The sequence below is a fragment of the Brevibacillus formosus genome (assembly GCF_003013405.1).
GTDB classification, from domain to species: Bacteria; Bacillota; Bacilli; order Brevibacillales; family Brevibacillaceae; genus Brevibacillus; species Brevibacillus formosus.
On record NZ_PXZL01000030.1, the window covers coordinates 57,425 to 288,110 of the forward strand.

General features: G+C 47.2%; 185 protein-coding genes, 3 tRNA genes, 1 pseudogene and 2 riboswitches (2 of these 191 cut by a window edge). Of the genes and pseudogenes, 46 read left to right on the forward strand and 143 right to left on the reverse strand.

The window, feature by feature from the left end; translation table 11 throughout:
* Nucleotides 1-964: the 3' portion of a DUF6080 domain-containing protein gene (locus C7R91_RS23005; RefSeq protein WP_047067320.1), read on the forward strand. 335 nt of this gene lie to the left of the window's left edge; only the last 964 of its 1,299 coding nucleotides appear in the window; the start codon falls outside the window, past its left edge; it ends in the stop codon at nucleotides 962-964.
* A gap of 105 nt (nucleotides 965-1,069) precedes the next feature.
* A complete protein-coding gene (locus tag C7R91_RS23010) occupies nucleotides 1,070-1,699 on the forward strand; it encodes a LysE family translocator (protein WP_047067321.1) in 630 nt (209 codons plus the stop codon).
* Between the two features lie 90 nt (nucleotides 1,700-1,789).
* On the opposite strand, the gene C7R91_RS23015 is transcribed toward C7R91_RS23010, so the two are convergent.
* On the reverse strand, nucleotides 1,790-2,680 hold the full coding sequence (locus tag C7R91_RS23015) for an NAD(P)-dependent oxidoreductase (RefSeq protein WP_047067323.1): 891 nt from the start codon (nucleotides 2,678-2,680) through the stop codon (nucleotides 1,790-1,792).
* 26 nt (nucleotides 2,681-2,706) lie between these two features.
* Entirely contained in the window at nucleotides 2,707-4,119 is a 1,413-nt protein-coding gene (locus C7R91_RS23020; RefSeq protein WP_236697811.1) for an aldehyde dehydrogenase family protein, read from the reverse strand.
* Nucleotides 4,120-4,281: 162 nt separating this feature from the next.
* Between C7R91_RS23020 and C7R91_RS23025 the strand changes: the two genes are divergently transcribed.
* Both C7R91_RS23025 and C7R91_RS23030 read left to right on the forward strand, forming a co-directional pair.
* Nucleotides 4,282-6,417, forward strand: coding sequence for a helix-turn-helix domain-containing protein (locus C7R91_RS23025; RefSeq protein WP_047067324.1), 2,136 nt, complete (start codon nucleotides 4,282-4,284; stop codon nucleotides 6,415-6,417).
* 361 nt (nucleotides 6,418-6,778) lie between these two features.
* A complete protein-coding gene (locus tag C7R91_RS23030) occupies nucleotides 6,779-7,936 on the forward strand; it encodes a GNAT family N-acetyltransferase (protein WP_047067325.1) in 1,158 nt (385 codons plus the stop codon).
* Between the two features lie 96 nt (nucleotides 7,937-8,032).
* On the opposite strand, the gene C7R91_RS29805 is transcribed toward C7R91_RS23030, so the two are convergent.
* Nucleotides 8,033-8,446 carry a phosphotransferase gene (locus C7R91_RS29805; protein WP_236697787.1) on the reverse strand — a complete coding sequence of 138 codons (414 nt, stop codon included), beginning with the start codon at nucleotides 8,444-8,446 and terminating at the stop codon, nucleotides 8,033-8,035.
* Between C7R91_RS29805 and C7R91_RS23040 the strand changes: the two genes are divergently transcribed.
* Complete coding sequence (locus C7R91_RS23040) at nucleotides 8,445-9,182, forward strand: MerR family transcriptional regulator (protein WP_047067327.1); 738 nt, start codon at nucleotides 8,445-8,447, stop codon at nucleotides 9,180-9,182. The genes C7R91_RS29805 and C7R91_RS23040 overlap by 2 nt on opposite strands.
* A gap of 82 nt (nucleotides 9,183-9,264) precedes the next feature.
* Here C7R91_RS23040 and C7R91_RS23045 read toward each other — a convergent pair whose 3' ends face one another.
* Nucleotides 9,265-10,284, reverse strand: a complete 1,020-nt coding sequence (locus tag C7R91_RS23045) for a serine hydrolase domain-containing protein (protein ID WP_047067328.1) — start codon at nucleotides 10,282-10,284, stop codon at nucleotides 9,265-9,267.
* A gap of 27 nt (nucleotides 10,285-10,311) precedes the next feature.
* Nucleotides 10,312-11,136: a MerR family transcriptional regulator gene (locus C7R91_RS23050; protein WP_047067329.1), complete on the reverse strand. Its 825-nt coding sequence runs from the start codon at nucleotides 11,134-11,136 to the stop codon at nucleotides 10,312-10,314.
* A 199-nt stretch (nucleotides 11,137-11,335) separates the two neighbouring features.
* On the opposite strand from C7R91_RS23050, the gene C7R91_RS23055 reads away from it, so the two are divergent.
* Both C7R91_RS23055 and C7R91_RS23060 read left to right on the forward strand, forming a co-directional pair.
* A complete protein-coding gene (locus C7R91_RS23055; RefSeq protein ID WP_047067330.1) occupies nucleotides 11,336-12,847 on the forward strand; it encodes an MFS transporter in 1,512 nt (503 codons plus the stop codon).
* Between the two features lie 106 nt (nucleotides 12,848-12,953).
* A complete protein-coding gene (locus tag C7R91_RS23060; RefSeq protein ID WP_047067331.1) occupies nucleotides 12,954-13,319 on the forward strand; it encodes a winged helix-turn-helix transcriptional regulator in 366 nt (121 codons plus the stop codon).
* 68 nt (nucleotides 13,320-13,387) lie between these two features.
* Here the strand turns inward: C7R91_RS23060 and C7R91_RS23065 are convergent, their stop codons facing one another.
* From C7R91_RS23065 to C7R91_RS23095, 8 genes are all read right to left on the reverse strand, one after another.
* The gene (locus tag C7R91_RS23065; RefSeq protein ID WP_047067332.1) at nucleotides 13,388-13,951 is read right to left on the reverse strand and encodes an NAD(P)H-dependent oxidoreductase; all 564 of its coding nucleotides are present in this window, start codon (nucleotides 13,949-13,951) and stop codon (nucleotides 13,388-13,390) included.
* Nucleotides 13,952-14,130: 179 nt separating this feature from the next.
* Nucleotides 14,131-14,607: a GNAT family N-acetyltransferase gene (locus C7R91_RS23070; RefSeq protein ID WP_236697788.1), complete on the reverse strand. Its 477-nt coding sequence runs from the start codon at nucleotides 14,605-14,607 to the stop codon at nucleotides 14,131-14,133.
* Between the two features lie 24 nt (nucleotides 14,608-14,631).
* Nucleotides 14,632-16,140, reverse strand: coding sequence for a fatty acid--CoA ligase family protein (locus C7R91_RS23075; RefSeq protein ID WP_047067334.1), 1,509 nt, complete (start codon nucleotides 16,138-16,140; stop codon nucleotides 14,632-14,634).
* Nucleotides 16,141-16,204: 64 nt separating this feature from the next.
* Complete coding sequence (locus C7R91_RS23080; protein WP_047067335.1) at nucleotides 16,205-17,464, reverse strand: MFS transporter; 1,260 nt, start codon at nucleotides 17,462-17,464, stop codon at nucleotides 16,205-16,207.
* A 13-nt stretch (nucleotides 17,465-17,477) separates the two neighbouring features.
* Nucleotides 17,478-18,779 carry a CapA family protein gene (locus C7R91_RS23085; RefSeq protein WP_047067336.1) on the reverse strand — a complete coding sequence of 434 codons (1,302 nt, stop codon included), beginning with the start codon at nucleotides 18,777-18,779 and terminating at the stop codon, nucleotides 17,478-17,480.
* Nucleotides 18,780-18,819: 40 nt separating this feature from the next.
* Nucleotides 18,820-19,707, reverse strand: coding sequence for a MurR/RpiR family transcriptional regulator (locus C7R91_RS23090; RefSeq protein WP_047067337.1), 888 nt, complete (start codon nucleotides 19,705-19,707; stop codon nucleotides 18,820-18,822).
* A 169-nt stretch (nucleotides 19,708-19,876) separates the two neighbouring features.
* The gene (locus C7R91_RS29470) at nucleotides 19,877-20,026 is read right to left on the reverse strand and encodes an SH3 domain-containing protein (protein WP_160309975.1); all 150 of its coding nucleotides are present in this window, start codon (nucleotides 20,024-20,026) and stop codon (nucleotides 19,877-19,879) included.
* A 441-nt stretch (nucleotides 20,027-20,467) separates the two neighbouring features.
* Nucleotides 20,468-20,905 (reverse strand): SgcJ/EcaC family oxidoreductase, encoded by a 438-nt coding sequence (locus tag C7R91_RS23095; RefSeq protein WP_106786232.1) that lies wholly within the window; start codon nucleotides 20,903-20,905, stop codon nucleotides 20,468-20,470.
* 122 nt (nucleotides 20,906-21,027) lie between these two features.
* Between C7R91_RS23095 and C7R91_RS23100 the strand changes: the two genes are divergently transcribed.
* Nucleotides 21,028-21,903, forward strand: a complete 876-nt coding sequence (locus C7R91_RS23100; protein ID WP_047067341.1) for a LysR family transcriptional regulator — start codon at nucleotides 21,028-21,030, stop codon at nucleotides 21,901-21,903.
* A gap of 220 nt (nucleotides 21,904-22,123) precedes the next feature.
* On the opposite strand, the gene C7R91_RS23105 is transcribed toward C7R91_RS23100, so the two are convergent.
* The 11 genes from C7R91_RS23105 to nrdI all read right to left on the reverse strand — a co-directional run bounded on the left by C7R91_RS23105 (nucleotide 22,124) and on the right by nrdI (nucleotide 37,972).
* Nucleotides 22,124-23,818 carry a YcdB/YcdC domain-containing protein gene (locus tag C7R91_RS23105; RefSeq protein ID WP_047067344.1) on the reverse strand — a complete coding sequence of 565 codons (1,695 nt, stop codon included), beginning with the start codon at nucleotides 23,816-23,818 and terminating at the stop codon, nucleotides 22,124-22,126.
* A 346-nt stretch (nucleotides 23,819-24,164) separates the two neighbouring features.
* Nucleotides 24,165-26,057 (reverse strand): sigma-54-dependent Fis family transcriptional regulator, encoded by a 1,893-nt coding sequence (locus C7R91_RS23110; protein WP_047068601.1) that lies wholly within the window; start codon nucleotides 26,055-26,057, stop codon nucleotides 24,165-24,167.
* Nucleotides 26,058-26,247: 190 nt separating this feature from the next.
* The gene (gene lpdA, locus C7R91_RS23115; RefSeq protein ID WP_047067345.1) at nucleotides 26,248-27,627 is read right to left on the reverse strand and encodes a dihydrolipoyl dehydrogenase; all 1,380 of its coding nucleotides are present in this window, start codon (nucleotides 27,625-27,627) and stop codon (nucleotides 26,248-26,250) included.
* Nucleotides 27,628-27,640: 13 nt separating this feature from the next.
* Nucleotides 27,641-28,885: a dihydrolipoamide acetyltransferase family protein gene (locus C7R91_RS23120; protein WP_047067347.1), complete on the reverse strand. Its 1,245-nt coding sequence runs from the start codon at nucleotides 28,883-28,885 to the stop codon at nucleotides 27,641-27,643.
* Between the two features lie 34 nt (nucleotides 28,886-28,919).
* Nucleotides 28,920-29,954 carry an alpha-ketoacid dehydrogenase subunit beta gene (locus C7R91_RS23125; RefSeq protein WP_047067349.1) on the reverse strand — a complete coding sequence of 345 codons (1,035 nt, stop codon included), beginning with the start codon at nucleotides 29,952-29,954 and terminating at the stop codon, nucleotides 28,920-28,922.
* A 28-nt stretch (nucleotides 29,955-29,982) separates the two neighbouring features.
* The gene (locus C7R91_RS23130; protein ID WP_047067350.1) at nucleotides 29,983-30,981 is read right to left on the reverse strand and encodes a thiamine pyrophosphate-dependent dehydrogenase E1 component subunit alpha; all 999 of its coding nucleotides are present in this window, start codon (nucleotides 30,979-30,981) and stop codon (nucleotides 29,983-29,985) included.
* A 331-nt stretch (nucleotides 30,982-31,312) separates the two neighbouring features.
* A complete protein-coding gene (locus C7R91_RS23135) occupies nucleotides 31,313-31,807 on the reverse strand; it encodes an acyl-CoA thioesterase (protein WP_047067352.1) in 495 nt (164 codons plus the stop codon).
* A 14-nt stretch (nucleotides 31,808-31,821) separates the two neighbouring features.
* Complete coding sequence (gene metE / locus C7R91_RS23140; protein ID WP_047067354.1) at nucleotides 31,822-34,104, reverse strand: 5-methyltetrahydropteroyltriglutamate--homocysteine S-methyltransferase; 2,283 nt, start codon at nucleotides 34,102-34,104, stop codon at nucleotides 31,822-31,824.
* A 146-nt stretch (nucleotides 34,105-34,250) separates the two neighbouring features.
* A riboswitch (cobalamin riboswitch) is annotated at nucleotides 34,251-34,449 on the reverse strand.
* An 86-nt stretch (nucleotides 34,450-34,535) separates the two neighbouring features.
* Nucleotides 34,536-35,486, reverse strand: a complete 951-nt coding sequence (nrdF, locus tag C7R91_RS23145; protein ID WP_047067356.1) for a class 1b ribonucleoside-diphosphate reductase subunit beta — start codon at nucleotides 35,484-35,486, stop codon at nucleotides 34,536-34,538.
* A gap of 55 nt (nucleotides 35,487-35,541) precedes the next feature.
* Complete coding sequence (gene nrdE / locus C7R91_RS23150) at nucleotides 35,542-37,626, reverse strand: class 1b ribonucleoside-diphosphate reductase subunit alpha (protein WP_047067357.1); 2,085 nt, start codon at nucleotides 37,624-37,626, stop codon at nucleotides 35,542-35,544.
* On the reverse strand, nucleotides 37,613-37,972 hold the full coding sequence (gene nrdI / locus C7R91_RS23155; protein ID WP_047067359.1) for a class Ib ribonucleoside-diphosphate reductase assembly flavoprotein NrdI: 360 nt from the start codon (nucleotides 37,970-37,972) through the stop codon (nucleotides 37,613-37,615). Before nrdI ends, nrdE begins: the two co-directional genes overlap by 14 nt.
* A gap of 161 nt (nucleotides 37,973-38,133) precedes the next feature.
* Nucleotides 38,134-38,333: riboswitch (cobalamin riboswitch) on the reverse strand.
* Nucleotides 38,334-38,503: 170 nt separating this feature from the next.
* Between nrdI and C7R91_RS23160 the strand changes: the two genes are divergently transcribed.
* Nucleotides 38,504-39,325, forward strand: coding sequence for an alpha/beta hydrolase (locus C7R91_RS23160; RefSeq protein ID WP_047067362.1), 822 nt, complete (start codon nucleotides 38,504-38,506; stop codon nucleotides 39,323-39,325).
* Nucleotides 39,326-39,356: 31 nt separating this feature from the next.
* Here the strand turns inward: C7R91_RS23160 and C7R91_RS23165 are convergent, their stop codons facing one another.
* The 4 genes from C7R91_RS23165 to tlp form a co-directional block, all read right to left on the reverse strand.
* Nucleotides 39,357-39,869 (reverse strand): ACT domain-containing protein, encoded by a 513-nt coding sequence (locus C7R91_RS23165; protein WP_047067363.1) that lies wholly within the window; start codon nucleotides 39,867-39,869, stop codon nucleotides 39,357-39,359.
* A 39-nt stretch (nucleotides 39,870-39,908) separates the two neighbouring features.
* Nucleotides 39,909-40,238 carry a hypothetical protein gene (locus tag C7R91_RS23170; RefSeq protein ID WP_047067364.1) on the reverse strand — a complete coding sequence of 110 codons (330 nt, stop codon included), beginning with the start codon at nucleotides 40,236-40,238 and terminating at the stop codon, nucleotides 39,909-39,911.
* Between the two features lie 21 nt (nucleotides 40,239-40,259).
* Nucleotides 40,260-41,372 carry a tRNA 2-thiouridine(34) synthase MnmA gene (gene mnmA, locus C7R91_RS23175; RefSeq protein ID WP_047067366.1) on the reverse strand — a complete coding sequence of 371 codons (1,113 nt, stop codon included), beginning with the start codon at nucleotides 41,370-41,372 and terminating at the stop codon, nucleotides 40,260-40,262.
* 139 nt (nucleotides 41,373-41,511) lie between these two features.
* On the reverse strand, nucleotides 41,512-41,730 hold the full coding sequence (gene tlp / locus C7R91_RS23180; RefSeq protein ID WP_047067368.1) for a small acid-soluble spore protein Tlp: 219 nt from the start codon (nucleotides 41,728-41,730) through the stop codon (nucleotides 41,512-41,514).
* Between the two features lie 124 nt (nucleotides 41,731-41,854).
* On the opposite strand from tlp, the gene C7R91_RS23185 reads away from it, so the two are divergent.
* Nucleotides 41,855-42,070, forward strand: coding sequence for a hypothetical protein (locus tag C7R91_RS23185; protein ID WP_047067370.1), 216 nt, complete (start codon nucleotides 41,855-41,857; stop codon nucleotides 42,068-42,070).
* A gap of 3 nt (nucleotides 42,071-42,073) precedes the next feature.
* Here C7R91_RS23185 and C7R91_RS23190 read toward each other — a convergent pair whose 3' ends face one another.
* Both C7R91_RS23190 and C7R91_RS23195 read right to left on the reverse strand, forming a co-directional pair.
* Nucleotides 42,074-42,424 (reverse strand): DUF952 domain-containing protein, encoded by a 351-nt coding sequence (locus C7R91_RS23190; RefSeq protein ID WP_047067371.1) that lies wholly within the window; start codon nucleotides 42,422-42,424, stop codon nucleotides 42,074-42,076.
* Nucleotides 42,425-42,442: 18 nt separating this feature from the next.
* Entirely contained in the window at nucleotides 42,443-42,688 is a 246-nt protein-coding gene (locus C7R91_RS23195; RefSeq protein WP_047067373.1) for a hypothetical protein, read from the reverse strand.
* Between the two features lie 165 nt (nucleotides 42,689-42,853).
* On the opposite strand from C7R91_RS23195, the gene C7R91_RS23200 reads away from it, so the two are divergent.
* On the forward strand, nucleotides 42,854-43,861 hold the full coding sequence (locus C7R91_RS23200; protein ID WP_047067375.1) for a glycerophosphodiester phosphodiesterase family protein: 1,008 nt from the start codon (nucleotides 42,854-42,856) through the stop codon (nucleotides 43,859-43,861).
* A gap of 72 nt (nucleotides 43,862-43,933) precedes the next feature.
* Nucleotides 43,934-44,119 (forward strand): hypothetical protein, encoded by a 186-nt coding sequence (locus C7R91_RS23205; RefSeq protein ID WP_083994995.1) that lies wholly within the window; start codon nucleotides 43,934-43,936, stop codon nucleotides 44,117-44,119.
* Between the two features lie 90 nt (nucleotides 44,120-44,209).
* On the opposite strand, the gene C7R91_RS23210 is transcribed toward C7R91_RS23205, so the two are convergent.
* Complete coding sequence (locus C7R91_RS23210) at nucleotides 44,210-44,758, reverse strand: GNAT family N-acetyltransferase (protein WP_047067377.1); 549 nt, start codon at nucleotides 44,756-44,758, stop codon at nucleotides 44,210-44,212.
* Nucleotides 44,759-44,940: 182 nt separating this feature from the next.
* On the opposite strand from C7R91_RS23210, the gene C7R91_RS23215 reads away from it, so the two are divergent.
* Nucleotides 44,941-45,174: a hypothetical protein gene (locus C7R91_RS23215; RefSeq protein WP_047067379.1), complete on the forward strand. Its 234-nt coding sequence runs from the start codon at nucleotides 44,941-44,943 to the stop codon at nucleotides 45,172-45,174.
* 217 nt (nucleotides 45,175-45,391) lie between these two features.
* Here C7R91_RS23215 and C7R91_RS23220 read toward each other — a convergent pair whose 3' ends face one another.
* Both C7R91_RS23220 and C7R91_RS23225 read right to left on the reverse strand, forming a co-directional pair.
* On the reverse strand, nucleotides 45,392-45,643 hold the full coding sequence (locus tag C7R91_RS23220; RefSeq protein ID WP_047067380.1) for a YolD-like family protein: 252 nt from the start codon (nucleotides 45,641-45,643) through the stop codon (nucleotides 45,392-45,394).
* Between the two features lie 228 nt (nucleotides 45,644-45,871).
* Entirely contained in the window at nucleotides 45,872-46,846 is a 975-nt protein-coding gene (locus C7R91_RS23225; protein ID WP_047067382.1) for a bile acid:sodium symporter family protein, read from the reverse strand.
* A 179-nt stretch (nucleotides 46,847-47,025) separates the two neighbouring features.
* On the opposite strand from C7R91_RS23225, the gene C7R91_RS23230 reads away from it, so the two are divergent.
* Nucleotides 47,026-47,262, forward strand: a complete 237-nt coding sequence (locus tag C7R91_RS23230; RefSeq protein ID WP_047067384.1) for a hypothetical protein — start codon at nucleotides 47,026-47,028, stop codon at nucleotides 47,260-47,262.
* A gap of 134 nt (nucleotides 47,263-47,396) precedes the next feature.
* Here C7R91_RS23230 and C7R91_RS23235 read toward each other — a convergent pair whose 3' ends face one another.
* Nucleotides 47,397-47,849, reverse strand: coding sequence for a YhcN/YlaJ family sporulation lipoprotein (locus C7R91_RS23235; RefSeq protein WP_047067386.1), 453 nt, complete (start codon nucleotides 47,847-47,849; stop codon nucleotides 47,397-47,399).
* Between the two features lie 614 nt (nucleotides 47,850-48,463).
* Here C7R91_RS23235 and C7R91_RS23240 point away from each other — a divergent pair.
* The 3 genes from C7R91_RS23240 to C7R91_RS23255 all read left to right on the forward strand — a co-directional run bounded on the left by C7R91_RS23240 (nucleotide 48,464) and on the right by C7R91_RS23255 (nucleotide 50,442).
* Nucleotides 48,464-49,138, forward strand: coding sequence for an O-methyltransferase (locus C7R91_RS23240; protein WP_047067388.1), 675 nt, complete (start codon nucleotides 48,464-48,466; stop codon nucleotides 49,136-49,138).
* 173 nt (nucleotides 49,139-49,311) lie between these two features.
* On the forward strand, nucleotides 49,312-49,803 hold the full coding sequence (locus C7R91_RS23245; protein WP_047067390.1) for a GNAT family N-acetyltransferase: 492 nt from the start codon (nucleotides 49,312-49,314) through the stop codon (nucleotides 49,801-49,803).
* A gap of 294 nt (nucleotides 49,804-50,097) precedes the next feature.
* Nucleotides 50,098-50,442: a YkgJ family cysteine cluster protein gene (locus C7R91_RS23255; RefSeq protein ID WP_047067392.1), complete on the forward strand. Its 345-nt coding sequence runs from the start codon at nucleotides 50,098-50,100 to the stop codon at nucleotides 50,440-50,442.
* 178 nt (nucleotides 50,443-50,620) lie between these two features.
* Here the strand turns inward: C7R91_RS23255 and C7R91_RS23260 are convergent, their stop codons facing one another.
* Nucleotides 50,621-51,601 (reverse strand): quinone oxidoreductase family protein, encoded by a 981-nt coding sequence (locus tag C7R91_RS23260; RefSeq protein WP_047067394.1) that lies wholly within the window; start codon nucleotides 51,599-51,601, stop codon nucleotides 50,621-50,623.
* A 102-nt stretch (nucleotides 51,602-51,703) separates the two neighbouring features.
* On the opposite strand from C7R91_RS23260, the gene C7R91_RS23265 reads away from it, so the two are divergent.
* Together C7R91_RS23265 and C7R91_RS23270 are read left to right on the forward strand one after the other, a co-directional pair.
* Complete coding sequence (locus C7R91_RS23265) at nucleotides 51,704-52,669, forward strand: helix-turn-helix transcriptional regulator (RefSeq protein ID WP_047067396.1); 966 nt, start codon at nucleotides 51,704-51,706, stop codon at nucleotides 52,667-52,669.
* Between the two features lie 289 nt (nucleotides 52,670-52,958).
* Nucleotides 52,959-53,657, forward strand: coding sequence for a DUF4386 domain-containing protein (locus C7R91_RS23270; protein ID WP_047067398.1), 699 nt, complete (start codon nucleotides 52,959-52,961; stop codon nucleotides 53,655-53,657).
* Nucleotides 53,658-53,749: 92 nt separating this feature from the next.
* Here C7R91_RS23270 and C7R91_RS23275 read toward each other — a convergent pair whose 3' ends face one another.
* From C7R91_RS23275 to C7R91_RS23335, 13 genes are all read right to left on the reverse strand, one after another.
* On the reverse strand, nucleotides 53,750-54,007 hold the full coding sequence (locus C7R91_RS23275; RefSeq protein ID WP_047067400.1) for an HPr family phosphocarrier protein: 258 nt from the start codon (nucleotides 54,005-54,007) through the stop codon (nucleotides 53,750-53,752).
* Nucleotides 54,008-54,040: 33 nt separating this feature from the next.
* Nucleotides 54,041-54,763 (reverse strand): KDGP aldolase, encoded by a 723-nt coding sequence (locus C7R91_RS23280; protein WP_047067402.1) that lies wholly within the window; start codon nucleotides 54,761-54,763, stop codon nucleotides 54,041-54,043.
* 5 nt (nucleotides 54,764-54,768) lie between these two features.
* Entirely contained in the window at nucleotides 54,769-55,884 is a 1,116-nt protein-coding gene (locus C7R91_RS23285) for a DgaE family pyridoxal phosphate-dependent ammonia lyase (protein ID WP_047067404.1), read from the reverse strand.
* A gap of 40 nt (nucleotides 55,885-55,924) precedes the next feature.
* Nucleotides 55,925-56,575 carry a DUF4310 family protein gene (locus C7R91_RS23290; protein WP_047067406.1) on the reverse strand — a complete coding sequence of 217 codons (651 nt, stop codon included), beginning with the start codon at nucleotides 56,573-56,575 and terminating at the stop codon, nucleotides 55,925-55,927.
* Nucleotides 56,575-57,363, reverse strand: a complete 789-nt coding sequence (locus tag C7R91_RS23295; RefSeq protein WP_047067408.1) for a DUF4311 domain-containing protein — start codon at nucleotides 57,361-57,363, stop codon at nucleotides 56,575-56,577. The genes C7R91_RS23290 and C7R91_RS23295 overlap by 1 nt, the downstream gene beginning before the upstream one ends.
* Nucleotides 57,364-57,384: 21 nt before the next feature.
* Nucleotides 57,385-57,723 carry a DUF4312 family protein gene (locus C7R91_RS23300; RefSeq protein ID WP_047067410.1) on the reverse strand — a complete coding sequence of 113 codons (339 nt, stop codon included), beginning with the start codon at nucleotides 57,721-57,723 and terminating at the stop codon, nucleotides 57,385-57,387.
* A 3-nt stretch (nucleotides 57,724-57,726) separates the two neighbouring features.
* A complete protein-coding gene (locus C7R91_RS23305) occupies nucleotides 57,727-58,089 on the reverse strand; it encodes a glycine-rich SFCGS family protein (protein WP_047067412.1) in 363 nt (120 codons plus the stop codon).
* Between the two features lie 32 nt (nucleotides 58,090-58,121).
* Complete coding sequence (locus C7R91_RS23310; protein WP_236697789.1) at nucleotides 58,122-58,379, reverse strand: hypothetical protein; 258 nt, start codon at nucleotides 58,377-58,379, stop codon at nucleotides 58,122-58,124.
* 104 nt (nucleotides 58,380-58,483) lie between these two features.
* Nucleotides 58,484-59,629, reverse strand: a complete 1,146-nt coding sequence (locus C7R91_RS23315; protein WP_047067416.1) for an amidohydrolase/deacetylase family metallohydrolase — start codon at nucleotides 59,627-59,629, stop codon at nucleotides 58,484-58,486.
* Complete coding sequence (locus C7R91_RS23320; protein WP_047067418.1) at nucleotides 59,589-61,559, reverse strand: BglG family transcription antiterminator; 1,971 nt, start codon at nucleotides 61,557-61,559, stop codon at nucleotides 59,589-59,591. The genes C7R91_RS23315 and C7R91_RS23320 overlap by 41 nt, the downstream gene beginning before the upstream one ends.
* A gap of 184 nt (nucleotides 61,560-61,743) precedes the next feature.
* Nucleotides 61,744-62,832 carry a hypothetical protein gene (locus tag C7R91_RS23325; RefSeq protein ID WP_047067421.1) on the reverse strand — a complete coding sequence of 363 codons (1,089 nt, stop codon included), beginning with the start codon at nucleotides 62,830-62,832 and terminating at the stop codon, nucleotides 61,744-61,746.
* A gap of 107 nt (nucleotides 62,833-62,939) precedes the next feature.
* A complete protein-coding gene (locus C7R91_RS23330; protein ID WP_047067423.1) occupies nucleotides 62,940-64,769 on the reverse strand; it encodes a UbiD family decarboxylase in 1,830 nt (609 codons plus the stop codon).
* A gap of 73 nt (nucleotides 64,770-64,842) precedes the next feature.
* Nucleotides 64,843-65,544, reverse strand: coding sequence for a YjjG family noncanonical pyrimidine nucleotidase (locus tag C7R91_RS23335; protein WP_047067426.1), 702 nt, complete (start codon nucleotides 65,542-65,544; stop codon nucleotides 64,843-64,845).
* Nucleotides 65,545-65,805: 261 nt separating this feature from the next.
* On the opposite strand from C7R91_RS23335, the gene C7R91_RS23340 reads away from it, so the two are divergent.
* The gene (locus C7R91_RS23340; RefSeq protein ID WP_047067429.1) at nucleotides 65,806-66,333 is read left to right on the forward strand and encodes an isochorismatase family protein; all 528 of its coding nucleotides are present in this window, start codon (nucleotides 65,806-65,808) and stop codon (nucleotides 66,331-66,333) included.
* Between the two features lie 147 nt (nucleotides 66,334-66,480).
* Here the strand turns inward: C7R91_RS23340 and C7R91_RS23345 are convergent, their stop codons facing one another.
* From C7R91_RS23345 to C7R91_RS23360, 4 genes are all read right to left on the reverse strand, one after another.
* Complete coding sequence (locus C7R91_RS23345) at nucleotides 66,481-69,078, reverse strand: ABC transporter permease (protein ID WP_047067432.1); 2,598 nt, start codon at nucleotides 69,076-69,078, stop codon at nucleotides 66,481-66,483.
* Nucleotides 69,075-69,758 carry an ABC transporter ATP-binding protein gene (locus C7R91_RS23350; protein ID WP_047067434.1) on the reverse strand — a complete coding sequence of 228 codons (684 nt, stop codon included), beginning with the start codon at nucleotides 69,756-69,758 and terminating at the stop codon, nucleotides 69,075-69,077. The genes C7R91_RS23345 and C7R91_RS23350 overlap by 4 nt, the downstream gene beginning before the upstream one ends.
* An 85-nt stretch (nucleotides 69,759-69,843) precedes the next feature.
* Nucleotides 69,844-70,845, reverse strand: coding sequence for a sensor histidine kinase (locus C7R91_RS23355; RefSeq protein WP_047067436.1), 1,002 nt, complete (start codon nucleotides 70,843-70,845; stop codon nucleotides 69,844-69,846).
* On the reverse strand, nucleotides 70,838-71,524 hold the full coding sequence (locus C7R91_RS23360; protein ID WP_047067438.1) for a response regulator transcription factor: 687 nt from the start codon (nucleotides 71,522-71,524) through the stop codon (nucleotides 70,838-70,840). The genes C7R91_RS23355 and C7R91_RS23360 overlap by 8 nt, the downstream gene beginning before the upstream one ends.
* 196 nt (nucleotides 71,525-71,720) lie before the next feature.
* Between C7R91_RS23360 and C7R91_RS23365 the strand changes: the two genes are divergently transcribed.
* The 5 genes from C7R91_RS23365 to C7R91_RS23385 all read left to right on the forward strand — a co-directional run bounded on the left by C7R91_RS23365 (nucleotide 71,721) and on the right by C7R91_RS23385 (nucleotide 75,114).
* Nucleotides 71,721-72,089, forward strand: a complete 369-nt coding sequence (locus C7R91_RS23365) for a DoxX family protein (protein ID WP_047067440.1) — start codon at nucleotides 71,721-71,723, stop codon at nucleotides 72,087-72,089.
* A gap of 240 nt (nucleotides 72,090-72,329) precedes the next feature.
* Nucleotides 72,330-72,539, forward strand: coding sequence for a CDGSH iron-sulfur domain-containing protein (locus tag C7R91_RS23370; protein WP_047067441.1), 210 nt, complete (start codon nucleotides 72,330-72,332; stop codon nucleotides 72,537-72,539).
* Nucleotides 72,540-72,815: 276 nt separating this feature from the next.
* The gene (locus tag C7R91_RS23375; protein WP_047067443.1) at nucleotides 72,816-73,799 is read left to right on the forward strand and encodes a zinc-dependent alcohol dehydrogenase family protein; all 984 of its coding nucleotides are present in this window, start codon (nucleotides 72,816-72,818) and stop codon (nucleotides 73,797-73,799) included.
* A 208-nt stretch (nucleotides 73,800-74,007) separates the two neighbouring features.
* Nucleotides 74,008-74,400 (forward strand): YkvA family protein, encoded by a 393-nt coding sequence (locus tag C7R91_RS23380; protein ID WP_047067445.1) that lies wholly within the window; start codon nucleotides 74,008-74,010, stop codon nucleotides 74,398-74,400.
* A 33-nt stretch (nucleotides 74,401-74,433) separates the two neighbouring features.
* Nucleotides 74,434-75,114: a DUF3885 domain-containing protein gene (locus C7R91_RS23385; RefSeq protein ID WP_047067447.1), complete on the forward strand. Its 681-nt coding sequence runs from the start codon at nucleotides 74,434-74,436 to the stop codon at nucleotides 75,112-75,114.
* Here the strand turns inward: C7R91_RS23385 and C7R91_RS23390 are convergent.
* The 19 genes from C7R91_RS23390 to edeP form a co-directional block, all read right to left on the reverse strand.
* Nucleotides 75,084-76,001 (reverse strand): aldo/keto reductase, encoded by a 918-nt coding sequence (locus C7R91_RS23390; RefSeq protein ID WP_047067449.1) that lies wholly within the window; start codon nucleotides 75,999-76,001, stop codon nucleotides 75,084-75,086. The two genes, C7R91_RS23385 and C7R91_RS23390, sit on opposite strands and share 31 nt — an antisense overlap.
* A gap of 187 nt (nucleotides 76,002-76,188) precedes the next feature.
* A complete protein-coding gene (locus C7R91_RS23395; RefSeq protein ID WP_047067451.1) occupies nucleotides 76,189-76,476 on the reverse strand; it encodes a hypothetical protein in 288 nt (95 codons plus the stop codon).
* Between the two features lie 190 nt (nucleotides 76,477-76,666).
* Nucleotides 76,667-76,740, reverse strand: a tRNA-Gly gene (locus tag C7R91_RS23400).
* A 153-nt stretch (nucleotides 76,741-76,893) separates the two neighbouring features.
* On the reverse strand, nucleotides 76,894-79,953 hold the full coding sequence (edeA, locus tag C7R91_RS23405) for a cyclic peptide edeine export ABC transporter EdeA (RefSeq protein WP_174769368.1): 3,060 nt from the start codon (nucleotides 79,951-79,953) through the stop codon (nucleotides 76,894-76,896).
* A gap of 154 nt (nucleotides 79,954-80,107) precedes the next feature.
* The gene (locus C7R91_RS23410; RefSeq protein ID WP_236697812.1) at nucleotides 80,108-80,869 is read right to left on the reverse strand and encodes a ParB N-terminal domain-containing protein; all 762 of its coding nucleotides are present in this window, start codon (nucleotides 80,867-80,869) and stop codon (nucleotides 80,108-80,110) included.
* A 24-nt stretch (nucleotides 80,870-80,893) separates the two neighbouring features.
* Entirely contained in the window at nucleotides 80,894-81,862 is a 969-nt protein-coding gene (gene sbnB / locus C7R91_RS23415; protein ID WP_047067457.1) for a 2,3-diaminopropionate biosynthesis protein SbnB, read from the reverse strand.
* A 45-nt stretch (nucleotides 81,863-81,907) separates the two neighbouring features.
* Nucleotides 81,908-82,876, reverse strand: a complete 969-nt coding sequence (gene sbnA / locus C7R91_RS23420) for a 2,3-diaminopropionate biosynthesis protein SbnA (protein ID WP_047067459.1) — start codon at nucleotides 82,874-82,876, stop codon at nucleotides 81,908-81,910.
* A 66-nt stretch (nucleotides 82,877-82,942) separates the two neighbouring features.
* Complete coding sequence (locus C7R91_RS23425) at nucleotides 82,943-83,179, reverse strand: phosphopantetheine-binding protein (protein WP_047067460.1); 237 nt, start codon at nucleotides 83,177-83,179, stop codon at nucleotides 82,943-82,945.
* A 25-nt stretch (nucleotides 83,180-83,204) separates the two neighbouring features.
* A complete protein-coding gene (locus tag C7R91_RS23430; protein WP_047067462.1) occupies nucleotides 83,205-84,248 on the reverse strand; it encodes a hypothetical protein in 1,044 nt (347 codons plus the stop codon).
* 43 nt (nucleotides 84,249-84,291) lie between these two features.
* Nucleotides 84,292-87,657 carry a beta-ketoacyl synthase N-terminal-like domain-containing protein gene (locus tag C7R91_RS23435; RefSeq protein WP_047067464.1) on the reverse strand — a complete coding sequence of 1,122 codons (3,366 nt, stop codon included), beginning with the start codon at nucleotides 87,655-87,657 and terminating at the stop codon, nucleotides 84,292-84,294.
* A gap of 41 nt (nucleotides 87,658-87,698) precedes the next feature.
* A complete protein-coding gene (gene fabD, locus C7R91_RS23440) occupies nucleotides 87,699-88,967 on the reverse strand; it encodes an ACP S-malonyltransferase (RefSeq protein ID WP_047067466.1) in 1,269 nt (422 codons plus the stop codon).
* A 16-nt stretch (nucleotides 88,968-88,983) separates the two neighbouring features.
* The gene (gene edeI / locus C7R91_RS23445) at nucleotides 88,984-97,641 is read right to left on the reverse strand and encodes an edeine biosynthesis hybrid PKS-NRPS EdeI (protein ID WP_047067468.1); all 8,658 of its coding nucleotides are present in this window, start codon (nucleotides 97,639-97,641) and stop codon (nucleotides 88,984-88,986) included.
* Nucleotide 97,642: 1 nt separating this feature from the next.
* Nucleotides 97,643-100,333, reverse strand: coding sequence for an edeine non-ribosomal peptide synthetase EdeJ (gene edeJ, locus C7R91_RS23450; protein ID WP_047067470.1), 2,691 nt, complete (start codon nucleotides 100,331-100,333; stop codon nucleotides 97,643-97,645).
* Nucleotides 100,334-100,363: 30 nt separating this feature from the next.
* A complete protein-coding gene (gene edeK / locus C7R91_RS23455; RefSeq protein ID WP_047067473.1) occupies nucleotides 100,364-104,347 on the reverse strand; it encodes an edeine non-ribosomal peptide synthetase EdeK in 3,984 nt (1,327 codons plus the stop codon).
* 33 nt (nucleotides 104,348-104,380) lie between these two features.
* The gene (gene edeL, locus C7R91_RS23460) at nucleotides 104,381-107,671 is read right to left on the reverse strand and encodes an edeine non-ribosomal peptide synthetase EdeL (protein ID WP_047067475.1); all 3,291 of its coding nucleotides are present in this window, start codon (nucleotides 107,669-107,671) and stop codon (nucleotides 104,381-104,383) included.
* Nucleotides 107,672-107,688: 17 nt separating this feature from the next.
* Nucleotides 107,689-108,852 (reverse strand): pyridoxal phosphate-dependent aminotransferase, encoded by a 1,164-nt coding sequence (locus tag C7R91_RS23465; protein WP_047067476.1) that lies wholly within the window; start codon nucleotides 108,850-108,852, stop codon nucleotides 107,689-107,691.
* Nucleotides 108,853-108,867: 15 nt separating this feature from the next.
* The gene (gene edeN / locus C7R91_RS23470) at nucleotides 108,868-115,383 is read right to left on the reverse strand and encodes an edeine non-ribosomal peptide synthetase EdeN (protein ID WP_047067478.1); all 6,516 of its coding nucleotides are present in this window, start codon (nucleotides 115,381-115,383) and stop codon (nucleotides 108,868-108,870) included.
* Between the two features lie 23 nt (nucleotides 115,384-115,406).
* Entirely contained in the window at nucleotides 115,407-116,654 is a 1,248-nt protein-coding gene (locus C7R91_RS23475; protein WP_047067480.1) for a lysine 2,3-aminomutase, read from the reverse strand.
* An 80-nt stretch (nucleotides 116,655-116,734) separates the two neighbouring features.
* Nucleotides 116,735-121,240, reverse strand: a complete 4,506-nt coding sequence (gene edeP / locus C7R91_RS23480) for an edeine non-ribosomal peptide synthetase EdeP (protein WP_047067482.1) — start codon at nucleotides 121,238-121,240, stop codon at nucleotides 116,735-116,737.
* A gap of 299 nt (nucleotides 121,241-121,539) precedes the next feature.
* Between edeP and edeQ the strand changes: the two genes are divergently transcribed.
* On the forward strand, nucleotides 121,540-121,977 hold the full coding sequence (edeQ, locus tag C7R91_RS23485) for an edeine self-resistance N-acetyltransferase EdeQ (protein WP_047067484.1): 438 nt from the start codon (nucleotides 121,540-121,542) through the stop codon (nucleotides 121,975-121,977).
* A 157-nt stretch (nucleotides 121,978-122,134) separates the two neighbouring features.
* Here the strand turns inward: edeQ and C7R91_RS23490 are convergent.
* The 11 genes from C7R91_RS23490 to C7R91_RS23540 all read right to left on the reverse strand — a co-directional run bounded on the left by C7R91_RS23490 (nucleotide 122,135) and on the right by C7R91_RS23540 (nucleotide 130,564).
* Nucleotides 122,135-122,216, reverse strand: a tRNA-Leu gene (locus tag C7R91_RS23490).
* Nucleotides 122,217-122,261: 45 nt separating this feature from the next.
* Nucleotides 122,262-122,346 (reverse strand) — tRNA-Tyr (locus tag C7R91_RS23495).
* Between the two features lie 92 nt (nucleotides 122,347-122,438).
* Nucleotides 122,439-122,756: a hypothetical protein gene (locus C7R91_RS23500; RefSeq protein WP_047067485.1), complete on the reverse strand. Its 318-nt coding sequence runs from the start codon at nucleotides 122,754-122,756 to the stop codon at nucleotides 122,439-122,441.
* A 66-nt stretch (nucleotides 122,757-122,822) separates the two neighbouring features.
* Nucleotides 122,823-123,389 (reverse strand): thioredoxin family protein, encoded by a 567-nt coding sequence (locus C7R91_RS23505; RefSeq protein ID WP_047067487.1) that lies wholly within the window; start codon nucleotides 123,387-123,389, stop codon nucleotides 122,823-122,825.
* 27 nt (nucleotides 123,390-123,416) lie between these two features.
* Nucleotides 123,417-123,587, reverse strand: coding sequence for a YycC family protein (locus C7R91_RS23510; RefSeq protein ID WP_083994996.1), 171 nt, complete (start codon nucleotides 123,585-123,587; stop codon nucleotides 123,417-123,419).
* Between the two features lie 288 nt (nucleotides 123,588-123,875).
* Entirely contained in the window at nucleotides 123,876-124,073 is a 198-nt protein-coding gene (locus tag C7R91_RS23515; RefSeq protein ID WP_047067488.1) for a hypothetical protein, read from the reverse strand.
* Nucleotides 124,074-124,245: 172 nt separating this feature from the next.
* Nucleotides 124,246-124,779 carry a TlpA family protein disulfide reductase gene (locus C7R91_RS23520; RefSeq protein WP_047067490.1) on the reverse strand — a complete coding sequence of 178 codons (534 nt, stop codon included), beginning with the start codon at nucleotides 124,777-124,779 and terminating at the stop codon, nucleotides 124,246-124,248.
* Between the two features lie 23 nt (nucleotides 124,780-124,802).
* Entirely contained in the window at nucleotides 124,803-125,513 is a 711-nt protein-coding gene (locus C7R91_RS23525) for a cytochrome c biogenesis CcdA family protein (protein ID WP_047067492.1), read from the reverse strand.
* A gap of 202 nt (nucleotides 125,514-125,715) precedes the next feature.
* A complete protein-coding gene (locus C7R91_RS23530; RefSeq protein ID WP_047067494.1) occupies nucleotides 125,716-126,942 on the reverse strand; it encodes an efflux RND transporter periplasmic adaptor subunit in 1,227 nt (408 codons plus the stop codon).
* Between the two features lie 28 nt (nucleotides 126,943-126,970).
* A complete protein-coding gene (locus C7R91_RS23535; protein ID WP_047067495.1) occupies nucleotides 126,971-130,108 on the reverse strand; it encodes an efflux RND transporter permease subunit in 3,138 nt (1,045 codons plus the stop codon).
* Between the two features lie 123 nt (nucleotides 130,109-130,231).
* Entirely contained in the window at nucleotides 130,232-130,564 is a 333-nt protein-coding gene (locus C7R91_RS23540; RefSeq protein ID WP_047067497.1) for a MarR family winged helix-turn-helix transcriptional regulator, read from the reverse strand.
* 172 nt (nucleotides 130,565-130,736) lie between these two features.
* Here C7R91_RS23540 and C7R91_RS23545 point away from each other — a divergent pair, with 172 nt between their 5' ends.
* Together C7R91_RS23545 and C7R91_RS23550 are read left to right on the forward strand one after the other, a co-directional pair.
* Entirely contained in the window at nucleotides 130,737-131,972 is a 1,236-nt protein-coding gene (locus C7R91_RS23545; protein WP_047067499.1) for a sensor histidine kinase, read from the forward strand.
* Nucleotides 131,969-132,655, forward strand: a complete 687-nt coding sequence (locus tag C7R91_RS23550; RefSeq protein WP_047067501.1) for a response regulator — start codon at nucleotides 131,969-131,971, stop codon at nucleotides 132,653-132,655. The genes C7R91_RS23545 and C7R91_RS23550 overlap by 4 nt, the downstream gene beginning before the upstream one ends.
* Before the next feature lie 11 nt (nucleotides 132,656-132,666).
* Here C7R91_RS23550 and C7R91_RS23555 read toward each other — a convergent pair whose 3' ends face one another.
* The 15 genes from C7R91_RS23555 to C7R91_RS23620 all read right to left on the reverse strand — a co-directional run bounded on the left by C7R91_RS23555 (nucleotide 132,667) and on the right by C7R91_RS23620 (nucleotide 145,305).
* A complete protein-coding gene (locus tag C7R91_RS23555) occupies nucleotides 132,667-133,176 on the reverse strand; it encodes a hypothetical protein (RefSeq protein WP_047067503.1) in 510 nt (169 codons plus the stop codon).
* A gap of 193 nt (nucleotides 133,177-133,369) precedes the next feature.
* Entirely contained in the window at nucleotides 133,370-134,896 is a 1,527-nt protein-coding gene (locus C7R91_RS23560; protein ID WP_047067505.1) for a two-component system sensor histidine kinase NtrB, read from the reverse strand.
* Between the two features lie 360 nt (nucleotides 134,897-135,256).
* Nucleotides 135,257-135,547 carry an antibiotic biosynthesis monooxygenase family protein gene (locus tag C7R91_RS23565; protein ID WP_047067507.1) on the reverse strand — a complete coding sequence of 97 codons (291 nt, stop codon included), beginning with the start codon at nucleotides 135,545-135,547 and terminating at the stop codon, nucleotides 135,257-135,259.
* 85 nt (nucleotides 135,548-135,632) lie between these two features.
* The gene (locus tag C7R91_RS23570) at nucleotides 135,633-136,541 is read right to left on the reverse strand and encodes a hypothetical protein (protein WP_047067509.1); all 909 of its coding nucleotides are present in this window, start codon (nucleotides 136,539-136,541) and stop codon (nucleotides 135,633-135,635) included.
* 85 nt (nucleotides 136,542-136,626) lie between these two features.
* The gene (gene thiE / locus C7R91_RS23575; protein WP_047067511.1) at nucleotides 136,627-137,289 is read right to left on the reverse strand and encodes a thiamine phosphate synthase; all 663 of its coding nucleotides are present in this window, start codon (nucleotides 137,287-137,289) and stop codon (nucleotides 136,627-136,629) included.
* 3 nt (nucleotides 137,290-137,292) lie between these two features.
* Nucleotides 137,293-137,916, reverse strand: a complete 624-nt coding sequence (locus C7R91_RS23580; protein WP_047067514.1) for a thiamine phosphate synthase — start codon at nucleotides 137,914-137,916, stop codon at nucleotides 137,293-137,295.
* Nucleotides 137,900-138,262 carry a hypothetical protein gene (locus C7R91_RS23585; protein WP_047067516.1) on the reverse strand — a complete coding sequence of 121 codons (363 nt, stop codon included), beginning with the start codon at nucleotides 138,260-138,262 and terminating at the stop codon, nucleotides 137,900-137,902. The genes C7R91_RS23580 and C7R91_RS23585 overlap by 17 nt, the downstream gene beginning before the upstream one ends.
* Before the next feature lie 81 nt (nucleotides 138,263-138,343).
* On the reverse strand, nucleotides 138,344-138,475 hold the full coding sequence (locus C7R91_RS29810; protein WP_255413062.1) for a hypothetical protein: 132 nt from the start codon (nucleotides 138,473-138,475) through the stop codon (nucleotides 138,344-138,346).
* Between the two features lie 55 nt (nucleotides 138,476-138,530).
* Entirely contained in the window at nucleotides 138,531-138,947 is a 417-nt protein-coding gene (locus C7R91_RS23590; RefSeq protein ID WP_047067518.1) for a DUF3054 domain-containing protein, read from the reverse strand.
* A 94-nt stretch (nucleotides 138,948-139,041) separates the two neighbouring features.
* On the reverse strand, nucleotides 139,042-139,632 hold the full coding sequence (locus C7R91_RS23595; RefSeq protein ID WP_047067520.1) for a GNAT family N-acetyltransferase: 591 nt from the start codon (nucleotides 139,630-139,632) through the stop codon (nucleotides 139,042-139,044).
* Between the two features lie 109 nt (nucleotides 139,633-139,741).
* A complete protein-coding gene (locus C7R91_RS23600) occupies nucleotides 139,742-141,268 on the reverse strand; it encodes a tripartite tricarboxylate transporter permease (RefSeq protein ID WP_047067522.1) in 1,527 nt (508 codons plus the stop codon).
* 18 nt (nucleotides 141,269-141,286) lie between these two features.
* The gene (locus C7R91_RS23605) at nucleotides 141,287-141,754 is read right to left on the reverse strand and encodes a tripartite tricarboxylate transporter TctB family protein (protein WP_047067524.1); all 468 of its coding nucleotides are present in this window, start codon (nucleotides 141,752-141,754) and stop codon (nucleotides 141,287-141,289) included.
* Between the two features lie 47 nt (nucleotides 141,755-141,801).
* Entirely contained in the window at nucleotides 141,802-142,860 is a 1,059-nt protein-coding gene (locus C7R91_RS23610; RefSeq protein ID WP_047067526.1) for a tripartite tricarboxylate transporter substrate binding protein, read from the reverse strand.
* A gap of 148 nt (nucleotides 142,861-143,008) precedes the next feature.
* The gene (locus tag C7R91_RS23615) at nucleotides 143,009-143,662 is read right to left on the reverse strand and encodes a response regulator (protein ID WP_047068602.1); all 654 of its coding nucleotides are present in this window, start codon (nucleotides 143,660-143,662) and stop codon (nucleotides 143,009-143,011) included.
* A 32-nt stretch (nucleotides 143,663-143,694) separates the two neighbouring features.
* Nucleotides 143,695-145,305 (reverse strand): ATP-binding protein, encoded by a 1,611-nt coding sequence (locus tag C7R91_RS23620; RefSeq protein WP_047067528.1) that lies wholly within the window; start codon nucleotides 145,303-145,305, stop codon nucleotides 143,695-143,697.
* Nucleotides 145,306-145,528: 223 nt separating this feature from the next.
* Here C7R91_RS23620 and C7R91_RS23625 point away from each other — a divergent pair, with 223 nt between their 5' ends.
* Nucleotides 145,529-147,019, forward strand: a complete 1,491-nt coding sequence (locus C7R91_RS23625) for an NCS1 family nucleobase:cation symporter-1 (RefSeq protein WP_047067530.1) — start codon at nucleotides 145,529-145,531, stop codon at nucleotides 147,017-147,019.
* 123 nt (nucleotides 147,020-147,142) lie between these two features.
* Here the strand turns inward: C7R91_RS23625 and C7R91_RS23630 are convergent, their stop codons facing one another.
* The 5 genes from C7R91_RS23630 to C7R91_RS23650 form a co-directional block, all read right to left on the reverse strand.
* Nucleotides 147,143-147,655, reverse strand: a complete 513-nt coding sequence (locus C7R91_RS23630; protein WP_047067532.1) for a hypothetical protein — start codon at nucleotides 147,653-147,655, stop codon at nucleotides 147,143-147,145.
* An 89-nt stretch (nucleotides 147,656-147,744) separates the two neighbouring features.
* The gene (locus C7R91_RS23635) at nucleotides 147,745-148,635 is read right to left on the reverse strand and encodes a nitrilase-related carbon-nitrogen hydrolase (protein WP_047067534.1); all 891 of its coding nucleotides are present in this window, start codon (nucleotides 148,633-148,635) and stop codon (nucleotides 147,745-147,747) included.
* Nucleotides 148,636-148,669: 34 nt separating this feature from the next.
* Nucleotides 148,670-150,055 carry a dihydropyrimidinase gene (gene hydA / locus C7R91_RS23640; protein WP_047067536.1) on the reverse strand — a complete coding sequence of 462 codons (1,386 nt, stop codon included), beginning with the start codon at nucleotides 150,053-150,055 and terminating at the stop codon, nucleotides 148,670-148,672.
* An 89-nt stretch (nucleotides 150,056-150,144) separates the two neighbouring features.
* Nucleotides 150,145-151,422, reverse strand: a complete 1,278-nt coding sequence (gene preA / locus C7R91_RS23645) for an NAD-dependent dihydropyrimidine dehydrogenase subunit PreA (protein WP_047067538.1) — start codon at nucleotides 151,420-151,422, stop codon at nucleotides 150,145-150,147.
* A 15-nt stretch (nucleotides 151,423-151,437) separates the two neighbouring features.
* Nucleotides 151,438-152,784, reverse strand: coding sequence for an NAD(P)-dependent oxidoreductase (locus tag C7R91_RS23650; protein ID WP_047067540.1), 1,347 nt, complete (start codon nucleotides 152,782-152,784; stop codon nucleotides 151,438-151,440).
* Nucleotides 152,785-152,970: 186 nt separating this feature from the next.
* On the opposite strand from C7R91_RS23650, the gene C7R91_RS23655 reads away from it, so the two are divergent.
* The gene (locus C7R91_RS23655) at nucleotides 152,971-153,483 is read left to right on the forward strand and encodes a hypothetical protein (protein ID WP_047067542.1); all 513 of its coding nucleotides are present in this window, start codon (nucleotides 152,971-152,973) and stop codon (nucleotides 153,481-153,483) included.
* Nucleotides 153,484-153,492: 9 nt separating this feature from the next.
* Nucleotides 153,493-153,921, forward strand: a complete 429-nt coding sequence (locus tag C7R91_RS23660; protein WP_047067544.1) for a hypothetical protein — start codon at nucleotides 153,493-153,495, stop codon at nucleotides 153,919-153,921.
* A 10-nt stretch (nucleotides 153,922-153,931) separates the two neighbouring features.
* Here C7R91_RS23660 and C7R91_RS23665 read toward each other — a convergent pair whose 3' ends face one another.
* The 3 genes from C7R91_RS23665 to C7R91_RS23675 all read right to left on the reverse strand — a co-directional run bounded on the left by C7R91_RS23665 (nucleotide 153,932) and on the right by C7R91_RS23675 (nucleotide 157,427).
* The gene (locus C7R91_RS23665; RefSeq protein WP_083994999.1) at nucleotides 153,932-155,191 is read right to left on the reverse strand and encodes a hypothetical protein; all 1,260 of its coding nucleotides are present in this window, start codon (nucleotides 155,189-155,191) and stop codon (nucleotides 153,932-153,934) included.
* A gap of 186 nt (nucleotides 155,192-155,377) precedes the next feature.
* Complete coding sequence (locus C7R91_RS23670) at nucleotides 155,378-156,679, reverse strand: hypothetical protein (protein ID WP_047067546.1); 1,302 nt, start codon at nucleotides 156,677-156,679, stop codon at nucleotides 155,378-155,380.
* A gap of 166 nt (nucleotides 156,680-156,845) precedes the next feature.
* Nucleotides 156,846-157,427, reverse strand: a complete 582-nt coding sequence (locus C7R91_RS23675) for an LOG family protein (protein ID WP_047067547.1) — start codon at nucleotides 157,425-157,427, stop codon at nucleotides 156,846-156,848.
* A gap of 95 nt (nucleotides 157,428-157,522) precedes the next feature.
* On the opposite strand from C7R91_RS23675, the gene C7R91_RS23680 reads away from it, so the two are divergent.
* The gene (locus tag C7R91_RS23680) at nucleotides 157,523-157,846 is read left to right on the forward strand and encodes a MazG nucleotide pyrophosphohydrolase domain-containing protein (RefSeq protein ID WP_047067550.1); all 324 of its coding nucleotides are present in this window, start codon (nucleotides 157,523-157,525) and stop codon (nucleotides 157,844-157,846) included.
* Nucleotides 157,847-157,930: 84 nt separating this feature from the next.
* Here C7R91_RS23680 and C7R91_RS23685 read toward each other — a convergent pair whose 3' ends face one another.
* Together C7R91_RS23685 and C7R91_RS23690 are read right to left on the reverse strand one after the other, a co-directional pair.
* Nucleotides 157,931-159,295 (reverse strand): aspartate aminotransferase family protein, encoded by a 1,365-nt coding sequence (locus C7R91_RS23685; protein WP_047067552.1) that lies wholly within the window; start codon nucleotides 159,293-159,295, stop codon nucleotides 157,931-157,933.
* A 31-nt stretch (nucleotides 159,296-159,326) separates the two neighbouring features.
* Entirely contained in the window at nucleotides 159,327-160,835 is a 1,509-nt protein-coding gene (locus tag C7R91_RS23690; protein ID WP_047067554.1) for a CoA-acylating methylmalonate-semialdehyde dehydrogenase, read from the reverse strand.
* Nucleotides 160,836-160,967: 132 nt separating this feature from the next.
* Here C7R91_RS23690 and C7R91_RS23695 point away from each other — a divergent pair, with 132 nt between their 5' ends.
* On the forward strand, nucleotides 160,968-162,602 hold the full coding sequence (locus C7R91_RS23695; protein WP_047067556.1) for a PucR family transcriptional regulator: 1,635 nt from the start codon (nucleotides 160,968-160,970) through the stop codon (nucleotides 162,600-162,602).
* A gap of 51 nt (nucleotides 162,603-162,653) precedes the next feature.
* Here the strand turns inward: C7R91_RS23695 and C7R91_RS23700 are convergent, their stop codons facing one another.
* The 16 genes from C7R91_RS23700 to C7R91_RS23775 all read right to left on the reverse strand — a co-directional run bounded on the left by C7R91_RS23700 (nucleotide 162,654) and on the right by C7R91_RS23775 (nucleotide 204,087).
* Nucleotides 162,654-164,924: a S8 family serine peptidase gene (locus tag C7R91_RS23700; RefSeq protein ID WP_047067558.1), complete on the reverse strand. Its 2,271-nt coding sequence runs from the start codon at nucleotides 164,922-164,924 to the stop codon at nucleotides 162,654-162,656.
* A gap of 95 nt (nucleotides 164,925-165,019) precedes the next feature.
* Complete coding sequence (locus C7R91_RS23705) at nucleotides 165,020-167,422, reverse strand: AAA family ATPase (protein WP_047067560.1); 2,403 nt, start codon at nucleotides 167,420-167,422, stop codon at nucleotides 165,020-165,022.
* Between the two features lie 79 nt (nucleotides 167,423-167,501).
* Nucleotides 167,502-168,686, reverse strand: coding sequence for an MFS transporter (locus tag C7R91_RS23710; RefSeq protein ID WP_047067562.1), 1,185 nt, complete (start codon nucleotides 168,684-168,686; stop codon nucleotides 167,502-167,504).
* A gap of 86 nt (nucleotides 168,687-168,772) precedes the next feature.
* Nucleotides 168,773-169,240, reverse strand: coding sequence for a MarR family transcriptional regulator (locus C7R91_RS23715; RefSeq protein ID WP_047067564.1), 468 nt, complete (start codon nucleotides 169,238-169,240; stop codon nucleotides 168,773-168,775).
* 130 nt (nucleotides 169,241-169,370) lie between these two features.
* Entirely contained in the window at nucleotides 169,371-169,574 is a 204-nt protein-coding gene (locus C7R91_RS23720; RefSeq protein WP_026043127.1) for a hypothetical protein, read from the reverse strand.
* Nucleotides 169,575-169,615: 41 nt separating this feature from the next.
* Nucleotides 169,616-170,665 carry a Gfo/Idh/MocA family protein gene (locus C7R91_RS23725; RefSeq protein ID WP_047067566.1) on the reverse strand — a complete coding sequence of 350 codons (1,050 nt, stop codon included), beginning with the start codon at nucleotides 170,663-170,665 and terminating at the stop codon, nucleotides 169,616-169,618.
* A 118-nt stretch (nucleotides 170,666-170,783) separates the two neighbouring features.
* Nucleotides 170,784-173,825: an efflux RND transporter permease subunit gene (locus C7R91_RS23730; RefSeq protein WP_047067567.1), complete on the reverse strand. Its 3,042-nt coding sequence runs from the start codon at nucleotides 173,823-173,825 to the stop codon at nucleotides 170,784-170,786.
* 3 nt (nucleotides 173,826-173,828) lie between these two features.
* On the reverse strand, nucleotides 173,829-175,034 hold the full coding sequence (locus C7R91_RS23735; protein ID WP_236697815.1) for an efflux RND transporter periplasmic adaptor subunit: 1,206 nt from the start codon (nucleotides 175,032-175,034) through the stop codon (nucleotides 173,829-173,831).
* An 88-nt stretch (nucleotides 175,035-175,122) separates the two neighbouring features.
* Nucleotides 175,123-176,397 (reverse strand): MFS transporter, encoded by a 1,275-nt coding sequence (locus tag C7R91_RS23740; protein WP_047067569.1) that lies wholly within the window; start codon nucleotides 176,395-176,397, stop codon nucleotides 175,123-175,125.
* 136 nt (nucleotides 176,398-176,533) lie between these two features.
* The gene (locus C7R91_RS23745) at nucleotides 176,534-181,270 is read right to left on the reverse strand and encodes a non-ribosomal peptide synthetase (protein ID WP_308812367.1); all 4,737 of its coding nucleotides are present in this window, start codon (nucleotides 181,268-181,270) and stop codon (nucleotides 176,534-176,536) included.
* A gap of 3 nt (nucleotides 181,271-181,273) precedes the next feature.
* Nucleotides 181,274-196,840, reverse strand: coding sequence for a non-ribosomal peptide synthetase/type I polyketide synthase (locus tag C7R91_RS23750; RefSeq protein WP_047067574.1), 15,567 nt, complete (start codon nucleotides 196,838-196,840; stop codon nucleotides 181,274-181,276).
* Between the two features lie 706 nt (nucleotides 196,841-197,546).
* Nucleotides 197,547-198,227, reverse strand: a complete 681-nt coding sequence (locus tag C7R91_RS23755) for a metallophosphoesterase family protein (RefSeq protein ID WP_047067576.1) — start codon at nucleotides 198,225-198,227, stop codon at nucleotides 197,547-197,549.
* 173 nt (nucleotides 198,228-198,400) lie between these two features.
* Nucleotides 198,401-199,048, reverse strand: coding sequence for a nitroreductase family protein (locus tag C7R91_RS23760; protein WP_047067578.1), 648 nt, complete (start codon nucleotides 199,046-199,048; stop codon nucleotides 198,401-198,403).
* 185 nt (nucleotides 199,049-199,233) lie between these two features.
* Nucleotides 199,234-199,554, reverse strand: coding sequence for a hypothetical protein (locus C7R91_RS23765; RefSeq protein WP_047067582.1), 321 nt, complete (start codon nucleotides 199,552-199,554; stop codon nucleotides 199,234-199,236).
* A gap of 16 nt (nucleotides 199,555-199,570) precedes the next feature.
* Nucleotides 199,571-202,114: a DNA topoisomerase IV subunit A gene (gene parC / locus C7R91_RS23770; RefSeq protein WP_047067584.1), complete on the reverse strand. Its 2,544-nt coding sequence runs from the start codon at nucleotides 202,112-202,114 to the stop codon at nucleotides 199,571-199,573.
* Between the two features lie 2 nt (nucleotides 202,115-202,116).
* A complete protein-coding gene (locus tag C7R91_RS23775) occupies nucleotides 202,117-204,087 on the reverse strand; it encodes a DNA gyrase/topoisomerase IV subunit B (protein ID WP_047068605.1) in 1,971 nt (656 codons plus the stop codon).
* Nucleotides 204,088-204,616: 529 nt separating this feature from the next.
* On the opposite strand from C7R91_RS23775, the gene C7R91_RS23780 reads away from it, so the two are divergent.
* Entirely contained in the window at nucleotides 204,617-204,994 is a 378-nt protein-coding gene (locus C7R91_RS23780) for a YflT domain-containing protein (RefSeq protein ID WP_047067585.1), read from the forward strand.
* 70 nt (nucleotides 204,995-205,064) lie between these two features.
* Here C7R91_RS23780 and C7R91_RS23785 read toward each other — a convergent pair whose 3' ends face one another.
* From C7R91_RS23785 to C7R91_RS23820, 8 genes and pseudogenes are all read right to left on the reverse strand, one after another.
* Nucleotides 205,065-205,364 carry a DUF1292 domain-containing protein gene (locus C7R91_RS23785; RefSeq protein ID WP_007718819.1) on the reverse strand — a complete coding sequence of 100 codons (300 nt, stop codon included), beginning with the start codon at nucleotides 205,362-205,364 and terminating at the stop codon, nucleotides 205,065-205,067.
* Between the two features lie 139 nt (nucleotides 205,365-205,503).
* Nucleotides 205,504-205,716, reverse strand: coding sequence for a hypothetical protein (locus C7R91_RS23790; RefSeq protein ID WP_047067590.1), 213 nt, complete (start codon nucleotides 205,714-205,716; stop codon nucleotides 205,504-205,506).
* Complete coding sequence (locus tag C7R91_RS23795; RefSeq protein ID WP_047067591.1) at nucleotides 205,706-206,572, reverse strand: ABC transporter permease; 867 nt, start codon at nucleotides 206,570-206,572, stop codon at nucleotides 205,706-205,708. The genes C7R91_RS23790 and C7R91_RS23795 overlap by 11 nt, the downstream gene beginning before the upstream one ends.
* Nucleotides 206,569-207,501 (reverse strand): ABC transporter ATP-binding protein, encoded by a 933-nt coding sequence (locus C7R91_RS23800; protein WP_047067593.1) that lies wholly within the window; start codon nucleotides 207,499-207,501, stop codon nucleotides 206,569-206,571. Before C7R91_RS23800 ends, C7R91_RS23795 begins: the two co-directional genes overlap by 4 nt.
* Nucleotides 207,495-209,723 carry a DUF8725 domain-containing protein gene (locus tag C7R91_RS23805; protein ID WP_047067595.1) on the reverse strand — a complete coding sequence of 743 codons (2,229 nt, stop codon included), beginning with the start codon at nucleotides 209,721-209,723 and terminating at the stop codon, nucleotides 207,495-207,497. The genes C7R91_RS23800 and C7R91_RS23805 overlap by 7 nt, the downstream gene beginning before the upstream one ends.
* A 14-nt stretch (nucleotides 209,724-209,737) precedes the next feature.
* Nucleotides 209,738-210,814, reverse strand: coding sequence for a TolB family protein (locus tag C7R91_RS23810; RefSeq protein ID WP_047067597.1), 1,077 nt, complete (start codon nucleotides 210,812-210,814; stop codon nucleotides 209,738-209,740).
* A complete protein-coding gene (locus tag C7R91_RS23815) occupies nucleotides 210,811-211,365 on the reverse strand; it encodes an RNA polymerase sigma factor (RefSeq protein ID WP_047067599.1) in 555 nt (184 codons plus the stop codon). The genes C7R91_RS23810 and C7R91_RS23815 overlap by 4 nt, the downstream gene beginning before the upstream one ends.
* 137 nt (nucleotides 211,366-211,502) lie before the next feature.
* A pseudogene (locus tag C7R91_RS23820) lies at nucleotides 211,503-212,659 on the reverse strand (trans-sulfuration enzyme family protein).
* Between the two features lie 126 nt (nucleotides 212,660-212,785).
* On the opposite strand from C7R91_RS23820, the gene C7R91_RS23825 reads away from it, so the two are divergent.
* Together C7R91_RS23825 and C7R91_RS23830 are read left to right on the forward strand one after the other, a co-directional pair.
* Nucleotides 212,786-213,481, forward strand: coding sequence for a peptidylprolyl isomerase (locus C7R91_RS23825; protein WP_047067601.1), 696 nt, complete (start codon nucleotides 212,786-212,788; stop codon nucleotides 213,479-213,481).
* 228 nt (nucleotides 213,482-213,709) lie between these two features.
* A complete protein-coding gene (locus tag C7R91_RS23830) occupies nucleotides 213,710-214,333 on the forward strand; it encodes a cell wall hydrolase (RefSeq protein WP_047067603.1) in 624 nt (207 codons plus the stop codon).
* A gap of 311 nt (nucleotides 214,334-214,644) precedes the next feature.
* Here C7R91_RS23830 and C7R91_RS23835 read toward each other — a convergent pair whose 3' ends face one another.
* Nucleotides 214,645-215,409: an SDR family NAD(P)-dependent oxidoreductase gene (locus tag C7R91_RS23835; RefSeq protein ID WP_047067606.1), complete on the reverse strand. Its 765-nt coding sequence runs from the start codon at nucleotides 215,407-215,409 to the stop codon at nucleotides 214,645-214,647.
* Between the two features lie 102 nt (nucleotides 215,410-215,511).
* On the opposite strand from C7R91_RS23835, the gene C7R91_RS23840 reads away from it, so the two are divergent.
* Both C7R91_RS23840 and C7R91_RS23845 read left to right on the forward strand, forming a co-directional pair.
* On the forward strand, nucleotides 215,512-215,823 hold the full coding sequence (locus C7R91_RS23840; RefSeq protein ID WP_047067608.1) for a YfhH family protein: 312 nt from the start codon (nucleotides 215,512-215,514) through the stop codon (nucleotides 215,821-215,823).
* A 113-nt stretch (nucleotides 215,824-215,936) separates the two neighbouring features.
* Complete coding sequence (locus tag C7R91_RS23845) at nucleotides 215,937-216,386, forward strand: DUF441 domain-containing protein (RefSeq protein WP_047067610.1); 450 nt, start codon at nucleotides 215,937-215,939, stop codon at nucleotides 216,384-216,386.
* On the opposite strand, the gene C7R91_RS23850 is transcribed toward C7R91_RS23845, so the two are convergent.
* Nucleotides 216,387-216,695, reverse strand: a complete 309-nt coding sequence (locus tag C7R91_RS23850; protein ID WP_047067612.1) for an iron-sulfur cluster biosynthesis family protein — start codon at nucleotides 216,693-216,695, stop codon at nucleotides 216,387-216,389.
* A gap of 101 nt (nucleotides 216,696-216,796) precedes the next feature.
* Here C7R91_RS23850 and C7R91_RS29475 point away from each other — a divergent pair, with 101 nt between their 5' ends.
* The 3 genes from C7R91_RS29475 (at nucleotide 216,797) to C7R91_RS23860 (ending at nucleotide 219,060) form a co-directional block, all read left to right on the forward strand.
* Nucleotides 216,797-216,937, forward strand: a complete 141-nt coding sequence (locus C7R91_RS29475; protein ID WP_007718846.1) for a hypothetical protein — start codon at nucleotides 216,797-216,799, stop codon at nucleotides 216,935-216,937.
* Nucleotides 216,938-217,005: 68 nt separating this feature from the next.
* Nucleotides 217,006-218,061, forward strand: coding sequence for a DUF2515 family protein (locus C7R91_RS23855; RefSeq protein WP_047067614.1), 1,056 nt, complete (start codon nucleotides 217,006-217,008; stop codon nucleotides 218,059-218,061).
* 21 nt (nucleotides 218,062-218,082) lie between these two features.
* Nucleotides 218,083-219,060, forward strand: a complete 978-nt coding sequence (locus tag C7R91_RS23860; RefSeq protein ID WP_047067616.1) for a hypothetical protein — start codon at nucleotides 218,083-218,085, stop codon at nucleotides 219,058-219,060.
* On the opposite strand, the gene C7R91_RS23865 is transcribed toward C7R91_RS23860, so the two are convergent.
* The 3 genes from C7R91_RS23865 to C7R91_RS23875 form a co-directional block, all read right to left on the reverse strand.
* Nucleotides 218,994-219,923, reverse strand: coding sequence for an apurinic/apyrimidinic endonuclease family protein (locus C7R91_RS23865; RefSeq protein WP_047067619.1), 930 nt, complete (start codon nucleotides 219,921-219,923; stop codon nucleotides 218,994-218,996). The genes C7R91_RS23860 and C7R91_RS23865 overlap by 67 nt on opposite strands.
* A 64-nt stretch (nucleotides 219,924-219,987) precedes the next feature.
* Nucleotides 219,988-220,581 (reverse strand): DUF1444 family protein, encoded by a 594-nt coding sequence (locus C7R91_RS23870; protein ID WP_047067620.1) that lies wholly within the window; start codon nucleotides 220,579-220,581, stop codon nucleotides 219,988-219,990.
* A gap of 18 nt (nucleotides 220,582-220,599) precedes the next feature.
* Nucleotides 220,600-221,715: a DUF3900 domain-containing protein gene (locus tag C7R91_RS23875; protein WP_047067622.1), complete on the reverse strand. Its 1,116-nt coding sequence runs from the start codon at nucleotides 221,713-221,715 to the stop codon at nucleotides 220,600-220,602.
* 110 nt (nucleotides 221,716-221,825) lie between these two features.
* On the opposite strand from C7R91_RS23875, the gene C7R91_RS23880 reads away from it, so the two are divergent.
* Entirely contained in the window at nucleotides 221,826-222,668 is an 843-nt protein-coding gene (locus C7R91_RS23880) for a serine/threonine protein kinase (protein ID WP_047067624.1), read from the forward strand.
* A gap of 33 nt (nucleotides 222,669-222,701) precedes the next feature.
* On the opposite strand, the gene C7R91_RS29480 is transcribed toward C7R91_RS23880, so the two are convergent.
* The 3 genes from C7R91_RS29480 to C7R91_RS29485 form a co-directional block, all read right to left on the reverse strand.
* Nucleotides 222,702-222,857 carry a hypothetical protein gene (locus tag C7R91_RS29480; RefSeq protein ID WP_007718860.1) on the reverse strand — a complete coding sequence of 52 codons (156 nt, stop codon included), beginning with the start codon at nucleotides 222,855-222,857 and terminating at the stop codon, nucleotides 222,702-222,704.
* Between the two features lie 36 nt (nucleotides 222,858-222,893).
* On the reverse strand, nucleotides 222,894-224,138 hold the full coding sequence (locus tag C7R91_RS23885; RefSeq protein ID WP_047067626.1) for a DEAD/DEAH box helicase: 1,245 nt from the start codon (nucleotides 224,136-224,138) through the stop codon (nucleotides 222,894-222,896).
* A gap of 152 nt (nucleotides 224,139-224,290) precedes the next feature.
* Nucleotides 224,291-224,434 (reverse strand): hypothetical protein, encoded by a 144-nt coding sequence (locus C7R91_RS29485; RefSeq protein ID WP_162837736.1) that lies wholly within the window; start codon nucleotides 224,432-224,434, stop codon nucleotides 224,291-224,293.
* 134 nt (nucleotides 224,435-224,568) lie between these two features.
* Between C7R91_RS29485 and C7R91_RS23890 the strand changes: the two genes are divergently transcribed.
* Both C7R91_RS23890 and C7R91_RS23895 read left to right on the forward strand, forming a co-directional pair.
* Complete coding sequence (locus C7R91_RS23890) at nucleotides 224,569-225,639, forward strand: phosphodiester glycosidase family protein (protein WP_047067628.1); 1,071 nt, start codon at nucleotides 224,569-224,571, stop codon at nucleotides 225,637-225,639.
* Nucleotides 225,640-225,677: 38 nt separating this feature from the next.
* Complete coding sequence (locus tag C7R91_RS23895; RefSeq protein WP_047067630.1) at nucleotides 225,678-226,193, forward strand: DUF6886 family protein; 516 nt, start codon at nucleotides 225,678-225,680, stop codon at nucleotides 226,191-226,193.
* 44 nt (nucleotides 226,194-226,237) lie between these two features.
* Here C7R91_RS23895 and C7R91_RS23900 read toward each other — a convergent pair whose 3' ends face one another.
* Complete coding sequence (locus C7R91_RS23900) at nucleotides 226,238-227,809, reverse strand: ABC-F family ATP-binding cassette domain-containing protein (protein ID WP_047067632.1); 1,572 nt, start codon at nucleotides 227,807-227,809, stop codon at nucleotides 226,238-226,240.
* 38 nt (nucleotides 227,810-227,847) lie between these two features.
* On the reverse strand, nucleotides 227,848-228,705 hold the full coding sequence (locus C7R91_RS23905) for a HEPN domain-containing protein (protein ID WP_047067633.1): 858 nt from the start codon (nucleotides 228,703-228,705) through the stop codon (nucleotides 227,848-227,850).
* Between the two features lie 393 nt (nucleotides 228,706-229,098).
* Between C7R91_RS23905 and C7R91_RS23910 the strand changes: the two genes are divergently transcribed.
* Both C7R91_RS23910 and C7R91_RS23915 read left to right on the forward strand, forming a co-directional pair.
* Nucleotides 229,099-229,248, forward strand: coding sequence for a small acid-soluble spore protein P (locus C7R91_RS23910; RefSeq protein ID WP_047067635.1), 150 nt, complete (start codon nucleotides 229,099-229,101; stop codon nucleotides 229,246-229,248).
* A gap of 129 nt (nucleotides 229,249-229,377) precedes the next feature.
* Entirely contained in the window at nucleotides 229,378-230,133 is a 756-nt protein-coding gene (locus C7R91_RS23915; RefSeq protein WP_047067637.1) for a hypothetical protein, read from the forward strand.
* On the opposite strand, the gene C7R91_RS23920 is transcribed toward C7R91_RS23915, so the two are convergent.
* Nucleotides 230,128-230,289: an aspartyl-phosphate phosphatase Spo0E family protein gene (locus C7R91_RS23920; protein WP_047067639.1), complete on the reverse strand. Its 162-nt coding sequence runs from the start codon at nucleotides 230,287-230,289 to the stop codon at nucleotides 230,128-230,130. The two genes, C7R91_RS23915 and C7R91_RS23920, sit on opposite strands and share 6 nt — an antisense overlap.
* Nucleotides 230,290-230,411: 122 nt before the next feature.
* Nucleotides 230,412-230,686 carry the 3' end of a dihydrolipoyl dehydrogenase gene (lpdA, locus tag C7R91_RS23925; protein ID WP_016743458.1) on the reverse strand. Its footprint extends 1,135 nt past the window's final position, so the window shows 275 of its 1,410 coding nt (coding positions 1,136-1,410); its start codon lies beyond the right edge, outside the window; its stop codon occupies nucleotides 230,412-230,414.

Sequence of the window (230,686 nt, forward strand, 5' to 3'; positions counted from 1 at the left end):
CGGCGTTGTTATGGTTTACTACTACCTGTGCAAGGGATGCAAAAGCTTCTATACCCCCTTGCTTTTTGCGGTATTTTTCGGGACGGCCTCTTATCAAATTTTCACGGCAATGATTCCCGATTCGTATCCGTACGCGCAATTCGTCATTCTATTGTCGGTACTTTATACCCAGTACAGCCGGGCGGAAAAGAAATTGGCTGTGTGGCCGAACGCTTCATTCGCCCTCGTCAACTTTGGTGTCACCTCAACGAACATCATTCCATTTATGAGCGTTTTGGCCGTCAATCTGTTTCACAAAGAAAGTAAGAGCATTTTTATGAAGCTGGTGCGAATCGCGTTCGTATTTCTCTTATTTGTTCTTAGCTTCACGATTTTGCAGCATGTGATGTTCGGGCAATCCTGGTTTTCTACCTGGTACAAATCAATTCATGCCGGAGGGTTCATCTACACGGCTCCGTTCTCGTTCAGTGAGCATTGGAAGGCTCTTTATATGCTCGTTATCAGTCCTGTATTGACCCCAGACATTGCGCTCATTGATCCAAAACCGGGGATGGTCGCATTCGCTACGAACCTCACGTTACCTTATCCATGGTATGTGCATGTCATCGGTTTGACGCTGATCACTTTGGCTGTACTCGGTTTCATCAAAGGGATTCGCACGCAAGAAGCCTGGTCGCTCGCCGCCTACATCGGGTTTGCTTTCGTGCTGCACATTGTAATAGGATTCGGTCTGGCCACATTTACGTACGATTTGTACTTGTATGCTGGACATTACTTCTTCGCCTTCTTCCTGCTCACCGCACGGTTCATCATGCACCTGCGCCATGTGAAAGTAAAGAAGGCATTGCTTGGTATCATCCTATTGTTCGTCTTTGTGACGTTGGGCAACAATGTCGTGAAGCACTATGAAGCTATGTATGTGATTGAACGGTCTTATGCACAAATGAATAAAGCGAGTGAGTAAATGTCTGGTGCCGAGAAGCTGTTCATGAAAAAATGCTATCAAAACTGGACGTGATATATATAATCGTTTCTAACTTTGATGAACTACGGAAAGAGGTTATGTAAATTGGTGAGCTTTGGTACTTTTATTGCCTTTCTATTTGTTTCGCTTGGCATGGTTTGTTCTCCTGGCCCTAACATGATTTACCTCATTTCCCGAACGATTTCACAAGGCCGCAGAGCTGGAGTCATCTCACTTCTTGGTGTCATACTGGGATTCGTGATTTACATGATCGCAACCATGCTTGGTCTCTCAGCTCTTTTCGTAACGGTTCCGTTTGTTTACGAATTCGTCAAGTGGGTCGGAGCTGTCTACCTGCTCTGGCTCGCTTGGAATGCGGTCAAACCGGGTGCTGCTTCCATTCTCAAGCCTGATACTCTTTCTATTGAACCATCGAAAAAGTTATTTCTGATGGGATTGATGACAAATCTATTGAATCCCAAAATTGCTATTTTGTATGTTTCACTTTTGCCTCAGTTTGTAGATCCTGCGCGGGGATCGGTGCTCGTGCAAAGTGCTACTTTGGGTCTTACACAAATTGCCGTCAGCTTTACCGTTAACCTGCTTATTGTTCTTGTAGCAAGCAGAGTTGCTGTGTGGTTTGGTACACGCCCAACCTGGCTGCGGGTGCAGCGTTGGCTAATGGCAAGTGTCTTGACAGGTCTCGCTGCGAGCCTTGCTTTTGATCGCAGATAGTAAAACATGCTTTCATTGAACAGCAGCCTACAAAAAAAGTAGACTACAAGCAAAATTGCTGTAGTCTACTTTCTCTTTTACATGGATCGCTTAACGCGCAATCGTTGTATGAGCCAGCTCCTCCGTTACGGTACAAACCGCACTCGAATCCCAGCTACCTTTGCCTTGTGCTTTCGCTGCCTCATACATTTGCGCAACCGTGCCTCCAACGAGAACAGGCACTTGCTGTTCACGTGCGGTTTGCGCATAGAGCTGCAAATCTTTGTGCATATGATCTAAAGAAAAGACCGTATTTTCATACGTACCATACAAGATGTTAGGCCCAAATACAGAGAGCACACGATTGTGGGCCGAGCCCTTGTCCATGACGGCTGCCAGCTTGTGTGGATCGACACCTGCTTTTGCCCCGACACTGAACGCCTCGCCCAACGCTGCTGTAATGACTGCAACAACAGAATTGTGACAAAGCTTCGCCACTTGTGCAGAGCCGGATTCCCCCAGATAAAAAACTTCCTTCCCAATTGCCCTGAGATAGTCCATGATTTCCGGAAGCTTGGCCTCATCACCGCCGACCATAATGGTCAACGTTCCGGCCGCAGAACCCGCAGGTCCCCCACTCACCGGACAATCATAGTAGTAGATCCCTTTTTCTACGCCGCATTGATTCAGTCGTTTTGCTGTAGCAGGATCGATCGTACTCGTATCAAATACGAAGCTGCCAGCCCCTAATGATAAGAAAAGTCCGTCCGCCCCCAGCATGACTTCCTCAACAATCGCAGGTCCTGGAAGCGAAGTGAAAACGACACGTGCTACGCTACCCACTGCCTGTGGAGACTCGACGACTATCGCTCCTCTTTCCTTCGCCCAGGCTTTTGCTGCTGGACTAGGATCGTAGGCATACACGTGGTAGCCTTTTTGCAACAGATTGCAGACCATCCCTTTACCCATTGCACCAATGCCGATTACACCAATCGCTTCCATCTTCGCTCCTCCTGCTTTCCCTATACTTATGGTCGAATATAAACCGTTTTTGTCTCGACGTAAAAATCGAGCGCTGACTCCCCTTGCTCTCTCGGACCCAATCCAGATATCTTTTTGCCACCAAACGGAAACTGTGATTCAAAATGAGTCGACGGCATATTGACATGTGTGACACCTGACTGAATGCCTTTGACAAATTGGAAAGCTTTTTGCAAATCGTTTGTAAAAATCGTGGAAGACAAGCCGAATTCCACTTGGTTCGCCACTTGCATAGCATGTTCGAAAGAATCCACATCAATTACGGCGATTACAGGGCCAAAAATTTCTTCGTTGGCAATCGTCATCTCCTGCGTTATGCCGGTAAACACTGTCGGAGCAACGAAGTAGCCCTTTGCGAGATCGCCTTCTACAAGGCGCTTCCCCCCGCATTCCAGTACGCCGCCTTCTTCAATCCCCTTTTGCACATAGTGAAGATACAAATTGAGCTGATGCTCGTCCACTACTGGACCGTTATGATTGTCTGGATCGAAACCATTCCCGACTTTCAAGCCCTTCGCCCGCTCGATCAGTTTTGCTTTTACTTGTTCGGCTACTTCGGGAACAACCAATACGCGACTGGTCCCCGTACAACGTTGGCCATTATCGAAGAATCCACTCAGTACAATGGAATCGATAGCAAGATCGATATCAGCGTCCGCGAGTATGATCGCCGGATTTTTCCCGCCCATCTCCGCCTGAATCTTACCTCCTCTGGCTCCAACTGCTCTCCCCAAAGCAAGTCCCACTTTAGAAGAACCCGTAAATGAAATCCCTTTGACCATTGGATGATTCGCTAATTCTTCCCCGATTACCGCACCCGGTCCTGTTACCAAATTCACTACGCCACTCGGAACGCCGCTTTCAATCAGCAGCTCTACCAGCTTTACGCTAATCAAGGAGGTGTTGCTCGCTGGCTTAAACACAACCGTATTGCCTGCGAGGATAGCCGGGACGATCTTCCACAAGCCAATCCCCAGCGGAAAATTCCATGGGGCAATGATCGCGAAAACTCCGATTGGCTCTCGCACCGTGTAACCGATTACCCGTTCATCAAAGGAAGGCACCGTCTGACCTGTCAAGCGAGTGGCTTCCCCAGTCAACTGCTTCATAGAAGTGATTGTCTTGGCAACCTCGCCTCTTGCTTCCCGCAATGTTTTCCCGACTTCACGGGTGATCGTTTCTGCGAGCTCTTCTTTGTGTTTTTCCAATAAATGAATGAGGGAAAACAAGAACTCTCCACGTGTGGGAGCCGATTTTTGTGACCATTCACCAAAAGCATTGGCAGCGGCTTCAATGGCAGAACGTGCATCCAGCCCGTCCGATTTTTGAAAATAACCGAGAACCTCATTCGTATTGGCAGGGTTCGTGCTTGGAAAAACTTGTCCGGTATGGCTCGCCATCCAAGCTCCAGCGATGTAGTTATTGTAGGTTGCTGTCAAATCGTCTCCCACCTTCCGTATCTTATAGGAGTATTGTATATAGCAAAAATTATGAATACAATGTATATACAGACACTTATTTCCAACTATTATTGTGTATTTCTCTACATGGAGGACACGTGGATGAATTCTTTTTCGCTCCTGCTTGAAAAGCTGCATGAATGGTTTAGCGATCAGCCCTTTTCGATTTGGTTCCAATTTTCGCGTGATCGACATTTTCGGCTTGTTTTCTCCTCTTTTCATGAAAACGCTGCCACGAATATTCCCCCTATGACATTACCTGGCTGTGAAAATGATGCTAGCCACATGCGCTATGCATTTGAGTCTCTTCCCTCCCAACAGATGTACCGTTTTTTCTACGAAAACGAAGGACAAGCCGTTATTTGCCTTGCACATAAAGCTAACCAACCGATTATTCTTACCGCTGACCAATGGGAACTGCTGTGGTTCGGGATTCGTCTGTTGTTGGCAGAAGAAAAAATGACAGCCAAAGCGGAGGAAAGCAAGAAGCTTTTTGAAGGGATTCGTTCGATATCTGCTACCCTCGACGTTCACCAAATCATCCGTGGCATCATTGGTAATGCACTGGCTGTTATCCCGGCAGCTGACGCAGGCCTCCTGCACCTGTATGATCCTACTATTAACCGATTGATTCCGAAAGCGACCGTCGGTTTTCAAGATACGGTGTTCAAGGATCTCAAAATGCGAGTTGGAGAATCCATCGCGGGTAAAGTGTTCGAAGACGGAGTCCCACGCATGTACAAAACTAGCCAAGATACAACCCATGCGATGAAGGATATCTCTGCTGACAACTTTCACTCTCTGAACCACGCAAAAGCATTACGAGACTTGAATGGGTTGTTATGCGTTCCGATATCACGTGATGAAAAGCGTATCGGCGTGCTGGTCCTGCATCAGTTTCATCAAGAAAATGTATTTACGGAGTACGACCTCGACCTCCTTCAAGGCTTCGCAGACCAAACCTCCATCGCCCTGCAAAATGCCGAGCTCTATGCTGAAGTCAAGCAAGCGTATGAGCATTTGGCTGCCATTAGCGCTCAACTGCAAGCCAAACACGATGATTTGATACAACGCAATCATATCCATGAATCCATCAAGCAGTTGTCCTTGCAAAACAAAGGGGCGGAATCAATCGTAAAAACCCTCAACAAAATGACAGGCCATTCCATTTATTTTGCCGACTGGCTTGAGCAGAAAATGTATCCTGAAAAGAGTGCTGTATTTTTTAGCTGGGATGAACTGTATACATTGCTGAACAAAAGAAGACAGCCTGTTTCCGTCAATCTGTTCTCTCCCGCTTCTGGTGTCGATCAACTGTTCTGTTTGTATCCACTAATCAATGGGAGCATTTTTCTCGGATGTCTCATGATTCCCTTAGACGAACGCGGACTATCTGATCTCGCACGTATGACGGTCGAACAAGGGAGTGCTGTGCTCATACTCGATTTGGTGAAAAAGCAATCGATCAGCTCAGTGCTGTACAAGCGAGCACACGATCTTTTTCAAGAGCTGCTCGCAAGCAAAGGAAATGAATTATTTGACCGCGCCCGTTCGATGGGGTTACAGCCGCAAGCAAAGTACTACGTGATTTATGCCAATCTGACACAGTGCCACGACCTGGCATTGCTAGAAGCAAATATTCACCGGCTCATTACCCGTTGGAAATGGGAGTTCAGTAAGACACAGATGCTTGTATATGGATTCCATAACCATGTCACGCTTCTCATCCGGTCTCTCGGCTCTCGAGATGGAAAGGACATCAGGGAGAGGCTGCAACAGGCGTCTGATGAGTGGGAACTTGGCAAGGAAGCATCGTTATCCATTGGCGTGGGAAGTATGGCTAGCGGGATTGAGCAAATCAGCAAAAGCTACGAAGAAGCCAAGAAAGCCGCACACTATTTGACCAACCGCGGCCGTTCTGGTGTGGTTTACTATAAAGACCTGGGTGTCAATCGCCTCATACTGAATCAGAGCCAGGCCGATATTGATGCATTCATTCAAGATGTCTTTGCCCCTTTCTGGCAAGACCCCGAAAAATATCAGGAATGGGAACAGACAATCATAACTTATATGAAATGCAGTCAATCCCCTCAACTGACCGCCAAAGAACTACACATTCACGTCAATACGCTGTATCAACGTTTACGCAAAGTTGAGGAGCTTCTTCATATCGATTTACGAAATCCGGAAGACTTGCTGAAATTACAGCTCGCTTGTCATTTGCGCCAGGAAAATTAAATCGAAAAAGGCAGGAGTAGCTTTGGACGGGAAAAAGTCCTAGACTACCGCTGCCTTTTTTGTTAGCAAAGACTGCTTACGTGTCTCGAATATTTGTTTACCATAATTATCTTATGTAAATCATTTTTCCATGTAAATCTTGTAAAGAACTGATACGTAATTTTTCTCTTGTAATATTTGGATAATCATCCATAATGAACAAGGGGGCATCAGGCACCAAACACCCCAGAGACTCGCGCCCTACTACTAGTAAAGGAGTGATGATGTTTTGGATTCGCAAAAACAAATGGAAAAGCATATGAGAGGTTCCAAACAATAACTTTATCCCTTCTCTCATATGCTATGGGAGGAAATGAACGAAATGTTTGCTCAAAAAATGGTTCAAGGAACGGAACTCACAACCGATTGCTTCTATAGCGCGACCAATCTGTTTGAAGCGTTGAAGCATCATGTATCTATCAAAGGGGTCATTGCAGGTATTATTCCTGGTAGAGTATTCCTGTCAAATGACGCGAGATCAGCCCTGCTGACAAGTCCTCAAGGTATTTTTCTAGGAGGCAGTGTTGATAATCCCCTCTTTTTTGAAGAAGTCAATACATTGATAAAAGAGGAGCTATTACCGCAGCTTGCTGCTGATGAACAGCTTGACTACGTCCTGTTTTATCCTACGGATGAGAAGTGGGATGACATTCTCGATATCGTAATGAAAGATGTATTTCCCATGAGAAGCGGTCGAATGATCTTTACGCACCATTTACAGGATCTGTCCCCTCCTCTTGACGATCATATTGTCCCAATAGACAGCACCTTGTTGAAGCGGAAAGAATTGGTAGGTCTTGAGGATGTTATCGATGAAATAGAAGAGAACTGGCCATCCATAGAAGCCTATGAAAACAAAGGCTTCGGTTGCGCCGCGATTCAAGATACCGATGAGGGGCCGACCATTATTAGTTGGTGCATGACAGATTGGGTAGTAGAAGACGAATGTGAATTGGGTATAGAAACCGATGAAGACTATCAGGGTAACGGATGGGCTCGAAAGACAGCATTGGGGACTCTCTCACTCGCCAAACAACGTGGAATGAAAAGGGTGGGATGGCAGTGCTGGTCAAATAATATAGGTTCGCAGCGAACAGCCTTGTCTGTCGGTTTCGAGCTGCTCGCGGATTTTCCGGTTCTTTTCGGATGGAACCTTCCGTTAAACAATTTCCTTGTCAACGGCAACCACTATATGCGTGGCGATCTGAAATATGGCGTGGAAAAAGACTACGCCCGCGCCGCATGGAGTTATGCACAAGCACTTGATAAAGGCTGGGATTGGAATGGCGACCCTGCCTTGTATTGGAATGCTGCTTGCCTATTCTATCTGAGTGGTGAAGAGGACCGGGCAAAGCATTACTATAAAAAGGCTATCGAGCACGGCTGGGTAAGCATTCACCACCCGCATGATCATGATTTTGTATACAGGGAACAGGACAGCGAGCAGATTGCTCGAATTCTTGCTGAATCGCTCAAATAAATGAAGCGGCCGCCGTTTTTTCGGCGGCTTTTTGCTGAGCTCAACCAATTTCCCCCTCCTTCTCTGCCGTTGAAGGAAAAAGAAATGGCTTGCCATTCAAGTAGTTTTGAGCCAGTCTCCTTCTAGTTTCCGCAAGCTCTCATAGCCTTTTATGACTAGCTCTCTTTGTGAAGGGTATAACCCCAAAATAGTATGGGCGATATCATAAAGATAGTAACCAAAGCCACATCTTCCAAAATCAATCGACCGAGGATCTCCGTTGTGAAAAATGATGTTACCTTGATACAGATCGCCGTGAATGATTCCATAATGGTTTCTATTCTTGTTTGCGTGAATGCGGAGTAAGCAATTCCCATCCCTCCCCGATTCAATGACAAACGTGCATGTGTCAGACAGTTGGTTGAGTCGAACATGCTCCCCCCACTCAATAAAAGGATCATACGCTATTTTTTCGCTTGACTCCAACCTAAGGTCAGACCGCAAACTCAGCCTCAGGAGGTGAATCGCCATGTTGTATACCGTTAACGATGTAGCCAAACTGTCTGGTACCACAATTAAGACACTGTACCATTATCAAAAGATTGGTTTACTGATGCCAGAAATCATTACAGAAAATGGGTACCGCTATTACGGTGAGAATGAACTCAAGCGGTTACAACAAATCTTGTTTTATCGTGAGCTTGATTTTTCATTGGACAGTATTAAAGCTGCACTTGATCACGAACCAGACAGACTGCGTTGCTTATGTGAACAGCAAACGATGTTAAAGGCACGCCAGCTACGATTGGAGCGCATCTTGAATACTCTCGAAGAAACGATTCAACATGAAAGGAAGCGAGGAAATATGTCCACAGAAAACATGTTTGATGGATTGAACGAAGAAGAATGGAAGCAGGCATTCACTCAACAAAATGAGCATTTGAAGAGAGCGTACGATTTTCAATTGGATACAGAAAATCTCGACGTGGCTTCCCTGAATGAAAAAGCTGCCGAAGCGAAGGCTTTCATGACGGTTATGGCAGACGCGCTGAAAGACAACAGAAGTGTCGACGATGAAACAGTGGTTTCTGCGATCGAAAGCCATCTTGCTTTTTTACAAAAAGACCATCAAATGGATGCGAGAGCTTTTGCCGAGCAGTCAAGATTTTTCCTATCAGATGAGTTCCACCGCGCTATGTTGGAAGAACAGCAAACGGGATTAAGCTACTACATTTGCATTGCTGCCGAAAATTACGCTTCCAAGTAAAGTGTAGTTAAACGATCGTTTAACAGTGAAACCGGGCGAGCTGCAACTCCCCGGTTCATTGTTTCAATCTCTACTCGATGCCTTAGATTACCGCCCCGATAATATGCTCCTTGATCAGCGTCCATCGATCACGAGGATTCGGCATGAATCCCGATGTAATGGCTACGACGAGTTTTTTCTCTGGGAGGCAACAGATAACATTACCACCATCGCCCAGTGCAGCGTATGCAAAAACACCGTCCTCTTCACGTAACCACCATAGATACCCGTACTGATTGGGATTCATCTCGGTTGATTCATCTATCCAAGCCTCTGGAATGATCTGATGATTGTCCCAACAGCCACGATTCAGATAGAGCCAACCAAAACGTGCCATGTCACGGGGAGTTAACGTAAGACCCCACCCTCCTGTGGAGTTATTGTTTGGATCTTTTACCCATCCTCTCACATCTTTCCCAAATAAATCTTCAAACGCAAACCCCTTCATTTCATAATCAGGGATTTCTTCCATGCCGATGGGTGTAAACAAGCTTTCGTTGGCGAATTCTCGGGCACTTTTTCCTGTGCTGCGTGTAACGATGGCGGAAAGCAAATGCGCCCCAGCGGTCGAATACTTAAACGTTCCAATCTTTCCCCTTTGCCCGAGCATATCCAGCGTATATTTGACCCAATCGGACTGCATGCACATCTTATCGAGGGGTTCTTGCCAGTCCTCAAAAGGATAGGGAGCTGTCATCGTGAGGATATGACGTATGGTGATTTCTTGTTTTTGCGTATCAGTATGATCGGATGCATAGTTTGGGAAAAAATCCAGCACCTTTTGATCGACATTTTTGATAAACCGTTCCTCTATGGCAATACCAATGAGAGCAGATAAAATACTTTTCGTCACAGACGCCACATGGTGCCTATCTTTCGGTCCATAGCCATGATAGTAGCTTTCATGAGCGAGATAACCATTTCTCACAATCACGATCCCTTTTATGTTGCTGTACGCAGATTTAATGATTGGGTCTAGTTCTGCTAGTTTTTCAGCATCTATCCTCAAGAGGGCCGGGTCTCCTGTTGGCCATTCTGTAGTAGGCAAATCGCTTCTTTTCATGATAATTCCCTCCTCTACAAGAGAATGTCATTTTTTTCTGACTGGAAAAAACACCTCCGTAACAAGCTCCTCAGGAAGGTTGGCATGATCGAGTGCAGTTACATAGACTTCGTAAGGTGAACTCACCAATTCATAGCCTTCATTTTCTACCCATTCCCGCAATCTGGCATAGACAGCAGTCAATTCTGAATAAGGACCCTTACATACAGACTTTGCACAAAGTCCGCCAGGCAAATTTCTCGTTCCCTTTACAGCCTCCGCGACCGCGAGACCAAACTCGGTATCGTTTCCGGCAGGATTGAATTCAGGGCTGTGATAAATCGTCATGGGTGTACCGAGCAAGGTGAGCTTTTCAGTCGCAATCCTTTCATACAGCTTACTAAAATACTTGAAATATCCTGTTGCATAATCATCACTCGTCATAATCTTGCGTAACGAAAGAATATGGATTGGCTGAGTCTCCACAAGCTTTACTTCTATGCTGTCAAGGTATGCCATCATGGGGATCCCCTGCTCCATTTTCGAAAGATCATCGTTCAGCTGTTTTATGGTATAGTCTAAAGCGTTTCGTTTTTCATACATTTCCCTTTGCTTACGAAGAAGCGCCGAAACAAGCTTCTCTTCCGATTGATCTTCCTCCCATTCCAGGATGTCTTTTATTTCATCCAGCGATAAAAGATACGATTTCAAGCGGTTGATGAAGAGCATCTTTTTCAGTTGCTTGATAGAATAATACCGATAGCCATTCTCAGGATTAATCTCGTCTGGGTTCATTAGTCCGATTTCGGCATAATAACGAAGCGTTTTGGTTGACACTCCGCATATCTTTGAGAATTCTCCGATTGATAGCACAGGCTCACCTCCATTCTTCATTCTGTATCGATAATCTACTTATACCCCTTCCCCTAAGGGCAAAGTCAACGCAAAAAAATCGCTGTAAAGTTTGATTTGCAATTGTACTTTCCCTATTTCTTGACAACGAAAGCACAAATAATAGTCTTATAGCGTAGTTTGCTAGATGAATAGAAAAAGAGATAGGAGTTCGCTTTTTATGTCACAATCTGAAAAACGTAATCACTTCATTATTCTTGCAATGGCACTGGGCTTACTGATGTCTTCCCTCGACAATACCATCACCTCGGCAGCCATTAGTCACATTATCAAAGATATCGGTGGCTTTGAAAGCATGAGCTGGGTTTTCACTTCGTACGTATTAGCCGCGACCAGTACAATGCTCATCTTCGGGAAAATGTCCGATCTTTTTGGACGCAAGTTGTTTTACTTACTTGGCATTACTATTTTTCTCATTGGCTCGGCACTTTGCGGCGTTGCCCAAAGTATCGAACAGCTAATTGCTTTCCGTGCCCTTCAAGGAATTGGTTCAGGAGCTCTCTTTCCGATTACTTTCACAATCCTGTTTACACTATCCTCTGATCCGAAATTCACGGCACGAATCTCTGGTGTGTTTGCTGGTATCTTTGGGCTCTCATCTATCGCCGGACCTCAAGTCGGGACCTTGCTCTCTGATTATTTAGGGTGGCGTTGGTGCTTTTATGTCAATGTTCCGATCGGTTTGTTGTCTCTCTTAACTCTTCTGTTTTCCCTGAAAGAATCCCGTTCTCATACAAAGCCAAAGATTGATTATTTGGGTACCATTACGCTAATCGTCACTTGTGTAGCTGTCATGCTGGCGCTTGAATGGGGAGGAAAAGCATATGAGTGGTCTTCGTGGCAAATCATCTCGCTTTTTGCACTGGCTGGAATAGTGGGGATCGCTTTTATTATGGTAGAACGTCATGCACAGGAACCGATCCTTCCGTTCCAGATTTTTCAAAACCGTATGGTGGTCGCGACTTGTATCGCCTGTCTTTCTCAAGGCGCCATCATGTTTGCTGCCATCACTTATTTGCCTATTTTCGCTGTGGCGGTACTTGGGTATCCGAACTCCAATAGTGTTTTGACCCCGTTGATGCTCTCTTTGACGGGAGGTGCCGTGGTATTCGGAATGTTGCAAACAAAATTTTCCTTTCGATCTCTCATGGCGTTCTCTATGCTTGCTTGTGTAGTAAGTTCAATTTTGCTTATGTACGTTTCATCTGGCATTTCCTTCTTGTTCTTAACGCTCTTGATGATTCTGTTCGGGTTTGCTGCTATCGGGCCGTTAATGAGCATTGCACAAAACGCGATTGTGCATTCGGTCGACAAAAAATATATGGGTATTTCTTCCTCGATCGTTGGGTTTTGTCGGAACATGGGAGGCGTACTCGGTGCCTCGATCACGGCTGCTGTTGTGAACCAAAATTATGCAAGTATCGTATCCACGGGGGCGTCATTACATGGCATTTCCTTAGAGAAAGCAGCTGATCTGCTAAACCCTGAAGTTCTCATCCGTGAGCCTGTAACAATCGAGCCAGGTATTCATTCTTTTCTGAGTGATTCTCTAGGAAATGCCATCAATCATGGTTATATCGTGGGGTTGATTTTCGCCGTTATTGGTTTCTTTTCCGTACTATACGCAGGCCCTGGCAAGCTTGAGCGCCATAAGCAGAGTGTCGAATCATAAAGGTCCACGGGTTTCTTGCTCGGCATCACTTTCTAAAAATAGCAGTATGATGTATGGTAAAGTATATGCATTTACAAACCATACTTCCCAAAGGAGAGTGTGCTTCATGCGTGAAACCTGTGTTCCGACTGGTGTGGAGCTGAAAGACACTGGTTTTGGATATACATTGTCTTTAATAGGCGGTAAATATAAAATGATCATTTTGTATTGGCTAGCTGAAAATAAGGTGATGAGGCATAATGAGCTAAAGCGAAGTATCGGTACCATTTCTTTTAAAACGCTGAGCTTAATGTTAAAAGAGCTGGAGGCAGATGACTTGATCATCCGCAAGGAATTTCCCCAAGTCCCTCCCAAAGTGGAATATTCCTTAACAGAGCGTGGTCTTTCTCTCATCCCCTTGTTAAATATGATGTGCGACTGGGGAGAGAAAAATAGCTTGCCGCCTCAGGAGGATGTAAAGCAGCAGGCATAACGATTGTGTCTAACAGGAAAAGAAGTATCTCCCACACGCGGAAATACTTCTTTTTTCTTTGAGGCTTCTTACAGGTTATCAACGAATTTCAAATAATCTTGCGCGCTCTTATCCAATACGCTGCCGGTCGGCTCAAGTTCTTGACCAGGTACATTTTCCCCTGACTCGGTCTCCGTACCATAATACGCAAAGAACGAACGATAATCCGCGTGGCAGTAGCGAAAGGTTGTTTCAAAAGGGGTCAATATTTGCTCAAGAGTATACCGATACCTTCCCTCCTCTTGATAATCCTCTTTCCTAATTCCCGCAGATACCGCTAATGCAGCTTTGCGATTCTTTAATTTGTCGCCTCCCTTTGAACCGTACGCCCACCCATATGCAAAAACATCGTCCAGCCATTTTTTCAAAAGAGGGGGACAATTAAACCAGTAAACCGGGAACTGTAAAACCAGATTCCCATGCGATTCAATCAATTGCTGTTCTTTTTCCACATCAATGTTTCCATCTGGGTAAACCTTATGCAATTCGTGTACGGTATACTTTTCTGGATATTTTTTGAGTTCTTCTACCCATCGCTTATTGATAACGGATGTTTCGATGCTTGGATGTGTGACGATTACAAGAGTTTTCAAAGCAGGGTCCTCCTTGAAGGTTTGTTGTGTTATGAGTATAAAATGATGGCTGCAAATTTGTAAGTATGCACATTTTGTTCAGTTACTTACATAAAGGTGAGTGTAAAGAACAGAAAAAAGCCTCCCCACGCCCTAAAGATCCTAGGTTTGTATCGTTGGGAGGCCCCTTTGAAAATGTTTTATTTGAGCTTTTTTTCCATATACAGCGTGCCTTCAATCGGATTGAAACGATACGGCTCAATTGGATAGAATCCCAACGAGCGGTAAAGCTGAATCGCTGGTTCCATCGTAGGAAGCGTATCTAATCGGATGAATGAATAGCCTCGTATTTTCGCTTCGTCCATGATCGCCAAGGCTAATTTTTTCCCTACTCCCCTTCCCTTCCATTCAGGCTTCACGTACAATCTCTTCATTTCGCAAACTTGTTCATCTATTTTTCGTAAGGCAACACATCCTGCTGGCTGTTCGTTATCTAACGCCAACAAAATACAACCGTCTGGGGGTGCGTATTCGCCCGGTATATTTTGCAATTCGACCGCAATATTTTGAAAGCTCATATCAACTCCTAATGAATCTACATACTCCCAAAAAAGTTCACGTGCTTGTTCGTATTCATTATCCTCCGTTGCATGAATCAAACGCAGCAATCCAAACACCTCCACATCCCGTCATACGATCGTTTAAGAGGTGCGTAAAGAGCGACGCAAAATTTTCCCCGTACTGTTTTTGGGAAGCTCCGCCACGAACTCGACCTGACGAGGAACTTTGTATTTCGCCAGCTTGTCACGACAAAATGCCATGATATCCTCTTGGGAAACCGCTATTTCCTTCAATGCCACAAATGCCTTGACTGCTTCACCATGCACCTCGTCAGGAATCCCGATCACAGCCGCCTCGATAATCGCAGGATGCTGGTAAAGCACTTCTTCTACCTCACGCGGGTACACGTTATAGCCGTCAACGAGAATCATGTCTTTTTTGCGATCAACGATGTACACATATCCTTCTTCATCCATACGCGCCATGTCTCCCGTATACAGCCAACCATCTCGAAGCGCTGCGGCCGTATCATCTGGCAACCCGAGATACCCCAGCATAACGTTGGGCCCTTGTACCACCAACTCGCCCACTTCGCCACGTGCGACTTCGTTTCCTTCGGGATCGACGACCTTGTTCTTCACAAGCGGGATATCGACTCCAACCGATCCTGGCTTTCTTGTCCCATGCAATGGATTAAATGTTGTAGCCGGGGCTGCCTCAGACAAACCGTAGCCCTCCAGTACCTTGGCATCGTATTTCGCTTCGAACTTGTGCAGCAGCTCGACAGGCATGGATGCGCCTCCCGAGCAGTATATCCGGATGGAGGAGAAATCTTCTTTTGTCGCAGTCGGCAGCTGAAGCAGATAGTTGTACATGGTCGGAACGCCTGCAAAACATGTGGCTTTTTGCTCACGAATCGTTTGGAGGACATCTGCCGGATGAAATTTTGGCACGATGATAATAGCCGCTCCCGTACGAATCGGGCCATTCATGCACACCGTCATGCAAAAGACGTGAAACATCGGAAGTACTGCGACCATACGATCTTCAGGCACCAGCTCAAACAACATCCCCATCGCTTCCGCATTTGAAGCCATATTGCGGTGGGAGAGCATCGCTCCTTTTGGCTGGCCAGTCGTACCTGATGTGTACAGGATTACAGCGAGGTCATCTTCGTTTCGTTCCGGCTCCGCATACCCTGCCTCTGACTCTTGCCCTTCCTGTACAAGCTGATCGATCGTTATTTCATTTTCAATGGATTCCGTGTAGATGAGAAGCTGCAAATCTTTTATTTGATCCTTCATAGGGGTTAGTACCGGCTTCAGTGCGGATAAGGCAATAGCTGCCTTTGCTTTACTGTTCGATAGAATGAAGCTAATTTCGCGCGCCGTATAGATGGGATTCATAGGAACAACAACAGCTCCTACACGAAGTATCGCATAGTAAGCGCTAACAAAATGCGGCCGATTATCCATGAGCAGGGCGACAGCATCCCCTTTTCCAATCCCGTGCCGGGCAAGTCCTGCTGCGAGATGTTCGACCTGCTGATTGAATTGTGCATATGTCGTCGTTTCTCCCATATAGATGAAGGCTGGACGCTCTGCAAACTGTTTCGCGCTCTGCATGAGGCTTTCATTCAAATGATACATCACACATCTACCCCCCTTTTCAGAAAATTTTAACATCTGAAACCAAGCCTATAAAGTAATACTTTTAGGAAACACGGGAGATTGGCGGTGCTGATTGACTGACTTGTTCATTGCGTTTCACAAAGAGCAGGAAAAGCACCCCGCAAATGATAAAGAGCAACCCATTAACAATCATGGCGTTGCCAAAACCTGTGCCAATATCTTTGGCTGACTGAACGATAGAGCCCGTTACCAACGGTGAGATGATCCCTGCCAATGTAACCAGGCTGGACAGCACCCCTACCATAAGTCCCGTGCGTTCCGGCATCAAGCTGCTGACAATGACAGAGGCAGCTGTACCAACAGAAAAAGCAAACCCTTTTCCTAGGCACAGAAAGATTAAAACAAGTACCGTAGATTGGACAAGAGTAACACTGTAAAAGCACAGACCCCCTAAAATAATCGAAACACCGCCAACCAGAACGTATGATTTGCGATAGCTGCGATGCTTTTTAAAGAAATGATCACCAATCGAAGAAATCAGTATAGTCATTAGTCCGGCTAATAGTCCCGTGCCAGCAATCGCATAGGCCATTTCCTGATTCGTAAACTGGAAGACCTTGACGAGATAAACAGGCTCCCATACGGTTGCAAAGGTCGTGCCCCATATTTGGGCGAAATAGATTAAAAAACAGAATAGAAACGTGGATGAGAGCAAGACGCCGGATATATCCGACCATTTCGCTTTTGGCAAGGTAGGAGTTGCTACTGTTGGAGGAGCTACGCTGACAAGTGTTTTTTCTTTTCCAATCCACAGCCAGACCAAGAGCCATATCAGACTGAGTGCGCCCATAAACGCCCAGGAAAATCGCCATCCATAGCTATCGATCAGCGCGACAATCATCGGTGCGGAAGCAACCGCACCGACGAAAGCACCGAAGTTTACGGTAGAATAAACCAGTCCGCGCTTTTCTTCAGGAAACCATTTGTTCAAATGGCTAACAACCGTGGCCCAAAATGGACCTTCCCCTATTCCAAGCAATACCCGTGCTACGACAAGCATCGGCAAACCCGCGATCGCATAAGCGCCGAATTGGATGATTGTCCAGGACAGTGCCATAATCGCCAGCATTTTTTTCGTCCCGATGCGATCCGACAATGCCGCGCCTACAATCCCGGCAATGGAGAAAAACCAGAAAAAGCTGCTCCCAACAAGTCCCCATTCTTTCTCGTTCAATGAAAATTCAGACATAATCGGTACAGCAGAATATCCCGCAATTGTTTTATCCGCATAATTGATCATGTAGAGCACAAACAACATAATCATGGTGATTCTGGCCATCATGTGAATCACTCCATTATTTTGAAAGTCTCACGCGCCCAATTCCATCCGTGATCTCAATCACTGTGCCATATGATTCACTCAACGTTTTGAGCCCCTCTAAGATTGAGGTATCCCCGCTTAATTTCGGCCATCCCATACGATGTACAGGCAGATCAAAACCTAATTCAATCGGATGCAGCTCCAGTTCGAGCAGTTCACCGTCTTGCATTTTCCACAAGGGAATAACCGACTCCCACACCTCTTTGTGCACACAGAGTCCACGTGTGTAGTTGGCACTCATCGCTTCCAACGCATCTGCCACATTATGGGTGTGGTCTAAACCATAGTGCTCGTAGAAATCAGCGGGCTGACTCGTAATGGCTTCTGTCTGAAAAATAAAATCTCCCAAGCTGTAAAAGATCGGCCGATTGTTATAAATTTCAATTCCCCGCAATAAATGGGGGCCATGTCCCACCACTGCGTGTGCGCCCGCATCGATGCACGCTTTTGCAAATACAGGCAAGAAATCAGCCGCAACCTCTTTCGCATCCCCCTTCATCTCATGAGCGTGAATACTCACGATGACGTAATCAGCCCGCCTGTTTGCCTGCTCAATCGTTTTGACGATTCGGTTCAGATCGCGCGGATGCGGGTGGGTAGTCGTCCCTTCTTCGTCGCTTACCATGAAGCGTGCATTTCCGAAGAGAAAGATCTCCTTGCCCGGATCGTTCATGAAGCCTTCCTCAATGAGAAGCTTGTTGAAGGCGTTAATTTCCGTCGACTCCGCAATGGCTTGCAAATCAGCGAGCTTTTTTTGCGTAATGTGGTGGGTCATCACATAGCGCATCGGATTGATCCCTGGTCTGCCGATACAATCCGAACGCTGATCTCCGGCCGCCCACCATGGATGAAAAGTCGACGTCGCTGCGATCAAGGCTACCCTGGCTCCTTCGCATTCGAGATAACGCGGCGCTCCCGCTTCAGCGAGATTTTTGCCTGCGCCAGCATGGACGAAGCCATACTCATTGAGATATCGTTCGGTTGCTTCTAGTCCCCCATACAAATAATCAAGCGTATGGTTATTCGCCCTGCCAATCATGTTAAAGCCGTAATCTTTCATGACTTGCAAAACGGAGGGTGGTGACATCGCCCACGTGCCTCCGCTTTGCGCGCTGGGATAGCCCTCATTATCGTGTATGGTCGTCTCCAGATTCGCAATGCGTACGTCCGCACGGTGCAGCAAGCTGGATATCTCTTCAAAAGCTTGGTCCCTGTATGGAAGATTGCGTGTAATGAAGCTGTCGCCAGTCGCTGTAAACCAAATCGGCTTGGTCATTGGCAGGATTCCCCTTTCCCTTTTCTCCTTTTTTCTGCTTTCAAAAGATCGAGAAGTCTTCCTCTTCCTCTCCGACAAACGAATATAGCTTCGAACTAATTTCATCATAGTGCTGCAATCGTTTCTGGACATTCTCCGCGTCGTGGAGCATGACGCCTTTGATCAAGACATTTAGCATGGAGAATAATGTGGGCATACCGCTAGTGGCTACGGGTTGGGGTGTGGTAATTTTCAGAAGATGATCTGCGACTTGGCTGATAGGGGAGAACTCGCCTTCCGTAATCGCCAAGACCTTCGCTCCCAGCTCTTTTGCTGAATGGACCATTGCAACCGTCTCGCTAGGATGACGAGGAAATGAAATCGCTATGACCAGCCACTCTTGATCCCGTTCGGTGAGAAAATAATCAGCGTTATCAACGGCTCCCGTATACAGATGTGTGTTTCCTTTGATCGCATTCAACACCGAGAACAGCCATTTTGCAGGAATATGGCACCAACGAAACCCTACCACTACGATTCGGTTTGCCTGCACGATGCTTTTGACCACCTCTTGGAGCAAGCTGTAGTCAATTTGCTCCAAGCCTTGCTGGAGATACGCAATATCACTCTCCATCACTTGATGGGCGTAATTGCTCAGATCGAGCGTAACCTCCGTGTCTCGATATTTCTGGATCGGCCCCTTCCTTTGGTCTCCTATCAAAAGAGACTTCTTGATTTCTTCCTGAAGCTCTGTGTATCCGGAGTAACCCAATGCGTAACAAAAACGAATGACGGTCGCTTCACTGGTATTCGTAAACTCCGCAATTTTTTTGGCGGTATGGATCGCAAGTAAGCTTGGCTTTTCTATCGCGATCTTACAGATGATTTTTTGGCTTGCTGTCAGCTTTCCATACTGCTTCCGAATCCGTTCTTTTACGAGTTGTGCCATGCCTGAAGCTCCTTTATCATGCGGATTTGTTTTAATTTTGAGAATAGTATATCTCTTGCGATAAATCACTTCAATACTTCTTGATAAATGTAGTTTTTACTTCATTTTGGTGTATGGCAATCTGTAAAAAGGGACCTCCACAGTTGGAAGGCCCCTTTTCTTCTCTTTTTTATTCTGTACGAAGACATTCATTTGGAATCCAGCCGCATTCACCAGTGCTCTCTAATTCGCACCAGCTCCATCCATTCAACTCATGCATAAAGACTACGCGATCACCAGCGTCCACATTTAGCTCTTTTGCCGTATAAGCAGTGGTCAAAATCCCGATCTCCCCATCTTTTTCAATGATTTGCTCAGGTACCAGATTAATCTGCTATATCAACGATCGAGCCTAGCAACCTCTCCACATGATCCGTATGTCGGGAACAAATTGTGTTCACATAACTGTTGTTATGCGTAAATTTCATTGCGACGCTTATATACATCTACACATCTGTGGGTATAGTTCAACCCGTTATCATATAATGCGTCCATGAAGGCCATATATGAAAAAGCCGCTTAACTAAACAAGTGGCTTTGTGTTCTAAGTAAAAAAAGTTTTAGACTGGAGTTATTGATCCAACGCAGTTCTTAGATAAAAAATCTCTACCTTAAGATATTTAAGTTTACTTCCCCCAATAAATGAATCAGCGGTGACCTAAGACCAGAAAATAAAGTCTTAGACTCACCGCTGCTTTCTTATGCTATCGAACGCGTTAGCTCAACTCACAATATCTAGTTGGACGGATTTTAGAAGCGTGTTTTGTCCTGCTGCTAGCCTCCAAACTTTCATTTCCTTGACCATTACGTAGATAGCAATGCTTTCTTGCCCTCCGCCAATTCGTTTACCATCGGAAGTTGTTGAATATTGACGGACATGAACAACAGCTACATTGGAATTAATGAACGAGATGCTGTCAACAGTATATTTGCTATAAGAATTAAGTAAAGGACCTGTCAAGACGATTTTGTGCACTTTATTTATTTCATCCCAACCCGACAACTTTTCACCCATTACATTCACCCAAGTGGCGTTTTGTGTGAAATGGCTGTCTAACGCATCTGCATCATGCCGATTAAACGCTGCCTCCATTTCATTAACTACATGTTTGATAAGCTCGCGATCATGCTCCAATGGTTCCTCTTCTTTGTATACCATAGAAATTCCTCCCTTTATTGCTTACTTCATTGTTAAATCTGATACTATAACATAATATCAATAATATCTAATACATAAATTTCATGAGTATCATGCTAAATCGTATATAAATGGAGGTAATCATGGATACTTCACATTTACATTACTTTCGTACTATCGCTAGAATTCAACATATGACCAAAGCAGCCGAAGAACTGCAAATTGCTCAACCCGCATTAAGCAAAATAATCGCTCGACTTGAGGATGATCTTGGTGTTCCCCTCTTTGACCGACAGGGGAGAAATATTAGATTAAACACGTTTGGTAAAACGTTCCTTCGAAAGGTAGAAATTGCTTTAAACGCATTGGAAGATGGAAGGAAAGAAATTGAAGAACTTTCTGGGTTGTATTCGGGCAGTGTTCACTTAGCGGTTACGAGCGTCGAGCTCCTGTCTAGGCCACTTGCTGACTTTCTATCCCAATACCCGAATACCGATTTCCGAATAACCCAAGTTTCTATGATGGAACTGGAGCCTCTTCTTCTGAGTGGAGAAGTGGACATATGTCTCACAGCGTTACCTACGCAAAATGCTGGAGTGTGCTCCTCCCATGTCTTGGAGGAAGAAGTATACCTTGCTGTTTCTCCTAACCATCGATTCTCAGACCGACAGAGCATTTCTTTGGCAGAAGCTGCTACTGAAGCTTTCATTGGTTACAATGAGGGGCAATTTTATCAACCACTGAACGATATCTTTTTTGGAGAGGCTGGAATTCATCCTAAATATATATGCAGGGTAAATGAGCCTTCTGCTATTGCGAGTCTTGTCCGGGCCGGCGTTGGTGTCGCTCTTGTAGGTGAGTGCGGACGAAGCTCTGACTCTCCACTCACTTTATTAAAGATTCATGACCACAGTATGAAACGTAATTATAAGTTCATTTGGCTTGAATCACGATATTTATCTGTAGCAGCTAGAAAATTCTTGGAGTTCGTAACGGAATTTTTCTGTAGGACAAATTAGTCATTCTCTATCTGTGAATCGACGAGATAATCTGATCCCGGCAATGACCAATGTCCGTCTAATTTGGCAGGCTCATCCGACTATCCTAGCATCAAATTGGTTATATGTACCTTGCCTTTCATTAGATTCCACCTCACGCTGTTCACCCTTGAGACGACGCCCATGCTAGGCGCACCCAAAAAAGCCGATATTGCTGCGAGAGCAAATCGGCTGTCGTCATTTATTGGCGGGACACCTTGACGAGCTCCCCAGTCGAAGCATCGATAAAGCTATAGCCATTCTTCCATTTGCGCTGATAGACCAACTGCGGTTCGGGAGCTCTTTGACCATCATACTGCTCCCACACGTAGACCAGTTCCATGTCAATTTCTTGTTGGATCGTTTCTTTTGCTTCTGCTGCACTTACAATCTTCTTGGAATCTGGAAGGGTAATGCCCGGGTTGAGAGGGTGGAGGTTTAACTTTGTAATTGTCCCCGTTGCCTTGTCTACCCTCACCATATAAGACTCGTCAGATACTTCGATCCCGTTGCGTTTTCCGAGGAAAGTGAATGAATACTCTTCATCCTCTTCCTTATCCAGCTTGTTCTTGTCTACCCACTCCGGAATATCTGCTTCAGGAGTCTCTATGATAAGCGATAGCTCCGTTAACGCCGGGTCAAGATAAGGTACGAGTGCTGCGATCGCTTTTTTCTTCGCTTCCTCTACACTGATTTTCTGCTCTGTTTTTCGTTCGTCTGGCAAATTCAGATTGAAGTCGATGAGCCGATCACTCTGTTCATCTGTCGTGAGGCTCACCAGCTCAAATGCAGGCGTACCTTTATTTGAATCGTTCATCCAACGATAGGATTCGATTGTCTGAAGTCCTTCTAAAAGATTGTCCTTGTGATCATCATATTCAAAGGTCACACCAGACACATCAATACCAAATTGTGTTTTCAGCCATTTCTCTCCTTGTTCGCGGGAAGCTATTTTGATGCTTTTCCCTTCTCCTTTTACACGAACACCCTCCCCTGCCAGTTCGGCTTCTTCCCCTATGACTTTGCCGGTTAGAGCATCGATCCAACCAATGGTATTCAGTTGATAAATAAGCATCGGTTTCTTATCCGCCGGTTTTCCATTTTGAGCATAGGAAATCGGCTGATCCGATACGTATACCAGCTCCATTTTAAGCTTGTCCTTATAGATTTTGCTAGCTTCCTCAAGTGTTATCGCTTTTTTCGGATCAGGCCAGTTCACTTTGCTAGGATCGATGAAATCATACGCTTCATAGCGAATAATATGGCCAGCATGATCAACGGATACTGAGATAGAGTTGTTGGACAGAGGAAGGTCATTGATGAGAGAGTGGTATTTCACGGTAGAGCGAGCCCATTCCAGCTTGTTGCCTTTCCCGTCACCTGATCCTGCTTTTCCTCTGCCGAGTTTTTGTGCGGCTTTCAGCTGTTTTGCTTCCGTACCGAATAAGTCCTCGATAAAAGTTGCAGCCTTGTCTCTGGCAAGCTTTTCTTCCGGATAATCGGCTGAAGCCCATGCTGGATTTTGGATATCCATGAAAAGCAGTCGGCCTGTATGCGCATCCAGCTCAAGGCTGACGGAAGAGTATGCGTCATACTCTTCTTTTTTATCTGTTTTTGGCATGTTGCTGAAGTGCAATCTCCAGATCGGTGACGGATAACGGCGAAAGCTGTCTTCCTCATAATGTTTATCAATTAGCCGATACCCTTTCAACTCCGGAATCGCCTCAAATAGCTTGTCCAGAGAATTCTGAACATCTTGGGAATAATCATTCTTTTGAGACTCTGCCTTTTTCACATCGGTTGCTGCTTGTACCGTTGGTTGATGAGTAGTCCATGCAGGTGCAGAGGCAAGTAAGCACGCCGCTATAACCGTCATCATGGATGGATTTAGTTTCATTGGGCACCTCCAAATAGTGTTCAGATTTGCGGATAAGTTCGGTTTGACCTTACCAATGGTAAGACGGAGGGGCAATTATTTGTGTCACATATTATTCCAATATTTTAAAATAATCCCATACCTCTAGAGTTATGCGTAATTTTCGTTCTTGAGAAATTATCCCCCCTCAAGACTATGCCCGTTCTGCCTGACCCAGATTGCTATCAATTGTTTAGGTCTAAAAAAAATCAGCCCGATTTAAAGAAACCGAGCTGATTTACTCTTTAGGATATCCTGAAGAGCTCGCGTACCTTCCCTTCCGTTTTCTCAGTTGGCAGAGAGGAAGGCTTATCCTGTAGTGCTCCCCTCAGACACCGTCAACTGGAGGGGGTTTTGCCGTTTCTTCAAACCGATGCATTCGTTTGTAGAACGTACTTCTGGGGATTCCCAGAAGTTTTGCCGCTTTCGACACATTCCCGTTCGTCTTTTGCAGCGCCTCGACCATTTGCTGCTGCAATATCTTATCGCGAAACGAAAGCGAAGCCCGGTGTTCCTCCATCCTCTGTTCAGAAAAGCTAAGACTGGAAGAGACGCTTTTGCTCAGCTCTGCGTTTTGATAAAGCAAGGAATGCAGAAGATGCAAGAGGTCGTCGCATCTGTTCATAGAAAGAATCCGCAATTTATCCAGCACATTCATAAGCTCGCGAATGTTTCCTGGCCAGGTGTAATCCATCAGCGCAGCAAAGAATTCTGGAGGGAAAACAGCATCCCAGTCATGCTTTTCGCAGTAATGCTGAACGAGGTGCGGGATGTCTTCTGCCCTCTGCTTGAGTACCGGAACATGCACGGGATATACGTACAGACGATAAAAAAGGTCTTCTCGGAACTTACCTTCTTTGACCAGTCGATGGATATTGCGGTGCGTGGCTGCAATCACGCGAAAATCGACGGGTATCTCTTGGCTGCCGCCCAGCGGAGTAATTTTACGTTCCTGCAAGACACGGAGCAGTGCCACCTGCATGGAGTGCGGGATTTCCCCAATTTCGTCCAAGAAAATAGTTCCTTGGTGAGCAAGTTGGAATTTCCCCTTCGCTCCGGTTCGCTTCGCCCCGCTGAACGCCCCTTCCACATAACCGAATAGTTCGCTCTCTAGCAGCTCTCTCGGGATCGCGCCGCAGTTCACCGCAACGTACGGCCCGCTTGCCCGCTTGCTGTTCTCATGAATCGAACGGGCGATCACTTCTTTTCCGGTGCCAGTCTCGCCCAGGATAAAGACATTGATGTCCGCGGAAGCTACCCGCTCAAGCTCTTCCAGCGTCTTTCGAAATACACTGCTTGTGCCAGCCTCGCCGAGGAACCGAAACGGCTTGGCGGAACCCTTGTCCTGATAGACGGTCTGCCTTACCCGTTGCTCCTCTGCATTCAGAAGATAGATACATTTGCCGATGAAACCACCGTGCTCGGCAGAGTAAATCGGCACTTCCATCCGATTTCGGTACCCGCGTATGTATATTTCTTCTGCACGCATTTCGCGCCAGTTCGGAATGTTCTGACGAATAGACCTGCTCGCCGCAACAACGTTTTGACGTGGAGTGCAAATGATGAGCGGCTGTTCCTTTTCCAGTACTTCCATCGAACCCTGAATCAATTCCATCTCGTCGCGATGAGAGCGGATCTTCACTTCTTTCTCCAGCGTGTAGGCGGCCTGGGTGACAATCCCCAGCATGTATGGATGCGCCCGATCGACCGGGCACGAAACGTCGAGGATACCCAGGACCTCCCCGTCATCGCTGCGTATTGGAGCGGCAGCACAGCTCCAACCATGGGAAGCTATGGAATAGTGCTCCGAGCCGGTTACCATAATCGGCTGCCCCAGCGACAACGCCGTCCCAATCGCATTTGTTCCCATCTCGGCTTCCGTCCAGCGCACGCCCTCTACGAATCGTATTTTTTCAGCTACCTTCCGGACATTTTTGCTTCCCTTCATCCAGAGCACGTAGCCTTCCGGATCGATTAAAAGCGCGATCATTCCCATCTCGCTTGCGATTCGATCCATTTTTTCGAGAAAAGGGGCAGCGACGTCCATAAGCAAAGCATTCTTTTGCTGTTGGTTCCGGAGAGATTCCCCGCTCAGAATGTGCCTTCCCCGATCCAAGTACGGGCTGACTTGGGCGTTCCGGGAGCGATACCAGGATTCGATGATGGATTGGTGAATCCGTGAAGAATCCAGTACGCCTTCCTGAACGAACCGCTTCCACATCTGCGAACTTAATGCGAATTCAAACAAGATACATTCCCTCCCTCAGTAACTCGCCTGAAGTAACTCCTGCCAGAATGTATGCGAGGTCGTCTCTCTTTGTCTAAATTCTAATCAATAATGGCAGCGTTTACAATGGCCGCAAAGCAAAATTCCCCCTGGGTTCCAGGGGGCTTTTGATTGGGCCGATGCTTCATGCGTGCACGGCGTGACCGATGGCAGATAGCAGAGCTTCGTGAACGGCTTCTGACAACGTCGGGTGGGCAGAAATGAACGTTTCCATCATATCCGCCGTCATTTCCCCGTGGATCATGACCGTTCCTTGCCCGATCAGCTCCGTCGCACGCGGACCTACGATGGACACACCCAGTATTTCGTTGTATTCCGGTTCCGTGATGACCTTCACCTTTCCGATCGCTTCACCGAGAATCATTGCCTTGCCATTAACGGAAAACGAGAATTCTCCGATTCGCACGTCTCCGTACCGCGATCTGGCTTGCTTCTCGGTGAGGCCGACACCAGCGATTTCCGGCGACGTGTAGATGCACCTCGGTACAGCCCGATAATTGGCTTTGGCGTCCAGACCGCACGCGTGCAAGGCTGCTACCGTTCCCTCATGAAAAGCGACATGGGCGAGCTGGATGCCCCCGACAACATCCCCGCATGCGTAAATATGTGGCACGTTCGTTTGCATATGCCCGTTTACGGAAATACCTTGCTTGCCGAATGCTACACCCGCCCGATCAAGTTGCAGTTCAGCCGTCCGCGGCATCCTTCCGACGGCAACCAGCACGATCTCTGCTGCGACTTCCCCGCTACCATCCGGGCTCTTGAAACGAACGGTTTTCGTCTGCTGGTCGACCGATGTCAACGACGTGGAGGTCAAGATCTTCACCCCGGTTCGTTCCAGCTGATCTTGCAGAACACCCGCAATATCCGCATCTTCGCCGGGGAGAAGCTGATCCGCCATTTCAATCACTGTCACGTCGCACCCCATGCGACTGTAAATGCTAGCAAACTCGCATCCGATGACGCCTCCGCCGATGATCAGCAATGTCTCGGGAATCGCCGAAAGCGACATCGCGTGTCCGCTGTGGATGATCCAGCGGCCGTCAAACGGCGCAAACGGTAGCTCAATCGGCTCCGATCCCGCAGCGATGATGATTTTATCGGCTTCAACAATTTCTTCTCCCTGATCCTTCTCTACCGCTATTTGGCGTTGGCTGACAAAACGAGCCTTGCCCGCCAGCACCTTGATTTTGTTTTTTCTCATGAGAAATCCGATTCCCATGACGAGCTGCTGCACGATGTTGTTTTTGTAGCTCAGCACTCCCGGCCAGTCAATCGATACTTCCTGTTCGGGCACGCGAATGCCGAAACGGCTGGCATGCTTTATTTTCTCCGCCATCTCGGCGGACTCCAGGAGTGATTTGGTTGGCATACATCCTTCGTTCAAACAGGTCCCACCCAACACCCGCTGCTCGATTAGGATGACCTGTTTGCCCTTTTGGGCGGCGGCAATCGCCGCAACGTAGCCGGCAGGTCCCCCTCCGATCACTGCAATCGTACTCATCCCATCACGTCCTTCACAAGAGCATCCGGTACGGCTCTTCCAGGTATTTTCTCAGCGTGTACAAATATTCGGCTGCCGGTGCTCCGTCCAGTACACGATGATCGAACGTCAGGCTGAGCGGGAGAATGCTCCGCCGCTGTACTTCCTCACCGATGAAGACAGGCGTTTCCTGCACGGCCCCTACGCCGAGAATGCCTGCCTCCGGCGGATTCAGCACCGGCGTAAAGAAATCAATTCCGTATGCCCCAAGGTTCGTGATGGAGAAGGTAGACCCTTGCACCTCTTCCATGCCGAGCGTCCCTTCCCGCGCCTGTGCAGCCAGTGTTTTGATCCGCCGGGAGAGTTCCAGCACCGATGTTGATTCCGCGTACCGAACGACCGGAACAACCAGCCCTTGTTCGAGCGCGACGGCTATTCCCAGGTGGACGTGCCCGTACCGATGAATCCGGTCATCGATATAGGCGCTGTTTACTTGCTTGTGCCTTTGGAGAGCGAGAACCGTCGCCCTCGCAATGAGATCGGTTAGGGTCAGCTTCATGTCGTGCTCTTTTTGAGTGACTTCGTTCATTTTCTTTTGCAAAGCGATCAAGTCCGTGACATCGGCCCGTGTGGTGATCGTAAGCTGGGCGCTTTCCTGCAAACTGGCCATCATCCGGGAAGCGATCACTTTCCGCATGCCCGTGACAGGCAATTGCTCCATCGTTTCCTCCACGGCAACGGCAGGTGGCCGGTCATCCTCTGCTGCTACAGCCTGCTTCGCCTCCCGGTCAGCGATCGCCTTTTCTACGTCTTCCTTTGTGATCCTGCCCACCGGTCCCGTGCCGATGAGAGATTCCATGGGGAGGCCGGCCGCCTCGGCCAACTTGCGTGCGACCGGGGAAATTTTCACTTCTTTCGCACTCGCCGGACTTGCCGCTATCGTGGCCGACTTCGTCGAAGCCACGGGCTCCTCCGGCTTTTTCTCGGGAGCAGCCGTCTCGAACGTCGCCGTTGCAGCCGTTTCCTCCGCGATTTGCTCGTTTGGATGACCAATATATCCAATGACCGTTCCAGGCGGCACACCCTCCCATTCCGAAACAACGATTTTTAACAAAACGCCGTTCGCCGGTGCTTCCAGATCCGCCTCGATTTTTTCCGAGCTGATGCTAGCGATCACTTCTCCTTTGGATACCAGATCTCCGACTTGTTTGTTCCAATGGGAAACCGTTCCTTCTTTCATCGCCATTCCCATCTTCGGCATGAGCACCTCGACTGCCATCGGTTTTCCCTCCGTTTTCTTCTATCTTTCTGAATCAGACGCTCAACAGCGATTTATCGCCAAGCAGTTCGGATACCACTTGAATCACCATTTGCGGCGTCGGTAAATACAGGTCCTCCAGTACAGGCGAGAACGGAACCGGGGTATGCGGTGCCGTAATCCGCTTGATTGGCGCATCCAGACTGTCGAAGCCTTTATCCGCGACCAAGGCCGCGATGTCGGTCGCAATGCTGCAGCGTGGATTCGCCTCGTCGATGACAATCAGCCGATTCGTCTTTTGAACGGACCCCAAGATCGCATCCTCATCGAGCGGCGACAGGCTGCGCGGATCGACGACCTCCGTTTCAATTCCTTTCCTGGCGAGCTGCTCCGCTGCCTCCAAGGCTGTATGCACTTGTTTACCGACCGCGACGATCGTCAAATCCGAACCTGCACGCTTGATGTCCGCCTTGCCGATCGGAATAGTGTAATAACCGTCTGGCACCTCCCCTGTCATGTTGTATAGCGTCTTGTCCTCAAAAAAGATTACGGGGTCATTGTCCTCGATGGATGCCAGCAGCAGCCCTTTCGCGTCAGCAGGTGTGGACGGAACCACCACTTTGATGCCCGGAATGGCCGTGAATAGCGCATAAAGGCTTTGCGAATGCTGCGCCGCCGCCCGGAATCCGGCGCCGTGTGTCGTGCGGATTGTAACCGGCACCTGTGCTTTGCCCCCAAACATGTACCGGAACTTGGCCCCCTGGTTTAACACCTGATCCAGGCAGCTCCCGATGAAATCGTTGAACATCAATTCCGCAATCGGGCGAAGACCAGTGGCCGCAGCAGCCATCGCCGCCCCGATATAGCCCGCTTCGGTAATCGGGGTATCCAGCACCCGCCCTCGGCCGAACTCCTGAACGAGGCCTTTCGTTACCCCGAGAACGCCTCCCCATGCCTCTTCATCCTGCAAATGGTCGACCTGTGCCCCGCCAGCTACGTCCTCGCCCATCAAAATCACGTTTTCATCTCTGCGCATCGCGAGTTTCATCGCCTCGTTGATTGCCTGCGACATGGTCATTTTTTTTGTCATGTTCCCTTCCCCCTTTGCTATCGTTTTTTCAGTACGATACGTATACGTCTGTCAGCAGCTCGGACGGCTCCGGGTACGGACTATTTTCCGAAAACGCGACTGCTTCCTCGACCGCCTTGTCAACCGCAGCTTCGATTTCATCCAGCTCATTTTCAGTAAACAGCTTTCCAGAGAGCAGATCGTTCCGGAATTTCCTAATGGCGTCTATTTCCGACAGATGCGCCTTCTTCTCTTCTTCTTTTTTGTATTTCTGAGCGTCGCCCTCAAAGTGGCCGTAGTTGCGGTACGTCACGCACTCGATCAGAGTCGGCCCCTCTCCCCGACGGGCACGCTCGATCGCTTCCTGTGCAGCCTGATAAACGGCAAGCACATCCTTGCCATCCACTCGGATGCCAGGAATGTTGTAGGCGATCGCACGGTCCGCAATGGTTTTGCAGCTGGAGGCGTACGAGAACGGCGTGGCTTCCCCATATCCGTTGTTCTCAGCTACAAACACGGCTGGCAGCTTCCAAATGGCTGCCAGGTTGATCCCCTCATGGAACGTACCCTGGTTGTTCGCTCCGTCTCCAAAGAAACATACACTTACAGCGCCTGTCTGCTTGTACTTGGCTGTCAAAGCGGCTCCGCAAGCAAGCGGATAGCCTCCCCCGACAATGCCGTTTGCCCCGAGCATTCCTTTGTCCAAATCCGCAATGTGCATGGAGCCTCCCTTCCCTTTGCAAAGTCCCGTGGCTCTGCCGTAAATTTCCGCCATCATTCCATTCAGATCGCACCCCTTTGCGATGCAGTGTCCGTGCCCGCGATGCGTGCTGGTAATGGTGTCGCTGTCGTCCAGGTGCGCGCAAAGCCCGACCGCGATGGCCTCCTCCCCCGCGTATAAATGAACGAAACCGGGGATTTTCCCTTGGCCGAACAGGTCGTGCACCTTGTCCTCGAACTTCCGGATCTCCAGCATTTTTTGGTACATCCAAGCGGCCTTTTCGCGGGACAACGGAATCCCTTTGACTTGCTGATCCACTTTCGTCATTTACGTGTCTCCTCCTCGAACATGTTTTATTGAGGTCTAGCCTTTGACACAATGGATATCGCAAAAAGTATGCCAACCTCCGAAGCAGGTCACATTGCCGTTTTTTGTAACCGCTTTACTTTTTGCGGGGAACAAAAGTGGACACCTGTCTCGTTTTGTCTCCTTTTGTCTCCTTTTGTACACTGGCTCACCGCGTACCTTTGGACGGATAAAGGCTACGGCGAGGGATGAATTTTTGAAAATGGGTATGTATGCGAATAAAATAAGGAAGCCTCCGGTAACCTGTCGCAAGCAAGTTTACCGGAGGCTTCTCTGTAGCAGGGTGTTCTCCTTACATCTCTACCTTCCGCTTCCTTCTCAATACATGACGTTCCTTCGCTTTTTCATACTGTATGCGCTCTTCTTCTGTATCAGGAATGACACCAGGTACGCTCGTCGGCTTTCCTTGATCGTCGAGGGCGATCATCGTGAGATACGCGCGTGCTGTCATGCGTTTTTCCCCCGTCAACAAGTTCTCCGACTCCACTCTCACGAATACTTCCATCGATGTCTTATGAGTCCAGGTGACATATGCCTCTAGGTTAATCGCTTCCCCTGTCTTGATTGGCGCAAGAAAATCGAAGGAGTCGCTGGACGCAGTGACAACAGGCTTACGGCAATGTCGCATAGCTGCGATGCAGGCGATCTTGTCTACATACGCCATGACTTTCCCGCCGAAAATGGTATGGTGATGATTGGTATCCGGTGGCAAGACGAGATCAGTCAAAAAGGTTCTCGATTGTTGGATCGGTCGCGCTTCTGTCATCATTTGTGTGGCTCCTCTCATCGTGTGCACCTTCCTTACTGGGCTGTCAAACGACTCCGAATCGCCTTCGTTGCCGCAACCATGTTTCGTAATGACTGAACGGTTTCTTCTCTTCCTCTCGTCTTCAGCCCGCAATCCGGGTTGATCCAAAATTGATCCGGTGGAAGTACTTGTACACCTCGTGCTACCATATCTTCCATTTCTGAGACAGCAGGAACGCGAGGGCTATGGATATCGTATACGCCGAGCCCGATGCCTTTGTCATACGTACCTGTTTCGAACACAGACACGAGCTCTCCGTGACTGCGTGAAGTTTCAATCGAAATCACATCGGCATCGAGTTCGCTGATGACATCCATGAAATCATGGAATTCGCAATAGCACATATGCGTATGAATCTGGGTGCTCGGCGCAACGGTGGAGGTCGCTAGACGAAACGCTCTGACTGCCCATTCGAGATAAGCGGCCTGCTCTTCTTTTTTGAGCGGAAGCCCTTCGCGCAGTGCTGGTTCATCGACTTGAATCATGAGAATCCCCGCTTCTTCCAAGGCTTCTACTTCTTTTCGCAATGCCAAGGCGATTTGTTCGCACACTTCTTGCCTCGAGATATCGACTCGGGAAAACGACCAATTCAGAATGGTTGCTGGACCCGTTAACATGCCCTTCATTGGTTGGGCGGTCAATGATTTTGCATACACACTTTCCTTGACCGTCATCGGTGCCACAAACTCCACATCTCCGTAAATAATAGGTGGCTTCACGCAGCGCGAGCCATACGACTGCACCCAGCCGTTTTTCGTGAACAAAAAGCCATCGAGCTTTTCGCCAAAATATTCAACCATATCTGTTCGCTCAAACTCGCCATGGACGAGGACATCCAGACCGAGCTCTTCTTGTATCTCGATCCATTCCTTGATTTGCGCCTGAATGAAAGCATCGTATTGCTCCACTGTCCAGTTCCCTTTTTTAAACTGTTGTCGGGCTTGGCGAACCTCTGCCGTCTGCGGGAAGCTTCCGATTGTGGTAGTTGGCAACAGTGGCAACTTCCACGTATTTTGTTGAATCTCTCGACGTTCGAGATAAGGAACACTTCTTTCAGATTTTGCAGCAGCGATTTGACGTAAAGCATTCTTCACTTCTTGACGATTCCTCGCTGGAGATAGTGCCAGCTTGAGTAAATCCGCTTCATTTTGGGCGATCTCTTTCGAAATGACATACTTACCATATCGGAATCCTTGGACTAAGAGCTGTACTTCCTCCAACTTTTCGTCGGAAAACGCCAATGCAGGCATGACTTCCTCTGGCAAGTCGATCTCTGCTTCAACCGTTACAGGTACGTGCAACAAACTGCTGGACGGCTGCAGCCACAGCTTTTCGAGTGGAACGATCTCGGAAATTTCTTTGACCAGCTCCCATTTCTCCTCAATGGACGCACGCCATATGTTTCGACCGTCGATGATTCCCGCTGCGAGAATCTTATCTGCTGAAAACCCGTGTCTTTTCAGATTGGCCAGATTGCGCTTCTCTCCGTGTACAAAATCAAGACCGATTCCCTTTACCGGTAAGGAAACCAGCTCCTCGTACCAATCCACCGCTTCAAAATAGGTTTGCAGCATGCACTGTAGATGCGGTAGCGCTTGACCGATTTGCGCATAGATACGTTTGATGATGGCGCGATCATGTTCCGAGACATCCAGTACAAATGCAGGCTCATCGATTTGCACCCATTCCACGCCGTGCAGCTCCAACTCCCGGAGAACTTCTATGTAGAGCGGAACAAGTTGATCCACGATGTTCTCAAATTCGTTTTTCTCATATCCTTTGGACAATTTGACAAACGTATATGGGCCTACCATAACAGGCTTACCAATGATGCCGAACTTTTCTTTGGCCTCCAAGTATGCCTGGAGAGGCTTGTTCTCGGTTATGGCTGGTTGTCGTTCACCGAATTCCGGGACGATATAATGGTAGTTCGTGTTAAACCATTTCGTCATTTCGCCGGCGACAGCTTCCTTCGAACCCCGAGCCATGGCGAAGTATGTGGCTAATGATACCGGGCCCCCTTCGTACTCATAACGCTTGGGGACCATTCCAAACATCACAGCCATATCCAGCATGTGATCATAGTACGTAAAGTCACCCACTGGGATCAGCTCGACCCCTTTTTCCTGCTGACGCAACAGGTTTTGGTGACGGATTTGCTCCATTTGCTGGACCAGGCTTGCCTCATCGATGGTGCCAGCCCAAAATGCTTCCAATGCCTTTTTCCACTCGCGGTTCTTCCCGATCCGTGGATATCCCAAATTGCTGCTTTTCATGAGCTTCCTCTCCATTCTTCATCCGATCTTGACTTGAATCCGCCCAATAAAAAAAGGCATCTCCAACGATCAAAAAGAACGTTAGAAATGCCAAATAAGCACTGAGATCACAGCATCCTAACACCTCCCTATCTCCCGTAGGTTAAGCAGTGTCGTCGAAACAGGCAGGTCTCCTGACTTTGGGATCATCATCTGCACATGCCTTCCCAATCCGTTTGGATCAGTGGCTAATAAATGTGCCGACTCCCCTCATACAGTGGCGGGACCGTGTCGGATTCTCACCGACTTCCCTTTTCATCCTTGGTCGATCTTGATGACCAAAGAACCTGTTCCCACTCCTATGAAATTGTCATGGTTCTGTGAAGTGCCCCAATAAACGAGCAGGGCAGCATACTGTTCATACAGTAACACAGAATCCATTTTTTGTCATATTAAAATCTAAAATCATCGTCGGTCAACGGCTCTACGTTCAGTGTGCGGACATAGCCATTTCCTTTTTTCGAGAAGAAGTCATGCTGCTTCGTCTGCGTACGAATACCGTTCAGTACGATCGGGTTCACTTCTTCCTCTGGGAATAGCGGGTCCAGCCCCAGATTCATCAATGCCTTGTTCGCATTGTAGCGCACGTAGGCATGAACCTCGTCAGCCAATCCGATTTCCGTATACAACGTAGTCGTATAGGCCTCTTCATTTTCTTGCAGCTCATGCAAAAGGGCATATAGCTCCTCTTTTGCTGCGGTCTGCTCGACAACACTTAGACCCTGATAGACTTCTTGTGCGAGAACGCCGACATAGAGTCCATGGATACTCTCGTCGCGAACAATCAGGTCGATAATTTCCCCGCTGCTTGTCATCTTTCCTTGACCCGCCAAATAGAGCGGATAAAAGAAGCCGCTGTAAAACAGATAGCTTTCCAGGAAGACGGACGCTACCATCGCCATGTACAAGTCTTTCGGTTTCTCAATTTCTTGATAGCGCTTCGAGATGAGGGCCGCTTTCTTTTGCAGATGTGGATTGTTTTCTACCCACGAAAAAATACCGTCAATCTCTTCTGTCGATGCCAGCGTTGTAAAAATACTGCTGTACGATTTGGCATGGATTTGCTCCATCATACCCATGAAGGCGAGAACTGCTTTTCTTTGCAATCCATCGACATGCTCCATGATCTTCGGCATCCCTACTCCACCCTGAACCGTATCCAGCAAGGTAAGACCGCCCAATACTTTTTTATACGTATCCCGTTCGGTCTCACTAAGCTCCATCCAGGCCATCTTGTCATCTGACAGCGGAATCTCATCATCCGTCCAGAACTGCATGATGTTTTGATTCCAAAACGTCATCGTAAAATCGTCGTCCGGCCTGTTCCAATTGACTGCTTTCATATGGCGTTCCTCTTCTCTTTTTGCTTGATGCTTTTCCTTATATGAATCGAGTTCACTAAACTGCGCAGCTAATGCACTCTTCTACAGTTAAATGCTTCGTACGCGTATAGTAGAGTGACTTCAGACCTTTTTTCGCTGCGTAAATGTAATAGCGAGCCAGTTCTCTGGTTGAAATATTGCTGTTCACGTGCAGCACGGTCGAAATTCCTTGGTCAATGTGCTCTTGAATTTCGGCAATCAGATCAATCACTTTGAATTGATCGATTACATACGCCGATTTGTAGTAAAAATAGTTTTCCTGCGACAAGTATGGCATCGGGTAATACGTCGTAGAGTTGGCATACGTTCTCGTTTCGATATGCTCAACGATTGGCATCACGCTAGAAGTCGCATTCTGAATATAGGAAATGCTCTGTGTCGGTGCAATTGCCAAACGGTACGCATGGTAAACGCCATGCTTTTGCACCTTTTCCTGTAGTTTTGCCCAATCCTCTGGCGTCGGAATGTGCATCCCTTCGAAGAGACGCTTTGCTTTTTCTGTCCGCGGGCTGTAATCGTTCGTCACGTACTTGTTAAAATAAGTGCCCTTTGCATATTCCGATTGTTCAAAGCCCAAGAAGGTCTTTCCTGTTTCTTTGGCAATTTCCATGCTTTTTTCCAAGGAGTAGAAGTTCATCATCATGAAAAACGTACGAGCGAAATCCTTCGCTTCTTCACTCTCGTAAGCGATCTTGTTCTTTGCCAGATAACCGTTCAGGTTCATCGCACCGAGCCCTACTGAGTGCAGCTCGCGGTTTGCCTTTTGAACGCCTGGAGCGTTTTCTACACGCGTCATGTCACTCACGGCTGTAATGGCTTCGATTCCTTCATGGACGGATTCACGGATCATTTTGCGTTCCATCACGTTGACAATATTGAGTGATGCCAAATTGCAGCTAATATCGCGACGAATGATGTCCATCTCGCCGTAATTGGTAATCGTGGAAGTCTCCTGTAGCTGGAAGATTTCCGTACACAGGTTGGACATTTTCACCGAACCGAGATCTTTCAGTGCATGGTTGTTGTTCGCATTCGTTTTGTTCATGATGTACGGATAGCCCGATTCCATTTGGATCATCGCGATTTTGGTCAGCATCTCGCGTGCGCTCATCACGGTCTTTTTCTTGATGCGATCGTTTGCCAATAGCTCCTCGTACATCTCATCAAGGTCCATATCATCCAGATGCACGCCGTATTCTTTGTACACGGAGTATGGAGCAAACACAGTCAATGGCTTGTTTTCCTCAGCCAGCTTGTAGAAAACGTTTGGTACAATCAGGCCGATGGACAACGTTTTGATGCGTGCTTTTTCATCTGCATTGATCTTTTTGCAATCGAGAAACTCGTTGATATCCCAGCCGAAGATGTTGTAATACGCTGCACCTGAGCCCTTGCGTTGCCCCATTTGATCTGCGTAAGAAAACGCATCTTCCAGCAGCTTGAGAACTGGCATGACACCTTTTGCTGCGCCCTCGACGCCCTTGATCGGCTCTCCTCTTCCGCGAAGCTTGGACAGGTTCACAGCTACACCGCCACCAATTTTGGATAGCTGCATACACGTTCCCAAAATAAAGTTGATGGAGTTCAGTGAATCATCCATTTCGAGCAAGAAACAGGAGACCATTTCTCCACGGCGGCTTTTGCCTGCGTTCAGGAAGGTAGGTGTCGCCGGCTGCAAGCGTTGATCCATCATGGAAACCGTTAAACGCTTGGCGAGCTCAAAGTCACCTTGTCCAAGAGACAGTGCCACCACGGCCACCCGGTCTGGATACTGCTCTAGGTACATCGATTTATCGTTCGTTTTCAAAGCGTAATCCTTATAAAATTTGGAGATAGCCATGTACGAAGCAAATTGAAAATCAGCGTCATAGGCCAAGCGGAAAACTTCATCGACCTGTTCAACAGTGTATGTTTCATAGACGTTTTCATAGAAGTCATTCTCGATCAAATAGTCCATGCGTTCTTTGACACTGCCAAAAGTCATCGTATTGGACTGGACTTCTTCCATGAAGACCGCAACCGCTTCCCGATCCTTTTCCAGTTGATAAAATCCGTCGTTGCCACGCTGCATCAGTTCGTTGTTCAATTCAATATGCCGCAATTGCTGCCACCCCACTCGTAAATTGTTCCACATCCCGGCCGGTACCGGACAGTTCAAATTTTGAAATTACCGGAACGCCATATTGGCTAGCGATCGTATCCGCGCTTTTGGCAAAGCTGGCTCCCCAGTTGCGGTTGCCGCTAGCGGATACTCCGCGCAGATGGACATGATTTCGCTTCAGGAACGTCGCCACCTTCTCCGGCACTTGTCCGAATCCTGTCGTGTATGTGATCAAAATGAATGGCTCGTCCAACACCATATCTTGATCAATTTCCACATGTGGCAAATTAATTTTATTGACGAATCTTCGGACGTTTCCTGTTTTTGAATCGTAAGCGATTAGCATGTCCCTCATCCTATCCTACTATTTTTACTCTGTATGTATGTTGTTTAGCCAAAGTAAAAGCGCATCCGACGTTTACATGCCGAATGCGCGTGATGACCTCCATCTAGCAATTCGCCAATGCGAATTGAGCGCTCGAACACTTCCCTATCTCCCGTAGGTTAAACAGTGCAAGCGGTTAGGCAGGTCTCCTGGCTTTTGGATCATCGCTCCATTTACACCTTCCCGATCCTTCATGATCAGTGGCATTCTTTCGTAAATGGAACTCTCTCATTACAGTGGCGGGACCGCGTCGGATTCTCACCGACTTCCCTATTAAGTCTACCAAATCTGGCTGGTAAACACCTTACCGCATCAATATGTAGTTGGTAAAACTTACTTTACTTCAATATATCGTAGGAGTCAAGCTCAGTATGGGCTCTTTTCGAAAACTAACTATTCTCCTTTTTCGGCTATTGCCAATCTCTGGTTCCCGTTCATATAATAGATTTTGTGCGTGTTGGTTAGCCTTGGAGAGATTGGAGAATAGCCGTCATGAAAAGCACCGACGATCAACCTGTCGTCATTCCTCGTTCTTACAGTAAAATCATAACTTATCAAGAACGAGACTATCACATTTTCGTAAGTATACCTGCCGATCCCCCACCGGAATCAGGCTTTCCGGTCATATATTTGCTAGATGGCAACTCTGTTTTTGCAACCATGACCGAAGCGATACGGATACAATCACGTGGCCCTGAACGAACTGGCGTGTATCCTGCTATCGTCGTCGGGATTGGGTATCCAACGGACGGACCGTACCATCCTGCCCGTTTCTTTGATTACACGTATGAAGTTCCCGTCTCAGAGCTTCCTGGCAATCCAAAAGGTGCAGAGTGGCCTCAGATGGGAGGAGCGGAGCAGTTCCTCACCTTTTTGGAAGAGGAGCTCAAGCCCAGCATCGAAAACTACTTCCCCGTCGATCGGACGCAGCAAGCGATTTTTGGACATTCGCTAGGCGGGTTGTTTGTTTTGCATGTACTTTTGACCAAACCACATGCTTTTCAACGTTATATAGCTGGCAGTCCCTCGATACATTGGAATGAGAGTGTCCTGCTTGCGAAAGAGAGTCAATTGCCGAAGCTGCTGACAGATGACCTCGACGTCCATGCGCTCCTCACCATTGGGGAGCTGGAAAGCGATGGGCGATTCTTGGTCAAAGAAAAATCTCTGGCGCTGGTCGAACGATTGTCCTCCATGGGCAACGGTCAAATCAAAGCTTCCTTTAAAGAATTTGCTGACGAAAATCATTCGTCCGTTTTGCCAGTCTTAATTAGCCAAGGACTCAAATTCGCTACGAAAAAAACTGCCCGCTAAAAACGGGCAGTTTTTGTTTATCATGATTCGTTTACTGGAGAGATAACACTTTGGTGATTTGGGGCAGCTCTTCGATGGCGGATACAATCGTCGGTGTAATCTCTTCATCAGTCACAGAGATAAGCAGGGCATTCTTCCCTTTTTGCTCGCGCGATACATTCAACTTGGAAACATTGATTTGATACTCGGCCAGTTTTCGTGAGACATCATAAATCACGCCTGGATAATCGATATGATGAACCAACAATCCATGGGCCCCTGGAGGTATGCGACACGCGCAGTAATTTACTTCACTGATGTACACTTCTCTCCAGTCTTGCGCAAAGGTGTACTTGTTCGCTCCTACACGCAAAATCGCCAAATGATTCGCATATTCGCCGGAGCTGTGTTGGACAGGAACCTTCGTCCCGAGTCCTTCCACTAGCATTGTTGCGATTTCCTCTTTATTTTCATGAGCAAGAATACTTAATTGTGCACCCGCTAACTCTGGCTCGAGTCTTCGAATCAGTTCAGCCAGCTCACGCAGTCCAGCATATTGGGTCATGTGATGCCTTCACTCTCCCAGTCAGGTTTATCCTTGTTTTTAGGGCAGAATCCATGCTTCCGGCTCTTTCTTGATGGAGGATTCGTTATCAGCACGATACCAAGCCGTCAACGTTTGCCCATCTTTTGTATAGTAGATTCGGTAGATGGTATTGCCTTTTCCGCCGTTGGGAAAAGGACTTTCCTCCAGCGGAACCGCTGTCACTCCATCCGCGTTTACCACCCCACGGTTCTCCTCGATGACGTTTTGGATCGTCGCCATATGCTCTTTACCCATGGAGGCCATCCCGAAATAAGAGATGATCGCCAAGAGAACCGCCCCCGCCAAAAACGAAACGATAATCACTTTTGATTTTTTCGTAGCATCCACCGAGTGCTTCCCCCGTCTATCTTAGTTCTCTTTATCGACTAAGCGTACCTTGTCAATCGTACCTCCACCCAAGCATACTTCTCCATCGTAGAAAACAACAGCCTGACCAGGTGTCACTGCTTTTTGCGGCTGATCAAATACAACTTCTACGTTGCCATCCTCCAGCAGGTGAACAGTTACTCCCTGATCTGGCTGGCGATAACGGAATTTGGCTGTACAAGTAAACGTTTCGGATGGTTTCTTATCACTCACCCAGCTAACGTTGGTCGCCAGGAGACTCTTCGAATACAGACGGATATGATCAGAGCCTTCGCCAACGATCAGGACATTCCGTTCCAGATCCTTGTCTACAACAAACCAAGGCTGTCCGCTTGTGCCATGACCTCCACCTATCCCTAAGCCTTGTCGTTGACCCAGTGTATAGTACATCAGTCCGTCGTGCGTACCGATGACTGCTCCATCTACGGTCTCGATATTTCCTGGTTTGGCAGGCAAATAGTTTTGCAGGAACTCACGGAAATTGCGCTCTCCAATAAAGCAGATCCCTGTACTGTCCTTCTTTTTCGCTGTATAGAGTCCCGCTTTTTCTGCGATCTCCCTTACTTGAGGTTTTGGAAGATGACCGATGGGGAACATCGTCTTGGATAGCTGTTCTTGGCCCAATACATTCAAGAAGTAAGTCTGGTCCTTGTTGTTGTCAGCACCACGAATCAGCTTGTACTCGCCATCGATGTACTTGACCTGCGCGTAATGGCCGGTAGCAATATAATCCGCCCCCAGATCCATCACCTTGGCGAGAAGCTCACCGAACTTGATTTCACGGTTGCACATGACATCCGGATTCGGTGTACGTCCCCGTTTATATTCATCCAAAAAATACTGGAATACCTTGTCCATGTATTCTTTTTCAAAGTTTACCGTGTAATATGGAATGCCGATCTGTTCACAGACGCGCCGGACATCCTGGAAGTCTTCTTCCGCCGTGCAGTGGCCGAATTCATCGGTATCATCCCAGTTTTTCATGAAGATGCCGATGACGTCATATCCCTGTTGCTTAAGCAGGTAAGCCGTCACGGAGGAGTCGACTCCGCCGGACATGCCGACAACGACGCGTGTATCTTCTGGTCGCTTCATAAGTCTTTCTCCTCTTATTCAATTTGTACCCTTACAGATTACCATGTTTCGCAAAACAAATCATGTTTTGTTGCACTTTTGCCCGAGGGAATGAAAAAACGCCTGACGCAAAGTTGGCGCCAGACGTTTGGTAGCAAGGTTATGCCTGCGAAGATTCATCCTTGATTTCAGCACGATATCCCTCGATGCTTTCTTCACGACGCTCATTTTTCGCTTCGAGGGTTGCTTTTTCCTCTGCAGAAATCTCTCCAGCATGAGCCGTCAGATAATCTTCGGACTCACGAATGTTCTCTTCCGTATTGGAAATCATCTGTTGGAGCTTTTCTGCGTTGTCAGAACGGTCATCCGGCTTCGCCATAATCGATACGCCTCCTACAAAGGGTTATATTCTACGCCTTTACCATTGTGCGCCAATCATGGTTTCTTTATGTACCCGTGTTATAATAGAAGAAACGGATAAAACGAAAAAGAGGGTTTCACCTATGGCTTCCTTAGATTTGTTGGAAAGAAAGCTGCTTCGGATCATCTCTGATATCGATCCTGTCCGCCTGAAACGACAATGGGTAAAGGGGCATAAGGCACCTGAATCCGAAGTGGAACAGCGCATGCGAATCGATCTTCTCTTGCGCAGACTTGACAAGCTACCTGAGGCCAAGCGTCAAGAAGTGCTTGCGCTACTCAAATGGTTTAACTGGTAGAGATTAGCGGATGGACGTTCCCAGACGCCACTGGCCGTCTATCCGATTCATTTGCTTCATATCCACGATTGCATCTTGATTCAGCGGTCCATAGATGTGCGGATACAGCAATCCATCCTTCGCAGCCTCGTATTTGACTTCCGAAGTCGTTTTCGCTTCATCGACAACGAGTACATACAACTCCTCGTCAAACTGTGCGTAGACGCGGTTTGCTACCTTTTCAAGCAGCTCGTCCCCTTTAGTCGCGTGAATAAAGCCTTCCTGCTCGTAATCGCGCGGTAAGTAGTGATCCTTGTCCATCCACTTTTCCCAGTATGTTTTCGGGACCATGCAGTAAATGATAGAGTCTTTCATGTTTCTCCTCCGCATTATTTATTTTTTTGGCATTGCTTTGTTCAGGTGACGCATAGCTTTATCATAGAACATTTGGTCCATCCGCCCCTGATCATGTCGCCATTGAATGAAGTTACGCAGAGAGTGCAAATCCACCCAGGCATCCTTTGCTTGCGGATTGCGGTCAGGTACCTCTCCCGTAATTTCACCATCGTAGACAAGCTTCGCCATCTCGGTTGGGTGCATGCCGATCTGATAAGCGATTTGGTGTAAAGCTATTTTCATGGAACCTCCCCTTGCTCTTCATGGGATACATCTTATCTTTCGTCTATTGTGCCAGTCTTTTCGAATGATGCCAAGCCCCTAGCCCTACTCCCAAAGGATGTACCCTCCTCCCTTGCGTTTTGCTACAATGAACAGAGCATTTTAATGAAGGGGCGGTATTCCATCATGTCAAAACAACGAAATCAACCACGAAAGAAATGGTTCCGGCGAAAACGCGTCTGGCTTCCCCTTCTTTTCATTGCTTTTCTGTTTCTGGGCAACAGCTCGTATCTTGCAAAGGAGCCTGAAGGCGAGCCCTTCTTACTCGCTCACCGCGGGATGGCTCAAACCTTCCATATGGAAAACATCACCAATGAAACTTGTACGGCGGAACGGATTTATCCACCGGAGCATCCGTACCTGGAAAATACGCTTCCGTCCATGCAGGCTGCTTTTGATGCAGGCGCGGACGTTGTCGAGTTGGATGTACAATGGACCAAAGACAATCGATTTGCTGTGTTTCATGACTGGACGCTTGACTGTCGGACAAATGGCACCGGTGTCACGAGAGATTATACCTTGGCCGAATTACAACAGCTCGACATTGGCTACCATTATACAGCGGATGAAGGGAAAACCTTCCCCTTCCGTGGAAAAGGGATTGGCATGATGCCCTCTCTCGATGACGTGCTACAAACATTCCCTGATCGCTCACTGCTTATCCATATCAAAAGCAATGACCCACTAGAAGGGAAAGCGTTAGCGGATGTTTTGGCAAGATTGCCTGCAAAACGACTGGCACAGCTCTCTGTTTATGGCGGTGACGAGCCAATCCAGACATTGAAGCAACAACTGCCCCAGCTGCGTGTGATGTCTATGGCGACAATGAAAAGTTGCCTGATTCCGTACATCGCAGCAGGTTGGTCCGGATATGTACCGGAAGCCTGTGCACAAACCCAATTGCACATTCCCGATCAAATTGCCCCATGGCTCTGGGGTTGGCCGAATCGTTTCATGGCAAGAATGGAAGCAAAAGACACCCGCGTGATCCTGGTCGCAGGCAGTGGAGATGTGTCGCAAGGCTTTGATGTTCCGACTGATTTAAAACGAGTGCCAGAAAGCTTTACAGGAGGAATATGGACGAACCGGATCGATCTGATTGGTCCGGCTTTTCACGAAAACGCAGAAAAATAATGAAACGGTTCTCCAACATATTCGTATATACTTATACGGAATAGACTTCCAACCTAACTAGGAGTGATTGATATGCTCAAGAAGCTTTTGAAAAATTTACTCGGTAATCACTCATCTTCGCACAAGTACCGAAAATACAGCAGCAGCGATTACAAACATCGCAGAAAGTACAGCTCTAGCAATCGGTACGGACATTCGCATTACGGCAGCTCTCATTATAAAAGAAAGCACTCCAGCCGTAGCTTCTTCAGCAGCTAAACAACTGTTTAACCAATGATCAGACAGCAAAACTCCGCTAACGATTGCGGAGTTTTTTCATTTAATGAGACATGATTTCTACGAAACGATCTAGTGATTTTTGAATCTTCCCATAATAATGGTGTTATAGTAATTGCCATCGGAAAGAACTTTGTCGTTTTTGAGTACCCCTTCGATTTCAAAGCCAAACCGTTTGTACAGCTCAATTGCCTTCTCATTCGTTTCCATCACATTCAACGTCATTTTGGTAATGTGGTTGGCGTCTGCCCAGGCAACCGATTCTTGTAAGAGATTCTTACCAATGCCATAACCCCAGAACTCTTGTGATACACATACACCAAACTCTACTTTGTGTGCAAATCTGTTTAAGTACACGCCTGCACATCTGGAAAACCCGACAATCTGCTCCTGCACAACAGCTACTAAAAACAAGTTTCTTGGACTTTCTGCATCCGTATTGATGATGTGTTCGAATCCTTGCACATCGATGAAAGCCTCTCCTCTTTCTCTGTCCAAATTTTCAGTCTCCCCATCGATTTGCAGTCGCAGGTCCGACAACTGCTGTGCATCTGTTTGTATTGCAGAGCGAATCGTGTAGGATAACCCATTCACAGAAAGTAGTTGTTGGCTGATTATCATCATTTTTCTCCTATTGGTAAAATTTCGGTCCTTTATTTTATCATAGGTAGAAGTCTTTGTGAATCTACACTTCTCTCTTCCTGAGGAGAAAGGAGATCACATTTTGTTTACATAACATTTATTATGTTCATTTATACGGCAAACAATGGATATGCTACAATAAGGAAAAGGAGCGTGCTCTCATGAATTTTTCCAAATCATTTTATTATACGGTCGACCATTCCAAGGTAGAGGAATATAAGAAGATGCTCGATCTAATGAAAATCCCCTACACCGTGGAAGCACCGATCGTCTTGCTGAATCAAGGAGCGAATGAATACTCCTTCGTTTTTCCTAACATGTCAGGTCGTCTTTATGGAATGGTGAGCAAGTTATTTCAAGCAGATGGGAAGCCATATCCGAAGAATGGTACATAGGCAAAAAAAAGGACCCAATGATTGGGTCAAAATAGGAAGTGGAGAGAATGCATGCTATGTAATATATTCTAACACAATAAAAGCGAACGTCAATCAAACTTTCGAATTTTCTGTGTTTTTATGTCAGGTTTTATGACAATTACACTTCCTTCTTTGTGCAAAAAAGAAAAGAAGCCTTACGATGAATGGCTTTCATGTAAGGTTTCTATACACACACCTATGCTTGTACATTAATAATCTTCTCCATCTCGATCCATTGGCTACCCGTTTGGTTTGCTAATTGAACACGTCTCGCCTTCGGGTCTACCCATTTGACCACACCCCACATGCTGCACGTATTCCCCCGCTCCCCCTCAAAAGACACACACCAGCTCACATTCAAGGGATAATTCTCTCTTGCCGAATCTCGCAGCATATACATAAATGCCTCTCTTTCTTCGTTCGTTACTTCAAGATTGCTGTTAGCCACGCTTTTCCACCCGCCTACTTACGAACATTTGTTATCCAGATACTCATCCTGTGTGGGAAATTGTAATTACATTATAGTGAATACGAACATAAGTTCGCAACTCTTTTTTCCGATTTCTTTAGTTGAACCGCATGACAGCCTATGAAAGATTCGTTCTGCCAAGTCGCGCATAAGAATCTGTAAGAAAAAAGCCGTTTTCCCATTGGTTTTGGAAAACGGCTTTTGCTTTTAGCTTGATAGTTCCTGCGCTTGATGCTGCGGTCTTTTCTCGACCAGCTCCAAAAATTTCCCGAAGGTAGACGCCAGTATTTGTTGAAAAAGCATACCGAGAACAACGGGAAGAGCAACAGGCGCTGGGAAGTACGTGATCGCCATAACTGCCCCTGCACTAATGTTTCGCATGCCACTGTTGAAGGTTAACGTGACGATCACATCACGCTCCCATCCGAACAGCCTTGCGATCCCCCACCCCATCAAATAACCTAAAATAGCTACTACAAGTACGAGGACCGCCATCCCCACCAGTTTCGCGTCCATCATATGAAAGTAAGACGAGACCATCGAGCTGTTGATTGCTACGACAACACCCATTCCCAGCTTAGAAAATGGCGCTAATTTTGGTGCCAGCGTTTTTTTGACGTTCCCTTTTGACAAATGATTGAGCAGCATACCGACAAGCGACGGCAGCACGATCATATAAAATAAACCTTTCATCAGTTCAGCCAAATCCATCTCGACTGTTGCCCCTAAAAACAAGGACATCCCCAATGGAACAATCAACGGAGAGAGCATCGTATCCAACAAAATAATAGATAGCGTCAGTGCGATGTTCCCAAAATAAATCGATGACCACAAAAAGCTCGTGATCCCTGTAGGAATTAAGGCCGCCAACAAAAAGCCCGTGATGACATGGATATCATCTGGATAAAACAACCGAGCCATTGACCAAGCGACAAGCGGCATAAGTGCATGAAGAATCATCAAATTGACGATTAATGGCAGCGGTCTGGTCAGTACCTTAGCAAATTCTTTAAATCCTGAACCCAAACTGCCGGTAAATGTCATGAAGGCAAACACCCAAGGAGACAAAAAAGCAAACGGCTGCAAATGTGTCCCGGCTATTACGCCAATAGCAACACTGGTCGGCGTTAGTATGGGCATGATTTTCTCAAGCGATCGATTCAGTTTGGCTAACCCGTTCATTTAAATACACCTCAAGTCTCGTCCTTTGATGCTATTGATGTGAGGTATGTTATCATGAACAGATTATTGTTACAAGACCAAAGTTCATTATTAGATTGCATACGTATCATTTATTCTTAATTTCACCTTGCATACTTTCGCGCATGGGAGCAAAGCCTATGACGGAAAGGAGGTATTTTATGAACGGAATGGATTGGGTAGAATTTATCCGAAAAACCGAAGATAAGATGTATCACCTCCATCGAGCGATAGATGGAATCTGTAATGATCCCGACTATAAGGAATCTGTTACGACCTTGACGGAAGTAGTAAGAGATTATCAAGTCCTCGTGGAAAAAGCCAAGGGTGAATTACGCGGCATTGACCTCCATCGAGATCGAGAGCGCGCGCATCATTACGATCATGATCATCACTAGCCTATATAGACTCCCGGTCAGGGAGTTCTTCTTCGTTGTAATTACGGAATTTTCTTTTCATTTTCGCTATTCGGTTAAAAAGGACAACAAGAACCTCACTCTACCTATGTAGTGTGTGAGGTTTGGGAGATCGGCTAGCCCTTCATTTTCTTTTCAATTTCTTTTAAGGATTTCTTCTTCTGGCATGCCTCTTTTACATCGGTTGGCCACTGTTCTTCACTCAGCCTTTGCAAATCTTTTAACAATCGCTTGTCAGCTGTCACGTGAATATTGGCGTCTGGGAAGGCCTCTTTTAATTTCTTTCCGACTTCTTTTTGAATCGATTCCAGCTTGAACCGATTAAAATTCGTTACTTGAATAGCTACATCAAGCTCTTTATCGATTTGCACAGCCACGATTTTATCTATGCCCTTCACGCTAGCTGTAATCGACCTCGCTCGCTCTTCCCATTGATAATGTCTGACGGGTACAGGCATGCACAACGGCTCCGCTTCCGCTTTTTGCTTCGTTTCGGTACCAGATTGCTTCGTACATCCCGTTACGGTCAAAGCAAAAGCCAGTGTTAGCACCACAAAAGTTGCCCGCACGTTAAAACACCTCCTGACCAAAATCATCTGTTACTAGCTTGACCTTGAACGGAGGAAGTATGTAAAAAAAAAGCGGTGACTCCTCTGCATAATTTGAGTCACCGCGGACCCCAAGAACATTGCGAGTCCTATTTACAAGGATATTAAAAATCACATCGAAACGCGATAGGAGATAACTGGATATGAAGCGGAACAAAAAAAATCCCAACCAACAAAAAGTGGTTGGGGCGTACGGGGTAGTACGCGTATGTCATACGTGAATGATATAATCATATAGGACTTGTTTTCTGTTGACAACGAGTAATAATAGGTACATTTACCTATAGATGGAATAAAAAAATGGCGCCGACTTAGACTGCATCATTTAGTCGGACGCGTGGAATAGAATCCCCAAGGTTGGATTATACTAGCTAGCTTGGATTACTTTTCTATTATCATGAAAATTCAACGTTCACGCTATGCGAAAATAATGGTAACAAGTGAAAATCTTACCTATAAAGGTTGATCGACCATAGAAACCCTCCGCTGAAAAGTGTTAATTGTTATAAAAAAGCCAGCCAGAAGTTGCTAGTCGTGTTATGATATCCCTGTAAAATCTTGAGGGAGTTGAGATCATGAATAGAGAGCAATGGACAGCGGTCGATCACTATTTTACGGATAAATTACTGGAAGCCGATTCCGTTCTAGACACAGTTCTTCAAGAGAACGCAGCTGCGGGTCTTCCAGCTATTGATGTAGCACCCAATCAAGGTAAATTCCTTCATCTGTTAGCACGGATCCAAGGAGCTCGTTCGATCTTGGAAATTGGCACTCTCGGTGGATACAGTACCATCTGGCTAGCCCGCGCACTTCCTGCAGACGGTCGTCTCATTACTCTCGAATATGATCCGAAGCATGCAGAAGTTGCACAATCGAACATTACCCGCGCAGGACTGGATCAGATCGTAGAAGTGAAGGTCGGACTCGCCCTTGATTCTCTCATCCAACTGCACAAAGAAAATCAGGGTCCTTTTGATTTTATTTTTATCGATGCAGATAAAAAAGGGAACCCCGACTATTTTCAATGGGCATTAAAGCTCTCTCGCAAAGGTACTGTGATTATTACGGATAATGTTGTACGAAGTGGTCAAGTCGTGGACGAAACAAGCACAGATCCCAATATTGTCGGTGTACGTCAATTCACCGAGATGGTAGCTAAAGAGCAACGTGTCAGTGGAACTGTTGTACAGACAGTTGGCAGCAAGGGCTATGATGGTTTTGCGATCATGCTTGTCACCGGGGAGAATTAGTCCTTTTCATTTTCAAAGGTTGTAACGAGTAGGAGTGTGTACATCTTGTTTAGGCTTTGTTTACCTAGCTTTATGCTCATCGCTAATGTCATTTTGGTTCTCACGGTACTATCGATGATTATCAAAGTGTTGGTGAAGAGAGAATAGCTGATGTTTTTCGGAGGTGCTTTTCCTTGGAGCCATTGCGTGATCGGTCCCTTGATTTACGTAAAGTTATAGAGGCAGATCTTCCTATATTTTTCACTCAGCAATTGGACAAATCTGCTCATGAGATGGCAGCCTTTACTGTTAAGGACCCTGAAGATATAGACGGTTTCACCGCTCGTTGGACAATGATTTTGAACAATGATTCGATTGTGAAAAGAGCCATTGTCAGGAATGGGCAGATTGTCGGTAATGTTTTGTGCTTTGAGCTGTTTGGCTTGCCTACGATTGGATACTGGATTGACAAAAGCTTTTGGGGCAAAGGAATCGCGACAAATGCACTTTCTCTCTTTTTAGAGGAACTCCGAATACGTCCTGTCTATGCGCGTGTCGCTCATGACAACATCGCATCCATTCGTGTTTTAGAAAAAAACGGTTTTCAGCCGTTCGGTGTCGATCGGGCATTTTCGGAAGTACGAGGCGAAGAAGTGGAAGAGCTCATTCTGATCAAACACACATGAGGTCAGGAGCGCTTACGTTTGAACGTGTCTTAGGTGGCCTATTTGGGGACGACGAGGACTGCAACGGTGAGTGGTTGTATGTTTTGACGAAATAAACAAGCCATTCTTTCGTAAGCATTCGTCAAAATCTTCCTACATGTGTTATAATATAAGGACAGTATTCACTTCTTACCGAATTTTTGAATAACCCACACAATTGAATGCAGCAGTTCTAAAGATGATCTCCGGAATCAACGAGGATCATCTTTTTTGTTCTTTCTAGCAAACATCACATGACGAAAGGTTGTAGATGATATGAAAACATTGCCTTGCCAAGGCTGTAAAGGATTGTGCTGTGGACCTGTTCCCATAACAGAGAAGGAATTTAAAATGATATCCAAAAAGTTGAAAGCGCTTCCAACAAAACTCCGTGATAATCTCAAAAATCAACCGAGACTGTTTGGAACTTGTATCTTCTATGACATGCAAAAAGATCAGTGTGGCATTCATAGCGTTCGACCGGAAGTGTGTCGCGGTTTTGGATATCACAAAGACCTTGTCTGTTTTCGCAAACCGGAATTGGCGACGAAGGAACCGCTGACCTTCAAGGAGAAACCGATTGGGTATTTGAGTATTGATTTTACTTGGAAGCATTTTTAAATAGAACCATACAAGGGGTGCCTGTGTTGCCCTCATTATAGAAATTATGAGACGGGCGAGATCGACCAGCAAATTATTGATTGTTTGGGCAACAAAATGCGCGTTTTAGGGCCGTCCAATCTAAGTAATGCGATTGGACGGCTTTTGTATGATGGATGGACAGCTTCCTTCGTTATCTTTATTCAGCTACCGTTAGTTTCAGGCAGATTTTCCCCAAGTAATGGCTGTTGATTGTAGCATGAGCTTTAGAGGCATCTTCTAGAGCAAATAAATGGCTGACATGAACGGATAGTCGATCGCGGGTAATGTACCTATGAAGTCTGCCAATGATTTCAGGATCCGGTTCGCCGTTATATCCTTCTAATTTGATTCCTGAGGATATCCGTAATTCAGGGCGTATCCCATAAGGATATGCGACGCGTCCTCCTGCACGGATACAGCCTAATGCATGATTTGCGGCCTCTCCTGCTGCAGTGAACAGAGCCGCGTCGAATCCATCTGGGGCAAATTTCATTGCCATCGAAATGATATCCCCCCCTTTTCCATTTACGACCGCATCGCAACCAAGCTTCTTTACCATCGCTACACCGTCTTCACCTGAAGCAATCGCAAATACACGGGCTCCCAGGCTTTTCGCGAGCTGGACCGCCATATGACCTACTCCTCCGCTTGCTCCGAAAATCATGACAGACTCTGCTTGTTGAAGTTGCAATATATCTTCAAGTCCGCGTAAAGCGGTAATCCCGACCCCGGATATGACCGCTGCTTCCTGCCTGGTTAATCCCTCCGGAATACGCGACACATATTGGGATTCAACAGCTGCGTACTCTGCATAGAAGCCGCCTTTGGGATTCAGAAACCCAGGTGCATAGACCATATCTCCCAAGTCAACATTTGAAACTTTCTCCCCTCGTGCAACAACCGTGCCTGATCCTTCGGAACCGAGAATATAAGGAAATTGCGGATTCATACCCAGCATTTCCGCGTATCCGCCTTGTCGTTCGAATGCGTCCCATTCTCCCACACCGGCATATGCTAATCGAATCAACACGTCCTCCGAACCAATTTTAGGCATATCGACCTCCTGCAGCCGCAATTCTTCGGGCCCCCCAAATCTGTTCAGCACTACAGCCTTCATCTTATCTGGAACCTTTTTCATGATTACCTCCTCAAATCAACCCATGTTATCTTGCATAAAATGAATCTATCATAATAACATGTCAATAGTTGTCATGGTTAATAAAGAAGGAGCGTATCAGTGATGTCCAAAGCCAAGTTGCTGTTCGACCTTATTATGTATGTGAATGCCAGTCGCCGTTTCACGGCCCAAGATGTGGCTCATGAATTTAATGTTTCTGTACGGACGGCTCATCGGTATCTGACTGAATTAAGTGAGATGGGCGTTCCGCTCTATACAGAACCTGGCCGCAGCGGTGGTTATCGCGTATTGGATAATCGGATATTACCCCCCATTCTCTTTAACGAGAACGAAGCATTTTCCATCTTCTTTGCATTTCAATCACTGAAATATTACTCATCGCTGCCCTTTGAGATTGACATCAACTCGGTATCGAAGAAGCTTTATACAAGCCTGCCCATAGATACGAGAAAGAAGATCGATCGCCTCGAAGAGGTTTTTTCATTTTGGAACCAGAAGAGAAGCATCCCGTCTAAATATCTGAAAGAGATCGTGGAAGCGGCCACCGAGCAACAAGTCGTTCAAATCAAATATATCTCAAAAGACGGTACTTCTTTGAGAGAAGTGGCTCCGATTGGCGTCTACGCCTATGATGGCTTTTGGTATATGCCTGCCTTCAATATGGATACCAACGAGGTGAAACTGTTTCGTACGGACCGAATTGTAACACTCAACAAGTTAGAGCGGATTTTTGTTCCGACGATCTCACTTCAGGAGTGGCTGCTTAGCCATACCGAACTAGAGCCAGCTACATCTGTACGGCTTTATGTTGAGCTATCCAGAGAAGGACTTCGTCAGTGCCGAAGCCAGCCTTGGCTGGAACCATATATCGTCATGCAGAATGAGGATTTAGGTTATATAGACACGGTTATTGATCACAAGGAAATCGAATTCGTCTCCCAGTACTTTTTCCGGTTAGGTACTGAAGCTAAAGTAATAGAGCCAGAGATGATCGTGGAACGTATAATCAAACTATCCCAAAAACTTTTACAGCATTACACAGTAACGAATCAGACTGACAAGCTATAAATAGTGATGTTCTAATTAGACGGAAATAAAAGAAAAGCATTTGGACTTGTTTATGGTAAATAAGCAAAAGAACCATTAGATATTCAATAATGGAATTTAATCGATAATCAGTTTCAGACTCACCGTACGAATGTAGCAAATCATGGATCTAAACTGAATAATAATGTTATAGAATGCTTCGTTAAACTATACTTAGCTTCACCCTCTACACTTGATACGCGATAAAAAATGCCGAAGGAGGCAGCATTCCTTCATCCGCCAACGGCAGTGTATAAGAAGGAGGCAAATTATGTTGAGGAAGAGTACAAATGCAGGTAGAAGGTCTGCGATAATGACTGGGGTGTTATTAATTGCCGGATTGATTACAGGTATATGTAGTGTTGTACCTGTAGTAGATGGAGCAGACTATCTTGTCATGGCTTCTCCAAATGAGAACCAGGTACTAATCGGAGCATTTTTCCAATTGTTGATGATTGTTGCATACGTTGGTATTCCAATCTTGCTGTATCCGATTTTAAGTAAGCATAACAAAGGCTTCGCTCTTGGTTCTGTTGCTTTTGGCATCATTGCAGGTGTGTTCATTATTCTTGGTGTAATCATTCTTCTCTTGCTTTTGACAGTAAGCCACGAATTTGTAAAAGTTGGCACTTTGCATGTATCGTATTTTCAGACCCTGGGTGGATTGTTGCGGGAAGGACGTGATTTGGTAAACCATGTCGCAACGACACTGGCATTCGTTTTGGCTATGTTCTTGTTCAACTACATATTTTACCAAACAAAATTAGTTCCACGCTGGTTGTCAGTCTGGGGTCTTATCGGGTCTACATTGTCCATATTGGCAAGCTTGTTATTTATGATTCGCTTCATCGGTCTGGATACAACCTATATGGTTTTGAACATTCCAATAGCCTTCCAACAATTGGTTTTGGCTGTATATATAATCATTAGAGGTTTCAATCCAACGATACAAGATTCTGTAACCAATTAAAATGCATGTTTTAGCTATAGAGCGAAACAATGGAGAAAGGGATATCTCAAAGCTTTCACTTGAGACATCCCTTTTCTTTTACACGCATCCCTTTATTCCACGCTTGCCAAAACGCGCTCCAACGCATCCAGTGCCTGCTCCGCATCGGCACCATCCGCAGTCAAGACGACCGATTGTCCTTTCGATACAGCAAGGGACATGACGCCGATAATACTCTTGGCATTCACCTTCTTCTCATCCTTGTTCAATTCGATTTCACTGGAAAAGGAAGCGGCCACTTTCACAAACAAAGAAGCCGGACGCGCGTGTAATCCCTGTGCCAGCTGGACGATGACCTGTCTCTCTCTCATCTGATTCACTCCTATCCCTTTCTTGTAATATAGCTACAGGCCTTCTATAGCCGTCAGCAGTTCTTCTACCTGATCCAAACGAGTCAATCCCGTTTCCCTGTCGACGATGGATGTATAAATGTGCGGAATGACCTGTCTTGCACCTGCTTCGAGACATACCTCCACAATCGGACGAATCGAAGCTGCATCAATCCCGCCAGTCGGTTCAAAAACGGGAATCCCGTAACGTACGGCTGCTTCTGCCATCGCCTTGATTTCATTCAGCCTTTCCAGCCCGTCTACTGGATAAAACTTGACCGAATGTACGCCAATCTCCGCCAGCATCGCGGCGGCTGCATCGCAAGAGAGCAATTCAGACACTTTGTTGCTCATGGGTCCCGTGGTGACTTGAACCTTTCCTGATTGTCCACCGGGGGCGACCAATGCATTCACGATGGTATGTGTGTTGCCAACTGCTTGAAGCCCGCCGAGCGTGTAGCCTGCTGCCGGAAATACCTGATTGACGTGATCCGGTTGTGTCTGCACCGCAACTTCAGCGACCTTTTTCCATTGTGTAGGATCACCTGCGCCCAGCCCTACGGACACTGGTACACCTGCTTGCTGGTATTGTTCAACAGCAGCTATTGCTGCTTCTACGGACGCAAATCCTTTGACCAAGATCCCGATCAGAGCGCGGCCATCAGCCACGGAGCATATTTGTTTTGCGTTTTCTACATCCCTTGCCAAAACGTTTAAACGAATTTTCGGTGTGCCCACTTTTGTTATTCTCCTTCTCCCTGTTTTTGCAGCAGTTCCTTCATTCGCGCTGCAATAATGTGTTCTTGCCCTTCGTGAAACGGTCGTGGATCAAAAGCAATCACGCCCGTATTCACGTAATGGTTACGGGTAAAAATAGCCGGATTTCCTTGCTCCAGTTGGCATGTAAGCTCCCGAGCTGTCATTCCCGTCACTCGTTCGTCAAGCTGGACTTGCACACGATAGATCGCCCGGCCTGCCTCATCCTGTGCGATCACTGCTTTCACACCGGGCAAGCTGTTCAGTTCCCCTGCCAGCCACTCTACTCGCCTACGCTGCTCGGGAGCATCTTGCTTTTCAGAGTCGTACTGCCTAAGCGCTGCAAGCAAACCCGCAATGGCTTCCTTTCCCACCTTCATCGCACGACCTATGCCTTTATATTGCGCGCGACATGCGGCAACCAGATCGGCACGACCTGCGATAAACCCAGAAGTTGGTCCGCCAATTGCTTTCCCGCCACTGTAGATGACCAAATCGGCCCCCATCTCTACATAGCGCCGCAGATCCTCCTCCGCCGCTGCGTCTACAATGATAGGAAGTCCAAACTCCCGACCGAGTTGAATCATTGTGTCTAACGACTGCATTCCTTTTTGAATCGCATGGTGAGATTGAACATAGAGCAGTGCTGCGGTCTCATCATCAATGGCTTCTCGCAAATGATCCGTTTCTACGTGATTGGCATGCCCGACCTCTACGACTTTCCCACCGCCCAGCGCAATCATCTGTTGAACGGAAGCACCGAAATGCACCGCGTGTCCTTTTTGGATGATGATCTTGTTATTCAACCCTTCGGAGTAAGGAAGCCGCTCGATCAAACTCAGATGGCAACCAGCTATAACTGCCGCTACACTGATGGCAATGCCTGCAGCTGCTCCTGAGGTAGGACAACCGTCTTCTGCTCCGGTTGCCTCTGCGATATGACGACCTGCGACAATCATCAGCTCGCTGATTTCTACATAATCCATGGCGGCTTCTCCCATGGCCTGTGCGATAGAAGGATGGACGGCACTTGCACCCAGTGCCGTCATCTTACCGCTTGCGTTAATGACTTGCTTCAAGCCTAACTGCTGATAGATACCCATGGTTTGCCCATCCTTCCTGTGAAAACGCTTCTTTCTATCCTCATTGTGTCGGGATCGGGAAAATGGCACCGAAGATCATGGCTCCGATAATCGCACCACCCGCAATTGGTTTGTTGTAATAGTAGAAAATTGCTGCTCCTGCTGTTGCGCCGAGTCCAACTGGAATCGAAGCCATGATCGCAGAGATGATGATTAGTGGACCTAAGTAACGACCTGCTGCGTTTCCAGCTCCCATCATAACATCTGCGCCAAAGGTGGAGTTTGATGCGTTGATCGTATACTTCCGAATCAAAATAATCACGGTACCAATGATGAAGCCCAAGAATGCACCTGTCGCCAGCGCCAAAGGAAAAGAAGTCAACGGAGCTGTAAAGCCTGCCCCCAGCATCAACGCTGGAACGCCAATCCCAATCCCTGTTTGCAACGAGCCGCCAATATCGAGAATCCCTACCAGCGGTCCCTCCAAAATACGAGCAAACAAAAAGCTCGCACCAAACGCGGCAGCCGCACCGTATCCGCCACCCTTGATTCCCGCCTCCAGCATCGCAACGATGGCGATATCGTTAAAGGCACCGACATGATATACATAGTAAAGATGAGTACCCGCAAAGATTCCTGAAGACAAGCATGCCACAAAGAGGGGAAATGCCCATTCTGAATACCAAAATCCTTTTGCCTGCAATTCACCCATTACTTTTTCACCACCGATCCGAATGTTTCGTGAAGCTCTATCAACCACTGTGGAATTTCAACGTACATACTCTTCAAGAGCGCGACATCAAAACCGCGGAAGAAGCCACTGAATACAAACAAGAGAATGACTGCAATAAACATGGATTTCGTAATTTTGTTCCAACCACTGTCATCCAGACCTTTACCGATCAAAATACCCAAGACGATTCCAGGCACCGCATTTCCCATGACCAAGTGCGACAAACCGCCCAAGACCGTTCCCCAAATCCCTGTCCGTTTTCCTGCATCCATCGCCGCCATCCAGAACACAATCGGCATGATCGGGTTGATCAACCAGTTCGCAGCCGGGACCAGTACCTTCGTCGCTACGAGCTGCATTGATTCGGGAATCGCCGTTGCAGTGGAATTCAACACGGTAACCACAACGACACCAACTGCTGCTCCGGCAATCGCCATTTGCTTCGGATTGTGCAGCGTCTCTGCGACATTCTTGTTGCGCCAGAGCAACACGGCTGCCGCCCAGTTCGGGATGACGCGATGATCCACATCTTGCGTTAACGCACCAGCACCAACAACAGACGCCCACGAGTTAAACAAAAAGCCAAGACCAAATGAAAAGTGAGAAATGGGATCGCCCGCACACGCGTTCAGCTCTCCAAAAGTCCGGAATGCTCCCATCCCTTGGACATTGGGTGCATGGAACATCCTCGCTGCCCCCGCACCAACACCGAAGCCGACCAATGCCCCGATGACGATTGACTTCAACACAATCATCAAAGTAACCATGAACTTACCCCCTGTCTGCTTCTATCGCTGACGAATCAACTGCCCTATACCCGCAGTTTGCTCGGTCTGTTGCCGAAACGTTATGTTTTCTACCTGGACCAGACCTAGCCTCACTTGAATATCTACGGTGATGTCATAACGCGTCCGTTTGCGTGGGAAGAACAAACCCAAAAATCGCTCATGCTTCACTGTTTCTGTCGCAGACACTATGGAAACTCCTACAGGTTCGATTCTCACGACCAAATCATTCGTCTGTCTCGCCACTACATGCTTGATTTGGGAAAAAATCTTGTTGAAGGCTCCCTCTTTCGTATCGCCACTGCCGGATAATCGGAAGGTCTGCGTCATCTCCGTGTACATGGATTACTTCCCTCCCAGCTTGATGTATTCTTCCACCATGCGTCTGCCCAGCTCTTCTGTATCCATAAAGCCAAAGCCAATCACTTTTTTGCCACTACGCAAGGCAGTAACCCCAGCATCTACTGAGCGCAAGCCGTACTCGACCGGAAAACCATACTTGGTCTTGGCAGTCAGTGCACCAGCCCCGCCACTTCCGCAAAAGGACAATCCGAGATCTGCACTCTCACTGACCATGACATCTCCTACCTTCATATCCGCGCCAACACCTGGAATGACGATCGCGGTTCCGCCAGCAGCTTCAATTCCTTTTGCGATGTTCTGTCCTTTTCCGAGACGATCACCAATCACGATTTTTACTTTAGACATATACAAAACCTCCCTATATTCACAGCAATGTTTTAAGATGGCCCCATCTGCATCGCACGGATCGCTTCAAAATGAACAGCCAATAGAAATGCTTCTGTATCATCTGCCTGCCACGCACTCTTTTCTTCCGCGAGGATTTTTTGCGAGAGCGTAACCATATCGGGATGAATTTCGGCGAATAACTCCGCTTCAATCACGGGCAGCCTTTCACCGTTTGTCATCCGGCGTACAAATGCCAGCACATGAGCACCGATGGCCAGCCAGCGATCTCGCGGTATATGAGTCTCCATGAGGTGGAACTCCTCCTCAATCTTCCGGAGAATCTGCCTAGTTTCAGAAATTTCAGATAAATAATCTGGTTTTGTCTCAGCCAGTTCCTTTAGAATGTCATCAATCATTTGCATGTCAGTACCTTTCCCGAAGTAATCGCTTGATAAGCCACTACTCTTTCCTTTGTCTCCAACGTTTCTTGTTCACTGTCCGTCAACATTGTCGGCTCTTTTTTGATCTGCAATATGGATACGTCCGCGCATGCCCCTACCTTCAACGTCCCGATTTCGTTTTCCAGCCCAAGAATTCGTGCAGGCGCAAGCGTACTCGCCGCAATCACCTCGTCGAGCGAGTAGCCCATGGCGAGAAACTTCGTGAGTGTGTGCGTCAAGCTGTGCACAGGACCGTCGATATTGCGCTGGTGAACATCCGTGCTAATGACATGTGGCATGATGCCTTGGGCCTGCGCATGACGCAGTGTTTGGAAGCTGAAGCTCGCTTCGCCGTGCCCGATGTCGAGTAAGACTCCCCGCTCCAACGCGTCTTGCGCCTCTGGAATCAACTCGCCTCTTTCGTCGAATATCCCTCCTTTTTTCCCGTGAAACGCATGTGTCACCACGTCTCCTCGGTCTAACATAGGCAATATTTCCGTGAGTTTTGGCGGAGCGTTTCCGATGTGCACCATCATCGGTACGCCCGCTTCCCTCGCCGCTTCCTTGGCTACACGTAAGGGTTGTATCCCATTTTGCTTGACGACAGAACCGCTCATGCGGGCTTTTATTCCTCGTACTATCGGTTGTTTTCTTATGAGGGCTGCCGCTTCTCTCGGGGTTAACCGCGACATGTCTGCGAGCTCCCCGCCGCCTGTGCACAAGCCATCCCCTGAAATGTTCAGAAATGCCAGAACACGAGTAACAGAAGGATACACTGCTTCTTCAAGAAAAGCATCAAACGACCATAGCCCGACACTGCCAGCATCTACTACGGTTGTCACACCTTGCTCGACCCCGACCCGATCCGCGGCTACGCCCAAACTCGTCTTTGTCGGAAAAACGTGAGCGTGCAGATCGATCAGACCGGGGGTCACCACATATCCCTCTGCATCAATCGTTTCCTTGCCCTCCAGATTCATCCCTTGATCATCGGCTGTCTTCTCTTTCTCATACAACCCAACGATCCGCCCTTCCCGAATGGCAAGATCATAGTGCCCGTTCAGGTTCTGGGAAGGATCAATGACCCGTCCGTTGCGTATGAGTAGATCCACTTTCACTCTCTATCGTCCCCTTTCCTGAAAAATAGCGCATGATGGCGGTCACTTCACTAGGCGGAACTTGGAGGTTTGCCTCAGCCATCAATTGGTTCAGCTTTTCACGCCATGCCTTCCATTCTTTTGATTCCGCCTCAGCCGACGATTCCCACTCCTCCTGATAGGGTGAACCAAAAGCTAATCGATTCACCATCAGCAGCAGGTGCAGTGTCAGTCCGCTTGCCGTGTGTTCTGTTACGTACTCCCGGAATGCAGTCACGATTTTTTGACTGATCTCATACCCCTTGCAGATAACATCCTGAGACAATCTCTCCACCACGGGCAAATCTGACGGATTGAGTTCAGCAGTCAGCGTGGGAAACCAGGCTTCCTTGCGAGCATTCACATCCTGCTGTCGATTGCCTCCCTCCACTTGCAATGCTTCCAGACAGTTCTGAATCTGGTTGATATCTTGGCGGGTTGGAAGAGGACTGACGATGACAACTGGCACCTCGGCTTTGATTGGCAGCACACTGATGATGACATCCACGCGACGACTCGCCAAATACTTCTCTACCTCTGTGCTAGAACACAGGCCTACGACCCGAAGTGAACGCAATTCGCTTTCCAGATACGTTTTCAAAAACCGTGAAGTCCCTCTGCCAGTTCCGCAAACGACGAGCGCATCTGCCTTTTTCTGCTCCAGCCAGCGATCATAACCTGCTTGGAAATGCAGGACGAAGTAAGCAATGTCGGCATCAAGCCAATAGACCCCGCGATGCCAAAACACTTCTTCGCAAGAGCGTTTGACTGCATCAAACATGCGTGCATATGAACGGCGAATCTCCTCCGTCAGTGGATTCGCAAAAAGAACTCCCTGACGATAACGGTTCAAACTGTCATCCAGGTGAGCAAAAAGCAATCTGACCAGCTCCTGATCCTCGTTCAACGGTGCCAGCATCCTGCTACTAACCGCTTCTGTCAGCTCCTTAGTTGCCTGGAAAACGTCCAAAACAATCCTCCCTGCTCTCGCCTCTCTTGGCACCTGGTCGGTCCCTAACAGCGGAAGACACGCATACGCAATCTCGTGTTCGGGAATATCGACGTTCAATCGCTGACATAATGCTCGAACCTCGTGTGAAAACAGCTCATACCCGCTCCAATGTCTCGCTTCCCCCATCTCGGCATCATCCGCAGTGACCAATTGGCCCCGCTGTACACGATGGACGACAATGCATAAGCGAATCAGTAAACTAATCAGCGCTCTGTCTGCCAGCGTCTCCGCAGCAGCATCCATCCATGCTTTGATGCTGTGAATGATCTCCCCTAATTGTGTCCGGCTGATCAGCCATTTCTCTAATAGCGGACCAGTTCTCGCTTCTTGTCCATTTTCTAAAAACATCCCCTGTACCATCCGATACATGTCGATTCCATCCAACAAATCGTGAATCAAGTTTTCGAGAGCATACCGCTTATGCCGCTCACTCCCGTCCACACGTACACCGTACCTTTGCTTCGTGACAAGCTCAAGACGCCAGCCGTCGAGCAGTTTTTCCGCGTCCTTGACATCGGCAACGACGGTATTTCGACTGACTCCCATATGGTCAGCCAAATCGTTCATCCGCTGATACCCTTCCGACAGCAGAAGAATGAACAAAAAGTGCTTAACCCGATCCTTTTGCGGCAGAATGAGCGTCTTGCTGTCATCACTTTGCAAATTTTCCTTCAAAGCATTTCGATGCTCTTGTTCTTCCGTGATCCACAGCCCTTTATTCGGTTGAGAATGGAGGATGACATTTCGTTCCTTTAGCCATTGCCTGACGTTCTCAAGATCGTACTTGACGGTCCGCTCGCTTACCTGGAAATCGCGCGCGACGTCCTTAATTTTCAGCGGATAGTAGCTGTCGAGTATCACCTTCAGTAATGCATGGGAACGTGTGGTTAAAAAGACCATTCCTTTCTCCTTTCCATAAAAAGCTGTGTCCTTGCTTGAGATTCATTATAGAAAACGCTTTCTCGGTGGTAAAGAACGATTCCTTTCCCCATCAATCGTGCAATTTTTGCAATTATCAGTTCGATTCGACACCACTAAAAAAGATGACCCCGGTTAAAAATGGGAGCCATCCTCTCTTTATCACCTATTTGACATAGATCGTCGTTTTTGCGGTTGCTTTTGTATCCGTTTCGATGTTTTTCACAGTTGCCTCAAACTTATGTGTCTTTTTTTGCTCTGGCTTGAACTTTAGCAGTACTTTGTATGTTTTATTTTCTTCGTCATATTCTTCATTGATTTCGGTCACGTCATAATTGTACTCTCTGCTAAATTTTGCCGAATCCATTCCGGTTGCTTGATAGGTTAACAGCAAGTAGATTTCATCCCCAAGTTTGATTGTTATGGTTTGTGGGCTAAGGGAAGTTTCGATTTTGGGGTTGGCGATCACGTCAAACTTTATCACTCCACTTCCACTTATATCCTCATCTTTTTCTTTATCATACATTTCCAAGAAAAAGAAAGGAGTATAAGTTCCCTCTTTACGTGGGGTAAAGTAACCTGTCGTTACATACATCCCCTTCTTACGATCATGTATGGTTCTTACTTTTTCCACCTTTTGGGTCGTATCTACTGAATTAAACGAAAAAAATAAAAACTTCGCGTCTTCTCGAATGATTCCCTTATAAGGAGTATGTACAGTAAATTTTATTTTTTCACCAACTTTAAGTTTTTGTTCAGGCAAAATAAAAAATTCCGAATCTACAGAAGGAACCGTTTCCGGCATGTTGTCTACAAATATCCTCTTATTCGTTTTTCCTACCCACATTTTATTAGTATCGCTCAAAATGATCTCAAACTCGATACCCAAGCTTCCAGCATTGTTTCCGATGATATCCTCCGGTGTAAATGTCGCCTTTGACACATAACTCTTTCCTTTTATTTTCGTCTCGGGCTCAATGGTTATGGTATGCTCTTTATCCATTTTTGCCTTAACCACGATTTTCGCTTCGAATGATTTCCCCTCTTTTTTCGTAACTGCCTCTATCTGAATCTTCGTACCGGGAGAATACCTGTCTTTGTCTGGACTTATTTTTAGTTCAACAGGTATCGACTCGTCTATTTCTTCGGATGCCAAGGTGACTGCTGGTGACCATGTGACAAGCAAGGCGAACGTTAAAAGCCAACTCATAAGGAAATAAATCCACGAAGACTGCTTTCGCTTCATGAAAAACATTCCATATCCCTCCAACCATTTTTTGGTGATAACCTCCATCCAAATAGTACCATTACATAAAAAAGGCCCGCAACGAAAGGTTACGGACCTCTATTTTTAGGGGCTGCTTACAGGATTCCACCCAAGCTCGCACCTTTAACAAACAGTCGTTCGATATTTTTCTCGACAGTTGGATCTGGCACCAATGGCGGTGCTTGATGTGGCTTGGTTCGGGCATCAATAATCAGATTATCGCAACCCCAATGCTTGTTCTCGTAGTAGCTGTTCACGCCGTAAATGTCGTGGGATGGATTACTGCGTGTGAAGGTTGCCCACAGGAAGTTTGGTAGTGACGCACTCATGAAGGTACTGTCATCACAAAGGACGATCATCGGGCAAGACGGGATCGGCCCTCTCGCTTGAATCGCGTCACACAGATTCTGTAATTGCTGTTGGGCGTTTGCATAATCGGTAAAGGCCGGACCTTGGATCGAAACCACACCTGGCATAATCAAGCGGGCATTCTCAAACTCTCGCAAATCCTTCAGTTCATCCGGCACCTCTTTGCACAGCTCTCGTTTTTGATCGCCGTAAGCAGCGAGGACAACCTTACTGCCGCTGTTTAAGCCCGTTCCCGAATAATCCAGCGTATCAATGGTCGTGTTCGTATAAAAATGAACATCGCGATGCAGGTCGATTCTCTCCAAAATATAGGTCATAAAATCAACTTCATCATGTGTGGTCAACGGTCGATTTTCTTCGGCGGTAATGAATAAATACTTGGCCAAGCTCAATTGGCCAGTTCCTAAAATGCGATTGGCAATCGTGAGCATCTCTGTCGGCTGTTTGACCTGCTGATAAGGCGTATAGCGCTCGCTTCCGATGGCAAACAGCAGCGGATGCACACCGGCAGCATCTACGGCGTGGACTTCTTTTACACCTGGGATTTCCTGCTTGATCGCATCGCCCGTTAACTCGTGAATCAACTGACCAAACGATGTATCTTCTTGTGGCGGACGACCCACAACCGTGAATGGCCAGATGGCATTCGGCTTGGCATACACTTTCTTTACCTTCATTACAGGGAATGGATGGATCAGACTGTAATAGCCCAGATGGTCACCGAATGGTCCTTCTGGTTTCGTATCTCCGGGATAAATATCTCCAGTGATTACAAAATCGGCATCATTGCTTATACAATAACCATCGATATAGCTGTAGTGAAAACGGCGTCCAGAAAGCAAGCCGGCAAAAGTAATTTCGCTCAAGCCTTCTGGTAGCGGCATTACTGCCGATAAGGTGTGCGCAGGTGGCCCGCCCACAAAACAACTAACTTTCAGCGGCATCCCCATTTTGGTCGCTTTGGCTTGGTGGACACCGATTCCACGATGGATTTGATAGTGCAAGCCAATTTCTTTGTTTACTTCATACTCATTACCAGTCAACTGCACCCGGTACATACCCAAATTGGAATTCATGATTCCAGGCTTGTCCGGATCTTCCGAATAGATTTGGGGGAGCGTGACAAAAGCTCCGCCATCCATCGGCCAGCTTTGGATCAGTGGCAGGTCTGTTATGCTGATTTCCTGTGCAGTTACCGGCATGCTAGTCGATTTTTTGGCAGGCAAAGCCTTCAGAGCAGCAAAGCCGTTCTCCATATTTTTAAATGGCTGCTTTAGTGCTTTCATCGGATCATTGCGCATGGCGATGATATTTTCAGCGGCTTGCCAGGTGCTTCTGAAAATAAACTTGCTGCGCTCAATTGTGCCAAATAGATTGGATACTGCACGAAATTTTGAGCCTTTTACATTTTCAAACAGCAATGCTGGTCCCCCGGCTTCGTACACCTTCAAGTGAATCGCGGCCATTTCCAGATAGGGATCTACTTCTTCGCGAATACGGACCAAATGTCCGTGCCTTTCCAAGTCAAGGATGCACTCTTCTAAATTCTGATACATATCTATAGGGCTCCAATCACTAGATTCTAGATTTACCTGTAGATCAATACCTTCTCATCATACAGGAAAGATCCTACAAATTCACGTTACCCTTCCGCACAATTTCTTGAAGCTCGCTCAATTCTCTGATTTCGTACGTTGGCTGAATGCTCGTCTGATTTTCCTTTCCCAAAGGGTTGAACCAGCACGTATCGATCCCGTAATGCGCTCCCCCTTGTATATCAGAGGTCAACGAATCTCCCACCATCAATACGCTCGCCTTCTCCGTCCATTGCAGTTTGGAAAACGCGTATTCAAAAATTTCCCGATCCGGCTTCTTATACCCGACCTCTTCGGAAATAATCAGGTGCTCAAAAGCGTTGCAAAGCGGTGAAGCGGCAATTCTTGCCGTTTGCACAGAGGCAAACCCATTCGTAATGATCACCAAACGGCAATCCTTCAAACTGTTGCACAATTCAACCGCTCCCGGGACTAAATGCACTTCTTTGCCCAAATATTCGAGATAAGCGCTGCCGAACGCCTCTGCATCGATGTCTAGCTGAATAGCTTTGAAAAGTCTTCGAAATCTCTCTACGCCCAGCTCCGCCAGAGTGATCCGCCCCTTTTCTAAATCCTCCCACAATCCTTTACTGATCTCTTTGTAAGTCGCTCGATAATCAGACGATCCCGTAGCGAATCCAAACTGGGAAAACGTCTTTTGCAAAGCATTTTCTTCTGTCGTTTTGAAGTCAAGAAGTGTATCATCTACATCGAATAGTATGACTTGATAGCGCATAGCAGCCTCCAAAAATCTTTACTGATCAAGTATTCGTACAAAACTAACACCTTTCTATCATATCAAAAACAGAAGGCCAAACTGCATAAAAAAAGCCTCGAACTGTATCATTCGAGGCCGTTAGAGATATTTTAGAGGAGCGGCTTCTAGATCAACGTCGCGAATTTGAACCGATGAACATATCTCATGGTTTTTACCTAGCAGGAAGTACACTCCTTCTTTCCGAATTATTTCTCAACATGGCAAAAGGAAGGTGAAGCAATGAACGCACTCTTAGTCATTGATGTGCAAAACGGAATTGTGAATTGTGGGGATTACAAAGAGGAACTTTTTTTGATAGAACAGGTAATCAAAGATTTTAAAGAGAGCAATCGGCCTGTCATTTTCATCAGACATATCGATGATACAGAAGAAAGCCCACTGAATAGAAGCTCTATCGGTTCGGAAATACACCCTTCAATAAAAGGCTATTCTGACTACATAATCGAGAAGCATACCCCTAGCGCCTTCTTTCAAACAGAACTCACAAAGACTTTAGGAAAGTTAGGGGTCGATCATCTTTTTATAATCGGTTTTGAGACGGAATTTTGTTGTATGTTTACGGCGATCGCAGCCTATGATCGCGGATATAAAGTGACGTTCATAAAGGACGCAACTGGAACAACCAATAACGCCGAATCATATGGCATGCAAGGTTTAGACATTAAACAGTTTGTAGGAACCGTTCTCCGTTGGTCGAGTGTCATTGAAGTAGTAGACTACGCCGAGTACGCTGAAAAATACAAGTGATGAAAGCAGGTTGTACCTTTTTTCCGAGGGCTCGCCGTCGATCTCCCAATAATGAATTTTTACTACGCTAAGAGGCTTTCGTCATAAAAATAGCCGGTTACACCATTTGATGTAACCGGTTGATTATGTGCTCACAGACCCTTTATATTAAATATTTTCGTTCTTCAGCGATTCAACGATATTTTGTTCTTTATGTTTTCTAGTCGCATAGAGGATGGATGTACCCACAATAAAAAACACACCTATCCCTGCAATGAAAAGATCCGCCCAAGGCAACGAAAAAGCAAATTCAAAATTACGGCTAAGGCTCTTATAGATGAAAAACATCACACATAAACTAATCGGTAAACCGTAAATAAGCGACTTCATTCCATAAAAAAATCCTTCAAAGCGTAGCATTTTCTTCATGCCCTTTGGCGTCATGCCAATGGAAGCCAGCATCGCAAACTCACGTTTTCTCAAGGCCATCCCTGTCGAAATCGTGTTGATGATATTTGCCATACAAATGAGTCCGATGAGAACCACAAACCCATAAAGGAATACGGATATGACTGTGGCGCGATTCATTGCATCCTGACGCTCCTCAATCAGATTGGTCGTATAGACATGTAGATCTGGATATCTGTTCATAATCGGGTTTATTTCATTTTCCAATGCCGCAGACTGCTCTGTTGTAAATTGAACCTCACTGAAAATTTGCTCAGACAACTCCTCGTTACCGCGTTCTCGTAGCTTGTCAAAGTCTCGTTCAGAAACAACAAGTGTCACCGTAAAAGCATCTTCCTGATAGCGTAGCATAAAAGGTGGACGTTTATCTGTGATAGAAGCAATTCGGATTTTAGCCCCTTCAACCTTCGTGAAAGGTATTTCTGATCCCTCTTGGACTGTTAGTTGAGAAATATCTGTAAAATGATGTTGTTCTTTCAAGGTGAACCGATTGACAAGTATTGCAGAAATCTCGTCACCTTCCAATTTCTTTGCATCAATCCCCGCGGATTTCAGGTACGCTGCAAAAGAGGCCTCATCAAGAGAAACAATGTTTGCAGACATGTAGTATTTCCCATCTGGATCAAGAGTATGGCGACTGGAGATGTCTGTGGTAACCTCGTTTTCGTTGAGGAATAGATCATTAAAAAGAAGTTGGGTCTTCACTTTTGTTGTTGCGTTTTGGACAGACATCAATTCATTGGTTAATGACCGTACCCTTTCCCAATCGGCTCCCCTCGCGTTTACGGACAGATCATAGGGTAGCGGTGCTTGTGCCATATTATAGGACTTATCCATATATAATGAAAAGGAAGAAGCTGCTAGGTACAAGATTACACTGATCGCAAGAGAAAAGACCGTTGAGCGATAGTGGTGTTTATTCCTTTTCAAATTTTTTAATCCTAGTTCTGCTTCAAATCCAAACAACTTCCGCGTCATTTTGGATGTACGAACATCTTTTCCTTTTAATTCGATATCCTTTGTCTGACGAATCGCAGTTATCGGTGTAATTCCCGATGCCCTCACTGCTGGAAACCATGCAGAAATGAGCAATGTCAAAATGGAAAACAAAATGACAGCAATCATACTGTACGGCTCTATCACCAATCGCATCGGTTGACTAACGACAAATATTTTTTCAATGAATGGGCTGAGCAAATGGAGAGTAACACCAATGCCAATGGACCCAAAAAACAACCCAGCTGGAATAGCTATGACCCCGATCACAGCAGCTTCAAAAAATACAGAAGCCCTTTTTTGCTGTTTGGTTGCCCCTACGCTAGATAACATTCCTAAAGTGCGACTACGCTCTGAAAGTGAGATCGCAAACGCGTTGTAGATTAGTGAGACAGATCCAATCAGAATGATAATTCCAACGGATAAGACTGCCAGATACATGGTGTTAAGAAAGTGGGAATCATTCGAAATCCCGGAATAGAGCAAAAGATCCCGGTTGTACTTGACTTTTACTCCGTTCGATTTAACTTGATCCTTTACTCCGCTTACCTTACTAGCAATCGTGTTACTCGTTTCATAAATGTTATTTCCTAAACCTTTAAAATCCTTATATTCTACACTTACCGTGTAGGGAAAGCCCTCCTCTAAATCCCCCTCAGAAAGACCACTAAATGCACGGTATGCAGCCATTGCTTCCTGTTCTCTAGCTGGTGCTTGAACAATCCCGGTAATGGTGTATGTTTTTGTCTTTGTAGGCGTAAAGACTTCCTTTGATTGATAGACATAATCGGTGCCCAACGTCTCGCTCTCACCATCTATATTCAAGCTGCGGTTACCAAAATCTAATGTGACTACATCTCCAACCTTCCAGCTTACCCCGGCGGTTTGTAGAAACTGCGATGAGAGTGCCAGTTCATTTTCATTCTGAGGCAAACTCCCATCAATCAAGCTCACCCCTATTACTTGATGATTACTGTGTCCAGTAATATACAAATACGGCTTCACGCTGTTTGGAGAGTTAGAAAGTCGTGCGTATCCGAGTTTCTGGTCAATGTCGTATCTTTCAATTGCTTCTGTATTTGTAATAGCCGCAACATCTTCTCCTGCAACATCGAGAAAAGCTGCTTGCCATTTACCAGCGTAGGCAATCGCGTTTCTCTGCATCATATCCATGAAAGAGCTACTAATCGAAAATACTGCTGTTAACATTGCGACAGAGATGACAACCCCAATGATTGTAACAAGGGTACGGCTTTTATTCTTTTTCATATAACGTAAAGTGAGCTGATTTACGATATTCATCGCCGGATCACCTCATCTCTAGAAATCCGGCCATCCTGAATGCCAATAATACGGTCCGCTTGCAAGGCAATGTTTTCGTCATGTGTAATAACAATCAGGGTTTGATGCCGTTCTTTGTGTAGTTTTTTCAAGAGCTTCACAATCTCAGCACTATTTTTGCTGTCTAGATTCCCGGTAGGCTCGTCAGCCAATACAATGGCGGGACTGCTAATCAAGGCACGGCCAATGGACGCACGCTGCTGCTGTCCTCCAGAAAGCTGGTTTGGCAGATGCTTTAATCGCTGTTGAAGGCCTAGAGTCTCTACGATACCGGAAAAGATTTCTTGATTTACTTCTCTACCGTCCAACAGCAATGGCAAGGTAATATTTTCCTCCACAGTGAGGACAGGGATCAGATTATAAAATTGATAGATAAGCCCAATCTGTCTGCGTCTGAAGATGGCCAATGCCGTTTCATCCATCGCGTACATATCAGTCTGGTCAACGATCACTTTACCGGATGTGGGCGTATCAACGCCCCCCAGAATATGCAAAAGGGTAGACTTACCTGAACCAGAAGGTCCAATAATCGCCACAAACTCCCCTTTTTGTACGGAAAATGAGATATCGTTCAATGCAGTAACAGCTGTTTCGCCGTCACCGTACGTCTTTGACAGGTTCTCTACTCGCAAAATCTCCATCATGAGCCTCCCAGATCAGTTAGTACGTTTAGAATAGCTGCCAAACATGTCTCGTCGGTGACATTCATTCTTACAATTTTGTCATCTACATCACTTGCTTGTAAAATTTGATTTTGAATGTTGTGCCTACACCAAGCTGGCTTTCCATAAACACATCGGCGTTTTGACTTTGCAAGATTGTTTTAGACATGGCTAGCCCTATTCCAATACTATCCACTCCTGCATTCTTCCCTTTGTAAAATCGTTCAAAAATGTGCGGAGCATCTTCCGGACTAATCCCCTCGCCACTGTCGGCAATGACAATTTGTGTATACAATGGTGTTTCCTCACACGAAATAGCAATACGTCCCCCAACCGGCGTATGCTCTATCCCGTTTTTAATCACATTCAAAATGGCTTCTACCGTCCAGTTTGCATCCCCATACACGAAAAGATCTTCTTTACAAGAGAAAGAAAGCTCCTGATTTTTTAATTCCATGGGGACAAGGAGTGGTTCTAATGCCTTGTTTATCATTTTTTTGACAGATACCAATTCCTTCTTGAAGATAACGCTCTGCACATCGATTTTGGACAGCTTGAGCAATGAAGTCACGAGCCATTCAATACGCTTCAACTGATTGATAATCTTGCCCAAGAACTCCTCCCTCTTTTCTTTTGGAAGACTAGGGTTGTTTAACAAATCAGCCATGACAAACATGGAGGCAAGTGGCGTTTTTAGTTGATGGGAGATGTTCGAAAGAGTCTCTGCCAAGTATTGTTTGTCCTTTTTCAGAAGAGTAGACTGCTCAGACAACGTTAATGTCACTTTGTAAATATCATTTTTCAGAATGCTCAATTCACCCTCAACGTTATCCCGAATATCCATCGTGGGTTGGCCTGAATATACAGAAGCCAAATAATAAGCGAGCTTACTGATGTCCTGATAACGTTTGCGGGTAAACAAGAAAAAACATAAAAGGAGCAGAAATACCATGGCAATCGCCACAATCCCTGCTTTCCAATTGATTATCCAAAGAATAGTGATCCCAATGGTGGAAATAACCACGCTACACATACATAACTTCCGGATTTCTTTGTTTTTAAGCATGGCTTCCACTCATTCGATAGCCAAGTCCGCGTACGGTTTCTATCACTTTGGGATTCTGGCTATCATCTTCCAACTTTTCTCGAAGCCGCTTAATGTAGACCGAAAGGGTATTGTCATTGATAAAGTTACCATCTAAATCCCAAATGCCCTCTAACAACTGATTTCTGGACAGAACTTGCCCTCTACTGTTTATGAATGCCAACAGCAAACGGTATTCTAAAGCAGTCAGCATCACTTCCTCAGTTCCTTTGTACACTTTAGCCAGTTTTGTATGTACGACAACATTTCCAATCTTCACTTTGTCAGTCAGGTTGGGTTCTTTTTGGTAGTGCCTAAGGGATGACTTCATTCGGCTAATCAGCTCCCGGATACGAAACGGCTTTGTGATATAGTCGTCTGCTCCCATATCTAACCCCCGAACCACATTGATTTCATCATCACACGCCGTCAAGAAGATGACAGGTGCATCCTGATTTTCTTTTATATATTCGCAAATCTCATAGCCATTACCATCTGGCAAAGTCAGATCCAGTAAAAAAATGTCAAAACGTTGTTGCTTGATTGTTTCAATGGCAGTATGCTTCCCTTCACAAAGAACGACTTCATAACCTTCACTGGAAAGCGAATAGTGCAAACCATCTGCAATGGTCTTGTCATCTTCTACTACTAAAACCTTCAATGTTAATCCTCCCGACTATCTCTTGTTCTCACATCAGTTTTTGGTTTCAAACCATCGTTTAGATAGTTAAAATATAGCTTGCGTCACACAAATACACGATCCTTTACAGATCGTTCAGTCATTGCTATATGACAAAAGATGTCATAATGGGCGGCTTATACTGAATCCATCAACGAAACGATTGGAGGATTTCAGTATGATAGGTCTGCGTATTTTTGCAAAATGGGTATTGATCGTAGGGTTGTGCTTGATGTTTCTTTCATCTGGTATTGATAAGCTGATTGGACATCCAGAGACCACAATCGCTTTCCAAGCATTCGGGTTTCCCCATTGGTTCCAAGTTGTGATCGGTGTAGGCGAAGTGCTCGGCGGATTGGGCTTACTGATGAAAAAGTATACGCGTTACGCCGCCTATACGCTCGCAGTGATCATGCTTGGTGCTACAATCACTCTTCTTATACACGGAGATACGACTACTGTAGCGATTCCATTTGTCTTACTCCTCGTTTTCTTGCTGATCGGTCGTCAGAGTGGTAGCAACAAAAAACAGCCGAATCATGCTTAATCTTATGGCTCGCTCAAAAAGCCGCCAGTTCCCACCCGTAACCAGGTGAGGATCTGACGGCCTCCCGCTTTTTCTTAAAATCACCTTACCTTGTCCTGATTTTAACACGATTTCACCATGCTCTGCCAGCCAGTCCACTATTGCTTCGACAGGCTCTTCCTTTGTAGAAGCAATTATTTATCGCATACCCTTCTGCTTGAAATCATAGTAGGTAAAGATAGTAAAAAGGAGGAATGATATGTGGATCAAGAAAAAGTAACCATCAAGATTAACGACAATGGCTCAATTCGTGTTACCGGTGCAGTTGAATTGCTGGATGGAGCAGGTGACAAGTATGATGTCGGTTCATCTTTTTCACTCTGTCGATGCGGTCAATCCGAGAAAAAACCGTTCTGTGATGGCACGCATAAAAAAGTAGGTTTTGAAAGTGCACCACGAGCAAAAGTATGATTCGAAAGAGCGCAGATGCGCTCTTTTTTTCTTTTTATCAATCGCTTTTTATGTCAAATTGTTTCCTTATAGAAAGATTGGTATAATTTTGAAAAGTATTCCGCAAGCGAAAGTGAGGTTTGAGAGGAGGAAATAACATAAGCTGCCTGCCAAATTCTCGTTTTGATTGACGGGGTTTATTTTTTTTACCTAAGATAAAGACATTCCGATTCCATATACAATGACGGAGAACTTTCCTTCGCCAGTTATGGTTGACATAGTTAGGAGTGCACAACCATGTATGCACAAACAGTACGTTACGATCAATTTGGTGAACCCCGTGAAGTATTGAAGGTTGAACAACGGCTGATTGAACCTCTGAAGCAGGATGAAATTTTGGTAAAAATGAGCGAACGCCCTATTAATCCTTCTGATGTCATCCCGATTCGTGGTGCTTACAAGCATCGTATCAACCTTCCCGCCATTCCTGGGTATGAAGGGGTTGGTACCGTAATTGACACAGGTCCTTTTGCTCCCCGTTCTCTTATCGGGAAACGTGTTCTGCCTTTGCGCGGTGAGGGTACGTGGCAAGAATTCGTAAAAACGACAGCTGAGCTAGCCATTGCGGTTCCTGATTCGATTCCAGATGATATTGCATGTCAGTTGTACATCAACCCAATCACTGCCTGGGTCATCTGCAATGAGACTCTTCAACTGTCTTCTCAACAGGTTTTGTTAGTCAATGCAGCCAACTCAGCCATTGGCCGCTTGTTCATTCAGCTATCCGCTCTTTTCGGTTTTCGGGTGATTGCCATCGTCCGAAACGCAAGATATACCGGGGAGCTGATGCAACTCGGGGCTTGGCATGTCATCGACAGCTCGCATGTGTCTATTTATGAGTCCATCATGAGTGTCACGAACGGACAAGGTGCTCATGCGTCTATTGATTCCATTGGCGGGCCAGATGGTTTAGAGCTGGCGAAGTCTACACGTGCCGGCGGGATTTTCTTGTCGTTAGGCCTTTTATCGGGAGTTCAAGTGGATTGGTCGACTATCTCGAAAGAGCTTGGCGTTCTCCCTCAACTGTTTTTATTGCGCCACTGGAATCAACGAGTTTCCGTGTCTACCTGGCACGAAACGTTTGAGAAAGTTATCGATCTCGTTCAGAGTGGGAAGCTCCTTTTAGCAGAACCTGGAGCGAAATTTGCCCTGCATGAGGTAAAAGAGGCGGTGCAATTTGCGGAGAGCCGTCATCGTACGGGAAAAATCATCTTGGTGTAATTACTTGGATGGAATCGTACCTCTTAATCGCTACTTTTCGACGAGCAAAATAAATGATAAGCTCTCGCTGTAGCGAAAATGTAGATGGTACTGTGCCTATACGGCTCCTTGTTCTCTAGGGATGTACAAGTAGTTTACTTAATAACACCGAAGCCAAAAATGAGCGTTTCCTTACCCTTTTTGGCTTCGGCGAAACATAGGAGGTACTATGGCTATTCATGAAAAGAGATTTCTTAAAAATTATGAATCAAAAGCCTCTGAATATCTGAACGATAAAGAAAAAGCATCTAATCTCCTAAAAAAAGCAATGAAAAAAGCAGATAAAAAAGCGATCGGAGATGTTTGGGAGAATTTACAGCTACTCTTTCAAATTTTCGGTGATTGGACGAGTGGAAAATATCGAACAATCCCCGTCAAATCCATTTTAATGATAATTGGCGGGATTTTGTACTTTGTTTCACCCATAGACGCCATCACAGATTTTATTCCTGTTGCTGGTTTATTAGATGACGCGACAATCATTGGATTGGTGTTTCGACAAGTGAGCAGTGACCTTACTTTATACAAAGAGTGGAAACAAAAAGAATTTTTACAGGAATAGGATAAATCCATTCGAGTAGAGCGAGGTGCTTTGATGACGCTACAAAACTATTTACATCATACATTTCCAACGTTAATGCTTAGACCACCTTTGTTTTATAGCTGGGATATCGGAATTCGTTTTGAGCTGGGTGTGGACTACAATTACCATAACGTTTATGAAAATGGCCCCTATTTACAGGGAGTTTATACGCGAGCGATTACTTTATGTAAGACTTTACATGCACCTAACGATGACATCTATATCGTTGTGGATGTAAACGATTTTGGAGACGGTGGAGCTTTCAAGCGCAAATTGAACGTCTTTTCCAAGTATGTGAAGACCAAATCCCTTTTGTATAAGCTGCAACAACATACTATCCCTTATGTTTTTCCAGAAGACGATGAGAATGAAGCCTATCGAACGCATCGATTCGCCTTGAAGTGTAAGACATCGGACTTGGCATATGTTCCGATGATAAAAGCAATCTGCCGTCAGGATATGGGATTACAACCACGTATTTTTCATCGGGTATACTTTATCAATACGAGCCAACAAACCATCTTTCACATCTATGACGATCGAGGCTGTGATTTATTAGCCACTTCTCCTGAAACAATCAGAGGGATTTATGAAAGCTACTCGCATTGGATTTTAGATTATGACAGAGCTAAGATCGATAGTATTTTCGTAAATGGAAGCAGCTATGGCAACACATTTCCGGCAGATCGATAGATGTCATACCACTCTTCTCGCGTCAAGCGAATATGTGCTGCTTTCACGCAATCTTTCATTCGGTCGACATTCGTCGTGCCAATGACAGGTTGCATGTTCGCCGGGTGCCGTAGTAGCCAAGCGATGGCGATTGTCGTGTTGGATACTTCATATCTAGCTGCAATTTCATCGATTTTTTTGTTCAAATCAGGAAATTTCTCGTTCCCAAGGAAAGACCCCTCGAAAAATCCATGCTGGAATGGCGACCAAGGCTGAATCGTAATATCATGTAGCCTGCAGAAGTCGAGTACACTGCCATCGCGGTTCACAGCCGAGTTGTTCTCCATATTGACGTTGAACCCTTGCGAAATCATCGTCGCGTTCATAATGCTGAGCTGCAACTGGTTAGCGACGATTGGTTGCTTCACATATTTGTGTAACAACTGGATCTGCATCGGATTTTGATTGGAAACGCCAAAGTGGCGAACTTTACCCGTGCTCTCTAGAAGAGCGAACGCTTCCGCTACTTCTTCCGGCTCGACAAGCGTGTCTGGTCGATGCAGCAGCAATACATCTAAATATTCAGTTTTTAGGCGCTTTAGAATGCCATCCACTGCATTCAAAATATGCTCTTTGGAAAAATCGAACATACCAGGACGGATGCCACATTTCGATTGCAACAGGATACGCTCGCGAATGCTAGGGCTCATCTGAATCGCTTCCGCAAATACTTCCTCACATCTGCCTTTTCCATAAATATCTGCATGGTCGAAGAAGTTCGCCCCTTCTTCAAGCGCCGTTTGTACGAAGCGCTCCGCTTGCAGCTTGTCTAGTGACCCTATCCTCATGCAACCGATTGCAATTACAGGTACTTCTAACTTGCTCGTGCCGAGTGGTATGGCTCTCATGTCAATCCTCCGATTCTATTTTTTCATTGCGTCCATAGAGCTCATTGGTTTATTCAACTCACAAGACTGAGAATCCTGCGGAAATGGAAATCGGGATGGATAAGAAATCCATAGTTAAAAGTCCTTCCCACTAAACCATGGAAGGACTCTTTACTTGGTGTAACTTCCCTGTACACCCGTGATTCTTCTATTTTCGGTAGTAATATTTCGCCCAATCGTTGATGATTTGTTTTTTCGTCTTCGCCTTCACCTTAGGGGAATCGCTTGTCTCCCAATCTCGAATGGCATCTCGAAATGACTTGTAAAACCAGAAATCATTAATAATCCATGAGCAAAAAATTTTCCGATACATGCGTCCCGCATGAATGCCAGAGCTGTATCTTCTTACAGCCTTACTTGCTAACCGTTTTGCAAACTTTTTAGCTGGACCACTTTTGTCTTTTACAACCGGGAACTTTTTATAACTTCTACTCATCATTAACCTCCTTTTTGGGAAGTTAATGACCGTAATTCATCTCCTTCATCGTACACCCTCCTTTGGGTTTATCTATATGAAAATACTCACGAGCTACTTAAAAGTTTCGATTCCAATCGTGTTTTTCTGCAAACATTGCTGCACAAACAAGAAAAGCCTTTGTAAGCAAAGGCTTTTCTACCATTTCGTATGGAGCGGGTGATGGGAATCGAACCCACGCCGCAGGCTTGGGAAGCCGGAGTTCTACCATTGAACTACACCCGCATGATGTTCGTGCATTGCATTCCAACTGCTTCCAATTATACATCTGTCTGAATTATTTGTCTAGTTCTCCAATCGAATGTAGCCATGTCAATCATGCAAGAAAAGACCGCCCGGGCATCATCCCCCGTTCGGTCTTCTCTGCTTGCTTTGACTTCAGGCATGCGCAAGTGTTTGCTGCGAAATAATTCGCCCACTCTCCATTTTCACTACTTGATCAGCAAGGTGGAAGTAACGATCGTCGTGTGTGATCGCGATGACACATTTGCCCTGTCTTTTCATTTCTGGCAGCAAGGATTCGTAAAAGAATTGACGATACTCTGGATCTTGGTCCGCTGCCCACTCGTCAAAGAGGAAAATGGGCCGATCTCTTACCAGACTGAGCATTAAGGCAAGGCGCTTGCGTTGACCCGTAGACAGCTTCGTCGTGCTAAACGTTCCCGTTTCATCCACCTCTACTTTGTCAGCGATGCGCAGCACCTCTAAATATTTGCTCACTTCTTCTTGCTTCGCTTGGTAATCGATTCCGTACATCTTCTCAAACAAGTAGAAATCACTGAAGATCGCGGAGAAGAATTCGCAGCGTTGATCAGCATTCACTTTTTGGCCGTTCATGAAAAACTCGCCTTCATCCTGCTCGTACAATCCGGTAATCAGCTTGGCAAACGTTGACTTCCCGCTGCCGTTCCCACCAACAATGAAGACGATTTCCCCTTTTCGGCAGGAGAAGTCCAGCGGCCCCACGGAAAACTCTTCGCCCTCCTTGTTTTTGTATCGGAAACGCACCTGTTCAGTTGAAAACGTCTCAAAGTCTTGCTCGTTCCGCTCAGCTACGCTTTCCTCTTCTCTTCTCGTTTCCACTGATAAGGAATCAAGCAACGCATTCAGTCGCTGCCAGCTGATCTTAATCCGAATCAGCTCCGGTACTGCATTCAAAATACCGTGAACAGGTCCTGTCATATACAGAAAGACAAACACATAACTAATCAGCATCTCTTTTTGAAGCGAAGGGAAAAGAACCGGGAATAAAAAGGCAACTGTGCCGATTACCACAACGAAAAGCAATTCCCCAATTAAATACACGTTCACAAATTTAAATTGGCCCGCTGATTTTTTATGTCGATAGTCAGAGCAGCTTTTTTCCATGTCTTCTTCGAATTCTTTTCGTTGCGCCTGCGTCAAATACAGCTCCTTGAAGCCGCCGATCATATCGGTAATATAGGAGAAAAACACATTTTGGATGTCTCTGGTTTCCTCCCATACTTTATTTGCAAAGCGACCTGCCAGCGTATACAAGCCTACAGCCACAAAAATGACTGCCAAACAAAATAAAAATCCGTATAGATCCAGCGAGCCCAGATAAATGAAGCAAAACAGTAGTGTAACCGCACTCGTCAGCGCCACAACGACACTATTGGCGAACGTACTGATCGTTTCCGTATCGTTATTTAACCCCGCATATATTTCACCGTTATCGAGTGTCTCGTACTTTTGATAAGGGGTCCGAAAAATTTTGCGGATCAGTTCCATTCTTTTTTCGTATACGATTTCATTTGTGATCACAATCAGTCGGCTACGCATCATTTTCTCCCCGACGATATACAACAAGATACCCAGGAGAAAATACAGGAAAATCGATGCATGAAACTTGTTCGTAGAAGTGAGCGCCAAATTAATCATAAAAATAATCAGCGCATTTCCAAATCCGCTGATGAGCCCCTGTATGACAATGGACGTCATGGATGTTTCTTGTGATTTCGGGAACAAGCGGATGAGTGTGATGTAGACATTAAACAGAGCGAGTCCTGCCACCAATGCGTACATGGCGTAAAAAATGGTGATCGGAAGCCAAACCTCGATGAACGGCCATGGTAAGCCCATAAAAAAAACATCCGGCAGATAGTATAAGGCGGCAGTCAAAACACTTCCCATGACAACAAATGCAACAAAGGATGCAAAACAAATTCGCCCCGCATTTGCGGCGAGTTTTCGTTCGCCTCGATAGACTTGCACGAAAGTCTGGACGATTACCCCACCAAGCAGCAACAAAAGGATACCAAGGATCACGAGAGAAATGCTTGCCAGTCGATCCGCTTGCAGATTGGTGTCAGACACGACTGCGGGAGCTTCTTTGCCAAGTACGAGATTGACGGCCCCTTCTGCGATAACAGATGCGTTCAACGAGTTGATATTGGTCAAAACGACGGCGCCCAGCTTTTCTTCCGGACGAAATACCATGTACGAAGAAAATGCAGGGTTATTGCCACCGTGCGAAATTTGCCCTCCACCATCCTGATAAATCATCCAGCCTGACGCATACGAGAAACCATCTGAAGCAGGAGCTACCGAACGATCAGGAAGATGGGAAGCACGCACCAGCTCGGGACGAAACGCAGATGCCTCCACCCCCAACTGAATCTGCAACCATCGTTCCATATCGTTTAAATCGGAAACGACATAACCCGCAGGCGTATTTCCCCGATATTCCGGCGCATCATACACGCGTGGGGAAAAGAACTCGATTTTGTGCCCTCTTGCCATCTCCTCCACGGGTGCCTGTGCCTTCAAAAAGGTATGGGTTAGTCCCAATTTGGCAATGACTTGTTGCTGCACATACTGCTCATAGGACTCTCCGGTAATTTTCTCGACCACATAGCCCAGGATATCGTAGTTAATGGTGGCGTATTCATACTCGGTCCCCGGCTTGCGGACCAGTTCCGTATGATTGATGGCTCGCACGGTTTCTTCGATCGCATTTTCGCTGGAGGAAATAGGGATGGAGCCAATGCTTTCAAACGGAATCCCGCTGGTATGGTACAGCAAATGCTTAATCAGGATTGTTTCCTGTTGTCCTTTATAGGTAACGCCAAACCACGGAATATAGTTCTGAACCGGGTCTTCCAGCGAAAGTCGTTTCTGCTCGACAAGCTGGTGAACTGCTAGCGCTGTAAATGCTTTGGAGTTCGACCCGATTTCAAACAAGGTGTCAGAATTAACCGGCTCTTGCTTCTCGGTGTCAGAGAACCCAAACGATTGCTTGTAAATGGTTTTCCCCTCTTTGACGACCACAACGGCTGCACCCGGGATTTTTTCCGACTCCATGGTTTTATTGACCAGCTGCTCGATTTCCGTTGCGATTTCCGTATCCTGTCGATCGTTCGTTTCGGCGTACACGGCCATACTGCTGGAAAGTACGAGAACCAGACACATCAGCAAGAATGCTAGTTTTCGTCTCGACTCATCTATGATCTTTTGCAGAATGATCCACTCCTTTTTAGGCCCTGCGTCTGTGGGAAAGACCGCAACCAGTACGTGATGTAATTGGGATTGGATAGAAACCGTGGCGAATCAAACTCGCCACGGTTTCTTATTACGCATCGCACATATACACGGGTTTCGAGTAGAGGCGCAAGGTTTCTCTCCATTTTTTAACCAATCGCTCCCACTGTTCTTGCTCGATTTGCTCTTGTTTCAATAGGCTAATTGGAATACACAAGTTTAATAAACGCCCGTCTATTTCAAAACGGGTAACACCCGCAGGCAAAACATGCCCTTCCGATACGATACGCTCCAATTCCGCCAGACTGATAGGCGGGAACCGTATCAGGGCTGCTCCTGTCTCTGGCCATTCGAGCATCCCTGTGGGCAGACGATGCACAGGATGGCTATAGTTGTAACTGTCCACTAATTGACGCCATAGCGTCATTCGCCACTTATCATCCTGCCGATTCTCATTTGGATACAGATAGAAGCGTTCCTTGTTCCCTATCTTCATTTCTGCCACAGGCGTTTCTCCTAAACGCTCTGTTTCCCACCGAAACACAGAATCCTGCTCCACTGACTGCAACCATGCAGCGACTGGCACAATATGATCCCACATATCCAAGTGAAAATCCTCATGTTCCACTACCTGTACGGGGATATGTTTGCACCCAAGCGCTTGAAGAGCAAAGGTCCGATGTGCACCATCAATGATCAAATACTGGCCGTTTTGCATAAGAATCGCCAGCGGAGGATGGCGCAAAATCCCTTCCTCCTCAATGATCTGTCTGGTCTTGTGTAGTCGCTTGTTCTCATGTGACTCGTGCAAACAAATACGAGATGACTCTACGAGTTTTAGATTTGCCAGCACATCGTACAAAATGGTAACCTCCAGTTAGTCTTGCAAGTGAGTTCCGATCCCCTGCGAGAGTGCTTGTTTGTAATAGTAGGCAGCAATGGCGATATCAAAAATCGCCATCCCCATCGGATTAAACATGATTGGCTCATCTTGCGGAAATTCTTTCATCTGGTCAAGGCAGACAATATCTGTGATGGATTTGGTATCTTCTTTTTGCAATCCTCTCTCCAGATGCATAATCTCGATGTCCGTGTTCTCACGGCAGACTTCAGTCCAGTCATCTACGATTATGGAGCGGGTATAGTCGAGAATTTTTGGTGTAAAATCGCGTAGCGATACATTTAACAACAAAGAATGACGTTTTGGTTGCTTGTCAATAAAACCATGCGGTGATACCGTGCACGTAATGAACACATCTGCCTCGCAATATGCTTCTTCCCACGTTTGCGCGATAACCGTTTTCTCTTTTATCTCAGCCGGAATGTGCTCCTGCTGGATACCCGCAATGTCATAGAGAACCACCTTGTCGATTTTCTCTCCTAACGTGGCCGTTACCATTTGCAGATGAAGTCTGCCAATCGGACCAAATCCGATAATTCCGACCGTTACATTTTGCAGGGGACGTACTTGTTCGTAATGCTTGAGGAGAAGACCGGAAACAGAAGCAGTTCGAATTCCGCTGACCAGGGCTGTATTAATCGTTGCTACAGGCTTACCCGTTCTGGCTTCGTTCAGGATGGTAATCGAATGCGCGCGTTGGATACCCTCTTGGAGGTTTTTCGGGAAACTGGCAATCCACTTGATTCCCGCCATGTAAGTATCTCCGCCTACAAATGCTGGCATGGCTATAATGCGGTTTGACATGTCATGATATCGCAAATAAGGTTTAATCGGCTGTGCATAATCCTCCTTGTGTAAGGAATGCACAGCATGTTCAATGACATCAATGGTTTCCTTCCAATTCTTGCCGACCTTTTCAATATCACTCGTATTTAGATATAACATCGTGCAGCCCACCCTGCTTATCGTAGTAGATTTATTGGACACTGCTTAATTGCCAACGAAAGAATGCTTTTGCTGATGCAACCACTGAACCCATTCCTGGTTGTATACGGTATTGACATATGGCATACCACCGTCTGGACATAAAAAGACGACATTAGGCTTGACTACATGTTTTTGATCTTTGAAATAGTTTTTAATCGCCCAGTAGGAAGTCCCAGAAGATCCTCCAGCAAAAATGCCATGCTCAGCGTACAGCTGATAGCAAGCATTGACTGTGTCCTCCTCCGAAACATGAACGACCTCATCGATGAGCGCGCCCTTGAGTATGTCAGGCCGCATGCTCGATCCAATTCCCGGGATGTATCGTTTTTGTGGCTCTTGCCCGAAAATCACTGATCCTACCGTATCGACAGCAATGATCTTTATGTTTGGATATCGTTCTTTCAATCGCTGCGAAATTCCAGTAATCGTGCCACCAGAGCTAACGCCGATGAACGCATAGTCCAATGTCTCGAAGCTATCTGCGATCTCGGCCCCCAGTCCGAAGTAATGGGCTCGAGCACTATCCGGATTTCCATACTGGTTCGTCCAAAACGAGCTCTTCGTCTCATTGAGCAGACGATTGACCGTTTGGATGCGCGTTAGGAGAAATCCTCCTGTCTCATCACGGTCCGTTACTTTTACGACCTCATGGGAAAACGCCCTGAGCAAATTCTCATATACAGGATTAATATTGGGGTCAATGACTGGAATAAATTTAATTCCGATTCGCTTGCATAAAGTCGCCAAAGCGATAGCAAAATTTCCTGAAGAAGACTCGATCACGGTAGTTTCCTGTGTAATCTCTCCTCTTTTGATCGCCTCCTGTAGTATGTAAAAGGCAGGCCTCACTTTTACACTTCCCATGAGGTTGTTGTACTCCAGCTTGCAAAACAGATTGATGTGCTCATGCTCAAGTTTGATTAAAGGCGTATTGCCAATCATGTGACTTATGGCCATCATTTTCGTTAGCATGTTGAGCCCTCTCTCCCGTTTTTTCCCGTCTTCGTCCGATCGACCGTATACTTCTTGGCTCTTCGATCAGGCAGATTTTGCATCCATTTTTTGCTGGATGTAACCTGCCAGCATTTTCATATCTTGAAAGTTTTCCAAATGAAGCATGTCATCATCGAACTCAATGCCAAACTCTTTTTCAACCTTTACGACCGACTTGATAAAGGTCAATGAATCAATGTACTCCGTAAGTTCTCCGCTTTCGTTCACGTATTCAGAAAACAGCTGTAGGAGCGTCTCGTATACTTCGTTTTCCTTTTCCATATGAGTCCCTCCATGTGGTAGATGCTTACACAACAACGCCAACCCGTTCCAGCAGATCTCTTGTTTTTGTCGCCGCCTCAAATTCCAGCGTTTTTATGCTGTTGATTTTTTGCAGAACGCGATGAACCATATCACTGCGATTACTGTCAAAAGCCTTCAAAATCATATTGGTCGTAATTTTCCATTGGTGGCCAATACTGCGATACAGCTCGGCAAGATCGGCAAAGTTTTCGTACTTCTCACTGATCACCTGCAGCACGTTGGCATACATCGCCCGTGTTTGTGCCATGCTGATCAAGCTGTGGTTAAGGATATCGAGATGATCGTCTGTAATCTCCACCCCGCTAGCCTGAAAAGCCTCTACGTCTTTGAGAAAAGGATCAAGGGATTTCAGCCCTACCTCGACGTTGACATCGTCAGGTACATCCAACTCCCGCTTGATTTGACTTATGTCGTAACGACCCTCTAATACGCTAAGATTGCTCCTGACTGCTTCCAGCAACTGATCAGGCGTCGGATGCAGAGAATCTGAGAGTACCAATTCAAATGATCGATTATGAAGAGGATACCATTCGCCTGTGCCTGCATCCCGGTAGGAGGAGTTACTCGCCTGTAAAAATTGCTCGATGGGCAACAGACCTTTGTAGCGGTAGTAATCATCGACGATTAGAAGCTGGTTACCTTCTCTTCCTGCGACAATGATGCTATGCATTTCTGGCAGGTCCTGATAATAAGGGTTGTAGGGGAGCTCTGCCATATTGCAGAGGACAATTGTCGGTACCTCCCGTTCCAAACGTTCTTGTATATTTGCCAAAAACAGGTCGTTTTCCGGCTCAGCCCGGCCTTCTACGCAGATATTGTGAATCCACGTAAGCTCACTGACTGTTCTCATGTATTGACCGTTTACATCACCATAAGGAGAATCCTGCGTTTTTAGATAGATGGCACCGCACTGCTTCCAGGCTGTTTCCAAAGCGGAAAAGTTCAGGTATTTCAGAACCGTGAAGATAGAAGCGCCAATGCAATCCAGGTTCGGATGCTTGCTCGGTTGGATCTCGGCGAGTGACATAAGCACTCTCCTTCCTGTCTATCGTAATGGTAAGCACATGCGACTATCGGATATCCGAATCACGTTCTCGCAAGGCGAATACTTGTTGTAGAAATTGACTAGTGAGAGACCTCAACTTATCGACAGCGGTTTCCAAATCGGAACGCTTCAACATTTTTTCTTTGTATAAGCTAAGGGCATAGCGATTCACCACGTTATTGGAAGTCTGCAAAATCTCCTCCGCCAGTTCGCGTACAGACTGATCCGCCTGAGGAATGTACCAGTCCAATAATGTTTCGATCCACAGTTCTTTCCCGCCTAATTGAACGTAGAGCTCGTTTAAATTCGCTTCATGAAAATAATTGTCTGGCTGCTCCGAAAGTGACAGCAATAGTGAAAGCTCACGGCCAACTTGCTGTTTACTCTCGACCGCTTTTAGCAAACGCAGCAACTCCTGCTCCGCGCTCTCACGTAAGCTTGCTTCGTCATCTGAAACGCGATCGAGCACCATGATCAACCGGGAATGAGGCTCTAGATTTGCATAAATCTCCTCTAGCGTTTGATACGTTGTGAAAAATTTATCGTACTGGATTCGTTGAGCTTGCCCGCGCGTCAAATGATTGTGATTAATGATCGTATAAACCTGCTTGTCATGATCGTAGCCAGTGATGACGGTGAGATGATCCGTATGTTCCTTCTGGTATTGCGGCGTGTAAAAGGTGTAGTACTCGTCAAACGCAACCATTACTGGCTTGCCTTGATCCAAGTGGTGAATGATCGACTCATGCAATTCATCCAGACGAGCGACAGGCACGAGCTTGACCCGATAGCCAAATTTGTAAAGCATCTCCTCATCCGACAAATATCCCATAACCTCAGCATGTTCCCGATACGAATAGGGGTACCCCTCAGCGTCAAGCTGATAGCCGCGTTTTAACCCGAGAAAAAGCTTAAAATACGGAATCAGATGGGCATCCTGCTCCTCCATTAATAAAGCGAGACCGCGATCATAACAATTCCATTGACGCCAGGATAAATGACTGACATCGGCATACGAGCTGCGTTTGATTTGCGTACCATGCAATGATTTTGTGCTTTGCTGCTGAACAGTTTGGATTGCAGTAGCAGCCGCCTCTGCTTTCGCAACCTGTTCAACTTCATGCCCAGCCGCATCAAGATAGGCAGCAAAATCGGAAATCGTCAAATGGGTAAGCAGGTCTTGTACTCCTACTTCTCGATTCATCCGCTTCGAGATTTCGGTGATCATTTTAATCGCGATGATCGAGTCCCCGCCCAGATCGTAAAAATTGTCATGGACATCTACTTCTTCAAGCCCTAGAACATATCCCCAAATGTGAGCCAGCTCTTGTTCTAAAACCGTGTAGGTATCATGTTTTCTCCCACGTACCACCACGTTTGGCAACTTCGCTTCTCCAGATTTTTGCGGTCTACCATTGTCTTTTTCTCTCGCGGCATGCTCACCAAGAGAAGGAAGAGAAGAGATGTCCAGCCAACAACGTTTACGCTCAAACGGATAAACAGGGAGGTGTACGCGGCGCGGCTTTTTAAACGTATACATGGTACTCCAACGTACATCTGCCCCGCTCACATACAATTCACCCAGCTCTTTCAGATCAGACAACTCTTTGCTTTGCGCCAACAAAAGCTTTTGCAAAAGCGCATTGGCAGCCTTATTCATCTCTTGTTGTTCAGCCTCAGTCAGTATCCCAGGCTCTCTATCAGCTGTTTCCTGTGAGGTAACCTTGTGCCAGCCAAAGAAAATATCAGGTTCAGAAAGTGTTGTCCAATCGCTCGCGCACAACTTGGAGATTTTTGCGGCAAAATCGTCCATGTCTCTGCAAATCAGCAGCAATCGGTAGCCGTAGTGACTGCGGCCCGTATTTGCGGTAAAACTGAGACTTTCCAATGTCGGGAGTTCTTCCACAGGCTTGCTGGTCCACTTCTGAAAGCGGAGCAGCAGATTGAGCAAGCTCGCCTTGCTTTTAGCGGATAGAGCGATAGCCTGAATCCCTTCGTCTTGCTTGGGAGGCTGAATGAGTGGAGCTTCCTCTACTACGAGGTGCACATTCGTTCCACTCATCCCAAACGAACTGATTCCAGCCCGCCGAACGCTTTGCTCTGGTTCCCACTCTGTCAATGTGTCATGGATGTAAATAGGAGATTGTTCAAAAGGAATCATCCGATTTGCGCGCTGAAAGTGCAAATGCGGTGGTATCTGCTTTTGTTTAAGAGACAGGATCACCTTGAAAAGACCAGCCATCCCCGCTACGTGATCAGTGTGACCGATGTTCGTCTTTACGGAGCCAATCCCGCAAAATTGGCGCCGGTTTGTGAATGGGCGAAACGCTCTCTCCAGCCCGTCCATCTCCATCGGATCGCCCAGCTTGGTACCTATGCTGTGCACCTCGATATAGGAAAGGGTTTCGGGATCAATCTGCGCGTCTTTCCATGCCTGCTGAATCACTTCGGCTTGTGCCAATGAATTTGGCGCTGTCAGACCGAAAGAATGGCCGTCTTGATTGGCGGCGCTCCCCTTGATTACGGCATAAATCGAATCCCCGTCTGCAAGAGCCTTTGTCAACGGTTTCAGCAAAACGGCGCCAACGCCTTCACCGACACCCGTACCGTCTGAATCATTGTCAAAAGGACGAGTACGCCCAGATTGTGATAAAATTCCCAAATCATTGCTTCCATCTTGTAAGGACAGCAAGATGAGCTTGACACCGCCGGCCAGCGCCATCTCACATTCTCCTCGACGAATCGCTTGGCATGCCAGATGAACAGCCATCAGCGACGAGGAGCACGAAGTATCCACAAGCATGCTCGGACCTTTGAGATCCAACAGGTAGGAGATGCGAGAAGCGATCACCGATTTCATATTGCCAATAATTGAGGTGGACAGCGCATCTGGTTCTATCTCCCGAATCATTCGTCTATACTCTTCACCAAAATCACTACTAAACCCCAGATAGACACCCGTACGGCTTCCCGCCAGCATTGTTCCACCATACCCGGCGTCTTCAATCGCCTCCCAGCATGTCAGCAAAAATAAGCGCTGATTTGGGTCCATCTGGCTGGCTTCCTTAGGAGAAAGTCCGAAGAATTGCGGATCGAATTTATCAATTTCATTCAGGTAGGCAGCTTCTCGAAATTGAATTTGTTCCATTGTCAACCCTTTGGCGAGTAACAATGGAATCAAATCGTTCTGGCGTTCTTTAGGAAGCTCTCGTACGCAATCTTGACCAGCTTGCAACAGACGCCAAAAGTCTGCTGGGTTTTCTGCACTTCCGAATCTGCAAGCAGCACCAATCACCGCAATCTCGTGTTGATTGGGTTTGCTAGCTGTTGAATGAGCATCCGTCTGCTGTTTATTCAGTTTGACTCGGTTAAGTCCTAATGGCTTGCTCACTGCATTCTTCCTCCTTGGATCCTCTGCTCACCTGATTCTGCTTAGCTTGCTTGCCATTCGTTGCTGATCTCAGGAAATCGCTGTTGCAGATCTGGTTTGCTGGTCAGCTGTTCAAAGCGCATGGCTTGTTCCGCGTCTGGAGCTTTTTTTGTTTGCAAGATCAAACGAAGCAGAGAAACAGCTTCGCGCACATCCCCATAGCCCCCCTCTTTTTCTCCTTGTTCCAGCTGTTGCCTCAGTTGTTGTAGTGCTTGATAGGGAGCAATCACCCCTTGCTGGTACGCTTCTTCATCGAGACTGCGGTTTTTCGTGCAAACGGCAATCGCAATGCAAGAATCGACCAGTTGGGCAATGGCTGCTTGATTACGGGCTTTGGCATCCTGAAGCTCTTGCTGATAACGATTGATCTCCCCCTGCTTGTCAAAGGCAAAGGCGCGAAGGGGATATCCTTTGGCCAAATTTGTCAGCACATTTTTGGGACCGAGCTCAATTACGGTATTCGCTCCCTGCTTTACCAAGTAATCCATCGTGGATTGCCAGCGAACAGGGCTGGTAGTCTGGTCTGTGAGCAAATCAACAATTTGATCAGCATGGACATATGGTTGTGCTGTCACATTGGAAATCACAGGCCATTTGGGATCGCAGTACGTGTATCGCTTCAGTTCCTCATTTAATTGTTCGGCTGCTTGCACCATGAGTGGCGAATGGAAAGGCGCACTCACCTTGAGGCTGACAACGGAAGTCGAGCCATGCTGCTTGCACGCTTCTTCAACTTGCCGAACCGCATGTGCATGTCCGGAGATAACGATCTGATCAGCGGAGTTATGGTTGGCGACCACGACGATCGCACCATCACGAGAATGTTCCCGACAAATCTCTTCAACAAGTTGAGCATTCAACCCGAAGATTGCAGACATGGCTCCGACACCCTGCGGCGTAGCTGCCTGCATGAACTGACCTCGCCGATAGACTAGGCGGACGGCATCTGCAAACTGGATGGCACCGGCGCAAGTCAGGGCCGTAAACTCGCCCAAACTGTGACCAGCCACCCATTGTGGTTCGATGTCCAATTCGTTTGAATAAACGCGGAAGGCAGCGACACTTGCCGTCAGGATTGCTGGCTGTGCGTGCTCTGTTTTGGTCAGTTCTTGTACATCCCCTGCAAAACAAAGTGTTTGCAGGTTAAATCCAAGCGCATCACTTGCTTCTTCAAAGGTGCGAGCCGCAATGGGATGGGCCTCACATAATGCTTGGCCCATTCCAACATATTGCGAACCTTGTCCCGGGAATAAGAGTGCGATTTTGTCCATTTTTGATCACCCTTCTTTACGTCATATATTCATTCACTAGCATCCTGAGCAATTGCTGGTAATCCTGCGTCATCTCCGTGACTTTTTCTACGCGGAGGCAATCAGGGTCGAATACACACACGATATCAATCACGTCTTTTCCTTCCTTGATCCAGAAGGTAAGCTCATGTTCGTGGTGTGTGAATGATGCATCGGTAAACTCATTGACACTGCCGAAGAATGGAATGATGGTTCCGTCGTTGCGATCCATCCGCAATTTTTTCAGCCACAACGAGGCTTCCCCCGTCATGTTCTCGAGGAACTGTCGTTTCTGCTGCACCTGCTTGAATAGATCAAAGAAGGTGTTGACCGCTGACATGCTCACCCTGAATGGATAGGCATTCATCTGCAGCTCCTTGCCGACAGCCACTTCCATATAAAGATCCTGCTGCCCTGTCAGTTCCGCCATGAGGTATAGATACATCGAAAACAAAACGTCTCTCACCTCAACAGCCTCCATTTGACTTACCTGCTGGACATTTTCAAACAGATCATCAGTAAGCGAGAATTGCACCCAGTTTATACCTGCATTCGCTTCTTCACTAGCCCAATACTGAGGCGGCAACTCTATCAGCGAGACACCATCCAACTCCTTCAACCAATAAGTGGTTGTATCGGTTTCCTCTTGTTCATCTGCCAAGTCTAAAGCGGTATTCTTCAAAAAGTTGGTTAGACCAAACAGCGTAGGATGGGCGAACAAATCGGCAATCCGAACCCGTCCAGGGTAAAGCTCTTCAAGCTTGGCATGAACTTGCACCAGTAAAAGCGAATTACCGCCTATTTGGAAGAAGTTATCCTGCATACCGACCGTTTCACGTTTAAGCACTTCCCGCCATATGCCTGCCACCTGTTCTTCCAATCTGGTAGCCGGGGCTTGATATTCGGTGTGCTTGTCTTGGAGAGCATCAGGCTCTGGCAATGATTTGCGATCCAGTTTTCCGTTTGGTGTCAGCGGCCACATACTCATATGCGTATAGAAATGTGGAATCATGTAATCGGGTAAACTTTTGCTCAGCATCGCTCGCAATTCATCACTGTCGAACGTTTGCGGTCCCATATAGTAGGCAGCCAGGTAAGGATTGCTGGCGGTATCTCGCACACTGACCACCGCTTCCGTAATATCCGGATGCTGACAAAGGGCACTTTCAATCTCACCCAATTCAATTCGATAACCGCGTACTTTACACTGAAAGTCAGATCGTCCCACGTATTCAATACGCCCGTCCGGCAGCCATCTCGCGAGATCACCTGTTTTGTACATACGTTGACCAGGTTGAAACGGATTAGGAATATAGCGCTCAGCCGTCAGTGTTGGCTGACCGAAGTAGCCTCTCGTGACCCCATCTCCTGCAATGTAAAGATCGCCAGTGATCTTCATCGGCTGTACTTGCAGATGCTCATCAAGGATGTAGACTTGTGTATTGGGCAACGGCGCACCAATCGATACTTCCTCTGCGTCAGTCAAGTCCTGCACCGTAGACCAAATCGTTGTTTCAGTCGGACCGTACAGATTGTAAAGTCTCGCCTTGGTCTGTGTGCGAAGCCGGTGGAACAAAGACGCTGAAAGGGCTTCTCCTCCAATCAGGATCGCTTTCAGGCAGTCAAGTGCATGCAAGTTGCTCTTCTCTTCCAGCATGAGCTGTAGACGGGATGGAGTCAGTTGAAGAAACGTGATTTCTTCCTGCAAAATCAACTCCTTGAGCACCTGCGGGTCTGCTTGCTGCTGTTCGGTTGCAATGACCACGGTCATCCCTTTCGTCAACGGTACAATCGTTTCAAGCAGAAAAATATCAAACGAAATCGTCGTCACAGCAAGCATTTTGTCTGCGCTGGCAAAATCGATGTGTTCCCCGATTCCTGAGCAGAAGTTCATCAAATTGCCGTGCTCAACCATAACGCCTTTAGGCTTGCCTGTAGAACCCGATGTGTAAATGACATAGGCGAGATCGCCAGGTGCAGCCTGTGGCGGAAGATTTGAGTCATCTTCCGTCTCCACCCGAGAATCGTTTACGTCCAGTCGGACAACACTTCCCCACTGCTTCTCTGCCAGAGAATCGTGGGTTAAGACGAGGCGAGTCATGCTGTTTTCCAAAACATAGGAGATGCGTTCTTCTGGATAGTGCGGATCAATCGGAACAAAGGCAGCCCCCGCTTTCAAGATCGCCAAGAGTCCAACCATCATTTCCACAGAGCGATTCATTAAAAGACCGACGCAAGTATCAGCAGTGACACCGTGTTGCTTGATCAAACGGGCTACTTGGTTTGCTCGCTTATTTAAATTTGCATAAGTGACTTTCTCATCTCCGCACGATACAGCTACCGCGTTCGGGTGAGCTTCCGCTACTTCCTCAAAGAGCTGGACGATTGTTTTTTCACGAGAGTATTTCACACTCGTGTCATTCCACTGCTCAACCAGCAGCAAGCGTTCATCTGCTGCTAGCATGGACACCTTGCCGATTAACTGTTCAGGATCTTCCACCATCTGCTCCAGAATCTTTTGGAAGTGTGTGGACATCGACGCGATCGTCTCTTTGCTGAACAGCTTGCTGCTGTATTCGATATCGACAATCAGGCGCTGTTCTCGTTCAATGATGTCAAAGGTCAGATCAAACTGGGCAGAGCGCTGTTCAAAAGGATAAGGAGAGAGCGTCAACCCATTCGCACTCATGCTTCCCTTTGCGTCGCCGGTATTTTGCAAAATGAACATCACATCAAACAGCGGGTTTCGCGCCGTATCTTTCGGCAGCGTCAGACGATCCACCAGCATTTCGAACGGATAGTCCGCATGAGAGAGCGCAGCCAATGCCCGTTCCTTTACTTCCTGAAGGAAATCCGCCACGGTTCGATCGCTTCGCGGGAAGTTTCTCATCGCCAGTGTGTTCAGAAAGACACCTACGATGTTTTCCAGGTCTGCATGGTGACGGCCAGCCACTGGCGATCCAATGATAATGTCTTCTTCGCCAGCGTATTTCGACAACATAATGGTGAGCGCTCCGAGTAACGTCATGTACAGGGTCGACCCATTGTTTTTTGCCAATGCCAGTATCTTCTCTGTCATCTCTTGAGGAATCTCAAAGGTCAGAACATCTCCCTCGAAGCTCTGAACCGACGGTCGAGGGTAGTCTGTAGGCAGATTAAGCACAGGAAGTTCTCCACCCAGCTCTCCCTGCCAGAATTTCTCCTGAGCAGCAAATACCCCATTGCCAAGTTGTTCTGTTTGCCATACGCTGTAGTCTTTATATTGAATCCGCAGCTCGGGCAACTCGAGTCCCTGATACAATTGGAAAAACTCGCGGATCAAAATGTTAATGGATACACCATCGGAAACAATGTGATGCATGTCGAACAGCAACAAATGTTTGTTCACATCAATGCGAATGAGCATACCGCGAACAAGCGGCGCTTTTGACAAGTCAAATGGTTGGATGAATTGTTCGACCGTTCTCCTGGCCTCGTTCTCGTCGACTTCACTATACGCCAACGTAAAATCTACGCTCGGGTGAACGGTTTGCATTAAAGCTCCATCCACGATGGAAAATGAAGTGCGCAACGACTCATGACGCTGAACCAATGAGACAAATGCACGTTCGAAAGCCTCTCTGTCCAGCTCTCCTTCAAGCATCATGACTGTAGGGATGTTGTAGGCAACTGCCCCTTCCTGCATTTGTTCCAGCACATAAATTCTTTGCTGAGACGAGGTGGCAGGGTAAGCATCCCGACGCTCTGCTACAGGAATCGTTGACACAGCTGTTTCTTCGTTCGGAGCCATCAACAACGCCAATTGACGAATCGTCGGTGTCTGAAACAGGTCGGTGATCGTCATCTCCTTTTGCAACTGCTTGGTGACACGGGAAACGATGCCGATTGCCAAAAGAGAATCCCCACCCAGTCTGAAAAAGTCGTCGTCGATGCTCAGTTCGGTGTAACCCAGAACATCAGACCAAATCTGACCTAAAGCAAGCTCCAGAGAAGTATAGTGATCGCCTTCCTCCCTGCCAGACAAAACAACACGGTTTTGCATGGTCACTGCGGGTGGTGCTTCGCGTTCTTCATAAGACATTCCGCTTGAAAATATCGAATCTCCTAGCTTTACTTTCAGAGACGGTGCCCATTCCTTCAGCACTTTCAAATCAAATTGCCCAATGATCAGGTGCTCAGTTTGGCAAGACAACGATGCATCAAATGCTTGAATGGCTCCATCCATCGGCATGTATCCGATAAAACCAGGACCTGTTATCCCTTCAAACGCATACCAGTTCAAAGCTATCGTTGGTTTTCCCGTTCGACTGCGAGCTGCACTATAGCCATCCAGGAAGCAGTTGGATGAGACATAGTCGCTTCCAGTCGCTCCACCCCAAATCGAAGCAAGTGATGAGAAGATCACAAAGAAATCCAAATGCTCCGGTTCAGCTATCTGATCGAGTATGACTGTGCCCGCCATCTTCGCTTTCAAACCATTTTGAAAATCGGAAAACTTCTTCGTCTGAATCGTCTCGAAGGTGATATGCGCCGCGGATTGGATAATGCCGTTAATCGGTCCGTAACGGGCTCGAACCTGCTCGGAAATATCCTCCATCTGCTGACGGTTGGACACGTCGGCTGCATAGCAGACTACCTGCGCTCCCATTTCCTCTAGCTCAAGCAGCGCTTTCAGCTTTCGTGCCTCAGCAGCACTGCAGTCTGGATGCTGTAATCGCTCTTGCCACTCGTGGTTAGGTGGAAGTGGCGAACGATTAATCAACACCAGCGTCACATTTTTTTGAGCGGCCAGATGCTTACTAAATGCCAGTCCCAGTTTTCCTGTACCTCCAGCGATCAAGTAAACGCCATTTTCGCGTATCTCTACGGGCCGCTTCGGAATTTTATCGATATCGCAGCGATTCATCTCTGGTACGATGCGATTTCCTCTATAGGCAACTAATGTGTCATCCCGATTGCAGCGAATTTCCGCTAGAAGCTGACCAGCCAACTGCGAGACGGACAGCCCCTCTGTTGCTAGATCCAGGCTAAAGCATTGCAGTTTTGGATTTTCCTGCGAGATAACCTTTGCTAGACCGAACAAGGGTGCTTTTTCAGGATAGACAGGTCCGTTGTCATCTACTGCTTGCGCGTAGTTCGAGACGATCCGTAAATCTAGCACCTGCTTCAGATCCAGCTCAAGCAACACTTGTGTCAAATGAAACAGACTGTAAACTCCCAGGTGTTGCGCTGCTTCAAGAGCTTCAAGCTGTCCGAGATCATTCGGCTGCTGGGCACCCGAGGTCAAGCTCCATAAATGGATAATTCCAGTCAGCTTTTCCTTTTTGTCTCCAAGTCTCTCGAACACACGCCGCAGATCTTCTGGCTGGCTGGGATCTAGGATAAACTCGTGGGAAGAAACGGAGGCAAAAGCCTCACCACTGCGAAGTCTGAACACTTCATGTCCTTCCGCTGCCATCGCGTCAGCCAGTGTTTCTCCTACACCGCCTTCATCTTGAAGCACCAGCCAGATCCCTAGACGCTGGGTCTGAGAATTGGTTGTCAGCTCTTTCGTTTGCCAATGGATCTGGTAGAGCCACTCCCGATACTCTTGTGGCGTATACGCTGAATGTCCGATCAATAAAGCTGAATCAGACAGATCACCCACCGCTGCTGACGACGGATAAATGGCAACAGATTGATAGTTCGTATCTCGTAGCGCCTTTTCCCAACGTAAGGCATCCATTAGTCTGGCTTGCGGTCTCAGATCGGTGTCTGCGTGCTGCCACCAGTCTGCGGATAACCCCCCGATGACATTTGCCGTTGAACGATTTTTCACGAGCTCGAACGCAAACAGCACACCTTGCTCTGCAAGCAACTGATGCAAAATCGATAAGGATGCCCGCACATCCCTAGCCCTGTGTATAGCGTTATTAGCGATGATCACATCGTATGCATGCAGATCGAAGCCTTGTTCGGCTGGGGCCTGCTCCATGTTGAACAAGCGGAACTGCACAAACGGGTATACTTCTTGGAACTCTTTTTCTGCATCTGCGAGAGACGATTGCGCACCATCCGTAAACACATAGGTGACATCTTTTTTCTCAATCCTCGGCAGCAATAAGCGCGTAAGACTGCTGGAACCACCTCCGAGCTCCAGAATGCGAACGGGACGGCTAAACGAATGGATGTATTGGGCAATTGTTTCCACTGCCATAAGTCCAGAAGGGTTTCCAAGAGTAATGCGATCCGCATATGACTTATATAAGTCACGAGTACCGTCGTTCGACATGAGTACATTCTGCCCTGTCATGATTGTTGAGTAATGGGCAAAACACGCTTTCAACTGGGTGAACGTATCACGCTCATTCGGATAGCGCTCCAGACAATCCTGATAAAACGCTTCGGTATCAAGACCCTCTGCATGTGCATATAGACGGTATTTTCCTTCAACGTGTTCAACCAGAGATGCCTTAACGGCAAGTTTAAGCATGAGCTGGAAGATATGTTCATTTCTTCCATCAAACCTTACAGCTTCACGCAATTCTTCCAGCGAATACGTTTGATCCTGCTTGTGGAACACGCCTAATTGAGTAAAGCATTCAAGCGATAACAAGCCGGAATAAAAAGTCTCATCCTCTTCCAGACCCGTTTGCTTTTTGACATTCACCTGATTCAGTAAGGTTTCCCCGAAAGTAAAGAAGGTGGAAGCAATTTTATGCACATCAGCTGTTTCGCCTGCATGAGCGGTCTCAGATGCAACAGCAATGGACCGTTCAACCGTGTCGTTTGCAGGTTGATCCGATTGCACCCAGTGTCGGGTTTTGGCAAAGGAATAGGTTGGCAAAGGTACCTTTTTCCATTTGACAGGACGATAGTATTCAAGCCAATTGATAGCCGCCCCTGTCACGTACTGTTTTGCCAATTCTACTGGATCAGAGCTGTCCATTTGCATGCTGATCGGCAATGTGCTTTCGCCACGGGATTTCAACTCCCCGTAGAACACCCGGTCGTCATCAACGAGCGGGGCACCATCCTGCGTTCGTTCTCCCGCGCACAAGCGATGGATCTTCTGCAAAAAGTCCTCTTTGCTGTTGATAATGAACGCAAGACGATACCGATAGTGTCCGCGCCCAATATTGGCAGTAGCACATATATCAAGAAGGGAATGCTCAGAAGGCGCTGATAAAAATCCTTGGTATTTCTCAAGTAAATCCCATAGTGACTCACTTGTTTTGGCAGATAACGCAATGAGGTAATCGCCAGATTCTGAGACGGCTGTCGCCTCGCGCCCAGGAGGCTCTTCCAATATGACGTGGGCGTTTGTCCCGCTCAAACCGAATGCGCTTACGCCGGCTCTCCTCACTGGTTGGTCCGCCTCTACATCCCAAGCCTTTAGCACATCATTGATATAAACAGGCGAATCAATAAAAGGAATCAAGGTATTCGGCCGTTTCACATGCAGCGTCGGCGGAATCTGGCGATGCTTCATCATCAGAACCGTTTTAATGATCCCGGCCACACCTGATGCCGCTATCGTGTGCCCGATATTGCTTTTGACCGAGCCTATTGCGCAAAATTGCTTACGTTTTGAAACTTTCCGAAAGGCATGCATGATCCCCTCAATCTCAACAGGGTCGCCTAATCTTGTCCCTGTCCCATGTGCCTCAATATAGGAGATGCTCTCTGGATTGATTCGCGCCCGCTCCCACGTAGTTCGCAACAAAGCAGACTGAGAAATCGCATTGGGCGCGGTAATACTGGTAGAACGACCATCACAATTGACCGCGGTGCTTTTGATCACCGCATGAATATAATCATTGTCCTTGACTGCTTGCTCGTAGGATTTCAAAAGAACAGCGCCAAGACCTTCTCCCCATACTGTTCCATCAGCAAAGTCATCAAATGCTTTGGTTTTGCGGTCTACGGAAACGATGCCAAAGTCTGTATCTTGTTGAATCGGAAACAGGGAAAGGTTAACTCCGCCTACGAGAGCCATTCTACAATCGTTATTTCCAATGGCCTGACACGCTTGATGCAGAGCGACCAAGGAGGAAGAGCAAGATGTATTAATCAATTGGCTCGGACCTGACAGATTCAGCAAATAGGAAATTCGTGAAGCGATAATTGCTGCAACGTTGCCAGCCAGCGAAGACGAATCAACGTTTTTCAACACACGCTGGTATTGGGATTCATTGTCACAATACCCCAAGAATACGCCCGTAGGTGAACCGCTGATCATCTTCTCGCTATACCCGGCATGTTCAAATGTTTCCCATGCCAACTCGAGAAACATCCGCTGATAAGGATCCATGGTTCGAGCCTCTGCAGGTGAGATCTCGAAAAACGCATGATCAAATAAATCCACGTGATCGAGATATCCCATTCGCTCATACTTAAAATCTTTGCCGTTTAAAAATTCTCTCGCTACCCTCTCGACGTCTGGACGCCTTGCAGCAGGGATTTCACCGATTGAATCGTGTCCCTGTTTCAAATTGTTCCAGTATTCTTCGAGGCTGCTGGCTCCGGGAAAACGACAAGCCATACCGATGATCGCGATATCTTGGCGTGTATTTACGTTGGCAGAGGACAGTTCCTTCAGTAAAGGAAGTGCTTCCTTCTCTTGCAGTCGATGAGCAGCCACTTGCTCCAAGATGTATTTTTTTAGCAAACTCATCCTAGATCCCCTTCCTTTTATCGATCAGTTCGGCACCCTTGTCTACGGAGAGAACTCCCTCCTTGACCTCCCTCAGCAATTCCAGAAGGGATTCATCATCATCGCTTTGATCTTCCATAGATGCAAACTGGTCCTGTTTTCTTTGTTCGAGAAAATCCACAAACATGGCAATCGTATAGTAGGAAAACAAATGCGCTACGCTAATCTCGCTATCCACTTGTTTTACAATTTGCGCATGCATTTTAAGTAACAGCAGGGAATTCCCTCCCAGTTGGAAAAAGCTGTCGTGTACCCCCACTTTTTCAATTCCCAAAATTTCTTTCCAGATGGTAACCAGCTGTTCTTCCATCTCGTTTCGTGGGGCTACATATTCAGCATCAGACGCCTGTTGCTCATCCACTTCTGGCAGTAGCTTGCGATTGATCTTGCCCCCTGCGGTCAAAGGCATTTTTTCAATGCTGACAAAAAAGGATGGGATCATGTGATCGGGAAGCCGTTCACTGAGATAACCACGCAAGTCACTTGCGGTCAATTCCTGAGCATTCGATACGTAGTACGCGCACAATCGAGCCTTCTCTTCTTGAAATAGCACGGCACACTCTTTAACAAGCGGGTGGGACAACAGAACCTCATCAATCTCGCCCAGCTCAATTCGATGCCCGCGTACTTTTACCTGATGATCGATGCGACCGCAGAACTTGATATTGCCATTAGGAAGATAACGCCCAAGGTCGCCTGTCCGATAAAGCTTTTGATAACCAATTTCCGGATAAGGGTTGTCAACAAAGCTGGCTGCTGTTTTCTCAGGATCGTGCAAGTAACCGTGCCCTAAGCACAAGCCAGTTATATAAATCTCCCCTTGATGTCCCGCCGGAACAAGTTTGCGATTTGAATCCAGCAGCAAAATTTTCGTATTGGCTATCGGCTTTCCAATCGGTATCGGTCCCTCATGGGTATGGTCGATCTCAAAGTAGACGACTCCAATAGACGTCTCCGTCGGACCGTACAGATTCGTGATACGAACGTGGGGAAATCGCTGAAGAAACAGATGCACGGTGTGAGCCGTGATTTCCTCTCCGCCCAAAATCAGGTGGCGAATCGAAGAAAGTGAATCATGTATGTCCATCCGTGTTTCCATTTGATCCACCAGCAGGTTAAATACCGACGGAACAAAGTCCGTAATTGTAATCAGATAGGTTGAAATGGCGTGCAACACTTGATCGAGCGTCATCTCGAATTCAGGTATCGGCAGTACCGTACGGCCACCATGCAGGAGCGGCCAGAATAGTTGCCAGACCGAACTGTCGTAGTGATGGGGAGTCGTCTGGAAAATGGCGTCCTGTTCCGTGCAACCGTAATGTTCATCCATCCAGCGAAACCGATTGAAAATACCGATATGAGGTACGACTGCTCCTTTTGGTTTGCCAGTGGAACCAGATGTATAGATCACATAGATCGGATCGTCCGCATTTACCTGGACATTTAAGTCCCCTTCTTCCCGGATATCGTCCGCATCGACGATTACAGCACGTGTCCATTGCACGAATGACGGTTCCTGGCGTATTTCTGGCCCAATCAGCGTCACCGGACAATCCAATTCATCCAAAAGCTGCTTTTTCCGTTCACTCGGACTTTGCACGTCTAGCGGGACAAATGCCGCACCTGTTTTCATCACAGCTAGCAGGGAAATAACCAAATTCAAGCTACGATTCATCAAGACCGGAACATAGCTCCCTCTTCCAATGCCACTCTCCTTCAGCATGCGTGCAAGGCAATTGGCTTTTCCATTAAGTTGAGCGTAGGTAATGGTTTTGTTGCCAAACACTGCTGCTGTTAGATGAGGCGTCCGCGCTGCTTGTTCCTCGATCAGTTGATGGATCGGCTTGGGAGCAGAATGAGGAACGTCCGTTTGATTGCGGGTGTACAACAGATCTGTCCGCTCTGCTTCTGACAACATATCGATTGTGCGCACCAACCGTTTGGGATCGACGACCACTTCACGAAGAATTTGTTGATAATGGCTGATCATCCGTTCGATGACAGCCTGTTGGAACTGCTCGCCCGCATACCGTACGCGTCCGGTAATTCCATCTTCTGTTTGCTTGAATGCAAATACCACTTGCAGAGACAAACCTTCTAAAGCAGCAATATCTTGCATGTTTTCTAGTACGAAGGCTGTATCCAGCAGTGTCTTCAGGTCCGTGTCGGATAGATCAAGCCATTGCATCATTTGCGAAAACGGATAGTTCTGATGCTCCATTGCCTCTTTGACCAGCTGCTTACCCTCTTTCGCCACTTCTGCAAAAGTAGCTTCTTGATGCATCCGTACACGCAGCGGCAGCACCCGATTCCAAGCATTAGGGGGAAGCGGATTCTGAAAGACGGGCGTGAGAATGATCATGTCGTCTGTCTGCTTATACCGATTCAGCATGATTTGATACGTCGAGAGAAGGAACAGGTAGAGCTTCATCGGATGATGATCGCAATGGGCCGCAACGGCAGCGTTCAAATCATCTGGGAGGACAAAAGTTATTTCTTTTGTCTCCTTCTCCCCATCGCCTTCCTTCTCCGTCCCTACGGTTGGAAGGAGGGAGAGCGTCCACTCCCCCTGTAACTTCTCTTGCCAGTACTGCTCCTCCCGGCTAAATTTCCGACTGGTTAGCAGAATGTTTTGCGAAATAGTAGTCTCCATATGCCCTCCCCCTCTTACTCACCGCTTGCTCTAAAATTCAAAATCCCAATCGACGCCCTGTGCCTGAATAAGGGCTACCTCACGGGTCAATTCAAAATCTTGCAGGAGGCGCTCAGGATCTTCCATCACCTGCTGCAACAAGCTTTTGAAGTCACTCACAAACTGCTCCATCGTCTCTCTTCGGAACAGGTCACTGCGGTAATCCAGCTTACATGTAAGTCTGTCGAAAACAGGATAAGCCGACAGATGAAGGTCAAGTTTAGCCGTGTTGTTTTGCAGTGGATAGTTTTTGACGAGCATGTCTTCCAGCTCCAATTCCCCTTCCGGATTGTCCATGTTTTGCAGGACGAAGATCGTGTCAAAAAGGGGCTGACGACCTGTATTCGGTTCAAGCCCAAGAGTCTGAACGAACAGATCAATCGGGTAATCCGCTTGTTCAAAAGAGGCTAGCGTATGCTCGCGAACCTCCGCAAGAAACTCGCGATAGGTTTTCTCGCCTTTTGGATAATTGCGCAAGGGAATTGTATTGATAAACATCCCAATCACTTCATCAAACTCTGCAAATTTACGGCCAGCTACTGGGGTTCCGACAACGACATCCTCTTGACCGCTGTATTTTGCAAGCAACATGTTGTAAACCGACAACAGCACCATGTAAAGTGTCGCTTGCTCCTGCGTTGCCAGGTCCTGCAACCGCTGCCGTTCCTCTGCCGATATATCGAACTCAATCGTCGCACCAGGATACGTAAGAGATTCTGGCCTTTCGTAATCAGTCGGAATCGATAGAAGTGGAGCCGGACTGGTAAACAACTCTGCCCAATAGTCAGCTTGAAGCTCCCCTGACTCAAGTGCAGATTCCTGCCATACAGCAAACTCTTTTTGCTGAACTTCCAATGCTGGAAGTGTCACGCCTGCATAGAGACGAACAAAGTCCTCTACGAGAATATCCATGGATACACCGTCTGAAACGATATGGTGCATATCGAATAACAAGAGATGCTTTTCCGGTGCAATCCTGATTAGCCCTGCACGCAACAAGGGAGCTTGACGCAAGTCGAATGGCCGTACAAACGTTGCCAGACTGGCCTCCAGCTGCTCTGCACTTGATTCGCTCACTTCCAAATGGAAGACCAGCGAATCATGTACAATTTGAACCACTTGCCCATCTATATAATCGAACGAGGTACGAAGAGATTCATGGCGGTCAATCAATCCTTGAAAAGCATGCTCTACCTTCTCACGGCTCAAAGCTCCCTCGATGAAACGGGCAGCCGTAATGTGAAGACTGGTGTCAGTCGGATTCACCTGTTGAAGAATAAAAAATTTGCTCTGAGCAGGCGTAACAGGATAGTACGATCTGGCTTCGACTGGGAAACGTTTTTTCAGAATCGTCTTGTCTGCTCCATCAATCACCTTGCCAAGCTCCTGAATCGTTGGGTGATTAAACATGGTTCGCAGTGGAAGCTGTACGCCAAACTGTTGTGCAATCTGCGCAGCTACTGCATTGATTTTTAACGAGTGCCCCCCCAGAGCGAAAAAATTGTCCCGAGTGCTGATTGTGTTTGGATCAAGCTGTAACACATGCGCCCAGATGTGGGTGAGAGCTTTTTCCGTCTCGGTTGTAGCTGACACAAAAATAGATGTGTCGACCCGATCCTGTATGCCAGGCTTCGGTAAAGCCCCTCTGTCCACTTTTCCGTTAGGGGTAAGCGGCAAAACGTTTTGTTTTACATAGTGCATCGGCACCATGTATTCCGGAAGCACAGTAAACAGATAATCACGCACATCTCGTGCGGAAAATTCCTCTAAGGGAACGACATAGGCACATAAGTACTTCGCACCCGTTTCCTCTGAAAGCGCCAAGACCACTGCGTCCTTAACCGCTGGATGTCTGCGCATCACCTGTTCAATCTCACTCAATTCGATTCGGTAGCCCCGAATCTTGACTTGATTGTCCATTCTCCCGAAGTACTCAATATATCCGTCCTCCGTGATACGGCCAACATCACCCGTTCGGTAGAGGACTTGGTAGTCAGTATCTTCTACCCAGCTGGCATACGGATTTGCTACAAACACTTTTTGCGTCCGTTCCTCATCTTTGTAGTAGCCGTATCCAACCCCCGGACCGGCCACACATATTTCTCCTTTTACGCCTCGCGGGCAGATACACTGATTTTGATCGAGTATGTAAATATGGGTATTCTGGATTGGTATGCCGATGGGCACCACAATCTGCTGATCGCTGGGCATTTCCCGAATAATGTGGTGGGTAATATCATCGGATGCTTCCGTTGGTCCGTACATATTCACCAATGGTATTTCCGTATAGCAGGCAAACCAGCGTCGAACCAGAGGAGCTGGCAACTCTTCTCCTGTTACTGCCATCCACCGCAGATCAGGGAAGCTGCGATCGGATTCGGGCCATTCTTGAACGAGATCGAGCAGCACGGAGAGCAGGGACGGTACCACTTCCGCTACGGTGACGCGGTTGGATCGCAGAACGTTATGAAGGGCCTGTGTATCCATTACCGTCTCTGTTTCGACCACCAGCACGGAGCCACCCACCAGCAAGACAGCCAGATATTGCCAAACAGAAATGTCGAAGCAAAGAGAAGCCGTTTGTGCAACAAGATCATCATCGCAAAGGGATAGGTCGTTGATTTTAGCGAAAATGTGGTTAATCATTCCGCGATGGTGCACCATTACGCCTTTCGGCTGTCCAGTCGTGCCCGATGTGAAAATGATGTAAGCCAAGTCTGTCCCAGCACTCTCCCGATCGATGTCTTCTCCCGACAGCAACTCTACTGATTGGTCGGATTGACCAAAGACATAGAGATACTTCAGTTCAGGTGAGGATGCCTGAATCGACTCCAATCCATCTAGCAAGTCAGGCTGAGTGATTAACCCTGCAATCTCGCTCTTCTGCACAATGTACAGGATCCGATGCTGCGGATAGTCTGGATCAATGGGTACGTAGGCACCTCCCGCCTTGAACACTGCAAGAATCGCAACAAGCGTATCCGCGTTACGCTTCATATAGATACCGATTTTGGTGCCAGGTCGTAATCCTTGCTGGATAAAATGGCGCGCAAGTCGGTTGGATCGCTCGTTTAATTCCTGATAGGAGAAAGTTGAGTTTCCGTCTGTCACCGCTTTGCGATGAGGCGTCTTTATTACCTGCTCCTCAAAGAGGCGAGCAAAGCTCTGATCGCGTGGAAAAGCAACCCGGTTGTCGTTGAATGAAAGAACTAACTCCCGAACCTCCTCCGTAGATAAGCACGCTATCTCACCAATCTTCTGATTTGGTTGGGTTACGATAACCTGATAGATACGGACCAAATGCTCCATCATCCGTTCCATCATGGGGAGTTGGTATCTTTGCCCCACGTAACGAACAAGTAATTCGAGCGAGTCCCCCTTTTTAGAAAAGAGGAGCTGCAACTCGCTCGAAACCTGTTCCAGGCTGCCCTGATCATGAAGGACGTCCAACAAGCAAGTCGCCTCAAAGAACGGTGTGCTATTCCCCTGCTGCGGTACTTGCAGATCCTCGATCAACCGCAAGATTGGGTAGTTCTGATGTTCCACAGCAGTCTTTAAGGTCTGCCGAACCTCTTGCAGCAGCTCCTTGATGCTCCATTCCGGGGGTACCTGATGACGCAAGGGCAGTACTTTGTTCAAAAACTCCCCCGGCTCTGTTTGACGAAAGATAGCCGTTCCAACGCATATGTCCTGATGTCCCGTGTATTTGGACAGCAAGATGCCAAATCCACTCAGCAAAGCCATGAACAAACGTTGATCCGAGCCATTGCTCAAATGAATCAGCGCCTTGCTGAGTTCGTCCGGGAACCTGATGGTCAGCTCACGAAGCTCAGACTGACGCTGAAACGAGGCCCGAGAGTCTGTTGGAAGGTCGAGTGAATGAAACTCTCGAGAGAGGTTCTCCATCCAATAGCCTTTTTCGCGATCAAACTGCCCACTGGCCAGCAAGATGTTTTGTGCCGTTATCGTTGTCAAGCCAATCCCTCTTTTCTGTCCGTCATGTATTTCTTAAAAAGCAAAGTCATCGTCGTCCACTTGTCCCTGTGCTACTTGTACTATTCCATGACCGATCTGAAGTTGTCCGATGGTTCGGTTCGGGTGGGCTACCATTTGCTCCAGAAGAATGACGAAGTCTTGAGCCATCTTCTCGATTGTTCTCCTGTGATACAGGTTCGTATTATATTGCCAGTGCATGCCTATGTGATCCTCAGCATTAACCACTTCCAAAGCCAGATCGAGCATGGCAGCTTTGCGTCTGAACTCGTACGGAGCAAACTCGATTTGATCGAGACGGACCTTTTGCTGCTCCACTGCATGATGCAGGGTCAGCATGGCGTCAAACAACGGGTTCCTTGCTGGATCACGAGGGAATTGAATCTGGCTTACGAGTTGATCGAATGGGTAGTCTCCATGCTCAAAACCGCTAAGCACGTTTTGGCGTACCTGCCCGATATACTCCTGGACGGTCAATTCTTTCTTCGGCCAGTTTCGCAAGGCCAAGGTGTTAACAAACATCCCCACAACAGGGGCAAACTCCGCTCGTTGTCTACCATCCATGTCGCAGCCGACGACGATGTCCTCCTGATTGCTGTATTTGGATAACAAAACAGAATAGGCGGCCAAAAGAAGCATGTACAACGTCGTGGAACTCTGACGGGTGAACGAGTCGAGTTTTTCGAGCCATTCTCCAGACAGCTCGGTCAGCAACTCGTCTCCATCAAATGTCATGGTTTTTGGGCGAGGATAATCGGTCGGGATTGCCAACGGTTGCGGCTGCCGTGAAAATGCTTCCAACCAGTAGGCTTCATGCTCTGCCCAGCCGAGCTCGGCAGCTTGTTCTCTTTGCCACCAAGCGAACTCCTTGGCCTGTACCGACAATTCCGGCAAAACCTGTCCTTGGTAAAGGTTACAAAACTCCTCAAGCAAGATGGACTTGGAAATGCCATCGGAAATAATATGGTGCATGTCGAAAATCAACAGATGGTCTTCTGATGAGAGCTCAATTAAGCCAATACGAAGCAAAGGAGCTTGCTTTAAGTCGAATGGCCGGAAAAAGCGTTCGATTGTCTTTTCCACAGCTTCCTCGTCTGTTTTCCATGTCTCGATCGGTACAGACAGGTCACTGTGTACTTTTTGTTTTACCTGACCTTCCATCAGATGAAACGAGGTGCGCAGCGCCTCATGTCGTGCGACGAGTTGATCCGCAACTTCTTGAAGACGCTCTGAATCAAGGGAACCGGTGATCCGCATAACTCCCGGTGTATGATAGCTGGTAGCAGCTTCTTCCAACTGCCACAACAGGTAAAGCCGCTCTTGCGCACCCGTGACCGGGTAATATTCCTGATCAGAGAGCAAAGCGATCGGTTTTTGCTCCATCTCTTGGAGGCTGCCCGTGATCCGATCCGCCAAACCGCGAATCGTAGGGGCATCAAACAGGTCGCGCATGGAAAGCTTCACTTGAAAGTCACTTTCAATCCTAGATAAAAGCTGAATGGCCTTCAGCGAGTGTCCTCCCTGTCCAACAAAGTGATCGAGTACACCAGGCGTTGGAATCTGTAAAACATCCGCCCACAGCTCAGCCAGCTTTTCTTCGATTGGATTTGCCGGTGGCACGTATTCACTATTAACGCTTGGCTTTACAGCTGGCAAAGCTTTGCGATCGATCTTTCCATGCGGGGTAAGCGGCATCTCGGACAGCTCCATAAAGTAACTCGGGATCATATATCCGGGGAGCCACTCCAGCAGATGCGCACGAAGCCCATCTGGCTCAACGCCATCCTTTTGCACGACATAGTAGCAAGCCAGTTCGGTCAACCCCATTTGATCAGTGATAGCCAATACAGCTACCTGATTCACAGCAGGATGCTGAAGGACGGCACGCTCAACTTCTTTCAGTTCCACACGATAGCCGCGCACTTGAACCTGATCGTCCATTCGCCCCAGATATTCAAATACTCCGGTTTCGCTGAGTAATCCGACATCTCCAGTACGGTAAAGGCGCTCGCCGGTAATGGGATGATACGTAAAAGCTTTCTCGGTCAACTCAGGCTTGCCCAAATATCCGTCGGTGATGCCAATACCTCCGATACAAATCTCGCCCTTGACTTCAGGGGGACAAATTTCCCCCGTCTGGCCAAGGATGAACATATGCGTATTGGCAATGGGCACACCAATAGGGATTCTGAGTGTTTCTTCAGCAGGCTGTTCTGTGCAAAGATAGACGGAAGCGTATATAGCTGATTCAGTCATCCCGTAAATATTGGCGATTCGGGCGACACGGAACAGACGATTCCATTCGCGAACCAGATTAGCTGTCAGTGCTTCTCCTCCATTAAATACCCACTTCAAATTGGGCAACGGATCTGCTTCATTACGAGAACTCACATGAGCCAGAAACACATTCATCATCGCTGGAACGAACTGGGTGACTGTAATGCGTTGCTCTCGCAGCCAGTCATACAACGCTCCCGGATCTTTGCCGTCTTCCTCTTTCAAAATAGACAGCTTTGATCCAACCATCAGCGGCCAAAACAATTCCCACACCGAGTCCGTAAAAGAAATCGAGGTTTTTTGGGCAACCACGTCTGTCTCGCTTAGTGGAAAAGTTTCCTCTAGCCAAAACAACGTATTCAATACCTGTTTGTGCGTAATCATGACGCCCTTCGGTGCACCGGTCGAACCAGATGTGTAGATGACATACGCAACATCATCCTCTGAACCTGCCGGGGCTATCGCTTCATCCTTTTGGCGGCGAATGTCGGACGCTGTATAGACCTTGTATCCTTCGTGATGGAAGGAAGTATCGTCCAAACAAATGATCGTTTCGATGCTGTCAGGGAGATCCGGTATGATCTCATCCAGATAGATGGATTCTGTTACAAGCACCTTGCAGCGACTATCCTGCAAAAGATACCGAATTCTAGCGCGGGGATAATGCGGATCAACCGGGACGTATCCCCCACCTGCTTGGAAGATTGCAAGAACTGCCGCTACCATACGGGAGCTCCTGTCTGCGAGAATTCCTACGAGTTGCGAAGGAACTACACCCGCATCTTTCAGGATACGGGCTAGCTGGTTTGCTTCCGTGTGCAGTTCTGCGTATGTTCTTTCTCGATCCGCCTCTACCACAGCGACTCTATCAGGCGTTTTTTCCGCTTGCTGGGCGAACAGTTCAGCGATTGTCACTTTGTTGCGATACGGTTTGTCTGTCTGATTGACTCGGCTTAACAAGTTCGCTTCATCATCAGTGAGCAGGTTAAACTCATTCAGATCCAGATCGAGCTCCATACGTCCATTCATTGCGACTCTTCCCCTTTTTAGGTGGTGGTGAAAAATTCCCGCAAACGGTTAATTCCCTCGTTATACTTCGCGGCAGAGTATGAGAGGCGCAGTGTGTTCGGGATGCCAAAGTCCGAACCCGGTACGGTCGCCACATGTGTCGCCTCGAAAATTTGCGTAGCCAACTCAAGCGAGGTGCTGATGCCTTTTCTCTTCATAAATGCTTCGCAATCAATCGTGAAGTAGAAGCTGCCTCTCGCTGGCAGAGCAAGTACATCCGGTACATTTTGGAAAGCATCTATCGTGTAATCCCGACGACCTTTGTACAGTTGGACCAAATGATCAACCTCATGCTGGTAATCAAGCGCAGTCATTGCTCCGAACTGTACGACTGGGTCAGCTGTGAGCAGTGTGTGGTGCTGAATGACCGTCAGTGGCTGCACCAGCTCATCTGGTACGATTGCATATCCGACACGTCTGCTATACATCCGATACGCTTTGGAAAACGCATCCGTTGTGATGAAGGTAGACTTGGTATTTTTCAGCTGCATGACGGATTCGCACTCGTCATCGAAGTAGGTATTCGCATAAATTTCGTCATTGATAATAGCTGCACGGCCGTCTACGATGCTGTCGATCGTATACAATTCCTCTTTTGTAAGAATATTTCCCAACGGGTTGCCAGGCGTGTTGATCACGACCACTTTCGTCTTGTCTGTGAAATTCTCTTTAAACGACTCCACATCAAGTCTCAACGTATCCAGATCAATTTTGTAATAACGAACTTTCGCACCGACTAAGAGCGCGCAGAAATGGTAAAGCGAGTAATACGGAAGTGGCAGCAACACTTCATCGCCTTCTTTAAGCAGGAGGTAGAACAGGTTGCGGAAGAGTGTGCTGGTACCGACACTAATCACGAAATTTTCCGGTTTGATTGACACATCGTATTTTGTTTTATAGTGGGTCGCGAGCTTATCTTTCAGCTCCGGCAGACCACCTGGATACACGAGCGAATATTTTTCAAAGCTGTTCAATGCCTGTTGCATGGAATTGATAATTTCGGGATGCAGCGGCATTTCTGACTTCCCAAGAGTCATGCGGATCGCTTCTCCACCGTTTCTCTCAAGCTCATTTGCCATCTGGTCAAGTACAAACATCAAAAAGCGCTCGTCGTGAAAATTAATTGAGGATCTGATTTCCATATTCTCCTACCCCTTTTATTTTATTTTGGATTTTTCTGCTAACATTTTTAGGATTTTCACATAGCGATCCGAAAGCGATTCAACATATGCCGCCTGAAGCATGGATGGATCATAGGTAAAAACGACATGGATACCTTCTGAAGTTTCCGCTACCTGAAGAACTAGCGGACTTCCGGCCATTTCTGGCTCGACTGATCGTTTCACTTCACGTTTCCAAACAGCTGACTGAGCTTTGAACGGTATCGTCTGGTTGACAAAAAGTGTCGGCCATTCCATGTGCGTCGTCGCTTGCCAGTGCTCTGACGGATACAACGCGAGTGTTTGTATTTGGGCACGTACTTGCTTCGTTTGCTCCAGTAATTGTGAAAACGAACTGATCGTCTGCATATCGATGGTGAGCGGAACGATATTGTCAAAGTTGCCTAGCATTTGTTCCAGCACATCTTGCGTACGATTCGTCGCTAATACCCCAAGCGTCAAGCTAGGCAATTGAGTGACCTGTCGAAGCAACAGCAGATAAGAGGCAAGCAAGATGTCTCCCAGCTCCTGATTGGAATGAGCAGCTACATGCAGTAAATCGGCGTGACCTGTCGGGTCGATGTACTGCTCGACTTGTCGTTTCGCTACCCCACCCGTACCAAATGGTTGAGCATAATGTGGATTCGCTGCTGTCAACCACTCGTGACGTTGGGCCTCGAGATGTCCGTAATAAAGCATTTTTTTCTGCCAAACAGCGAATGCTTCGTAGCGAGGCTGTTCTTCCACAGCTGGTGCATGCCCTTCTGCAATCGCCTGATATAGAGCCTCCCATTCCTCCAGGAGTAGTCCGAGACCTCGCCAATCACTCAAGGAGCTGTGTAGACTTCCAATCAACCGATAGCGTTCTGCAGCCAGCTTTACCAGTTCAAATCGAACCAAACGTCCTGCTTTGTCCTCAAACGGCCTCTTCTGCTCGGCAGTCAATCGTTCTCGCAACCATACCGCTGTCTCTGCCTCACTTTTCTCCTGTAAATCACAAAACGCAAGCGGAATCGGTTCAGATAAGCCTTTTGGTGACAGCAGAGGAAATCGTTGTACGAGAGCTTGCCATGCTTGCTGCATATGCGACAGTTCGATTCTGCTCCGAAGCTCGATGTCAAAACATCTGACAGCCACAATTCCATCTTCTTGTTCCTGCTTCAGCAAACGTTCCTGTACGAATGAATAGATGGGCGTTGTTTCCGAATGAAACTCGCCTAGAATCGGCTTAGGTCTTTGTGCTGCTGATTTCCCGTCGGTTAAAAGTAGGTAGGGGGCATCTGTCAGTTGCAGATTACGTCCTGTTCGGTCTGCAAAAGAAACAGGGATGCCGCACGCTATCAAAGTGTCGATCCGTTCGGTCAGATTCGCGACCCGATCCTCGACTTGGTAAACACCACAACCACTTTTCATGAGCTCCCGCTGTTCTTGCGAGTGCTCCATTCGAGGCTCAACTAACTGGATGCTGCTCTCTTCCGCTTTGCCTAGTGTGATGATACTGGCTTGCGTTTGCCGATCCAGATATTTCTCGTAAACACGGTAGCCTAGAAAGGTAAAGAACGACAGTGCCTGATCAACATCTGGTGTAAGCAACCGGATAGCAGATCGCTGATCACTGCTTTGCCATTCGTCATGCTTCATATCCTCGCTCTCAACAAGTTCAATCAAGCCTACCGATTCCACAAAGAGAAAGGCAACGAGTCTATGATTGAAAAGTACTGCTGGCTTAGGAGCGCTGACCAAATCATATTTGAACCCGGAACCAACTAACCTTTTCAAAAATTGAGTAATATTGGAAATTGAATAACATAAATGGTACGGACCCGTCCCCTTCTCTTCCAACAAACGAACGCAAGGTGACGTTTCATCCACAGGTGCAATCAGCTCGATTGGCACACAGCCCGGTTTCATGCACATCGAAAGATAGACATTTTGTTCTGGATCATGAAGGGAATCGCTCGCATCAAATCCGAGAGTGCCATACATGATTTGAGCCGGGCCTAATTCTGGAACTGCAACTCCGACATGGTGAAGGCGGTTCATCACGCCCTCTTTTTCTGTTTGGTGATGTACGATGTCAACATCATCCAATCGCTGTTTTGGGTGCTTCAGAAGCGCTGCGAGCACACGCAAATAGTTGTCAGCAAAGCCTTCCATTGTCTCCGCTTTAAACAACTGGGTATCGTATTCAAGCACGCACCTGAATTGATCAGCGAGTGGTGTAATATCCAGCTTAAAGTCGAGCTTCGACGTCTTTGATTCATGCGGAACCTCTTCAAATTGCACGTCGCCAAGGGTAAACCTGACTTCTTGCTCGCGCTGGTTATGGAAGATCAGCATCGTATCAAACAATGGATTTTGCGTTTGCTGGATACCTGCGGCACTACGAGCAACGATTTCTTCAAACGGATAATCCTGATGTTCGTAGGCCAGTAACAGACTGCGCTGAACCTCTTGTACAAAATCGGAATACACAAGGTCGGCACGAGGACGATTTCGAATCGGAAGGAAGTTGATAAAGACGCCGACGATTCGCTCCAAATCGGGATGGTTTCGGCCTGCTACAAGAGAACCGACAACGAAATCTTCCTGAGACGTGTATTTCATCAGCAACACATAATAAACCGACATCAAAACAGCATGGACAGTCACTTCGTTCTGCTTGGCAAATGCATGCAAATCACCGTACGTTGAATCAGTAATAAAGAACGTATGGTGATCCCCCTGAAATGTCTTAACAGAAGGACGCGGGTAATCCAGTGGAAAAGACATGAGCGGGACTCGGTCACTAAAAGTGTCCACCCAGTATTTTTCCTGCTGATTCCACTGCTCGCTCCCCCGCTTCTGCCACTGCCAATCGGCGTAGTCCTTGTATTGAATAGGCAGTGCAGGCAGCTCTTCACCCATATATAACCTGGCAAAGTCCTCCATTAACACATTCAGTGAAATGCCATCCAAAATAATATGATGAGAGTTGAAAAGCAGATAATGCTGGGTAGCTGTGACCTCGACTAAGTAAACCTGAAGAAGAGGTGCTTTCGTCAAATCAAAAGATTGCCGGAAGTCTTCCATCAGTTCGTCCAATGTCCTGCCGTCGCTATGAATGGTTTGGATCTCAAATGGCACTTTGTCGCTGATGTACTGGTACACTTCTCCATCCCGTACTGCAAACGAAGTACGGAATGCTTCATGCCTTTGGATGATTTCCTTAAATACACGTTTCACTCGACTTACATCCAGATGACCGTTCACCGCGATTACACCCGACATGTTGTAGCTGGTGCTTTCGCCTTCGATCCCATGCATCACGAAAATTCGTTTCTGTGAGGAAGAAGCCCTGTATCTCTCGGCTTGACCGACCCGATCAATCGGCGCGTAGGATATCGGCTGTCTCCCCCTGATGCGGTCCGCTAATTGTCGAATGGTCGGATTCTGGAATACATCCCTGATCGTGATGTCTGTTTTTCTTTCTTTTTGCAATCTGGTCACGAGTTGAGCAGCCTTCAGCGAGTGGCCTCCTAGCGAGAAAAAATGATCGTGTACGCTTACTTTTTCGACTGCCAAAAGCTCTCGCCATATTTGTGCCAATTGCTGCTCAAGTTCATCTGCTGGGGCCTCTTCCTTTCCCTTGCGATACTGCGTGTAATCCAGACGTTGCAAGGCTGTTTTGTCTACTTTTCCACTCTGCGTCCGAGGCAAGGCATCAAGATGGACGAAAAAGGCTGGTAGCATATAGTCAGGCAGATAAGTCAGCACTGCTTCACGCAGAACGAGTTCCTCAATGGGATGCATCGCAACCAAGCATGCAACCAGATAAGGATCGCGCTTTGACTCCTGAATGGCCACTACCGCTGCTTCCCGAACACCAGGCTGACGGCGCAGGACAGCTTCAATTTCCTCCAATTCAACACGGTTGCCGCGAATCTTGATCTGGAAATCCTTGCGGCCAAAATATTGCAGATGTCCTTCATCCGTCCAGCAAGCCAAGTCTCCCGTACGATAAAGTCTGCCATACGGGGTCAGCATATAGGACGCTCTGGTCTTTTCCTCGTCAGCGATATAACCTTCCGTTACACCCATCCCGCCCACGTACATTTCCCCTATTACCCCTTTGGGCAACAGATGAAAATCCTGGTCGAGAAGAAAGACACGAACGTTGTAACTCGGATGTCCAATCGGAAGCGGGTTTTCAAAAGGCCCTTGTTGCGGTACACAATACCCAGATGCCGAAATACTATTTTCCGTCGGGCCATATAAATTGTACATTTGAGCTTGAGGGAGCAAGGCAGCATGTCGTTCCACCAATGAAGAAGACAGCATCTCTCCTGTACACAACACTTTTTGAATTGAATCCAGCGAGCCATCAGCCGCGTGGTCAAGCAAAGCGTGATACATCGTAGGGACGACGAGTATCACGTTTGCTTGTTGGCTCTCGATGGCAGCCGCGAGCTTTTGCGGGGACTTGTTTTCATGTCGTTGCAACAAGCAAAGGGTACCACCGCTGATCAGTGTGCAGAAAATCTCGACAACGGATGCGTCAAAAGTTAACGTGGCGATCTGCAACGTTCTCGTCTGCTCTTTGAACCCGACAAATTCAATGTGCCACCAAAGAGCGTTGATTAATTGATCATGCTTTACACGCACACCTTTTGGCGTACCTGTCGAACCAGAAGTAAAGATGGCATACGCCGTACTCGAAGGTGCCGCTTTTCGCTGTGGTGTTTGAGTTAATTCCTGTGCCCAGCATGCTGGTTCATCCAGACGAAACACCCTTGTTTGCAAGTCAGCGACGAGCTCCAGATAGCTGCCCTCTGTCACAATCAGAATAGGCTGAATCTGGCTTACAATCTGTTCGATTCGCGCTTTCGGCAAGTCTGGATCAAGCGGGACATAGTAACACCCAGCTTTGAGGATAGCCAGCAGTGCAATAATCATTTCAGGGGAACGATCACACATGATAACTATCGGTTTACCTGCATCTGTCACCTCCTTTTGCAGAGCCCAAGACAAGCGATTGGCTTGTTCTTGTAACTCCTTGTAGGTCACAGTCTGCTTTCCTTGTACAAGCGCAACTGCATCCGGTGTTTTTTCTGCCGCCTGATCAATCAACTCGTGCACGCAGTAGTTACTCGGAACTGGCACGACCTTCATCTGTTCCTCAATCATCTCGTGCCGCTCATGATCACTGAGCAGGGTAAGATCACGAATCTCTTGATCCGGATCAGCCGCAATCTGCTCGAGAAGGCTCTGATAGTGAAGCGCCAGGCGTTCGATATCCTTCGCATGAAACTTCCATGCCTGGTAGTTGACATGGACTGTCCATTCATCACCTGGTGTTACTTCTAGCACCATTAGATAATCCGTTGTTTCATGTGATGTGATACTCTCCAGCTCGAAGTCAAGTTGCAATCCGGCCAGTGTCTTGTCGATTGGGTAGTTTTGGAAAACAAACAAACTGTGCGCCAAAGGGGTTTGTGCGTCCATCTCAGAGCAGTTTTTCAACTCAACCGATGGCACGTACAAATGCGGAGCCATCTGGTGCTGTTCTTCCATCATGACACTCAGCAGATCTTTGACTGTTGTCGTTTCAGTCCGTTTGACCCGCAGCGGGTACGTTTTGATGAAGAGGCCGACGATTTCCTCTACTCCAGTGAGATGGGCAGGCCGTCCGGCGTATGCCACTTCAAATAGAGCATCCCGCGTATCGCCATATTTTTGCAGTAAAATACCCCAAGCGGCTTGCAACAGTGTACTGATTGTCACGCGGTTACGCTTGGATGTTTCCTCCAATGTCTCCGTAAGCGTTCGACTGAGCCGAAGATGATAGGAAGAATACCGCCTCTCTTCGTTACGATCCCGCATATATGGAAGCGGCGTAGGAGAGCTAATTCCTTGTAAGGAATCTTTCCAATACGATAACGATTGTTCGATCGGTGCTTCTTTGAGAAAACGCAGATACTCCTTGTATTTCGCCTTCTGTTTGATCGCAGGGCTCAGCCCCGAACATAATTGTCCATATGCTGTAAATATCTCTCTTAGGAGAATGCCGGAGCTCCATCCGTCCATGAGAATGTGATGAAATGACCATATGACTTCATAGCGATACAACTCCATCCTTACTACTTGAATGCGAATGGTATTGCCCAACTCAAGCGTGAAAGGTGTTTGCTTGTCCTGAGACAACAAGGCAGACAGTTTTCTTTCACGCGCTCCAGATGGTAACTCGCTCCAATCGAAGTAAGGAATCTCCAATGTCTTTTGCTTGAGAATGAGCTGGACAGGGGCTTGAAGCCCCTCCCAGCGAAAAACCGTACGAAGCATTTCATTTGCCTCAAATGCCATCGAAACAGCCTGCGTAAACAACTCCAGCTGAAACTTGCCACGAAGGGTTAGCCGATGCTGTTCGAAATACAGATTGGAATCCTTTTGGAGTCGGTAGTAAAACAGCATGCCCTCCTGCGTTGGACTTAACGGCAAAATGTCAGCTACATTGTTTTTGTCGATCTTGTTCATCACAATTTTCTCTCCTGACTCCCTTACCGAACCACTTCACTCGGCAGGTTTTCCACGATCTCCCCATCTGCATTCACATACGGCAAGCCATTGTGTTCGAATACATGGTCGAGGCAGTACATCTCTCCCTGTTTGTAGTCCAAAATCATCAGGTCTTCTGAACGAGTTGGGATCAATTCCTTCAACCGCTCTGGAAGATAGTCTGGTCCGACTGCTTGATGCCATTTCAAAACAATTTTTTCAGGACGCTCGGCTGTCGGATAAAAGCCACAAATCTCTAATTTTCCAAAGTCGTGCGAAGTAAGAAGTACCCCTTTTTTCTCCAAGCCACCCAGATTGCGCTTGGACTCGGCCACATTCCGGAACGCCTCGTCCAATGGAATGGCATACTGCTCGACTCCCCTGACTGGCATAAACACCGTCAAATAATACGAAATGATTCGATTATCCAGGAACTTGCGCTGCAAGTCGATCAACGTCTCGACAGAATCGTTAACACCACGAATGATGGCAGGCTGTCCGCGAATCTGTACACCAACGGATAGCAGCGCTTGCGTTGCTTGGATCGAAACGTCACTTATTTCTCCTGGATGGTTGAACTGGGAAATCACACTTACCTGCTTGCCGGGCGTCTGTCTTACTTGGTCAAAAAACGCGAGCAGCTCTCCATCAAGAAAACGAGCAGGATCATAGGCCAAAGCCTTGGTTGCAAAGCGAACGAGCCGAATACTCTTCACACTCAATAGCGTGCTAATCAGCTTGATTAAGTCAGAGGTTTTACGGAAGGAAGCAGGATCTCCACCGGTAAAGAGGACATTATCGATGTACGGATGTGCCTCCAAATACTGCACAGCCCTTTCTGCTTTTTCCATAATATTGGTGTATCCAATATCCTCGTGGCGAATTTCATTCACTTTATAGCAGAACTGGCAGTTGGCAATACAAAAGTCGTCGATGTGAAGTAACAATGTCTTTTTGTACTTGTGTTGCAGGAAAGCTGTTTCATCCTGACGGTACGACTTGTTTCCATATGGATCAAAGCGGCCTTTATAGGGTTTCTCTCCTGGTGGCGGAAGCACGATATTGATCATCTGGGTACGATAAGGCTCCGATTGACCCGCAATCAACTCGGCATAATAGCGAGTCACCTTGAATGGCATATAAGACTGCTCCAGTAATGCACTGCGTTCTTCCCGCTCAGCTTCTGTAAAGCCGACAATTGTTGCGAACTCCTCAAATCCTTTTTTTCCCATTAATACCTTGACACTCAATGTAATCCCTCCTGTCATTTATTAAACACTGGTCATCTTTGCTTTCTCGGAAAACTCGGTCAACCATGAGACTCGCTTTGTTATCCAAACAGCAAATCCAGCTCTTTTTGCGTCAATTCCACATCTTCAAAATCCGATGGAGTAAATTCTGGGACCTCCTGACTGCAACAATGATCAATGAGCTGCTCCAATTCATTGAAAAACAACGCAAGCAACTTCTCCATGGTCTCCTCGCGATACTTGCGCAAGCTGAACGTAACAGAAACCTGAAGTTTTCCTTGACGAATGAGAGCAGCCACGTCAAGCAGTGCGGTCAAATGATTACCCACCCCGGCATCTACCGCCAAGTTTCCTCCCATTAGTACCAGATCATTACTCAGTTGATTATCAACGGATCCCAGATAATTGAATCGAACATGTGACTTTTCCTCTGCCGCGAGTAGCTGAGGCTTTAGCCAGCCAAACCCAAGTCCCCCCATCGGAATCTGACGTAATTTCTCCTTTACTGCTTTTAGGTGATCAGTTCGATTGGATGGATTCGTTTCGAACAGAACAGGATACATACTTGTAAACCATCCTACTGTTCTAGTTACGTTCATCGTATGAATAGAAGACTCACGCCCATGCGACTCCATTACCAGCAAGAGACGCTCCCTATCAAACACATCAGACAAAGTCCGGGTAAGTGCTGCAACCAATAGGTCTTGGGGACCCGTGTTGAACATTTGGTTGGCCGTTGTCAAAAGTCGCGACGTCATCTCGGCTGAAAGAGTGCGTGTAGATGTAGCGCTGTATTCTACCAAGTCTTCGCCAAAATCGTAGTCAGTCGGCAGTTTGTCTTCCGGGATGGCAAACGTGTCCCAATATTCTTTTTCTTTGCTCGCCTGATCCGACTGGTAAAAGGCGGAGACTTCCTTGATCCACGCTTGCATTGAATGTGTTTTATCCGGCAAGACAATTGGCTCATTACGTTTCAGACTAGCCAAGGCGCTCATCAAATCTTCCAGGAGAATCCTCCATGAGACACCGTCGACAACAAGATGATGGGCCGTCAGAAACAATCGCTGAGGTCGATCGGGACCTAACTCAAAGAGACAACCGGTAAACAGCAAAGATTCTTCCAACTTGAAGCTAACAGCGCAAGCTCTCATCGCCTCAAGCATTCTACTCTCTTGTTCCTCTTTCGGTACAGCAGAGAGGTCGACGTAAGATACTAACGCTCGATTCGTCAGGTGGCGCTCATTGTAAAAGAGCTTCCCCTCTTTTGCCGAGTAATTGAGTCGCAGACAATCGTGATGGTTAACCAGTGCAGACAGACTCGTTTCAAACTCCTCCAGCGTTACTTTTTCCTTGCTTTCAAGGAGCAACGACTGGTTCCAATGATCAGCATTGCGGAACTGTTGTGACAAAAACCAAGAAACGATGGGAGATGACGGCAACTCGCCAGTACACGGCTCTTGTGAGATCTGTTCCACTCCCCAGCTCCAGTCACTTCTCGCTTTTAATTCTGCAATCGTGTCATAAATCAAGATGTCTCTTACCGGAATCTTGATTCCTCGCTGATGCAATCGATAGGAAACCTGAATCGCCTTGATCGAATCCCCCCCTAGTTGGGAAAACGGGTCATGTAGACCAAATGGTGAACGACCAAGCACACTCTCATACACTTCAACCAATAGCTTGTCGAACTCGTCACGAGGACTGATTTCATCCTCCGTACCTTTTCGCTCCATGACAGGTTCGGGAAGCTGTTTTCGATCTACCTTGCCATTTGAGGTCAGCGGAAACTGATCAAGCTGCACGATTTGCGAAGGGATCATGTATGCAGGCAATCGATCTGCCAGTTCTTCGCGGAGATCTTTTTCCCGGAAAGATGTTTCCGTGATCACATAAGCACAAAGGTATTTACGCCCCCACGTATCCAAGCGATCAATCACCACTGCCTCACGCACTGAAGAATGACCAAGGAGCTGCTGTTCAATTTCACCCAATTCAATGCGGTAACCATGAATTTTCACCTGATAGTCAGCCCGCCCCAGATACTCCATGACTCCATTGGGCCGATAGCGAACCAGATCGCCCGTCTTGTACATCACTTTACCTGGCTGAAATGGATCGGGTAGAAAACGCTCTTGCGTCAATTCCTCGCGGTTAAGATACCCCCGTGCCACACTATCTCCCGAGATGAATAGCTCTCCTGTCGATCCGATTGGGATTGGTTTCCCATATGAATCCAAAATGTAGAGCTGCACGTTACTGATCGGATGTCCAATCGGCACAGAACCTTCGACATCGATCTCTGGATCGTATTGATAGATCATGCACCCGACTACTGTCTCGGTAGGGCCATACTCATTGAGGATTTCGATTTGTCCGTTCCATTTGGCATGAATCGCCTCAGCCAGACTCACCTTCAAGTCCTCGCCGCCCACTATCACTCTCTTCACCGTGGTAGTAGGAAGCGCGATTTCTTGCAGCAAAAACAGATGGGCAGGTGTCAGCTTTACAACATGGGAGCGTCCGTCGCTAAAGATGCGCGATAAGACAAACTCTGAGTCTGAGTGCGGATAGATAACCATCCGATTTCCTTTTACCAACGGGCAGAAAATGGACGTAACCGTCAAATCAAATGCCAGTGAGGAATAGAAAGCAAACGCTTCTTCAGGACAAGAGAGATAGCGGTCTTTCGCCCACGAAATATAGTTGACGAGCCCCCGATGAGTAACCATGACTCCCTTCGGATTTCCTGTAGAGCCTGAAGTATAAATGACATAGGCTAAATCATCTGGCTGATTGACCGATTCCAGCATTACGCCATCATTTAGATACAGGGACGAATCACCAAGCTCCAGGATTTCTTTGGACCATGAGATATCCTCTGCTCGCGAAGTGTGACGAAGCAACAGGTCCGCTTTAGAATCAGACAGCAGATATTCAATGCGCTGAGAAGGGAGTTGAGGATCAATCGGAAGGTAAGCCCCGCCAGCTTTTAGCACGGCCAACAGCCCGATGATCATCTCTGGAGAATGATCTGCCAGCAACGCCACAATTACGTCAGGGCCAACTCCTCGGTTTCGCAACGATTGAGCGAGTCGATTCACTTGATCATGCAGTTCCTGAAATGTCAGCGTGCGCCTATCTGACTCCAATGCCACTCCCTGTGGCGACCGTATTACTTGCTCTTCAAACAACTGGACAACTGTCTTCTCCCTAGGATAGGAAGCCGCCGTATCGTTCCACGCATGGAGTTGTAGTGCCAGCTCTTCGTCAGCTAGGAAGTTAAGATTGGAGAGCGGAACTTCTGGATTCGAAATCATCTGATTGAGCAGCCTTACGAGATGATCCGCTATTCGGTCAATATCCTCTCCCGTGTACTCGGCTATCTTATAGTCCAATTCCAGCGTCAATCGTTCATCTGTTGCCCATTCTCTGATAATCACTTGGAGCGAATACAACTGGTGACCGTTGTAAAACTCCTCATTGGTCACGGAGTACCCGCCGAGGGTGAAGGGAAGCTGCGTGCTGTAATAATTCACACAAATCTGAAACAGGCTGTCATAGCCATGTTTCTTCAGCTCCAACTCTTGAGCCAACAAATCGTACGGATATTTCTGATGAAAAAAACAGGAAGTGAGTTCCCTGTTGACATATTTAACATAATCGAAGGCATCCATTTCCATCGGCACTGCCAGACGAAATGGCATAGTGCTGGTGAACATCCCGAATATTTTGCGCTCCACTTTTCCTGAACGGTTTAAAAGCGGTGTACCGATCACAATTTCTTCTTGCCTCGTACAACGCTGAAGGTAAAGGCTGACGAGAGCCACAAACAAGGAATTTAGCGAGCATTTCATCTGGTCTGCAAACTGGCGTATTCTTATCGAATCTTCCCGGTTAAATGCATAGACTTTGCGCTTGCCTTCGGTAGTATCTGTTGCCTTTTGTAATGTCGTGATCACAGGCAAGCTCTGAAACTTGTCCCGCCAGTACCGCTTGTCCTTTTCAAATCTCTCAGACAGAGAATAGGCATGCTCCCTTTCGACAAAAGCTTGATAAGGGTGTTCATCTCCAACATGAACGGCACCGCCAGCCAGCAACGTGTCATAATAGTGAGAAATTTGCTCTGTCATGATTGAGATGGACCAACCATCAGCAATCAAATGGTGCAGCTTTACAAAATACCCCGCTTCTTCCTCACTCAGTTGAATCAGACAAAAGTAGAACAGAGGCTCTTGTCCGATCGAAAATGGCTTTGCAAACAAAGCTTGCAGGAATTGTCTGCACTGATCAGGGGCATTCGGTTCCTGGCTGAAATCAAACACCTGCAATGGCTGCGGTTCGTACTCTCCAACAAACTGAAGGACTGTCTCTTCCTCTCGATAGTTGAGTCGCAAAGCATCGTTCTTTTGAATGAACAGGTGAATGGCCGCTTCCAATACATCCAATTTTACCTTTCCTTGAACCCGCACCATCCCACCTAACGTATGGATAGGAAGCTGTGGATGCAATTTTTCCGTATACCAGATACGCTTTTGTGGATGACTTAAAGGGTATCCCACCTTCGATTGCTTCTTATCCTGACGCAATGCATATCCCCCCTTTCGGAATTGTACAGATGTAATCACAACTCAGACATGGTAAAAAATATTATTGATTACAAATACTTCCATCCCCAACTATATAGATGCATCTTCTATAGTGTCAAATGAATTTTCCATAAAATGTTATTTATGAAAATTTAATGAATTATATCTCTTCCCCTTTCTCTAGCTTTGCTTATAAAAGAAAAAAATTTGTGCACTCTATTGATTTTGGCTGTCTTTTCACGTAGGATAAATGTAATATATTGGTAAAAACAAGTTCCCGGAAGGATGAATGTGATTAGATGTCTGTGACACTTCGTGAAGTAACTTTGGAAAACTGGGAAGAGTGTATTGAACTGGAACCTACTCCCGAACAGAGCGAGTTTGTTGCCCCGAACCTCTACTCCATCGCTGAATCAAAGTTTCAAACTACATTTGTTCCTTTGGCCATATACCATGATGACACAATGGTTGGCTTTGTCATGTATGGGCTTGACCCTGACGATGGCAACTACTGGATTTACAGACTCTTAATTGATGCGAAGTACCAGCGACTAGGCTACGGACGTGCTGCGATTGCGCAAGTTATTGATATCCTGAAAGCGAAGGAAGATTGTAAAAAGATTGTCATTGGTTATGCCCCGGCAAATGTCGCAGCTGAAAATCTTTACGCTTCACTCGGATTCCAAAAAAATGGTATGGTTCTGTTTGGCGAGACGATTGCTGAATTGAACTTTTAGGCGAATTTTCGTTACCCAAAAATCAAACAGCGGCGACCTAAGACCTGAAAATCAAGTCTTAGACTCGCCGCTGTTTGATTTGTTTTCACGTAAATTAAAAAAGCACACCTTCCATGTGTCTGTAAACATCATGGTTAGTGTGCATTCGTTTTTGATATGGTGCCGGTGAAGGGACTTGAACCCCCACGGTTTCCCTCACGATTTTGAGTCGCGCGCGTCTGCCATTCCGCCACACCGGCAAGTAAAACTATGAATAAATTAGCACATCATCGATAGAAAATCAATGGTGGGGAGAGACGGATTCGAACCGCCGAACCCGGAGGGAGCAGATTTACAGTCTGCCGTGTTTAGCCACTTCACTATCTCCCCACAATATGTGCTGTCTATCTTCTGCGTCTACTCTATTCAACCAGAAGCGACATTTATTAATTTATCATGAACTTTGTTTGACGTCAATATATTTATTTAGATTGACTCTCTTTTTTCGCCAAGATCTCCTGTGCCCACTCGTGAAAAACGCGCAGTGCTTCGTCTACTTCTTGGAATGTTGCTTCTCCCTCACAGGAGTATTCCGGGAAGTCTAGTATGCGATTTTTGCGAACCTTCACTTGCCCTTCTTCGCATTTTATTTCCAAGAAGTAGGGAACAGCTTCATCTATCCCATAACTGTTTTCTAAAAACTCGTAGGTACGTACCCACTCCAAGATTCGAACTTCCGATGCTTTTAAGCGAAGCACCTGCTCCAAAGACATAATCGTTTCATTCCCGTAATAATACATGTTATTCAGCCCTTCTGCATGAAAATGGACGGAGCCGTGACTCCGCCCTGTTATTGATGTGATAGATTAGATCGAGGAAAGCAGCTCTCTCAGTTCTTTGACAATCACTTGCTGGTAGCCAGTGCCTTCTCCATACTGCTCGAGCATTTCGGCACGCGCCACTTTGATCTTGTCTTCATAATCCGTGGCGTTTCGGTCCGGGTTTTGTTGTTTGAATGCCGTCATGACAGCTTGGACATGCTTTGGTCTCGGTCCCCATTTGGCGAGAACATGTCCACCCGTATCCGCGAAAATAACAACAGGGATCGCCCGACCGCCCATAGTAAGAAACTCATCCATGAGATCGAGGTGCTCTTCCATTACCATAATTTCCACTGGCATGTCTGTTTCTTTCAGAGCATGCAAGACGACTGGCAAGTTGCGAACGACGTCGCCACACCAGTCCGCAGCCAAAATCAAGCATCTAAGGTCATCACGATGCTGGAGAGAGGCAAAAAACGCACGGTCTTGTTCATCCTCCCATGAAAATGCATCCGACCAGTTTTGGTATGTATCCTGATTTTTAGTCATACTTTCCACAAACGCTTGTGGCTTGAGCCCCGTACGGAATTTATGTGCTACATTTGCCCCCATCTTTTCTCCTCCTTTTGTATCACTCGCCTATTCTTGGTTTTTATGCGCTTCTTCGTTTGCTTCCTTTTCTTGATTAGCCAGCTCCATCATTTTTTGCAACAAGATGTGCTGCGGCATGTGCATGAGACGCTCCAAGGGTACCTGAAGCGCTTCGGCCAGCTTGACAGCCGTCTCCGGTGATATTTGTAATGGACGCATGTCATTTTTGCTCCTTTCCCTTGCTTTCATCAGTCTCTTCAGTATAATACACAGCCATTAAACCTGCCAGCATACAAGCCTGGCAATGGGTAGCCTTTGACCTTTGTAGCATGTTGGCTTTAGTGATCTCCTTCTTTCACATGTACTCCGGCCACATTCTTAATGAAAATTTAAAAAAGAGCCACCGGTAGGCAGCTCCAAAATAGAGTCAGGCTGTGGCTCCCTTCTCACCGCACGCGAAGCGACTATCTCTCGTGAACAGAATATTCCGCACATGGAAAGGACGGGCTATGGCTTCTGTCTTGTGAGAATGCACGGTACACCAAAGCCGATCGCACCGGGCCGAGACATCTGTTCCAGATATGCCAATCCTCGCGCGCATTGCTGCTTGCAAATTTGACATGTATGGGACGATACGATTTTCAGCTGCATTTGATTCGGGTGCTGCCGCGTGTCCTTCTTCTTGATCTTTTTACCCTTGGCCATCCGTTTGCCTCCCTTTGCCCTAGATCACTCCAGTCTATGAAGGAGAACAGCCCCGCTCTTTAGGCAAGCATACAAAATCAAGATATTTACCTGTAAAATGGGCCTTGTCATACGTGTCAATACATAGAAAAAGCCGCCGGAGAATTCTACCCCAGCGACATAAATGTTTTCATTATGGTTTTGGACTTAACAACTGGCGCAGTTCCAGCTCCAGTGTAGGAGCATCTACCATGCCAATTATCTTCTTTCGTACGATCCCATCCGCGTCAATCAAGTAAGTAGTTGGGAATGCCAACACCTTATAACGGTTCGACACAGTTCCAGCTACGTCCATCGGTATCGGAAATGTCAGCTTGTAGTTGGTGACGAAGGCCATGGCTGCTTCCGGGCTGTCATTGCTCGTGACGTTCACGCCATACAAATCAACCTGCCCGCCATATTTCTCATAGACTTTTTGTAAATCAGGTGCCTCCATCTTGCATGGTCCACACCACGAAGCCCAAAAATTCAAGACCAATGGTTTGGCCCTTTTTCCTTCTACCTTGTACGTCTGCTGGTCCAATCCGGTCAGTGTAAAATGAGGAGCCGCAAAGCCAACTTCCGGTTTTTGAACCTCTGCTACGATTGCGGCTGTTTCTTGAGGCTTTTCCCAAACAGCAAGTCCGACCCCCAACAATACGATCACCGCGAGCAACAACTTTTTCATTTTGTCACCTCTGCCCTACTGAGTTAGAATCCCGTAAAGCCTCCGTACATTTGAATGAGAACGCGTGTAATATCCGTCAGCTTATCTGTATACAGAAGAACACCGAACAAAATCATAATGGCTCCTCCGATTTTCATAAACAGGTCGGAATACTTCACAATCGCTTTCACCTTACTGATGAAGAACGTCATGACAAAAAATGGAATGGCGAAACCAAGTGTATACGCCAATGTGTAAGCCAAGGCGCTTGAAGGATTGGATACGCCCATGACGATAATGCCTGAAAGAATAGGTCCCACACAAGGTGTCCATCCAGCCGCATACGTCATTCCCACCAGTATGGACCCAGTATACCCCAATGGCCTCGATTTTAAATCGATTTTAAAAGAACGCATCATCCAATCCATTTTAAACACGCCAAGCATAACCAAACCAATAACAGCAAGCAAAATACCGCCTAGTTGACGAATCAAGTCCTGCTGGTCAGTGAACAAGCTTCCGATCCAAGATGTAGACAACCCCAGCGCAATGAAAATGATCGAAAACCCGACAATGAAGAAAAAGGTATGCAAGAAGGCTTCCTTGCGAAAAACCGCTCTCCCTTTCTTTACTTCATCAATTGTAACCCCAGTTATGTAAGACAAAAAGGACGGATAAAGCGGCAGGCAGCAAGGGGAAATAAACGAGAGAAAACCTGCTGCAAAAGCCAAAAAAACAGTAATATCGCCAGTCATATGTACCTCCGGTGGGTATTTTTTCCACTATCTTCTCATTGTATCGAATCTTTTCCCCCTTCAAAAGTAGCAATGACACTTTGTCTTAAATCCGTGACATTTTACTTTAGATAATAGCTCATTCAGATCACTTTCACGAATACTTCCATTGTACACAAAAAAAGAGGCGGATGTACTCCGCCCCTTCCTAGCTATTCTCTTCTTATTGAATAGTAACTTTGTCGCCATCTTGAAGCAGTGTTTGCCCTTTTACCACGATCTTATCGCCGGCAGACAAGCCTGTCAAAATTTCGATCTGATCACTGGAGGATTTGCCTGTAGTGACCTCGACTTGTTTTGCAATGTCACCTTCCAGCTTGAATACGTACTGCTTACCATCGCGATCAAAAACGGCACCGCGCGTTACAACGATTGATTTTGCTCCACTTTCCCCAACCGATGGGAAGGTTACATTCACAACCATATCGGACTTCAGCTCATTGGATGGGTTTGGAATCGTAATCTCCACCGGGTATGCCTTCAGCTGTGTATCCATGACTGGACTCATCGCTGTTACCTTGGCATCAATCGTTTTTCCAGTCGATTGTACGTTTACTTTTACGATAGTTCCTACTTTTACTTTTGTAATATCAGCTTCTGACAGATTTGCTTTTACCAGAAGTGGGTTCGTGTTAACGACAACCACAACCGGTTGCTGACCTGTCATTTGACCAACTGCGCCGTTTACGCTGGAAATATATCCATTGATCGGAGACGTCACAGTCGCGTTCGCCAATTGCTCACGAGCATTTTGCAGACTTACTTGTGCTTGCTGCACAGATGCTTCGGACACTTGCACACTTGTTTTTTGCCCAGCAGATTGCAATGCCTGCTGCGCGTTATCATAAGAAGTCTGTGCCGTTGTCAGTTGGGAGTTTGCCTGTTCCATCTGCTGTGCAGAAATCGCTCCTTGTGAAAAGAGCTGTTGCATCCGCTGCTGGTTTACTTTTGCATCCTGAAGGGCAGTTTCTGCCTGCTTCAGGCTATTTTTTGCTTGAACCAAGCCTTGATCAGAGCTGCTGCCTGCTTGGTTTAAGCTGGCTTTTGATACGTTGTAGGCTGCTTCTGCTTGCTTGACACTGTTCACCAGATCTTTTTCATCGAGCTTGAACAATACTTGACCTTTTGTCACGTATTGGCCCAGTTTCACTGGCAGGGAAGAAATTTTCCCACCCATTTTCGGGGAGACTTGCACTTCCTCACTCGGCGCCAGCTTAGCCGTGAGACCAGAATCTGATACTACTGTGCCCGTAGCAACTGTTTCAACCTGTACAGGGGTTGCCGCTTCCACCGTTTCCGTAGGCGGCGTTTCCGCTTGCGGGCTGGAGCACCCTGCCACTAGCGTGATGGCCAGCAATGCCAAAATGACGGGTTTTTTACTTAGTTTCATGTATGTCCCTCCTCTTCCCACAAACGTCTTACGATTCCAAAGCGGGATTGATTTTCTTTTGTTTCTTTTCAAGTTTCTTTTCCAGTTTCAACTTGCGCTTCAAGCGTCTCTTTTTCCCTGCATCATCAAACCAGGATGCAACGACAGGAACCAGAACCAGGGTAATCAATGTTGAGAATCCAAGACCGAAAATAACCGTCACGGCCATTGGTGCGTTCGTCTCAGAACCGGCACCGCCAGAGAATGCGAGTGGTCCAATCGCTAGAATCGTGGTGAGTGTCGTCATCAAAATCGGACGAAGACGAATCGGCCCAGCGTGCAGGATCGCATCATACAGCTCCATACCTTTTGCACGCAGTTGGTTCACGTAGTCGATCAATACAATCGCGTTGTTCACGACCAGACCGATCAACAAGATGTACCCGATCAAAACCCCAACGCTGATCGTTGTGCCTGTCGCCAATAGTCCTAGCAGAACGCCTGTAACAGTTGGCGGCACGGAAAACATGATGATAAATGGAGTGTATAACGATTCAAACTGCGCTGCCATTACCATATAAAGCAACACGACTGACAGTACAATCGCGAGAGCAAGGCTACCGAATGATTCCATCATTTCTTCACTTTGCCCGCCAAAATCGACTGTGTAACCATCCGGGAGATTCAGCTTCGAAATTTTCTCTTGCACTTCCCGTGTAACAGAGCTCAGGTCACGCCCTGCCAAATCACTCGTTACTTGAACTTCACGGCTTGAGTCGGCACGGTTAATCGATACTGGCACATCTACCTTACTGATAGTCGCAACCGAGGTGAGTGCGATCTGTGCCCCACCAGGAGCAGAAATTCGCATATTGTTCAAGAAGTTGATATCTTCCTGATACGTTTTCGGCAGCTTCAGGTTGACGTCAATCTCATCATCACCCGTGCGATAGTACGTTACCGTTTGACCTTGGAAGGAAGTGCGAACACTGGAGAGAATTTGTCCTGTTGTCAATCCGTACAGGCTCGCTTTCTCAGCATTGATCTTCACTTCCAGCTCTTGTCTTGATTCTTCCAAGCTGGTTGTTACGTTACTCGTACCAGGTACCTTCTCAATTTCACCTTTAATGATACCACTGATGTCTTTCAGTACGGCCAAGTCATCCCCTCTAACCTTCAGTTGAATGGGGGAACCAGTAGACATACCGGATGGTGCGCTTACCTTAATTTCCGGTCCAGCAATATGCTTCAGCTTTTCCTGGAGATCCATCACAATTTCATTGGAGGAACGAGTTCGCTCCTTGAGGTCTACCAGCATCAGGGTGATCGTCCCTTGATTGGAAGACAAGGTACTGGCGATTGGTGAAACATTGCTACCAACCGAAGTCGCAACAATATCTTTCTCCGGAATAGTGTTGACAATTTCTTCCACTTGTTTTGTTACTTTTTCCGTTTCAGCCAGAACAGTACCATTCGGCATTTTGATGGAGATATTTACCTGACCCTGGTCCATGGCCGGGATAAACTCTGCCCCGATCATCGGAGTTAATGCGAGAGAGCCCACCATCAGGACAACCGAAGAAATCATGACTGTTTTACGATGGCCCAATGACCATTTTAACAATCTTTGGTAGCCTTTTTCTACTTTGCTAAATCCAATGTTGAACCAAGTAACTGGATTAATTCCACGATAGTTCTCATGATGCGTATGCGACGGAATTTTGTTTAAAATTCTCGAACTAAGCATCGGCACGAGCAAAATAGAGAATACAAGCGCTGCAATATGTGAGTAAACAACCGTCAATGCAAGTGGTCCAAACAACTCAGAAGCAATACCTTCCGTGAGGGCAATCGGCAAGAATACGCAAATTTGCGCCAAAGCCGAAGCCATTACTGCCGTACCTACTTCTTTGGAACCATCCAATGCGGCTTCCATCATACCTTTTCCCTGTTCTCGATGACGGAAAACATTCTCGAGCATAACAACCGCAAAGTCAATCAATGATCCCAATCCCAATGTCAAACCGGAAAGGGAAATCAGGTTGATCGTCTGTCCAGACATGTACATCAGCAAGAACGTAGCAACGATCGATACAGGGAGAACGATGACCGCAATTACCATGGATCGCAAGCTGCCCAAGAAGAAGAACAGCAAGATCATACCGATACCGCCACCCAACAGGGCATGTTCAGCGGTCGTGTAAACGGAATCCTTGATGTAAGTGGATGTATCCAGAGTCGTAATGATTTTTACGCCTTCTGGCAGCTCGCTTTTGATTTTCTCCAGCTCAGCTTTTACATCATCTGCTACCTCAATGGTGTTTCCGCCAGAAGCTTTTGTCACTTTAATGCCCAAGCTAGGCGTTCCATTGACGTAACTCAATTGTGTTACATCTTGATGCGTGTCTTTTACTTCGGCAATATCGCTGAGCCTGATGGAGTTTCCTCCGACAGAGATTGGTGTCAGCGCGATTTGTTCGACATCGGCAAACTCACCTTGTACACGGATGTTGAGCTTGGCGTCTCCCTCGCGTACTGCTCCACCAGAACCTGACAAGTTGCTGCCCTGTAGAGCTTGCTGAACTTGGTCAAGTGACAATCCATATGCCGCCAGTTTGGCTGGGTCGACTGTAACATCGATGATCCGGCTTTGTCCGCCGCTGATGGAAGCAGATGCGACCCCATCAATTCGCTCCAGGCGTGATTGGATCATATCCTCTGCCATCTTTTTCAATTTGTTGATATCTTGCTCACCCGTCACCGCAAACTCAATAATCGGTGTACTGTTCGGGTCAATGCGCAGTACGCGTGGCGCTCTAGCTGAGTCAGGCAAAGAGCCACGAACCTGATCTACCTTCTCCCGCATGTCGAGAGTCGCCTGATCAAGGTCTGTCCCCCAGTTAAACATGAGGATAACCTGCGAAGCGCCTTCCATCGATACCGATTGTATATTATCTAAATCGGATACCGTTGCAAGTGCGTCTTCGATCGGCTTCGTTACCAGTTTTTCTACCTCACTCGGAGATCCGCCATCAACGGATGTAACCACGACAGCAACCGGGAAGTTAAGATCCGGCATGAGATCAATCGCCAAGCGAGGCAGTGAGACGAAACCAAAAATCAGCATGGCCAGAGTCAACATGATCATGGTGACCGGGCGTTTAATCGATAGTTCAGAAAGATTCAATCCACTCACCTCTTCTTTATATATCTGCTAATTTTTGTGAGAAATAGTTCGCATAACGAAATGAATAAGGTGAAACTCACAGTAACATTTCGTTTAACGAAATATAAAGGGGTGAAACCATTTTTAAACGGTTTGTGAATTTCCCCATTTCACATCTTGCTGTTGGTATACACGCTCTGTCAGTGACACCCACACAACTCGTCGATCTGTTTGGTCTCGGAACCTGCGTACCAGGTTTTCCTGCTCCAACCGGTTAATAAGACCGGAAGTTGTGCTGTATGAAAGACCGACAGTCTTACTTATGTCCCCCATGGTTTTTGGCCCGTTTCCAAGCTGCTCTAGAATCAAGACCTGTTGCCAGGTTACATCACTTGTATCCAGCTCTTGCTCAGAAATCGTGGTAAACAAAACACTGGCTTCTTGCAGGAGTTTTGCCAACTGAATCAGTTCTTTCATAAGAACCTCCCTTGCCATCCTTACTTAACCACTTCACACCCATACTAATCGTTTATTTCCCAAAAATAATTCTACTGAAATGTATATGTAGTGAAGTCTACCCAGGGGTAGATTTCTGACAAGGATTTATCTATCTGGAGATAGACGACAACGCATGCTAGAATGAAGTTAAGTGATTATCCGGCAGAGAAAGAAGGACTTCTCATTGTTGAAGATAATGATGAAAGCCATACAAAAACGTTTACTGATCATGTGGTTTTCCATCTTAATTGTATTAGCTTTGCTTCCTGATTCATTTAAACGGGAAACTCCGTTGCAATTTTCTCTTACCATTGTACTATTTATTTGTTACCTTGTGGTATTTTGGACTTCCAAGAAAAAATGGAAGCCTTTCCAATTCGAATTAGTTACAGTTGTGCTTGGAATCGTTTCTATACTAAAGTCCCTCATCTTGGGTGGAGAGGGTTTCGGATTGATGCTCCCACTCGCTGTTTTTATCGGATTTCACGTTCATGGACGCCGTGCGTTGGCTTATGCTACTTTTTTTGGTACGTGTAGTACGCTTTTTTTATATTTTGAAGAAAATCTGAAATTCACGCACATCATCTCTTATATTCTTACGTATGTGGGTTGCTATATCGGCGCACGTGGCTATCGGATTCAAACAGAAGCATACGAAACCAACCAACAGCACCTGGAGCAGCTGCAAAAAGCACATACAGAGTTGCAAGAGGCACACTTACAACTTCAAGAAGCGGCGCTCCATTCCCTTCAAGTAGCGGTTCTGGAGGAACGAACGAGAATTGCCCGTGATATCCACGATGCATTGGGTCATAGTTTGACTTCACTCATTGTCCAGCTGCATGCCCTGAAGTATATGTTGCAGGATGGTCCTGACAACGCCCAAGAAGCCGTGCGCAACATGCTCGGTGTTGCCAAGCAAAGTCTGGAGGATATTCGCACGTCTGTCCATACTCTGGCTTTGGATAAAACCTCCTTGGGGCTTACGCCTCTGCGAGCTCTATTATCTCAGGCTCAAAAGCATACAGGAATAAAGATGGATCTGATATGCTCCGATCTGGACATCCCGCTCTCTCAGGAAATGACGATAACGTTTTATCGAATTTTGCAAGAAGCGATCACCAATTCCCTACGTCATTCTGATGCAAAAGAAATTCTCGTCATCATTGAACAAAAGAAGGACATCCTTTTGTTGTCCATCCGAGACGATGGAAGCATCACGAGTGACCAAAAAATCAAACCTGGCTTCGGCCTAACTGGCATATCTGAACGGATTCGGCTATTGAACGGAACTCTCGCGTATCGCATTCGAGAGCCCCACGGATTCCAACTCGATTTCAGCTTTCCGATTCGCCAGACTGAACCTGAAAGGAGCATGCGAACATGACCGGTAAACAAAAAGAAGGAGCCATTCGCGTGGTCCTAGTAGATGACCAAACCATGATTCGCCAAGGTTTAGGTTATGTCATTCAAATGCAATCCGACATGGAGGTAATTGGGGAAGCTTCCGATGGCGTAGAAGCTGTCGAGCTGATTGGCGCCCTTGCACCCGATGTCGTTTTGATGGATGTTCAGATGCCCAACAAATCGGGTATTGAGGCCACAAGAGAAATCATGCAGCAGCATCCTCGCACGAAGGTATTGATTCTTACCACTTTTGACAATCACAATTATGTGGTGGAAGGAATTCGTGCTGGAGCTGTTGGCTATATGCTAAAGGATGCCGACTCTCAGGAAATGCTTGATCTAATACGCAGAGCACACCAGGGAGAAGCCCTCTTCCACACCGTGACAGCTGCAAAAGCCCTTGCCGAAGCTCTGCAAGGTCAACGTGAGACACCTGATTCGACTACCACCTCCCCATCAGTCTTGCTAGATGAACTCACGGATCGAGAGCTGGATGTACTTCAACAGATCGCAGATGGCTATCGAAATGATCAGATTGCGCAAAACTTGTTCATATCTGAAGGCACTGTAAAAACACACGTGCATCGGATCTTGCAAAAAATGGGCGTCGAGGATCGTACCCAGGCAGTGGCAAAAGCTCTGCGGCACAAAATCGTGAAATAAATCAGATAGTTTTAGGCAGGAGGATTAAGTGGAATCAAGTTTCCATCCTCCTGCTTTATGCTGATGGAAACCTCTTCGCCCAGCTGTGCGCTGAACATCGCTTCAAATACGGCAGCAGCCGCTTTCTTCGCATCAATCACCCGGCAAATCACTGCCAACGTCCTCTCACTTTCTTCCCCACCGTCGCTGTGGCCGTTTCCTGTCTTTCCCAAGCATTCGTCCAACAGCTGTTCGATCAAATAACGCATTTCAATCTCTGACTCACACAAATGGGGAAAGCGAATGATCATTGGATGGAAATCGTTCTCTTTCATGACCTGATATCCTTGTTCTTTCATCTCTTCTGCCCAGCTCTGCAAAACCTCATCAGGCCTTCCCTCGATCTGCTCCGCCATGATAGCAAAATAGTCGCCAATTTCCCCTACATTGCCGTAATGAACGGTATAAAGGTGCTCTGATTCCTCATACCAAACCTCCCAGTAGCTCCACCTCGTTTCGCTTTTTTTCAGCATCCGAATCACCGTTGTTCAGCTCCGTTCAAATTGTAACCGTTTTGTAAATTATTCCACTGATCGACAGACCTTGACAACAACTTACAAAAAGATTGATTCAAAAGACTTGCAACTTTTTCGTAGATAGGACTATTCGCTCATTTGAACATAAAAAAAGACGGATATTCGATCCGTCTACAGTCACATTCCCTTTTGTATTTTTTTAGGAAATGGAAAGAGGTAAACGAATCTCAAAGCGGGCTCCTTTCAGTTTCGGAGAGTTTTCCGCATAGAGTTCGCCACCGTGATCCGCGATGATGCGTTGTGTCGTAGACAAACCCAACCCCGTTCCTTCTTGTTTGGTCGTATAAAAAGGAACGAACAAATTTTGCAGGCAAGAATCTGACAGACCGGGTCCGTTGTCTTCCACAACTATGATTACTTGATTGAGAGATGAGTATACTTTCACATGAACGAGGTTGCCTTGGGTCATCAATGCTTCAAGCGCATTTTTTAAGATGTTCAAGATGGCTTGCTTGATTCGTGAACGATGACCAAACACATGCCACTCGCCTTGTGCAATGTCCAGCTCTAGCTTGATTCCTCTTCGATTTGCTTCTGGCTCCAGTAAACGAATGACGCCATATAACTCGTCCATCACTAAGAAACGTTCCGATACGATTTTATCATCCCTGTACCGGGCCAAAACAAGGACATCGTTCAATAGCCCATCAATGCGTTCAATTTCCGTTAAGATAACAGAAAAATAAGATTCACTGCGATTTGCTTCTCCTTGCTCCCTCAACAACTGAATGAAGCCCTTGATGGCTGTCAATGGATTGCGAATCTCATGTGCCATCCCAGCAGCAAGTTGTCCAACTGCTGCCAGCGCTTCACGCTTGCTCAATTCTTCTTCGTACTTTTTGCTTTCCGTAACATTCCGAAGAACGGCGATCGCTCCCCACATCTCTGTGCCGTAATAAATGGGACTCGTACTCACTGTCGTCCATTTTCCTCTGTATTCCGCAACATAATGGCCAGACTGCCCGCGTTCAATCACCCACTGGACAAAACGCTCGCTTACATGAGGACGAAGGGCATGATCAATGTTTTGACCAATGAGTTGATTCCGATCTACGCCAAATAAATGACAGACAGCGTAATTCGCTTCAATGACCCTGAACTGGCGGTCGATCATCAGGACGGCAATGTCACTGGACTGCAAAACCAATTGGACAAGCTCCTGTTCAGCGAGCATTGTAACATCTTCTCCTTTAGCCGAACTTGTAGGAGAAGATGCTGTTTTCTCAACCGGAAATTGATGCGAATTTTTGTTGAAGACATCGTCCATTTCATGCAAAATATAGTCCATCGATTGATAGAGACGAATCTGTGCCTGTAAAAGCTCTACTCGCTCCGTATCCGTCGAGGCAAGAGAAAATGCGTTGTTATTCATTTCTTCAATAATAACGTCTCGACACTTGCGCAGAAATTGCTGCAAATACGTAAGATTCATTCCGAGCAACGAAAATTTATACGCAATTTCGCTCCATTCTCGCTCGAATGCATACGTGTCGACTACTTTTACTACTTCAATCCATTTCGTGATTTGCTGAATAAACAAAGCCTCTGTATTTTCGCGGTCTTCTAGAAGCAAAGCAGAGTAATGATGATCTGAAAGAAAGGAAAACGTCTTGGCCACCGCCGCAGGGACCAAATGAGTAAGATACTTACTTATTCGATTTTTCAAAACACTCTGGCTCCTTTTCTCCGTGCTTCATTGAGGCTATTTTTCCAAGTATGTATAGGCTCTATTATGGACGTAAATGAGACAAGATGTAAAGCGGCTTGATGATATCCTGGTGCAGGGAATGACACCATCCAATCAGGTTCTCTTCTTATCCTTACAGACAAACAATCTCGGCTAGCATCCTATTATCGCGCGCTTTTTATCTCCTTTTTCGGACACCCTCACCTCCTGAACATGTTTGACTGAAACCGCTTTCCCAACATTTTCTATCATATCACGATCGAGCATAAAAAGGTCAAGGATGTTTATTATTCAACCATCCAAAAAGCATTTGCCCCCGTAGAGACAAATGCTTTCACTTTATGAATGGGCTTTGACAGCGTAGTTGCGCAAATCCGATTTTACCGGACTATTAGGGTTGGTTCCTGTATGCGCGCGCTTGAAAGCCTCGCTTTCTGTCCAATTTTTAAACGATTCTTCATCTGTCCATTTCGTAAAGACGATGTATTCGTCACCTTCCGTAGGTGCCAGGAAAAGGAACTCCAAAAAACCAGGAACCTCCTTCATCCGTTCTCCTCCATTACCAAATGCACGTTCCAAATGGGATTGGTAGTCTGCTGGTACAGTCAGTCTGTTCATGGATACATACATGATGGTCACACGTCCTTTTCATTGGGTTTATCTACCATCTCCCATTATACTACTACTTTGGCGAAAAACCTAAAAACCGCAAACGCTATTCGCGCCTGCGGTTAATTTGTTGCTCGAGCATGATATCCATCAAAAGTGTATCCTGCAACGGATCTTTCGGGTCTACCGTCAGCAGGGCAGCGACAGCGGCCATCGCACATCTAACGGATTGGTAGGAATAAAAGGCATCTCGCTCCGATTCGCTGAACAAAGATATATCCGATCGCTCTTGCGGCGGGTATGGGAAGTCAGTCTCGACACCAGCACGATCCAGAACAATGAGTGCCTGTTTAATCGCAATCAATGCCGCGCTGACACTAATGCCGTATTCTTGGCGTAGATCTTCCCAAACCTGAAAAGCTGATTTTTCTACCCTTTCCTGATTAGGACGCGTAATGATTCCTGTTTTGCGCCCTTCTTTCAATAACCAATCCACAAATATATCGTTGCGTGGAGGAAAAGCGTATACTTGCAGCTTCATTTCCAATTCTGTCGGGTTATCCTTGGCAAAACGCGCGTGAGCCAACGACATTTCGTAACGCCGAGATGGATGCCCAGGAACCGTGACAAAGACCGTATCTTGTCGCACGGCTGCGATTTGCAGCTTGGTTCGCGCTGGTATCCTCCCTTGAGGCGCCTTTTCCCTGCGAATATTACCAGGAATCAATTCTACTCCGAATTGATGGTACTCCAGCGGTGAATCTATCCAGGGAATGGGCTCTCTCGTCTGTATTTCGTATAGCCCGTTAAACGTCACCCATTCGCCCGGGCGACGCTGGCTGCGAACCAAAACAGCATGAATTTCCTTCTCTGGCGGCAATTCCGTATCTTGATCCTCCTGTGGAGGATGCATTCGCTTGTGTTCGATAAGAATGCAGTCGGTCATGAACAATCGCTCGAGCAATTCCCGCTTGCTCACCCATTCATATCCGATGCGGTAAATCCGATTTTTCATCGGCTTCACCTCCTTTTGATCGCCATAATTGCATCACTGGTTTGTTTCTATTACCCTACCATATGTAATCGTCGCCTTGTCCGTGCTAACGGGATCGTACAATCCGCTGAAGCGCTTGCGATGCTTCTTCAGGTGATTCGGCCTGGCTGATCGCACTGATAATCGCGACCCCATCCGCCCCGGCAGCAAGCACTTCAGCAGCATTTTCCAGTGTAATGCCACCAATTCCGACGATAGGCAAATCATTCCCGACTGCCTTGCGGATCTCCGCTAGCCCCACTGGTCCGATAGGCTCTCCAGCATCTGCCTTGGAACGTGTAGCGAACATCGCTCCTACACCGATACAATCGACGCCACCGTTTTGGGCAGCGAGCGCCTCTTCGACCGTACCTGCCGAAACACCGATGTACATCTCGGAGCCAACTTTGGCTCGTACTTCTGCCAACGCCATGTCATCTTGCCCGACATGGACGCCATCTGCCTGCAAACGAATCGCCAGATCCACATCGTCATTCACAAAAAATACAGTGTCATGGTAACGACATAGCTGTTGCAGCTGTCTGCCCAGCTCATATTGTTCCCGAGCAGTCAGCTTGCTTCCTTTATCACGTAGCTGAAGCGTGCCCACTCCTCCGCGCAATGCTGCTTCCACAATTTGCACGGTCTTTTCGCTGGAATACCCGCAATCCTGCGTACCAACGACAAAGTAGACACCCATCTTTTCCCGAAGTCTTTGTATATTTCGCATGCTTTATTTTCCCTCCCAACGATCCAATGCCTCTCGATAAGCGCTGGCTGCTGACTTGGCATCAGTTGCATCGGTGATCCCCGATAAGACAGCAATGCCCGCACACCCTGCTTCCAAAACTTGCGCAGTCCGATCCGGCGTAACTCCGCCGAGTCCGATGATCGGCACATGCCATCTTGCGGTCATCTGCGCGAGTTCGATTGTTCCTCTTGGCGCAAGACCAGGCTTCGAACCACTCGCAAAAATATGCCCGTAGAGCAAATAATCGACTTGTGCGGCAATGGCTTGCTGTGCTTCCTCCACGGAATGGACGGAACGCCCTATTTTTTGACCAGTCTTCAGCACCATTCTCGCTTCCACAGGAGACAGACTATGGTATGCCAGGTGAGCACCAGCACAACCCGACGCAGCTGCCACGTCCACCCGATCATTTACGATCAAGGACGAAAGGGGGATGACATTCGCCAATGCCTTTACCCAGTCCATGCATTCCTTTGCGGTACGCTGTTTTTCCCGTATGTGTAAAAAGTTCATACCACCTGCAAAAGCAGCTTCTGCCATTCGCAATACATCCTCAAGCGAATGCCGACCGCTCGTAATCACATGCAGCTCACGAGTGCTTGACATCAGGTTGGACACCGCCTCCAGCGAGTGCTGTCACACATTCCTGCAGCCATTGCGTCGTCCGGTCTTCTTTGTCCGTCGGCGACTGAGCCAACAGCTCAATCACGAGCCGACGCAAGAAAAAAGCTTGTTGTACGGTAAGTGGAAAAGTAATATTTTTTGGCTTGGTTTCCTGTTTCTCCAATGTCTCTACGCCCGCCAACAAAATATCACCGATGGACTCCACGAGTTCGCGAACCTGCTCATTTTGCTTCAATTCGTCATAACAGCCATCATATAGTCTGCACAAAAGTAAAAACGCCTGTGACGACAAGGTCACCGGCTGTACATTCTGCATCGGTTCCGTCATACGTTTCCCTCCACTCGCTAGAAAAACAAAATCTATTATATCACATCATGACCTGTATCCATTAAGAAAACCGCTGATTGCTCAGCGGTCTTTTGCAGTTCCTTCATTTCGATCATTATGGTTCGATTGTCGCAAATTTGTGTTGCGATCGTTTTCATCCAGCGTTTTACCACGATTTTTCCCGAGGTCTTTGCTGTTGTTGTTCTTTCCCAATTGATTCACCTCCTAGGTCATTCATAGGATAGCGTAACCAATTCGGGTCACTTTATTAGCTGGTTGGAAGTAGTCTCTTTCGTTTGTAGATCGCGTAGCCGATGGCGAACGGTACACGCCACCCGAGCAAAAACGCCAGGGTAATGAAATAAGTCACACCTGCAAAAATAAGCGTAGTCGGTACACCAGTCCACCAAGAGCGGATCAGCAAGCCAATCGGTGCTGCTAGCGTCCACGTAATCAGTGCCGATAATAATTGTCGACCCGCAGATTCATACGTTCGCTGTCTGTAGCTCTTGAACAACAGAATCGAGATGATCCATCCCACCAGGAAGGGGGCTAATGTTTCGATAATCCCCATGACCGTGACAGGGTAGTTATGAATGATTTTTCCGTAATAAACAAAAAACACGAAGGCGATCAGATCCCCGAGCAACAATAAATAGCCCGGTGCCGACAAACGCAGTCTCATGTATACCCTCTTTTCCGGGTCTTGTCAGAGTAAACCCTCTTGGTTCACCCCTATTGTACACATGCGCTGAACGCCCTTCAATCAATCCAAGCCTTTATTCACCAAACAGCAACAATTGCAGCTTTTGCTTGGCTTCCGGCCATTCACGATCGAGTATGCTGAAGTATACCGAGTCGCGAATGTATCCATCTGGCATCACCATATGATTGCGCAGGACTCCTTCTCGAATGCCGCCGATTCGGGCGATGGCACGTTGCGAATTCAAATTGCGCGAATCTGTCTTGAGCTGTACGCGAATACAACCTAGCTGTTCGAAGCAGTGGCGCAGGAGAAGCCATTTACATTCCGTATTGACACCCGTTTTCCAGACGGATGGGGTCAGCCATGTAAACCCGATTTCCAATCCGCGATCCTTTTTCGCTATTCCTAAAAATCTCGTGCTCCCGATAACCTGCTCATCTGTTTGGCGAATAATAACGAATGGCAATTCCGTGTGGGCTTGTTCATTTTTTAAAGCCTGCAGGATAAAGGCCTGAGCATCTTCTCTTGTTCGAATGGTAACGGACATATACGGCCAAATCTCTTCATAGGCGCCTGCTTTCCAGATACCGTCCACATGGGCCATTCTAAGCGGCTCCAATCGGACCAGCTTGCCTTCCAAGATTACAGGTTCAATATTTAACATGTCTGCCTCTCCTCTACTGTTCTGCTTCATCTATCAAGCAGAACAGCTTCCCGAAATTTTTCCAATGATACGGGCTCGCGAGGACACTGTCAAGACAAATAACAGGATGTTACGCTTCTTCATTAATAATGACTTGCTTCCCTCTGCGCTTTAAGAAGATAGGGATTAGCAACCACAAAAGCGCACAAACCAGAAAAGCAGCGGAAAGCGGCTTTGTCAAAAAGATGGAAAAGTCACCATTCGAGGTGGTCAACGCTCTTCTCATGTTATTTTCAATCATCGGTCCCAACACAAGGCCGAGGACGAGCGGTGCCAGCGGAAAATCGTTTTTCGTCAGATAATAGCCAGCTACTCCACAAATCAGAAGCAAAATTAAGTCAAACGTACTGATTTGCACAGCGTACACACCGAAAACGGATATCGCGATAATGAGCGGAAGTAGGAAATGGGATGGTGTTTCAATAATTTTGGCAAACACTTTTACCAATGGCATGTTCAAAATCAACAGCATGACATTGCCGATAAACATACTTGCAATCAAGCCCCAGGCAATCTGCGGATGATCACTAAACAATAGTGGCCCCGGCTGTACGTTATACATCAATAATGCACCCATTAAAATCGCAGTGGTACCGGAGCCAGGAATGCCCAACGTCAACAGTGGAATCATTGCACCGCCAGAAGCAGCATTGTTTGCAGACTCCGGAGCTGCTACACCTGCGATCGCTCCTTTTCCAAAACGGCTAGGATCTTTGCTCAGTTTTTTCTCAAAAATATACGAGAAGAAGGATGCGAGGGTAGCGCCAGCACCAGGCAAAACACCAATGAAAAATCCGAGCAACGAGCCGCGTGTAATCGGTCCGGCACTTTCTTTCAGGTCTTTCCTGGTAGGGAGTACTCGCCCCACTTTAATCATTTCCTTGGTCGATTGATCGTCTTCCAGAATGGTCTTGAACACTTCTCCTAGAGCGAACAAACCAACAGCTATTGTAAGGAACTCTAGACCTTGATACAAATCAGGAATATCGTAGGTGAATCGCGCCACGCCCGATACGGTATCCATCCCGATTGTCGCAAGCAAGAGCCCCATGACTGTCATAATGAGGGCTTTGGTCATGGATTTTCCGCCAAGTCCGCTTACGGCACACAAGCCCAGCAGCATGAGAGAGAAATACTCAGCAGGGCCGAACTTCAAAGCCAGATCTGATAATGGATCAGCCAAAAACACGAGGGCAATCAATGCTACGAGCCCCGCAACAAAAGAACCGATAGCCGCAATCGACAGCGCTGCACCAGCACGTCCTTGTTTGGCCATTTGATAACCGTCCAATGTCGTAACGACAGACGAGGATTCACCTGGCGTATTTAACAAGATGGACGTTGTGGAACCACCGTACATCGCACCATAGTAAACGCCTGCCAACAAAATCAGTGCGCTAGCCGCCGCACTTTCAGGAGGTAAGCCAGAGGTCAAGGAAGCAGTAACGGGCATCAATAATGCGACTCCGCTCATTGGACCGATGCCGGGAAGAACCCCTACCGCAGTACCAATCAGGACGCCAATAAAGGCAAAGACAAGATTATGCCACTGTAAGGCAACGAGAAAACCATCCGCTAAAAATTGCAAGGCACTCATGCTAATCTATCCCCCTCCCTAGACGCCTAGCCAGGCAGGTAGTCCTGGAAGCGTACCTTTTAGTAAATGCACATAGATGACATAAACGCCTACTGAAAACAACAGGGCAACGATTCCCGATTTCAGGACGCTTTTACTTCCCATCACGGTGAAGGCGTACAGAAGGAAAGCGAAGCTCGAGATGACATAACCGAGTTTCTCTAACAACAAAACATACAAGAGTGTCGCAGCCAAAATGAATATAAATCGCTTGTATCGCAGTGGACTCTGTGACTCGGATGAGGAAGCACCCACGCCTTTCTTGTAGGTCTCCCATAACAGTCGCAAGCTCAATAAGATCAGGATGACACCAAGCCCGAGTGGAAACATATTCGGCCCAACCTGGCTTCCGTATGCACTAGACGAAATATTTTGACTTTCAGCGATAAAGAGTGCGCCTACTAACGCAAAAATCAGGCTGCCGATACGATCAAACATCAGGTTCATGTATACCTCCTAAGGTGTGGAAAAAGGAGGGGATGCCCCTCCTCTCCCTACTTCGACATCCCAAGTGATGTCAACAGTTCTTTGACCTGCTTATCTTGTTCGTCCAGGAATGCTGAGAAAGCAGCAGCGTCCTTGTACTCACTTTCCCAACCGTTTGCAGCCAATTCTTTTGTCCATGCCTCATGCGTGGAAAGTTCTTTCAGCTTTGCATCCCAATAAGCCTTTGCGTCTGCTGGCATATCAGCTGGTCCGAAAACACCGCGCCAAATCGTGAACGTCGCATCAATACCTTGCTCTTTTAACGTCGGAATATCTTTCAGATCGCCGCCGAGACGCTCATTAGAAGTAACGCCCAGTACGCGGATTTTCCCTGCTTTCAAATATTCACCCACGCTGGAAGCATCTGTTGCAATGATATCCGCATTGCCGCCCAACAAGGCAGCCATTGCTTCTCCGCCGCCATCATACGAAACGTATTTGACACTTTTCGGATCAATTCCGTATTTAGCTGCTGGCAATACGCCGATCAGATGGTCCATTGATCCTGGAGCAGAGCCACCTGCCAGCGTAATCTTGCTTGGGTCAGCCTTGATCGCGTCCAGCAAGCTCTTGATATCCTTATGTGGTGAATCCGCTTTCACAACGAGCGTGCCGAAATCTTTCGTCATTTGCGCCAATGGTGTAACATCTTTGTAGCCAAATGGGCTGTTCCCTTCTTTTTTGTTATTGTTAATCAAGATAGGAGGAGAGCTAACAAATAATTTATAAGGATTGCCTTTGTCTTTGCTTACATACTCAGCCAAGAACACGGTTCCCCCGCCACCCGGCTTATTTTCTACTGTGATGGTTTCTGTCACCAGCTTGCTTTCCGCCAACACCTTTGCTACCGAGCGAGCTGTCTTATCCCAGCCCCCACCTGCACCGGATGGAGCTACATACACAATCGGCTTTTCTGGGTATTTGGATGCCTCTGCGGCAGGCTGCGTCGATGGAGCTGGTTGCGCTCCTGGACTTGCTGTTCCCGTATTTCCAGTACCTCCACCACAAGCAGCCAATGCTAGTGTGAGAAAAGTAGACACTGTAATTAGCACTTTTTTTCTTTTCATCAAACAAATATCCCCCTTAACCCGCTTGTTTGTAAGCGCTATCACGCTTGCACATAATGTACCATCGCGGAAGGTAGGGGGAATAGTTTTCGTGCATAAGGTCTATTTTGAAAATTAATCACGTTTTGTTCATATTGTTCATGGAACATTACGGAAGATAGCGATATTTTCTTTCCGGTCTGCCAACGGTGCCATATATCAAGTCAGCACGCGCCTTTTTTTCCAGGACCAAGTATTCTAAATACCTTCGTGCTGTTGTTCGACTGGTTCCAATCTCGCGGCCAATCTCCTCCGCTGAGACCCCCTTGTCTCCCGTCTGTCTGATCGCTTCGATTACTTTTTCCAGCGTTAAAAGATCAATTCCTTTTGGTGCAAGCACATCTCGATTTCTCGGCGCGACTAATCTTCTGGTCAGCATTTGGTCAATGACTTCCTGGTCTACCTCGACAGCTTCTCTCGTCCGGATGACATGCTCGCGATAGCTTTCCAACCGTTCACGAAAGCGCTCGAAAACCAGCGGCTTGACGATATAATCGAATACTCCGCCGCGCAGCGCTTCCTGGACCATTTCCATTTCCTTGGCTGCGGTGATCATGATCACGTCTACTTCGCGGTAATGTTGACGAATATACCAGACCAGCTCCGTTCCCAGCATGTCTGGCAAGTACACATCCAGCAAAACGAGATGAGGGCGGGTACAAGACAGTAATTCTTTGGCATCCATCCCATTCGTTGCTGTAGCAATGACTTCAAAACCTTCAATCTTGCTGACAAATCGCTTGTTGATATCGATAATCCGCATATCGTCCTCTACGATGAGAACCTCCAGCTTCCTCAAGACGCCACCTCCATTCTTTTGCGTAGGGATACTGTGAAAAGTGCGCCTCCTAGCTCGCTTTTGCCAACGAGAATATAGCCGTCCAATTCGTTAATAATTCCATGCGCCTTGGCCAGACCAATTCCACGATCTTCGCCTTTTTTCGTTGAGAAACCGTGCTCGAATATTTTTTCTCGCAGTTCTTCCCCAACTCCCGGTCCCGAGTCCTCGATTTCGAACATGATCTCATCTCCCGTGTCAGACAAATAACACTCCACTCTTTTGTGCTCGACACTTGGTTCATTAACAGCTTCCAATGAATTTTGGATCAGGGTCCCCAATAAAACCACGATCTGCTGTCGGTTGATCGTCGGCGGGAGCTCCTTCAAGTGACTGTCGTAATGGATGACGAATTGAATTTTCAGCTCCTTGGCTCGATTGTGCATGCCTAACAGCAAAGCCCCTATTAACGGATCGGGAATTTGCTTCGCCAAAAACAAAATCATCTCTTGCTGTGCGGACGTTTCACTCGTTATCAGCTCGACTGCTTCCTGAATCGAGCCAAGCTGCAGCAAACCGGAAATGGTATACAACAAATTGTGAAATTCATGTGTTTGGGCGCGAAGTACATCTGCATAACGCCTCGCTTGGGACAATTCAGAAGCTAGCTGGTCAATTTCCGATTTGGGACGAAAGCTGCTGACTACTCCTACGACCTTCCCTCCGAGCTTGATCGGAAGTCGATTCACAATAATTTCTTTTCCGCTCATGATGGACTCGCGATCTAATTGATGCTCACCTGATTCCAGCACTTCGGGCATGCGGCTGTCTGGAAGCACTTCAACGATTTCTTTGCGATGAAACTCTTCTTCCGGTAAGTTCAAAATACGAATAGCAGCCTTGTTCATCATCGTGATCCGTTTATTGCGGTCAATCGCCACGATGCCTTCGCGGACTGACTCCAGTACTGCATTTCTCTCTACGTACAAAGATGCGATCTCCTCTGGCTCTAATCCCAAAATTAAGCGCTTTAAATAGCGACTGAGTGCAATGGCACCAGCAACACCACACAACAAGGCGAGAAGAATCAGCATCAATATTCGATCTTGGTAGAGGTCAATAGCCTCCTCGATATCTTCGAGCAGGAACCCAACGGAAACAATCCCGATGATTTCCCCTTTATCATTTTTGATCGGCACCTTCCCTCGCAATGATGGTCCCATACTGCCGACCGCCTTCGATATGTAAGATTGACCATGCGAGAGTCCCGGCTCGTTATCTCCTCCCACCATTTCCTTTCCAATCCGATCCGGAATCGGATGCGCATACCGAATTCCCTCATGGTTTCCCACGACCACAAACTCTGCTCCGGTTTGCACACGGACGTTTTCAGCGATGGGTTGAATGAGCGCAGGAGGGTAATCGCTTGAAAAAGCACTGCGCAGCTCAGGATCACTGGCAACAACCTTCGCCACACTCAATGCTTTTTTGCCCACCTGCTCTTCAATTGAAGACGCAACAATGGAAGAAAACACCGCACCAATTGACGAAACAATCAGAATAATAACGATAGTAATCAATAAGATCATTCTGGTTTGCAAAGACATTTGGATTTTTCTTGTCGTCACAGCTCGCACCCCCCTTGCTTCATCTTACCATCCCCCTTAGGTAAAAAGGTAGAATCATTCCCAATGTCAATGGCGAAGCTTGTCGTTGCAGGCTGTCTTTTTACGACGAAAAATCAGGTATTAGGCCTTCTTTCCCCCAATATAATGTTACAACTTGTATTCAAGACAAACTAAGGCGCTTGTCCGAATACGAGACATCTTGAAAAGCAAAGGAGGGAAAGAAGTGAAGACGCAGACGGTATCAAATGGAATTGTTACCCTGACCAAAGAAGGCGAAGAAACAATCAAGAACAGTCCGCTTTATAATGAAGGTCTTCGGCCGACGAGGACAGCAGAACACACCTGGACATCTTACAACTTCGCCAGCTTGTGGATCGGTATGTCGATTTGTTTGCCGACGTATGCGATGGCGGCAGGGTTAATTTCCTTGGGTATGAACTGGTGGCAGGCCATTTTGACGATCATCCTCGGTAACTGTATTGTCCTTATTCCCATTCTTCTCAACTCTCATGCCGGGACGAAATTTGGCATTCCGTATCCAGTTTTTGCGCGCCTCTGGTTCGGCTCCAAAGGAGCGCACATCCCCGCTGTCGCACGCGGTTTGATTGGTGCTGGCTGGTTTGGCATCAACTGTTGGTTCGGAGGTGCTGCCATCGATACACTCCTTATGTCGATGACAGGCTGGGCAAATATTCCCGGACACCTCTGGATATCCTTCTTCGGCTTTTGGCTGATAAACGTATGGGTCGCTTATCGCGGTCCAGAAGCGATCAAAAAAATGGAGGCTTGGGCTGCTCCCGTCCTGATCATCATGAGCTTGGCTCTCCTCGTCTGGGCGCTTACGAAAGCAGGCGGATGGGGACCGATGCTCTCGGCACCTTCGAAATTCACTTCCACTGCAGATTTCCTGAAGGTGTTCTTCCCAGCATTGACGGGAGCCATTGCTTTTTGGGCAACGATGGCCCTCAACATTCCGGATTTCTGTCGGTATGCCAAAAGTCAAAAAGCCCAAGTCATCGGACAATCCTCTTCGCTGCCGACCACGATGGGTTTCTTCTCGTTCATCGGAGTTGCCGTCGCCTCTGCTACCGTCGTTATTTACGGAGAAGCGTTGTGGGACCCCGCCGCCGTCTTGGCCAAATTCTCGCCTTTCGCCATTTTCCTCGGAACGATTGGAATTATTCTTGCCACATTGACGACCAACGTAGCGGCCAATATCGTTGCTCCCGCCCGGGCAGTGGAGAATCTGGCCCCTCGCCGTCTCTCGTATGAAGCTGGCGCCATCATCGCCGGGGTCGTGTCACTCTTGATGCAGCCGTGGTACATTTTGGAGAACTTCGGCAACTACATCTTTTTATGGCTCGGAACGTACGGAGCCTTGCTAGGCCCGATCGATGGAATAGCCATCGCTGACTATTGGCTCGTGCGCAAGCGGCGCATTCATCTAACAGAGCTGTACAAAACAAACGGAATTTACACCTACAAAACGGGCTTTAATGGCAGAGCCATCTGGGCGATGCTAATCGGGATTGCGATTCCTTTTATAAGTAAATACATTCCGGGCTTAACCATTATTTGGGACAACGCTTGGACTGTCGGACTACTGATTTCTCTAGTGATTTACACGTGGATGATGAAAAATGATGGCTCGGTCTTGAGTGCCAGCGATTACGAGAAAATCACGGCAAACAACAAACAAACGATTGCTTCCTAATAGCAAGCTACCAAAAAGACTGGCTGCCCCGTTGGGTTTGCCAGTCTTTCGTTTCCGTTTTGCGCCAGCATATTCGTTTGGGGAGCAATTCCAGTAATCACGTCAACTTTTGGTGTCTCTTTCTCACACATCGAGCACAGATAGAATCGCAATCTCTTCAATTTGAACGTCAGGCTCATAGCAAATGTAATACGTAAGCTCTGGGCTGATCCGATACCGGATCCCCCGGTATCCACAGGCAATCAAATACGCTCGCACCTTATCCCCTGTCCATTCCAGCCACTCTTCATAGCCCATTCCGTTTTGTCTCTGTTCGAGTTCCTCTTCTGAAAAAGCAGCACGCAATGCATCGATGCGCAGTTCATTTTCCCCATAGCGCTCGTCCAAACAAACGAGACCCTGCAATTGTAGCTGCTGGCTCAGCACGACTGCCTTCTCCCCATTGGTCTCTGCATGACAAATCGCATATTGTGCGGCGATTTCCGGATTGCTCACCAAGTAAACACCAGCGCCAAACACTGCCTTTGCACTAGCACCGTTTGTAAAATGACGCCGTTCTGCCCTTTCATACTTTTGCGCTTTCACGACGCGAAGTCCCTCGCCGTATTCGACCCCTCGATATACAATCTGCCTCATCCCTGAACGCTCCTTTTGACTCTGATGGAATCCTTCCAATGATGTGAAAAGGAGGAAGGCGCGTATCCGGCACCTCCCTCACTCTTGTATTAAGGTAAAAGCTTTACCATATCTTCGTAGGTCTCCGGTCTGCGATCCCGGTAAAATTGCCACGTATCCCGCACCTCATGAATTTTGTTGCGGTCCATTTCAGCGAGAATGACCTCGTCTTGATCCCGGCTCCCCATAGCGACAAATTGCCCGCGCGGATCGACCAAGTACGATTGTCCGTAAAACTCTCCCATGTTCCACGGTGCTTCTGTCCCTACCCGATTGATCGCAGCCACATAGTAACCGTTGGCTACAGCATGAGCAGGCTGCTCGAGCTTCCACAAGTATTCGGATAAACCAGCTACCGTCGCAGACGGATTGAATACAATCTCTGCTCCGTTCAAGCCCAGCAATCGTGCGCCTTCTGGAAAATGGCGGTCATAGCATATATAGACCCCGACCTTGGCAAAAGCGGTTTCAAAAACGGGATACCCGAGATTGCCGGGCTTAAAGTAATATTTCTCCCAGAATCCACAGCCACTGCTGCCCACTCCGACATGCGGAATATGCTGCTTGCGATATTTGCCCAAATACGTGCCATCCGCATCAATCACAGCGGCAGTGTTGTAATACGTACCAATCCCCACCCGTTCGTACACAGGTAAAATAAGTACAGTTCCTAACTCGCGGGCAAGGGAAGAGAACAGTTGGACGGTTGGTCCATTTGGAACTTCTTCCGCTGACTCATACCATTTCGGTTGCTGTTCGGCACAAAAATACGGGCCATAGAAAATTTCTTGCAGACAGATGATTTGTGCCCCCTTGGCTGCCGCCTCCCGCACCATCCTCTCATGCTTTTCAATGGCTTTTTCCTTGTGCAAATGAACCGGTTCGTCTCCGTGGACATCGTTTTTCGCCTGAATCAAGCCGATGCGAATGATATCTGCCATAAACGCCCTCCTCGCCTTTTTACGCTCTCCCTTATTACGGTCTTGCAAAGGTTGATCGTTTTACAAAGCGTCCAGCCCCGGCTTGACCGACGAATTGCTGATCGCGAATGACAAACGAGCCGCGCGAAAGCACCGAGATGATATCGCCGTTCACCACCATACCTTCAAATGGATTGTAGTCGACATTCATATGGTGAGTTTCAACGGAAATTGTACGCTTCACCGTTGGATCAAACAGTACGATATCTGCGTCCGAGCCTACCGCAATCGTTCCTTTTTGCGGGAACATCCCGAACAGTTTGGCTACTTTTGTTGAGGTCATATCGACGAACTGATTGAGGCTGATCTTGTCCTTTGCTACCCCTTCCGAGAAGAGGAGGCGCATCCGGTCCTCAATGATTGGTCCACCATTCGGGATTTTCGTGAAATCCCCTAGCCCCAGTTCTTTTTGTCCGGAAAAATTAAAGGAGCAATGATCAGAGCCAACCGTTTGCAAGATGCCGTTTTTCAACGCGCTCCACAGGACATCCTGATTCCACTTTTCCCGGAGAGGGGGGGACCAGACGTACTTGGCCCCTTCGAAGCCCGGCTTCTGTAGATCCGTTATATCGAGCACCAAATATTGCGGGCATGTCTCCCCGTACACATTCCATCCTTTTTCGCGAGCCTCTGCGATCCGGCGCACTGCCTCTGCACAAGATACATGCACGACATACAACTGGGCATCTGCCAGTGCAGTAAGTGCAATCGCACGCCCCGTCGCTTCTCCTTCTGCTTCAGGTGGACGAGTGTAGGCGTGGTACACGGGGTCTGTCTGCCCTTTTGCAATCGCCTGCTTAATCAAATAATCCAGAACGTCTCCATTTTCTGCATGAACCTGTACAAGGGCACCTAGTTCCTTAGCCCGAACCAACGTTTTAAATAGTGTCTCATCATCGGCCATCAGCACATTTTTGTAGGCCATGAATACTTTGAGCGAAGTAATCCCTTCATTTCGAACGACTGCTCCTAATTCCTCGAGCACTTGATCGTTTGCATCCGAAACCATCAGGTGGAAGCCGTAGTCAATGACCGCTTTGCCTCTTGCTTTTTCGTGCCAGGTCGAAATGGATGAATGCAAGGGCTCCCCTTTATTCGTCAGGCAAAAATCGATGATGCTCGTCGTCCCGCCAAATGCCGCTGCCTTCGTGCCTGTATAAAAGTTGTCGGAAGTAACCGTTCCGCCAAAAGGCATATCGAGATGGGTGTGTGGGTCAATCCCTCCTGGGAAAACATAGTATCCGGTAGCATCGATCATTTCGGCATCTTTCACATCCAAATTGGAGCCGATTGCGATTACCTTTTCCCCTTCGATCAAAATGTCCGCCTGATACGTGTCTGACGCTGTCACGACTGTGCCATTTCGAATCCATTTTTTCATCCGATGATCATCTCCCCTTCAACCCGTCACCGAGTAGACATGCCTTCTCTTGTACACGCTATGCACCCCACGCCGTAAACATGACTGGTTTACAGCTCGCAACTGCCACCCGCAGCCAAAGCAGCCTGCCGCTGATTCCAGCTAAGAGGGGCTTTGTCGCTCGGGATCTCGACCATCTCAATCGTTCCTTCCACTGGACAAACGATGGAGCACAAATTACACCCTACACAATCTTCTTCTCGTACGACCAAGCGCTCTTTGCCAGTCGCTGCATCAGGAACAATATCAATACATTGATGCGAGGTGTCCTCACAAGCGATATGACACTTGTTGCAATTGATACAGGTCTCTTCATGGATACGCGCCACGACCTTGTAATTCAGATTCAGATGGCCCCAATCCGAGTACGTATGCACAGCTTTTCCGACAATGTCCATTACGGAGGCAATTCCGCGCTGATCCAGGTAATTGGTAAGCCCATCAATCATGTCTTCCACGATCCGGAATCCATGATGCATGGCGGCTGTGCATACTTGAACACCCGTTGCTCCCATCAGCAAAAATTCAACGGCATCGCGCCAATCAGAGATTCCTCCAATGCCAGAGATCGGGATACCAACCTTGGGATCGCGTGCACATTCTGCAACCATGTTCAGGGCGATTGGTTTGACTGCTGGTCCACAATAGCCGCCGTGCGCCCCTTTTCCATCCACGTGTGGGATCGGCAGCCATTTGTCGAGATCAACCCCCATCAAGCTATTAATCGTGTTGATCATGCTGATGGCATCGGCTCCCCCCTGGCTCGCAGTGCGTGCAGTAAAGCGAATGTCCGTAATGTTTGGGGTGAGCTTGACGATGACCGGGGTTTGGGCGACTTCTTTTACCCATTCGACCTGTTGCCGGATTAAATCCGGATGCTGACCGACCGCAGAGCCCATCCCGCGTTCTGCCATGCCGTGCGGACAGCCGAAATTCAGTTCCAGACCATCCACGCCGATTGCCTCCACCTTTTTGACAATCTCGTGCCAGGCTTCCTGTTTATGTTCAACCATGAGCGAAGCAATCAAAGTGTGCTTTGGAAAACGGCGCTTTGTTTCATCCATTTCCTTCAGATTGACCTCAAGCGGTTTGTCCGTAATCAGTTCAATGTTGTTGAAACCAAAGACGCGCTGTCCTCCGAAGTTCAGACCAGCAAAGCGAGAGGTGACGTTGATGATCGGCTCTCCGAGTGTCTTCCAGACCGCGCCACCCCAGCCCGCTTCAAAGGCACGCTGTACTTGGTAGCCTGAATTAGTCGGCGGCGCAGAGGCCAACCAGAATGGATTCGGGGATTGGATCCCCGCCAGATTAATGCTAAGATCTGCCATGATAGGTCTCCTCCTTTATACTGGCTGTTTTTGATCACGGAGCGATTGGTGGATAGCATGAGCCGCTCGTTTCCCGTGGTTGGCTGCATCGACTACCATCGCATCAGTCTTGCCTCCACCAAAAATCACATCGCCCGCCGCGTAAACTTTGACGTGGGAGGTTCGATATGTGCCCTCCTCGACCTCGACAATCCCATTGCGATGCTGGAGCCCAAATGCTTCAATCAAAGACAGATGTCTGTTTTGTCCGATCGCTTTGACGACATAATCTACTTCGATGACAAAATGACTGCCCGGAATTTCTACTGGACGCTTTCTTCCTTTCTCATCCGGCTCACCTAGCTCCATACGTACCAGTTCCAAGCCCTTCACTCGACCGTTTTCCTCGAGTACACGGGTTGGGGCAACGAGCCAGCGAAATTCTACGCCGTCTTGTTTGGCGAATTCGTACTCAAACTGATAACAGGACATCTCTTGAACTGTCCGCCGGTACAGAATCTGAACATTCTCTGCACCCAGCCGTTTAGAACAGGTGGCAGCGTCAATCGCCGTATTTCCCGCACCAATGATGACGACTTTTTTGCCAAGCATCTCCTCTGACAGTGGCTTGGTCTTGGTCTCCTCCACGAGTGCGATGGCATCGAGGACACCTTCCAGGTCTTCTCCCGGGATATGCAGCTGAGGGACTTTGCCCATACCAGCTGCCAATAGGACGGAATCATACTGTTCCAATAGCTCTTCAGGGGCTACATCCTCGCCGACTCGTGTATTGGTACGTATCTCTACCCCCAAAGCCTCTACTTGCTCTACTTCCCATAGCGAAATTTCCTGTGGCAGACGGAACGACACGATGCCGTACGTGTTCAATCCTCCCGCCTTTTCTTTGGCTTCAAAAACCGTAACCGCGTAGCCGAGGCGCGCAAGCTCACGCGCTGCTGATAATCCCGCCGGGCCCGCTCCGACGATGGCTACCCGCTTTCCATTTGCTTCGCCTTTTGAAAAAAGCGTTGCTTGATTTTGGATTGCCCAGTCTGTCGCGTGACGCTGGAGAAGCCCGATCATGATTGGCTTGGAAGCTGAATTTAGCACACAGGCGCCCTCACACAGCTCCTCGGTTGGACATACGCGCGCGCAGCTCGCCCCGACGGGATTCGATTCCATGATGGTCCGGGCTGATCCGAACAAATTCCCGGTCGCAATTTTTTTGATGAAGGAAGGGATGTCAATCGACGTGGGACATGCCTTAATACAGGGTGCGTCGTAGCAATACAAGCAGCGATTCGCCTCATGGATGGCTTCCATCGGTTTTAGGGCAGGCACGACTTCCGCGAAATTTTTCGCGAGCTCATTGGGAATGCTCATCTGTCCATAACCTCCTCACCAGATCTAAACATGCTTGCTATTAATCAATGTGTGAAATCGCTTTTTTATGATTGTTACATTTCGTATTTGGCTAGTGAGGAAACGAAATCAATCTGCTTGGATTGACATGAATGATTTCATGTTCGAATAGGATAAAAACAAACAAGGAAGGAAGGGCCGTTCCGTATGAAGGATTACGACCTGGAGATCAGTGTATTGAAACAAAAAATCGTGGAAGCACATGCGCTTCTGAGCCAATTGGAAACTGAGCGCAAAAACTACCTGACGCAACTCGAAAGGCGCAAAGCGTTTCTCTCTTCGCGCGAAATACTCGAAATCCTGGAGACAAAAGCTGGCCGTGTCGGCAGTATGGCTACCGTCAAACGCTGGGCAGATCAAGGCTATTTAGGGGATTGTATAGACGAACGGGAGACCTTCCCCCTTTTGGTCAGTAAACAAGGTAACAAACGATTTCTTTTTCCTCGAGAATCCGTACTCACTTACCTATATAAAAAAGGGTATCTTCGCCCGAGCTACGAGGTTTTGGATCGTGTCCAGCTCACAAGAGAGAGCATTTGCTGCTGGGGGATCATCACCTCCGTCGAACGAAGCGATCAGCACTTCACCTACCAAGTCCAATTGGAAAAAACGGGAGAAGTATTGTTGGCGGTACCAGAAGAAGAACTGCTCATCCCATAAGGAGGCACTATGGAACTGGCCGTAATCACGCTGGAAAATACAGTTGCCAATCAAGAGAGATCACGACAAATCCGCGACTTGCATAAAAAAAAGGGCCAGACCCTCGCCATTCGATTTAGCGAAGAACTGACCCATATTATTTTAGAAGCACCATGCTTGTATATCCCCGACCAGGAGTGGCTCGACGAAGCTGTTGGCTTCGAAGGAATCGTAAAAAAATCAACGGAGTACTACGAGCTGCACCCTCGAACCAAAGGGAAGACTGTCAACCTTCACCTTGATTCAGAATTGGCAGCTGAGCTGGAGCTCATTCGCTCTCTCGTCAGCAGCAAAACGCAGCAGGAAGTCCTTCGCGAGTTGTTCGTTCGAGGCATGCGCTCGTATCTGGCCGAGAAGGAAGCAACCAGCTCCCCCATCAGCACCAAAAAAGAACGATAATCCCTGCTCCTTACCAAGTAAACGTGATTTTGTCGCCCGTGATTTGATAGCGAACCGTGTAAGTCTGTTTCTTCTCTTTCGCGCTGATTTCAAACACAATTGCTTTTTTCGTCAGATCAGGCTTGACTGTATTGACATCCAGCATATCAAATGACTCGTTTGCCTTTTTCTCCATCCCTACAATTTCTATCTTTTCATGGGTAGCGACGTGATAAACTCCCACCCCCATCATTGTCTGATACAAGATCCAGTTATTGTCCAGCCATGTTACTTCATCGATAAAATAACCTGGGAACAGTTGGGCTTGTGGTGTGTAATCTGGCTGGTAGAAACGAATATTCGCGTTATTGTACAAATTGTCTGAATCAATCACTGCGATTTTTTTCTTGTCTGGTGATGGGATTCCCGCTTTTTTCGCCAATTCGATTTTTTCTTTTTCATTTTCGATCCTCAGTTTTTCAATCAAAAACAGGGAATCTTCTTTGGAAAAGACGATGTTCTTTACGTTTTTCAAATCTGCGAGCTTGTCTTTGCTCGGAAAATTATTGTAGATGGTTAGCGTTGCGTCATCGGGCATACCATCGTAGGCAATGCCTCTGGATGGATACTCCCAGGCGTATGTACCGATTCCTCTAAGGTGATACGAAAAATCCGGCTTACCCCAAACACCAAAGATAGAGAAATCAGCATATTCTGCGGGTGCCCCTAATTTTTCACCATAGTCTTGTAAATTTTTAGCCATATCAACAAGTGCTTTTGTATCGGCGATCTGATCACGACGATAAATAGAAATGGCTTTTACTTTATCCTGCTCAAACGTGAAAAACAAGTGATAGCCCTGTTCCGCATAGCCAATCACCGAAAGCTTATCATCAGTAAAATGTGGTTTCCCCAAGACTCGGACGATCTCCTCTTTACTTTTGGAGGTCGTAATCCCTTTTACAATTTCGCCTTTATAGGAAGGTTCAACGAGAACGGCAAACGCTTGGTTGTTTTCGTCCCACTTCAAACTGATTCCCGATGGATAATACACATAATCATCAAATTCTTTCACGGATTTCCCCAGGAGCTTCGTAAGCGAATCTTGTTTCCACTGATGGGAAGTGAAGGTATTCACGAGCAGCTCTTTTGACAAATCTGCTGGTGCCTGCACGGATGTTCCAGTACCGCTTTGCGGCTTGATTGGCATTGTCGTTGATGCGTTTGCTGCGAATGCTGTCGAAGCGAACAAACAGCAGGACAACAGTAGCATTATCGCTTTCTTTTCCACTTCATTCCCTCCCAAACTATCAGCATAACTATACAACCATCGCCATAAAACAACGGTTATCCCTAAATTATACCAGAAATAGACAAAATCCGCTAAACGGAATTTTTCATCCATGATCAATATAAAAGAGTAAAGCGTCCTTACCCTGAACTTGTGATGGAAAGGACGCTTTTCGATGCACGATATTTATTTCGATTCACCGTTGAGATAATTGAAGAATGGTTGATCTACCCAAAATTTGTATGTCTCTACCTTTACTTTGTCATTCAGCTTGTGAAAGCCTTCCACGACTTTTGGTGATTCTTCATTCAGGGAGAACGACTGCACAACATAACGACCATCTTTTAACACGTTGTTCGTAATGACAGCATAATCAGCCAGCTCCGTACGGGAATGATAAAGCGGCTGCCACCAAGAAGCCTTGAGCAACCCGGTCATGTCCTCTTGATCTCGTTTGGCATATTTCAAAACAAGTGGCTGGAACTTCTCTTTCTCTTTTACGCTGTCGAATTCCAGACTGAGATCGTATTCCTTGGCATACGCAATGTAGTTGCCGTTTTCAATCTGAACGACCTCATAGTCGGCTGTTTGAACGGGCTCTCCCCATTCCTTCAAGTAAATGAAGGCAGATGTTTTTGGCTCAAATTGAACCTTGGCATTGACACCTTCACTTTTTAACAGGCCGATTAATTGAATGGCGTGAGCGATATCACTATGCCCATACGTAATCGTGCGCTGCGGATCAAAATGAGGATCGAATGCGGCATCCTTCAGATTGTAGCCAGTAATCAGGTTTTGCTTCAAGCCTTTGTCTACGAGTTCTTGCAACTCACCGGCTTTGATGATTTGCGATTCGTTCCACGCCTGTACGAGCTTGCCAAAAATCTCTTCATCGGCGATTGTGCCCAAATAGTTTTTGGCAGAGCCATGGAACTCTGCTACTTTGGCTAGCAATTGACCCGCAAGCTCTGCGGATACGACCCCTTCTACAGAAGCAGACTTCAGAGCATTGGCGGACACAAGTCCCGTGTCAATAGCTACAGCCAGCTCTTGTGCAGCCTGCAAGGTAAGCGCGCCGCCTTTTTTGTACGAAATCCCTGCTTTTTTCAAGGCAGCCGCCACTTTTTCTTGGCTATATGTATACCCGAGCTCTTTTAACTCAGCAGCTTTTGCGGCAGCACTGACTGCTTCCCATACAACCAGCTTGGAGGCATCTTTGGATACAGGCAAGAAAGTTTTGGCTGAGAAGTCTTTTTCCGATATACTTGTGGAAGTAGATACGATCTTGACCAATGCTTTCTCAAATTGCTCGCGAGTTACCGTCTTGTCAAAAGTCACACCGTATTGCTGCTGCAAAAAGCTGTTCCACTCTACGTGCGCTTCTACCGTTGTTTTCGTTGTTGCACCGACTGCGGTTGGAAAAACGAGCGCCGCAGAGAGTACGGCAGCTGAAGTGGAGAGTTGTAGCCATTTCGCTGATCTGTTCATGAAGAATCCTCCTGACGTATGAAGACGAGTCATATTAATATTATTCCTATGCGTTTACTGGGGATATAATCAACTACATTAACACTCCTGCATTCATCCTGTCAATAACTAGAATAACCCGAATTCCTCCTGCAAATGGAGGGCTTCGGGCTATTTTTTCACGTTCTTATTTATCCAGTTCCGACCACTTGTTCACTTTCACTGGCGGTGTGTAATCTCTCATCCGATCTAGCAAAACAGCGGGATCACTTTCGCACAGGATCAATTCGCCCTGCATAGCGGGAATAAATCCGGCTTCAGTCGCATGCTCCACCATTTGCATCAACGGCGTATAGTAGCCGTCCACGTTCAACAGTCCGATTGGCTTTTGGTGAATACCAATTTGGCCCCAGCTCACGACTTCAAAAATTTCTTCAAAGGTACCTAATCCGCCCGGCAAAGCAATGAAGCCATCAGACAGATCGATCATTTTCGCTTTGCGCTCGTGCATCGTCAGGACCTCATGCAATTCTGTCAGCCCTTTATGTACGATTTCTCCACGGAACAGTCCTGTAGGCATGACACCGATCGCTTTGCCATCGCCTTCCAGTACTGCATTTGCAACGCGCCCCATCAGTCCCATGCTGGAACCACCATAGACCAATTCAAGACCACGAGCGACCAGTTCTTTTCCCAACTCCTGTGCATACCGCTCAAAAAGTGGGTTTACACCCGGATTGGAACCTGCATAAACACAAATACGTTTCATGTCATCCTCCCAAAACTTGTTGAAGTAGAATGGCTTTTCCTAAATTTCTTTGCGTGTAATATAATTATACTAAAATCAGGAAGGGACAGATATATGTGAATATAACCGAGTTTCAAAAATGGGTTGGAGATTTTTATCAAGAACGCGGATGGACAGAGTACGGCCCGTTTATTCGTGTAGGTTTTCTGATGGAAGAGGCTGGCGAGTTGGCAAGAGCTGTTCGGACCATTGAAATTGGGCGAGATCGTCCTGATGAAGGGGAAAAACTCGCTGGGGAAGCTCGGCAGGAGCTGGTGGAAGAGCTGGGCGATGTACTCGGGAATTTAATCTTGCTGGCCAATCAATACGAGGTTCCTTTTGAAGAGATTTTGGAAGCACATCGAGAAAAGCTGCAAAAGCGCTATCAGCTCCATCGTTGAATAAATACAGCGGCAGCCTAGGATTTTCGCATCTCCTAGTCTGCCGCTGCTTTCATCTATTCGTTCTATTCGTACAAGCTACTCCTACTCCAGTGTATCAAAGGCTTCCTTCATAACCTGCGCAATAAAATCGATATCATCGCTCGTCGTGGTAAACGGTGGCGAAAGTGTCAGCACATTGTTGAAGCTCGGAATGGTGTCGCCATTACGCCCGATGATCAGCCCACGCTTCTTGCACTCGGCAATCACCTGTGTCAATTTCGCTGGCGCCGCAGGTTCCTTTGTTTTACGATCCTCTACCATTTCAATCCCCATCAGGAAGCCGAAGCTGCGGATGTCTCCAACGTATGGATGATCTGCGAGAAAAGCCAGCTTGGCACGCAATTCTGCACCGAGCTCCTCAGCTCTCTCCACCAGTTTTTCCTCTTCTAAAATTTCGAGATTTTTCAGGGCTAGTGCGCATGCCGCCGGATTGCCGCCGAACGTATTGACATGACGAAAATGCAGATTATTCCCCTGCTCATTGAATTTGTCTGCGATTTCAGCCCGTACAGCTGTTGCGGAAAGTGGCAAGTAGGCGCTCGTAATACCTTTGGCCATAGTCACAATGTCTGGCTTGATTCCGAAGTTTTGGTGCCCGAATTTTTGACCGGAGCGGCCAAATCCGCAGATGACCTCATCTACAATCATCAACACACCGTACTTATCGCAGATTTCCCGCACTTTTGGCATGTATTCCGGCGAAGGAACGAGGACGCCTCCCCCGGTAATGGTCGGCTCCATGATGATGGCAGCCACTGTCTTTTCGCCTTCCCAATTGATCACTTGATCGTAGTATTGGGCGCACTCCAGATTGCATTTGCCGTACGATTTTCCAGCCGGACAGCGATAGCAATAAGGCGGCGGTACATGAAGGAAGCCAGGTGCCAATGGCTCGTATTTTTCCTTTCGTATGGATTGACCAGTTGCAGCGAGAGCCCCCATCGTATTCCCGTGGTAAGCGCGATGTCGCGAAATGAATTTGTAACGGCCCGGCTCTCCGTTCTGGTGATGATATTGTCGGGCAATCTTGAATGCGACCTCGTTCGCTTCCGAGCCGCTGTTAGAAAAGAAGACCCGATACTCCTCGCCAAGCCATTCGCTGATCTTCTCGGATAGACGAATAGCGGGTACGTGGCTTTGGGTGAGTGGAAAATATGCCAATTGCTTCAGCTGCTCGTAAGCGGCGTCTGCGAGCTCCTGCCGGCCATAGCCAACGTTTACGCACCACAAGCCAGACATCCCATCCAGATAGCGGTTCCCGTCGATATCGGTGATCCATGATCCGCTCGCTTCCGTTACGATCATCGGATTGGGGTTGTAGGGGGACATATGGTGCCACATATGCGAACGGTCGGCATCCAGCAAGCTCTCTTTATCAAAATCTTTTGTCACTTGTTCTTGCTCCATCGCGCAATCCTCCTTCTTTTTTCGTAAGAGGTTATTTTACAAACACTTTTTGCGAGCCTATGCTGGTATCGCCATCTTCAAACCATCTGGATGTGACCGTTTTTTTCTTCGTGAAAAAGAGGACGCCATCTTTTCCATTTGCATGCAAATCACCGTAAAAGGACTGTTTCCAACCCGAGAAAGCAAAGAAGCCCATCGGAGCAGGCACCCCTACATTGACACCGACCATCCCCGCTTCCACTTGCTGAACGAATTCTCTTCCCCATTTTCCGTTGTTCGTGTAGATGGTCGCCCCATTGCCAAAACGCGAGCGGCTGATCGTCTCCAAGCCCTCTTCAAAGTCTTTCACACGCATGACACTGAGGACAGGCGCGAAAATCTCGTCACGGACAATGACCATCTCTGCATCTGCCCTGTCAAAAATCGTTGGCCCGAGGAAGTAGCCATCCGGCAGCTTTTTCGCATCCTCGCGACCATCACGTACCAGCTCGGCACCAGACTCGACACCTTTTTCGATATAGTCATGTACTTTGGACAAGTGCGAATCACGGATGACAGGACCGAGATCGATGCCTTCCTCCAAACCATTCCCCATCGCGAGAGCATTCGCTTCCTCGATCAGATGCGCGATCAGCTCATCGGCAATCTCCTCGACAGCTACTACAGCGCTGGCTGCCATACACCGCTCTCCTGCACAGCCAAAAGCTGAACTCGTAATTGTTTTTGCCGCGCGCTTCAAATCCGTGTCAGGCATGACCAAATGGTGATTTTTCGCCCCAGCCAGTGCTTGTACGCGCTTCCCGTTCGCCGCTGCTGTCTTGTACACGTATTCTGCAACCGGCTGCGAACCGACAAACGAGATCGCTTTTACGTTCGGATGCTCCAACAGACCATTGACGACATCATGCGCTCCGTTTACGACGTTGAATACACCGTCTGGCAGCCCTGCTTCCTTTAGCAGTTCGGCGATCCGAATCGAAGACAGTGGCGTACGCTCCGAGGGCTTCAGAACAAACGTATTTCCTGCGGTAATCGCTATCGGGTACATCCACATCGGGACCATCACAGGGAAGTTAAACGGTGTAATCCCGCCGACTACCCCCAAAGGAAAGCGGATCACCTGACTGTCGATGCTGTTTGCGATATTAGGCAATGTTTCACCCATCATCAATGTCGGCATCCCACAAGCGAACTCTACCATTTCCAGCCCACGCAATAGCTCCGCCTGTGCCTCAGGCAGATTTTTCCCGTTCTCCATGGTGATCATCCGAGCGAGTTCATCCTCGTGCTTTACGAGAAGACTATGAAAACGAAACATAATGCGCGCACGATCCACGACAGGGGTAGCACTCCAGCTCACAAACGCTTCCTTTGCAGCAGCAACAGCCTTGTCCACATCTTCTTTTGTCGACAGTGGCACGCGCGACAACAATTCTCCTGTTGCCGGATTGGGTACATCCTCAAAACGTGTCGTTAGTGAATCTACCCACTGTCCCCCAATGTAGTTTTTCAATGGATTTCCAACGATAGCTGTGTTCATCCCTTCAACTCCTCACGTTCAATTGATTGACAATTACATTTTATCCAAAAATAATGCCTGTCAGCACTAGACAAAGCGTAACGCATTACGTAGGGTTAATCTTACAGAGTGTAAATAGAAGAGGTGATCCTGATGAGCAACGATTTGCGCCTGACCATTGCAGAAATCATCAAGCGTCCATTGTTTCAGCATGCCCAAGTCGTGGCGGGGCATCGTGGCCTGTCCCGTCCCGTTCGCTGGGTTCACGTCTTGGAGACTGCCGATACGGGACAGTTTTTAAATGGCGGCGAGCTGATCCTTTCAACCGGACTAGGATTTGGTGAAGAAAAGGAAAAGCGACTTGCGTATTTAACAGAGCTGATTCGGCGAAAAGCAGTCGGGCTGTGCATCGAGCTGGGACGTTACATCCCCTCCATCCCTGAAGATATGATTGAGTTGGCGAACCACCACCAGTTTCCATTGCTCGTTTTTCATCAGCCTGTCCGCTTTGTGGACATCACGCAAGATTTGCACGAGCATTTGATCCATACGCAGATGCAAGCACTCCGCAATCTCGAAGCCTACTCTCGCAGTTTGCAACAGCTCAGCTTGCAGGCAGCGGGCATACTCAAGCTATTGCAGCATTTTCAGGTGGCGGTTCAGACGCAGGTCTTCTATTACGCACCAGATGGCTCGACACAATTTGCTCCAGTGGTACCGCATGATGTTGCAGTGGAGATGAGCGATTTGATGCGCTCTCATTTTTCGCGACTGGACAGTAGTGAAGCTGGCGTCCGCTTCCTTTCTCTATCTGCGACCAGGCAGCTTGCCTATCAACCCGTGATGGCAATGGGACACGTGCTCGCTTATGTGGGCATTGTTTTGTTTGAACGCAGTCCGGATGAGTATTTGCTCCTGACCTTAGACAATACGGTCAGCGCGATGGCCCAAATTTTAATGCGGAAAATGTTTGTGGAAGAACAGGCGCTTGCTACCGAAAATCGGCTGTTTGATGATCTGATCGCCAATCGCTCCATACCAGAGGAACAAATGCGTTCCTTGCTCGGTATCACGGGCAGCGGTAAAACCTCAGCCTATCACATGATTATTTTATCGTTTGAGAAGCGGAAGAACCTGGCCGAGGACTCGCTTCCGCCGCACGATCTGACGGCTATCTTCCGTTCACTTATGACCCGTCATCACTTTCGTCCTTTCATACGTTGCATGGGCCATCGCTTTTACTTTTTGCTGATCGAGCAACGGCCGCTTACAGATTCCCGGCACACCCTGGAAAAAGCTTTTTGCGATGTAAAAAGAATCATGACGCAAATGCTAGGAGCAGATGCTCAAATCAGGATGGGCATCAGTCGAGCCGGAAAACGGTTGTCAGACGCTGGACGGCACCTCGCCGAGGCGGAACAGGCACTGGCTTTTTGTCAGGAATCATCGAGCCCGTTTTTCGCTGATCTCGGATTGTTCCGACTCCTGTTCCACATACCTAGTGAGCCTGTGCTAAAGACCTTCATAAGCGATTACCTCGGCCCGCTGTTAGCCCATGACCAAGCACATGGCTCCTCGCTCGTTCATACGCTGCGTGTCTATTTGGATAGTAACCTGTCCAAGCAGGAAGCTGCGGAAATACTGTTCATTCATCGTCAAACGCTCTATCATCGCTTGGAAAAAATCGAAGAAATTCTCGGTAAGGATTACACGGCAACGCAAAACAGGATTTGCTTGGAAATCGCCATGCGAGCGCTGGACTGGTTAAGCAAGGAAGAACAGCACTAAAAAAAGACACAACCTTTCATCTGTTCAGAAGAAGAAGGTTGTGTCTTTGATTTATTTTTCTGGCTTATTCATATACAAGCGATACTTCGCTTCTTTGCCTTCCTTTAACACCACACGAATTTTGTACAGGCCGGTTTGCTCGATATTCACGGTTAGTTGCTCAGGATTGTCGGACGTTGTGGCAGACGCAAGCTCTTTTGAACGACTGTTATACACGTACAAATCAACATCTGCATCCTCTTTCCAGTCTACGGACAATTCCAAATCCCCAGGCTCATTGACGCGAATGGAATAGTCCATGTATTTCTGCTTCTTGGTCAGCTTTCCTGTTCGGAAAGGCTCCTTTTCAACCGGGGGCTCCTCCTCTTCCTCGTCATCGGTCTTTTGCCATTTTCCCGTTGTTGCTAGCGCATACGGCTGAGGTCCTTTTGGGATGTTATAGCCTTCGACCGTCACGGTGTAGGTCCCCTCTTCCGGCTCGGTAATCCATACTTGCTCGACGTTGTTCAGGTTGTCCACTTCGTCGTTGTACGGGGCCTCAAAAAAGTCGTTGCCGTTCAGTTTTTCTCCACTCGGTGTCGTCACCTTCAGATTCAAATCGTTGACGAGTGCACGCTTTGCGACTATAGCAGCGGGATAATCGGTCCACGCAAGCGTAATGGCCAAAGGCTTGGAATCATCTGAGACCTTGACCTTATACGTAACTTTTTCACGCGTGCGAATGCCATCCTTCTCGTCCTTGTAGCTCGTTTCAATCGCATTCGCCAGATTGGCTCGTCCGAAGCCTTGCTCTCGCATGTCTTCATCCAAGTTGTCGGCACTCGTCAACAGCATGGCTTTTACTAATGCACCGCTCGGATTTTTTTCCCCTTCTTCTTGCAAAAATTCCCGGATTTGTGCCACACCACCCGCTAAAATTGGCGTAGCCATGCTCGTGCCGCTCATATAGGCGTAATGTTCATTAAAACGCTTGTAGAAATTTTTGCTCGGTGCCAGTGAAGAGCGCGTGGACAAGATCGCTGTACCAGGCGCGACAATATCGGGCTTTAAACGCCCGTCGCCTGTTAAGCCGCGACTGCTCGATACCCACACATCGTCCGCTTTATCGGAGTTCTTCCCCAAGCTGGGACGAACATTTTCCGTAGCGCCAACGGCGATGACGTTTTTAGCCGTGGCTGGGCTCCCGATCGTTTTATAGCCTTTCTGGCCGTCGTTTCCAGCCGCAACAAGCACCGTCATATCTGGATGCTCCCATAAAAAACGATCAAACAGCAGCGATGACAAGCTGTACTCTCCCTTATCATCCGCCCCCCATGAATTAGAGTGAATGCGGGCTCCCTCTTCGTATGCTTCCTGCAAAATGGTCTCGACATCCGTAACGAGCTTCCCTTTCGCGTTCTCTATGGAATGAAATATGAGCTTGGCACCCGGTGCCGTTCCTTTATACTGTCCATCTGATGCTTCACCTGTACCTACAATGGACCCGGCTACATGCGTACCATGACCATGGACATCGCTTGCATCATTCGGTCGGCCAAGTGAAATGAGCTTCTCAATCTGGCCCTTAAAATCTGGATGCATCGTTTGGAGCTTCCCTGTATCAAGTCCGGTATCGGCGACTCCGACGATTTGTCCCTTGCCTGTGTACCCTGTCGAGGCCAGCTTGTCCGAATGAATGATGGTAGCTGCCACATCATTGTGCAGCTTGTTTTCTGGCACGGGGACAACCGCAATGACATCATCTGATTCGATCACTTGTTCAATCGTTTCCTGATCCATCTTAGCGATTGATATATGCGGAGCATCCTCTGGTGATTGAATGTCTCGTATATCTTGATCCTCCGTCATTTTCGTCATTGTTCGATACATGTCCACCCGTTGATTGAAACCAATGACGGCAACATCGACCCGCTCTCTGTTTCCTCCTTCAAAGCGAAGCTCGGACGATACCTTGGACTTCGGTGTAAAGGCCATCACATCTTCGACAAAGGAAAGCTCCTCGACTTCCCTTCTTACCTGTTCATCCTCTATTTTTGCGATGAATGCATAATCCGGTATGTAATCACCAAGCGTGACGCCGATATCTTCCAGTTCTTCTTTCCACTCCTCACGAACAGGACCAGATAACTGAATAACGACGAGCTCAGACTCTCTCTTTTTCGACGATAGCTTGTCCAGTGCAAGACCCTTATCTGCTTCGATCTGGATATTGCCCCGACGCTCTCCCTCTTGCTTGGCATCCGCCGGAATGCCCTCTAGCGAAAGCGTCAGAACAAGTGTCGTGCATAAAGCTGCTTGCCATTTTTTTCGCAAACCAAACACCCTTCCCCCCATGGCATAATAAAACCATTTCTATCCATTATAAGAGAAAGGGTGAATTGTCAAAAGAGTAAGATGGCATAGACATGGGACAAAAACTATTTTTTTGTCCCATCCTCTTCTACCGTCCACTGTAATAGCGGTTGAAAATCGGTCCATGCCAACTGCATTAGCATTTCCTGATTCCATTCCTGCTTCGGAATATCCATTAGTCGCACAGCCTGATTTTGGATCGCCTCTTGCAAAAAGTTATGGCTAAAACGACCGTTGCCATTTAATCGATGATCACTGGCTGCTTTATCCAAGGACAGTGAGATCATTTCCAGCACGTTTTTCTCAATCACATACCCCACATTACATGCAGCCTGTTCAAGAATGTGCACGAGTTCCTGCACCGTGTAATCGGGGAACGCAATATATTTTTTAAACCGTGACAAAAGTCCAGGGTTGCTCATTAGTAGTGAATTCATTTCGAGTGGGTAGCCTGCGAGGACCACGACCAGATTCTCTTCGTGCTTGGTCATCTCCTCTACGAGCGTGTCAACCGCTTCCTGGCCAAAATCCCTCTCTCCCCCGCCGAGCAAGGAATACGCTTCATCGATAAATAAAACGCCACCCAAAGCTTCTCGAACTTTTCTGCGAGTAAGCGCTGCGGTCTGACCGACAAACCCTGCTACCAGGTCGGCTCTACTCGCCGTAACAAGATGACCGCGTTTCAAATAGCCGATTTCTTGCAAAATCTGCGCGTACAGCTGGGCAACCGTCGTCTTCCCTGTGCCTGGATTTCCAGTAAAGACGGCATGCAGCTCAATCGGACTTTTCGGCAGGCCTCTTGCTGCGCGTTCTTGCTGGACGGACACATACGCAGCGATTTTTTTCAGCTCCATCTTCACTTGGGCAAGACCAATCAACGCTTGCAGTCGAGCTTCCGCATTTCTTTCTTTTTGCGGCGGATCGAAGCCACGTACATCCTCGGGCTTCAGAATCGTAAAGTCATCCCATTTCAGTTCCTTACCGTCTGTCTCGCGTCCTTTAGCAAAGATAGCATCGAGCACGATATTCGTGACTGCCCGTGCATTGCCAAACGTCTCATCTACTTGCGCTTTTTCAATGCGCTGGCGTAGCGTAACTTTTGCCGCCTCTGTCAGAGTAAAATCGTTCCGTACAGCTACTTCTTCTGCGATTTGCACCAGTTCGTCTGCCTGATAGTCCGGCAGCAAAAAGTGGCCTGTCTCTGGAAAACGGCTATTCAGCCCAGGGTTGGCGTACAAAAAATGCCGCATTTCTTCGGGATAGCCCGCCAGCATCACGACGAAGCGTCCTGCATACTCACCACTCGTCATAGCGGATACAAGCGTGTCTATCGCCACTTGTCCGTAATCACTGCCGGAGCTATCTGGGCGCTTTAAGCTATATGCCTCATCGATAAACAGGACGCCGCCGTCTGCCTGCTTGATCGCATCCATGACGCGCTGCTCGGTCTGTCCCACGTACGCGCCGACCAGCTGAGAACGATCCACCTCGATGAGCTGTCCTTTTGCCAACAGCCCTAGCTCTTGATACAGCTTGGCGATCAAGCGAGCCAAAGTCGTCTTCCCAGTGCCTGGGTTCCCCATCAGTACGAGATGAAGGGGGAGCTGGTCCTTCATATGCCAGCCCTTTTCTTCGCGCAGCTGACGGTAGTGAAGAAATTGCGCCAACTGCCGAACCCGATGTTTGATCTCATCCAAGCCGATCAACTGCTCCAATTGCTCTAAAGCACTCCTATCTTGCTGCGGCGCTTTTTCGCGATCTTCTACCCTTTCGTTCCTTTGCGGCAGGAGCTTCTCTTTCTGCTCTTGCTGGTTCGTTAAAGCGCAAATCGTCTCTTGCAATTGGACGAGCATTTCACTGGAGTAAAAGACCCCGGATAAAGACGCTCCATACGCATGAACACGTTCCTGCAATTGTATTAATAAGTTTTCTCGTTCCGTGTATAACAGCACGAGGCCAGCAGCCGTAGCTTCCGCCTCCGAATCGTTCCACTTTTGCGCTGCCAGTAGCGTTTCCTCCGCAAGAGAGCGCCACTTCGTAATTTCAGCCAGTTCATTGGTTGCCTGCTCTCCCAGCACCTCAACTGTTCTCCTGCGCATGACGACGTTATCCGTTTCACGCACGGACTTGAATTCAGTGAGAAAGGCATGGGATCGCAACTGTGTAAAGTACAGCTCGAGCTTAACTTCCCCAGCGTAGGGATAATCAGGGGCTAGTTGAAGCGCACGATCTACCCATTCAGCTGCAAGCGTATGGCCTCCTGTTTTGTGCATCCGCAAAGCAGACATCCGCGTCAACACCATCGCTTCCATCAAATCAAGCTCTTCACCTGGATGTTCTTGGCGATGCTGTTGGAGCATTTGCAGGAATGTCAGGCATTCGCCTTCGGATAGTGACTGGATGCTGGACGGATTTTCGCTAAAACCTGCAATCAGTACCCTCGGGTCCCGTTCTTCTTGATGCTGCATCTTTTGATTGCTCCTCCCGCTCCATTGTTTCATCCCTGTTGTAGCATATTTAGCCGAACATGAAAAGTCTGTTCGAACATTAGAGCTCCCCTTGCATATTCACTGCGGTTCTTTTCACCTTTTGTCGTGCGAATAAGGCCGCCAAAGCAATGAGGATACCAGCCATACCAAATTCAAACCAGACCCCTCCCCATTCTAACAGCATCGCACCTACAACAGGACCTGCAGCCATCCCCGTATATCGGATGAAATTGTACACACCAATGGAAGTTGCACGCTCTGCTTCAAATACTTCGGATAGCAAAATCGTATGTGCAGGCATACCTACACCCAAGGTTAAGGCAAACAGCGTACTTGTTATGGCAAGCAGAAGAAAAGAAACATCAGCCGCAGTCATAAAAAGAAACATCGCCAAAGCATTTGAACCGGTCGTCACCAGTAATGTTTTACGTGCTCCCCATCGATTTTGCAGGACAGCAGACAGCTTGCTGCTGATAATAAAGACAGCTGACACGAGCAAGAAGACCAATCCGATTCTTTCAACGGAGACTGCGTAGTGGTGCGTCAATTGGACCGGGAGAAACAGCAGAAAGCAATAATAGGCGTACATTTGGCTAAAACCGATCAAAATGACAGATCCACCGACTGGGTGGAGTAAAATATTACGGAAAGACCCTCGTGTAAAACTGCCTGATGAAGTAGCTTGATTCCTTTTCGTTTCGGGTAACAGTGTAGCATTGATGCCGACGAGAAAGACTGCGCAGACCGCCAAAAACAAAAAGACCGCTGAATGTCCGCCGATGCCGCCAATCCAGCCTCCCAACAATGGACCAATTGCCGGACTGAGCGCAAGCAGCATCTGATAAGTACCCATCGCAGATGCACGTTGGATTCCTGTAAATAAGTCTCCAATGATCGTTGCGGCTATGATCGGAATGGCAGCAAACCCCGCTCCTTGTAAAGCCCGGAAAAATAGTAGCCCATAAATAGAATCGACCAGATAGCATCCGATTGACGCGATCGCAAACAGGATCAGGGCAGGTATCATGACACGTTTTCGGCCGAACCGATCGATAAATGGTCCGTAGATGATTTGCATAATCGCGAGCATGACGGTAAAGATTGAAACGGTCCAGTTAATCATGGTTGCACTCGTCTGAAACTCTTTTTGCATGGCAGGTAAAATAGGCATGAACAAATTTTGCGCGAACATACCTAGCATTAGCGTTATCCCAAGTAAGTACAGTACTTTTTTTGGATTCATGGTTGCTCTCCTCTTATCTCTTTAATATTGTGTCCACGGAAACAATTTTTACAAAAAAAATAATGAACATCAGTTGTTTGTTTCCCCTAATCTTCTGTTGCTTCTCTTATGACCTCTTCCAAAAATGCCAATTCAGCGGGAGTATACCTATCCAAGAATCGGTACACGTCATTCTCCAGGCGTTGATGGTAGTGTTCGTGAATCTCGTTTACCATTTCTCCTGCTGATGTCAGCCTGAAAAAAACTTCCTTCTGATTGTCTTCGAGTTGATAGCGCTCGAGTAATCCTTTCTTCAAAAGTTTGACTGTTATTTTGGATATCGCACTCTTTGTTACCCCAATATGCTGTGCAATTGTCGTAACATTGACTCGATCCTTCCTCCCTACTTCTTGAAGGACGTGCAGCTCTGTTACGGATAACCTTCCAACTTTATCGTAATCAGGTACGCTGATTTTAATCTGGCGCAATAGCATTTCTTCACGTAGCTTGCTGCGCTCCTCCTGTTTATGTAGAAAGGTGATCCATCGATTCCAAAGCTTCTTTTTCGGGTCCAATGCAGCATCAGCTCCTCATCTAACTCGATATTTGTTTCCGTGGAAACAAAATCACTTTATCATGAGTTTTCCTTTTGTGCAAGAAAAAACCGCAGCCCTGCATTCGCAAGCTGCGTTCCTAGATCGGTCTCTATCCATTTAGATTGCCCAATTCCTTATCCGCACTGAAATGAGCACGGGCAGCCTCAAACACTTCACTTTCCGATCCGGCCGAGATTTTGAAACTCGATACGACTTTCTTGCCGCATCGCACTTGTACATTATACTGGGAATCCCCATCATACGTTGATTCGAAATGATAATCCTCACCATTGACCTGAATGGTTCGTTCCATGGTTACACCTCCCACCTTAGTGTGACCAAGCAACATGGCAATCATCCAATATTTTGTTGCAAAGAAATCGTTTTCCCCGTTGCAGCTGACTCCATGGCCGCTTCGATAATCAAAAGAGCGATAAGCCCATCTTTTCCTGTGACGATTGGCGTTTTTTGATTTTGGATCGCGTCTATAAAGGCATCGATTACCCCACTGTTCGTCTGATGATCGTTGGTCTGTATCGCTCCAGTTCGCTCTACTCTTCTTTCGCCCGTAGCTGCTATGATTTCGATATCCTTTTCTGGATCAGCAAAAATCTTCATGATCCCACGCTCGCCGTAAAGAATTGTACTATTGTCCTCCTCACCGTAGTAGCTCCAGCTAAAGGAAGCAGTCCCCACCGCACCCGATTGTGTTCGTAAAAGGCATACCATATGATCGCATACCTCAATTGGTAGGCCGTCCTCGTCTTTTTTGTCCAAAACAGCTGTTAAGGCACTGACCTGCACGATTTCATCCTGAAGCAAATAACGCAGCAGATCTACTTTATGGATGCCCAAGTCTCCAGCAACACCGAGTGCAGAACGGTTCTTTTTAAAAAACCATGTGGCGTTTGTTTTATTGATACTCCAATGCTCAGGCCCTTTATGTCCAAAGCTTGTTTTAAAGGATAAGATGCGCCCCAGCTCACCTGAATCAATGATCTGACGCGCTTTTTGATGGGCGATAACCAGCCGTTGATTGTGGTCGACCATGAGAATCGCTCCCGTAGCCTTGGCAGCTGCAAGCATAGCCTGTGCACCTTCGCTCGTCGTCGCGATCGGCTTTTCACACAAGACATGTTTTCCCGCCAATAATGCTTCTGTCGTGATGATATGGTGCATTTCGTTCGTCGAGCAGTCGCTGATCGCTTGGACCTCAGGATGATGAACGACCTCTTGCCAGCTAGCAGCTACCGTGCCCCCATGCTTGGCAACCAGCTTCTGAGCACGATCTGGATTCGGGTCATACACAAGGAAAAGCTCGACATTTGGATGATGGTGATACTCCGGCGCATGCCGTTCGTTTGCAATGGAACCGGAGCCAATAATGCCTACTTTTATGCTCATGCTTGCTCCTCCTTTGTGTTTAACCCTTGCCGAATCACCTGTCGTAATGTGATTCGCTCTATGAAGTGGTTAGAGGGCACAACGCTGGTTCTCCAGCGCCGTACCCCATTTCCCTTTTCTACAAATCAACAGTGCGATGTGCTTTTTTTCGCGCTAACCTCTTTTCGCGAATTCCCTCAAAAATCGAATAAAGCACGGGAACCAATACAAGCGTTACGAGCGTGTGAAAAATCAACCCCGCAATTACCCCGGTAGCAAGCGGTGCTTCTAGTTCTGCTCCTTCCGCAACAGCGAGTCCCATCGGTAGCATACCGAGTATCGCTGTCAGCTTGGTCATGATCACCGGACGAACACGATCTCGCGTGCCCTGTACAATCGCTTCTTCCAACCCCATCCCCCGTGAGCGGAGCAGATTAATTCTGTCAATTAACAGAATCGCATTGGAAACAACAATTCCGACCAGCATGATGAGCCCAATCATCGCCATCTCACCAAAGGTTCGCTGCGTGACCACGAATCCGAGAATGACTCCCACCAAGGCCATTGGCAACGACAGCATGATAATGAACGGCTGAGATAACCTCCCAAACTGGGCCACCATAATCACGTAGATGAGGGAGACGACCGCTACCAGGACGATAATTCCTTGCGTAAAGGTGTTATTCTGTTCCTTCAAATCGCCAGCGATCTCGATCTTGTAACCAGCGGGCAATTCCACTGTACCCAGCTTCTCATTTATTTCTCTGCCCGCCGTACCAATATCCGTGCCCAGCAGTTCTGCTGATACCGTGATGATTTGTTCTCCTTTTTCATGTTTGATCGTAATCGGAGATTTGCTGAAATGGAAATCGACCAGCTCATGTAACGGGACCTGTGAGCCTGTTTCTGTTCGTATCATAATCTGCTGGAGCTGGTCAGGATGTGTCACCCATGTCTCAGGAAATCTGGCCACAATCGAGGTTTCGATACCATTTTGACTGATTGTGGATAGGGGCTGCTCTCCAAGCAGCAGGCTGATTTGGCTGTCCAATGATTCTGAGTCAACCTGTAATTGAGACATTGCCTCCTGATTTGGTATCAGTGTTACTTTTTCCTTCCCTCTTTCGAAGTCATTCCGAATATTGACTACACCGGGGATGCTCGCCAGCATTTCTTCTACTTTTGCGGAAATCGACCGCGAAACCTCCAAATCTTCACCAGCAACCTGCAACTCAATGGGTGCCGATTGACCAGAGAATCCAAATGTCATACTTGTTTGTTCCACACCGTCAATCGCATTCAAGCGACCGTTTACTTCTTGCATAAACGCTTCTTTCTCTTGTGTTCGTTGCGACTTGGTTACTAATGTAATATTTAACTCCACAGTCTCTTTCTTTGCCGTAAAAAAGACTTGATTCACGTCGGACAGCTCTCTTAACGCTTTTTCCGCTTCAACTGCCACTGTTTGCGCCTGTTCCAAGCTAGTGCCATCTGGCATCGTTAACGTGGCAAAAATTTGATTCTCATTGGCATTCAAGCCATTTCCCATTTTAATCAATGGGAAGAGAGTCAAGGCTCCTACAAACACCGCAAGAGCCACCAGCAATGTGAGAATTCGATGACGAAGGGTTAACAGCAGTAATCGCTGAAAGAGAGAAACGACCCCATTTTTCCCTGTTTCGCTACGGGGCTGCAACTGTTTATCATGTTGGAGAAAACGTTCGGAAAAAATCGGAACAAACAGAAAAGCTGCAATCGTTGATGCAAGAATCGTAGAGGTAACGGTAAACGCAATGGTATGAAGAATAGGCTTCAGCCACTGTTCAAAATCCGCGACCACTAGCGGTAAAAACACAACGATCAAGGTTAATTGGGAAGCAAATACAGGTGCTATCACCTCTTTTGAGCCCTGAACGATGGCCTGTTTCAGCTGCATTCCCTTTTCTCTCAAATGATAAATACTTTCCAAAACAACGATCGCGGCATCGACAATCAATCCGATTGACAAACTCAGTGATATCAATACCACCATGTCAATGTTATAACCAGCAGCTTTCAGAGCGATGAAAGTCATCAGGATAGACAGAGGCAGCGTGGTTGCAATGACCATTGTCACACGCCAATTTCGCAGGAATATCCAGAGTACGAGGATTGCCAATATTCCCCCGATGATAACATCTCGACTCAAATTGGTGATCGCTTTTTTAATAAAGGAGACGGATTCAAACATGACTCTCAGCTCGTAGTTTCCGCCCGCTTCATCATTGATTTGCCTCACAACCTCCTCTACTTTTTTCTGTGTGGTGATCAAGTCACTCCCCGCAGCGCGCTTTACACTGATTTGGACAAAGAGGTCTCCTTCTGTCATGGAAATAGCGTCATTCACGCTACCGCGCAGGTCACTCACCGTTGCCAGTTGTTCGAGTGCCACCTTGCCCTTGGGTGTCTTGATCAAAATGGCTTTGAACTCTTCTACATTTTTTAAGCTGTTGTCAATCATGACAACGGTGTCAAACCCGGGATTTTCCAATATCCCCACGGCTTTTTTCCAATTGGCACCCTGAAGCTGACCCACAACATCCGCTGCTGTCGTTCGATAGGCAGTAAGCCGTTCAGGACGAAATGTTATCGCAACCTTATTTTCAAAACCGTCCTCGGATACGACTACTTCCTTCACACCCGGGATGGATTCTATTCGATCCTTAATGGTCGTCTTCAGCAAGGTGAGCATGGTCTGTGTATCGGCACCAACCATTGCGTAGTCGATTAAGTCCTCATCACCTAGATTCGTTTGAGTGACGGTTACGGTATCCACTACTTTAGGAAATTCGTTGCGCAGCCGATTCACAATATTTTGTGTCTCTTGCTTGACCTTTTCACCTTCCCCATCCTCTGCAAGGATCGAGATGCCAGAAAACCCCGTCCCTGTTTTTGATGAGAAATTTTTAATCCCAGTTACAGATTTTAATTCCTTTTCTATTTTTTTTGTGACTTTTTCCACCATCTCTTCAGGCGGCAGCGCTCCCCCTGAAATATTCACTTCAATCCAAGGCAAATTTGTTTTCGGTACGAGCTCCACGTGGAAGGAAAAGAGAGCACCGATTCCGGTAAGCACGATGAGGAATGTGCACAAATAGAGGATCACTTTTCGTTTCAGCAAAAAGAGAATGACCTTGTCCACCGGTTACTCCCCTTTCACCGTAACGACTTCTCCTTCGGCATAGTACGTTATGCCGGAGATTAAGATTTGATTGCCTGACTGTAGGCCAGATAAAATCTCGACGTTATTTCCAATGATTTGCCCCACTTCCACATCGCGTCTCTTGATTACACCATTCTCGACAACCATGACGAAGCGCTGTGATTCTTTAACGCCCACGCTTTGGACGGGGACGAGCATCCCGTTTACTTTACGTGACATCTCTACAGTCGCGACCATCCCCTCTATAAACACGTTGTCTTTATTGGAAACAGCTATCTCTACAAGATACTTTCCCGTTTCCGTGTTGAGAACGGGGGAGATAAATGTTATGGTACCTGTACTTTTGGGCTTTCCCTCCACTGCCACAGGCACCGTGTCCCCTTGCTTGTAGTTTTCCATCACATCCAATGGGACATCGACCTTCAGCTTCACTTCCGAGCTATCAACCAGGTGAATGATACTTTCACCTGGCTGGGCAAGACTGCCTGCCTTTTTGGTCACATCGATGACCGTACCGCTAAACGGGGCGACGAGTTGTGTTTCTTGAAGGGTTTTCTTTGCCAGCTCTACTTCACTGGCCGCTTGTTTCAAATCGGCCTCTGCACTGGCAATCTCGTTTACTTCCGCACCCTTTAGCAACTTATCCAACGTAATTCTCGCCTCTTGTAGCGAAATCTCGATTTGCTCTTTTTCCGACTGCGCACTGTCCAGCTCACTCTGTGAAATAGCGCCGCCCTTAAACAGCTCCTGGGCTGTCTCCCATTTCCGTTGCGCATCCTTCAAGCGCTTTTCCTGGCTGTCCACTGCCAGGCGTTGTTTGCTGATGAGATCTGGGCTTGCTCCTTGCAACGTTTTTGAACGCAACGCAGATGCACTTTGAACCTGGCTTTGTGCTGCTTCCAGCCCTTTTTGATAATAGTTTGTATTTAGTGAACTTAACACCTGGCCTTGTGTCACCTTTGCCCCTTTTGTTACGTTCATTCGTTCAATCGTACCAGAAGCCCCAAAGGCTAAATGGCTCGCCTGTTTGTATTCAACGAAAGCAGTGAGTGGTATCGGCAAGGAACCCGTCTGTTTTACGGTGTGCACTTGTACGATCTTTTGTTTGGTTTGCTCCGTTTCCTGTTTCGCTTCCTCTCCACATCCCGCGATGAACATCAGTACAATTGTCAAAACGACATAGTGCATACTCTTCACGTAGAGTCCTCCAGTAGTTTTGTCATTGTCTTTTTGAATGAAACTGACATCCCATTCTCTCTCGTTATCTTGACCTTGCTCAAGCAGACTTGTCTGCAACCACATGTTCTTCTTTTGTCTTAAAGTATTGGCTTACTTGCTTGTTCAGATGAGCGATCAAGGCGATCACGAAAATGATGGCACCCGATGCCAACACGAGATACGTCCAGTGCACGGCCTCCAGTAAAATACCGTACAACCAGATCCCAAAAGGTACGGCCACCCCAGTAAAAGTGCCGACCACTCCAAACATGCTGGCACGCAAATGCTCAGGCGTGTTCAATTGAACAAAGGTAAAGATCGGGATGTTCCCCATGGAGTTGAAGATGGCGGAGACCAATAAAATCGCGACAAATACGCCAGTAATGATCCATGAGGAGTTACTCGTTTCCGGAACAAAAATCGGAAATACCCATGCCAGCAACAGAAGCCCTTGCACTTGAATCAAAAGGAAGATTTTATTCTCAACGTATTTGCTCACTTTTTTCATAGAGACAACAGCCGCTCCGATAATAATCCCGATAAACCAGGAGGACTGAATAAAGGAGAACTGCTCCATCGATACTTTTTCGACTCGATAGGCAATATGCAGCAGCCCCACATACATGAGCGGAGGGAAAATAAAGTTGAGCACAAGGAAAATCAGGAACAAGTACTTGATGACAACCTGTTCACGGATATATTGGAAGACTTCCTTGATGGTATCTGTATAGCTTTGCGTTGTCTCTTGTACTGCCTCGGTCTTGCGGAAACGGAGGAACATCTGCAAGATGCCTGCTCCGATAAAAGAAAGGCCATCAATCAGCAAAATCATTTTCATCCCCAGTAAACCATAGGCAACCGCCCCTACCAAAGGACCCGCTACATTGAGAATGGCGCTGATCGCTTGGTAAATAGAGTTCATACTTCCTACTCTGTCCTCATCTACCAGCTCAGGAATGGATGCTTGCAAAGCGAGATACGTAACAGCCTGAATGGTACTGATCACGAAGGCGTATCCGACAAACAGCCATAGATTCGTCGGAAACTGGAGAAAAAACAGTAAAAACAAGAGAACGAGCGCACCGCTTAACAGCTCGGTGACAACCATGATTGTTTTCTTGTTGTGTCTATCAATATAGGCACCTGCAAAAATATTAATCAGCACCCCTGGTAAGTACGAAAAGCCCAAAACAGTTGCAAATGCAGCGGAAGAACCCGTCACATCCGCAATGTACAGGGCAAGTGCAAATTTGTAGACACCGCTACCTAATTCCGTGATGAAACGAGTAAAAGAAAAGAGAAAAATATTTAATCCGTATGATTGGTTGCCCATCTTAACCTCCCTGAATAGTAATCCCTCTAGCTGACGATTTATTTCGGCAAGATGATCCCGCTACAATTCACGGACAAGAAACCCGGAATAGAGCGGAATTCATCTGCCGATTTTCAATACGATGCCTAGGCGACTTTTAGCGTATGACTAGAGGCATCCCTATCAATTTTTTCGCTTCCTCCTCCAAGATCACTCGCAGCTTCCTTTCATCCTCTCGATATGGCAGAGCCATAAAAATATTCATTTTGCCCATGGATGTATAGGAAGCCTCAAAGAGAATACGCTTCTTTCCTTTGATAAACAGGTGATCGTATTCACTTGGTTGACTCTTGTTCTGCTCACCCAAAAAGTTGCAAATAATAGGTGTCATCTGCAAGGATTGGATGAGGGAGTGGTGGGAAAGAGGATAGTTTTCCGTTGCGTCAGGATTTTGTACGAGATTGGTGAAATGGATGTTCCTCTCCTTTGCGAGATCCAACCGAACTTTCACATACGTTTCCAACTCATCCAGACTCCACACCGGATCAATATGAAGCGGAATATGATCGATGCACTCGCCAAGCACATCGAAGAAATGGTTCCCCATAAAGGCTCTGCCAAAGTTCATAAGGAAAATGGGGGCCTTTTGGACTCCAAAACTTCTTTCGCAAAATCTGGCTAAAAGAGCAATCGGAATACGCGCATTTTCTGTCTCCTGCGGGTTGTCCATATCTACTTCGCAGGTAACAATCGTGAATCCGTCCAAAATGGATGAAGAGGGAAGCTGTCTTTCTATGGACAAAAGACTATTCTCAAATCCGTGAAGATCAAATTCCTCCACAAGCTGCTGATCTTCGATTCCGACTGGACCCTTGGTAATTTGCCGGACGAAATCCCAATACGTATTCCGATCAGTTTCCGTGAGGTCTGTGCCATTTTCCAACGCTTCGTAATACAGGTTCATGTCGTTTTCAAGAACCTCACTGCTGATCAAATCAAAAATGAGATGCGAGGCCGGGAATATGAACGAATACTCTTTCTCGCTTTCTTTCAGCAGGATCACTTTGTATGACAAAGAGCCGATCGAATCATGCTGCTTGTAAAAGTATTCACTCAGTAAAAGATGGCGCACCGCTTCTTTTCTTTCATCCGACTCACCCGATACATCAACAACAGGGAGCGCAATCTCACTAGGGCAAGGATATTCTTTCCAATACGGCTCTTCTTCTTCAAAAGCCAACGTGCACCGCAGTAAATGATGCCGCTTCAAAACGTCTAGAAAGGCCTTTTCCAGCGTCTTTGGATCGATCATCCGCTCAAAGCGAATCACTGTTCCAGAAATATCCTTTTCCTGTACATGATAGCGCTGTGAAGGTGACAGTGGCTGCCTGATAAAAGTCTGCTGATTGATGATCGCCTCCGAATAACGAAGGAGCTTCTGATCCAGGTCGTTGACGAGATGCTCCTGCCATTGCAACGATTCCTTCTCATCAAGCGCAGCCTCTTGCAAATGATCCTTTTCTTTTTCCCATGCTTTTTGCGAGAGATCCAGATATTCAATGGCGTGCGGCTGTATCGCAGGATCACAAGACCTACGCAATAAGGACAGTATTTCTTGGTGTTTGTCCCGCGCATTTTCCTCTACGTACAGAACAGCTCGGTGCTTGCTGCCGAAGGGCACCTCTACATAGTTGCTTCGCACTTGAAAATGGGCGTAGATCAAGGTTTCCAAATCATTTTTATCTTGCGCTTTTATGGTGCGAATCCGGTCTACGGTATCTAAATATCCTGCTAGCGCTCTGACTGTGTCATATTGGAAGATCGTTTGAATCTTTACTTCTATTCCTTCCTTATGAAGTCGTGCTACCAGTTGGATTGCTTTGATAGAATGCCCGCCCAGATCATAAAAATGGTCATCCACACTGATTTCCTGCAAGTCGAGCACTTCTTTCCAGATTTCCGCCAGCTTGATCTCCTGCTCTGTAACAGGGGGATTCAGTTGCTTATTCGCCTCCCGGTTCATGACGGGCTCAGGTAATGCTTTCCGATCTATTTTTCCATTTGGTGTTACAGGCATTCTCTCAAGGACATGGATATATGTTGGTACCATATAGGCCGGAAGGGTGGCCAAAAGCTCCTGACGCAAATCTCTGTTCCAATCAGGCTGCTCCCAGACCAGATAAGCGATCAGGCAGGCATCTCCTCCCTGCTCTTTTTTGGCCAACACGACCGCTTCCTTCACTCCTGCCTGGGATAGGATCACGTTTTCAACCTCATCAAGCTCGATACGGAAACCGCGTATCTTGACCTGGTTGTCCATTCGCCCCAAATATTCCAGACTTCCATCCGCAAGCCACTTCACCATATCTCCCGTCTTGTAGAGCCTCGAACCGGAAATAAACGGATCTGCCACAAATTTCTCGTTCGTCAATTCCTCGCGATTGATGTAGCCATCAGCGACGCTAATGCCCGCGATAGCTAACTCACCAGGAAGTCCCTGGGGCTGCAAATGACCATGCGCATCTAGCACGTATACTTTTGTGTTGGCAATGGGCTTTCCGATTGGCACTTGCTGCGGCAGCTCCTCTTGCCCTTCATACGTCCAAGTCGTTGCACAAATGGTTGTTTCGGTTGGACCGTATGCATTGATGTATCGGCAATGCTCGCTCCATTTATGGACGAGCTCCCAGTTTGCTGCGGAACCTGCGGTGATTAACGTTTGCAATTTCGGAAAATTTTCCGGCTCCAAATACGTCACAAAGGTAGGCGGGAGCGTCGCGACTGTTACTTCATGCCGCAGCAGATACTCACTGAAAGCCTGAGAATCGAGTACGACATCCTTTGAAACTACGACCAGTCTCGCCCCCGTCAATACCCCCATCGTAAACTCCCAGACTGAGGCATCAAAAGAGATGCTGGCAAACTGCAACACCTTGTCATTTTGGGTAATACCTAGATCGTTGATGAAAAACTGCTGGAGGTTGGCAATTCCGACGTGGTGCAGCCTTACCCCCTTTGGCTTCCCCGTTGATCCGGATGTATAAATGACGTAGGCCAGATCACTGGAACGATGAAGGGTCTGTACATCAGATGTAGCGCCGTTGTATACGCTCCTATCATCCAGATTGATCAACATTGCTGTAGGGAGAATTCGCTCCGCATACGCTACAGTCGGATCATGGATCAAAACAATGCTGGCACCGCTATCTTCGATCATATAGCTGATCCGTTCGCTCGGATGGTCGGTGCTAATAGGGAGAAAGGCACCGCCCGCTTTCAAAACGGCTAAGATAGCGAGGCTGTAAGCGGTAGATCGCTCCACCATCACACCAACAATGCTGCCTGGTTTTACCCCTTTCTCACGCAGCACATGGGCCAGCGCATCAGATTTGTCATCCAATTCCTGATACGTGTAGGTGCGTTCCTGATCGACTACGGCAATGTGATGCGGCCCCTTTTTGACCTGTTCCTTAAATAGCTGGTCAATGGTTCGCGTTTGGTCAACCAGCATCTCCGTGTCATTCCATTGTTGCAGAATGAGAGCCTGCTCCTCGTCCGTGACCATTTGCATGCTTGCAATTGGCTGGTCAGGATTGCGGATGACACTCTCAATCAACTGATTCAGATGCGCTCGGACTTTTTGCAGATAGGCATCGCTGTAGGAAAGTCCATTATAGATAAAGTGAATCTCTAATTCCTTTCCAGGAATAATGCACAAATTGAAGTCGTAGCTGGTTTGCTCATATCCTTGGACATCCGTGATTCCGAATAAACCGCCTTTTCCATCTTCGTCGAATGCCTCCTCCGTCAATGGATAGTTTTCAAAGACCATGAGGTGCTGAATCAGGTTTTGTTTTAATGCGGTTTCGGACTGAATATCCGCCAGAGACAAGTATTGGTAGCTGCTTGTAGCTGTGAAGAATTGTTGCACCTGCCTGAGCAACTCGGAAAAGGTCTGTTTACCTTCACTTCGAATTCGCATTGGGATCGTATTGACAAACAGCCCAACCATTTCTTCCACGCCAACGAGCTCAGAAGGACGTCCCGAAACAACTGATCCGAAGACAACATCATTGGCATAATTGTATCGTTGCAGCAACAATCCCCAGAGGGAATGAAAGACGATGCTCAGTGTTACATCATTTGATCTCGCTATTTGCTCTAGACGGGCAGTTGTTACCTGATCAATGCGGAACACGATCGATTCTCGCTGGTACCCCTTACCGGTTGAAATGTATTCAACCGGTAAAGGAGATTGCTGATCAAACCCATCCAGACTATCTCGCCAGAACGAGAGCCCTTCTTGTTTATTTTGCTTGCCAAGCCAAGTGATATAGCTACTGAAGGAATACGGTGGAGCCAGCTCAGCCTTCTTATTTTGAAGATAAGAGCGGTAGATATGGAAAAAGTCTTTTGCGACAATCCCCAAGCACCAGCCATCCATAATAATATGGTGGAAGCTCCACACCATCTTGTATTTTGATTCACTCAATTTCATAACGGTCATCCGAAACAACAGATCTTTCTCCAGATCAAATCTCTTGCGCCGATCCCTTACAAGAAATTGCTCTATAAATGCTTCTTGTTCATCTTGAGTCAGGTCAGAGATGTCCTCGATCTGAATAGCTGCCTCTCTTTGCTTCAACACGATTTGCAGAGGCTTTTTGCTTTCTTTATAGTGAAAGACTGTTCGCAGGATATCGAATCTCTCGACAAGGTCGCGAAAGCTCTGATCAAGGAGATCAAGCCGCAATGACTCCTCCATCGTAATCACCGTTTGTTCAAAGTGAACCTCTGATTCAGGATGAAGGATAAAGTGATACAGCATGCCTTCTTGCATAGGTGTCAAGCGGTATATATTTTTTATCTGAACACCATTCAACCTCATCACCATCTATCATTGAATTTTTTCACCCAGCAGTTGAGAAAGATGATCTAACTCCTCAATGGACAGCTCATCGTATGTGAAATCTGTTGGGCTTTGCTCGACTGACTCTTTCGATAAGCAGTGCGTAATGATTTCTACGATCTTATCTCGGTAGGCATTCACGAGGCGCTGAATGGTTCCTTCTTCAAACTCTTCACGATGATACGTAAAAGTAAGTGTCAGCTTGCGATTCACGACCATTCCATTCACATCAAGCGCAAAGGATCGGATGGCGGTCGGACTGATTTCTCGGCCCGGTGACAGGGAGGAGGTCGTCATGCTTCCCGATTCCAAGTCTGTATCGAACTGGCCCAAGTAGTTAAAACTGATCTCGGGCTTTATCTGGAACGTTAACGGAACATCGGCTTGTCTCGCAGATAAATATTGTAAAATACTGTATCCAATACCTTTGTTCGGCACACGGCGCAGGCTGTCTTTCACCATTTTGATCTGGTAGCCAAGGGATTCCGATCGGTTCATGTCCAGTACGAATGGATACTGGGCTGTAAACCATCCGACCGTACGTGAAATATCGATGCCCTTCACGATCTCTTCCCTGCCATGTCCCTCCAGATTGACGAGTACACGCTCTATCCCCGCCCACTCTTTTACCGCCAACCCCAACGCCGTAAGCAACAGATCGTTCACTTCCGTGTTATAAGCTTGGTGGCTCTGCTTCAGCAGCTTTTCTGTGTAGGCTTCATCAAGCTCGATGGTGACATCTGTTGTATCTTGCATGAGCGGTGCCCCGATCGTTTCCGCCTTTGCCAGAGGAGAGAATGGGATTTCCTCTACCTGCTTCCAATATCCGATTTCCTGTTGAATTTCGCTTCCCTGCGCATATTTTTGCAATTCTTCTGACCATGTTTGAAAAGAATCGGTTTTCATAGGCAAAGCAGGCTCTTCTCTTTGCAGTAAGGAGTCATACACGGTATGGAAATCTTCCAGAAGAATCCGCCAAGAGACACCATCGACAACGAGATGATGAATCACGATTAACAGGTGATCTCCATCTTCTGTTCGGAAAAGACCGAGATTTATCAACGCAGTATCCGTCAAATGGATCCCTTCCTGTATTAGCTGAGCAGCTTGCTCCATCTCCTCTACGTTTTGCGCCGAAAACTCCTTGATCATAATAGGAACCAGGCACTCGTCCGGTTTCCGATGTTCCTGGACAATGTCTGACTCATTCATTTGGAATTTCATTCGCAAAGCATCATGATGCTCAATCAGCTTCGCAAATGCTTGTTGAACCAGTTCTGGATCGAAGCCAGCTTCTCTGTACAGCATGACAGATTGATTGTAATGATGAGGGTTCTGATGGTTTTGTTCAAAGAAGTTCATCTGGATCGGTGTCAACGCTACTGCTCCCATTACAGGCCCTTGCTCAATTTGTCTGGTCAGCGGCTGGAGATATCTGGCTGCACTGCGAATACGCGGGTTTTGGAACAAGTCTTTCAATCGGAGCTCATACCCATGACTTCTCAATCTCGCTATCATCTGAAGAGCTTTAATGGAGTCTCCCCCAAGCTCAAAGAAGTTGTGGGTCACACTTACTTGCGCGAGCCCCAGCACATCCTTCCAGATGGTGACCATGATTTGTTCCTGTTCATCGGACGGCTCGACGATGTGTTCCTCTACCAAGAGAGAGCGATCAGGAAGAGGGAGTTTTTTCCGATCCACTTTTCCAACAGCGGTAATCGGCATAGCGTCTAGTCGAACGAAGAAAGACGGGATCATGTAATCGGGCAAATCTTTAGCGAGCAGGTCTCTCCACTCGTCAGCCTCAAGCTCATGCTCTGTCACAATATACGCGCATAAGTACTTGCTTCCATTTTCTTCTTCTCTGGCGATCACGATTGCTTCTTTTACCTGTTCCAGCGAAAGCAGCTTGCTTTCAATTTCCCCTGGCTCGATTCGATATCCCCTGATTTTGATTTGGAAATCCTTCCTGCCCAGGAAGTGGATGTTCCCGTCCGGTAAATAGACAGCCAAATCCCCTGTCTTATACATTTTTTCGTAGCCCGGTTCCGCATATGGATTATCGACAAAGCTCTGTCTCGTTAGCTGCTCGTTATGCAAATAACCTAATCCAAGCGGCATGCCTGAGATGTAGATTTCTCCTGGGACACCTATCGGCACTCGTTTTCCGTACGCATCGAGTAGAAGGATTTTCGTGTTGTATATCGGTTTACCAATTGGGATGCGATCTTCTTCTCCCGTAATTTGATAGGCAATGCATCCGATACTTGCTTCTGTCGGACCATACAAATTCGTCGGCGATACATACTGGAATATTTTCAGGAATTTGGAAACTGCGGACGGAACAATTTCCTCGCCGCCAATAATGATCTTCTTAAGCGATTGTAATTTGCCCTGCAGTTCGAGATTTTCCGCTAACTGATTAACGATCACATTAAAAACAGATGGGACGAAATCAGTTAAGGTAATTTGTTCGTGTTCAATGATTCCAGCCATGTAATCAGCCGATACAGTCATCCCCGTAGTAGGCAAGACCGTTTTTCCGCCATTGGTCAGCGGCCAGAAGAATTGCCAAATGGCACTGTCATATACATGGTTGGTGGTCTGAAGGACAGATTGCGCTGCGTCTTGTCCAAAGTAATCATCCATCCAGAGAAAACGGTTGACGATCCCTCTATGCGGTACGACGACTCCTTTTGGTTTGCCTGTTGAGCCGGAAGTAAAAATGACATAGATGGGGTCTTCCAGCGATACCGACCGATTAGGATTTTCGGCTTCCGTTGTCAGGTTCCCCAGATCAATCGCGACCATTTTGGCTCCCAGATCCGTTTCCGTAAAGGAATGGTCAGATTCAACGAATACAAACTCGCTACCCAGCTCGGCAATGACAGACTGGAGTCGATCGACAGGCCACTGAATGTCCAGTGGTGAAAAGGCTGCTCCCGTCTTCATTACACCCAATAACGATACGACCAATTCCAGACTTCTTTCCATAAGCACAGGTACATACTTGCCTTTTCCTACACCGCGCTTCAAAAGATCGGATGCGACTGCGTTGGCTTTCTCGTTCAGTTGTTGGTAAGTGATTGTCGAGCCTTGATAGGAAACGGCAATTCGATTTGGATAAAGTCTGGCTGATTCCTCGATAGCAACATGGATCGGTTGTACCGCCGAATACTCTCGCCTTGTATCATTACTGAGCTTCTCCAAAAACTGCATTTCTTCCGGAGACATGAGGTCAATCTCACCCACAAGAATATCCATGTTCGCCGTCACCTGACGCAGTACGTTGGTAAAATGGTTGATAAATCGCTCCATCGTTTCAGGCGTAAATAGACTGGTGCTATATTCGCACTCCACAAAAAATCTATCATTTCTCGTCTCGACATTCATGACGATGTCTAACTTGGATATTTTCGTTTGGAATGGATAAAGGCTGACGTCAACCCCGTTCCAGTCAAAGGCCGTATCTGCCACATTGTCATAGGAGAACATGGTGTCAAACAACGGATTCCTGCTTGGGTCGCGTCGAACCTGAAGCTTTTCTACCAAGTCTTCCAATGGATAATCCTGATGTTCAAACGCCAATAGTGACTTCTCACTTAGCTCTCGGACAAACTCGCGGAACGTCTTGCTGCCTGCTGGATAGTTTCGCAGGGCAAGCGTATTTACAAACATTCCCACTACATTTTGAACATCGGTGTGGTTTCGTCCTGCCACTGGGGTCCCTACGACAATATCCTCTTGTCCGGTATATTTGGACAGCAAAACGTTGTACGCCGCCAATAGAATCGAAAAGACCGTTACGTTTGCTTCCTTCGCCAAGGCGTGCAATCTGCGGGATACATCCGCCTCAATCTCACTTTCGACCGTTCCCCCTTCAAAACTCTGAAACTGGGGTCGCTGATAGTCAGTAGGCAGATTCATAACAGGTAATTCCCCGCTGAATTCATCTATCCAGAACTTCTCCTGCTTATGCGACTGCTCCGTCGTCTTGATCTGTTTCAACCAAGCCGAATAATCCTTGTACTGAACGGTGAGTGGTTCTGGATTTTGCCCGTTATACAGTTGATTCAACTCGTCAATCACAATGCTCACAGATGTTCCATCTGCAATGATGTGGTGCATGTCAATCAGGAGTAAATGCTTGTCCTCCATCAGTTTTACCAACTTGACGCGCAATAATGGTGCCTGGCTCAATTGGAATGGCTGGATGAACGTCCGAATGAGATTTTCTATTTGCTCAGGGCTGTCCTCTGCGCGAGCATGATCGATGGCAAAACGGACAGAGTCATGGACAAATTGTTTAGGCTCACCATTTACGTAGTCGAAGGACGTACGGAACGCCTCATGTCTTTGGATGAGAGACTGGAATGCGTTTTCCAGCGCCACAGAATTCAACTGCCCGGTAAGAACCAGAGCGCCTGCCATATTATAGGCCACACTCGTTTCATCAAGTGATTGAACGGTGAAAATCCTTTTTTGTGAAGGAGAAAGCTCATAATGCTCTTGTTTTCCAACCGCCTGTATCAACGGCATTTCTGCTTGAGTCGCTTCGGAAATGACGTGGGCAAAGCTCCTGACGGTAGGATTTTGGAAAACGGCGCGCAGCGGAATTTCTACCTGCCACTCCTTGTTCACTTTGGCAAGAAGAATGGCAGCATGCAGGGAATGTCCACCGATTTCAAAGAATCGATCCAGAACGCCGACTCGTTCGAGCCCCAAAACCTCTTGCCATATTCCTGCAAGTTTTCTTTCATTTTCTGTCGCAGGCGCTACGTATTCCTCGGATACCAGCTTAGATAGATCGGGTTCAGGCAACGCATTACGATCGATTTTGCCGTTTGGCGTCACAGGCAACTCTGCCAATTGGATGATAAAGGTCGGAACCATGAACTCAGGCAGGGAATCGGCTAAAAACCCCTTGATTTCGGATGGACTTACTCCCTCATCTGTTGTGTAATAAGCGCACAACACAACGGATTCATCTCCCTTTGTCTTCGGGAGCACAATGGCATTGCGAACCTTTTCATGACGTAACAGCTGATTTTCGACTTCGCCCAGCTCCACACGGTATCCACGAATCTTCAATTGGTAGTCCGAACGACCGACAAACTCCATATTTCCATCTGCCATCCAGCGCACAATATCGCCGGTCCTATACATGGTCTCACCAGGACGGAAAGGATTTGGGATGAAGCGCTCACGGGTTAATTCCTCTCGGTTCAGATACCCCCGCGCAACACCTGCTCCCCCGATATATAGTTCACCGTACACGCCTACCGGCTGTGGCCGCAATTGGGAATCCAGCACATAAAAATCTGTGTTTTGCAGCGGTTTTCCGATCGGAACATTTCCGGTTGTCATCTCGGTATCGCCAGCCATTTCGAAATAGCTGGAATCAATAGCAGCCTCCGTGACCCCATAGCTATTGATGATTTTGATCTGCCCGAAACGCTCAGCCAAGCGGACAAACGCTTCGCTTTGGCATGTATCTGAACCAAGAATCAGCAGTTTCAGATGATCGAGCGGCAATCCATTTTGATAAATGTACTCCATAAAAGGAAGAACAAGAGCAGGTGTCGATTCAAACAAGGAAATTTCGTACCGGGTCAACCATTGATAAAGAGCCGGAAGATCAATCCTTACATCACTTGGACAAATCACCAAATGTCCACCATGTAAAAGAGCCCTGCACAAATCCCCTGCAAACACGTCAAATGAGAAACTCGCCATCTGCAAAAGATTCACATTCATCTGTTCAAGTTCGTACTCGTACCGCCATGTATTGGCTACACTCACCAGGTTGCTATGCTCGATCATGACCCCTTTGGGTTTGCCAGTAGTGCCGGATGTATAAATGATATACGCGAGATCGCTCGGTCCAGAGATGGCGTCGAGATTGGACGAATCCCCCCTGTAACTGGCCTCATCGTCCAGATCGATAACGGCGCCGCTGAAGTCTACTCCGCTCTGGCCATTTTGATTGACCAGCATGACCTTTGCCTGACTGTCTTCCAGCATGAACGAAATGCGGTCCTTCGGATACTGAGGATCAATCGGAACATAGGCTCCACCCGCCTTCATGACTGCCAGAACGGCAACGACCATGTTAATCGAGCGTTCTGCCAAAATCGCAACGGAGCTGTTTGGTTGTACACCCTGATCACGCAGCGTCCGGGCCAGACGATTTGCTTTTGCATTGAGTTCCTGATAGCTGATCAGCTCTTCCCCGTAAGAGACAGCAGCTTGCTCTGCATGGCGTATTGCTTCTGCCTCGAACCATTCATAGAACGTTGGATAGAGAGGAGCGGGGATTTGCTTTCTCGCTTGATTAAAATCGGTAACTACCTGCTTGACATCTTCGCTGGACAAGTACTCCAAATCAGCTAGGCAGCTCTCATTAGACTGCACAATGGAGTGAAGAATCTTGGCAAAGTGATTAGCCATTCGCTCAACCGTATCGCGTTTAAACAGATGAGTGCTGTAATCAAATTGGCAAGTGAGCATTGTCCCATCATCATGGACATCAAGACTGAGATCAAAGAGGGACACGCCCTTTGGATATTCATACGTCGTGACTTTGAAATCATCTGAGGCCACGTCGTCAAAGGATTCGTAATGGTAGTCAAACATGGTATCAAAAAGAGGATTGCGGCTTAAATCTTTGTTTAGTTGCAGAGAATCAACCAGCTTTTCAAATGGGTATTCCTGATTTTCAAAGGCAAGAATGGCTTGATTTTTCACTTCTTTCAGGAAGTCCTTGAAGGTCTTGCTTCCTGTTGGATAGTTACGGATCGCCAACGTATTTACAAACATGCCGATCATTCGTTCCAAATCAGGGTGTTGTCTTCCCGCCACAGCAGAACCGACAATCAGCTCCTCCTGCCCGGTGTATCGATAAAGCAGTACATTGTAAGCAGCCAGCAATACCATATACAGCGTCGTGTCAGTTTCCCTGGCCAATTGGAGTAACTGCTTCCTGACTTCCTCACTGATTCCCATCGTCAAGCGGTCACCTTCAAAGGATTGAACCGGCGGTCTTTGGTAATCAACGGGAAGCTTCAGAACTGGGAGCTCTCCTTGGCTAAATTGCTTCAGCCAGTACTCCTTTTGAGCCAAGAGCTGTTCTGACTGCTCCCTCTCTTGCTCCCATGCCACGAAATCTTTATACGTCACGCTGAGCTCCGGCAGTGATTCTCCTCTATACGTATGGAGCAGCTCACGGATAAACAGAGAGACCGAGTAGCCGTCCGAAATAATGTGGTGCATGTCCACCGCCACAATGAACCGTTTGGCTGATACTTGGAAGATTTTCGCCCGAATAAGCGGTGCTTTACTGAGATCAAATGGCTGGATAAAAGTCCGAATAGCCTCATTTACATCCTCTTCGGCCAGCTGTTCAACCTCAATATTCAATGGCAAATCATCATGTAAAACTTGAACGACCTCATTATCTCTGATGACTAAGTTGGTCCGGAAAGAATCATGTCTTTGTATAACTTGTCGCAAAGAGTGAATTAGACGATCAAGTTCCACTTCCCCATCCAATTGTAAGTATCCGGATAAGTTATAGGCGGTTCCCCCATCCAGACCTTGGAGGATGTACATTCTTTTCTGTGCGGAAGAAGACTTATAGTATGGCTGCAACTCGCATGAACGAATGGGTGCAAAAGCTTGATGCTTTGCAGAGTCTACATATTTGGCTAATTCACGTATCGTCTGCGATTGAAAAATTTGATGCAAAGGAATTTGCACGTGGCATTCCTTGTAGATTCTGCTGAGCATGACAGTCGCTTGTAAGGAGTTCCCGCCTTGTTCAAAAAAATTATCATCCAGATACATCGGGGAGCTTCCCAAGATTTCCTGCCAAATGACTCTGATAGTCTCTTCGGTCGCCGTTCCAGCCGGCTCTACTTCTCTGTCGCTCGTATTTCTTTGGCCTGCAAGCCGATCGGATGAATGGATAATGTGGATGTCTCCATTTCCTAGGGGAACAGCAGATTTCGTAGTTCGCTGCCAATGAGACGGATCTGCATGCTCGAATCCCCCATTAGCCAGATACACCAGTCCGACCGCACCCACAGGAGCCAATTGCTCATACTGATCCAGGACATAGAGGGAAGCTCGTCCTACCTGATCATCTGGCATATCCTGCAAAAGCTCTGTCCAATCCGCTGCATATTTGCCCAGGTTGCCGCTGGATTCGCGTTTCATTTTTTCCATCTCGTCGGGCTGTAAAAGTGATAGTGCACAAATTTTTTCCTGGTCGTCTTCGGCAATGCGATGCAAAAGATTGGCAAAGTAGACGCTCCACTGGCGAAGAATCTCCGTGGTCACTACTCCGCTTCGTGCATCCACATCAACGACCAGCTCTCCACCCACTTCTGTCACGTTTACAAAAAGATCGTACTTGCTGTAAATGATCCGATTGGGCAACAGCGTAGCCTTCATTTGAGCAAAGGTCAGGTTGTGAAGCGGTCGATCCATATTGAACAACACAGAAAGCTCCGGCAAGTTTTGAGGCGGCAAATTCTCAGCTAATGCTGCAAAGGAGTAGGCTTGATGCTTTTCCATCTCCGCTACCGCCTGTTTCACTCGGGATAAATAATCCGCTGCCGTATCATTGCCGTCAATTTCCGTGCAAATCGGCAAAAGATTAACGCAGTTTCCGATCAAGGACATTTTGCCGATATGGGATTGACCCGCAGTAGGAATCGCAACCACCATTTTTTTATTTCCAAGAATACGATGCAGGAAGAGGTTAAAGGAAGCCAGTAAGGTAATAAACAGACTGTTCTTGTTTTGAATGCTTCTTTTTCTTGCCTTCCTTGTGATGCTGCTGTCGATCTTGAAAGTGATTCTCTCGCCTGTAAAAGATGGTTTTCCCGTTTCTCGTTGCTCCAAAGGAAAAACGAGCTTGGGAATTGGATCTGCGAATTTTTCGTTCCAGTACGCGAGCGCTTCCTTAAACGCTGGTTTCTGCATCTGATCTTCTTGCCAGTTTCGGTAAGCAGAAAACGGTGTAGAAGGCTCTAGCGATATTGGTCGTTTTTGCGTAAGAGCCGAGTAGATATCATCCAGCTCTTTGATAAAAACAGCCATGGACCATCCATCTGCAATCATGTGATGAAAGGTGTAGGAGGTTAGGAATTTGGCGGCAGCCAGCTTGATGACACTTACCCGAAACAGTGGGTCCTCGGAAGACAGCTCAAATGGCGTGCCTGTTTGTTCCTCCAAAAGCTGATTCTTTTTTTCTTCCTGCTCCTCAGATGTAAGATGGCTCAAATCCACGAATCGAACACGTATGTCCCTCTTGGGTAGTACCACCTGATACTCTCCGTTGGAATCAATGATGGTTCGCAACGCTTCATGGCGATCCACCATGGCTTGGACTGCCTGCTCAAACACTGGGATATCTAGCTCACCCTCAACCTGAAGTGTGGCGGTCTCGTTAAAAGCGGCGGATGCTTCCACGCGATATTTGACTGCAAACCACATTTGTTTCTGTTCCGGACTAAGGGGAAGCCTCAGTTCTTCCCCCACCCTTTCCACAAGCGTTGCCTCAGGCTTTTGCCCATCCCGTTTCGTATAGTTTGTCATTTCGACGACTTGATTTTGTTTGCGTCCTCCACTCGGAGAAGTGGGGGGTGGCTCCGGCAAAAAGCCTCCTCGACGCAGATCATCAATACTTTCCTTCACCGCTTGGATCAGTCTCTCGATATCCTCATCAGAATGAGCAGTGGAAAGGAAGCAATTTCTGCCCTCCCATATATAAATTCCCTTGCTGATCAGATGATAGAAGAACAATTCTATATCGGTAAACGATACGAAGCGGAACAAGGAACCGCAATTAATCATCTGGATTGGAATCTGCTCGTTCTTAAAATATGCGTTAAGCGTTTCTACCAAGTAGAGGGTCTTTTGCGTTAACGCTTCCTGAAGCTTCGGCCCCTGCCCCTTCAAATATTCCAGCGTAGCGATCGCAGCATGCATCGTTAGTGGATGCGTGCAAAACGTTCCGCCCACAAACGTCTTTTTCTCCGCATTTACCGGGTAAGATTGATCTCCAAAATTCCAAATCCCCCCATCTACTGCATCCATGAACGCAGCTTTCCCGGCTACAACACCAATCGGCATGCCGCCACCCGGAACTTTCCCATACGTAACGAGGTCTGCTTCTATTCCGTACCATGCCTGTGCGCCACCAAGATGTATGCGGAATCCCGTAATGATCTCGTCAAAAATGAGAGCAATCCCTGATTGGCTAGTAATCTCTCTGACTTCCTTCAAGAATTCTACCGGCTGCAGATCAGGACGGCGGCTTTGAACAGGCTCGACCAACACTGCGGCCAGTTCATGTGCATGTTTTTTGATCAGCTCGATTGATTTTGGATGGTTGTAGTTTAGGACCAGGACGTCATCCACTGTATGCTGGGTAATACCTGGTGCCATCGGTATGGCCTTCCCGTCCTGGGACTCGGGATCAGCAACAGTCAGAATGCCGTCAAATGTACCGTGATAGGAACCGGAGAATAATGCGATTTTCGAACGGCCTGTAACCGCTCTGGCCAGGCGCAGTGCCACCATTACTGCCTCTGTCCCCGAATTGTAGAAGGCGACTCGCTCCACTCCGGTTAGCTCGCTGATTAATTCCGCTACTCTTCCGGCTACATCTGACATAGGACCGAGCGGAGGCAGATCAGATTGAATCTGCTCCTCCAGCTTTTTCATGATAAATGCGGGATTATGACCGAGCAGGTTTACACCGAAACCCATCGTCAGATCGACATATTCATTCCCATCCAGATCCCACATTTTAGAACCAGCTGATGCTTGCGTAATGATCGGGTAAACCATTTCCTTCCAATAGGAACGGAATCCAGACACATTGCGATTGTTGGCATGAACAAATCGGTGCTCTTGCGTATACTTCTTGGATTGCTTTGTCTTTTCCGTATAGCTTTGAATAAATGCATTCAGATACTCTCTTTGTTTCGGTGTAAAATTGCCTCGTTCACCAATCATCAGTGGTTGATACGGTATAAATGGCTTCTGGCGTTCCTCTTCATTCACCTTGACCTTGACTGGTGGTTTTGCCTCAGTTTTTTTGATCTCAGGAACAACAGGTACCGATTCGACGTGTTGTTTTGGTACATAGCTTTGTTCCTGATTCAATAGCTCCAATTGCTTTTGTAACAACGTAGCCATTTGGTTTTGGTGTTCAGACAAGAGCGAAATCTGCTTTTCGATAATGGTTTCAACTGCCCCGTTGTTTATCTGGGCTGGCATTTTCGTAGTTTGTTCTCTCGGCACTGATTGTTGAATGCTCTGAACCTCATTTTGTTCCACAACTTCGTTTGCTTTTGGTTGCTCGATTGCCATCCATTCCATTTGTTTGGCAGAAGCCACAGCCGGGCTGCTGGATAGCTCCTGAGCGATGTGCGCTGCTAGCATATCAACGCTGGTAATGGTTTCAAACAGCTCTTGAGCCGGAATAACCACTCCAAACTTTTCCTGAATTTCACGATTAATTTGTACAAGCATAATAGAATCCAAGCCTAGCTCCAGAAAATGAAGGGAAGGATCAATCTCTTCTACAGCAAAACCTGAAGCATGATGAACCAACTCTATCAGAACTTTTGCGATTGGCGCAGTTCCTATCTCTGACACAGTAGCACCTCTGTTTCCGCTTATAGTATTCATCTGTTCTGGAATGATACTACTCACATCATCTGTAATCCAGGAGCGATGCTGATCGAAAGGATAGACCGGCAATGGCATTCTTCTTCTCTTTTTGCCATCTCTGTAGAACTCATCCCAGTCAACCATAGCTCCCTGTACATACAAATCGCATAATGTCGTTGCATACGAATACTTCATTTCTGTACTCGCCACGCGGTACTTGTCCTGTACATCCCGAGCGGATTGACTCAATAGATGAACGGTTTCTTCTGGAATCCGCTTTTTACCAGGTGAGTAGACAAAAACATCACGATCATTTTCAAGCCGGACCGCCAATCGGTCGAGCTTTTGTTCAAAATCGCTGCGGCTATGCAAAATAAGCGCAATCCGATAGGGAAGCGTTTCTCTCCCGGTGTTTGCCGTATAGCACAAATCAGACAAAGAAAGCGGTCCACTGGAAGAAAGAAACTCACGATACTTTTGAATCAGACGTTGAAGGGCTGACTCGGATTTGGCCGACAAGGTAAACACTTGCACCTCGTCTGAGACGGTCATCTCCGTTTCATTAGCTGGCACATACTCTTCCAAGATAACGTGGCTATTGGTGCCGCTAAACCCAAACGAGCTAACCCCGCATCTCCTTGGATGTCCATCTGTTTCCCATTTTTCCAATCTGTTTTGCACATAGACTGGGGACTTTTCAAATGCGAAATTCCGATTGGGCTTCTGGAAATGGACGAGGGCCGGCAGCTCTTTATGTTTTAACTGCAAAGCAGCCTTAATCAAGCCAGCGATTCCCGCTGCTTCATATAAATGTCCAATATTCGCTTTGACAGTGCCGATTCCACAAAACTGTTTCTTCTGTGTATATTGTCGGAATGCTCTCTGAATTCCATCCAGCTCAACAGGGTCCCCCAGCTTCGTACCCGTTCCATGAGCCTCTATATAGCTAATCGTTTCAGGGTCGACTTGCGCATCCTCCCAAGCGTCTACAATTAATTCTGCCTGGGCCTGTGAGTTCGGTGCGGTAATCCCGACTGTAACACCGTCCTGATTAACAGCGCTTCCCTTAATCACGGCATAGATGTGATCCCCGTCCTCGATGGCTTTTTCCAAAGGTTTTAACAGAACAGAAGCTACGCCTTCACCCCAACCCGTTCCATCAGATTGATCGTCAAACGCCCTTGAACGGTTGTCAGAGGATTCCATTCCAATTCCAGCCTTTTGCGCCAGCAGGATGGTTTTGACTCCCCCTGCCAATGCCATCTCACAATCACCGTTTTGGATAGCCTTGCACGCCATATGAACCGCAACCAAGGAAGAAGAGCAAGCTGTATCAACGGTGACTGCAGGGCCGCGCAGATCAAGCAGGTGTGAAATGCGGCTTGCAATAATGGAAGGAAGGTTGCCTACTACATAAGAGGGCAAATCCTTGGGACTTACGACAGACAAAAGGCGTTCGTAATCGTATCCCAACTTGGAGAAGCCGACATACACCCCTACTTTTTCCCCTGAAAGCTTGTGCCCGCCATAGCCTGCATCCTCTAGCGTATTCCAAGCATTCTGGAGGAACAGCCTTTGGTTGGGATCCATTAGCTTCGCTTCTTTCGGGGTGATCGAGAAGAACGAATAGTCAAACTTGTCAATCTCCTCTAAATAACCACCCTCTACAAGGTTAGGATTACCCTGCTCGCCTCTTACCAGCGAAACATATTGTTCTGCGTCCTTTCGTCTCTGACCATGAAGCTCGTGAATGCAATCCTTTCCCCCCCGGATGTTTTGCCAAAATTGATCCACGTCCTCAGCCTGCGGGAACCGACAGGAAATCCCGATAATTGCGATATCCTTTTGTTTCTGTTGGCTCGTATCTGTCTCTTTTATGGGCTCAGTCGCCTGATCGTCGTGGAAGAGACTGCGAGCAAGCTTGGAGATTGTCGGATAGGCAAACAAATCTGTTACCGCCAACGTGATCCCCATCTCCTCTTCTATCCGCCCCGCGAACTGGGTCAACTGCATAGAGGACGCGCCTACATCAAAATAACTGTCGTTTGGTCCCAATCTGTCTGATTGAAGCACCTCGCGACAAATGGCAAGCATTTGTTTTTCTATTTCTTCACGCAAGTGGGGTGATTTATCGGTTCTTTCCTCTTCTACCTGTTCGTTAATTCGGCGTTGCATTTCCTCGGAAACATCGCGAAATGCTCCAGACTGATACTCCCTAGCCACTCTATAACGTTCAACTTTTCCACTCGTTGTTTTGGGGATGCGCTGAATCGGCAAGACCTCGCTTATTCTCCATCCAGTTCGCTCGTTCAAATGTGTTTTCACTTTCTTGGAAAGCTCAATGAACTCGTCTACACTTTTCCGGTGAAGGATAAACACAAGAATGTCTTCTTCTTTGCTTTCCTCGTTGAATACTCCGCAAGCAACGACCTTCCCAAGCTCGACTCCTTCGACTTCTTCAGCAATCCGCTCAATATCATGCGGATAAACGTTTTGACCATTCACGAAAATAATGTCTTTCGCACGCCCCGTAATGACAAGGCGTTCCTTTCGCATAAAACCCAGATCCCCTGTTCTGAGCCATCCATCAGCCGTCATTACATTTGCGGTGGCAGCAGGGTTGTTGTAGTATCCAGCGGTTACATTCTTCCCTCTAATCTGGATATGGCCAACCGTATCGCTTGGCAGCTCGTGATCCTCGTCATCACATATTCTTACCTCGCAAAAATCGATGGGGTAACCGACTTCTACCAGTGTGAGAGCCTCTGGATTTGTATGATCTGTCATCTTGATTGGCTTCCCTATCTGGATAAACCTACGATCTAGAGAAAGCGTTGTAAAAAGCTGATTCTGATCAGGCATCGATACTCCCACAGAGGCTTCAGCCAATCCGTAGCACGGGAGCATGCTCGTTCTCTTCAATCCATAAGGGCTCATCTGATCCAAAAAATGATGGATTAATTCTGAAGCAATGGGTTCTGCTCCATTTAAAATCGTGCGAAGCGTAGACAAATCCCACTCTTCTGCCACTTCCGGTTTAAACCTGGACAACACATATTTATACCCAAAGTTCGGAGAAGAAGAAATGGTCGCCTTGTGCTCGCTTACTTTCTTCAGCCATAGCGTAGGCCGCCTGATAAATAGTGAGGTATGAATAAAATAATGCTGAACTCCTGCATACAACGGAGATAAATGGAACGCGATCATCCCCATGTCATGAGTTAAGGGCATCCAGCTTAGAAATGAGTCAGACTCAGTCGTTCCAAGTCTGTTATTAATCGCAAGCACATTATGGACAAGGTTTTCATGGGTCAGGGTAACCCCTTTTGGATCTCCTGTAGACCCAGATGAAAATTGAATAAAGGCCACTTGATCTGCAGTAGGATAATAGATTGTGCCCTTCTCTTCTTTTTTCCCGGTCTCATTAAGCAGGAAGGACTTCGACTTTAATGATTCCATTTCTGTTACGTAGTTGTGCTTGCTAAAGAAATCCTCCAGTCGTTTCCAGACGCTGTCCGTCGTAATGAGATACGGATTGATTAATGTCTTCCAAACCTTTAACAGCTTAAGACGATGCTCTTCGTTATCCCCTACAGAGATCGGAACAGCAATCATTCCACCGAGTAAGCATCCCCAAAAAAGGCAGACAAATGTTCGGAGATTACTATCCTCAATTTGAAAGACAACCTCATCTCCAGGCTTGATTCCATTATTTTGAAGGACAAATAAATAGCCGAGGGCTTCTTCATACAATTCTTTATAGGAAACAAACACCTCATTCTGGTCTCCCAAAATGAAGGTAACGCCTTTATGGTCCTCGTTTTTCCGCAATTCCAGCGCTTCTACTAATGTCTGAACTAAATGCAAAGCGTTGTTCCTCCCTTGTCCCGTGTTTGATAGTTTCTAGCTTGTCTGGTGAGCATAACCACTCAAAATGCTCCCTCTTGCATTTGTAAAACCGAATACATAGAGCTTCTGCCCACGTGATACAAGAGAAGTGATTATCCCCAAGCTGGACTCGTTGCATGAATCGCCTGTCTCCCCACTATATTTTTCCGGGTAACGCAAGCTGGTACTGAGAAAATAGCTTTTCATTCTGAATATTAGGAACCTTTAACCAAAGACGATAGCGCCACTTACCCGGAAGAAAAAACGACCAAGCACACATCTTTACTTATATTCCCTTTAATTGATTTTTTTTGAAGTGCCAAACAGTAAGAAACCAGCGACAAAATGAGTCTTAAAAATAGCTAGTTCTTTTGTCTTTTCTAGCAGTGGAATAAGGGCGACGATTAGAGTAACAGTCACATTACAGCGAGTATGGCAGGGGAAATTGGTCATTGATTAGCAAATATTCACGTGGGCTAATATGATAGTAAAGAATAAAAATATGAGCGAGTTGGGAATATTTTACTATCCCAAATATTAGAAGACAAGCCTTTAATTATTAATTTTTGCAATTTATTTAAATAAATTTCATTACAATATTACTCTTAACTTATCTTGACTCCTATCAAAAAGGCTTTCACCCGCTCTTTGTAAAGAGAGGTGAAAGCCTTTCGTTCTAGTTCTATTACTCTACCGAGTAAACCTTTCGGCTGGGCAGCTCCAAGCAATGCAGACGGCCGCCGTATACTGCACCTCCGTCAATGCCAATGATTTTATTTTCTCCGTAAAACACATCATGTTTACCGTGCAAATAACTGGTCGGCGTGTGACCAAAAACAACGGTCTTTTCCCCCTGGTAGCCTTTATGGAACTCATCACGTATCCACATCAGCAGGTACGGGTCAGTCTCCGCGACCGGAGTCTCGGGATGTACACCCCCGTGAACAAAAATATAATCATCGGTTTCATAATAGCAGTCCAAGCCAGCCAAAAATTCCAGATGCTCTTTTATTGACGAGGTGATTTCCAAGGCCTCCGGTGCGCCAGACTCCGTATCGGCTGCGGCATGACCATAACTCGCCAACGTCTTTTGTGCGCCGTTTCGGAACCATCGTTCGATAAAGACAGAATCTTGCTCGAATGATTTAACCATCATATGATCATGGTTGCCCATCAACACGATTGCCCCTTCTTCATGGAGCTGTTTAACCTTGTCGACGACCCCCTTCGACTCTGGCCCACGGTCTATATAATCACCTAGCAGGATCAATTGATCGTTTTGTGGATCGTACTGAATTTTCTCCATCAACGATTCCAGTTTCTCCAATTCCCCATGAATATCGCTGATTGCCAACAATCTTTTCATCCTACACCCTTCTTTCGCTCGTCTGCGGCTTCTCTTTCGTTACCGACATGTCTCTCTATTGTACGCCCCCTTTCACCTGATTACCAGCATGTCTGTCCCTCGAAAGCTTGCAAACGTGAAAAAGCCCAGGCCCAAAAATCCTATCAGGCCAAGGCTTTTCCATATGTTCATGCTTATTTACTCGGCATCTCATTCCAGAACGTAATCTCTTCCACATCCAGGCGAGTCGTCGGATGACCAGGCTCTGCCGCTTTGCCGACTGCAATCAACATGACCGTTTCATATTGATCTGGGATTTGGAAAGCTTCCTTGAATTTCTCGCTGTTATAGCCTCCCATTGGTACTGTGTCATACCCTCTTGCCTTGGCAACGAGCATCAATTGCATCGAGACGAGACCTCCGTCTACCAAAGCAATTTCCTTGATGATTGCTCGATCCCGATTCTCATAACGCTTGTTGATGTTGTCGATGAGTGTAGCTTTTACTTCCTCTGTCATGTAGCCTGCTTCTACCGCTTTTTTGTAAATGTTCCCGGCTTGTTTGTAGCCCTCATAATCAGCCAGGACTGCAATAATCGCCGCAGCCTCTACCACCTGCTTTTGGTTGAATGCGATGGGGAGAAGCTTCTCTTTCAATGGCTGTTCATCGATAATCAAAAACCGCCATGGCTGGAGGTTGGAGCTGGAAGGTGCCAAGGTTGCTTCCTTTAGCATTTCCTTGATTTCATCCCGCGAGATTTTTGCTGTTGGATCGTAATGACGTACGGAACGACGCTCCCGAATGACGTCCATAAAAGCCTTTTGATCGATAACTTTTTCCATGATTCCATCCTCCAGTAGTAAGTATACGAATTTAGTAAGTTACTAACTTTATTACACAACAACTCGTGTTCAAAATGTACCACATATTCCAATTCGCTGGCAATCTTTTTGTATGCAAAAAAACGCTTTGGCTAAGCGGCTCACATCCTGTCATGAATGCAAGCGCGTCACCAAAGCGTTTTTTGTTAAACCGGAGAAAAAGCGGATAGCACGGCTGGCTGTCTCACGGTGTCTCCATTCGGGAGCTCGACAACGAGATAGCCACTTCCTTCGTCCTCAGCTGCTTCCCAACTCAAAGAAAAAGCTTTGCGGCTAAATGCTTCCTCTTCGTCCAGACAACCAAGCATCGTCTTCAGTGTGTCTGATGTGATCGGCACGGGCACACTTGCTCCTTGCTCTTGTGGAAGAGAGAGCAGTTTTGGCGCATCTTCGAAATATTGCACAGTATCGAGGAGCAGAGAAACCTGCTGCCAGCTTAGCGGTGAAACAAAGGCTTCAAACGCCATTTATTCATCATTCCTTTTATTCACGATGATCTCCATTGAACAGGTTAGCCTGGACATTCGGCGTTTTCTGTTGTCCTGCTGGGCCAGCTCCGTCTCCTGAGCCTTTTGCAGTCGCTTCGTCCTTTGGTTCATCTGTCGGCAAAACGGTTTCAAAAGCCACTGCTTTTACCCCACCCTCAACAAGTTGTCGGCCGATGCCACCTTGCTCGTTGACGATCACTTGCTCTGTCTCAACAAGGGTCCATTCATTCTGGGACGTCCAGGCATAAACCGTTTCCTCGATGAACATCGCTACAAGCTCATGCGGATTGTTTTTTCGTTTGCGAATCAACTGTACGCCTTTGCCTGCGCGAGCCTGGAGTGGGATCGCAGCAATAGCTGTGCGTTTTACTACCCCTTCAGCGGTCAACAAGCTAAAGGCACGAGAATCGACTTCTTCAATCGGAAGCATCGTGATGACGTCGTCGCCAGGAGCAAGTGCGATTGCTTTTACCCCGCTCGACGCTCTACCAGTAGCGCTGACTTCACTGCGCTGGAATCGAATGCCCATGCCATCTTTCGTCGCACCGAGTATCGCCCCAGCTTCGTCCGCCACAAATACATTCACAAACTCGTCATCGTCGCCTTTTAGCTTTGCAGCTACCAACGCACTGGAACGATTCGTTTCGTATTCGGACAACGCCGTCTTTTTCATCAAACCATTTTTACTTACATGGTATACATACAGCGGTTGTTTGAAGTTTTCTACGATCGTAAAGCCAACGATCCGCTGATTCTTCTCCAACGGGATGATGTTGACGAGGGCCGAACCGATATCCTTCCACTTATCGTCCGGGAAGGCGTTAACCAGTGTGGCGAAGTATTTACCGTCCTGCGTAAAGAATAGAGCTGTGTGAGACGTATTCGTCTCCATGAAATAACGGACACGGTCTCCTTCTTTTACCCCACATGTCTCCAGCGTTCCCCCCACTGATTTGAAGGAGCGCGGGCTCGTCCGCTTGATATATCCTTCGTTTGTGAGGGTAACAATGCAATCTTCGGCATTGATTTGCATCGCGATATCGATTTTGATTTCCTCGATCTCGCCCTGGATTTCTGTCAGGCGCTCTTCTGCGTATTTTTTCTTGATCTCGTTCAGCTCGCCTGTAATGACTTGAATCAGCTTTTTCTCGCTTGCCAAAATCGATTTCAGTTCCTCGATTTCTTTTGCCAGTGTAGCCAATTCTTTTTCCAGCTTGACGATATCCAAACGTGTCAAAGAAGCGAGCTGAATGCTCAAGATCGCATCTGCTTGGTTTTCGGTGAAGCCGTATTTCTCCATGATGTTTTTCTTAGCATCTGCACGGTCTTCCGAATCCATAATCGTATCGACGATCTGACGCAAAATAGACTTGGCACGAATCAAGCCTTCCACGATATGCTCGCGGCTTTGCTTTCGATTCAGATCATATTGGCAGCGATTCGTGACGACTTCTTTTTGGTGGTCAATGTACGCCCCCAACAAAGCCTTGAGTCCCATCTGGCGGATGGTCCCCTCATGAATCACGTTCATGTTGTAATTGTAATAGATTTGCAGATCCGTATTTTTGTACAGGTAGTTGAGAATCGCCTGCTCATCCGCTTCCTTGCGAATATCCACTACGATACGGACTTTTTTCTGCTCGGCCTCTTTGCGACCGGTTTCATCACGAACCGCCAGTGCACCCTCGATTTTTCGCTCCATTACGAGCTCATCGATCTGGCCGACGAGCTTCGACTTGACCACTTCGTAAGGGATTTCGGAAATGACGATTTTTTTGATCTTGCCGCCTTTTGGCTCCTCTACATGGGTCTTCCCGCGAATGATGAATTGGCCACGGCCTGTCTCAAACGCCTTGCGAATTCCGGACACCCCTTGAACAATGCCGCCTGTCGGAAAATCTGGACCTTTGACGTGCTGCATCAACTCATCCAGCGAGATATTCGGGTTCTTCATTTGTGCAACAGCTGCATCAATGACCTCCCCCAAATTGTGCGTAGGGATGTCTGTTGCAAAACCAACCGCGATCCCGGCAGCTCCATTCACGAGAAGATTAGGAAACCGTGAAGGCAATACTGCCGGTTGTTGAGCGGAGTTGTCGTAGTTCGGGATGAATGTAACCGTATCCTTTTCAATATCACGCAAAAGCTCATTGGCCAATGCCGACAATCTGGATTCGGTATAACGCATAGCGGCTGGCGGGTCTGCGTCCAAGCTACCAAAGTTTCCATGGCCTTGAATGAGCACCTGGCGCATTTTCCACCATTGCGCCATCCGCACCATCGTTTCGTAAATCGCCGAGTCACCGTGCGGGTGATAGGTACCCATCACGTACCCGACCGTTTTCGCAGATTTACGGTATGGTTTATCGTTCGTGTTGCCTTCTTGGTACATAGCATATAAAATCCGGCGCTGTACCGGTTTTAGTCCATCGCGAGCATCTGGGATCGCACGTGAGAGAATAACCAGATTGGCGTAGTCCCCAAAGCGCTTTCCCATAATCTCCGCGAAGCTCTGATTAATAATTTGATTGGACAGCATGCTTATTCATCCTCCCCCACTTCAAAGGTGACGTGGTTCTCGATCCACTCACGCCGTGGCGGGACTTTGTCACCCATCAAAACCGTTACCAGCTTCTCACAGTGAGCGAGGTCTTCCAGTTCAACCTTAATGAGCTTGCGCGTCTCAGGGTCCATGGTTGTTTCCCAGAGCTGATCGGCGTTCATCTCACCCAAACCTTTGTAGCGCTGCACTTCAGCACCGCGTCCAGCCTTTTTCAACGCCTGTTCCAGCTCGTAATCGCTCCAACAGTAAATCGCCTCTGTTTGCTTGCCCTTACTTTGCTTTTTCACCTGATACAGAGGCGGTTGGGCAATATACAAGTGACCAGCTGCAATCATTGGGCGCATGTAGCGGAAGAAGAAGGTCAGCAGCAGCGTTTGAATATGGGAGCCGTCAACGTCCGCGTCGGACATGATGATTACTTTGTCAAATGCACAGTTTTCAATGGAAAACTCTTCGCCAATATCGGTTTCAAGCACCTCTAAGATCGTGCGGAACTCTTCATTCGCCAATACCTCGGATAGCTTTGCTTTTTCCGTGTTCAACGGCTTTCCGCGCAGGCTGAACAAGGCTTGGAACTCTGAATTACGCGCTTGTTTTGCAGAGCCACCCGCAGAATCCCCCTCGACGAGGAAGAGCTCATTGCGCTTGGAATCTCTGTATTGTGGCGGAGTGAACTTTTCCGAAATCGATTTGCGCTTTTTCGCGGTTTTGCCTTTCTTGTCGCCGCGCAGGGCTTCGCGTTGTTTGCGCAGCTCTTCGCGAATCTCAGCAGAACGCAATGCCTTGTCAATCAGCAGCTTGCCTATTTCCGGATTTTCCTCGAGGAAGAAGCCTAGCTTTTCGGAAACAATCTGTTCTACAATTGCCCGTGCTTCTTCGTTCCCCAGCTTGTCTTTTGTTTGGGACTCAAACTGGACGTCAGCCATTTGCAATGACAATACACCGAGGAAACCTTCCCGCAAATCGTTTCCAGTCAAGTTCGGGTCCTTTTCTTTCAAGTACCCTTTTTTCCGGGCAAATTCGTTAAAGATCCGGGTCGTGCCGTTACGGAAGCCCGTAACATGGGTTCCGCCGTCAGTTGTTACAATCGAGTTGACATAGGACACCAGTGTCTCTGCATAGCCGTCATTGTACTGAAAAGCCAGCTCCACATAGATATTGTCCTTTTCCCCTTCGAAGTAAACGATCGGATGGAGCGTATTTTTCCCCTCGTTCAAGTAAGAAACGTATGATTTCAAGCCATCTTCGAAGTAAAACTCTTCCCGTTTCTTTTCAGGTCCACGCTCGTCAATCAAAACCATGCGCAGCTTTTTCAGAAGGAATGCCGTTTCACGAAAACGATCGCGGATCGTCTCATAGTCAAAGCGAGCATTGCCAAACACTGCGTCATCCGGCAGAAAACGTACCGTTGTTCCTGTGCGTTTGGTGTTCCCTGTGACTTCAAGACCGGTAACCGGTTTACCGACGTGCTCAGTTCCATTTGCATCCACTACATACTCAAAGCGTTGCTTATGAATTTTGCCTTCCCGGTGGATTTCGACCTCAAGCCATTTGGACAAGGCGACAACGACGCTGGAGCCTACCCCGTGCAAGCCACCACTTTTTTTATATCCGCCTCCGCCGAATTTACCACCGGCATGGAGTGTCGTAAAAATAACCTCTGGTACCGGTCGGCCAGTCTTGTGCATACCCGTTGGGATTCCGCGTCCATGGTCCTCTACACTGACACTGCCATCCTTGTACAAAGTGACGATGATGCTATCATTAACGCCGGCAAGCGCCTCGTCTTTGGCGTTATCTACAATTTCCCACAGCAGATGATGCAGGCCACGCGAGCCCGTGGAGCCTATGTACATTCCAGGGCGCTTTCGAACGGCAATCAAGCCTTCTAAGACCTGAATATCTTCTTCCGTATACGTTAATGTTTGCTGTGTTTCTGTTTCCTTCAATCGCGCTCTCCCCTCTACTCTTCGGACACGTAGAAAAACGATCATGCCTTTTTTACTGATGGCTAGGGTCGTATTCACCTTTTTTGAAAAACGCCGAGATGATTCAATCCCCATGAGAGGAACGTTTTCCTAATAAAAGCGAACACTTAATCGCTATTGTACCGTATGGTTCCCATAGTATTCAACGCCAGTAGCAAAATGGGGCAAAAAAGCCACCTCGCCCCTAGCGAGATGGCCGATTCTTCTCAGTATTCCTCGTTTCGCATTCGTTCTGTACATGACATGCATATTCCATTAATTAGTGTAGCACTAATGGTGAAGATTGGTCAAAACGAAAAACCAAAACATTTGTTTCCCTTTTTCTATTTCTTCCCCCACAGCGTAAATCCTGCTACGATCAAGGAAAATATGTCAACTGTTCTTACGTAGCATTCATCGCCGTGCTTCAGGTATTTCCATTCATCCGCGTTTTTGCTTTGGGCATCCTAGTAAGGCATCGATTCCTGAGGCGAAAAAGGGGGGAATACTTTTGATCAGTGCTACCAAGCCGTTTGTCAAATTCCATAAGTATGATGCTGAGCTAGCTTCTGACGTTCACGCGTTAAATTCTGCCGGATACAACAGTGACGACATCTGGGTTTTGAAATGGAATCCTGATAAAAATCACTCCAATCAACGAAACAATTTTTATAAATACAGTACCCACTTTGAAAGTGCCGTCGGTCACATTGACAGCATGGCGCATTTCTTTGACAATGGCGGTAAAGAACTCCGTACCCGTCTCGAAAAGCTAGGTCTTACGAAAGACGAGTGCTCTGCTTTGGTTCGGGAACTGCAAGAAACCGACTATACATGCCTTCTCGTTGTACGAGACCTTAAGGATAACATTATTAAAATGAATGACTGATCGACCGCAAGAAAAAGCCACTGCTTGGGTTTTAACGCCAGCAGTGGCTTGTTTCATTCATACACCGGGATTACTTGTCTTCTTTAATAAGTTCGATGCCTTCCAGCACTTCGTTCAGCTTCGCGTAAACAGTGCTTTCCTCATCTTCTTCCAATGGTACCATTTCGCCGCCGTCCACTTGGAATACGAAGATATCCACTTCTTCATCTTCTTCGCTTTCCTCATCTTCCACAGCTTCAGCCAAGGCAATATATTCTTTACCGTTCAGGTCGAACATAGCCAATACTTCAAAATCCCCCAACGGCTCACCATTTTCGTCATCCAATGTAATGATATCGCCCAACTCGAGGTCTTTGTTCTCTTCTGTCAATGTGTTCACGTCCTTATGCTGATATTCGTACTCGGTTCCATCATACCGTTTTTTTCCGGGAGAAGCAAACAGGCGAATAACTCTGTGCCTTTCCTGTCCATGAAAAACAACCTACCACGTTTGGCAGGTTGTTAGCTGATTACTCACTATACTCTTCAAGAACACCTTTTTCAAGCAAAAATGCTTCTTCTGCCTGAAGAATGGTCACGATCGCTTCGCGTTTGACATACATTCCAGCGGATGCCAGACGGCTCTCAATCGCACGAAGCAGTTCTTCAAAATCAATGATCTGCACTTGTTGATCGCTCACAAAAAAACCTCCCTTTTCCCATACACCTTTCTCATTGTACACGAACAGGTCGTTTCTTCCAACTCCACCATTTCCGGCGAATTGGTTGTAACAAATAAGCGCTCCAGATGACGAGCACAAAGGAAAGAACCACGTACACACATGAGAAAAACAACCACGGTGCAAAGGTGATGTCGTTGGATTGATCGAACGACTCGCCTAAAATATCCAACAGCACGATGATAGGATTCATCCCTGCCAACATCTGCAGCTCATACATGCTCCAGACATTTGAATTGACGTACCGTTCCGGATATGCCTGTTGCAAGGACTCACCGATAAAAAAGAACAGCAAGCCAGTACCTACCACAAAAAAGAAGGCAATGCCGTAAGTGGTGACCGTCGAAATCGATGTTCGCTTAATCCAAGTAGAGCAGAACAATCCCAGCGACCCGAGAAAAAACATATTCACTGCGAGAAAAAGGACGAGCTGGGCCATTTGTTCCGGGGAGACGCTACCGTACAGCATCACGATACTGTACAAAGGCATCGAGGCAACCAAAAGCAGTGTGGAGAAAGCCAAAGACGTAATGAGCTTGCTCAAAATAATCGTGCGCGTCGACAACTGGGTCGTCAGCAAAATATGCAAGGTCTGGCGTTCTCTCTCCCCACTGATCGCTCCAGCAGTCAGGGCAGGTGCCACAAAGCAAACCATCGCGTAGTGTATCCCCGCGGATATCAGTAACAGATCGCGGTTATCCCCTAACGATTCAGCCTTTAGGGGGTCCATGAGCAAAAAGCCCATCGGTATTCCCCCCATGACTAATAAGTAAATCGCTAATATAAGCATGGTCTTTCTCGAGCGGAATCTTTCCCGCATTTCTTTTACCAAAAGTGGATTGAACAAGAAGTCGCTCACTCCATACCGACTCCTTCCGTAATCGCTAAGAAGACGTCTTCTAAATCTTTCTTGGAATCGCCATAGTAGACGACTGCGACCTGCTCATCCAGCAGTTCTTGAAGCAATTCAGCTTTTTGTTGCTCCGTCCCTTGAAAGTAGAAGCGAAAGCCTCCCATATATTCCGTCAATTGATGCACATACGGAGAGCTCGCTAACAAAAGTCCTGCTTTGTCCAAGTTCCGCAGGGCTCTTAGTTGCATACGGCTTTGCCCTGTGTCCCGATTACTGACCTCGTGAACAGATCCATACGCAATTAATCTTCCTTTTTCAATGACACCAATATCATCACACAGCTCGGCTAGCTCCGGCAAAACATGGGAGCTGATAATAATCGTCTTGCCCATTTCGCGTAGTTGCTTCATAATTTCGCGCAACTCGATACGAGCTCGCGGGTCCAGTCCTGACGCGGGTTCATCCAAAATCAGCACGGCCGGATCATGTACGAGACAACGAGCTAACCCCAGACGCTGTTGCATGCCTCGAGATAAAGAATCGACGAAAGCGTCTGCTTTGTGAGACAAATTCACCAGTTCTAAAAGATCACCGACGAGTGCTCGTCTCTTGGAGGCAGGAATTTTGTATGCTCCTGCATAAAACTCCAAATACTCAACCGCGGTCAAATTGTCATATACCCCAAAAAAATCGGGCATGTAGCCAACTGACTGGCGCACACTCGCAGGGTCTTTTCGCACATTGTAGCCACAGACAAACGCTTCGCCTTCACTCTGTTCCAAAAGGGTAGACAAGATGAGCATCGTGGTAGATTTTCCGGCGCCATTTGGCCCAATAAAGCCGAATACCTTTCCTTTCTCGATCGAGAGGTTCAAATCCGTCAATGCTTGCAAATTGCCGTATCTTTTTCCTAAATGAACGGTTTCGATTACCATTTCCGCACCCCCTCTACCTGGAAAATTGGCTCTGGTAGAGCTAATCTCGACGTTCCATTGTGGGAAAAACGAAGCAATAACGATTGATTTGGCGTCAATACTTGCTGAAGTTCTTTATCGAGGACAAGTCTCGTCCCACGCTCAACAGGTATCCACCTACCGCTCTTTTGGTGGAAGTATTCTATCCGGAAAGGCTTGAATGAACTGTGATTCAGCGGTACCGTTATTCGCTTCATATTGACCGCGGCTTTGTCTGTACGCAGCTCAAACGTAATGCTGCCCTTTCCAAGCTGCCAAATGTACCCGGTACTGTCAAAGTCCCCAGTCATTTCATACATCTCGGCATCAAGCAGGCCATAAGGAAAAGTCACCAGACCTTGTTCATTCGGCTGGAATTGAATAGGCTGCTGAATGACATTCCAATAATGCGCTTGATGAGGCACCTGCATTGTCATCAGAGGAAGAGGCTCTGTCGTTGTGCCGATGATACTTGCCTGATTCCCCTCTTCATAATCAACGACTCTTTCCTGCATTTCTTTGATTCGTTCTTCCATCGTCTGCAATTCTTTTGGTGCTTGTGGTTTTCTTGGCATAAACAGGGGCTCAAGCACACTGTCAATCTGCTTTTCTTCCCCCTTTTTCATTGGCCCAAGGGGAATTCGCTGAAAACCAATTTCAATATAAGTCTGATCGTAGGCAAACTCCGTATTGTTTTTCACGTGCCCTTGCAGACGATTCTCATTGATTCGCAAGGAAGCATCAAAAGCCCCCATGTCGTGCTTTACCCCGATACCGATTGCCTGTTTCGGTGTCAAATAGGGGAGATTGCGGAAAGAGAGAACCTCGTCGCCACCCATTAGCCCCTCTGGTCGATAATCATTTCGCCCGACTGTCAAGGGCAGTGCAACGATCGAAGGTTCAAGCTGGACATCGTATTCGTTCTGATCCACCCCTAAAAACGTTGCGGCTGAGCGAACATGAGCCAGTGACTCATCTAATATATCGATCTTGGTTACGGCGTAACTGGTACTCGTTTTCACAACAGCAGGCTTTCCAACCGCGAATATAGCGACGGTCAAGAAAATTGCTCCTACCGGGATGACTCCCCACGCCCATTCAGGTTTTCTCATTCTTTTTAGAACGAAGTATGTCAATGGCGCGAGCACAATTACATATCCGCCCCACAACGTCACCATCCAGATCGGCGGAGGAGTTTGTACTACAGGAATCTTCTTGCTCAAGTCAAGAAAAGGCCTGGTCATTTGATCCATATACGGCTTCTCTTCAAAAATCTTCTTGGCGCCATGCTGGGTCATTGCATTTTGCCACAGTTGTGGATTGAACTGCCACGATGCCAACGGCTCAGCTGTCACATCATAGTTGACAAATAGCAGCAGCCCTCTGCCGTACGATTTTGACACAAATAAGGGCAAGTCGCGGTTGTATACACCGATACTGCCATTTGGCGCGACTTTTGCAATGTCATACTCGCGTAATGCTTGCTGTAGCTCAATATTACCAGCTTTTCCGGCTTCCACAGGGAGAATATCAGCAAACCGCTGGATCATTGCATCTTGATTGGGACCTGCGGAAACAACCACGATCCCTCCCAGCTGGATCCACTCCTTGATCGCTGCCATCTGTTGATCATTAATTGTGGAACCACTATTGCCCGCCAGCGCTAACATGTCAATGTTTTCGTAAATCCATGATTGGTCAGGCAACATTTGTTCCGTGAGATTTTGTACGGACAAGGGGCGGTTCATTTTGGATTGTGATTGATTAACGGCAAGGAAATGAAACGCATTGCCCTCCTCGCTGATCACCCCAATGGTGCGCCCGTCTGTTGGATATGAGATACGCAGCTTTTCGCTTTTGACAACTTGACCGTTTTGCGTCACCTGGACGTACCAGTCATCGAGCAATATTTGGGAAGGCATATCAAAGTATACGGTTGTACTCTTCCCTTGCTCGAGCTTTATTGGACGCCGAAGCTTAAATTCATTATTTTTTTTGACTTCTCGCTGTGATAACTCTACAGCTCCTGTGAAATTCTGTTCTTGGCTGGTTACCTTTACGTTTAGTCTCATCCATGATTCATATTTGACGATCCCACTTAAAGGAATTTCGAATTGTATGTCTATGTTGCTCTCTGCCATAGCTGGGCGTATCGAAAAGCTAAGCCATGTGATGACAAAGATTAACACCCATTTCCATCTCATGCTTGTTCCTCCGCTCATTTTCGTGACGCCAAAGAGATAACCAGTTGTTGCGGCTGATCATGGCGGGAGATAAGCAGTAAGTCCTTACCTTTGTTTGCCCAGTTGCCTTTGATCAGCTCCTCAGATGACTGGTTTCGCAATGGTAGCTCGCGTGTCACAAAAGGCTCTTCACTCACGTTCACTTCCATCAGCGTTCCATTTGGATGTGTATAGGTCAATCGCGTATCGGAGCTCCACGATGCCCACTGTCCCACTGCAAGCGAGGTAACTTTCCCCGTCCGCATTTCCATTAGCTGTACTTCACCGGCTTTATTGAAGGCAAGCAAGCTTCCATCTGGTGACCATTCAGGCTGAGAGCCTTCTACAAGCTTCCATTCTTGGAACGATACTGTGCTGCTCACCCAAATTTCTTCGACGCCATTTTTAGAGCGGGAAAAGGCAAGCGAATCATCATGTTCAGACCAGCTTGGTGAAGAGTATACTACTCCATCTTCTTCCTTCAGCAATCGGCTGCTTCCCATGCTGTAAGTCGTTGGCATCTCCACAATCCATATCCGCGATAATTTTTTAACCTGCTCGACGACAGCGATTTGCTTTCCAGAATTAGACCACGCTACCCCTGTGTATTTCCCTTCGGTTGGCGGCAGCTTGATCGTGACTGGCTTTAATTCCTCGTCGATTGGAATGGTCTTCAGCTCTGTATTGTTATTGATATAAGCTAGCTGAGTGGCTTTGCGATCAATATCAACAAGCTCCACGGCTGCTTGTGCTGGCAGCTTAAGTACTTCATGCTCTCGAACGGCAAGAGAGGTAATGTTCCACCACACAAATCCGCCTATGGCAAGGGTGAGAGCAGCAGCAGCGATTCCGCTCCAAACCAACTTCCCAAGCTTTTTGGGTGCGGCAATTGGAGCCTTTGCCTGTTTGGCTTCGAGATCTCTCATTTTCTGAAGCAATTGCTTTTTGAGATCTGATTTTAATTGATAATTGACGGGAACCGATCCGCGCATCTGCTTTAAATGGGCTAGGAGTTGGGTTACGGTCTGATCATCCGATTGATGATCCTGGGGGTGCTTCTCCTCTTCTCTCATTCGGAGTCCCCCCTCTCATACATCTTCTGAAGTTTTTGTAAGCCGCGATAAGAAATCATTTTGATACTCGATTCTGTTTTGCCGAGCACCTCAGCTACCTGACTGATTTTAAGGTCAGCAAAGTACCGGAGCATCAACACGTCTCGTTGATCCTGAGACAACAAGTCCAAACGATCACGAAGCAGACGAATCTCTTCATTCGTCAGCGCCTGTCGTTCTGGCTGCCATGTGTCGTCCGGTTCTGCTCCAAGAAAATCTTCCTGGTCAACCGGTAGCTCCCTGTTTTTCCGCATAAAATCCACATATGTATTGTGAGCAATACGAAAAATCCATGATGCGAAAGGACTTGTTCTGCTATATTGCTCGAATTTTTCTAGCGCTTTTAAAAAGACCACGGTGGTCAAATCATCGGCATCCCACGTACTTTGAACCCGGCATCGTAAATACCGGTTGACGCGATCAAAATATTCGTCATACAGTTCCGTAAATGGACGAGATTCATAATAATCTCCGGATGATGGCCCCGATGGTTGCTTCATAGCCATTCCCATTTGCGTTTTCCTCGGTTTCTTCCAGACTGAAGCATGTTCTCAGAATGGACTTTCTCCACTGCATTCTGAGACTACTCTAACTAAGTAATACGTATTTCTTAGGAAGAAAGTTTCATAATGTGGCAAAGTTTTTTGAATTATTTCCCTAATGCGGCATCTAATGCTATCTGAATGTCTTGCACAGCCTCGATTCCGACCGATAACCGTACCAGTCCCATCGTGATTCCCGTTTCCTTGCGCTGCTCTTCAGAAAAAGCACGATGGGACGTCGTAACTGGATGAGATACACTCGTCTCCACACCTGCAAGAGACGGAGCCAGCTTGATCCAGTCAAGAGCCCGGTAAAAGTCGTAAATCTTCGTCTCGTCTGCCAGAACAAAGGATACCATTGCCCCCTGTTTTTGCCTTGAAAAAAAGAAGGTATCCGTAGGACTTGGGTAATACACTCGTCTAACTGCCGGATGATCACGAAGAAACGAAGCGATCTGGCTGGCATTATCGCATTGACGCTCCATTCTCACAGCCAATGTTTTCAAACCGCGTGATGTCAACCAGGCCTCAAAGGGACTGAGAGATGCACCGTAGTTGGCTACGATCTCTGTGGCACGCTTGATTGTCGCCTGTGATCCAACCAGAACACCGGAAGTCACATCGCTATGTCCACCTATGTATTTGGTTCCACTATGTACCACGAGATCTGCTCCAAATAGAACGGGTTGTACCAAATACGGGGTCCAAACGTATTATCCACCATAACGGTTAAGCCAAGACTTTTTGCTTCCTTGATCCAGTAAGGCAGATCCACAACCGTCAACAGCGGATTGGTGATGGTCTCCACGAAAAACAACCGCGTCGTTGGGCGAACATGATCAGTAAGCTTTGTCATTTGACCGAGCTGGATGCACTCAAGCTCGATCCCAAACCGCGACAGCTCCTTGTGCAGGAGTGCATAGGTACCGCCATAAATTTCATGGGAAGCCAGAACGTGATCGCCAGGGGAAAGAACGGCAAGTAAACCCGCCATGATCGCTCCCATACCGGAGGCAGTACTAACACCTGCCTCTGCGCCTTCTAAAACAGCGATTGCTCGAGCCAGCTCAGCTTGGTTGGGATTTCCATTTCGGGTGTACAAGTATTCTCCTTCGCCGACGTAATACTGCTCTACTTCTTCCAACCCTTCGAAGGCAAAAACAGAGGTTTGATAAATCGGTGTCGTTTTGCTTTTTACTCCCCGTAAAGGATCATGTCCGATATGTACCGTTTTGGTCTCAAATCGCTCTGCCACATTGATCACCCTTTTCTACCAATCATACCATGGGAGATTGGAAAGGAAACTAGCGGATTGGCAAAAGCTCGACTATTTGTGTTATAATTCGAAACCGAACCACCCAATAGTATGAAACAAAGGAAGGTGCATAAGATGAGAAAGATGATGACAACTCTGTTCACATGTCTGACGGCAATCGCCTTGGTTACGGGTTGTTCTACAGGAAGCAATGAAGCCGCTCCTAATCAACCGACTGCGCCAGCAGAGAAACCAGCATCCAAAGAGCCAGCTAACCCACCGGGTCCAACCGGAGAGAAGAAATACGAGAAGGCTCCGGCTATGCAGATTGACAAAGCAAAGGACTATCAAGCAAAAATCTCTACTTCCATGGGAGACATCACGATCGATCTGTTTGAAAAAGATGCCCCAATTGCTGTCAATAACTTTGTTTTCCTAGCAAAGGACAAGTTCTATGACGGCATCACGTTCCATCGCGTCATTAAAGATTTCATGATTCAAACAGGTGATCCATTGGGTAGTGGCATGGGTGGCCCTGGTTACACGTTTGAAGACGAATTGCAAAATGGTCATAAATATGAACCAGGCGTGGTTGCCATGGCGAATTCCGGCAAAAACACGAATGGTAGCCAATTCTTCATTGGTTCCGGACCTGACGTGACAGGATTGGACAACTCTCCGAACTACACGATTTTCGGAAAAGTCACGGGTGGCATGGATATTGTTCAAAAAATTGCAGGAACAAAAGTAAAGAAACACCCACAAACGGGTGAACCAAGTGTTCCTGAGCAAACAATTACCATTAAATCCATTACGATTACGGAAAAATAAGAGCAGCCTCACACTGCACGCGAAAGCCACTTTCTCAACGGGAAAGTGGCTTTTTTCATAGAGGAATCTTCCGTTCATGAGAACACTTTCACGAATCTCTTCTTTTTGTAAATAGTTCTATGGAACCAATTACCTCTTGAACCACTCCGATAAGACCGATAGACTTGCAAATGACCTGATTCGCTTCCGCAATCAAAACGCAAAAAGCGAAAAGGAGTGGTTACCACCATGTTGAGACGAGAAGCGCCAACGCGCTTTTTCTTCTTTTTGAACAGTATTGCCTTGATGCTGTTATGCTTATTTGTCACACCGACAAGTGCAATGGCACCACAGCCCATACAAATACTCCCTGTTCTCAGTAGTGCACAGACGCCATTGGAACATGATTCGAAGAAGGAAAAGAAAACAGCCACATCTGCTGCACCAGTAAAGCGTGAGTCTGTGAAGGTTAGTCGCGATAGTCGCCCAAAAGTTGTTCGCAATGGAAAAGTGAAGATTTCGGAGAGGGATATGGAACTGCTCGCCCGGTTAGTGTATGCGGAAGGCCGGGGAGAACCGTATGAAGGACAGGTAGCGATTGCTGCCGTTGTATTGAATCGGGTTGCTTCACATAAATTTCCAAATACGGTACGGGAGGTTATTTATGCTCCCAATGCGTTTTCGCCTGTCCATGACGGCAATTTGACACATAAGTCAAATGAGCGTACGAGAAAAGCGGTTCGGGACGCGGTGAATGGTAAGGATCCGAGCAATGGTTCCCTCTACTTCTTCAATCCGGATACGGCTACATCCAAGTGGATTTGGTCACGTCCTGTAACGGTTGAGATCGGTAACCATCGTTTTGCTCGTTAACGCGCTACTTACAGAAAAATATTTAATAATACTTTATTTTTATTTTATTGATGTTTTACTTTTGCTTGCTATGTTGTAGATGTAAGCACTTTTTCAACGCATTGAGAAAAAGTTCGATTATCTTCTTTGGATGACTTTTTAACGTAAGCATGTTTAGATCGATCATTCAATCTGAGTATGCCTACGCTAATAGCTTTGATTGATTGACTGTTTTGGGTGAGAGCAAACCAGTCATAGAACAATCAGTCGTTCTTTTTCTCAATCGCCCCCAATAATTAGGCATTCCCAACTGGGAATGCCCCTTTTTTATTTTAAAACCCGTATACAGACATACCGCCATCAACCGAGATGGTTTGACCTGATATGTATGAAGCAGCATCAGAGGACAAGAAAATCGCTGGTCCTACCAAGTCCTCCACATCCCCAATTCGGCCACTCGGCGTTCTCTGCAACACCTCTTGGACGAACGCTTCGTCACTAAGCAAGCTCTCCGTTAATGGCGTACGGAAATACCACGGTGCGATTGCATTTACGTTGACGCCAAATTTGCTCCATTCTAATGCCAGCACCCGCGTCATCTGGATCAGCCCTGCTTTGCTGGCACCATACGCTACACCCGTGCGAAGCGCTACTACACCTGCGACTGAAGCAATATTGACGATTCTTCCATAGCGCTGCTCGCACATGATTTTCCCTGCAGCTTGACTCATGAAAAACGCTGCTTTCAAATTCAAATCCACTACCCTGTCCCACTCTTCTCCCGTTACCTCATGAGCCTTCTTGCGGATATTCATTCCTGCATTATTGATCAGGATATGAACACCCCCTAGCCCATCGACTACTTGCTTTACAACACGTTCCGCTGCATCAGACACGGTCAAGTCAACCTCGACAGGAAAAGCCACTCCGCCTTTTGCTTCAATCTCTGATACCACTTCTTGCAAATCGGAAGCTGTTCGCGAGACTACCGCAACCTCCGCCCCAGCGTCTGCGATTCCCAACGCAATTGCCTTCCCAATCCCTTTTCCAGCACCTGTTATGATTGCTTTCTTTCCATGCAAATCAAAACGTGTCATTTTCGAACCGACTCCCCTTTCGTTTCCTTAGAGGATTCTGCATCCATCGCCTTTTCCCTTGTCTTTTGCTACAATAAACCTGTATGGAAAGGGGGCAGTCCGTTGCGTTTGTACAGTCAGATGACACTCGCCGAGCTGCAGGAGGAAATGGAGCGCCTGCACGTAGAAGCGAAAGAGAAAAAGGAGCTTGGTGATCACTCACAGCTTGCGATCATTACACAAAAGTACTTTATGGCGAAATCGTACTATTTAGGAACGGGTGAGTTCCGAATCGGCAGCAAATACAGCGTGCCTGATTACGATCAGCCGTTTACAATCGATTATTTCAACGGCGTCTTTGCATGGGGACGTTTCCCTGATTCGGATGAACAGACAGGTTTTCCAGTAGGAATGCTGGAACTGTGGTTTGACTAGAAAAAAGAGATCGGCACTCGCACTCTTGTGCATGCTGATCTCTTTTTTCTTGCCCGGGCACATGCCGTTGCGCATGGATATACTAAGAAAAACGAAAGGGAGCCAACCCGCATATGGACTGGATTTCTATCATCCTTTTGGTACTACTGGCGCTCGGTGTCATTGGCAACAATGCAACCGTCTCCATTGCAGTTGCGATCCTTCTCTTAATGAGGCTCCTGTCATTGGACCGATATTTCCCGCTACTCGAGCAGCACGGATTACAGCTCGGAATCATTATACTGACGATTGGCATCATGACTCCGCTTGCAAGCGGCAAAATCAATCCTTCGTCCATCTTAGAGATTTTTACAAATTGGCATTCGTTACTGGCTGTCGCCGTCGGTATGTTTGTGGCTTACCTGGCAGGAAAAGGAACGGCCTTGATGACCCAAAATCCATTGATCGTAACTGGCCTGCTGCTAGGTACAATCGCTGGTGTCACTTTTTTCCGTGGTGTTGCAGTCGGTCCTTTAATTGCGGCAGGTATTCTCGCCTTTATTTTGCAATTTCTTCCCAAGTGATTAGGTCCAGCGCTCTTTCAGCTGAAGGCCATAGGCCAAAATTTGCTGTGGTGTAACCATACGGAAGCCTTGCTGTGCACGATAATCAATCGTAAGTACGTCAGACCCGATATAGGCGATCGTTTCGCGATCTATCAGAAACGTCAAAGAATCAACCTGGTAGACTTCATCTTCTGGACCTTGGGTATCCCACCACAACGCATACTCTACATTCATCCCGCAGCCACCGACTAGCTCACCGTTGATCCGAATGGGCTTGTCTGTACTGGCTATGCGTTCTACTGCTTCTTTTGTCACTTTTACTATCATGTTTGGTGCCACCCTTCTCATGATTTTCCAGCATGCTGGATGCATCATCTCTTACATGATAGCATACAATGCTTGAAAGGCAGCAGAAAGGACGATCATCTATGAACATCTACGAACAAGATGGGATTTTTGTCGCTGAAACGGAGTTCCAATCGGAGCACGTTGTCATTTTTGCGAATACGTGGGAGGAAGCCAAGGAAAAACTACTCGTTCGGCTTCTCGTACTAGAAATGATTGGTTGAGTAAAAAGCGGGTCGCCCAGTGGACCTGCTTTTTTCCATGTGAAAACAACAAGGAGCTACCAATACCCATGACAGATACGACAGCAACGAAAATGGCCGAGCAGCATCTGGTTGCTCAAATCAGACAAGCAACAGCCAAAGCCAATCGCAACAATGTCACCCGGACACAAGCATACCTTGCCTTTTATCTCGAGCACCAAGAGATTCACTGGGCATTATTGGCCCATCTGGTCTCACGAAACGGCGGGTGGAACATGACCGATTTAAAAGGAGAATGGCTACCGCTTATTATGGACGCACAAGCAATCGAGCCGTTTTTTTGGTTTTTGGAAAGATGTAACTGGCTGATTTTTCACGATGCCTATCCGCAATTACTTCTGTATGCGGAGATGAAACGAACGGGTACAGATTTAACAAAGCTTTTGGTACCACTTGGTGTTTCAGTTTTTATGCAATCGTATTGGAAAGAGTTCCTCGCATCCAAAGACAGTGCGAACATTACACATGCACTCATCGTAAATGAACAGCAATATATCGAACAACGTGTTGTACAGAAGCCGTTTACACTGAATCGTATTTTTGCTTCGTTTGCCTTCGTCGCCCAATCTGCTCTCTCGATGAATCAAGTGCTCATTCCTTATAAAGCGTACCCTACTGACCGCCGACTTAGCTTGATCGGGTTGAATGTCCATCATTTTCCCGACGTCAAAAACCGCATTCAGGTCGGAAAGACGTTGTATCAGCAATTGTTTGGGGACCGTTTTCGCTTCGAGAAAATACTGTCCTACTGCTCACGTATTCCTCATACGGGCTCACGAGCGGATTATTGGCCGCATTTGTTCACACCTCACCATGCTCCTTCTACCAGAGAAGATGAATACCAGCTGCGATTGGATGGACACGAGTTGCTAGAAGGAAGTCCGAAGATATACAGCCCACGTCTTCAAGATGCATGGGCCGATTATGGACACGATCCGGCAGATGGGGTAGATTGGTTTCGAGATGAAAAATGGCACAAGGTCGTAAAAGAGCCTGCTTCACTGCCTTCCATCGACAGTGATTCTTATGTGCGTTCACTGCAATGGATCGAATACGGAGTCAAACTCGTCTCAGCAATCACGTAGCTTGGAGAGGAGGCCAATCTCATGGAAAAATGGATGCAAGAAATGACGTTGAATCAAACACGTTTTTTGCTATCCTGCCAATTGCCGAGCGGTACCTTTCGCCTCGGCCCCCAACGTGATCAAATCAATCCGTACTTTACTAACCTCGGAATTATTTCCCTCGTCCGCATGAAGGAGGTAGAGGCTGTTCGCGGTCATCTCGATTGGTATTTGCAAAACCTGAATGCGGACGGCTACATCAATGATTTTCGTCTTGAACAGGGCAAAGAAATCGATACCGGCACAAATGACAGCGAAGATAGCTACCACACCACTTATTTCAGCCTGCTTGCGGAATGGATACGAGCGACAGGGCATATAGAGTGGCTGCATGCCAACCACGCTACTCTTTTGTCCCTTCTCCGAGCAGTTGCCCGCCTTCAACAGAAGGACGGTTTGACTTGGGCAAAGCATTCGTATCGGGTTAAATATTTGATGGACAATTGCGAGGTGGCCAAGGGGCTGGCAGATGCTTCCTATTTATTTTCGTTGATCGGGGATGTGGAGGCTGCTGAGGAAGCGGCTTCACGTGCGAAAGCCTGTGAGCTCGGCATCAGTGGAATGTACAGTCGAATTCGCAAGTCGTATGCCATGTATGATCGTACGTACCCCGGCTGGCGAAAATGGTACCCGGACGTGACTTCCCAAGCGTTTCCCATTGTCTACAGCATGACAGATGTCAACACGGCCTCGCTGCTCTACCAAAGGATCACAGACACATTCCCGCATTTTGACACGTTTCAGACTGGTGATTTATATCCTTGGATGACAATGGGAGTATGCGCGCAGCTGATGGGTGACAAAACACGGGTGAAGACCATGCTCGTGACCGCCACAGACTTGTACATACACGGTCCCAGGTACCCGTACTGGCTCATTCAAGATGCCGGACGCTATATTGAATTATTACTGGACGTGGATCCTTGGGGTTCAGATAAGAGTTGCTCCACCCAACGATAGCAATGCTCAAGTTGTTCGTCTGTTACTAGGTCGGAACGATGCTCGAACATGATCTTTACGTGTGGGTTCTCCTTTCGGATGATCGTCAGGTAGTCTTCAATCGGAGCCCACCCTTCTTCCGGTTTACATTCGGGAAGAACGGGAAAATGAATGAAATTAACCTTATCAGCGGTCACCTTCACACTCTTCAAATGAATGCTCCACGCATATTTCGCATACGTTTGGATGACGTGACGCGCATTGAAAAATGGATCGATTTTTTCTTGCAGGAATAATCGACAGGTATCGAGACAAAGCTTGATCGTTGGATATTTTTGCAGCAAACACTCTAAAAATTCTGTCTCATACACATATCGATTGAGTGCATCGAATTCAAGGACTGGCGTGAAGTGAAACTCCTTGCCTTTCTCAGCCAACCAGGCAAACACCTGCTCACTCCGATATTGAAACTCTGCTTCTGTGTAGACACGCTCCCATACATAGTCTCGCGAATCATGAAAGCGCCATACATTCCAGTCCACGCGATCATCCAAATTGACAGGCTTAGGATAATGGAATAAGACATAGGTCGGCTGAATGAATGCCATAAATGCCAGTTCCCTCTCTATCCTTTCAAATGCCTCGGCTCTTGTCTGATCATGAGTATCCATGAATAAAGCATCCCGCAGCTCAGCTTGGCCCGCACGCAGCGGAAAATGAACACCAATCGCAAATCCTTTTGCTTGAGATTCACGGTGGAGGATTTGGATATCCTCCTCCGAATCAAACAAGCATGCCTCTATTCCGTAAAAGCCCTCCTTAAAATCTCGTGCGTATTTTGCCTGATCAAAACCTCCATATTGACCAATCATGAAATTTTTCATTCGAGGGTTTCCTCCGATTTTCCCACGGGATAGAAAACGCGGGAAGCCTCTCCCCGCGCTTGCTCTACTTTCTTTCAATTTTCGTACCCGAGTCGTGCGTCACCACGAGAAATGGGGTCAATTCCCCTTCCTCCCAATAAAAAGGCAAGACAGAAATCGGGACTTGCCCTTTGGATGCAAAATCATACGTGAGACGAGCTAACAGATGGGCTCCAGCTTCTCCTGCCATATCCGCCACAATCAGCACATCCTGATGCGGAATCGCGACACCAAGCGCGTCTCCTTGCTTTTTCTGATCCATCTCCGCTAGAAATGAATCCAGCAAAATTCGACTTGCCGCGTAGCCATCTGTCGGACTAATAAAATGGATGCGCTGACCTCCTACCTCTTGTGACTTTACTGAAAAGGGGAGCTTTCGCAAGTTTTCCATCGCGTATGAATGAAGCTGCTCGGTCGTCCAGCCTGCTTCCTGCAACATCCGCTTCTCTATCAATGCGTAGCCTTCACCCTGATCTAGCGCATACAGAACGTACGTATCTGCTGTATGTTCCTTCACAACCCACCGCTCCGGGTACTTGTTGATCATGGAGGCATGACGCAATACCGGGTAAATGTTATGTTCTTGACCGCTTACCTTTAGTTGTCGATCCAACTTCATCACTCCCTTCTTCGTTTATTACCAAGGCGGACTATCGTCGTCCTCCGTTGGCGTGCTCACTGGGGTATACGCAACGTTTTGGCTTCGCTCTTCGATTTCTTTCACGATGTCCGTCAATGCCTTTGGCTTTAAAAACTCGACGGGGGACATGCCACGCTCGAACTGTAGCTGCTCGCCTTCTAATAATACCAAATAACGCCCGTTAACTTTGGCGATATGCAGGCTGGTACCGTAATCGGCCAATAATGTCCGGATCTGCATATGATCCAGCTTGAACTTGAGCTCGACCTCTGGTTGGCGATCTGTAATGATTTGCATCGCTTCCATCACGGTCTCATGCTCCCATTTTTCTGCGAGCTCCCGCTTCGGACTTGCGGCAATGAGTTCGATGGCTTCCTCTTCCCGAATCCGCTCTTCCGACTCTTCGGGATACGTATATTCGATGTGCTGTCTCGCCAATGAAATGACTTCTTCAGAAACGATCTGCGTCATCGTCTGTGGATACTCGATAAAGCGCAGAAATTCCTCGAAATACCGCGCGTGGGAGAACTGATGAATTTTCACGTGATAAGGATCATTCATCCCCGATTCGATCATATACGGATACATCAGCGATTTCATGTTTTTGGCATTGATCGCCATGCGTACATTCGATATGAGGCTCTTCTCATCCGTGATGACCGCTGTTTTTTGTTCAAAATCGCATTTTAAAATAAAGACATAGCGCTCATCAATAAGATCGAGCCTCGTCCGCACCACAATCATGACCCCGCCCCTCACCTGAGAGGTTCGCAAATACGACTGAATCAACTCCTGACAGGGCTCCTTGCTCTCCCCTGGCGTTTCCGCTGCCAACAATCGATTCAAGAGGGCATAGTTGGGGTTCGAGTCCAATGGATGTCCAGGCTCCAGCACAAATTGACCCAGTTTTGTCGGAGTGCCTTCTGTCTTCGGATTCATCTCGACTTTTCTTTTTGCAATCCGGGCGAATTCCCCATCGAGAAAATCTTTCAGCTCGCTTTTCTGATATTCATCATGGCCCAAATAGCGCGTCATCCGCACTTGTTTTATGCCATCCTCTTCTTCAGGCTGTTCCATTAGATAAAAGGATAACCAATCAATTGTAAAATTCATACCCTTCGCTCCTGTCTGCATGTAACGAACTGATTATAGCAAACCTATTGAAAAAAAGGTCAGCTTTTTCAAATCATGATAAGATGAAGGGAGGAGGGGAAAATCAGACAATGTGGACTCGTATAAAATCATGGTGGAACGAAACGATACGCGATAAACCATATCGGCCCGGTCACCTGGCAGGCCACTATGAAATAACAAAAGTACTAGGGATGGGAAGCTACGGGATCGCATATCTCGCTACTCACAACCCTACAGGTAATCAGGTTGTGCTGAAGCAAGTGAAACCAAGCCTGCGTCACACGCCAAAAGGAGAAGCCATGCAGGCATATGAAAAAAAGGTGCTGATGTCCCTCTCGCATCCGCAAATCCCGCGCTGTCTGGATTCCTTCCCTTATCGGAAAGACTCGTTTATGGTCATGACTTATATAGCAGGCCCGACACTCGAAGACATGTTATTTGATCAAAACATCGTGGCTAATGAGCAAAAATGCGCCGAATGGATCCGCCAAATCGGAGAGCTCGTAGCCTACCTCCATGAGCAAAATGTCATTCACCGCGACGTACGCATCCCAAACGTCATCTGGAAAGAGGACAAGCCTTACCTGATTGATTTTGGCCTCGCTCGGTTCATTGGTGATCGGCCGACTTACACGGCTGATGCTCTTTCTGCCTACCCGTCTGAAAAACAATTAAAGCGAGAAGTTGCTCCTTCCAGTGATTTGTACGCTTTGGGACATTTCTTTCTATTTTTGCTCTATTCCGGATACGAACCGGAACCAGACGCGCCTGAAAGAAGCTGGGAAGAAGAGCTTTCTTTATCTCCTCCCATTCGCATGATGATTCGGCGTTTGTTGCAAATGGACACCCCTTATGAGAGCGTACAGGATTGGCTAGCAGAGTTGGACCGCTACTTGATCCGCTACCAAGAAAAAAGAGCAGGGCATCCGTAGACCTCACGGATTCTCCCTGCTCTTCTTCGTCCTTCATTCTGCAATCGGCTCTTGTTTCGCCTGTTCCATCTTTTCCTTCAGTTCCCCTGCTTCCTGGCGTAGCACTTGCCGTTCGTGTTTTGTCAGAACTTCTCCACCAACTGTGCCATTTACCAGCAAATCCTCTTCATATAAACGATCTTTGCGCATGGAAACCTCCTGCAGACAAGTTGTGTACTTCTTGTCCTACTTTGTTCCAAAGCTGCCCTTCTTATGTGCGCGATTTTGATTCCGTTTGGCAGGGCTCGCATTTTTTGTTGGAGCGCCTGATTTTTGTGCTGGCGCAGGCTTTCGTACAGGACGCGGATCTTCCAGTGCTCCGTGCGACATGAATTTTTCAGCAATCGGCAAGCCTGTTTGCTTGGAAAATTTTTGGATGATGAACCGTTCCTGTGTCGTAATGATCGAAAATACCAGTCCGGCACGCCCCATTCGCCCAGTTCGGCCACTGCGATGAATGTACGTGTCTGCATCCGATGCAGGATCGTAATGCACAATACATTCCACACCCGGAATATCAATGCCACGTGCCGATACGTCTGTCGTAATCAGCACTGGGAATGCTCCATCCCGAAATTGTTGCAAGGTGCGGGCACGCTCTTCTTTCGTAGCATCACGGTGCAGGAGTCTGCACGGCAAATGGTGGTAATTGAGCTTCGATACAATCTCGTCCACTTTTTCGATTTGATTGACAAAAACAATCGAAGAGCGAACATTGACGAGGCGCAGCAAACGACGGAGCGTATCCACCTTTTTGCGTGGGTCGGTGACCAAATACATGTGAGCTACTCCCGCAGCGCCTTCTGGTGCTGCTGCGCGAATAACTGCAGCATCTCTGGTAAAAATTTCAGCCGTATGTACGACTTCCTCTGCGATAGTCGCTGAGAATAACAGCCGTTGTGTATCACGCAGTGTTTTTTTCATGACCTCTTGGACTGGCTTGCCAAAGCCCGCATCCAGCATACGGTCTGCCTCGTCGACAACAACTGTCTTCACTTCGTGGACCTTTAGCTTGCGCTGATCAATCAGCTCCAGCAGTCTGCCTGGTGTTGCTACGATCAATACAGGCTTCTTTTTCAGTCTCTCGATTTGGCGTTTCACATCGACACCGCCAATAATGGACATCACGGCCGTGTCCTTGCCTGGCAGAAGGCTTTCAGCTTCCCGCGCAATCTGCACAACAAGCTCATGCGTCGGCGCGAGTACAATAGCCTGTACATCTTTTTGCTCCATATTGATTTTCGATAAAATCGGCAGGAGATAAGCAAACGTCTTGCCTGTCCCTGTCGGTGATTCAATCAAGGCATCCCGACCAGCCATTATCAACGGAATGGCTTCACTCTGTACAGGTGTCGGTGTTTCCATTTTTCGCTCTCGCAATATAGTCAACAGCGGTGCGCTAATTTGTAAATCTGCAAACGTGGTGCTCACAAAAACCCTCCTGGCATAAAGTCGTGCATTGGGTAAGCTTACCACACTTTGCAGGTAGAATACAGAGGTAAGCCAGTCCTCGTGAGGTAAGGTCCATATAGAGATAGATAAAAACAGGCGAAATCCGCATTGGACTTCGCCTGACCTTCCATCTACCCGTTATTGGAATCGAAACGGGTTTCCTGCTTCTCACCCTGGTCTTGACGGTCCCGGCTGGTGGTTTGGTTACGTGTCCCTTTTGGACTTTCCATGTACTCCTCTACTTCCTTTTGAAACGCCTCATCATAGTCACGCACACCTATCACCTCCTGCCCTTTATTTTGACCAGGGTGATCACATATTATTTTCCTGAAACCTTTTTCCCGGTCATGCGTCTTCTCCTATAGGAATGATACCCTTGTACAATTTGTCAAATGGATGTGAATAGTGAATGGAGACGTTGTCGCGCACTCGCACACGCAAGCGAGCCAAGCGTAAAAGACCATGGCGTTGGGTTAAGAAGTGGATGCTCGGTACTGCCTTGACCTGCACAACCTTAGCGCTACTGGGAATTATTTTTTTATTTGGAACGAAAAACGGAGTAGAATTACGTGAGTGGGCGGCAGGTACTTTGCTGACAACCCAGCACGATTACTGGGCTCCTTATACATTTTTACCTGATGAAAAACTGAAAGAACTAAAGCAGCAAATTACACATCCGACCATTATCAATTCTGAAGATACAGGCTCAGCCACGGCAGGACCTGCGATTCCGGCGAAATCGAATCTGGTAACGGTTACACTCCCGGAGAAACCAAAAGAGCTGATCGAAATCGAGGAAATTGACGTTTCGAAAGGGAGTTATTACTTTAAAGGAAAAATCATGTACATTAGCGACCCCAGCAGAGTACGGCTCGTCGTCACGAATCGCAAGGACCGCGGAGATTTGCTCGATGAGTTTGTAAAGAAAACAGGAGCCCTCGGGATTGTCAATGCGAGCGGATTCGCTGACCCAGACGGCTACGGCAAAGGAGCGCGAGCCTACGGCGTGGTCATCCACGACGGAAAGATTTTGCAGGGCTACAATCCGAGAAGCGGAGAAACTGCTCTAGGGCTTACCTATGACGGTAAACTGATTACGGGCAGCTACTCAGCTGAACAACTCGTTAAGATGGGTGTGCGTGACGCTGTGAGTTTCCGTCCGCAATTGATTGTAAATGGGAAAAATATGTTTGAAGGAAAACCGGCCAAAAGCTGGGGCATTCAACCGCGTACCGCAATTGGACAAAAAGAAGACGGGACGATCGTATTTGCTGTCATTGACGGACGCCAGCCTGGCCATTCCATCGGCGCAAGCATGAACGACATGGCGGAAGTATTGGCTGAGCGAGGTGTGGTTACGGCAATGGCTATGGACGGTGGTTCCAGCTCCATGATGCTGCACAATGGTGAAGCTATCACCAAAACGTCTTCTCCGTATTATCGAGGCCGTTATTTGCCAAATGCGTGGGCTGTTTTTTAAAGAACGGCTAAGGTGATTTTGAGGAGGTTTTTAAATTCTTGGACAAATTGTTTCACTATAGTGAAGACCCGGCTATTACGATTTTTCAGCCTCGGGCACATCCCTCCCACCCCACACTTGCTCCGGCTGTATGGGCGATTGATGAAGAACGAGCGCCGATGTATTATTTACCGCGAGATTGCCCGAGGATTTGCTTTTACAAAAAAGCAGATTCTGTGCAGCGAGATGTCGAACGCTTTCTTGGCTTGACAAGCGCCAAAATGGTTATTGCGCTCGAAAGCAAATGGTATCCCGCGCTTACACAAACAACGCTGTATGAATATACCTTCTCTCCAGAATCTTTTTATTGCTGGGACGAAGGTGCGGGCTACTATTTGTCAGAGGAAACCGTTACGCCACTAGACGTAAGACCGTTAGGAGACCTCGTACACTGCCTTAGCCAAGCAGATGTTGAATTGCGAATCACTCCTTCGCTGTTGCCGCTCCGAGATTCATTGCTACAAAGCAGTCTGCACTTTTCTATGATCCGCATGCGGAATGCGTCGCTCACATAAAAAACAGGCAGTCTCCCTCAATGGGTGGCTGCCTGTTTTTGTTTTTACAATTTAATCGGAGTTTTTGCCTGCTCCAAGCTCCATTTCTCAACATCCCACGTCTGTGTAACCCAATCCTCATAAAATTCAGGTTCGTGGCATACGAGAAGGACGGTCCCTTTGAACTCCTTTAAGGAACGTTTAAGCTCTTCCTTGGCGACGACATCCAAGTGGTTCGTCGGCTCGTCAAATACCAGCCAGTTGCTTTCGCGCTGCAGTAATTTACAGAGACGAACTTTTGCTTGCTCGCCCCCGGACAGAGCATTCAAGTTACGATTGATATGCTCATTTTTCAAACCACAACGTGCCAGCGCTCCGCGAACCTCATGGTTATTCATGGAAGGGAATTCATTCCATACATCATCCAGTGCAGTAATTGGTTTCGCCTTTACTTCTTGCTCGAAGTAAGCAGGATGGAGGAAATCGCCTTTCTCCAGCTTTCCACCCAGCGGAGGAATCACACCCAGCAACGTTTTTAACAAAGTAGACTTACCAACACCGTTCATGCCGACAATCGCTACTTTTTCACCGCGCTCCAGCTTCACACTAAGCTTCGGCAGCAATGGATGGGAATATCCGATCTCCAGGTTTTCTGCCTCGATGACAAAACGGCTACTCGCCCGGGATTCTTTAAAGATAAACGATGGTTTCGCAGCTGTTTCCGGCTTGTCGATGCGATCCATTTTATCGAGCTGCTTTTGACGGCTCTTCGCGCGGCCAGTAGTAGACGCACGTGCTTTATTGCGCGCAATAAAGTCTTCCATTTTTGCGATTTCTTCCTGCTGCTTCTCAAATGCGTCAAAGTGCTGACTGCGTTTCATCTCAGACTGTGCCAGGAAGGATTCGTAGTTCCCTGTGTAACGATTCAGCTTGGTAAATTCCAAATGATAAATCACATTTACGACTTCGTTCATGAAGGTCGTATCATGGGAAATCAGCATGAAGGCATAAGGATACTCCTTCAAGTAGTTTTTCAGCCACACGATATGCTCTTCATCCAAGTAGTTCGTCGGCTCATCCAGCAAAAGAACGGTTGGTTTTTCCAGCAGCAATTTAGCCAAAAGAACCTTGGTACGCTGACCACCAGAGAGGGAGGCAACGTCACGTTCCAAACCGATTGCACTCAAACCCAGAGCGTTGGCGATTTCATCTACTTTTGCATCGATCAAATAAAAGCCGCTTGTTTCCAGCTTGTCTTGAATTTCGCCCATGCGCTCCAGCAATTCTTCCAGTTCCTCTGGAGATGCCTCGGCCATCTTTTCACCAATCGTCATCAGTTCAGCCTCTTGCTCCAAAAGCGGCAGGAAGGCGTCCTTGAGTACGTCACGAATCGTTTTACCAGCTTGCAGCTTGGTATGCTGATCCAAATATCCGTACTCGATTTTGGGCATCCATTCAACACGACCGTTATCAGGCAAGTTTTGGCCTGTCAAAATCCCCATCATCGTTGATTTTCCGGTACCATTTGCGCCTACGAGTCCTACACGGTCATTCGGTTGCAAACGGAAAGACACATCGCGAAACAAAACACGGTCCCCAAAACCATGGGACAAATTCTCTACAATCAAAACACTCATGCTCGATTCTTCCTCCTGATCTGTTTCCTCTATGAGGCTTACAACAAAATTCTTTCAAAAAAAGTAGGTGCGTACCGTGCTACATAAGATTCGCCCGTAAATACCAATTCGTCCAGCCGGACACGCATATCCTGCAGGTTGACACTTTCCCCGGCGATGTTCAAGATCGCGGCTCGTGTCATAGCCCTCAGAATAGTGACTTCTGTAGCCAGCTTGTCATCGAACAGCTTGCCGCTATGCACAATCTCTGAGCGATGATTGTACGATTTTTTTACAAAATGTGCAATCCGTTCACGCTGCAAGGCGGTTTCTCCAAAATAGTACGCCATTCGGACACGCAATTTATAGGTAATCTCGCCTTTTTTGCCATCGGGAACGAACAATGATTCCAATGCAATCCACAAATCCAACAGCTGATCCTCGTAATTTTTCCGCTCCAGCGAAAGCGCATAGCGACGAAAAGCAAGGGATGGCAGCTTCTGTTCGACTAATGAAGTAAAAATGCCAGCCGTTCCATCATCAAATGTGTACTTATCACCATCAAGCGATCGCTTCAAATACGTAATGCCATACATATTGCCACTGACTGTGATAATGTAAGGAATCGAACAAGTCCCTGTTGTGGACGCTAGATTCAGCTTACTTTCGATTTCTTCAATCCACACCCGATCATCCGTTACTTTCATCTCTTCGTGATCCCCAACTAAAAATAAACTGCTGGGATCTACACGCAAATCAAAGGTTCGCTTGTTCTCGTCCATCTCATTGCGCAAGAAACGAGACGCGATCTCATATGGCCTCTTTGCGCCTGATATGAGCGTGTACGAATTAGGCAAATCGATCCGAACGGGCTGTGCTGTTGTTGAATTGAATACGGGGGCGATTAAGACCGGCATAGTTCTCGCTCCTTCCAGACCAGCAGAGCTCGTTTATTGTTTACATAATAAATATTATGTTCTATAAACAGTATCGTGCCATTCTGTAGTTTTGACAACATATCAATTCCTTCTAAATGTGGACATGCTTCCTTACCATACAAGTTCAAAAGTCGTCTTTTCAGCACCAAGAAAGTGGCGAGAACCTGATGAAGGAGGAGCGGAGTGTAGGGTACCTACATGAGCACCGGACTTCGAAGGTGAACGCCACTTTCGATGTCGAGTAAGCTTCTTACAGAACAACATCGTGATCAAAAGACGACTTTTTGAACAACCTCATTATAGAATACCAGCATTTCCTATGATTCGTCATCATGTGTTTACGCCAAACTAGGTAAAGAAGGAGTTGATTTTATGGAAAAGGATCATATTCTTGATGAAAATCCGCATCAAACTTACAATAATGTAGCTCGACCGCTGGAACAGACTGGCGAACCCCAGTCCGGCTCTAAAAAAGTGAAACAGCAAAATCATTCGCGCGCGATTCGAACACGAGAAGGATAATGAATGGTACCCGGCTCTATTGCAGTCGGGTGCCTTTACTCTTCCTTTTTTTTACATCGAAAAAGATTGAATTGTCCCACAAGGATGCACTATGATAAATTTAGTATCCTTGATGGAGGTTAAGTGAAGATGATCACCATTCCACTTCCGGGCAACCATAGCCCTCTTTCCAATTTGATCAGCTATAGTGTTTCACCGCTGTACGAGATGGCTGCTAGTTTGTATACACTCGCCCAAGAAACACCTCCCGAGCGATTTGCGTATTGGACCGAAGAAAAATTAGAGCAGTTTGAGTCTGCCCGTCTTTTAAAAGAATGGGGTTATTTTGTCCCCCTCTTTCGATATGGGATCCCTGACTCATTTGACCCCCTACATACAAAAGGTGTGATGGCTGTCGATGATCAATATGAGTACTTCGTAACACTTCCCACCGATCATTTTATGCGTAGTATAAAACCGATCTTGGAGGAGTGGATACTGCATCACGATGCTCCTGAAGTTGCCTTCGATTTAGAAGAGGATGCCGATTATGTGAAAGGCCGTTTCAGCCTGTTCGTTTCTTCTTATTGGCAGCTATTTTTTGAGGCGAATTGGGAGGCGATTGCTCCAAAATTTGTGCGTGAAGCAGAACGGATTTATTACTCGTTACAAGGAATCGAATCCCTTACTACCTATCTGCAATCCATTTCTCCCGCAATTACCTATGACACAGAAACTCATCGGCTTACCTGCCCGAGTAATGGTCCTAGCTATGATGCGCATCATCTCATTCTATATCCGAGCTATTATTATGCTCAAGAACCCACGCTTACGAAAAAAGGCTGGAATGCCCATTTGCTTTTTTCCATCTCGGAAGGACCCACTCAACCAAAAACGCCCTCATAAAGGGCGTTTTTCATGTTGCATATGTGCGACAATTAGTTTATCTAATTGTTGACTGATTCTCACGATTTCAGGGTCGAGAAAATTGTAACCTGCATCTTTTGCTGCGCGCTCTAGCTTTAGTCGCAAGTCATCAATCATCTTACTCATCGTTTCCATGCTGCAGGCCCCCACCTAACGTTGTCTCCCACTATTTTACATTATTTAAGAACTGGTGGAAAGGGTAAGATGTGGAAGAAAAAGCCTTGTACCCATTTCTGGCACAAGGCTTTTCCCACTTCCTATTTCATGACGTGGATCGGACGACCCAGAGCCAATTCAGCAGCTTCCATTGTTACTTCACCCAGTGTTGGATGTGCGTGGATGGTCAGCTCGATATCTTCGAGTGTTGCGCCCATTTCGATCGCCAATCCGATCTCTGCGATGATGTTCGATGCTTCTGGACCAACGATTTGCGCACCCAATACGAGATTCGTTTCTTTTTCTGCAATCAGCTTCACGTAGCCTTCGCCTGCATTTACAGACAGAGCGCGACCGTTTGCTGCGAATGGGAAAC

Excerpts from the sequence above, each read along its gene's own strand:
- C7R91_RS23585 (WP_047067516.1), bottom strand. The coding sequence starts at position 138,262 with ATGACGGAACCGATGCAGAATGTACAGCCGGTGACCTTGTCGTCACAG.
- C7R91_RS23350 (WP_047067434.1), bottom strand. The coding sequence starts at position 69,758 with ATGGAGATTTTGCGAGTAGAGAACCTGTCAAAGACGTACGGTGACGGC.
- C7R91_RS23085 (WP_047067336.1), bottom strand. The coding sequence starts at position 18,779 with ATGACCAAGCCGATTTGGTTTACAGCGACTGGCGACAGCTTCATTACA.
- C7R91_RS23345 (WP_047067432.1), bottom strand. The coding sequence starts at position 69,078 with ATGAATATCGTAAATCAGCTCACTTTACGTTATATGAAAAAGAATAAA.
- C7R91_RS23595 (WP_047067520.1), bottom strand. The coding sequence starts at position 139,632 with ATGTTAAATATTGAACCTGTAATCTTGGAAGGCAAGCTGGTCCGATTG.
- C7R91_RS23385 (WP_047067447.1), top strand. The coding sequence starts at position 74,434 with ATGACGCTACAAAACTATTTACATCATACATTTCCAACGTTAATGCTT.
- C7R91_RS23835 (WP_047067606.1), bottom strand. The coding sequence starts at position 215,409 with ATGACACGTTTTGATTTGCATGGAAAGAAAGCAATCATAACAGGTGCT.
- C7R91_RS23160 (WP_047067362.1), top strand. The coding sequence starts at position 38,504 with ATGAAAAGCACCGACGATCAACCTGTCGTCATTCCTCGTTCTTACAGT.
- edeN (WP_047067478.1), bottom strand. The coding sequence starts at position 115,383 with ATGAACAAGATCGACAAAAACAATGTAGCTGACATTTTGCCGTTAAGT.
- C7R91_RS23060 (WP_047067331.1), top strand. The coding sequence starts at position 12,954 with ATGCGTGAAACCTGTGTTCCGACTGGTGTGGAGCTGAAAGACACTGGT.
- C7R91_RS23290 (WP_047067406.1), bottom strand. The coding sequence starts at position 56,575 with ATGGGTGAATTGCAGGCAAAAGGATTTTGGTATTCAGAATGGGCATTT.
- C7R91_RS23740 (WP_047067569.1), bottom strand. The coding sequence starts at position 176,397 with ATGGGCAACCAATCATACGGATTAAATATTTTTCTCTTTTCTTTTACT.
- C7R91_RS23705 (WP_047067560.1), bottom strand. The coding sequence starts at position 167,422 with ATGCAGCATCAAGAAGAACGGGACCCGAGGGTACTGATTGCAGGTTTT.
- C7R91_RS23735 (WP_236697815.1), bottom strand. The coding sequence starts at position 175,034 with ATGCACTATGTCGTTTTGACAATTGTACTGATGTTCATCGCGGGATGT.
- C7R91_RS23515 (WP_047067488.1), bottom strand. The coding sequence starts at position 124,073 with ATGGCCAAGGGTAAAAAGATCAAGAAGAAGGACACGCGGCAGCACCCG.
- tlp (WP_047067368.1), bottom strand. The coding sequence starts at position 41,730 with ATGGCGAAGCCGGATGACCGTTCTGACAACGCAGAAAAGCTCCAACAG.
- C7R91_RS23365 (WP_047067440.1), top strand. The coding sequence starts at position 71,721 with ATGATAGGTCTGCGTATTTTTGCAAAATGGGTATTGATCGTAGGGTTG.
- C7R91_RS23890 (WP_047067628.1), top strand. The coding sequence starts at position 224,569 with ATGGAGACGTTGTCGCGCACTCGCACACGCAAGCGAGCCAAGCGTAAA.
- preA (WP_047067538.1), bottom strand. The coding sequence starts at position 151,422 with ATGGCAGATCTTAGCATTAATCTGGCGGGGATCCAATCCCCGAATCCA.
- C7R91_RS23805 (WP_047067595.1), bottom strand. The coding sequence starts at position 209,723 with ATGAGATGGAAATGGGTGTTAATCTTTGTCATCACATGGCTTAGCTTT.
- C7R91_RS23200 (WP_047067375.1), top strand. The coding sequence starts at position 42,854 with ATGTCAAAACAACGAAATCAACCACGAAAGAAATGGTTCCGGCGAAAA.
- C7R91_RS23185 (WP_047067370.1), top strand. The coding sequence starts at position 41,855 with ATGGCTTCCTTAGATTTGTTGGAAAGAAAGCTGCTTCGGATCATCTCT.
- C7R91_RS23550 (WP_047067501.1), top strand. The coding sequence starts at position 131,969 with ATGACCGGTAAACAAAAAGAAGGAGCCATTCGCGTGGTCCTAGTAGAT.
- C7R91_RS29805 (WP_236697787.1), bottom strand. The coding sequence starts at position 8,446 with ATGGCGATTCACCTCCTGAGGCTGAGTTTGCGGTCTGACCTTAGGTTG.
- C7R91_RS23530 (WP_047067494.1), bottom strand. The coding sequence starts at position 126,942 with ATGAAACTAAGTAAAAAACCCGTCATTTTGGCATTGCTGGCCATCACG.
- C7R91_RS23670 (WP_047067546.1), bottom strand. The coding sequence starts at position 156,679 with ATGAACAGATCAGCGAAATGGCTACAACTCTCCACTTCAGCTGCCGTA.
- C7R91_RS23265 (WP_047067396.1), top strand. The coding sequence starts at position 51,704 with ATGTCCAAAGCCAAGTTGCTGTTCGACCTTATTATGTATGTGAATGCC.
- edeJ (WP_047067470.1), bottom strand. The coding sequence starts at position 100,333 with ATGGAGACTACTATTTCGCAAAACATTCTGCTAACCAGTCGGAAATTT.
- C7R91_RS23225 (WP_047067382.1), bottom strand. The coding sequence starts at position 46,846 with ATGAACGGGTTAGCCAAACTGAATCGATCGCTTGAGAAAATCATGCCC.
- C7R91_RS23120 (WP_047067347.1), bottom strand. The coding sequence starts at position 28,885 with ATGGCAGTCGAGGTGCTCATGCCGAAGATGGGAATGGCGATGAAAGAA.
- C7R91_RS23510 (WP_083994996.1), bottom strand. The coding sequence starts at position 123,587 with ATGCGTCCATTACAAATATCACCGGAGACGGCTGTCAAGCTGGCCGAA.
- C7R91_RS23905 (WP_047067633.1), bottom strand. The coding sequence starts at position 228,705 with ATGCCGGTCTTAATCGCCCCCGTATTCAATTCAACAACAGCACAGCCC.
- lpdA (WP_047067345.1), bottom strand. The coding sequence starts at position 27,627 with ATGAGTACGATTGCAGTGATCGGAGGGGGACCTGCCGGCTACGTTGCG.
- C7R91_RS23650 (WP_047067540.1), bottom strand. The coding sequence starts at position 152,784 with ATGAGCATTCCCAATGAGCTCGCGAAAAATTTCGCGGAAGTCGTGCCT.
- nrdF (WP_047067356.1), bottom strand. The coding sequence starts at position 35,486 with ATGAAAGCAGTCAATTGGAACAGGCCGGACGACGATTTTACGATGACG.
- fabD (WP_047067466.1), bottom strand. The coding sequence starts at position 88,967 with ATGGACAAAATCGCACTCTTATTCCCGGGACAAGGTTCGCAATATGTT.
- C7R91_RS23635 (WP_047067534.1), bottom strand. The coding sequence starts at position 148,635 with ATGGCAGATATCATTCGCATCGGCTTGATTCAGGCGAAAAACGATGTC.
- C7R91_RS23580 (WP_047067514.1), bottom strand. The coding sequence starts at position 137,916 with ATGTCAAGCACTCGTGAGCTGCATGTGATTACGAGCGGTCGGCATTCG.
- C7R91_RS23335 (WP_047067426.1), bottom strand. The coding sequence starts at position 65,544 with ATGCGCTATCAAGTCATACTATTCGATGTAGATGATACACTTCTTGAC.
- C7R91_RS23755 (WP_047067576.1), bottom strand. The coding sequence starts at position 198,227 with ATGAAAAGATTGTTGGCAATCAGCGATATTCATGGGGAATTGGAGAAA.
- C7R91_RS23045 (WP_047067328.1), bottom strand. The coding sequence starts at position 10,284 with ATGAAAAGAAGCGATTTGCCTACTACAGAATGGCCAACAGGAGACCCG.
- C7R91_RS23870 (WP_047067620.1), bottom strand. The coding sequence starts at position 220,581 with ATGAAGTTGGATCGACAACTAAAGGTAAGCGGTCAAGAACATAACATT.
- C7R91_RS23330 (WP_047067423.1), bottom strand. The coding sequence starts at position 64,769 with ATGTATCAGAATTTAGAAGAGTGCATCCTTGACTTGGAAAGGCACGGA.
- C7R91_RS23380 (WP_047067445.1), top strand. The coding sequence starts at position 74,008 with ATGGCTATTCATGAAAAGAGATTTCTTAAAAATTATGAATCAAAAGCC.
- C7R91_RS23695 (WP_047067556.1), top strand. The coding sequence starts at position 160,968 with ATGAGCAACGATTTGCGCCTGACCATTGCAGAAATCATCAAGCGTCCA.
- C7R91_RS23135 (WP_047067352.1), bottom strand. The coding sequence starts at position 31,807 with ATGAGAGGAGCCACACAAATGATGACAGAAGCGCGACCGATCCAACAA.
- C7R91_RS23285 (WP_047067404.1), bottom strand. The coding sequence starts at position 55,884 with ATGGGTATCTATCAGCAGTTAGGCTTGAAGCAAGTCATTAACGCAAGC.
- C7R91_RS23710 (WP_047067562.1), bottom strand. The coding sequence starts at position 168,686 with ATGAATCCAAAAAAAGTACTGTACTTACTTGGGATAACGCTAATGCTA.
- C7R91_RS23720 (WP_026043127.1), bottom strand. The coding sequence starts at position 169,574 with ATGGAACGAACCATTCAGGTCAATGGTGAGGATTATCATTTCGAATCA.
- C7R91_RS23130 (WP_047067350.1), bottom strand. The coding sequence starts at position 30,981 with ATGACGAAAGTGGATCAGCAAGTCAAAGGGATTCCGTTGTCCCGCGAA.
- C7R91_RS23260 (WP_047067394.1), bottom strand. The coding sequence starts at position 51,601 with ATGAAAAAGGTTCCAGATAAGATGAAGGCTGTAGTGCTGAACAGATTT.
- C7R91_RS23605 (WP_047067524.1), bottom strand. The coding sequence starts at position 141,754 with ATGAACCTGATGTTTGATCGTATCGGCAGCCTGATTTTTGCGTTAGTA.
- C7R91_RS23195 (WP_047067373.1), bottom strand. The coding sequence starts at position 42,688 with ATGAAAATAGCTTTACACCAAATCGCTTATCAGATCGGCATGCACCCA.
- C7R91_RS23865 (WP_047067619.1), bottom strand. The coding sequence starts at position 219,923 with ATGAAAAATTTCATGATTGGTCAATATGGAGGTTTTGATCAGGCAAAA.
- C7R91_RS23875 (WP_047067622.1), bottom strand. The coding sequence starts at position 221,715 with ATGAATTTTACAATTGATTGGTTATCCTTTTATCTAATGGAACAGCCT.
- C7R91_RS23830 (WP_047067603.1), top strand. The coding sequence starts at position 213,710 with ATGTTGAGACGAGAAGCGCCAACGCGCTTTTTCTTCTTTTTGAACAGT.
- C7R91_RS23025 (WP_047067324.1), top strand. The coding sequence starts at position 4,282 with ATGAATTCTTTTTCGCTCCTGCTTGAAAAGCTGCATGAATGGTTTAGC.
- sbnB (WP_047067457.1), bottom strand. The coding sequence starts at position 81,862 with ATGTTATATCTAAATACGAGTGATATTGAAAAGGTCGGCAAGAATTGG.
- edeL (WP_047067475.1), bottom strand. The coding sequence starts at position 107,671 with ATGAATGGACGTATGGAGCTCGATCTGGATCTGAATGAGTTTAACCTG.
- C7R91_RS23110 (WP_047068601.1), bottom strand. The coding sequence starts at position 26,057 with ATGTGGAAGCGGTTCGTTCAGGAAGGCGTACTGGATTCTTCACGGATT.
- C7R91_RS23505 (WP_047067487.1), bottom strand. The coding sequence starts at position 123,389 with ATGGGGGCAAATGTAGCACATAAATTCCGTACGGGGCTCAAGCCACAA.
- C7R91_RS29480 (WP_007718860.1), bottom strand. The coding sequence starts at position 222,857 with ATGCGCAAAGATCGTTTATATGAAGAGGATTTGCTGGTAAATGGCACA.
- C7R91_RS23270 (WP_047067398.1), top strand. The coding sequence starts at position 52,959 with ATGTTGAGGAAGAGTACAAATGCAGGTAGAAGGTCTGCGATAATGACT.
- C7R91_RS23375 (WP_047067443.1), top strand. The coding sequence starts at position 72,816 with ATGTATGCACAAACAGTACGTTACGATCAATTTGGTGAACCCCGTGAA.
- C7R91_RS23100 (WP_047067341.1), top strand. The coding sequence starts at position 21,028 with ATGGATACTTCACATTTACATTACTTTCGTACTATCGCTAGAATTCAA.
- C7R91_RS23765 (WP_047067582.1), bottom strand. The coding sequence starts at position 199,554 with ATGGCGTTTGAAGCCTTTGTTTCACCGCTAAGCTGGCAGCAGGTTTCT.
- C7R91_RS23255 (WP_047067392.1), top strand. The coding sequence starts at position 50,098 with ATGAAAACATTGCCTTGCCAAGGCTGTAAAGGATTGTGCTGTGGACCT.
- C7R91_RS23040 (WP_047067327.1), top strand. The coding sequence starts at position 8,445 with ATGTTGTATACCGTTAACGATGTAGCCAAACTGTCTGGTACCACAATT.
- C7R91_RS23300 (WP_047067410.1), bottom strand. The coding sequence starts at position 57,723 with ATGTACACGGAGATGACGCAGACCTTCCGATTATCCGGCAGTGGCGAT.
- C7R91_RS29475 (WP_007718846.1), top strand. The coding sequence starts at position 216,797 with ATGAACATCTACGAACAAGATGGGATTTTTGTCGCTGAAACGGAGTTC.
- C7R91_RS23910 (WP_047067635.1), top strand. The coding sequence starts at position 229,099 with ATGGAAAAGGATCATATTCTTGATGAAAATCCGCATCAAACTTACAAT.
- C7R91_RS23020 (WP_236697811.1), bottom strand. The coding sequence starts at position 4,119 with ATGGCGAGCCATACCGGACAAGTTTTTCCAAGCACGAACCCTGCCAAT.
- C7R91_RS23520 (WP_047067490.1), bottom strand. The coding sequence starts at position 124,779 with ATGAAAAAGTTGTTGCTCGCGGTGATCGTATTGTTGGGGGTCGGACTT.
- C7R91_RS23565 (WP_047067507.1), bottom strand. The coding sequence starts at position 135,547 with ATGTATGTATCCATGAACAGACTGACTGTACCAGCAGACTACCAATCC.
- C7R91_RS23095 (WP_106786232.1), bottom strand. The coding sequence starts at position 20,905 with ATGGTATACAAAGAAGAGGAACCATTGGAGCATGATCGCGAGCTTATC.
- C7R91_RS23615 (WP_047068602.1), bottom strand. The coding sequence starts at position 143,662 with ATGCGGATTATCGATATCAACAAGCGATTTGTCAGCAAGATTGAAGGT.
- C7R91_RS23105 (WP_047067344.1), bottom strand. The coding sequence starts at position 23,818 with ATGAAACTAAATCCATCCATGATGACGGTTATAGCGGCGTGCTTACTT.
- C7R91_RS23465 (WP_047067476.1), bottom strand. The coding sequence starts at position 108,852 with ATGGAAATCAGATCCTCAATTAATTTTCACGACGAGCGCTTTTTGATG.
- C7R91_RS23240 (WP_047067388.1), top strand. The coding sequence starts at position 48,464 with ATGAATAGAGAGCAATGGACAGCGGTCGATCACTATTTTACGGATAAA.
- C7R91_RS23295 (WP_047067408.1), bottom strand. The coding sequence starts at position 57,363 with ATGGTTACTTTGATGATTGTGTTGAAGTCAATCGTCATCGGGGCATTG.
- C7R91_RS23610 (WP_047067526.1), bottom strand. The coding sequence starts at position 142,860 with ATGAAAAGAAAAAAAGTGCTAATTACAGTGTCTACTTTTCTCACACTA.
- C7R91_RS23745 (WP_308812367.1), bottom strand. The coding sequence starts at position 181,270 with ATGGTGATGAGGTTGAATGGTGTTCAGATAAAAAATATATACCGCTTG.
- C7R91_RS23850 (WP_047067612.1), bottom strand. The coding sequence starts at position 216,695 with ATGATAGTAAAAGTGACAAAAGAAGCAGTAGAACGCATAGCCAGTACA.
- C7R91_RS23205 (WP_083994995.1), top strand. The coding sequence starts at position 43,934 with ATGCTCAAGAAGCTTTTGAAAAATTTACTCGGTAATCACTCATCTTCG.
- C7R91_RS23810 (WP_047067597.1), bottom strand. The coding sequence starts at position 210,814 with ATGAGAGAAGAGGAGAAGCACCCCCAGGATCATCAATCGGATGATCAG.
- C7R91_RS23725 (WP_047067566.1), bottom strand. The coding sequence starts at position 170,665 with ATGAGCATAAAAGTAGGCATTATTGGCTCCGGTTCCATTGCAAACGAA.
- C7R91_RS23660 (WP_047067544.1), top strand. The coding sequence starts at position 153,493 with ATGGAACTGGCCGTAATCACGCTGGAAAATACAGTTGCCAATCAAGAG.
- C7R91_RS23075 (WP_047067334.1), bottom strand. The coding sequence starts at position 16,140 with ATGTATCATTTGAATGAAAGCCTCATGCAGAGCGCGAAACAGTTTGCA.
- C7R91_RS23600 (WP_047067522.1), bottom strand. The coding sequence starts at position 141,268 with ATGAGTGCCTTGCAATTTTTAGCGGATGGTTTTCTCGTTGCCTTACAG.
- C7R91_RS23685 (WP_047067552.1), bottom strand. The coding sequence starts at position 159,295 with ATGGAGCAAGAACAAGTGACAAAAGATTTTGATAAAGAGAGCTTGCTG.
- C7R91_RS23590 (WP_047067518.1), bottom strand. The coding sequence starts at position 138,947 with ATGAGACTGCGTTTGTCGGCACCGGGCTATTTATTGTTGCTCGGGGAT.
- C7R91_RS23915 (WP_047067637.1), top strand. The coding sequence starts at position 229,378 with ATGATCACCATTCCACTTCCGGGCAACCATAGCCCTCTTTCCAATTTG.
- C7R91_RS23190 (WP_047067371.1), bottom strand. The coding sequence starts at position 42,424 with ATGAAAGACTCTATCATTTACTGCATGGTCCCGAAAACATACTGGGAA.
- C7R91_RS23080 (WP_047067335.1), bottom strand. The coding sequence starts at position 17,464 with ATGATGGCCAGAATCACCATGATTATGTTGTTTGTGCTCTACATGATC.
- C7R91_RS23800 (WP_047067593.1), bottom strand. The coding sequence starts at position 207,501 with ATGGTAATCGAAACCGTTCATTTAGGAAAAAGATACGGCAATTTGCAA.
- C7R91_RS23675 (WP_047067547.1), bottom strand. The coding sequence starts at position 157,427 with ATGAAACGTATTTGTGTTTATGCAGGTTCCAATCCGGGTGTAAACCCA.
- C7R91_RS23210 (WP_047067377.1), bottom strand. The coding sequence starts at position 44,758 with ATGATAATCAGCCAACAACTACTTTCTGTGAATGGGTTATCCTACACG.
- C7R91_RS23310 (WP_236697789.1), bottom strand. The coding sequence starts at position 58,379 with ATGGAGACTCATATACCGCGAGATCGCTGGCTGGCCATCGGTGCTCAT.
- C7R91_RS23540 (WP_047067497.1), bottom strand. The coding sequence starts at position 130,564 with ATGAAAGAACTGATTCAGTTGGCAAAACTCCTGCAAGAAGCCAGTGTT.
- nrdI (WP_047067359.1), bottom strand. The coding sequence starts at position 37,972 with ATGCTAATCGCTTACGATTCAAAAACAGGAAACGTCCGAAGATTCGTC.
- C7R91_RS23860 (WP_047067616.1), top strand. The coding sequence starts at position 218,083 with ATGGAAAAATGGATGCAAGAAATGACGTTGAATCAAACACGTTTTTTG.
- C7R91_RS23215 (WP_047067379.1), top strand. The coding sequence starts at position 44,941 with ATGAATTTTTCCAAATCATTTTATTATACGGTCGACCATTCCAAGGTA.
- C7R91_RS23320 (WP_047067418.1), bottom strand. The coding sequence starts at position 61,559 with ATGGTCTTTTTAACCACACGTTCCCATGCATTACTGAAGGTGATACTC.
- C7R91_RS23305 (WP_047067412.1), bottom strand. The coding sequence starts at position 58,089 with ATGTCTAAAGTAAAAATCGTGATTGGTGATCGTCTCGGAAAAGGACAG.
- C7R91_RS23325 (WP_047067421.1), bottom strand. The coding sequence starts at position 62,832 with ATGTTTTTCATGAAGCGAAAGCAGTCTTCGTGGATTTATTTCCTTATG.
- edeQ (WP_047067484.1), top strand. The coding sequence starts at position 121,540 with ATGTCTGTGACACTTCGTGAAGTAACTTTGGAAAACTGGGAAGAGTGT.
- C7R91_RS23570 (WP_047067509.1), bottom strand. The coding sequence starts at position 136,541 with ATGAAAAATCGGATTTACCGCATCGGATATGAATGGGTGAGCAAGCGG.
- C7R91_RS23920 (WP_047067639.1), bottom strand. The coding sequence starts at position 230,289 with ATGGAAACGATGAGTAAGATGATTGATGACTTGCGACTAAAGCTAGAG.
- C7R91_RS23825 (WP_047067601.1), top strand. The coding sequence starts at position 212,786 with ATGAGAAAGATGATGACAACTCTGTTCACATGTCTGACGGCAATCGCC.
- mnmA (WP_047067366.1), bottom strand. The coding sequence starts at position 41,372 with ATGAAGCGACCAGAAGATACACGCGTCGTTGTCGGCATGTCCGGCGGA.
- C7R91_RS23855 (WP_047067614.1), top strand. The coding sequence starts at position 217,006 with ATGACAGATACGACAGCAACGAAAATGGCCGAGCAGCATCTGGTTGCT.
- C7R91_RS23125 (WP_047067349.1), bottom strand. The coding sequence starts at position 29,954 with ATGACAAAAAAAATGACCATGTCGCAGGCAATCAACGAGGCGATGAAA.
- C7R91_RS23055 (WP_047067330.1), top strand. The coding sequence starts at position 11,336 with ATGTCACAATCTGAAAAACGTAATCACTTCATTATTCTTGCAATGGCA.
- C7R91_RS23395 (WP_047067451.1), bottom strand. The coding sequence starts at position 76,476 with ATGAGTAGAAGTTATAAAAAGTTCCCGGTTGTAAAAGACAAAAGTGGT.
- hydA (WP_047067536.1), bottom strand. The coding sequence starts at position 150,055 with ATGAAAAAATGGATTCGAAATGGCACAGTCGTGACAGCGTCAGACACG.
- C7R91_RS23230 (WP_047067384.1), top strand. The coding sequence starts at position 47,026 with ATGAACGGAATGGATTGGGTAGAATTTATCCGAAAAACCGAAGATAAG.
- C7R91_RS23630 (WP_047067532.1), bottom strand. The coding sequence starts at position 147,655 with ATGAGGCAGATTGTATATCGAGGGGTCGAATACGGCGAGGGACTTCGC.
- C7R91_RS23390 (WP_047067449.1), bottom strand. The coding sequence starts at position 76,001 with ATGAGAGCCATACCACTCGGCACGAGCAAGTTAGAAGTACCTGTAATT.
- C7R91_RS23500 (WP_047067485.1), bottom strand. The coding sequence starts at position 122,756 with ATGTATTATTACGGGAATGAAACGATTATGTCTTTGGAGCAGGTGCTT.
- C7R91_RS23845 (WP_047067610.1), top strand. The coding sequence starts at position 215,937 with ATGGACTGGATTTCTATCATCCTTTTGGTACTACTGGCGCTCGGTGTC.
- C7R91_RS23880 (WP_047067624.1), top strand. The coding sequence starts at position 221,826 with ATGTGGACTCGTATAAAATCATGGTGGAACGAAACGATACGCGATAAA.
- C7R91_RS23655 (WP_047067542.1), top strand. The coding sequence starts at position 152,971 with ATGAAGGATTACGACCTGGAGATCAGTGTATTGAAACAAAAAATCGTG.
- C7R91_RS23340 (WP_047067429.1), top strand. The coding sequence starts at position 65,806 with ATGAACGCACTCTTAGTCATTGATGTGCAAAACGGAATTGTGAATTGT.
- parC (WP_047067584.1), bottom strand. The coding sequence starts at position 202,114 with ATGCTGTCCAATCAAATTATTAATCAGAGCTTCGCGGAGATTATGGGA.
- C7R91_RS23900 (WP_047067632.1), bottom strand. The coding sequence starts at position 227,809 with ATGAGTGTTTTGATTGTAGAGAATTTGTCCCATGGTTTTGGGGACCGT.
- C7R91_RS23015 (WP_047067323.1), bottom strand. The coding sequence starts at position 2,680 with ATGGAAGCGATTGGTGTAATCGGCATTGGTGCAATGGGTAAAGGGATG.
- metE (WP_047067354.1), bottom strand. The coding sequence starts at position 34,104 with ATGAAAAGCAGCAATTTGGGATATCCACGGATCGGGAAGAACCGCGAG.
- C7R91_RS23165 (WP_047067363.1), bottom strand. The coding sequence starts at position 39,869 with ATGACCCAATATGCTGGACTGCGTGAGCTGGCTGAACTGATTCGAAGA.
- C7R91_RS23815 (WP_047067599.1), bottom strand. The coding sequence starts at position 211,365 with ATGGGAATGGCTATGAAGCAACCATCGGGGCCATCATCCGGAGATTAT.
- C7R91_RS23355 (WP_047067436.1), bottom strand. The coding sequence starts at position 70,845 with ATGCTTAAAAACAAAGAAATCCGGAAGTTATGTATGTGTAGCGTGGTT.
- C7R91_RS23430 (WP_047067462.1), bottom strand. The coding sequence starts at position 84,248 with ATGTCACTCGCCGAGATCCAACCGAGCAAGCATCCGAACCTGGATTGC.
- C7R91_RS23425 (WP_047067460.1), bottom strand. The coding sequence starts at position 83,179 with ATGGAAAAGGAAAACGAAGTATACGAGACGCTCCTACAGCTGTTTTCT.
- C7R91_RS23275 (WP_047067400.1), bottom strand. The coding sequence starts at position 54,007 with ATGAGAGAGAGACAGGTCATCGTCCAGCTGGCACAGGGATTACACGCG.
- C7R91_RS23760 (WP_047067578.1), bottom strand. The coding sequence starts at position 199,048 with ATGGAAAAAGTTATCGATCAAAAGGCTTTTATGGACGTCATTCGGGAG.
- sbnA (WP_047067459.1), bottom strand. The coding sequence starts at position 82,876 with ATGCTAACGAAAATGATGGCCATAAGTCACATGATTGGCAATACGCCT.
- C7R91_RS23030 (WP_047067325.1), top strand. The coding sequence starts at position 6,779 with ATGTTTGCTCAAAAAATGGTTCAAGGAACGGAACTCACAACCGATTGC.
- C7R91_RS23690 (WP_047067554.1), bottom strand. The coding sequence starts at position 160,835 with ATGAACACAGCTATCGTTGGAAATCCATTGAAAAACTACATTGGGGGA.
- edeI (WP_047067468.1), bottom strand. The coding sequence starts at position 97,641 with ATGAGTTTGCTAAAAAAATACATCTTGGAGCAAGTGGCTGCTCATCGA.
- thiE (WP_047067511.1), bottom strand. The coding sequence starts at position 137,289 with ATGCGAAATATACAAAGACTTCGGGAAAAGATGGGTGTCTACTTTGTC.
- C7R91_RS23090 (WP_047067337.1), bottom strand. The coding sequence starts at position 19,707 with ATGGCACAACTCGTAAAAGAACGGATTCGGAAGCAGTATGGAAAGCTG.
- C7R91_RS23525 (WP_047067492.1), bottom strand. The coding sequence starts at position 125,513 with ATGACTGGCGATATTACTGTTTTTTTGGCTTTTGCAGCAGGTTTTCTC.